Genomic DNA, 193,487 nt, shown 5'->3' with positions numbered 1-193,487 from the left:
CGCGACGCGCAGGAGCGTTGGCGGAACACGCTCAACGGCTTGCAGACCACCATGCAGATGCAGGCGCAGGTGTCGCAGAACCTGGGCGAAGACGAAAGCGTGCTGGCCGATCTTGTGGGCAAGAGCCAGTCGGCCGAAGGTGCGTTGCAGGCGATGCAGGCCATGAATCAATTGCTGGCCTTGCAGGCCAAGCAGTCGATCCAGTCGCAGCGACTCCAGATCACGCAAGACCGGGCGGCATCGCTGGAGCTGGCGCGGCAGGCGGCAGCCACGGAGCGCGCCCGCGAGGTGCGGCGGCGCTTCCTCGGCGACGGCACGCCGTACACGCCGCAGTCCGTGAACTTCTACGGCAACTGACGGGAGGCCGCCATGCGATGCGTCCTCGCCCTTGGTGTCGTGCTGCTGGCCGCTTGCGGCGAGCAGCCGGCCGACGACCTTGCCGATGCCTTGGCCGCCGATCCCGTGCGGCTGAAGGCATTGCGCGCGCAATGCGCGGCCGACCGGCAGGCCACGGGCGAGGACGCTTGCCGCGCCGCCGCCGAAGCCTTCCGGCGGCGTTTCTTCTCCGGCCAGGCCGGGCCGGATGAATACCAGACGCTGGCCGACCTGCCGCCGATCCCGCCGAGCTTCGAGGAGCCGGCCGATGGCATGGCGCCGGCCGATCCCGCCGAACCGGAGGACACGCCATGAATGACGTGACCATCATCGACCAGTTCCTCAACACCTTTGCCGCTTATATCGACTCGGGTTTCGGGCTGCTGCGGGGCGAAGTGGCGTTCCTCACGGCCACGCTGATCGTCATCGACATGACGATCGCCGGCCTGTATTGGGCCATGAGCCACGCCACCGGCCAGGGCGAGGACGTGATCGCCAAGCTGCTGCGCAAGGTGCTCTACGTCGGTGCCTTCGCCTACATCATCAATAACTTCAACTGGCTGGCCAGCATCGTGTTCCGCTCGTTTGCGGGATTGGGCATCACCGCCACCGGCTCGGCCATCACGATGGAGAACTTCTTGCAGCCGGGCCGGCTGGCGAAAACCGGCATCGACGCCGGGGCGCCGATTCTGGAGCAGATCGGCGAGATGGCGGGCTTTCCCGAAGTGTTCGTGAACCTCGACCCCATCGTGGTGATGTTCCTCGCGTGGCTGGTCGTGGTCTTGTGCTTCTTCGTGCTGGCGATCCAACTGTTCATCACGCTGATCGAGTTCAAGCTGACCACGCTCGCCGGATTCGTGCTGGTGCCATTCGCGCTCTGGAACAAGACCGCGTTCCTCGCCGAAAAGGTCTTGGGCAACGTGGTGGCCTCCGGCGTCAAGGTTCTGGTGCTGGCCGTGATCGTCGGTATCGGCTCGGGCTTGTTCGCTCAGTTCCAAGTCCATCCCGCCGAGCCGTCTATTGACCACGCGCTGGTCATCATGCTGGCCTCGCTCACCTTGCTGGCGCTCGGGATTTTCGGCCCTGGCATCGCCACGGGCCTCGTCTCCGGTGCGCCGCAGCTCGGCGCTGGCGCAATGGCCGGTGCTGCTGTCGGCGCTGCCGGCACGGCCGTCGCCATCGGCGCCGCCGCGACGGGCGTGGGTGGCGCCGTGGCTGCTGGTGCGCGCATGGCCCCGGCTGCCGCCAAGCTGGCCGGTAGCGGTGCGCGCGCCGCCACGTCGGCGGCCAGCAGTGCGAAGTCGGCGTTCCAGGCCGGTTCCGCCGCCGCTGGCGGCGGCGCAAAGGGCGCGATGGCGGGCCTGGGCAACGTCGCCAAGACCGGCGCGCAGGCAGCCGGGCGAGGTGCTGCATCCCGCGCTTCCGCTGCCGGGCAACGCATGGCCGCTCCCTTCCGCGCTGGCTGGAATGGCGCTGCTGCCGATGGCGGCGCGGGTGCGGCATCCGGTCAGGGTGCCGCAGGCGAGGCCGCATCCGGCGCCGCTACGGCGCAGACACAGGAACAGCCCGCTTGGGCCAAGCGCCTGCATCGCCGCCAGCAACTCACCCACGCCGCGACCACCACCGCCCACGCGCTGCGCGGTGGCGATGGCGGCGGCTCCGGCCAGGGGCCGAGCCTGCGCGATTCCGATTCATAAGGAGAACTGACCATGCGATTCAAGAAACCGCAGGTGCGCTACGCCGACACGCCGCAGCCTGCCACGCCGTACCAAGCTGCCGGCCAGGTGTGGGACAAGCGCATCGGCTCGCCGCGCGTCCAGGCGAAGAACTGGCGCCTGATGGCCTTCGGCTGCCTGACGCTTGCACTGCTGATGGCCGGCGGCTTGGTGTGGCGCTCGGCGCAATCCATCGTGACGCCCTACGTCGTGGAGGTGGACAACACGGGCCAGGTACGCGCCGTGGGCGAAGCCGCCACGCCATACCGGCCCAACGATGCGCAGACCGCGCACCACATCGCGCGCTTCGTGACGCTGGTGCGCTCGCTGTCCATCGACCCCATCGTCGTCCGCCAGAACTGGCTGGACGCCTACGACTACACGACCGACAAGGGCGCGGCCGTGCTCAACGACTACGCACGGGTCAACGACCCGTTCGCGCGCATCGGCAAGGAGTCGGTGACGGTGCAGATCACCAGCGTCGTGCGCGCCAGCGACACGTCTTTCAACGTGCGCTGGACGGAACGCCGCTACGTCAACGGCGCCGCGGCGGGCTTGGAGCGGTGGACGGCCGTGGTGTCCATCGTGCTCCAGCCGCCGCGCACCGAAGAACGCCTGCGCAAGAACCCCCTGGGCATCTACGTCAACGGCCTGTCGTGGAGCCGCGAACTGGATTCTTCCGAAGGAGCCAAGCCATGAATGATCTTTTCCGTAAATCCGCCTTGCCGGTGATCTTGCTTGCCCTGGCGGGCTGCGCCACGCAGGGCAAGCCACCGCCGAGCATCTCGCTCGATGAGCCGGTGCAGGCCCAGCCGCTGCCCGAACCGCCCGCGCCGGTGGAGGTGGTGGCCGTGCCCGAGGTGCTGCCGATGCCGGCGCAGTTGAAGCCATTGCCCGAAGCCGAGGACGCCAAGCCCACGCCGGAGCCGGCCGACGAGACGGTGCGCGTCTCGCGCGCCAATGCCGAGGCCCGCGTCGCGCCCACGCGCGAGGGCTACGTCAACGCGATTCAGGTGTGGCCCTTCACCGATGGCGCGCTGTATCAGGTCTATGCGGCCGTGGGCCGCGTGACCGTCGTTTCGCTCCAGCCGGGCGAGGAACTGGTGACGGTGGCCGCCGGCGATACCGTGCGCTGGATCGTGGGCGACACGTCCAGCGGCAGCGGTGCCGATCTGCGCGTGAACGTGCTGGTCAAGCCGATTCGCTCGGGCCTCAAGACCAATCTCGTCATCACCACCAGCCGCAGGACGTACCTGCTGGAGCTGGCTTCGACGGAAAAGACGTGGATGGCATCGGTGTCCTGGGAGTACCCGCGCGACCGGATGCTGGCCTTGCAGCGCCAGGCACAGGCCGCTAGCGCCGCTGCGCCGGTGGACTCCGGCTTGTCGCTGGAGAACCTGCGCTTCCGCTACGCGATCAGCGGCAGCAATCCGCCGTGGAAGCCGTTGCGCGCCTTCGACGACGGGCAGAAGGTCTATATCCAGTTCCCCGCCGGCATCGCGCAAGGCGAGCTGCCGCCGCTTTTTGTCATCGGTGCGCAGGGCGATGGGCAACTGGTGAACTACCGCTTCCGCTCGCCGTACTACATCGTGGATCGGCTGTTCGGCGCGGCCGAACTGCGCTTGGGCGGTGACAAGGGCGACGTGGTGCGAATCGAGCGCACGGACGGCGTGGCGCGGAGGGACTGACCATGAGCCAGGACGACACCCCCGACCTCGACACGCCACAGGCGGGCAAGGTCGCGCCCGAGTCGGTGACGCTGCGCGCCCAGCCGCGTCCGGTCACGCGCCTGAACCGGCGCACGCTGGCCGTCCTTGTCGGCGGCCTGTCGGTCGCCGTGCTCGGGGCCACGATCTGGTCGCTGCAACCGCAGCGGCGCAGCGCAGGCGAACAGACCGAGCTATACAACGTCGATCGCGTCTCGAAGTCCGAAGGGCTGGACGGTCTGCCGGCCGACTACTCGAAGCTGCCGCCGAAGGTGCCCGAGCTGGGGCCGCCGCTGCCGGGCGACCTCGGCCCTGCCATCGTGAACTCGCAGCAGCCGGCCGTGGCCGCTTACGCGGCCCCCGGCCACGACCCCAACGATGCCTTGCGCAAAGAGGCGGAAGCCGCTGCGGCTTCGTCGGTGTTCTTCCGCTCGGGCGGCCAAGGCCAAGCCGCCGCGACCGTGGCGCAGGCGACACCGGGTGCGCCTGGTGGTGCAAGCGCGCTCGCGGCCTTCGACCCACTCGCGGCCGGGCCGGCATCGGTGGCGACGCAGCCTGCCGACCCGACCGCCGTACAGAACCGGCAAGACCAGAAAGAGGCGTTCCTGAAAGCCGGCTCTACGGAAACCCGCAATTCCGGCAATCTGGCGCTGCCGGCGTCGCCCTATCAGGTGATGGCCGGAACCGTGATCGCGGGCGCGCTGGTGACTGGCATGAAGTCGGACTTGCCGGGCGACGTGATCGCCACTGTCACGGAGCCGGTCTATGACACGGCCACGGGCAAGTTCCTGCTGATCCCGCAGGGCTCGCGCATCCTGGGCAAGTACAACAGCCAGGTCAGCTATGGGCAGAGCCGCGTGCAGATAGTGTGGAACCGGGTCATCCTGCCGGATACCTCATCGCTGACGCTCGACAACCTTGTGGGCACCGATTCAGCGGGCTACGCCGGCCTGGAGGACGACGTGGACTGGCATTGGAAGCGCATCGTCTCGGGCGCGGTGCTGACGACGCTGCTGGGCGTAGGCGCCGAGCTGGCCGCGCCGGAGAATCGCCAGGATGGCAACCGCATCGTGATCGCCGGGCGCGATAGCGCGCAAGACAGCATCAACCAGGTCGGCCAGGAGATCACCCGCCGCAACATGAACATCCAGCCGACACTGACGGCGCGGCCAGGGTTGCCGGTGCGGATCATCGTCAACCGGGATCTGGTGCTGCGGCCGTACCAGCCCCTGTTCTTTAACCGGGGAGCTTCGCAATGACCACGACCAAGAAGCTGCGGCTCGGGCCTCTGCCCAAGACCGAGAGTGTCAAGCTGACCTTCGCCTGCCCGGCAAGCCTGAAAGCCGACCTCGACCGCTACGCCTCGCTGCACGCGCAGGCGTATGGCGAGGCGGTCGATGCAGAGAAATTGATCCCGCACATGCTGGAGGCGTTCATGGCGGGGGATCGGGGATTCAGGAAGGGCACGGCGCCCCGGAGCGCGCCATCGAAGCCGACATGATGGCGTCACATACCAACGGCATCCATCGAACGCGCAGCCACCGGCTGCGCGTTCTTCATTCTGGATGCCGCCAAGCCTCTTGGGCTATGATGACGCGACAGGCCCGCCGTTCCTCGGCAATCCAGCACGACACGGTGCGATGCGGCTTTCTCTCCCGACGCTCTTATGTGGCTCCTAGCCGACGAAGCCGCGGTTCTGCAAAGCGGCCCCGAAAAGAGCTAACCTACTGTCCCATATACGGTTTCAAGCCCTGCGTGATTTGCGCGAAAGACTTGACACCGGCACTTTTTTGTTGCTTGAGTCGATCAGAAGCTGGCGCGGACACCGACGTTGAAGATGTCGTTGGTGTCGTTGCTGACGCGCACGCCGCCTTCCAGTGCCCACATCGGGGTAAAGCTGTAGACCAGGCCGAACTGGCCGAACAGGTTGCCATCGCCGCTGCGGGACGAGGCGTGGTCGTAGCCGATGTATGCATTGGCCGTCAGCTTGTCGGTGACGCGGCCCATCACGCCGGTGTTGACCGTCCAGAAATTGTTGCTGGCGTTGTAGCGGATGCAGTAGTCATCCAGGCACATGTGGTTGCTGTTCTTGTCGTGCTGGTAGGCCACCTGGGTGACCCAGTCGGCGCGGCTGCCGATGCTGAAGGCATAGCCCAGGCCGACCGACCACGGCTTGACCTTGGGGTTCCAGTAGAAGTGGCCGAACACCGGGTCATAGGCGGACACCTTGTTGAAGTTCAGCGCGCTGTAGCTGCCGAACATCTGGAAGTTGTCGTGGAAACCGTAGGAGCCGCTGAGCATGCCGCCCTGCGCGACGCCGGCATTGCCGGCCTGGGTGATGTTGACGTAGTCCAGCTGGAGGTAGGTGTAGTCGATGCCGTTGCTCTGCGTGGCCTGAGCGGCGAGCGGCGCGGCGATGGCGGCGAACGCCAGCGCCATCAGGGTCTTCTTCATGGGGTTTACCTTGCGATTGAGAATGATGAGGTCGCGCGTACGCGGACCCGGGCGGATTAGGCCAGTCGCAAGCAAAACGCAGCTATCGGATGTTCCTTAAAACCAAGGGGTCGCGGCGATATCCGGGGAACCTTTGCGCGATTTCCTACAAAGTTGGCGATACGCGGGCGTAACCCGGATGGGTTCCCAGGCGAATAGCCCTGCAGGACCCGAGAGGCCCCGCTATGTCCGTCAGCTTGACCGCGCCCTGCGCGATAGGTCTAGATAGTGTCCTTTCCCGGCGGGACAGGACCTCTTCCATCGTGAGCGACGCGGCGGCCCCTCTCGGCGACATGCAGGAGCGTGAGCGTGCGGCGTGGATGGCGGCGGCGCAGGGCGGCGACCGCCGGGCCTACGAGCGGGTGCTGGCGGCCTCGGTGCCGTTGATCCGCGCCGTGGCCAGGCGGCAGGGGGTCGCGGTGGATGGACTCGACGACGTGGTGCAGGAAACCCTGCTGACCGTGCATCGAGTGCGCCATACCTATGATCCGTCGCGCTCCTACGACGCCTGGCTGGCCGCGCTGGCGGCGCGGCGTGCCATCGACGCGCTGCGCAGCCAGGGGCGTCGCGGGCTGCGCGAGGTGCATGACGAGCATGCCTACGACACGCACGCCGACATCGACGATGCCACGGCGGTGACGGAGCGCGAGCAGGAAGCGCTGCGCCTGCGCGAAGCCATCGCGTCCTTGCCGCCCGGTCAGCGCGAAGCGGTCGAGCAACTGGGCCTGAAGGAACAGTCGCTGGCCGAAGCGGCGGCTCACACGGGGCGCCAGACCGGCGCGCTGAAGGTCAACCTGCATCGCGCGATGAAGGCATTGCGCGCGCGTTTCCACGGAGAACCCTGAGCATCATGACGGCACCGCGACTCCCCGAGTCACTGATCCAGTCGCTGGGCGATCAGCTCACGCCGGTGCGGCGCCTGCCGCCCCCGTGGCTGCGCACGCTCGGCTGGCTGCTGGCGGTGGCGGCTATTGCGGCCGGTCTGTTCATGCACTACGGCGCCGCGCACATGATCCGCCGCTGGGTGGCCGAGCCGGACATCGCCGTGGCCGGCGCGGGTGCGGTGATGACCGCCGTCAGCGCGGCGTGGGCCGCCTTCACTCTGGGCGTACCTGGGCGTTCGTGGCGGTGGGCGCTGCTGCCGCTGCCGTGGCTGCTGCTGTGGGTAGGCGCGAGCGGGCTGGGCTGCATGCGCGACTGGCTGGGGCCCTCCGCGCACATCGCCAGGTTCAACGAGGCGAGCGACTGCCTGATCTTCATTATCAGTTTCTCGGTGCCGTTGTCCGCGCTGCTGATCTGGTTGCTGCGGCGTGCGTATCCCTTGCGTCCGGTGCTGGCGGCGGTGATGGTCGGGCTGGCTTCGGCCGCCGCTTCCGCCGCGTTGCTGGAGATCTGCCACGCCTTTGCCGTGGCGGCGACAGACTTGCTGACGCATGCCATGGCGGTGGGCATCGTGGTCGCGTTGAACGCGCTGATGGGCGGGCGCCTGCTTCAGCCAGCACTGAAGTAGGGACATGGTCATGCTGCGCTCGAGGGATGAATCGGCGTAGGCTGATGTGATGTTGCGACGGGAAAGGGATGTTGCGATGCAGCGCCGCAGCCGCGCGCTGGGGTGCGATGTCGTCGCTGAAGATCGCTTGTGGACGCCACGCGCGCGCTGTCTGGCGTGACGCTGACGATGGCCGGCAGATGCAGCGCAGCAATCGCAATTTATTGACGCCGCTCAGGCCGTATTGCAACTGAATGGACATGGCTTGTGCCGCATCCTGTGTGGATGCATGGGTATAGGCTTTCTCGCAGGAAGGGGGCGGGTCGCCGTAACGACCCGTGGAGTGGTTTCACGAACCAGGGATGGATCGTTCGCGTCGGTGGGAATGCCGATGCGGCATGGCCGGTGCCGACGTCATCGTCACCGGATGACCGTGGTCGTTCGGGACGGGCGGCGGCGGTTGTTCCATGGAAGTGCGGCACGGCCGCACGGTTACCTCACCGCTTCTGGAGATACCTGACCATGAAAGTTTCCCGTTACGCCGTACTCGCCTTCGCGACCGCCGTCGTGTTCGCCCTTGCCATGTCCCCGGTCATGGCACAGAACACCACGCCGCAGCCGACCCAGGACACCAGCAAGGACGCGATGAAGTCCAGCTCGGATGCCATGAAGTCCAATTCGGACGCCATGAAGTCCAGCTCAGACGAAATGAAGTCGTCCAGCGACTCGATGAAGAGCGACAGCACCCAGCAGACGCATCACAAGAAGCAACACAAGAAGAGCACCGCGCCTGCTTCCTCGTCCACCGCCGGTCACTGATGCGCTGAGCGGACGTACCCAAGGGCCCTCTCCGGGCGGAGAGGGCCCTTTCTTTTGGGTGGCGGACGGCCTTGGCCCGATCCCTGCTTGGCGGACGGAGGCCGCCCGAAGCCCCGTTTGACATGGGCTTGAGGGTGGTCCGTTATACTGGCGCTGCGCCATCCCGCGCATCGATCCCGCATCGAGGCAAACGCACTTGAGTCAGACCGCCACGCGCAGCACCAAATCCGCCACCGCGGCGGTCGTTCGCCAGCAAGTTCTCAACGCGCTGGACGAACTGAAGGCCAAGGACATTCGTGAAATCGACGTCCGCGGCAAGACCTCCATCGCCGATCTGCTGGTCATCGCCTCCGGCACCTCCGCGCGCCACGTCAAATCCATTGCCGATGAAGTCGTCAAGTTCGCCAAGCAGGCGGGCGTGATGCCGCTCGGCGTGGAAGGCGAGCAGGAAGCCGAATGGGTGCTGGTGGATCTGGGTGACGTGATCGTCCACGTCATGCTGCCGCGCATCCGCGAGTTCTACGGCCTGGAGCGGCTGTGGACCGTGGGTGACCGCGAAGTCGACGCCGAAGTCGCCAGCGTGGGCTGATGGCCTGCACCCTGGCGGTACCTGCCGCGCGTTGTCTCCACGCGCGCGGCGCCCCCCGCTGTTTCCCTGGATTTTGTGGTGACCCGTGCGTGCCCGTCTGATCGCCGTCGGTGAACGCATGCCCGCCTGGGTGGCGGAAGGCTTCGCCGAATACCGCAAGCGGCTCTCGCACGAGCTTCCGCTGGAACTGATCGAGCTGAAGCCCGGCCTGCGCGGCAAGGGGCGCGACGACGCGCGCGCCATCCAGGACGAAGGCGCCGCGATTCTCGCCGCATTGCCACGCGACATTCATGTCGTTGCGCTCGATGGCCGCGGCAAGACCTGGTCCAGCGAAGACCTGGCCGCGCAGCTATCGAAATGGCGCATGTCCGGCCGCGATATCGCCTTCCTGATCGGCGGCCCTGATGGGCACGCGCCCGAGGTGCTGGCGCGCGCGGACCAGTCGTGGTCGCTGGGGCCGCTGACCTTGCCGCACATGCTGGTGCGGCTGGTGCTCGCCGAGCAGTTGTATCGCGCCACCACGCTGCTCTCGGGGCATCCCTACCATCGTGCCTGAGCGGCGCAGCGTTGCTGCGTGGCGATCTGCAGTTGGCTCCGGCGCATGCCAGCGTGGCGCTTTTTCCCTGGAAAGTGGTCATAGGCGGCCCGTTGCCGCGTACGCATACTGCGTGCAACACCACCGATGCGGGGACGCGCATGTCGATCACGGTACGCCAGGCCACCATCCACGATCTCGATCTCATCGCGCCCCTGTTCGATGCGTATCGGGTGTTCTACGGACAAGCGCCCGATATCGCCGCGTCGGCTCGCTTCCTGCGCGAGCGCTTCCAGCATCACGAGTCGGTGGTGATGCTGGCGATCGATGAAGAAGGCGAGGGCGTGGGTTTCGTCCAGCTATATCCGTTCTTCACGTCGGTGCGGCTGGCGCGACTCTACCTGCTCAATGATCTTTTCGTCGCAGCCAAGGCGCGTCGGCGCGGCGTGGGTGCGGCCTTGATGCACGAGGCCATGGATTACGCGCGCGCCATCGGCGCCGCCGGCATGACGCTGACCACCGCGCATACCAACCTTCCCGCGCAGCGGCTTTACGAGTCATTGGGCTGGACGCACGACCAGGAATTCCGCGAGTACGCCATCCGCTTCTGACCACCCGACCATCGTCTAGCTTGCCGGGAGTTTGACGGTTCCGCGCGCTACCATTCGTGGATTGGAGTGCAGGAGACATCCACGTGGACAAGCGCATCCGCCATGCCGGTCTGGCCGCCAAGGTCATGACGGCGACCCGGGCCGCGGAACTGGTCGATCACGGCATGACGATCGGCATGAGCGGTTTCACCGGGGCGGGATACCCCAAGGCCGTGCCGCAGGCGCTGGCGGCGCGCATGGTCGCCACGCACGAACGCGGCGAGCCGTTCCGCGTGCGCGTGCTGACGGGCGCATCCACCGCGCCCGAGCTGGACGGTGCGCTGGCGCGGGCCGACGGCATCGATCTTCGCCTGCCTTACCAGTCCGATCCGGAGTTGCGCGCGCGCATCAACCGGGGCGAGATGAATTACCTGGATATCCATCTCAGCCACGTCGCGCAGTACGCGTGGTTCGGCTTCTTCGGCAAGATCGACCTGGCCGTGATCGAGGCGACCGCGATCATGCCCGATGGCAGCCTAATGGCCTCCTCGTCGGTGGGCAACAACAAGACGTGGCTGGATCTTGCCGACAAGGTGATCGTCGAGGTGAACCACTGGCAGCCGCTCGAAATGGACGGCATGCACGACATCTACTACGGCACCGCCTTGCCGCCGCATCGCAAGCCGATTCCGCTGCTCAAGCCGGACGACCGCATCGGCGAGCCTTACCTGCGGCTCGATCCCGAGAAGGTCATCGCCGTGGTGGAAACCAACGCGCCCGACCGCAACAGCGCGTTTGCGCCGCTGGACGATACCTCGCGGCAGATCGCCGGCAACCTGATCGAGTTCTTCCGACACGAGATCGCCAAGGGCCGCCTCGGTCCGCAATTGCTGCCGCTGCAGTCGGGCGTGGGCAATATCGCCAATGCCGTGCTGGCGGGCTTGCGCGATGGCGGCTTCAGCGGCCTGAGTGCATTCACCGAGGTGATCCAGGACGGCATGCTCGACCTGCTCGAGCACGAGGTGCTGTCGGTGGCATCGGCCACGTCGTTCTCGCTGAGCCCGGCGGGCATCGAGCGCTTTCTCGACAAGATCGATTTCTTCCGCAAGCGCATCATTCTTCGCACGCAGGAAATTTCCAACCATCCCGAACTCGTGCGCCGACTCGGCTGCATCGCGATGAACGGCATGGTGGAGGCGGATCTCTACGGCAACATCAATTCCACGCACGTCGCCGGCACCAGCATCATCAACGGCATCGGCGGTTCCGGCGATTTCGCGCGCAACGGCTTCCTGTCGTGCTTCCTCACGCCCAGCACGGCCAAGAACGGCGCCGTCTCCTGCATCGTGCCGATGGTGAGCCACGTGGACCACACCGAGCACGACGTGGCGGTGGTGGTCACCGAGCAGGGCCTGGCCGACCTGCGCGGGCTGTCGCCACGCCAGCGCGCCAAGGTGGTGATCGAGCGTTGCGCCCATCCCAGCTACCGCCCGATGTTGCAGGACTATTTCGACCGGGCCATGCACAGCAGCCGCGGCAAGCACACGCCGCATCTGCTGCAGGAGGCGCTGTCGTGGCACCAGCGTTTCCTTGATACCGGGGATATGCGACCTTAAGGGGCCCGCCGCTGCCCACGGAATGGCCCATGCTCTATCTCGCATCGCAATCGCCGCGTCGCCGCCAGTTGCTCGAACAGATTGGCGTGGATTTCCGCATCGTGGATGTCGACGTGCCCGAGCTGCGCGCACTCGGCGAAACGCCGCGGGACTACGTCAGCCGCGTGGCGCGCGAAAAGGCGCGCGCAGGGCTCGCCGCGCTGGAGGAAGCCAGCGTGGCCGTGCTGGGCGCGGATACCGAGGTGGTGCTGGACGACGAGGTCTTCGGCAAGCCCGACGACGCCGAAGACGCCGCCGGCATGCTCGGCCGCCTGTCCGGCAGGGTGCACGAGGTGATCTCCACCGTATGGCTGGTCACCCGCTCGGGCGAGTGGTCCGACACCAGCCGCTCGCGCGTCACCATGCCGACGCTGGACAAGGCCACCATCGCCGCCTACATCGCCACCGGCGAGCCCTTCGGCAAGGCCGGGGCGTATGCCATCCAGGGCCACGGCGCCAAGCTGATCGAGCACCTGGACGGCAGCCATTCCGGCGTGATGGGCCTGCCCGTGTTCGAAACGGCGCGGCTGCTGCGCGCGCATTCGATCATTCCTGCCTGAGCGCCTCGCGCTCCTGCGTTACTGTGGGGTCATCATGAACCACGACACCACGGCGAGCAGGTTGTTCATGCCGTGGGCGACGACCGCGGGCCAGATCGAGCCCGACTGCACGCGCAACCAGCCGAGGATCAGGCCGAGCAGGGCCAGGTTGGGCAGCGCGTACCAGAGGAAGGACAGGTCGGGCAGGTGCACGCAGGCGAACAGCAGCGACGACAGCACGATGGCAATGCCGTTGCCGCTATGGCGCGCGATGGCGGAAAGCAGCACGCCGCGGAACAGCAGTTCCTCCACCATCGGCCCGATGCTCACCACGAGCAGCGCGAGTGGAATCCGCAGTGCGAGCGAGGTGTTGGCGCCCAATTGCTTGATGTCCTGGCTCACTTCGTGCCCTTGCGCCAGCCAGGTCGTCAGCAGGCCGCCGACGATGGGCATCATCACGCCCGCGGCCAGCGCGGCGACGTAGAAGGCGATATGTGGAGTCGGCGTGAAACCCAGCCCGGGCGGAGCGCTCTGCGTCCACTGCTGCGGCCATGCACGGCGCGCGACGCGCACGATCACCGCCGCCGAGACCAGCAGCGTGACGATCACCGTGGCGGCCGTGACATCCGATTGGCCCAGCCAACGGCGCCCGAGCGGAATGACGGCGCCGAGGCCGCCGCTTTCGCGCAGCGTGGCCACCAGGCCAGCCACCAGCGTCACCAGGCTGCCCACGGCCAGTTGCAGCACGAAGTACAGCACGATCAGCGCGACGGCCTGCCAGGGCGTGGGAATGCCCGATTTCCGGTCCAGCGGTGATACGGGCAGGTCGGTCAGGCGGTTCGCATCCATCAAGGACAATCCAGGGTGTTCGCGTGCAGGTGGCGTGCACAGGCCGGCCGAACGGCATCGGCAGACATCTTCACGCTAGTCCCTGCCGCCGCGCATGCCAATCCTGCCCTTTGGCAGGGTGCGCGCCGGGCCTGTCACTGCGTTTGCGATCACGCCCTGTATAGTGGGCATTCGATCCAAGGAGGAATCCGGCGCTCAGGCGCCAGCCCATGTTTGCATTCGACTGGCTGTCCGACCCGACCGCGTGGGCGGGTCTCCTCACCCTGGTGGTGCTGGAGATCGTGCTCGGCATCGACAATCTCGTCTTCATCGCCATTCTCGCCGACAAGCTGCAGGCGAAGGAGCGCGACAAGGCCCGCGTGCTCGGCCTTTCGCTGGCGCTGGTCATGCGGCTCGCGCTGCTGAGCGCGATGTCATGGCTGGTGAAGCTCACCTCGCCGATCATCGAGCTGGGGCCCGTCTCGTTCTCCTGGCGCGACATCATCCTGCTGCTGGGCGGTGTGTTCCTGCTGTTCAAGGCCACCGTGGAGTTGCACGAGCGGCTGGAAGCGAGCGACCACGATGAAGCCGCCAAGCGCGCGCCCGCGCGCTTCTGGCTGGTGGTGGCGCAGATCGTGGCGCTGGATGCGGTGTTCTCGCTCGATTCGGTCATCACTGCGGTCGGCATGGTGGATCATCTCTCGGTGATGATGATCGCGGTGGTGCTCGCCATGGTGCTGATGATCAGCGCGAGCAGGCCGCTGACCAACTTCGTCAACGCGCGGCCGACGGTGGTGATCCTGTGCCTGTCGTTCCTGCTGATGATCGGTTTCAGCCTGGTGGCGGAAGGCTTCGGTTTCCACATTCCGAAGGGCTACCTGTACGCGGCGATCGGCTTCTCGATCCTGATCGAGGTGTTCAACCAGACCATGCGCCGCAATCGCCAGCGCAGCCTGCTGGGCAGCGCGCGCACCTTGCGTGACCGCACGGCGCTCGCCGTGCTCAATCTGCTGGGCGGCGCGGGCGATGACGAGGATGCCGCCCCCAAGGCCGCCACGGCGAGCAGCGAAGGCAGCGTCGCGGTGTTCGGCAAGGACGAACTGGCGATGGTGCAGGGCGTGCTCGACCTGGCGCATCGCCCGGTGCGCTCCATCATGACGCCGCGGCCCGAGATCAACTGGATCGATCCGCGCGAAAGCACCGAACAGCTGCGCGCCGAACTCACCGCCTCCAGCCATGCGTGGTTGCCGGTGGCGGGCGACGATCTGGACCAGCTGGTCGGCGTGGCCTCGTCGCGCGATCTGCTGGCCAGCCTGCTGGAGCATGGGCGCATCGAGGTCGAGCAGGTGGTGCGCAAGCCGCTCACCGTGCTGGAGTCGCTGAGCGTGCTGCGCCTGATCGAGGAATTCCGACGCCAGCCCTTGCAGGTGGCGCTGGTGGTGGACGAATACGGCAGCGTGCTCGGCCTGGTCACGCCCACCGATGTGCTGGAAGTGATCGCCGGCGAATTCCCCAATGAGGACAGCGGCGATCCGTCCGCCGTGCAGGAGCCGGACGGCAGCTGGCTGATCGACGCCAGCCTGGACCTGCGCCGCGTCGAACACCTGCTGGGCTACAAGCTGAGCGGCGAGGACAGTTTCTCCACCCTGGCCGGCTACGTGCTGGAACGCCAGGGACGCCTGCCCAGCGTGGGCGACACCTTCGTCAGCGAAGGGCTGCGCTTTGAAGTCGTGGCGATGGACGGCGCGCGCATCGAGCGGTTGAAGGTCCATCCAGTCGAGTGATGGCATCGGGTCGCGCGCAGGACGCGTGGCCCTGTCGCTTTAGAGCCTGTTCGCAATCTCGCATAAGCGCAAATTTCCCCTCACCGTCATCCCCGCGAAAGCGGGGATCCAGTGTCTTTAAGCCTTCTCGCAGCGTGTAAAGTCGCTGGATCCCCGCTTTCGCGGGGATGACGATGAGGAACGTGGGCACCTTGGCGAGACTTCGAACCGGCTATCAACCCGCCAGCAGCGCCCGTACCAATCCCGTCACGCCCAGCACCACTGTCGCCGCCCAGCCGGCCATGGACACCATGAAGCCGGGGCCGCGCCTGGCGGCATCCTGCAGATAGCTCACCGCGTACAACACGCGCCCGAACACCCACACCAGTCCCGCCACGCCGCCCCACAGCGGAAAGCCGTACTGCACGGCCAGCCACAGCGCGGGCAGGAACATCACGGTTGATTCCAGCGTGTTCATCTGCACGCGCAAGGCCCGTTCGAAACCCTCGTGGCCGGTGATGGCGGGTGCCTTGATGCCGTATTTGCCACGTGCGTGGCCGGCGGCCCACAGGGTGCCGAACTGCAGCAGGACGGTAAGCAGAACGACAACGGCGGGCAGGTGCTGGGTCATGGCGCGATCTCTCCGAAAACGCGCACTGTAGCTATCGCGTGACGATGGCGGGAGGGGGCGCGAGGCGCTATCGTCATGCACCGGTGGGCAGGCGAGGGCAGGCATATGGATTGGCAGAAAGGCGAACGCAGTCAGAACGTGGAAGTCGACAGCGGCGATGGCGGCGGCGGTCCCCGTTTCGGCGGAGGACGCGGGCTGGGCCTGGGCGGCATCGTGATCCTGGCCATCCTGGGCTTGGTGTTCTTCAAGGATCCCACCGCGCTGCTCAGCCAGGTCGACAACGGCGGCCAGCCGCAGGTCGCCGCGCCCAGCGGCCCGCCGGCCGACGTGGATCCGCAGACCAAGGACTTCGTCAGCGCCATCCTCGGCTCCACCGAGAAAACCTGGGGCGACATCTTCGCCGCGCACGGGCGCCAGTACGTGGACCCCAAGCTGGACCTGTTCAGCGGCGGCGTGAATACCGCCTGCGGCGCGGCCTCGACGGCGGTAGGGCCGTTCTATTGCCCCGGCGACCAGAAGGTCTACTTGGACGTAGCGTTCTTCCAGGAGCTGGAAAACCGCTTCCATGCGGCCGGCGACTTTGCCCGCGCCTACGTGATCGCGCACGAAGTGGGCCACCACGTGCAGAACCTGCTGGGCGTGTTCGACCAGGTGGAGCAGGCGCGCCGGCGCGGTGCGCGGATGGAAGGCGCGGACGGCCTGTCCGTGCGGCAGGAACTGCAGGCTGACTGCTTCGCCGGCGTGTGGGCCAACCATACCCAGCAGCGCCTGCAATGGCTGCAGCCGGGCGACATCGAGTCGGCGCTCAATGCCGCCAGCAAGATCGGCGACGACGCGCTCCAGCAGCAGGCGCGGGGCCGGGTGGTGCCCGACTCGTTCACTCATGGCACCTCGGCGCAGCGCGTGAAGTGGTTCAAGGCCGGTTTTGCCAGCGGCGACATGGCGAGCTGCAATACTTTTGCCGGTGAGCCGTAAGAACGTACGCCGGTCACATTAAGGCTGCCATCGAAGGCCCGCGCACGCGGGCCTTCGGCGTTCTAGAATGCCGCCGCTGCGCGCCGAGGGGTGCGCTTCCCGATATTCCGCATGGCCCATCCCTGCCTGAGCTGCGGCGCCTGCTGCGCCTTTTTCCGCGTGGCCTTCCACTGGTCGGAGGCGGACGCGTCGCTGGGCGGCGTGGTGCCGCCGGAGCGCACGGAAACGCTCGATCCGCACCGCCTTGTCATGCGCGGAACGCAGGCTTCGCGCCCGCGCTGCACCGCGTTGCAGGGCGTGATCGGAGAGGCTGCGCATTGCGGCATCTACGAGCATCGTCCGTCCGTGTGCCGCGAGGTGGAGCCTTCCTGGGAGTTTGGCCGTCCCAGCGCGCAATGCGACAAGGCGCGCCTCGCGCACGGCTTGCCGGTGCTGACGCGGGATGACTGGGCGGCAACCGCCGCCTGATACCGTCAGCGCGTCATCGCCGGATTGGCATCGTTCTGAAACGCCAGCACGAACTGGCGAAGGTCGCCTTCGTTGACGTCCGAAATGGCGACGTAGCGCATGCCATCGCCGCTCCAGCGGATCACCGTATAGCCGTGCTCCTGCGCGATAACAGGTGATGCCGCGCCGCCCTCTGCCGGCCACTGATACAGGTTGATCACATGCAGCCGGCGCTTGTAGACCAGCGCCGCCACGCTGTGGCCTTCCAGGGCGTCCAGGCGCCCGCCGACCAGCGGAAAGCCCTCGCCCGCCAAGTCCTTCACGCGCGGGGAGAAATCGAGTTTGCCTTCGAACCAGGGCCTCACCGTGTGCTGGTCGGTGGAGACGACGTCCATCAGGTGCTCGCCCTGCAGGGAGCGCAGGTGGCTGGACATGGCCTCGGCCACGACGGTATCGGCGCCGGCGCGTGCCGGCAGCCAGTGCAGCCACGCGGGAACCGAGATCAGCATCGCCGCCGCGAAGCCCGCCGCCATCGCGAGGGCAGTCGGCCATCGCCGGCGCGCAGGCACCGGTGCGGCGGGCATGCGTTGCGCCGGTGTTGTCCAGCGCGCGCGCAAGGCGTCGGGCGCGCGGTGATAGAGCGAAGGTTCCGCCAGTGCCTTCTGCATGACGGCGTAGGCGTCGTAGCGCGCCTTGCAGGCCGCGCATGCGTCGAGATGACGGGCCACGGATGCACTGCCGGCGGCGTCCAGTTCGTTGTCGAGATAGGCATGCAAAAGCAGCCCGACGTCATCGCACATCATGGCGACGTACCTCCTTGGGCCGGCAGGTGAGTTCCTGCCGCAGGCGTTCGCGGGCGCGGGCAAGGCGCGACATCACCGTGCCGATCTTCTGTCCGGTGATGGCGGCGATCTCCTTGTACGAGCATTCCTCCAGCTCGCGCAGCACGAGGATTTCGCGCAGCGGCGCAGGCAGGCGTTCCAGCGCCGTCCGCAGCGCACCCACGTCCACGGCGAGCAGGGTCAGTGTTTCAGGCGACGGGCGGTCGTCGATCAACGGGTGTGCGTCGTCGTCCAGTTCATCGCTCAGCGCATCCTGCGGATGGCGGCTGCGCAGGGTGTAGAACGTGTTGCGCACGATGGCCAGCAGCCACACGCGCACGTCGCCACCGTGGAAACTGTCGAAATAGCGCAGCGCGCGAAGCATCGCTTCCTGCGTCACGTCCTGCGCATCGGCGGCATTGCGCGCCAGCCAGAAGGCCAGGTTGTAGGCCGCGTCGAGATACGGCACCACCTGCGCCTCGAAGCGTGCGCTTCGTGCGGCATCGGTACCTCCTGGACGGGCGTTCGGCTCGGTCGGCATAAGAGGGTATACCTGGCGTCGAGCCAGTTTATTCCACGGCGTTTTCTGCCGCGCGTGCGGGGGAATAGTTTGCCGTGATGGCCGGTATCGAGGGGTAAGGGCAGCGGGCGAAGGGCCTGCGGCCGATCCTGGAGAACCGACCATGAACGACACCCACGACCACGCCGTCGACAGCCGCCGTCATTTCCTCAAATGCATGGCCTGGGCGGGCACCGGCACCTTATGGCTGATGCATGGCGGCGTGCTGAAGGCGCAGCCGCTCACCTCGGGCGGCGGCACTTCCGCCGCCGACGCCAGCTTTGGCTTCGTGCAGATCAGCGATTCGCACATCGGCTTCCACAAGGCGCCCAACATGGACGTGGCCGGCACCCTGCGCAGTTCGCTGGGGATGATCCGGGCACAGCCGGTGCAGCCGGATTTCGTGCTGCACACGGGCGACCTCACCCATCTGTCCCGGCCCGAGGAATTCGATGCGCTCTCCGGCATCATGCAGGACGCCCGCATGGGCAAGGTGTTCTACGTGCCGGGCGAACACGATGTCATCGGCGACAACGGCGCGGAATTCTTCCGCCGTTTCGGCGAGCGTCAACAGGCCGGCGGCTGGTACAGCTTCGACCATCGCGGCGTGCATTTCGTCGGCCTGATCAACGTGCTCAACCTGAAGGCTGGCGGGCTCGGTTCGCTCGGCGCCGATCAGCTGGCGTGGCTGAAGAAGGATCTCGCATCGCTCTCGCCGGACACGCCGCTGGTGGTGTTTGCGCACATGCCGCTGTGGCCGCTGTATCCCGACTGGGGCTGGGGCACCGACGACAGCAACGAAGCCGTGAGCTATCTGCGCCGCTTCGGCTCGGTGAGCGTGCTCAACGGACACATCCACCAGATCCAGCAGAAGGTGGAAGGCAGCATCACCTTCTACACCGCGCGTTCCACGGCCTATCCGCAGCCCGCACCGGGCACGGCACCAGCGCCTGGGCCGATGAAGGACATCGCGCCCGGTGACCTGCATCGCTACCTTGGCATTCGCGATGTGCGCCACGTACAGGGCAGCCACGCGCTTGCCGTGACCGAGGAGGTAATGTCATGAGCGCGGCGTTTCGTGCATGCGCGGCGGCGCTCATGGTGTGCGCGACATGGCTCGCTTCGCCGGCGATGGCGGCAAATGCCTCGGCAAAGCCTGTCACGGTGGACATCCGCAACTTCGCCTTCTCGCCGAAGACCCTCACCGTGCCGGCGGGCACGCGGGTTACGTGGACCAATCGCGACGACGATCCGCACGTGGTGGTGAGTGCCGGCCAGCAGTTCGCTTCATCGCACGCCCTAGACACCAGCGACAGCTACGCCGTGACGTTCGACCACGCCGGAACGTATGCCTATTACTGCGCGATCCATCCGATGATGGTCGGCACCATCATCGTGCAGTGACGGAGCTGTCGAAGCGATAGATGTCCATGGCGAGCAGGCCATGTTCGATGCCTGCGTCGATGCGCTGGGCGTGCGCGTGTTCACCCGCCGCGCCCAGCGCCACGAACAGCGGCAGGAAGTGTTCGTCGGTGGGATGCGCGCGCTCGGCGGACGGCGCCTGGCGGCGATAGTCGAGCAGCGCGTTCACGTCGCCCTCGGACAGCTTGCGTTCGATCCACTCGATGAACGGACGCACGTAAGGCGCCTCACGCTCTTCGCTGTAACCGGCGCGAAAATCGTGCAGGTTGTGCGTGATGCTGCCCGAGCCGATCACCAGCACGCCTTCCTCACGCAGCGGCGCCAGCGCGCGGCCGATGGCGTAGTGGTGAACGGGACCGAGTTGCGGCTGAATCGACAGCGGCACCACCGGAATGTCGGCCTTCGGATACAGCAGGCGCAACGGCACCCACGCGCCGTGGTCCAGTCCCTGCGTCGGGTCCAGCGTGGTCGGCAATCCTGCCTTGTCCAGCAGCTGCGTCACCTGCGCCGCCAGCGCGGGATCGCCCTTGGCGGGGTACTGGATATCGAACAGCGCCTGCGGAAAGCCGTAGAAGTCGTGGATGGTCTCGGGCCGCGCCGCGCCGCCGACGTGCGGCTGGCGCTCCAGCCAGTGCGCCGTGGCGATCACGATGGCGCGAGGACGCGGCAATTCGCCTGCAAGCTCAGCCAGACGCTCGCCCACGCGATGCGGCTGAATCGCCGTCATTGGCGAACCGTGTGAGATGTACAGGCTTGGGAGGGCGGTCATGGCGGTTACCTCGGGGGGTCGCCATAGATTAGGGATATCGTGGGGGATTGCAGCGTTCGTGGGGTGAACGATGCGTTGTCGGGGTGGAACGATGGTGAGGATTCGCGGGTGTTTTGTCTTTTCTCCCTCTCCTCGCTCCTCAAAGCCGCGGCCATCCATGGCCGCTCCCCGCGTACCCCTTTGGGGAGAGGGCTGGGGTGAGGGGAGGGTGCTCGCCTCAGCGTTTCATTCTTTAGCCGTCATCCCGGCGTAGGCCGGGATCCAGTTTCGGCAGTGGTCGGTTGTCGCGTGGAGTGTGGTCGGCGCTTCCGCGACCGTGCCGCCTACGCGGCGAGCGTTCCGGCCTCCTGCCGGAGGCCGGGTCACTTTCTCTTGCTTGCCCAAGAGAAAGTAACCAAAGAGAAGGGCCCCCCGGAATCGGCGCCTATCGGGCTTTGCCCGATAGGTCCGCGGTCGGGTTCCGGGCTTTTCGACGGGGCTCCTGCCCCGACGAAAAGTGCCTGGCTTCCTGCCAGGCACCCCTGCGGGGCCTGATCTCCACCCGCCCGCCGCCTCATACGGGGACCCGGCAGATCAAGAGCGAGAGCCGACGGCTCGTGCCGCTGCGCGGCACCTCGCGTCGCGGCAGGCGCGGAGCGCCTGCGTTGGGACCTCTTCAAAATCTCCTCAGCAACACCTGTTCCTCACCGTCATCCCCGCGAAAGCGGGGATCCAGTGTCTTTGCACCTTCTCGCAGCGCGTAAAGTCGCTGGATCCCCGCTTTCGCGGGGATGACGGTGAGGCGAAATGTGCACACGCGAAATTTGAATCGGCTCCAAAGGCAGGAATGAGGTGCCGTGTTGGAACGTGCTCAGGAAGTTGAGCGGCACGCTACGGGAATGGCTTGCCGCAAGGCGGCGAGTTCTCCAAAACGGTCGGGAAGCGTAGCGTCCTCTTTACCCAACCTCAGCGGTCGGGAAGCGTAGCGCAAGCTGCTTTAAGCCCTCTGCGCCACGGCGCGTTGCGAAGCGCTCCGAACTATCTGCTGTGTAGCGGCGAAGGTTGCCAAGCCACAACGCACCTCAAGCGTTCGGGCTTATCCCTTCGTAATGCTGCGGGCGTTGGCTCTGAAGGCCATTTTCTTTGGGTTACTTTTCTTTTGGGCCAGCAAAAGAAAAGTGACTCGAGCGTCGGCAGACGATCGAAACGCCCGCCGCGTAGGCGGCCAGGTCGCGGGAGCGCACGAAGGCGCCCGTCACCACTACGCGACAACCAAAAGCAAAGTTACTGGATGACTCGCTTCGCTCGCCCCTTCGGGGCCGCCCTACGGGCGTTCTGCGACACAAAGCTAGTCCTCGTGGGGCGCGCTCCGCGCTTGTCCGGTCTTCGCAGGAATGGCGGCCAAAGGTCGAAGCGATGAGGTTAGGTTGGCCCCTCACCCCAACCCTCTCCCCAAAGGGGAGAGGGAGACAATCTGCGAGTAGCCACTCAGCATGCGCGCCCCCAAAGGGCACGCCCCAACCAGCGCATAGCGCTTACTTCCCGCGCCGCGGCCCCTTATGCCCACCGTGCCCCTGCGGACGCGGCTTGCCGCCACCGCCGTGCTTCTTGAAGCCGCCCGGGCGATAACCGCCACCCGGTCGGCGCGGTGGAGCTTCGCCGGCTCCGCTGTCGTCGCCGTCCCATTCGCGGATGCGCAGCTGCTGCTGGCTCACCCACACTTTCTGCAGGTGCTGGAACACTTCCGCCGGCATGCCGTCGGGCAGGTCGATCAGGCTGTATTCGCCGCGGATGCTCAGGCGGCCGATGTACTGGCTTTCCAGGCCGGCTTCGTTGGCGATGGCACCGATGATATTGCCCGGTTTCACGCCGTGTTCGTGGCCCACTTCGATGCGGTAGGTGCGCTTGCCTTCTTCCGTGTGGTGCGCGCGCACGGGGCGGGGCGTGAAGTCGCGCTGGCCGCCGTCGCGATCGCGCGGACGATGCTCGCGTTCGCCGCGGTCACCACGTTCGCCGCGATGCTCGCCATGCTCGCGCGGAGTGAATTCGCGCTTGGGCGGCGGCGTGAGCAGCAGCGGCTGGTCGCCCTGAGCGATGCGGGCGAGGGCGGCGGCGATTTCGATGGCCGGAATGTTGTGTTCCTGTTCGTACTGCTCGATCAGCTGCTGGAACAGATCCAGTTCGCCGACGGCCAGCGTGTCGCTGATGCGCTGCTTGAACTTGGCGATGCGCTGGTCGTTGACCGCTTCCACCGTGGGCAGCTTCATCTCTTCGATGGGCTGGCGCGTGGCGCGCTCGATGGCGCGCAGCATGCCCTTTTCGCGCGGCGTGACGAACAGGATGGCATCGCCGCTGCGGCCCGCGCGGCCGGTACGGCCGATGCGGTGCACATAGCTTTCCGTGTCGTACGGGATGTCGTAGTTCATGACGTGGCTGATGCGTTCCACGTCCAGGCCGCGAGCGGCCACGTCGGTCGCCACGAGAATGTCGAGCTTGCCGTCCTTGAGCTGCTGGATCACGCGTTCGCGCTGCGGCTGGGCGATGTCGCCATTGATCGCGGCGGCGGCAAGGCCGCGTGCCTGCAGTTTCTCGGCGAGTTCCTCGGTGGCCTGCTTGGTGCGCGCGAAGATGATCATCGCGTCGAACGGCTCGGCTTCCAGGATGCGCGTCATTGCGTCCAGTTTGTGCAGGCCGCTGACGAACCAGTAGCGCTGGCGGATGTTGGTGTTGGTGGTGGTGGCCGCCTTGATGGTGACTTCCACCGGGTCCTTCAGGTGGTGCTGCGCGATCTTGCGGATCGGCGGCGGCATGGTGGCGGAGAACAGCGCCACCTGGCGGCTTGGCGGCGTGGCCTGCAGCACTTTTTCCACATCGTCGATGAAGCCCATGCGCAGCATTTCGTCGGCTTCGTCGAGCACCAGGAACTTCAGCTCGGACAGATCGAGCGTGCCGCGCTCCAGATGGTCGATGACGCGGCCGGGCGTGCCCACCACGATCTGCACGCCGCGCTTGAGCGAGTGCAGCTGCGGGCCGTAGCTCTGGCCGCCGTAGATCGGCAGCACCTGCAGCCCCGGCATGTGCGTGGCATAACGCTGGAAGGCTTCGGCCACCTGGATGGCCAGCTCGCGCGTGGGCGCCAGCACCAGCGCCTGCGGCTTGCCGGGCTTGAGGTCGATGCGCGAGAGGATCGGCAGCGCGAACGCGGCGGTCTTGCCGGTGCCGGTCTGCGCCTGGCCGAGCACGTCGCGGCCTTCCAGCAGCGGCGGAATGGTGGCGGCCTGAATCGGCGAAGGCGATTCGTAGCCGACGTCGGTGAGTGCGCGCAGCAGCTCCGGATGGAGGCCAAGCGCAGCAAAGCCGACGGCTGCCGGCTGGGAATCGGAAGACGGGGAGGACATGGGGAACCTCGACATGGCATGCACGGCGGCATGCGGGAGAATGACGCTATTGTAACAGGCTGGCCCGTCCCCACTGGGTTTTTTATGGGCCTGTCGGTCAAATCGGAAAGGAATATTCATGTCTGGACGTCTTGATGGTCGTGTCGCGCTGGTCACGGGCGCGTCTTCGGGTATTGGCGAGGCCACCGCGCTGGCCCTGGCGAAGGAGGGTGCGAAGGTCGCCATCGCGGCCCGCCGGCGCGACCGGCTCGAAGCCCTGGCCGCCCAACTGCAGGCGCTGGGCGCCGAACCCACCGTGCTGGTGGCGGACCTGGCGTCGGAGGACGAGGCCAAGCGCATCGTGGCCGAGACCGAGGCGCGCTACGGCCGCCTGGACATCCTGGTGAACAACGCGGGCGTGATGTATCTGGAGCCGGTGGAAGAGGCCGATCTCGGCCGCTGGCGCCGCATGCTGGAACTCAACGTGCTCAGCCTGATCGCCTCCACGCAGGCCGCGTTGCCGGGCATGCGAGGGCGTCGCGAGGGGCATATCGTGAACATCTCGTCGACGGCGGGGCGCGTCGCCAATCCCAACGCCGCCGCGTATTCGGCAACCAAGTTCGGCGTCGTGGCGTTTTCCGAAGCGCTGCGGCGCGAGGTGTACCAGCACAACATTCGCGTCACGGTGATCGAGCCGGGCGTGGTGGAGACGGAACTGCGCGACCACATCGGCCATGCCCAGGTGAAGGACAACCTCAACGCCTGGGCCGACAGCATGCGCCAGCTGCAATCGACGGACGTTGCCGATGCCATCGTGTTCTGCGTATCGCGTCCCGCGCACGTCAACATCAACGAACTGCTGATGCGGCCCACGGACCAGGAGCGCTGAGCCCGGCGCGTTATGATCGGTGGGCTGGGTACTTCAGAGGGAATGGCATGACAGGGATTGAAACGATCTCCGAGCAACGCTGCCATGGCGGCGTGCAGGGGTTCTATCGGCATCACTCGGAAGCCTGCGGCGGCCCGATGCGCTTCGCGCTGTTCCTGCCACCGCAGGCCGCGCAGGGGCCGTGTCCGGTGCTGTATTTCCTCGCGGGGCTCACCTGCACGGAGGAAACCGCCACCATCAAGGCCGGCGCGCAGCGGCTTGCCGCGGAGCTTGGACTGATTCTGGTGATGCCCGATACCAGCCCGCGCCAGACGGGCTTCGACGGCGCCACGGGCGACTGGGAGTTCGGCGAGGGCGCGGGTTTCTACCTCGACGCCACGCAGTCGCCGTGGTCGTCGCGGTTCCGCATGCACAGCTACGTGGTGCACGAACTGCCCGCGCTGCTGGCGCAGCACTTTCCCGTCGACATCGCGCGCAGCGGCATCACCGGTCATTCGATGGGCGGCCATGGCGCGCTGACGATCGCCTTGCGTCACCGTGACAACTACCGCTCGGTGTCGGCCTTCGCGCCCATCGTGGCGCCGAGCCAGGTACCGTGGGGGCAGAAGGCGTTTCCGCGCTATCTCGGCGATGACACCAAGGCATGGGCCGAGTACGACGCTTGCGAACTGGTGCGCAGGCAGACCTTCGACGGCACCATCCTGATCGACCAGGGCGAGTCGGACGGCTTCCTCACCACGCAGCTGAAGCCCGAACTGTTCGACCAGGCCTGCGCGGAAGGCGGCCAATCGCTGCTGCTGCGCAGGCACCCGGGTTACGACCACAGCTATTACTTCATCAGCACCTTCATCGAAGACCACCTGCGCCATCACGCGGAGGCATTGATTCCGCGGTGAGCGTGCTGCATCCCATCACTACGCCACGGGCCGTGCTGCGGCTGGCGGACGTGGCCGATGCGTCCCGCTTGCTGCGTTATCGCCAGCGCAATCGCGCGCATCTGGCGCCATGGGAACCGTTGCGCGACGAGGCGTACTACACGCTGGATCACTGCGTGCAGACCCTGGCCGAATCGCGCGAGGCGATACGGCTGGATCGCGCCTATCCGTTCTATGCGCTGGACCTGTCGGGCCAGGAGATCCTGGCCAGCTTCACCTTCGCCAACGTGGTGCGCGGGGCCTTCCAGGCCTGCCACCTCGGCTATAGCGTCGACGCGCATCGCCAGGGGCAGGGCTTGATGCGGGAAGTGCTCGAAGCGGCCTTGCCGTGGGCCTTCCATGAGCTGGGCATGCATCGCGTGATGGCCAACTACATGCCGCGCAACGAGCGCAGCGGGCAGCTGCTGGCGCGCCTGGGCTTCGAGCGCGAAGGCTATGCGAAGCGCTACCTGCAGATTGCCGGCACATGGGAAGACCACGTGCTCACTTCGCTTATCCGCGATCACTGACGATTGCGGCTGCGGAGAGGTTTCGGCGATGCCGTCAGCCCTTGGTGGTCGACGCCGGCGCCGGCACGGTGACGGGCGCGGAGCTTGCCGGTGCGGGCATGGCGGCCGGCGTGGCCGGGCGCGTGCACGATGCAGGCATCCATTGGCCGTTGCCGGCAATGATGTCGCAGCTCCAGGTCAGCGGCACGCCGGCGCCGGTAGCGTTGTCCAGCGGCGTCAGCAGGAACACTGGATCAGGCGTGGCGCCCGTGTCCTTCGTGGCGATGGTGACGCGCCCGCTTTCGGAGATGTCGATACTGGCGGTATAGGCGTTCAATGCCGAGGCGGCATTGAACTTCAGGTCGCCGGGCTGAAGCTTGTTCAGGCCGCCACGCACCGTGGTGGCTTCCAGCACGACCAGCTTGGCGGCTTCGCCGGCCTTGAGCGCTTCGTCCATGTGCCCGGCAATCCGATGGTTGCGCCAGGCGGGAATCGCGAAGGCCGCTATTACCGCGAGCACGGCAAGCACGGCCAGGCCGATCATGAGGGGAGCGGACTTTTCGCTGCGCATCTCGATTCTCCATGGTGACGACGATGCCCGGACAAGCCGCCGCAGTGCGGTGCGGCCTGTCAAAGCGAAACGTGGCCGGCGTGCCGGCGTGAACTCACGGCACACATTCGCACAGTTGCCCGCGCCCAGGATTAACGCAGGGCCTTACATGGATGCGCGCAGGTGACCAGAACGTGAAGCGGCAACGCGCTGGCTCCTGCACCGAAGCCAGCGCGCGAGGTTGGCGTTAGGCCTTGGCGGCCGGACGACGGCGACGCTGGCGCTTGCGATTGCCTTCCGCCGGACGATCACCGCCCTGGCCATGGCCGCCGCCGTGATGACCATGCGGACGATGCGAACCCTGCGGACGTCCCTGGCGCGGCTGGCGCTGGCCCTGCACCGGACGCGGCGCGGCGGCATCGGTGCGCAGCGGATGCGACGGCTCGAAGCCCGGCACGTTGCTGATCGCGATGTCCTGCTTGAGCAGCTTGCGGATGTCGCGCAGCAGGCCCGATTCCTCGTGGCTCACCAGCGACACGGCCATGCCGTCGGCGCCGGCGCGGCCCGTGCGGCCGATGCGGTGCACGTAATCTTCCGCGACCATCGGCAGGTCGAAATTGATCACGATGGGCAACTGGTCGATGTCGATGCCGCGCGCGGCGATGTCGGTCGCCACCAGCACGGTGATGCGGCCGCTCTTGAAATCGCTCAGCGCACGCGTGCGCGCGTTTTGGCTCTTGTTGCCGTGGATGGCCGCGGCGCGCAGGCCTGCGGCTTCCAGGTAGCGAACCAGCTTGTCGGCGCCGTGCTTGGTGCGGCTGAACACCAGCGTCTGGCGGCGGCTGTCCTGCGAGAGCACGTGCAGCAGCAGGTCGCGCTTGTTCGCCGCGTCCACCGGATGCACGTGATGGGTGACGGTGGTGGCCACGGTGTTCGGCGGCGTCACCGACACTTCGCGCGGCTGGTGCATGAACTGCAGCGCGAGCGCCTTGATCGGCGGCGCGAACGTGGCGGAGAACAGCAGCGTCTGGCGCTGCTTGGGCAGCGCCGCGAGGATGCGCTTGAGCGCCGGCAGGAAGCCCATGTCGAGCATGCGGTCGGCTTCGTCCAGCACCAGCACGTCGATGCCGGAGAGGTCGATCGAGCGCTGCTGCATGTGATCGATCAGGCGGCCCGGCGTGGCGATGACGATGTCCACGCCGCGACGCAGTGCCTGCATCTGCGGGCCCATGCTCACGCCACCGAAGATGGTGGTGCTGCTGATGCGCAGGTGCTTGCCGTAGTCGCGCAGGTTGTCATGCACCTGGGCGGCGAGTTCGCGCGTCGGCGTCAGCACGAGGGCGCGCGGGCGGCGCGTGCCGGCCGGCGCGGTCTGCGACAGGCGGTGCAGCAGGGGCAGCGAGAAGGCGGCCGTCTTGCCGGTGCCGGTCTGGGCGGCGGCGAGCAGGTCGCCGCCTTCCAGCACCACCGGAATGGCGGCGGCCTGGATGGGAGTGGGTTCGGCGTAGCCCTGTTCGGCAAGCGCACGCAACAACGCGGGCCCAAGGCCCAGCGATTCAAACGACATGGGAAGCTCCAAAGCAACCCGGAGCGTTCAAGAACCGTGTTGCAGTATCAATGAGGGAGGGACGACGAAAGGTCGTGCCTGCCAAGTATAGCGCAAACGGGGCAGGCCTGCCGGAGGGCTCATTCAGGCGCCGCGCGGCGCTCGCGCCGGGCCACCAGCAGGTAGCAATCGAAGGGTGTCTTTCCGTGCAGCGGTCGCACTTCCACGACGAGGCCCGCCGCCTCCAGCGGCGCACATAGTTCGTCGGCGCTGGGATAGTGCTGCGCGCCCGTGCGCATCCATCCGCTGGCACGCAGAAAGAACTCCGAGACGCGCGTGAGCCCGTAACGCCAGCTGCGTTCGCGCAGCACGGTGCGGATCACCAGCAGGCCGCCCGGCGCGAGGTGGGCGACGGCATTGGCCAGCAGGCTGCGCTGGCCTTCCTGCGGCAGGTAATGCAGCACGTCGAGCAGGGCGACGTGTCCGCTCATCGCTTGCCGTGCGATGCCATCGGCATGGATGAGCCGCAGCGCGCCATCCAGGCCGGCCAGCTGCAAGGCGCGATTGCCGGCGTCGATCTTGCGTATATCGCTGTCCACGCCCAGGTAGCGTGTCACGGCACCGCACGCGTGCAGGTATTGCCCCAGCAGGCCGATGCCGCAGCCGATGTCGAGCAACGGCATGGGGCGATCCTTCACCAGTGCCGCCGTGGCGGCGTAGGCGGGGTCGGTGGCCAGCTTGCCCTTGACGTAGCGGCGCTGTAGCCAGTGATCGTACGAGTTGGCGATGCGATAGAGGGCGGTGTCCATGCGGGCATGTGAGCCCACGGCGTGCCAGCGTGGCGTGAAGGCCGGCACTCCCTGCGATGGTCGGCCTTGCGCTGTGGCAGCGGTGATGGTTCGCTTGGCGCCTTCCGTGCCGCCCGCTTCACGATGGAGTAGCCCATGTCGCCGCTTGCGCCCTTGCGGGAGCTCACCACGACCCAGCGTCATACCGTCCTGGCCAGCTTCCTGGGCTGGACGCTGGACGCCTTCGACTACTTCCTGCTGACCTTCGTCATCGTGGCGGTGGCCAAGGAGTTCCATTCCGACCAGGGGCATGTGATCACCGGCCTGTTCCTGACGCTGGCGGCCCGCCCGTTGGGTGCCTTGTTGTTCGGACGGCTGGCGGACCGCTATGGGCGGCGCCCGATCCTGATGCTGGACGTGATCCTGTTCTCCGTGTTCGAGCTGGCCACGGCGTTCTCCACGTCGCTCACCATGCTGTTGGTGCTCCGGTTCCTGTTCGGCATCGCCATGGGCGGCGAATGGGGCATCGGCGCGTCGCTGGCGATGGAATCCATTCCGGCGAAGGCGCGCGGCGTGGTGTCGGGCCTGCTGCAGAGCGGCTATCCCGTGGGCTTCTTCCTCGGCGCGCTGGTCAACTGGCTGCTGGTGGACCACATCGGCTGGCGCGGCCTGTTCGTGGTGGGCGCGGCGCCGGCGCTGCTGGTGCTGTACATCCGCCGTACCGTGCCCGAGTCCGAAGTGTGGCAGCAGGAGCGGGCGACGCAGGAGAAGAAGGGCCTGCTCGCATCCATGCAGGGCCATTGGAAACTCGCCATCTACCTGATGGTGCTGATGGCGGCGTTCAACATGTTCAGCCACGGCTCGCAGGACCTGTACCACACCTTCGAGGAGGAAAGCCTGCACCTGCCGACCGGCTCGGGCGCCGCCTTCATGCTGGTAGCCATGCTCAACCTGGGCGCGCTGGTGGGCGGCCTGTTCTTCGGCGCGCTGTCCGAGCGCATCGGACGGCGGCGGGCGATCATTCTTGCTGCGCTGCTGGCGATTCCGGTGATTCCGCTGTGGATGCATGGCGGCTCGCTGCCCGCGCTGGCGCTGGGCGCCTTCCTGATCCAGGTGATGGTGCAGGGCGCCTGGGGCGTGGTGCCCACGCACCTCAACGAACTGTCGCCGGAAGGCATGCGCGGCACGCTGCCGGGCTTCGCCTACCAGACCGGCAACCTGCTGGCCGCGGTGACGGCCAACGCCCAGCACTGGATCGCGGACTGGCGAGGCGGAGACCTGGCGTTCGCCATGTCCGCCTGGATCGCCGCGGTGGCCCTGCTGCTGGCTTTCCTGGCCTGGATGGGGCCGGAGGCCCGGGGCGTGCGCTTCGGCCAGGGCCGCGCCGGTACGGGCGAGTAGCCGGGCAGGCTGGTAGCATTGGCGGTTTGATCCATCACGAGACATGCAATGAAGGCTGGCAAGGACAAGGTCATCTCGCTCCACTACACGCTGACGGTGGACGGTGAAAAGGTCGAGAGCTCCCTCGACCGCAACGAACCGCTGTGGATTCTGCTCGGCCACGGCCAGCTGATCCCCGGCCTGGAAAAGGCGCTGGAAGGCCACGAGGCGGGCGAGAACCTGCAGGTGGAAGTGGCGCCGGCCGAAGGCTACGGCGAGCGCCAGGAGGGCATGACCCAGCGCGTGCCCAAGAAGTATTTCCAGCAGGCCGCCAAGCTCAAGCCGGGCATGACCACGGTGCTGGCTCTGAAGGAAGGCGGCCACCGCGTGGTGGTGGTGCAGAAGGTGGGCATGAGCACGGTGGACGTGGATCTGAACCATCCGATGGCGGGCAAGACGCTGAACTTCGATGTGACCGTCAATGAGGTGCGCGACGGTACCGAGGAAGAGATCGCGCATGGCCATGCGCATCCGCCGGGGGCTGAGGCGCACTGATGCTTTCTCCCTCTCCCCTTCGGGGAGAGAGCTGGGGTGAGCCCCGAAAAGGGGGTAAAGGTCGGGTGCTCGCCTCACGGTTTCATTCTTTAGCCGTCATCCGCTTTGGCCGTCATCCCGGCGCAGGCCGGGATCCAGTGACTTTGCGCTGGGTTGTCGCGTAGTGGTGACGGGTTTTTTCGGGCATTCCCGCGATCTGGCCGCCTACGCGGCGGGCGTTCCGACCTCCTGCCGGAGGCCGGGTCACTTTCTCTTGCTTGCCCAAGAGAAAGTAACCAAAGAGAAGGGCCCCCGGAATCGGCGCCTATCGGGCGAAGCCCGATAGGTACGCGGACGGGTTGCGGGGTTTGTCGACAGGGCATCCTGCCCTGACGACAAACTGGCTCGCATCCCTGCGAGCCACCCTGCGGGCTATTCCTCCACCCGCCCGCCGCCTCATACGGGGACCCGGAAGATCAAGAGCGTGGAGCCGACGGCTCGTGCCGCTGCACGGCACCTCGCGTCGTGGCAGGCGCGAAGCGCCTGTCCTAGAGCTTGTTCAAAATCTCCGGTGCGACACCTGTTCCCTCACCGTCATCCCCGCGAAAGCGGGGATCCAGCGACTTTACGCGCTGCGAGAAGGCTTAAAGACACTGGATGACCAGCCTTCGGCTGTTGATGAAGCGCCTCCCGCTTTCGCGGGATGACGGTGAGGCGAAATGTGGACTCACGCGAGATATGAACAGGCTGCTAAGAGCAGTGAGGCGTTGTGTCGGAGTGTGTCGTGTTCCGGAAATGGAATGCCGCGCTATCGGAATGGCTTGCCACAAGGTAGCGAGCTCTCCAAAACGGTCGGGAAGCGTAGCGTCCGCTTTACCCAACCTCAGCGGCCGGGAAGCGTAGCGCAAGCTGCTTTAAGCCCTCTCCGCTACGGCGCGTTGCGAAGCGCACCGAACTATCCGCTGTGTAGCGGCGAAGGTTGCCAAGCCACAACGCACCTCAACCGTTCGGGCTTATCCCAGCGGAATGCTGCGGGCGTTGGCTCTAAAGGCCATTTTCTTTGGGTTACTTTTCTTTTGGGCCAGCAAAAGAAAAGTGACTCGAGCGTCGGCAGACGATCGAAACGCCCGCCGCGTAGGCGGCAAGGTCGCGGGAACGCACGAAGGCGCCCATCACCGCAACGCGACAACCAAAAGCAAAGTCACTGGATGACTCGCTTCGCTCGCCCCTTCGGGCCGCCCTACGGGCGTTCTGAGCGCTCCGCGCTTGTCCTGCCTTCGCAGGAATGACGAATGAAACGGTAAGGCCAGGGCCATCGCTGGTGCTCACACCCGCCCCAAACGGCGCGAGTGAGCAAATCCGATAAATTAAGCGCACGGGTGCGCCCCAGCCCCCAGCGATCAAAACCGCAATCAACGCAACAACCAACATCCACCCAAAACAACAACGGCGCCATCGCGGCGCCGTTGTTGTTTCCATCATGAAAAACCCGCTTACACCAGGGTGATGTCCACGTCCACGTTGCCGCGCGTGGCGTGCGAGTAGGGGCAGATGTCGCGATGCGCGGTGTCGACCAGTTCCTGCGCCACGGCGCGGTCGAGGCCCGGCAGGCTCACTTCCAGCTTCACGGCGATGCCGAAGCCGGTCGGTTCGCGCGGGCCGATGCCCACGTGTGCCGTTACCGAGGCGTCCTTCAGCGTCACGCCCTTCTGGCGGGCGACGAAGCGCACGGCGCCTTCGAAGCAGGCCGCGTAGCCGGCGGCGAACAGCTGTTCCGGGTTGCTGCCCTGGCCGCCCGGGCCGCCGAGGCCCTTGGGTACGACCAGCTGCAGGTCGAGCACGCCGTCGTCGCTCTTGGCGTGGCCTTCGCGGCCGCCGTGCACGGTGGCGGTAGCGGTGTAGAGAATCTTGCTGATGCTCATGGTTCAGTCCTCGCGTTGGGAGAGTTGGATCTGTCGAGTGAGTCGCTTCAGTTCATCGCGCAGGGTCTGCATCTGGTCGAGCGATAGCTGCATGCACTGGGCGAGGCATTCGGGGATGCCACTGGCCTGGTCGCGCAGGGCGAGGCCGGTGTCGGTGAGCCGGATGTCCACTTCGCGTTCGTCTTCCTTGCGGCGCTGCCGGCTGACCAGCCCGGCGGCCTCGAGCCGCTTGAGCAGCGGGGTCAACGTGCCGGAATCGAGCTGCAGGCGCTGGCCCAGCTCCCGCACGGTCAGGCCGTCCTGCTCCCACAGCACCAGCATCACCAGGTACTGCGGATAGGTCAGCCCCAGCGGGTCCAGCAGCGGGCGGTAGAGGCCGGTGACCGAGCGGGACGCGGCATACAGCGCGAAGCACAGTTGCTGGTCGAGCAGGAGATGGTCGGGGGAGGGCTTCCGGTTCATGGGGGTGAATTCTAAGCGCAAAATTAAATTGTGTACAATTCAATTTTTCAATCGACGCCATAGCGGGCGCTTAAGGCGCGGCAGGCAGGGGATAGCTGCAGATACTGGAGCCGCGAGCGTGCGCCCTGGCCGGTGAAGCGCCGGTCCATGCCGTCGTGGTTCTGGCGCTGGCGAGTGGAGAGGTGAAGCCGGCGCGCTGACGCGGTGGCGAGCGTCAGTCCAGCAGGCGCTTGCCGAACTCGAAATGGTCTTTCCAGTACGGGCCGTCGATATCGTCCAGCCGCACGGTGCCGCCGCTGTTGGGCGCGTGGACGAAGCGACCCTTGCCCACGTAGACGCCGACGTGGCTGATGCCGCTGGAGCCGCCGAAAAAGACCAGGTCGCCGCTGACCAGGTCGGTCATGTGCCCGACCCGCTGGCCGCTGAGCTGCGACATCTCGCGGGAGCTGTGGGGCAGGTTCAGCCCGGCGGCGTTGCGATAGATGTAATCCACCAGGCCGCTGCAGTCGAAACCGCCGTCCGGCGTGTTGCCGCCCCAGCGATAAGGCGTGCCCACCAGGGCGATGGCGCGGAACAGCACGTCGTTGGCGGTGCCGGTGGCGCCGGTGGGCGCGCGGGCGGGCAGGTTGGCCAGCGAGGAGCGTGAATCCTTATAGGTAGGCTCCGGGCGGCGGCTGTGGCTGGCGCAGGCCGCAAGTAGAAGCACGGCGGATGCGAGTAGCGCGTGGCGAGCCGTGCGCCAACAGGCCCGGTGGCGGGCGGCAAGAACGGCAAACGGCGGGCGCATCTCGTATCCCTTTTGCTTGAGACGAGCCTGAGGTTATCAAATCAATGAGTTGGAAGAAAGTTGTGAGTGCTCACTCTAAGTAGGGTCTTGGCCATCATGAGCCGGGCCCGCCCACCGTGAGGTTGTGCTCGGTGAGCTTCCGGTCATTGCGATCCCGGCTGCTGATCTTGTATTCGCCAGGCCACAGGTAGAGCGAATTCATGGTGTCGTTGGCGGTGAAGACATAGCGGTCCGCGGGGATGGCGTCGTCGCCCTCCTTGGCGAAGCGGGCTTCCACTACACAGGGAAGCTGACGCTGGCAGATGTCGCTGGAAATCACCCGCGTTTGGCGAGTGCCGCCCAGGGTGAGCCAGTGCGGCCGGCGCTGGTGGCCGGACGGCGGAAGGATCACGTCCACGTCGTGGCGGTCGGGATCGGACGCCCACACGCTGCCGTTCTGGCGGCTCAGCAGTACCGATGGCTTGTCGACCGGAAACGCCGCGATCAGCTGGTTGTAGAGATCCTTCTTCGGCATGGGTCCGATGTCGCGCCAGCGGGTCTGGTCGATCGAGAGCGGATCGAACCCGGTCAGCTGCTTGAGCTGCATGGCCATGGGCTTGATGGTCTTGCCCAGGTTGCCGACGGCCTTGTCGATGTGCGCATAGCCGGCGTGCACGAACAGGCGCGCCTTGGGGTCGTTCTTGAACACTTCGCGATAAAGCAGCTGCGCCTGTCCGGCTTCGCGATCCGCCAGCAGGTCGGCCTCCGATTCGTACGCCACCACCTTGAAGCCCAGGCGAATGGCCTCGCGGATGATCTGCCCATACAACGGCTCATGCAGGTATTCGCTGCCGCTGCTGGCGATGGGGTAGCCGCGCTTCATCAGGTCGGTGTCGCTGTTGACCAGCGCTTCGGCGGCGAAATAGGTGAAGCCTTCGGCGCGCAGCCTGGGCAGCAAGGCCAGCGTCAGCTCGCGCGTGTGTGCGTCGTGATGGGCCTCGTTGATCATCACGATGCGCCGGTCGGTGGCGAGCTTGGCGATTTCCGTCGCCGCATCGGCCGCCGCCCAATCGGCCGCCGCCGGCAGCGGCACCGGGGTCTGCACGCGGTTGTCGAAGGGGAAATCCAGCATGGCCTCGTCGTACAGGCCAAGCTCGTCCTCCACCGTGGCAAGCAATTGTTGGTCGATCAGCCGGTCGTCCTTGGTGAGCTGCGGCATGACTTCGCGCAGGTAGGAATAGCGCGCCAGGTCGTTCTTCAGATGTGCCGCTTCCTCGAACAGGTCGCGCTTTACCGAGATGGCGGTGGAGGCCCTAAGCGCGTCGGGCGCGGGTGCGGTCTGCGCCGGCGCGGGGGCTTGCTGCGCGGCTGCGGCAGAGGTCGCCGCGGCCATCGCCAAGGCCAGCAGGCACCGCCGGTACATCGTCCTGTCGGACTTCGCTTCTGTCGTTCCCATCGCACTGCTTCCCTCAGAGAGTTAGGAGCGGACCACGGAACGCTACAATAGGCCGATGGATGCTTCACGCAGCGATGTGCTGATTCTGGGCGGCGGCGTTATCGGCCTGGCCTGTGCTTACTTCCTGCTGAAGTCCGGGGCTACCGTGCGGGTTCTGGAGCAGGGTACCCCGGGCTGCGGAAGTTCGCACGGCAATTGTGGAACGATCACTCCCAGCCACGCACCGCCCCTGGCCATGCCGGGCACGCTTGGCGTGGCGCTGCGCTCGATGCTCCGCTCGGACGCGCCGCTTTACCTCAACCCGCGCTTCGATGGCCCGCGTTTGCGCTGGCTGCTCGGCTTTGCGCGCCACTGCAACTGGCGCGACTTCGAACGCGCGGCGCAGGCGCGCTCGGCCATCCTGCAGCGTTCGCGCCGCCTGCTGGCCGAGCTCGTGAGCAGCGAGCGGATCGACTGCGAGTTCGGCGAAGAAGGCGAGCTGTACGTGTATCGCACCGGGCGGGCTTACCAGGCCGACCAGCGGCATCACGCGGACGTGCTCGATCGCCTGGGCATTGCCGTGGCGCGTTGGCGAGGCGAGGAGGTCGAGGCGCGCGAACCCGCGCTGAAAGCCGGCGTCACCGGCGGCCTGTTCCACCCCGGCGACGCACGCTTGCGTCCCGACCGCTACGTCGCCGAACTGGCGCAGCGTGTGCAGGCCATGGGCGGCGTGATCGAATCGGGGGCGCGCATCGACGGGTTCGGCATGCAGGGTGATCGCATCGACCATGTTCGCACCACGCGCGGCGTGTTCCGCGGCGAGCGCATCGTGATGGCGCTGGGCGCATGGTCGCCCTTGCTGGCGAAGCAGCTCGACCTGCGCTTGCCCATGCAGCCCGGCAAGGGCTATTCGATCACCTATTCACGGCCCGCGCTGGCGCCGCGCCATGCGATGGTGCTGCGCGAGGCCGCCGTGTGCGTGACGACCTGGGAGACGGGATTCCGGCTGGGCAGCACGATGGAGTTCTCCGGGTATTCGGAGGGACTCAACCGCACCCGGCTGGATGCGCTGCGCCGCGGCGCAGCGCAGTCGCTGCACGTCGCCGAAGGCCCCGACATGCAGGAAGAGTGGTGGGGCTGGCGGCCCATGAGCGTGGACGAAGTGCCGCTGATCGGCCCGAGTTCGCGCTGGTCCAACCTGATGCTCGCCACGGCGCACGGCATGCTGGGCGTCAGCATGTCGGCCGCCACGGGCGAGCTGGTGGCATCGATGGTGAATGGCGGCACGCCGCCGCTGGATCCGACGCCGTATGCGCCGTCGCGTTTCCGTGTGTGATCGTTGCGAACCGCTGGACGGTTCGCGCTGATTTGAATGGGCAGGCAGGAGAACGGCATGGCGGAATCGTTTGACCTGATCGTACTGGGCGGTGGCTCCGGCGGCCTCGCCACAGCCATACGCGCCGCGCGGCACGGCGCACGCGTGGCCTTGCTCGAACCCGGCGCGCTGGGTGGAACCTGCGTCAATGTCGGCTGCGTGCCGAAAAAAGCGCTGTGGTTCGCCGGCCAGCTGGCGCAGGAGCAGCGGCTGGCGCTCGACTACGGCTTTGCGTCATCACCGGGTTCGCTCGACTGGGAACACTTCCGCCAACTTCGGCAGCGCTATATCGATGGCATTCGCGAGCGCTATGCGTCGCACCTGGCGCAGTCCGGCATCCAGTGGTTCGCCGAGGTGGGACGGCTTGCCGCTGCCGATACCGTGGTCACTTCGAGCGGCACGGAACTGAAGGCCACGCAGATCGTGATCGCCACCGGTGGGCGCCCGCGTCGGCTGGATATTCCCGGCTTCGAGCTGGGACTGGTATCCGACGACATCTTCGCGCTGCGCAGCTTGCCCAAACGCATCGCCGTGATCGGCGGCGGTTACATCGCGGTGGAATTCGCCGGCCTGTGCCATGCGCTGGGCAGCGAAGTCACGTTGCATGTGCGCGATCGCATGCTCACCGATTTCGACGCGGAGCTGGTGGACGAACTGGAGCGGCAGATGGTCGACGGCGGCATCCGCATCACGCGCCAGGTACAGGTAAAAGGCCTGCTTCGCGATGGCGATGCCGTGGTGATCGATGACGCGTTGAACGGTCCTTGCGGTCCCTACGATGCGGTGCTGTGGGCGATTGGCCGTATCCCCAACAGCCACCGCCTGGATCTCGGCGCGGCGGGCGTCAACGTGGAGGAGAACGGGCACATCGTCACCGACGCCTGGCAGAACACCAACGTGCCGGGCATTTGCGCGGTGGGTGACGTCACCGAACGTCCGGAGCTCACGCCGGTGGCCGTGGCCGCGGGGCGTCGTCTCGCCGATCGCCTTTTCGGTGGACGTCCCGACAGCCGGCTCGACTACGAGCATATTCCCAGCGTGGTGTTCGCCGAGCCGCCGCTGGCGATGGTCGGCCTTACCGAGGCCCAGGCGCGCGAGTTCCATGGCGATCAGGTGCGCGTCTATCGCGCCGGTTTTACGCCGCTGCAGTGGGCCGTCGCCGGGCGCCAGCGGCAGACCATGATGAAGATCGTCTGCCTGGGCAAGGACGAGCGCGTCGTCGGCATCCACGTGCTGGGCAGCAGTGCGGAGGAAATGCTGCAGGGCTTCGCCGTGGCGATGAAGATGGGCTTGCGCAAGCGCGATCTCGACGCGACGGTGGCGATCCACCCGAGTTCGTCCGAAGAACTCGTGCTGATGACCTAACAGCTCGCGGTAAACTCGGTGGGTCGCGGTAAACTCGGCGCATGACCGCCACCTATACGCTCCATCGCGGCACCGCGCCGCTGCTCATCAGCCTGCCGCACGACGGCAGCCATATTCCCGACGATATCGCCGCGCGCATGCGGCCGAATGCGCAGCGTTCCGTCGATACCGACTGGCATGTGGGACGCCTGTACGAGCCACTGGCGAAAGCCTTGGGCGCCAGCGTGATTCGCCCGGCGGCATCGCGCTACGTGGTCGATCTCAATCGCCCCGCGGATGGCCATGCGCTGTACCCGGGCAAACGCGAAACCGGGTTGGTGTCCACCATCGGCTTCGACGGCGAGCCGCTTTACCTCGACGGAGACGAACCCGGCACCGAAGAAATGCAACGACGGGTAAACGTGTACTGGCGTCCGTACCACGAGGCCTTGTCGCAAGAACTTGAACGCCTGCGCGCGGAACACGGCCGCGTGGTGCTGTGGGATGGGCACTCCATCCGCAGCCGCGTGCCCATGTTGTTCGATGGCCAACTGCCGGACTTCAACCTTGGCACGGCTGATGGCGCAAGCTGTACACCCGCGTTGCAGCAAGCCTTGAAGGAAGCGCTGGAAGCCCAGTCCCGCTACAGCTTCGTGGTCAATGGACGCTTCAAGGGCGGCTACATCACGCGCCACTATGGCCGGCCGGCGGAAGGCGTGCAGGCCGTGCAACTGGAGCTTTCGCAGCTCAACTACATGGACGAAGACAGCTTCGCGTATGCCGAAGAGAAGGCCGCGCAGGTGCAGGAAACCATCGCCCGCCTGCTGGCGCTGTGCGTGGCGTGACCGCAAAAATATTCGACCGTTGTTAGGCGATTGCAATGTCAAGCGGCGGCGTCTGGAAATCTGACAGCACCGCGCGAAAGGAGCTGTTCCGGACGGCGCGAAAACATGCCATGTTTTCGCCGTCGCGCCGCTCGTGTCGCCGGGTTCCGGCCGGGTCCGCGACAGCACACGGATTCTTCTAGTCGAGGCTTATCAACATGCGCAAGTTCGCGATCGCATCCCTGCTCGTTGCGGGTATGGCTCTTTCCGGTTCCCTGCTGGCGCAGGACGCATCCCCGCAGGCTGCGCCCGCGACCAAGTCCGCTTCGTCGCATCATCACAAGAAGAACAAGAACAACGGTCAGCCGAAGCAGAAGGGCAGCAAGTCGGCCAAGCGCACGGCCAAGTCCACGCTGCCGCAGACCGAAGCCAGCCACTGAGGGTGGTACAGCAAAAAGCCCCGGCGCGTGAGCGCCGGGGCTTTTTGCTGGAGAAGTGAGTAAAGAGGAGCGAGTAGTGAGAGAAGAGCGACGCTCTCTCTCGTTTCTCACTTCTCTTCACTCACTCCTGGATCGCAGCCACACACTTCAGCTCGATGGCGATGGGCGTCGGCAGCGCCGTGATGCCCACCGTGGTGCGGCAGGCATCGACACCGGCGAAGTACTCCGCATAGAGCTTGTTGTAGGCCGGGAAATCGCGCGCCATGTCGGTGAGGAACACGGTGACGTCCACCAGGTTTTCCAAGCGCGCGCCGCTGGCTTCCAGCACGGCGCGCACGTTCGCGAACACCTGACGGCATTGCGCTTCGATGTCGTAGCCGATCAATTTGCCCGCGTCGTCGTGGATGTTGCCGGGAATGGCGTTGCTGCCCGGCATGCGCGGGCCCACGCCGGAAAGGAGCAGCAGGTTGCCGACGCGGCGCGCATGCGGATACGCCCCCACCGGCGCGGGCGCCTGCTCGGTGCGGACGACGTCGCTCATCGGTTGAACTCGGGGATGGTTCCCAGACGCTGCAGTGCGTTCGCGTAGGCGGGCCTGAGGTCCTCGCGCGAACTGACGTGCATGCCCAGGTCGTTCACGTGGCCATCGAACAGGCTGTAGCACCAGGCGTGCACGGTAAGCTTCTGGCCGCGCTCCCAGGCGTCCATCACCATGGTGGTGTGGCAGACGTTGACGGCCTGTTCCATCGCGTTGAGTTCGCACAGGCGGGCATTGCGCAGATTCATCAGCTCGATCGAGGTGAGCAGCCTGGAATGCTTCTGCGCCACGTCGCCCACGTGGCGCAGCCAGTTGTCGACCAGGCCCATGCGGCGTTCGTCCAGCACTGCCTGCACGCCGCCGCAGCCGTAATGGCCGACGACCAGGATGTGCTCGACCTTGAGCACATCCACCGCGAACTGGATGGTGCTCAGGCAGTTGAGGTCGGTGTGCGACACCACGTTGGCGACGTTGCGCTGCACGAAGATCTCGCCCGGCGGCAGGTCGACGATCTGCGTGGCCGGCACGCGCGAGTCGGAGCAGCCGATCCACAGGTACTTGGGGGCCTGTTGCTGGGCAAGGCGTTCGAAGAATCGCGGATCCTGTTCGACCATGGTGGCCGACCACACGCGGTTGCTGTCGAGGAGGTTTTGCAGGGGGCTTTTCACGGCAGCGCTCTCAGTAACGTATGCAAATGTTCTTGGGCTCGGTAAAGAAGCGCAGTGCTTCCGTACCGCCTTCACGGCCGAGACCGGACTGCCTGGTGCCGCCAAAGGGCGTGCGCAGGTCGCGCAGCAACCAGCAGTTGGTCCATACGATGCCGAAGTCCAGCTGGGCGCCGAAGCGATGCGCGCGCGACAGGTCGCGCGTCCACACCGAAGCGGCGAGGCCGTAGCCGGTGCCATTGGCGATGGCGAGCGCTTCCGCTTCGTCCTCGAAGGGGATCAGGCTCACCACGGGTCCGAAAATCTCGTGCTGGTTGGTGGCCGCATCGCTGCCCAGGCCTTCGATCACCGTGGGCGCGACGAACCAGCCGTTGGCGCAGCGGCCATCCACCGTGACGGCATCGCCGCCGCACAGGATGCGGCCGCCTTCCTCGCGCGCCGTCGCGATGCAGCCCATCACCTTGTCGAAATGTTCGCGCGACACGAGCGCGCCAAGGTCGCTGCCGCCGTCGCTCGGGTCGCCCACGCGCAGCGCCTTCACTCGCGCGAGGTAGCGCTCGCGGAACGCATCGTAGATCGAACGCTGCACCAGCAGGCGCGAGCCGCACAGGCAGATCTCGCCCTGGTTGGCGAAGCCCGAGCGCACGATGGTGTCGAGGTTGGCGTCGCTGAGGTCCGCGTCTTCGAACACGATGGCCGGGTTCTTGCCGCCGAGCTCCAGCGATACCTTCTTGAACCGCGGCGCGGCGACCGCGGCGATCTGTGCGCCGGTGCGCGTGCTGCCGGTGAAAGAGACGGCCTTCACCGCCGCATGCTCGACGATGGCCTGTCCCACCGTGGGGCCGCGGCCCTGCACGATATTGAACACGCCGGGCGGAAAACCCGCCTCGATGCTCAGCTCACCGAGCAATGCCGCCGTGCAGGGCGTGATTTCGGAGGGCTTGGAAACCACCGTGTTGCCGGCCGCCAGCGCCGGCGCGATCTTCCAGGTGAACAGGTACAGCGGCAGATTCCACGGGCTGATGCAGCCGACCACGCCCAGCGGCTGGCGCAGTGTGTAGTTGATCGCGCCGGTTTCCATGGCGTGCGACTCGCTGCTCCAGCCCATGATGGCGGCGGCGAAGAAGCGCAGGTTGGAAACCGCGCGGGGAATGTCGAGGTTGCGCGCCTGGGCCAGCGGCTTGCCGCTGTCGCGCGATTCCAGCGCGACGAATGCGTCCATGCGCGCTTCGACAAGATCCGCAAGCCGATGCAGCAGGCGAGCGCGCTGCTCGGCCTGCGTGCCTGCCCAGGCCGGCGCGGCGCGACGGGCGGCGGCGACGGCCTCGGCGACGTCGTCGGCGGTGGAATCGGGACAGTGGGCGAAGACCTCGCCAGTGGCCGGCTCGAACACGTCCAGCCAGCGATCGTTGCGTGGCGCCTGAAGGCGACCGTCGATCAGATTGGCGAGGCGCAAGGTAGGCATCTGCACAAGCTTAAGGCCTGGGGCCTGCAATTGCACCGGACGGGGGCGTATGCGGCGCGTGACGATGCCGGCGTGCGTCAGCTCAGCGAACGGGTCCTGCCGCCATCCACCGCGATGCTCACGCCATTCACGTACGCCGCCGCCGGTGTGCACAGGAACGCGATGACGGCGGCCACTTCGGCCGCCTCCCCGAAACGGCGGGCGGGCACGGCGGCCAGCATGCCTTTGGCGATGTCATCCTCGTCGCGGCCGCTGCTGCGTGCCTGTGCGGCGAGCAGCCCGTCCAGGCGCGCGGTGCGCGTGTAGCCGGGCAGCACGTTGTTGACGGTGATGCCATCGGCGGCCAGTTCGCTGGACAAGGTCTTGGCCCAGCTCGCCACCGCGGCGCGCACGGTGTTGGATACGCCCAGGCCAGCGATGGGCTCTTTCACCGAAGTGGAGATGACGTTGACGATGCGCCCGTAGCCGCTGGCGCGCATGCCGGGCAGCAGCGCCTGCACCAGCGTCTGGCCAGCCAGCAGATGCTGGCGGAAGGCCGTTTCGTAGGCCTCGGTGGTGGCCGTGTGGGCGGCGCCGCCCGGCGGGCCGCCGGTGTTGTTGATCAGGATCTCCATGGGGTGGCTGGCGACGATGTCGGCCAGTGCGTCGCGCAGGCTGTCGGTCTGGGCCATGTCCACGGCGAACCAGCGATGCTGCTGGCCGTGCTTGCGGGGCAGGGCATCCGTAGCGGCCTTCAAGGCATCCGCGGAACGCGACAGCAGGGTCACGCTGGCGCCGAGTTCGGCCAGCTCGATGGCGCTGGCGCGGCCGATGCCTTGCGAGGCGCCGCATACCAGGGCATGACGTCCGCTCAGATCCAGTTGCATGGAGGGCTCCCGTTGGGAAAGTGCGATCAGCGTGCGCTGTATTGCACCGCCAGTGCACCGAACCAGCACAGCCAGGCGGCCCACAGACTGTAGCGCCAAGCCTGGCGCCAGCGGGTGACGGCAGTGTCTTCGAGCGCCGGCAGCACCGGCGAACGCAGCGCCAGCTGCAGGCGCATCCACGTGCGCAGGGCATTGGTGGGCACGCCGTTGCTCTCGGCGATGATCTTCCACTCGTTCGGGTGGCGGCTGCGCAGCAGGGACGCAATGCGGTACTGCGCGCCGAAGTGCAGCAGGAAACAGGCGACGCCGGCCAGAAGAAGCGAGAGATAAAGCTGGATCATGCCGTGCCTGTGCGTGGTGAACGCCCGCGAACGCGAACTCAGCCCTTGGCCGAGTCGCTCGTCGCGGGCGTGGAATTGGAGTTGGTGGCGCTGCCCGGCGCGGCGGCGGGCTTGGCCGCATCGGTCTTGTTGCCGTCGCCGCCGATACCCGGCAGCGGGATGGCATCACGCAGCGTGCTCAGCACGCCGTTGCCCTGCTCGGGCTTGGAGCAGATCGCGTTGTTCTGGGCGTCCTGGTAGGTCTTGTCCATCAGGCCGATCCACACCGTGCCGTCCGGGCCGTGCGGCACCTTGAACGTGCCGGCGGCCGCCATCTTCACCGGGGCCTCGGCCGAGAACGTGGCGGGCGATTGCTCCCAGTAGGTGCTGCCGGCCTGCTGCTTGGCCGAGCTGTACAGCACCAGGTAGCGCGCGCGCTTGTCGGTGACGTCGACGCTGCCGAAGGCGCCGGTGGTTTCGTCCGTCCAGCCCATGTGCTCGCACAGGCTCAGGTCCTTGCTGTCGATCGGCTGGAAGGCCTCGTCCAGCAGCACGACCGTGGGTGCGAACAGGTAGCTGGCGCGCAGCCAGCGGCCGTTCAATTCGGACTTCACCGCCACGCGATACGGTATCTGCGTTTCGCGCGGCAGGCTGAAGCTCAGGAAGTAGCTGCGGTCGCCGTTGAGGTTGGCGACCATGCTGCCCGGGCCCAGCTCGAACCGCTTGGGTCGCCAGGGCAGGGCGTCCTGGAAGGAGAAGTCCGCGAAGGTGGTGCAGCAGGGCGTGGCCTGCTGCAGTGCCTTCTTGGCCTGATCGAGGCTGCTGCTGGTGCTCTCCGGCGGACGCAGGTTGGGCGGCACCAGCGATTTCACGCTGCAGCCACCCGCCAGCGCGGCGGATACGAGGAGGGCAGTGGCGACGATCAGTCGATAGAACATGGGCTAACTCAGAATTCGGCCGTCCCTGCCGCGCGCGGATAGGGAATGGCATCACGGATGTTGGAGAGGCCGCACACGTAGACCAGCAGGCGCTCGAAGCCGAGGCCGAAGCCGGCATGCGGCACGGTGCCGTAACGGCGCAGGTCACGGTACCAGCCGTACGTGGCGGGATCGAGACCGAACTGGACCATGCGGCGGTCCAGGTAATCCAGGCGTTCTTCGCGCTGGCTGCCGCCAATGATTTCGCCGATGCCCGGCGCCAGCACGTCCATCGCGGCGACGGTCTTGCCGTCGTCGTTCAGGCGCATGTAGAAGGCCTTGATCTGCTCGGGGTAGTTCATCACCACCACCGGACGGCCCACGTGCTTCTCGGCCAGGTAGCGCTCGTGCTCGGTCTGCAGGTCGATGCCCCAGGCCACCGGGAATTCGAACTTCTGCCCCGAGTTCTTGAGGATCTCGATGGCGTCGGTGTAGTCGATGCGTTCGAACGGTTCGGCGATAAAGGCTTCCAGACGGCTGACCGCTTCCGGCAGCACGCGCTCGGCGAAGAACGCCATGTCGTCCGCGCGCTCTTCCAGCACCGCCTTGAAGATGGCCTTGAGGAAACCCTCGGCGCAGTCGGCGTTGTCGTTGAGGTCGGCGAAGGCGATCTCCGGCTCCACCATCCAGAATTCGGCCAGGTGGCGGGCGGTGTTGGAGTTCTCGGCGCGGAAGGTCGGGCCGAAGGTGTACACCTTGCTCATGGCCAGGCAGTACGCCTCGACGTTGAGCTGGCCGGACACGGTGAGGAAGGCTTCGCGGCCGAAGAAATCCTTGCGGAAATCGATCTTGCCGTCCGGCGTGCGCGGCAGGTTGGCCAAGTCCAGCGTGGACAGGCGGAACATGTCGCCCGCGCCTTCGGCGTCGGACGTGGTGATGATCGGCGTGTTGATCCAGAAGAAGCCCTGCTCGGTGAGCCAGCGGTGGATCGCCATCATCATGGTGTGGCGCACGCGCGTCACCGCGCCGAACAGGTTGGTGCGCGGGCGCAGGTGCGCCACTTCGCGCAGGAACTCCATGGTGTGCGGCTTGGGCTGGATCGGGTAGGTCAGCGGATCTTCCACGAAGCCGGTGACCTCGACCGTGTCGGCCTGGATCTCGAAGCGCTGGCCCTTGCCCTGCGACGGCACCAGGGTGCCGGTGACGATCAGGCCGGCACCGGTGGTCAGGTGCTTCACCTCGCTCTCGTAATTGGCCACCTTGTCGGTGACCACCGCCTGGATCGGGTCGAAGCAGGAGCCATCGGTCACATTCACGAAGGACAGCCCGCCCTTCGAATCGCGGATCGTGCGCACCCAACCGCGCACCGTGACGACACTGCCGGCCTGGATCGAGCCGGAAAGAGCCTGCTTGACGCTAACCACCGCCATGGATTGAAACTCCTGCTGGGCGCCGCATATCGGACGCATAAGTCGAACGGGCATGATGCCGAACGAAGCATGATAATGTACGTATCGTTCAGGTTCGACCCTTCACGTCCGATTTCGGACCATCGAAAGCCCAAGTAGTTGCACCGCCATGACCATCACCATCACCCCCGCCGCCAGTGAACGCATGCGCTCCTTCCTTGCCGGTACCCCGGGTGCCGCCGGCGTGCGCTTCGGCGTGAAGAAGACCGGCTGCTCCGGCTTCGGCTACGTGGTCGACCTGGCCCAGGCCGTGGGCGAGGGCGACGAGCTGGTGGAAGTGGACGGCGTCAAGCTGATCGTGGACGGCAAGAGCCTGCCGCTGATCGACGGCACGGTGATCGACTTCCAGCGCCAGGGCCTCAACGCCAGCTTCGTGTTCCACAACCCCAACGCCACCGGCGAGTGCGGTTGCGGCGAGAGTTTCACCGTCGGCTGAGACACGCCGCGTCCGGGGCAGGTTGTCATCCGCTTGCCCCAAACCCCTGAATTCCCTTACACTTCCGCTTCTGTCCACGCTCCAAAGGCCTGGACGGAACCTTGCCTCACCGCATAGGGCGGGAGGCTGCCAGGCCCGAAAAGGCCGCATCCACAAGGAGTTACCACACGATGTCCCTGCGACATTACGAAGTCGTGTTCCTGGTCCACCCTGACCAGAGCGAGCAGGTCCCGGCCATGATCGAGCGCTACAAGGCGCTGATCGAAACCGACGGCGGCAAGATCCACCGCCTGGAAGACTGGGGCCGCCGCCAGCTGGCGTATCCCATCGTGAACCTGGCCAAGGCTCACTACGTTATGCTCAACATCGAAGTCAGCCAGAACGCGCTGAACGAGCTGGAGTCGGGCTTCCGCTTCAACGACGCCGTGCTGCGCCACCTGGTGATCAAGCGCGACGAGGCCGACACCGAGCAGTCCTTCATCCTGAAGTCCAAGGAAAAGGATGACGCCAAGTCCTCGCGCCGCCGCGACGACGAAGCGCGTGACGACAACGATCGCGACAGCGACGACTGATCAGGAGCCTAAGCCATGTCCAAGTTCTTCCGCCGCCGCAAGTTCTGCCGCTTCACGGCTGAAAACGTGAAGGAGATCGATTACAAGGATCTCAACACGCTGCGCCAGTACATCACCGAGAACGGCAAGATCGTTCCGTCGCGCATCACCGGCACCAAGGCCCGCTACCAGCGTCAGCTGGCGACCGCCATCAAGCGCGCCCGCTTCCTGGCCCTGCTGCCGTACACCGACAACCACGACGTCTGATCGTGGCGCGCGCCGGGCGACAAGGCCCGGCGCGCCGTCAAACTCTTCGGACAACCGTCCACGGCTGCGCCGGCCCATTCGGCGCTAACGAAAAGGAACCACCATGGAACTGATTCTTCTCGAGAAAGTCCGCAACCTCGGCAACCTGGGCGACAAGGTCAAGGTGAAGCCGGGTTACGGCCGCAACTACCTGCTGCCGCAGGGCAAGGCCGTGCCGGTCACCGCCGCCAACCTCGAAGCCTTCGAGAAGCGCCGCGCCGAGTACGAAGCCAAGGCCGCCGCCCAGCTGTCGGGCGCTGAAGGCCGCAAGGCCAAGCTGGAAGGCGCTTCGGTGACGCTCACCGTGAACGCCAGTCCGGAAGGCAAGCTGTACGGTTCGGTCGGTCCGCGCGAAATCGCCGAGGCCCTGCAGGCCGCCGGTTTCGACGTGCACAAGAATGAAGTGATCCAGGGCGAAGGCCCGATCCGCCACACCGGCGAGTTCGACGCCGTGATCGCGCTGCACGCCGACGTGCAGACCCAGGTCAAGGTGATCGTGGTCGGCGAGAAGTAAGCCGCCGATTGCTGGCAAGTCCCAGACGGGCGCCTCCGGGCGCCCGTCTGCTTTTCTTCGGTTCGGCGGGTCTTATCCACAAAGAACCACAGCTTATCCACAGAGTTATTGTCTCGTCGCCTGAGATGGCGCCGCGTATGCTCTGCATCCAACGCCATGCCGCCGACCCTGTGTCGACACGCTGCGAGGAATCGCGATGTCCTTCGTTCCCGACTCGTCCGATCGTCCAGAGCGCTCCGAGCGCCGCGGACGCGGTGGACGCTCCGAGCGCAAGCCCACGCCGAGCATCGATGCGCTGCGCGTGCCGCCGCATTCGATCGATGCGGAGCAGGCGGTGCTCGGCGGCCTCATGTTGTCCCCGGATTCGCTGGACAAGGTGGCCGACCGGCTGGGCGAGCAGGATTTCTACCGCAAGGATCACCGCCTGATCTGGCGCGCCATCACCGAGCTGGCGGCCAAGGGCATGCCTTGCGATGCGGTGACCTTGGGCGACTGGTTCGAGGCCAACGGCCTGGCCGAGATGGTGGGTGGCGCCGCGTACCTGATCGAACTGGCCAACACCACGCCCAGCGCAGCGAACATCGGTGCCTACGCGGAGATCGTGCGCGAGAAGTCGGTGCTGCGCATGCTGATCGACGCCGGCACCGGTATCACCGAGGACGGCTACCAGCCCGAAGGCAAGAGCGTGCAGGAGGTGCTCGAGCGCGCCGAGCAGGCGGTGTTCAAGATCGCCGAGTCGGGTGCGCGCGGCAAGAAAGACACGGTGTCCATGCGCGAGGCGGTGAAGGACGCCTTCCGCATCCTCTCCGAGCGCTTCGAGAACAAGGGTCAGCTCACCGGTGTTTCCACCGGCTTTTCCGACCTGGACGAACTCACCTCGGGCCTGCAGCCGTCCGACCTGATCATCGTCGCGGCGCGTCCCTCGATGGGCAAGACCGCGTTCTCGGTGAACATGGCCGAAGCGGTGGCGATGCGCGGCAAGAAGGCCGTGGCGATCTTCTCGATGGAAATGTCGGCCTCGCAGCTGGCCTTCCGCATGATTTCCTCGGTCGGCCGCATCCACGCGCAGCACTTGCGCAACGGCGACCTGGCCGAGGAAGACTGGCCGCGCGTCACCAACGCCATCGCGCTGCTGTCCGAGGCCAAGATCTTCATCGACGACACGCCGGGCCTTTCGCCGGTGGAAATGCGCTCGCGCGCGCGCCGACTGCATCGCGAGCACGGCGGCCTGGGGCTTATCGTGATCGACTACCTGCAGCTGATGCAGGTGCCAGGCATGAAGGAAAACCGCGCGACCGAGATCTCGGAAATCTCGCGCTCGCTGAAGGGCCTCGCCAAGGAACTCAATTGCCCGGTGATCGCGCTGTCGCAGTTGAACCGCTCGCTGGAACAGCGTGCCGACAAGCGTCCGATGATGTCCGACCTGCGCGAATCGGGCGCTATCGAGCAGGACGCGGACGTGATCATGTTCATCTACCGCGACGAGTACTACAACAAGGAATCGCCGGACAAAGGCCTTGCCGAAATCATCATCGGCAAGCAGCGTAACGGCCCGACCGACACGGTGAAGCTGACCTTCCTCGGCCACTACACCAAGTTCGAGAACTACGCGCCCGATTCCTTCGTCGGGGCCTTCGAATAAGCCACGATGCACGCATACAGGCGCCGTTCCGTTACAGGAATGGCGCCTGTACTGCCTTGCGTCTATGCATGCCGTACACATCGAGCCCGTGCGGGGTTCACATACGGCGGTGCAGCCTCGGAGCCGGTTCCCCAAGCGAGGCACGACGCATGTCGCTCATTCTCCTGCTCATCATCGTGTTGCTTCTGCTCGGCGTGCTGCCGACCTGGCCCTACAGCCGCGGCTGGGGCTATGGTCCCAGTGGCGGCCTGGGCCTGATCCTGATCATCCTGATCGTGTTGCTGGTATTGCACGTCATCTGAGCCATGAGCCGAACCCTGATGCCCGCGTTGCCCATCGCCGCGTGCCTGGCGTTGGCCGGGTGCGGCAGCAGCACCCGCATGGTGCAGAACAACGACACCTGCGGCAAACAGATGATGGATTTGCAGAACGCCCTGGCTTCCGGCGCGATGACCCAGCACGAGTACGACAGGGCGCGCCGCGTGGCCATCGAGCGCTGCGATTCCCGCGACAACCGTTGATCGGTGGATGTGGCTACTGGTGAGGGTAGCCCTTGCCCGGGGAATGCCACGGAGGCGCCCCGGGAGTGCCGGACCGGAACGTTAGGTTGGGCGCGTGGGCCGGATGGCCCCAGGCAAGGCTGGTAAGCTTCGAGCCTTGTCCGGAGTCATCCGGCCACTCTTTCCGCCCCTCCTCACCGCGCCCCGAAGGGCGCCAGGCACGCATGAGCCGTACGACCGTCGCCACCATCCACCTGGGCGCCCTGCGCCACAATCTCGCGCGCATCAAGCAGATGGCGGCGCCGGCCAAGGTCATGGCCGTGGTCAAGGCGGATGCCTACGGGCATGGCCTGGAGCGCGTGGCGCGCGCACTGGACGGCGAAGCCGACGCTTTCGCGGTGGCGGCGCTGGGCGATGGCCTGCGCTTGCGCGCAGCGGGACATCGCCAGCGCATCGTCGTGTTGTCGGGCCCGGATCGCGCCAGCGACATCGCCGAGATGCAGCGCCTGAACCTCGATGCCGCCATCCACCATGAGGAACAACTGCAATGGCTGCGGGAGGCCTCGCCTTCGCGCGGGCTGTTGCGTGTATGGTTGAAGGTGGACAGCGGCATGCATCGCCTGGGTTTCGCGCCGGAAGCCGTGGCGTTCGTGCACGCGCAGCTGACCTCGATGCCCGGCATCGATCCGGAGATCGGACTGCTGACGCATTTCGCCGAGTCCGAAGTGTTCGACGGCCGCGAGACACCAGCGCAGATGGCGCGCTTCGCCGAAGCCACGCGCGGCCTGCGCGGGCCGCGCTCGCTTTCCAATTCCGCGGCGGTGCTGGGCTGGGCTGATGCGCGCGGTGACTGGGTGCGCACGGGTGGTTTGCTGTACGGCCTGTCGGTGGTCGACGGCAAGGCGGGCGCGGATTTCGGCTTTCGCCCTGCGATGACCTTGAGCACGCGCCTGATCGCCATCAATCGCATCGGCAAGGGCGAGCGCATCGGTTACAACGGAACCTGGACCTGCCCCGAAGACATGGCGGTGGGCGTGGCGGCAGTGGGTTATGGCGATGGTTATCCGCGCAGCGCCATCGCCGGAACGCCCGTGCTGGTGGGCGATCGGCAGGTGCCCTTGATCGGCCGCGTGTCGATGGACCTGATCACGCTGGACCTGCGCCACGCGCCGGAGGCGAAGGTGGGCGATCGCGTGACGCTGTGGGGGCCGGAGTTGCCGGCGGAGATCATCGCGGCGCGAGCCGGCACGATTTCCTATGACCTGACCTGCGGCATGACCAAGCGCGTGCTGTTCGTCGAAGACGAGGATTGATCGCGCGATCAGTCCGTTGCCTTTCCGGCCCGCACCTTCGCGCGCGCCACTTCCTCGGGATCGAAACCCCAGTCGCCCTGATCCAGCCAGTCCTCGCCGAGCACTTCGATGGGATGTGGCGTACGCCCCGAACCATTGCCACAGCGCAGTGCGTCGGCGGCGCAGTACTTGTCGCAACCCCAGCAGATGCGCTCGGGGTGCTTGGGAAACAGGGCGATCTTCTTGGCCATGCGCGTTGCCGTCGGCGAGCGTGCCGATGGGCGAACGTAGCAAGCCCGGCATGATCGCCCTGTGATCCAGGTCAGGGGGATCTGGCCGCGCCGGCGTCTCGCCGATTGCGATGACGGACCGCTAAGCTTGGCGTCTTCGCGAGGCACTCAGGAAAACTACGCAATGGCCAAAGCCAAGACCGCCTACGTCTGCACCGACTGCGGGGCGGAGCATTCCAAATGGCAGGGCCAGTGCGTGGACTGTGGCGCGTGGAACACCTTGAGCGAAATCGTGGTGCAGCCGGCGGTGAAGTCGGCCGGCGCGGCGCGCAGCACTACGGGTTACGCCGGCGCGGCCGCGGGCTCGCCCAAGGTGACCCCGCTGACCGCCGTGGCACTGACCGCGGAAGTGCGCACGCTCACTGGCATCGGCGAGCTGGATCGCGTGCTGGGCGGCGGCCTGGTGGACGGTTCGGTGGTGCTGATCGGCGGCGATCCGGGTATCGGTAAATCGACGTTGTTGTTGCAGATGCTCGGCACCTTGGGTGCCCACGTGCCCAGCGTCTATGTCACCGGCGAGGAATCGCTGGCGCAGGTCGCCGCGCGCGCCCAGCGCCTGGATCTGCCGCTGGCGCCGCTGCATGCGCTGGCCGAGACCTGCATCGAACGCATCATCGAGCAGGCGCTGAGCAGCCGTCCGCGCGTGCTGGTGATCGACTCCATCCAGACCATCTGGACGGAACTGCTGACCGCCGCGCCGGGTTCGGTAAGCCAGGTGCGCGAGTCCGCCGCCAAGCTCACGCGCTTCGCCAAGGAAACCGGCACGTCCGTGTTCCTGGTGGGTCACGTCACCAAGGAGGGCGGCATCGCTGGCCCGCGCGTGCTGGAGCACATGGTGGATGCGGTGCTGTACTTCGAGGGTGAATCGGGCAGCCGCTTCCGCGTGCTGCGCGCCTTCAAGAACCGCTTCGGCGCGGTGAACGAGCTAGGCGTGTTCGCCATGTCGGAGAAGGGATTGCGCGAAGTGCCCAATCCGTCGGCGATCTTCCTCTCCGCGCACAGCGGGCCGACCTCCGGCAGCGCCGTGATGGTGACGCGCGAAGGCACGCGGCCGCTGCTGGTGGAGGTGCAGGCGCTGGTGGATCAGTCCTCGCTGGGCAATCCGCGCCGTGTCGCGCTGGGCCTGGAGCAGAACCGCCTGGCCATGCTGCTCGCCGTGCTGCATCGGCACGGCGGCGTGGCGGCCTACGACCAGGACGTGTTCGTCAACGTGGTCGGTGGCATCCGCGTGCAGGAAACGGCGGCGGACTTGCCCGTGCTGCTGGCCGTGCTTTCCTCGCTGCGTGATCGTCCGCTGCCGGAGAAGACCATCGCGTTCGGCGAAGTCGGCCTGTCCGGCGAAATCCGCCCGGTGCCCAATGGCGAGGAGCGCCTGAAGGAAGCGGCGCACCATGGCTTCCAGAAAGCCATCGTGCCCAAGGCCAACGCACCGAAGAAGGCGAAGGTGGGGGAGATGGAGATCGTCGCGGTGGAGCGCCTGTCGCAGGCCATCGACGCCTGTCGTTGATTTCTCCAAGCCGCCGGTTCAGACCGGCGGCAGCGCCGCGAAATCCGGGTGTTTCTCAGCGCGCTCGGCGAACGCATGCACGTGCGGGTAGGCTGCCGCATCCACCACGTCCGCCGCCTCGAGCTGCGTGAATCCCCAGGCCACGGCGATGGAGATATCGGCCTGGCTGGGCGTGTTGCCGAATAGCCAGCCGTCGACGCCATCCAGTTCGCGCTCCAGCTTGTCGTAGGCCGCGCACAGCTGGCCCTTCACGCGCGTCAGCCAGCCTTCGTCGCGCCTGTCCGGATCGCGCTTGTGCTCATAGACGATCTGCACGCTTTTCTCGCTGGCGGCCAACGCGATGCCGACCAGGCGCAGCGCGCGCGTGTAATCCGTGCGGTCGGCGGGCATGAGCGCGCGGCGGCTGCTGTTGGCCTGTGCCCAGTCGATGATCAGGCTGGATTCGGTGAGCAGGCTGCCGTCGTCCAGCACTAGCGTGGGCGCCTTCACCAGCGGATTGATCCGCTGGAACTCGTCGAAGTTGCGGAACACCGAGAGCGAGCGGTGCTTGAAGGGAATGCCCAGCAGCCGCAGCGAGATCGCCGCGCGACGGACATAGGGTGAATCGAGCATGCCGATCAGTTCCACGGGATTCTCCGTCAGGAATGGAAGACGACGGTTTTCGCGCCGTTGAGTAGGACACGGTCGTCGAGGTAAAGGCGCAGGGTGCGTGCCAGCACGCGGCGCTCGATGTCGCGGCCGATGCGGATCAGGTCGTCCGGCGTGTCGGCGTGCGTGACCCGTTCGATGTCCTGCTCGATGATCGGGCCTTCGTCCAGCTCGGCCGTCACGAAGTGCGCCGTGGCGCCGATCAGCTTCACGCCCCGGCGGTGCGCCTGGTGATACGGGCGCGCGCCCTTGAAGCCCGGCAGGAACGAGTGATGGATGTTGATGCAGTGCCCCGCCAGCTTGCGCGCCAGATCATTCGACAGGATCTGCATGTAGCGCGCGAGCACCACCAGGTCGGTGCCCGACTGCTCGATCAGCTGCCACAGCGCGGCTTCTTGCCCGTCGCGGCTGTCGCGGTCCACCGGCAGGTGGTGGAACGCAATGCCGTCCAGGTCGAGGTGTCGATACGTGTCGCGCGGATGGTTGGCGACGATGCCGGCGATGTCCATCGGCAATTCGCCGATGCGCCAGCGGTAAAGGATGTCCGCCAGGCAATGGTCGAACTTCGACACCAGCAGCATCACACGCCGCCGCTGGTGGCGGTCGCGCAGCGCCCACTGCATGGCGAACTGCCTGGCGAACGCATCGAATGCCGAGGACAGCGCGGAGAGGCTGCGTTCCGTGTCCTCGAACACCAGGCGCATGAAGAAGCGGCCCGTCTCCGCATCGCCGAACTGCTGCGCCTCGATGATGTTGCCGCCTTGTGCGGCCAGGTGGTTCGACACCGCCGCCACGATGCCAGCCCGGTCAGGACAGGAAAGTGTCAGGACGAACTGGCCGGGCGCGCTCATAAGGTGCTCACGGAGTGCGGTGGAGTATGAGCTCCAGCACCGCCTTGGTGCCGAAGAAGGCCAGCAGCAATACACCCATGCCGATCAAGGTGAGGTTCACGGCGCTGCGGCCGCGCCAGCCATGCCGCCAGCGGCCATAGAGCAGGGTGCCGAAGACCAGCCACGCGATGATGGACAGCACCGTCTTGTGGATCAGGTGCTGGCCGAACAGGTTGTCCACGAACAGGATGCCGGTGAGCAAGGTGAGCGTGAGCAGCAGGAAGCCCGCGCCGATCAGCCGGAACATCAGCGTCTCGGTGAGCGTCAGCGGCGGCAGCGCGCGCAGCCAAGGCCCGAACTGGCGATGGCGCAGCGCGCGTTCCTGCACGGCCAGCAGAATGGCCAGCACGGCGGCGATGGACAGCACGCTGAAGGCAACCAGCGCCACGATCACGTGCAGCTTGATCTGCCACTCCAGCGCCAGCGGCACCGTCACCGGCGCGGCGAACGTATCCAGCGCCAGCAGCAGCGCGGTGAGCGGAAACACGATGACGCCGAGCGCCGCCACCGGGCGCCAGATGTTCACCACCAGCGTGAGCGCGGACACCACGCAGGCGACCAGCGACAACGCGGAGAAGAAATGCAGGTCCAGCGAACCGCGATGCGCGCTCAGCAGCGTGCCCGCATGAATCACCACGGCCGCGCCCGCCAGCAGCAGCGCGGAACGGTTCAACGGCTGCCCGCCACTCAGCAGCGGCCGGGCCAGGGCCGTCGCGGCGGTGAGGTAAAGCACGATGGCGAGCAGGGCGAAGAGGACGATGGCGGCCATAGCGGGCGAGTGTGGCATAGGGTCGTAAGTGGCGGGAGGGGTGCGTCGACGCGGTGCCGGATGCGTCACGCTGAGCGCCACGGGCCGCCGTTCCGCGCGCCCGGTTGAAGGCCCCGAGACCCGGCCCCACAACCCCGGCTATAATCGACGTCTTTCCGCCTGCCGGCACCAGCCATGTTCGAATCCCTCAGCCAACGCCTCTCCGCCACCGTCAACCGCCTGCGCGGCCGTGGTCGCCTGACCGAGGAAAACATCCGCGAATCGCTGCGCGAAGTGCGCATTGCCCTGCTGGAGGCCGACGTGGCCCTGCCGGTGGTGCAGGCGCTGATCGAGCGCGTGAAGGTCCGCGCGGTGGGCCAGGAAGTGCTCAAGAGCCTGTCGCCGGGCCAGGCGCTGGTGAAGGTGGTGAGCGACGAGCTGACCGCCCTGATGGGCACCGCCAACACCGAGCTCAACCTGGCGCAGCAGCCGCCCGCCGTGGTGCTGATGGCCGGCCTGCAGGGCGCCGGCAAGACCACCACCGTCGCCAAGCTCGCGCGCTTCCTCACCGAGCGCAAAAAGAAGAAGGTGATGGTGGTCAGCTGTGACGTGTACCGTCCGGCCGCCATCGAGCAGCTGCGCACGCTGGCCGAACAGGTGGGCGTGAAGTTCTTCCCGTCCGAGGCGGGCCAGAACCCGGTCGACATCGCCAGGAACGCCATTGCCGCTGCACGCCGCGAAGTGATTGACGTGTTGCTGGTCGACACCGCCGGTCGCCTGCACGTGGACGAGGCGATGATGGCGGAGATCAAGGCGCTGCACGCCGCGATCACCCCGATCGAAACCCTGTTCGTGGTCGACTCCATGACCGGTCAGGACGCGGCCAACACCGCCAAGGCCTTCGCCGAGGCGCTGCCGCTCACCGGCGTGGTGCTCACCAAGACCGACGGCGATGCACGCGGCGGTGCCGCGCTTTCGGTGCGCTACGTCACCGGCCGTCCGATCAAGTTCCTCGGCGCGGGCGAAAAGACCGATGCGCTGGAGCCGTTCCACCCGGACCGCGTCGCGCAACGCATCCTCGGCATGGGCGACGTGTTGTCGCTGGTCGAGGAAGTGGAGCGCAAGGTCGACCAGGAGAAGGCGCAGAAGCTCGCCGAGAAGGTCATCAAGGGCAAGCGCTTCGATCTCAACGACATGCGCGACCAGCTCGAGCAGATGAGCAACATGGGCGGCCTGGCCGGCCTGATGGACAAGCTGCCGGGCGTGTCGGCGCTGCCCGAAAACGTCAAATCCAAGGTCAACGACGGCGAGATCAAGCGCATGGTCGCCATCATCCAGTCGATGACCAAGAAGGAACGCCGCCATCCGGACCTGCTCAATGGCTCGCGCCGCGCCCGCGTGGCGCGCGGTTCCGGCGTGCAGCCGGCGGACGTCAACCGCCTGCTGAAGCAGTACATGCAGATGGAAAAGATGATGTCCAAGCTGTCCAAGGGCGGCACCAAGGGCCTGCTGCGCCAGATGCGCGGCGCCATGAAGGGCATGGGCGGCATGGGCGGCGGCTTTCCCCCGATGCGCTGAGGCTGAACGGCCCGGCCGGGTTTTCTGGCCGAATTTGCCCTCAAGCTCTTCCTTTTTCCTCAGAATTCATTAAAATGCCGCGTTCACCGCGCACCGCTGCGTGCGTGCTGCCGGCATCCCGGCAACTCTGGAGCTTTTATTTATGGTCAAGATTCGTCTTTCGCGCGGCGGCGCCAAGGGCCGTCCGTTCTACCACATCGTTGTCACCGACCAGCGCAACAAGCGCGACGGCCGCAGCATCGAGAACGTGGGTTTCTACAACCCGGTCGCTTCGGGCAAGGACAAGCGCCTTGAGCTGAACGTCGCCCGCGTGCAGGAGTGGGTTGGCAAGGGTGCGCAGCTGAGCGACAAGGTCGCCGCCCTGGTCAAGGAAGCCGGCAAGCAGCAGGCTGCCTGAGCATGACGGCAGCCGGTCGGCGCGTCCTGGTGGGACGCATCGTCGGGCTGTACGGCGTGCAGGGCTGGCTCAAGATCGAATCCTGGACCGAGCCCCGCACGAAGATCTTCACTTACCAACCCTGGCTGCTGACTTCGGCGCCGGGTGTGGAAAAGGAGGTCGCGGGAGTCAAGGGTCGTCCGCAGGGCAAGGGGCTCATCGCCCAGTTCCCAGGAGTGGATGACCGCGATGCCGCAGCAGCGTTGATCGGGCAGGACATCTACGTCGCCCGTGAGCTGCTGCCTCCTCCCGGCAAGGACGAGTATTACTGGGTCGACCTCGAGGGTCTTGAGGTCGTCACCACGGAAGGCGTGGCACTGGGTCGGGTCAGTCACCTGTTCGCGACCGGCGCCAACGACGTCGTGGTGGTGAAGGACGGCACGCGCGAGCGGCTGATTCCTTTCATCCAGGGATCTTTCGTGCGTTCGGTGGACTTGTCCGGCGGGCGCATGGTGGTGGACTGGGATCCTGAATTCTGAGCGCGGCCAGCGCTGCCAAACAGGTTTGAGGATCTATGCGCATCGATGTCGTCACGCTGTTTCCCGACTTCATGCGCCAGTGTGCTTCGGTCGGCGTGGTCGGACGGGCGCAACAGCGTGAACTGCTTCAGGTGGAAACCTGGAACCCGCGCGATTTCGCCACCGACAATTACCGTACCGTGGACGGCCGCACCTGCGGCGGCGGCCCCGGGATGGTGATGCTGATCCAGCCTTTGCGCGACGCCCTCAAGGCCGTGCGCGAGGCGGCACCGGAACCGGTGCATGTGGTTTATCTCAGCCCGCAAGGTGCGAGGCTGACGCAGGGCAGGGTGGAAGCGTTGGCGAAACTGCCGCGCATCGCCTTGCTCTGTGGGCGTTACGAAGGTGTGGACGAGCGTTTGCTGGCGCACGAGGTCGACGAGGAGCTCTCCATCGGCGATTATGTGTTGTCCGGCGGCGAGCTGGGCGCGGCAGTGATCATCGATGCCGTGGGCCGCTTGCAGGACGGTGCGTTGAACGACGCGCAGTCCGCGCAGCAGGATTCGTTCTCGGACGGACTGCTGGATTGCCCGCACTATGCGAAACCGGTGCATGACGCACTGGGCGACGTGCCGGACGTACTGCTCTCCGGCGACCACGCGGCCATCCGCCGCTGGCGCCTGAAGCAATCGCTGGGACGGACCTGGTTGCGGCGTCCCGACCTTTTGGCGCAGCGCGCGCTGGATGCAGAATCCCGTGCGCTGTTGGATGAATTCCGCCGCGAGCATGCTCAGCAGACGCGGCACGACGATACGGCCCATTGAGGGCGCAGAAATTAGACAGGTGTTGCCATGAACAAGATCATCGAACAGTTCGAAGCCGAGCAGATCACCCGCCAGCTGCCGGAATTCGGCCCTGGTGACACCGTGGTGGTCAACGTGAAGGTGAAGGAAGGTAACCGCGAGCGCGTCCAGGCGTTCGAAGGTGTCGTCATCGCCAAGCGCAGCCGCGGCCTGCATTCGGCCTTCACCGTGCGCAAGATCTCGCACGGCACCGGCGTGGAGCGCGTGTTCCAGGCTCACAGCCCGGCCATCGACTCGCTGGAAGTGAAGCGCAAGGGTAAGGTGCGTGGCGCCAAGCTGTACTACCTGCGCAACCTGGAAGGCAAGGCTGCCCGCATCAAGGAAGACGTCGCTGCCGTCTCCGCCGCCAAGGCTGCCAAGAAGGCTGCTGCTGCCGAGTAATTCGGTCGCCTTTTATTGGTTTGATGGAAACCCCGCGGAGCGATCCGCGGGGTTTTCTTTTGCGCATGTGCCCCGGTTTTTCTCCCTCTCCCCGTCGGGGAGAGGGCTGGGGTGAGGGGTGGGTGCTCGCCTCACGGTTTCATCCTTTAGCCGCCATCCGCTTTGGCCGTCATCCCGGCGCAGGCCGGGATCCAGTTTCGGTAGTGGTCGGTTGTCGCGTAGAGGTTGATCGGCTCTTTACCAGCGCTGCCGCGACCTGGCCGCCTACGCGGCGGGCGTTCCGAACCGCTGCCGCGGTCCGGGTCACTTTCTCTTGCTTGCCCAAGAGAAAGTAACCAAAGAGAAGGGCCCCCCGGATGAGGCGCCTATCGGGCAAGCCCGATAGGTCCGCGGACGGGTTGCGGGGTTTGTCGACAGGGCATCCTGCCCTGACGACAAACTGGCCGGCATCCGTGCCGGCCACCCTACGGGCTATTCCTCCACCCGTCCGCCGCCTCATACGGGGACCCGGAAGATCAAGAGCTAGAGCCGACGGCTCGTGCCGCGGCGCGGCACATCGCGTCGTGGCAGGCGCGGCGCGCCTGCCTTGGAAGCTGTTCAAAGTCTCCGAAGCAGCTCCATTCCCTCACCGTCATCCCCGCGAAAGCGGGGATCCAGTGCCTTTAAGCCGTCTCGCAGCGCGTAAAGTCGCTGGATGACCAGCCATTCGGCTGTTGATGAAGCGCCTCCCGCTTTCGCGGGATGACGGTGAGGCGAAATGTGCATACACGCGAGATTTGAACAGGCTGCTAAGAGCAGGAATGAGGTGTCGTATCGGAGTGCCGTGTTTCCGAGATGGAGTACCGCGCTATAGGGATGGCTTGCCACAAGGTGGCGAGTTCTCCAAAACGGTCGGGAAGCGTAGCGTCCCCCCTTACCTAGCCACAGCGATCGGAAAGCGTAGCGCACGCTGCTTTAAGCCCTCTCCGCCCCGGCGCGTTGCGAAACGCACCGAACTACCCGCTGTGTAGCGGCGAAGGTTGCCAAGCCACAACGCACCTCAACCGTTCGGGCTTATCCCAGCGGAATGCTGCGGGCGTTGGCTCTAAAGGCCATTTTCTTTGGGTTACTTTTCTTTTGGGCCAGCAAAAGAAAAGTGACTCGAGCGTCGGCAGACGATCGAAACGCCCGCCGCGTAGGCGGCAAGGTCGCGGGAACGTACGAGGAGGCGAATCACCGCCATGCGACAACCAAAAGCAAAGTCACTGGATTCCTGCTTTCGCAGGAATGACGGGCTAAAGAATGAAGCGGCGAGGCAAGGCTGCAAGAGCCCGCTGCGCGACAGCCAAACGCAAAGTCACTGGATGACCAGCCCTTCGGCTGTTGAAAAGCGCCTCCGGCCTGCGCCGGGATGACGACTAAAGAACGAAGCGGTAAGGCGAGCACCCGCCCCTCGCCCCGCAGGGGAGAGGGAGCAAAACACAAAAACAGAGGCGTGTTGCACGTGGCTCGACATTCAGCGGTGTCGTCCGATGCCAGGGCGGCACCCATCACGCCAACCGCTGCGGCTCCTGCAGGAAATTACCCTGCACGAAGTCCACGCCGCAGGCGAACAACAGCGACGTGCTCGCCGCGTCTTCCACCCACTCGGCAATGGTCTGTTTCTTCAGCTCGCGCGCCTGTCGGCAGATCTCAGCCACCTTTTTCTGGCTCTCCGCCTGTTGCGGCAGGTCGGCCATGTAGCTGCGGTCGATCTTCAGGTAGTCGGCGCCGATGTGGTTGAGCAACTGGAACGAATTGAGGCCCGAGCCGAACTGTTCGAGGGCGAACTGGCCGCCCAGCTTCTGCCAGGCCTGCACGAACTCCTGCGCCGGGCGCAGGGAGGTCACCACCTTGCTCTCGGTCATTTCCAGCACCAGCTGGCCGTGCTTGAGCGACGCCTGGCGCAGGCGTTCGCCCAGCCAGGGCAGCAGGTCCTTGTCTTCCAGCGAGCCGGCGGTGAGCTTGACGAAGAAGGTGGTGGGCGAACCCATGCGGTCGCGCGCACGCAGGTGCTCGATCGCCTGGTTCAGCACCCAGCGGTCGATGGCGGGGGTGAGGTTGTGCTTCTCGGCGATGGGCATGAAGAAGCCCGGAAGCACCTCGCCCTGCGGGCCGTTGAGGCGAAGCAGGATTTCGGAGAACTCGCCCTCGGCATCCTGCAGGCTGATGGTCTGCTGGTGATAGAGCACGAAATCGTTCTGCGTGAGCGCCTGCTTGAGCACGCCCAGCCAGTAGCGCTCGCGCTCTTCGTCCGCTTTCTCGCGGGCCGCCGGATCATGCAGGTCGCTGCGGTTGCCGCCCTGGCTTTGCGCGTTGCGCAGTGCCTGGCTGGCCTGGTTGAGCAGGAGTTCGGTGTTGGCGTTGCGCTCGCCGAGCAGGCTGCCGCCGATGCTCGCGGTGATGGTGATGGAGCGCGTGCCAAGGTCGAAGATGCCGCCGGCGATGGCCTGCTGCAGTCCCGCGATCCACTGCTTGATGCCTTCGTCGTTGCGGGTGTGCAGCAGTACGCCGATGGTGTGCTCGGCCAGCAGGCCGGCGGTGTCGTGGGCGGTGAGCTGGCCTTCCACGCGGTTGGCGAAGGCGGCCAGCAGTTCATCCGCCTTGGCGAGGCCGACGCCGGCGACGATGTTCTGCCAGCCGTCGGGCTCGATCAGCAGCAGGGACTGCCCCTTGATGCCTTGCGCGGCCGCGGCGACGGCTTCGTCGACGCACTCGAGCATGCGCGCGCGGTTGAACAGGCCGGTGACGGGATCGCGCTGCAGTTGTTCGATCACGCTGGTGTCGATCATCTGCCGGCGGAACACCACCTGCAGGCAGGGCTCGCCCTCGAACATGGCGTGCGCGAACTCCACGCTTGCCTTGAAGGTGCTGGCATCGGCGCGGCGGGCCTGCAGCTCGATCACGCCGGAGGGCTTTTCGCCCTTGGATAGGCCCTTGAGGATGCCCTTGAGTTCCTCGGCATCGTTGGGGCTGATCATGTCCAGCAGGGGCAGGCCCAGCAGGTCGTCGAAATCCGTGTAGCCGAAGGTATCGAGGTAGGCCTGGTTGGCGCGCACGTGCATGCCTTCATGCACATAGGCGATGGCGTCGGTGGAGGAGTCGAGCAGCGCGTCGCAGCGGCGCTCCGACTCGCGCAGCGCCGCTTCCAGGCGGCGCACCTGGCGACGCATGTTGAGCGCGTCGAACTCGCGCTGGATGACGGCCATCAGCTGCTTGGGCTGCGGCCGCAGTGCGACGCTGCGCGCGCCGTTGACGAAAAGCTCGGTGATGGCGGCGTTGTCCACCTGGCCGACGAGCGCGATCAGCGACAGGTCGCGACCGTGCGCATCGAGCATGCGCGACACCTCGCGCAGTTCCAGCGTGCCGACGGAAGGGTCGAACAGGACGATGTCGGGGCCGAGTTCATCAAGGGCGGCCGTGATCTGTTCGGCGCTGGTGGCGCGCGCCGGTCGGACGGCGATGCCGCTGTTGCGCAGCAGGCTGATGATCTGTTCCGCGTCTTCGACTGACTTCTCGATGAAAAGGATCTTGATGACCTGGTCAGTTTTCATGGGCTCGCCGAGCTATTCCGTTGTGCGCCGCTGCTTGCCTGACATGACAGGAGGGCGGGCCATCCGTGGGTTTTAACGGATTACGCCGGTCACTGCCAGCAGAAATATTCCGGTAGTGACGGAACCCACAACTGTACTGTGTCTCTGTTACACCGGCCGCTTGGACGGCTCGCCGCCGACCTCGCGCACCAGCTTCGGCACGAGATACCCGGGCAGCCGATGGCGGACCGCTTCGACCAGGGACAGCGCGCGCGCGTCGTCCACCTCGAAATGCGCCGCGCCCTGCACGCGGTCGAGCTGGTGCAGGTAGTAGGGCAGTACGCCGGCGGCGAACAGTCGCTCGGACAGCGCGGCCAAGATATCGGCATCGTCGTTGATGCCGCGCAGGAGGACGGACTGGTTCAGCAGGGTGGCTCCCGCATCGCGCAGGCGGGCGCACGCCGCGTCCACGGTGGCGTCGAACTCGTTGGCGTGGTTGGCGTGCAGCACCACCACCTTCTGCAGCGGAAGGTCGGCCAGCCAGCGCACGAAGGCGTCGTCGATGCGTTCGGGCAGCACCACCGGCAGGCGCGTGTGGATGCGCAGGCGGGTGACGTGGGGAATCTCGGCCAGGCCGCGGGTCAGCTCTTCCAGCTTGCTCGTGGCCAGCGACAGCGGGTCGCCGCCGGAGAGAATCAGCTCGCTGATGGATGCGTCCTGGCGGACATGCTCCAGCGCCTTGCGCCATTGGCCCGCGGCGGCCATTTCGTCGCCATAGGGGAAATGGCGGCGGAAGCAGTACCGGCAGTTGATGGCGCAGCTGCCGCTGGCGATCAGCAGGGCGCGTCCGTCGTACTTGTGCAGCACGCCCTGGGCGGAGCGGGCGGCCATGTCCCCCACGGCGTCGGTGCCGAAGCCCTGGACCACGTCCAGTTCGGCCAGCTGCGGCAGGGCCTGCAGGAGCAGGGGGTCGTTGGCGTCGCCTGGGCGCATGCGGGCCACGAAGCCCCGCGGCACCCGCACGGCGAAGCCGGCATCGTCCTTGGGCAGGCGGTCGCCCAGGTGGCCCAGGCCCACCAATTCCAGCAGCTCGCGCGGGTCGGTCACGGCCTCGCGCCAGAGCGCGCGCCAGTCGGGTCCTGGCGGAGATAGGCGGGCGGCGTGGCTTGCGGTTATCATAGTGGGTCTTGAATCGGGCCCCTGGCCCGGCGAAAACCCTATTCTAGCCGCCTCCCCGCGGCATCACACCTGGAGTGCAGCACATGGCCACCGCCGGTCTCAACGACGTCAAGAAGGGTATGAAGATCCTTCACAACAATGACCCGTGGGTCATTACCGACGCCGACTTCATCAAGCCCGGCAAGGGTCAGGCGTTCACCCGCATCTTCATCCGCAACCTGAAGAACGGCCGCACCACCGAGCAGACCATGAAGTCCAGCGACAGCTTCGAAGTCGCCGACGTGGTCGATACCGACATGCAGTACCTCTACTCCGATGGCGAGTTCTGGCACTTCATGCACCAGGAAAGCTTCGAGCAGCACCAGGCCAGCAAGACGGGCGTGGGCGATGCCGCCAAGTGGCTGAAGGGCGAGGAAGAGTGCGTGGTCACGCTGTTCAATGGCGAGATCATCGCCGTGCAGGCGCCGAACTTCGTGGAACTGAAGATCACCGAGACCGATCCGGGCCTGCGTGGCGACACCTCGGGCGGCGGCGGCAAGCCGGCCACGCTGGAAACGGGCGCCGTGGTGCGCGTGCCGCTGTTCGTCAGCACCGACGAAGTGATCAAGGTCGACACCCGCACGGGCGAATACGTCAGCCGCGTCGGCAAGTGACGAATCGGCCCGCGCGCTTGCGCGCGGCTTGCCGATTTGTCATCCCTGCGTACCCCGAAAAGGGGGCAAGGGCATGGATCCAGTGAAATACGCTGTGCGAAGCACACTGCTTCTTGCTTCGCACACTCCAAAACAAAGTCACTGGATTCGGGCTTTCGCCGGAATGACGGGTGAAACTCCCGCCTTGGCGGGAGCGACGATGCCTGAAGCGTCATGAAGTCAGGCAACCATGGGGCGGCCACCGCAAGGTGATCCGCCCCATGTCGTATCCAACCTCACAAAAGCGAGCCAACGGATGAGCCAGAACGCCCCGCAAACCATCGACCTGCTGATCGAAGCGCGCTGGGTCGTTCCGGTGGAGCCGCACGCTGTCGTGCTCGAGCATCACGCCGTGGCGGTCGACAAGGGCGCCATCGTGGCCTTGCTGCCCCAGGCCGACGCGCGCGCCGCCTATGCGCCGCGCGAGCGCGTGGAGCTGGGCGAGCACGTGCTCATCCCTGGCCTGGTCAACACGCACACGCACAACCCGATGACGCTGCTGCGCGGCCTGGCCGACGACCTGCCGCTGATGGTGTGGCTGCAGAAGCACATCTGGCCGGTGGAAGGCCAGGTGATCGGGCCGGAGTTCGTGCGCGACGGCGTCGAGCTGGCGGTGGCCGAGATGATCCGCGGCGGCACCACCTGCGCCAACGAGAACTACTTCTTCCCGGACGTCATTGGCGCCACCTACCGCCGCATGGGTTTCCGCGCCGTGGTCGGCCTGCCCGTGATCGAGTTCCCCACCGCATGGGCGAAGACGCAGGACGAATACTTCGAGCGCGCCATCGAAGTGCACGACAGCTTCCTCGGCGACGCGCTGGTGAGCACCTCCTTCGCGCCGCATGCGCCGTACACCGTGTCGGACGAAAGCTTCGAGCGCATCCGCGTGCTGGCCGACCAGCTCGATATCCAGGTGCACCTGCACACGCATGAAACCGCGCATGAAGTGGAGGAGGAGAAGGCCAAGACCGGCCTGCGTCCCTTCCAGCGCCTGCAAAAGCTTGGCCTGGTCAACGACCGCCTGATCGCCGTGCACATGACGCAGCTCACCGACGCGGAAATCGCCGCCTGCGCGGAAGCCGGCGTGTCCGTGGTGCATTGCCCGGAATCCAACCTCAAGCTCGCCTCCGGCTTCTGCCCGGCGGAAAAGCTGCGCAAGGCCGGCGTGAACGTCGCCATCGGCACGGACGGCTGCGCATCCAACAACGATCTGGACATGTTCGGCGAAATGCGCACCGCGGCCCTGTTGGCCAAGGCCGTCGCCGGCGATGCGGCAGCATTCGATGCGGCTTATGCACTGCGCGCTGCCACGCTCAATGGCGCACGCGCCATGGGGCTGGAAGACCGCATCGGCTCCATCGAGCCCGGCAAGCAGGCGGATCTTGCCGCCGTGCGCCTGTCCGACCTGGAAACGCAGCCGCTGTTCCACATCGCCTCGCAGCTGGCCTACGCCACCGGTCGCCATCAGGTCACCGACGTGTGGATCAACGGCGTGCGCAAGCTGGCTGGGCGCGTGCTGACCGACATCGACACGGACGCCGTGCTGGCGAAGACACACGCATGGCGCGAACGCATCGCGGCCATCGATGCAGGCTGAGGGAATCCCATGAACCGTTATCTCGTCATGGCCATGCGTCGCCCGAACTTCGATCCGGCCATCGTGCAGCCGCACAAGGACTTCCTCGAAGGGTTGCGTGCGGGCGGACGGCTGGAAATGGCCGGAGGCTTCAGTGACCAGTCGGGCGGCGCCTATCTCATGCTTGCGAACGACATGAGCGAAGCCCTCGCCATCGCGCATCAGGACCCGGCCCACACCAGTGGCGGCTGGGACATCACGGTCTACGAATGGAACGCGCGCTAAGCTGCGCGCAGGTTCCGAAGGACGCTTTCCATGCAAGCCGCAACCAATGTCAGCCCCGAGGAAATCGCGCGCTTCGGCAAGCTCGCCGCGCGCTGGTGGGATCCGGATGGCGAATCCCGTCCGCTGCATGATCTCAATCCCGTCCGCGCCTCGTACGTGGCCGATCGCGTGAACCTGCGCGGCGCGCGCGTGGCCGACGTCGGCTGCGGCGGCGGCCTGCTCAGCGAAGCGCTGGCCAAGGCGGGCGCGCGCGTCACCGGCATCGACCTGGGCGAGAAGGTGATCGAGATCGCGCGCCTGCACATGCACGAGTCGCGGCTGGAAAACCCGAGCCTCGACATCGACTACCGCGTGCAGTCGTCGACCGAGCTGGCCGCCGCCGAGCCGGAAAGTTTCGACGCCGTGTGCTGCATGGAACTGATCGAGCACGTACCCGACCCCGCCGCGCTGGTGGGCGATCTCGCCCGCATGGTGAAGCCGGGCGGCGTGGTGGTGATGTCCACGCTCAACCGCACGCCGGCCGCGTTCGGCGCCGCGATCCTCGGCGCGGAATACATCATGCGCATGCTGCCGCGCGGCACGCATCACTACGCGCAATTCCTCAAGCCGTCGGAGCTGGGGCGACTGATGCGCCACGCCGGGCTGGAAATCGACGACGTGTCCGGCCTCGGTTACAACCCGCTCAACCGCAAGGCATGGCTGAGCCGCATCACGGCCGTGAATTACCTGATCAGCGCACGCAAGCCCGCATGAAGCCGTTTCCGGAAAACATCCAGGGCGTGCTGTTCGATCTCGACGGCACCTTGCTCGACAGCGCACCCGATCTCTACGCCGCGCTGAAGACGCAGTGCGAGGAAATGCAGGTGGCGGTGCCGCCGTATGCGATGGTCCGCGAAGTGGTGTCGCGCGGCTCGCGCGCCATCCTGCGCTGCGCGTTTCCCGATCTCGACGATGACGCGCTGATGGCGCTGGTGCCGCGCTATCTGGAGATTTACCACGCGGTGATGGCCGAGCACACGCGTCCGTTCGATGGCGTGGACGAGCTGCTCGCGTCGCTGGAATCGCAGGGCATTGCCTGGGGCGTCGTCACCAACAAGCCGGGCTTCCTGACCGACGAGCTGCTGGTGCGTATCGGCTGGACGCCGCGCGCCGCCGCGGTGGTGTCGGGCGACACGCTGCCGGTGAAGAAGCCCGACCCCGCGCCGGTGCTGCTGGCGTGCGAGCGCGCGGGGCTCGATCCTTCGCGCTGCCTGTTCGTCGGCGATGACCGGCGCGACGTGATGGCCGGCGCCGCCGCGGGCATGTACACCGTCGCGGTGCGCTGGGGTTATTTGGATGGCGGCGATCCGCTGCAGTGGAATGCCGACCTGGTGGTGGATCATCCCTCCGACCTCACCGGCCGCATCAAGGTGGCGGCATGAGCGACGCCGCGCTGCAGAGCTACATCGACAAATGGCTGGCCGTGCAGCCGCAGCAGCGCATTGCGTTGGCTTTCGTCGACCAGAACGCCTATCCCGGACACATCGCCCTCGCGGCGCTGGAGCAGGAGTGGCTGGGCGCCGCCTATGGGATTCGCGAGCCGCACGTGGCGGCCAGCAAGCTCAACTGGTGGGCGGAAGAATTGTCGGGCGCTGCGGCCAGCGGTGGACGCCATCCATTGACCCACGTGCTGTTCGATGACGATCGCGCGCACGCCATGACGGCCGAGCGTTGGGTCGCTCCCGTGCTGGCCGCCATGGGCCAGCTGGAAGAGGGCACCGCGGCGGATTTCCAGGCGCAGCTCGCCGCCGGTTCACTGCTGCACGGCGCCATCGCCGAGTTGGAAACCGCATGGTGGTTCGGCGACAAGGCATCCAGCGAACGCGCCGCGCGCGTGGCGACGCTCTCGCACCTGCTTTATTCGCTGCTGCGCCTGGAAGAAGACGCCGATCGCGATCGCCTGGCGCTGCCGATGTCGCGGCTCGCCAAGTTCGGCCTCAGCCGCAGTGAATTGCGCGAGGCCAGCGCCGCGCGCAACGAGGCGATTCGTGCCCAGCTGGAAGATCTGTACCAGGCATGGCGCGAATCCGAACGCCTGCCCGGTCCCCTGAGCGCTTTTCGTGGCCTGGAATCGCGCCTGGGCAAGGCGCTGGTGGCCAAGGCACGCAAGGCCGCGGATCCCCTCGACGTGCTTCGCAAGGGGCAGGGGCGGCAAGGGCCGGGCGTGGTCTGGCAGGCCTGGCAGGCTGCGCGCGCCTGGCGTCGTCAGGTCGACTGAGCAAGGGCAGGGACGCAGCGTTTCCCGGGCGCCACTATTGCGAGGCCGCTTTCGTGCCCCAAGATTGTGGTCTCCCGGACGCCAAGACCCGGCCGGACACACAGGATTCACCCATGTATACCGAGGAAAACACCGCCCGCCTGCTGCCCGACGTGGCAGTCCACGCCCAGCCGCATCTCGTCGGCGAGCTGGATTGGGTGGGCATGGACGGCATCGAGGTGCCGGTGCGGTTCGATGCCGGCGATGGCGACGTGCAGCGCGCCAGTGCGCGCGTGGGCGCCTTCGTCAATCTGCGCCGCCCGGACAAGCGCGGCATCCACATGTCGCGCCTCTATCTTCAGGTCGAGCAGGCGCTGAGCACGCAGACGCTGAGTGCGGACACCTTGCAAGGCTTGCTGCGCGGTTTTCTGGAATCGCACAAGGATCTTTCCGACCGCGCCTGCCTGAGCATCCGCTTCGAGCATCTGGTGCGGCGCCCCGCGCTGCGCAGCGCCAACAGCGGCTGGCGTTCGTATCCGGTCACCATCGAGGCCAGCATGGTCGGTGATGAATTCCTCTTGGAGTTCGGCACCGAGATCGTCTATTCGTCGACCTGTCCCGCGTCGGCGGCGCTGTCGCGCCAGTTGATCCAGGATCAGTTCGCCAAGGACTTCGAGGCCGGCAAGCCGCTCGATCACGCCGCCGTGCTGGCGTGGCTGGGCAGCGAAAAGGGCATCGTGGCCACGCCGCATGCCCAGCGCAGCGTGGCGCGCCTGCGCGTGCGTCCGGCGGCGGGCGCGGCGTTCAACCTGATCGACCTGATCGACGTCACCGAGCGAGCCCTGGGCACGCCAGTGCAGACTGCGGTGAAGCGCGAGGACGAACAGGCCTTCGCGCTCGCCAATGGCGGCAACCTGATGTTCTGCGAGGATGCGGCCCGCCGCATCCAGAAGGCGCTCGATGCCGACAAGGCGCTGAGCGACTTCCACATTCGCGTGGAGCACCAGGAAAGCCTGCATCCGCACGACGCCGTCGCCTACGCCAGCAAGGGCGTGGAAGGCGGATACGCCGGCAAGGGCTGCGCCTGAGGCCTGGTTCGATTCCCGCCCTGTTAGCATGATGAAAGCCCGTTGCCGGGCTTTCATCGTCTGGAGATCCGCATGCCCTTCCGCTTTCGCTTGCTGGCCGTCACCGTGCTCGCGCTGTCCGCCTGCTCGTGGCTTCCGTTCCATCACAAGGAAGCGGCACCTCAGCCGACGACCAGCGCGCCCGCGGCGCCGGTGCACCAGGCCTTGATGAGGACGCTGGTGGGCGACGTGCGCTACACCCTTCCGCAAGCGGTGCCGTCCGATGCCGTGCTGATCGTGACGCTGGCCGACGTCAGTCGCCTGGACGTCGCCGCGCGTACGGTGGCGGAAGAGCGCATCCAGCCGGTCGGTGCATCGCCGGTGGATTTCATGCTCAGCTACGACCCCGCCGATCTGCGCGACGGCGTGGATTTCGCCATCAACGTGCGCCTTCAGCAGGGCGACAAGCTGCTCGCCATCAATGACACGCGCACCAGCGTGCTTGGACGTTCCGGCGAGAACGGCCCGGTGAGCATCACCCTCAAGGCCGTGCCGTAAGCCGGCTCAGTGCGGCGCGGTGCCGGCGATGCCCGGCAGCAGCAGCGGATCGAGCCGCACTTCGAACCAGTTGATGCCCCAGTGCACGTGCGGGCCGGTCGCGCGACCGGTCATGCCCGCTGCGCCGATCACCTCGCCCTGATGCACCACCTGGCCGACCTTTACGTCCAGCCGCGACAGGTGCAGGAAATTGGAACTCAGCCCGAAGCCGTGATCGATCAGCACGGTGCCGCCGGTGAGGTAGAGATCGGGCTTGGCGAACGTGACGATGCCATCGGCCGGCGCCTTGACCGGCGTGCCCTGCGGCACGGCGATATCCATGCCCGGATGCGGTGATTTCGGCGTGCCGTTGAAGATGCGCTGGCTGCCGAAACGTCCGCTGATGCGCCCCGTTACCGGCCAGATGAAGCCGTGCGCGAAGCCTTCGCGATCGTCGTCGCGCTTGCGCGCGGCGGCCACCTCCGCCTGTTCGCGCTGGATGCGCGCCGCGATGTCGGGTGGCGGATTCACCGTCTTTGCCGGCACGCCGTTGACGCGTTCCACCGGCCACGCGCGTGGCGTCACCGCCAGGCGCGAGGTTTCGCGGCGGCCATCGGGCGTGGTGATGACGACGACGATGGGGCCTTTTTCATCGCGGCCCGCGCCGAACACCAGCATGCCGTCGGTGCCGACGCGCACGCTCTTGCCGTTCACGGTGGCGGAGGATCCCGCCGCCACGGTGGCGGTCACCAGTCCGCCCTGCGACAGGCTGGCCGGCAGCGTGGCCGCTGCCAGGGGCATGGCGGCCACGCCAAGGGCGAGCAGGGCGCTCGCCCGTTGCATCCACCTCATCGATCGAACGCCAGGCGCTGGCCACGCACGGACTGGTCGACGTTCTTGCCATCCCACACGCGCTGGCCGTTCACGAAGGTGGCGGCGATCGAACTGTTGAAGGTGTAGCCCTCGAACGGCGACCACGCGCACTTGGAGAGCACTTCCTCGCGGCGCACCGTGTGCGGCTTGTTCGGATCGACCAGCACCAGGTCGGCGGCATAGCCTTCGCGCAGGAAGCCGCGCTCCTTCACGTCGAACAGCGTGGCCGGCGCATGCGTCACGGCTTCCACCACGCGCTCCAGCGTCAGCTTGCCCTCGAACACGCGCTGCAGCGCCGCCTGCAATGCGTATTGCACCAGGGGCAGGCCGCTGGGCGCCTTGTCGTACAGCTGGCCCTTCTCTTCGAGCAGGTGCGGCGCATGGTCGGTGGCCAGCACGTCCAGGCGGCCTTCGGCCAGCGCCTGGATGATCGCCTCGCGGTCGGCGGCGGTCTTGATCGCCGGGTTGCACTTGATCAGGAAGCCCAGGCGCTCGTAGTCGCGGTCATCGAAATGCAGGAAGTGCACGCAGGTTTCCGCAGTGATGCGCTTGCCCTTGATCGGGCCCGGCTCGAACAGGGCCAGCTCGTCGGCGGTGGAAATGTGCAGCACGTGCAGGCGGGTGTTGTGGCGCCGCGCCAGTTCGATCGCCAGGCGCGTGGACTTGATGCAGGCCTCGCGCGAGCGGATCAGCGGATGCTCGCGGGCCGGGATGTCGTCGCCGTACTTCTCGTGCGCCTTGGCGAGGTTAGCGTCGATCATCGGCGTGTCTTCGCAGTGCGTGATGATCGGCGTGGGCGCGTACTTGAAAATGCCGTCCAGCACCTCGGGGTTGTCCACCAGCATGTTGCCGGTGGAGGCGCCCATGAACACCTTGATGCCCGGCGCGGCGAGCGGGTCCAGGCTCTTGATGGCTTCGAGGTTGTCGTTGCTGGCGCCCATGTAGAAGGCGTAGTTCACCGCGGAGACTTCCGCGCCGCGCGCGTACTTGGCTTCCAGCGTTTCGCGGTCCAGCGCGGGGGGCTTGGTGTTGGGCATCTCCATGAAGCTGGTGATGCCGCCGGCAGCGCAGGCACGCGACTCGTGCGCGATGTCGGCCTTCTGTGTCAGGCCGGGCTCACGGAAGTGCACCTGGTCGTCGATCATGCCCGGGAACAGCCACAGGCCGCTGGCGTCGATCACCTGCTCGCCGGGACGCGCATCCAGGTCGCCGGCGATGGCATCGATGCGGCCCTGCTTCACGCGCACGTCGGCGTGGAAGCGGCGGCCTTCGTTGACCAGCTCGGCGTTCTTGATCAGCCACTCAGTGGACATGGGTTTCTCCTGGGGTGCGACAACGGCGAAAGGTGAAGTGCTCGGGCACGGGGTCGTCTCCGCCCTCGCACAGCGGCTGGCAGCGCAGCAGGCGCCAGCCGGCGAGCGCGCCACCCCTAAGTGGACCAAAGCGCACGACGGCAATCCGTGCATAATCGGAACAGCTGGGGTGGAAACGGCAGCGCTGACCCAGCAGGGGGCTTAGCCAGCGCTTGTAGAAGCCGAGCAATAGAAGTATCAGTCGGGTCACGACGGTTTGACGCTGCCGAAACAGCTTGCGGCATGTAGTGGCGCAAGTATTCCAGAAGCGAGGTTGCCGGTGTAAGCCGCATGGGCTATAACACCCGGCCGCCAAGGCCAAAATGGTGAAGGGATATGGCGAAAACGACGCGTAGTGCGACAGCCACCAAGCCGCAGAAGGGAAAGCCTGCCGGCAAGGTGAAAGACCTCAAGGCCGGCAAGAAGGTTGCCGCCGGGCGTAGTGCGGCGCCCACCAAGGCTGCCGCCGCCAAGAAACCGGCCGCGAAGAAGGCGCCGGTGAAGAAGGTTGCCGCCGCCAAGAAGCCTGCTGCCAAGAAGGCCGTCGCCAAGGCTCCGGCCAAGAGCGTCGCCAAGAAGGCGGCGCCCAAGCCCGTAGCCAAGAAGGCCGCCCCGGCCAAGAAGCCGGTGGTTGCCAAGAAAACCGAGAAACCGGTCGCCAAGAAGGTTGCGGCGCCCGCCAAGAAGCAGCCGCCCAAGGCGGTGGCCAAGCCGGCGAAACCGGCTCCGACACCGGTGAAAGCGGCCAAGGCAGCACCCGCCAAGCCCGTAGCCAGCCCCGCGCCCGCCAAGCAGCCCGCTGCGGCGCCGGCACCGGCCAAGGCCACCCCGGTCTCCCATGCCGAGCCGGCCAAGCCGGTCACTTCGCCCTTCACGGGCAAGGTGGCCAGCGCGACCGCTCGCCACACCCCCATCAAAACTCAGAAAGCCCAGCAGTCCTCGATGAACAAATCTGCAACTCTCGACAATGGCATCACCCGTGAAGACGGCCGCTACGCGCTGCCCTCCACGACGCTGATCGATCTGCCCAAGGGTTACCGCCCCTCGAACGACGAGGAGTACATGAACCCCAAGCATCTGGCCTACTTCCGCAACAAGCTGCGCGAATGGCGCGAGCAGTTGGTGGAAGAGTCGCGCCAGACCATGGAGAACCTGCGTGACGAAGTGCGCGACGTGGGCGACGAAGCCGAGCGCGCCACCCGCGAGACTGAAAACTCGCTGGAACTGCGCACGCGCGATCGCTACCGCAAGCTGATCTCCAAGATCGACAAGGCCCTGCGCCGCATCGAAGAAGGTCGCTACGGCTACTGCGAAGAGACCGACGAGGAAATCGGCCTGGAGCGTCTCGACGCCCGCCCGATCGCCACCTTGTCGCTGGACGCGCAGGAACGTCGCGAGCATCTGCAGAAGCAGATGGGCGACTGAGCGGACGCATCCTTCGCCTGCCGCATGAAACAAAGCCCCGCTGTGCGGGGCTTTGTTTTGGTGAGGGCTGGGTTCAGGCCTTCAGCGTGGCCGCGGCATAGGCCTTGATCTTCGCCAGCATGGCGGCAAGGCCGTTCGAGCGCGTGGGCGAGAGGTGCTTCGCCAGGCCGATCGCTTCGATGAAGCGCGGCTCGGTGGCGACGATGTCGCGGGCGGAACGATCCGAATACACGCGCAGCACCAGGGCGATCAGGCCCGACACGATGGCGGAGTCGCTGGTCGCCTGAAAATGCAGCTTGTCGGCATCGCCGGTCGGCACCAGCCACACCATGGACTGGCAGCCGTGCACGCGGTAATCCTCGATCTTCAGGTCTTCCGGAAAATCCGGCAGCTGCTTGCCCAGGTCGATCAGGTACTGGTAGCGCTCGGTCCAGTCTCCAAAGAAGGCAAATTCGTCGACGATGTCTTGCTGCGCCTGCTCGGCGCTGGAAGTGGCGATGGCATTCATGGCCCCATTATCGCGCGTTTGGCCATGCGCCGCTTTTTGAGCCATCTCCCGTCAGGGAGATGGCCTCATGACTGGATGAGTCCGTCGCCGTACGGGCGAAGGCAATCACCCCTTCACCACACTCCAGCGCGTGCCCTGGGCGCCATCCTCGATGGCGATGCCCATCGCGGTGAGTTCTTCGCGAATGGCATCGGCGCGCTTGAAATCCTTGGCCGCCCGCGCGGCGCGGCGCTCTTCGAGCAACGCCTCGATACGCGCTTCGTCGACTTCTGCTGCGCCACCGGCCTGCTTGAACCAGGCTTCCGGATCCTGCTGCAGCAGGCCGAGCACGGCGCCGGCGCCGAGCAGGGCGGCCTTGGCTTCGCGCTGCGCTTCCAGCGTGCTCGCCTGGCGCGCGGCATCGGCCAGTTGCGACAGTTCGGCCAGGGCCTGTGGCGTGTTGAGATCGTCGCACAGGGCCGCTTCCACGGACGCGGGAACCGGCAGGCGGGTCGTATCCACCTCGATATCGGCCAGATCGCGCAGCACGCGATACCAGCCGTCGAGGGTGCTGATCGACTGCGCGATGGCGCCCTCGGACCAGTCCAGCGGCTGGCGGTAGTGGCCGCGCAGCAGCAGCAGGCGCAGGGCTTCGGGCGGATGCTCCTTCAGCAGCTCGTGCACCAGCATCACGTTGCCCAGCGACTTGGACATCTTGCGGCCGCTGAAGGTCAGCATGCCGTTGTGCAGCCAGAAGCGGGCAAACACCTTGCCGCCGTGGGCGCAGGTGGACTGGGCGATCTCATTCTCGTGATGCGGGAACTGCAGGTCGACGCCACCGGCGTGGATGTCGATGGTTTCGCCCAGATGCGCTTCGCTCATGGCCGAGCACTCGATGTGCCAGCCTGGGCGGCCGCGGCCCCAGGGGCTGTCCCAGCCCGGCAGGTCGGGCGTGGAAGGCTTCCACAGCACGAAGTCGCCGGGACTCTTCTTGTAGGGCGCCACTTCGACGCGGGCGCCGGCCAGGAGCTCTTCCGGGTCGCGGCCGGACAGGGCGCCATAGGCCGGGAAGGAGTCCACCTCGAACAGCACGTGGCCCTCCGCGGCATACGCGTGGCCGCCGGCGATCAGGCGCTCGATCATGGCGATGATCTGGGGGATATGGTCGGTGGCGTGCGGTTCCACGTCCGGCGGCGCGATGCCCAGCGTGGCCATGTCCTCGCGATAGGCCTGCGCGTAGCGCGTGGTGATGCTTTCGATGCCCACGCCCCGTTCCTTGGCCGCCGCGTTGATCTTGTCGTCGACGTCGGTGATGTTGCGGGCGTAGACCACGTTCGGATAGTGGCGGCGCAGCAGCTTGGCCAGCACGTCGAACACCACCGGGCCGCGGGCATTGCCGATGTGCACGTAGTTGTAGACGGTCGGCCCGCACAGGTACATGGTGACCCGCTCGGGGTCCTGCGGGGTGAACGGTTCTACGCGGCGCGTCAGGCTGTTATGGAGCGAAATCGGCATCGGTCGGGTGGTCCGGGCGGTGGATAGCGGCGCCGGGCGGCGCAGGCCAGTCGCGCATCTTAACAAGCCGCCGGGCGCTCCGCTGGCTCGCTGGCGTTTTGCCCGTTGCCGGCCGGAACGCAGCCAGATGGATGAACAACGGCACCAGATCGCCCAGCTTGAGGACAGGTTCTAAGCGTCGATTCAGAGTGAATTTGCTGGAATGGGCTATGAGGTGCAGAGATGCGCCTTGAGTTGCTCCTAGCGGAGGTCGCAATGACCAAGTGGTTGTTCCCCGCGCTGGTGCTGTCCTTGGTGACCACCGGCGTGTTTGCGCAGGATGCGCGGTACCAGAATCAGCAAAACAACGACGACAACACCCACTATGGATGGGCGGATGTGCTGCGCGTCGATCCCGTGTATGGCGTGGCGCGTACCGAAGTGCCGCGCCAGGAATGCTATGACCAGCAGGTCGTGCACCAAACCCCCAGCCAGGGCTCGGCCGCCGGCACCATCCTCGGTGCCGTGGTGGGCGGCGTGCTGGGCAGCACCGTGGGCCGTGGCAACGGCCGCACCGCCGCGACCGTGGCCGGCGCCGTGGCCGGCGGCGCGGTGGGCAACAGCGCCACGCAGTCGGGCGGCGGCGAGTACGAGACCACCGAAACCCATTGCCGCCAGGTCAGCGCGGTGAGTGAGCAGCGCCGCATCATGGGCTACGACGTGGAATATCGTTACCGGGGCGAGGTGTACCTATCCCGCCTCAATTACGACCCCGGCGAGCGCCTGCGGGTGCGGGTGAGCGTTTCTCCCGCCGACTGAGATTCACCCGCCATCGCCGCCTCCGGGCGGCGATGTGCTGTCCGGGCGGCCGTCGCAGGACCTTGTTGTTGCACGGCAGCGAAAATCCCGTCATGATGCGAGTTCAACCTACCGGAACGTCCATGTCCGCAGCCGTCTATACCGCCACTGTCCTCACTAGCGCCCGCATGGCCGCTGGGATGACGTCGCGTGCTCGCCGACCGCTGCTCCGCCAATTGGCCGGGTAGGCTGTCGCACGCGTTTAACGTGCATCGACGACAAAACCCGGCCTGCAGCCGGGTTTTTTTGTTTCCGGGATTCGACTTTCGACAAGGGCAACTTCCACCATGACGCTCCGCCACTTTCTGACCACCCAGGACTACAGCCGCGCCGAGATCGATGCGCTGCTCGAGCAGGCCGCGGCCTTCAAGCGTTCCCCGCGCGGCCAGCAGCTGGCCGGCAAGTCGGTGGCGCTGATGTTCTTCAACCCGTCCATGCGCACGCGCACCAGCTTCGAGCTGGGCGCCTTCCACCTGGGCGGCCACGCCATCGTGCTGGCGCCGGGCAAGGACGCATGGCCGATCGAGTTCGAGGTTGGCACCGTGATGGACGGCGACACCGAGGAGCACATCGCCGAAGTGGCGCGCGTGCTGTCGCGCTACGTGGACCTGATCGCCGTGCGCGCCTTCCCGAAATTCCAGGATTGGGCGGTGGACCGCGAGGACAACGTCATCAAGGCGTTCGCCAAGTACGCCACGGTGCCGGTGATCAACATGGAAACCATCACCCATCCCTGCCAGGAGCTGGCGCACGCGCTGGCGCTGAAGGAACACCTGGGCAACCTGCAGAACAAGAAGTACGTGCTCACCTGGACGTACCACCCCAAGCCGCTCAACACCGCCGTCGCCAACTCGGCCCTGCTCATCGCCACCAAGATGGGCATGGACGTGACCCTGCTGTGTCCCACGCCCGACTACGTGCTGGACGAGCGCTACATGGCGTTCGGCTACCAGAACGCCAAGGAAAACGGCGGTTCGCTCAAGGTCAGCCATGACATCGAGGAGGCTTATCGCGGCGCCGACGTCGTGTACGCCAAGAGTTGGGGCGCGCTGCCGTTCTTCGGCCGCTGGGAGCAGGAAAAGCCGATCCGCGAGGCCAACAAGCATTTCATCGTGGACGAGGCGAAGATGGCGCTGACCAACAACGGCCTCTTCAGCCACTGCCTGCCCTTGCGCCGCAACGTGAAGGCCACCGATGCGGTGATGGATTCGCCGGCCTGCATCGCCATCGACGAGGCCGAAAACCGCCTGCACGTGCAGAAGGCGGTGATGGCTTCGCTGATCGGCCAGCGCTGAACATGTATCAGCCCACGCACTTCCGGGTCGCTGATGGCGAGAAGCTGCACGCGCTGATGCGCGCGTATCCGTTTGCCACCGTGGTGACGGGCGGGCAGGGCGGCCTTGCGGCCAATCACCTGCCGCTGGAACTGGTCGACGGGAAACTCCATGGCCACGTGGCCTGCGGCAATGAACTGTCGCGGCTCGATGGCGCCGAGGTGCTGGTGATCTTCCGCGGGCCGGATGGCTACGTGAGCCCGAACTGGTACCCGAGCAAGCGGGAAACCCATCGCGAAGTGCCCACCTGGAACTACGCCGTGGTGCACGTGCATGGCCGCCTGCGCACGGTCAGCGATGCCGCGTGGCTGCGCCAGTTGCTGGAGCGCCTGACCGCTCGCCACGAAGCCGGCCAGCCGGAGACGTGGCGCGTGTCGGATGCGCCGGAAGACCACATCGAAAAGCTGCTGCGGGCCATCGTGGGCCTGGAGATTTCCATCGACCGCATCGAAGGCAAGTTCAAGCTGAGCCAGAACCATCCCGACGCGAATCGCGCGGGTGTCGTTGCCGGGCTGGGCGAGCGTGCCGGCCGCGGCGACGCGGCACTGGCCGAACTCATGTCACAGGAAGAAAGGGACAGGTCGTGAGCCATACGCATCAGCACCACTACAAGGTCGACGTCACCTGGACAGGCAACCAGGGCAGCGGCACCCGGACCTACCAGGGTTATGGCCGCGGGCACGAGATACGCATCGCCGGCAAGCCGATGCTGGAGGGTTCCTCCGACCCGATGTTTCGTGGCGACGCCAGCAAGCACAACCCGGAGGACATGCTGGTGACGGCGCTATCCACCTGCCACATGCTGTCGTACCTGCACCAGGCGGTGCTGGCGGGCGTGGTGGTGACGGCCTACGTCGACAGCGCCGAAGGCAGCATGGAAACCACCGTGCATGGCGGCCGCTTCACCGAAGTGGTGCTGCATCCGGTGGTCACCATCAGCGCTGACAGCGACCCCGCCAAGGCCGAGGCGGCGCACGACCCCGCGCATCATGCCTGCTTCATTGCCAATTCCGTGAACTTTCCGGTGCGCGTGGAACCGTGCATCGTGGTTGAATCTGCCTAATCATTTATCCGTTTAGCCTTCCATTCCAGGATCCGCAAGTCATGAGCAAAGACATCGTTCTCGCCTTCTCCGGTGGCCTCGACACCAGCTTCTGCGTGCCTTACCTCAAGGAGCGCGGCTGGGCCGTGCACACCGTGTTCGCCGACACCGGCGGCGTGGATGCCGAGGAACGCGCCTATATCGAGCAGCGCGCCAAGGAGCTGGGCGTGGCGAGCCACGTCACCGTGGACGGCGGCCCGGCGATCTGGAACGGCTTCGTGAAGCCCTTCGTGCAGGCCGGCGAGGCCTACCAGGGCCAGTACCCGCTGCTGGTGTCCGACCGCTACCTGATCGTGGACGCGGCCATCGCCCGCGCCAAGGAGCTGGGCACCAAGGCCATCGCGCACGGCTGCACCGGCATGGGCAACGACCAGGTGCGTTTCGACCTGGCCGTGAAGGCGCTGGGCGACTACCAGATCGTGGCGCCGATCCGCGAGATTCAGAAGGAGCACACCCAGACCCGCGCCTACGAGCAGGCGTATCTGGAAGAACGCGGCTTCGAGGTTCGCGCCAAGCAGAAGAGCTACACCATCAACGAGAACCTGCTGGGCGTGACGCTGTCCGGCGGCGAGATCGATCATTGGAAGACCCCGGGCGAGGGCGCCCGCGGCTGGTGCAAGCCGCGCGCCGAATGGCCGTCCGAAAAGCTCACCGTCACCCTGGGCTTCGAGAAGGGTGAGGCCGTGTCGCTCAATGGCGAGAAGCTGCCGGGAGCCAAGCTGCTGGCCAAGCTCAATGAACTGTTCGCGCCGTATGGCGTGGGCCGTGGCATGTACACCGGCGACACCACCATCGGCCTCAAGGGCCGCATCGTGTACGAAGCGCCGGGCCTGATCTCGCTGCTCGCCGCGCATCGCGCGCTGGAAGAGGCCGTGCTGACCAAGCAGCAGAACCGCTTCAAGCCGGAAGTGGCGCGCAAGTGGGTGGAAGTGGTGTACGAGGGCTTCTTCCACGACCCGATCAAGACCGACCTGGAAGCCTACCTTGCCTCCAGCCAGAGCCAGGTCAACGGCGAAGTGGTGCTGGAAACCTCCGGCGCGCAGGTGACGGCGGTGGAAGTGCGCTCGCCGCACATCCTCAACGCCAAGGGCGCGACCTACGCGCAGTCGGCGGACTGGGGCGTGGAAGAGGCCGAAGGCTTCATCAAGCTGTTCGGCATGAGCAGCACGCTGTGGGCGGAAGTCAACCGCGGCTAAGCCAAGGCCTGGGGCACAGCGTGATGGATGGCAAACTGCGTATCTCCACCGACAAGGGTCAGCTCGATCTCGCGCTGATCCATGGATTCCTTTCGACCGGGTCGACCTGGGCGCAGGGCATCCCGCTGTCGACGGTGCGCCGTTCGATTGAACATTCGCTGTGCTTCGGCGGTTACGTCAACGGCAGCCAGGTGGCGTTTGCTCGGGTCATTTCCGACTACGCGACCTTCGCCAACCTGGTGGACGTGTTCGTGCTGCCCGAGCATCGCGGCAAGGCCTACGGCAAGCAGATGGTGGAGGCGGTGATGGCGCACACTGACCTGCAGGGTTTGCGCCGCTTCACGCTCGCCACCTTCGACGCGCACGAGCTCTACGCCCGGCACGGTTTTACCGCGCCTTCGCGCCCCGACACGCTGATGGAAATCTATCGGCCTGGAATCTATCAAGCGGCCCGTTCCTGACGGGCACGGCGACGCATCGACAACGACGGACTTCATGAGCGCACTACTGGACGACACCCTTCGACATCTTCGCGCGTTGGTCAGCTACGACACGCGCAATCCGCCGCGCGAGATCGGCCCCGGCGGCATCTTCGATTACCTGCGGGACAACCTGCCGGGCTTCGACGTCACCGTGACCGATTACGGCGCCGGCGCCGTGACGCTGTACGCCGTGCGTGGCACGCCCCGGTTGCTGTTCAACGTGCACCTGGACACCGTACCGGATTCGCCGCACTGGACGGCCAATCCGCATGAGCTGCGCGTGACCGAAGACCGCGCCATCGGCCTCGGCGCGTGCGACATCAAGGGCGCAGCCGCCGCACTCGTCGCCGTCGCCAACGTGACCCAGGGCGACATGGCGCTGCTGCTGTCCACCGACGAGGAAGCGAACGATCCGCGTTGCATCGCCGGCTTCCTCAAGGACAAGCCCGCCTACGACGCCGTCATCGTGGCCGAGCCCACCAAGGGCGAGGCGGTGCTGGCGCATCGTGGCATCCATTCGGTGCACATGCGCTTCAAGGGCAGCGCAGGCCACGCCTCGGGCGAGCAGAAACCCAGCGACAGCGCCGTGCACCAGGCGGTGCGCTGGGGCGCCGCCGCGCTCGACTACGTGGAGAAGCAGGCGCACGAACGCTTCGGCGGGCTGACCGGCCTGCGCTTCAACATCGGCCGCGTCGATGGCGGCATCAAGGCCAACATGATCGCTCCGTCGGCGGACGTGCGTTTCGGTTTCCGTCCACTGCCGACCATGGCGCCGGATCAGCTGCTGGAGACGTTCCGCACGCTGGTCGAGCCGCAGCCGGTGTCGTTCGAGGAACTGTTCCGCGGCGATTCGCTGCCGGCCGGCGACACGGCCACGGCGGAAGCGCGCCGACTGGCCGCGCGCGACCTGGCCGACGAGCTGAACATCCCCATCGGCAATGCCGTGGACTTCTGGACGGAAGCGGCGCTGTTCTCCGCCGCCGGCTACATCAGCTTCGTCTACGGCCCCGGCGACATCGCCCAGGCGCACACCGCCGACGAGTGGGTCTCGCTGGACCAGCTCAAGCACTACGCCGACACCATCTACCGCCTCATCGATAAGAGTTAAACCACTGTGGAAGCCCACAAGCACACCCGGAAAACCATCGTCCGCCTGCTTTCGAGCATGGGCAGCGCGAAGGAGATCCAGCAATACCTCAAGCGCTTCTCGCAGCTCGACGCCAAGCGCTTCGCCGTGGTGAAGGTTGGCGGCGCGGTGCTGCGCGACGACCTGCCGGCGCTCACGTCCTCGTTGACCTTCCTGCAGCAGGTGGGCCTGACGCCCATCGTGCTGCATGGCGCGGGCCCGCAGCTGGACGAAGAGCTTTCCGCCGCCGGCATCGAGAAGCACACGGTGAACGGCCTGCGCGTGACCACGCCCAAGGCGCTCGCCATCGTGCGCAAAGTGTTCCAGGACCAGAACCTGCGCCTGGTCGAGGCGCTGCAGACCATGGATACGCGCGCCACCTCGGTGCTGTCGGGCGTGTTCACCGCAAGCTATCTGGATCGCGATACCTACGGCCTGGTGGGCAAGGTGAGCAGCATCAACCTTGCGCCGATCGAGGCCAGCCTGCGTGCCGGTTCCATCCCGGTCATCGCCAGCCTGGGCGAGACGGAGGAGGGCCAGATCCTCAACGTCAACGCGGATTTCGCCGCCAACGAACTGGTGCGCGTGCTGCAGCCGTACAAGATCGTTTTCCTTACGGGCACCGGCGGCCTGCTGGACGACAAGGGCAACATCATCGACTCGATCAACCTGAGCACCGAGTTCGAACACCTGATGTCGCAGCCTTGGATCAACGGCGGCATGCGTCTGAAGATCGAGCAGATCGCCGATCTGCTGAACGACCTGCCGCTGACCTCGTCGGTATCCATCACCAAGCCCTCGGAGCTGGCCAAGGAGCTGTTCACGCACAAGGGCTCGGGCACGCTGGTGCGTCGCGGCGAAAAGGTGAAGCGCTTCGAGTCGTGGGAAGGCATCGACCTGGCGCGCATGCGCGAGCTGGTCGAATCGAGCTTCGGCCGCGCGCTGGTGCCGGATTACTTCGAACGCACCAAGCCCTTCCGCATCTACGTGAGCGAGAACTACCGCACGGCGATGATCCTCACTCTGGAAGACGGCCTGCCGTACCTGGATAAGTTCGCCGTGCTTGATGATGCGCAGGGCGAAGGCCTGGGCCGCGCCGTGTGGCAGGTGATGCGCGAGGAGAATCCGCAGCTGTTCTGGCGCTCGCGCCACGGCAACACGGTCAATCACTTCTACTACGCCGAATCGGATGGTTGCCTCAAGCAGCCGCGCTGGAAAGTGTTCTGGTACGGCATCGAGGACTTTGACACGATCGCCCGCTGCGTCGCGCATTGCGCCCAGCGCCAGCCGACCCTGGTGGACTGAATCATGAGTGGAACCAAGCATCGCATCGGTATCGTCGGCGCACGCGGCCACACCGGCGCCGAACTCATCCGCCTGGTGGCGGCGCATCCCGCGCTGGAACTGGCGTTCGTTTCTTCGCGCGAACTGGACGGCCAGCGCGTAGCTGACCACGTGGCCGGTTTCTCCGGCGATCTGCGCTACGTCAACCTCGATGCCGACGCGGTGGCCGCGCAGGGCGCGGACGTCGTGGTGCTCGCCCTGCCCAACGGCAAGGCGGCGCCGTTCGTCGAGGCCATCGACAAGGCGAAGCCCGATACGCTGATCGTGGATCTGTCGGCCGACTACCGCTTCAACGAGAAGTGGTACTACGGCTTGCCGGAACTGACGCGTGATCGCTGGCGCGGCGAGAAGCGCATCAGCAATCCCGGCTGCTACGCCACGGCGATCCAGCTTTCCATCGCGCCGCTGAAGGACTTGCTGGCGGCGCCGCCGGTGAGCTTCGGCGTGTCGGGCTACTCGGGCGCCGGCACCACGCCGTCGGACAAGAACGACCCGGAGAAGCTGCGCGACAACCTCATGCCGTACTCGCTGACCGGCCACATGCACGAGAAGGAAGCGAGCCGTCACCTCAACGTGCCGGTGGAATTCATGCCGCACGTGGCGCCGCATTTCCGTGGCCTTACCGTCACCACCAATCTCTATCTGGCCCGCCAGGTGAAGCGCGAGGACATCGTCAATCGCTTCAAGGCCGCGTATGAAGGCGAGAAGCTGGTGCATGTGGTGGACGAAGCGCCCTGGGTCAGCCACATCGCGCACAAGCACCACGTGGACATCGGTGGTTTTGCCGTGTCCAACGACGGCAAGCGCGTGGTGGTGGTGGCGACGCTGGACAACCTGTTGAAGGGCGCGGCGACCCAGGCCATGCAGAACATCAACCGCGCCATGGGCGTGGACGAGTACACGGCGATCCCCATTCAAGAGCGAGAAGTGAGTTAAGAGGAGTGAGTAGAGAGAGGTGCTGCAGCCCTGGCTTTCTCTCGTTTCTCACTTCTCATTCCTCGTTTCCAAGGATTTTTTATGACGCAACCCCTCTGGCAGAAATCCAACATCAAGATCGACGCGCGCATCATGGCGTTTCTCGCCGGCGACGACGTGCTGCTGGACCGCGAGTTCTTCCTGCACGACATCACCGCGAGCAAGGCGCATGTCGAAGGCCTGGCCAATATCGGCGTGGTGAGCGCCGATGAGGCGGCAGCGCTCAAGCGCGAGCTGGACGTGCTGGCGGAGGATTTCCGCGCCGGCCACTTCGTGCTGGACGACCGCTATGAAGACGGACATTCGGCCATCGAGGCGCGCCTGACCGAGCGCCTGGGCGATGCCGGTCGCCGTGTTCACACCGGGCGCAGCCGCAACGATCAGATCCTGGTCGCGACGCGCCTGTGGCTGAAGGAAAAACTGGCCGAACTGGAGCAGCATTGCCGTGCCATCGCGAAGGTCTGCCTCGACCGTGCCGCCCAGCCGGCGATTCCGCTGCCGGGCTACACCCATCTGCAGCGCGCCGTGGTGTCGTCGACCGGCATGTGGTTCGCGGGCTTTGCGGAAGGCTTTATCGACAACGCCCTGCGTGCGCAGCAGACCGCGCTGCTGATCGATGCCAATCCGCTGGGCACCGCCGCAGGCTACGGCGTGAACCTCAAGCTGGACCGCGAGCACACCACGCAGGCGCTGGGCTTCGCCCGCATGCAGGTGTCGCCGATCTACGCGCAGCTTTCGCGCGGCAAGTTCGAGATGGCCGTGCTCGAAGCCATTGCCGGTGCCTTGCTCGACGTGCGCCGCCTGGCGTGGGATCTCTCGCTGTTCACCACGGCGGAATTCAATTTCGTGAAGCTGCCGTCCGAATACACCACAGGCAGCTCGATCATGCCGAACAAGCGCAACCCGGACGTGGTGGAACTGCTGCGCGCCAGCTACGCCAGCGTGGCGGCGGCCCGCACCGAGATCGAGCAGCTGCTGTCGCTGCCCTCCGGCTACCAGCGCGACCTGCAGTTCTCCAAGGGCTCGCTGTTCCACGGTTGCCGTCACGGCCTGGCCGCGCTGGAACTGGTGCCCGACCTGCTGGCCCGCATGGAATGGAACGAACCGGCCATGCGCGCCGCCATCGAGCCGGCCATGTATGCCACCGACGTGGCCATCGAGCAGGCGGCGGCGGGCGTGCCGTTCCGTGACGCCTATCGTGCGGCGGCGGACGCGGCGGCCTCGGCCGGCGAGGGGCGTACGCCCGAAGCCAGCCTGGCGGCCCGCGTGTCGCCCGGTTCGGGCCACGACCTGCGCCTGGATGCCTTGCGCGATAGACTCAGCCGTCTGGACGGCTAAACGGAGAATCGGCATGGGGACCGTCAGTACGGGGAATGCCGAACACTACCGCTGGGGGCAAGGTTGCGACGGCTGGCATCTGCTGGCCGGCGATGACCTTAGCGTGATCGAGGAGCGCATGCCTCCCGGCACATGGGAGGCGCGCCACCGGCACGCGCGTTCGCGGCAGTTCTTCTATGTGCTGCAGGGCGAACTGACGTTGGAACTGGACGGCCAGCGCCATCGCCTCGCAGCGGAACACGGCCTGCACGTGCCGCCGGGCGCTGCCCACCAGGCTCGCAATGACAGCGGGGCGGAATTACGGATGCTGGTGGTGTCGTCGCCCCGCAGCCACGGCGACCGTATCGATGCTCCCGTGGAGGCCGAGGCATGAGCGGCGCGCAGCACGAACAGGCCATGCCCGTACAGGCGTTACCCGCGTGGCGGCGGGCCGTGCTCAAGGTGGGCAGCAACCTGCTGGCGGCCGATGGCGGCGGCCTCACGCCACGCTATGCCGCGGCTCTCGCGGCCTTTATCCAGGCGAGCCGTGCCGCGGGCCGGCAAGTGGTGCTGGTGTCTTCCGGGGCGGTGGCGGCGGGCCGCGCGCAGTTGCGCGCGCATGCGCCCAGCGGCGGCGACCTCGCCGCGAAACAGGCCCTGGCCGCGCTGGGGCAGGCCCCGATGATCGCGTTGTGGCAGTCCTTGAGCCCATGCCCTGTCGCGCAGGTGCTGTTGACGCATGACGACCTGCGCAACCGGCGCCGCTATCTCAATGCGCGCACCACCTTGCGCGAACTGCTGGCGCTCGATGTCCTGCCGGTGGTGAACGAGAACGATACCGTTGCCGTCGATGAGTTGAAGTTGGGCGACAACGACAACCTCGCCGCCATCGTGGCGGCGCTGGTGGATGCCGACCTGTTGCTGATCGCCTCGGATATCGATGCGCTGTACACGGCCGATCCGCGCCGCGATCCCATGGCCGTGCCATTGGCGCGGGTCGCGTCGCTGACGCCGGACATCCTCGCGATGGCGGGCGGCAGCGGCAGCGCCGTGGGCACGGGCGGCATGCGCACCAAGCTGGAAGCCGCCGCCAAGGCCGCGGCGGCTGGCGTTCCCACCGCGCTGTTCAGTGGCAGGAACGATGCTGCCGTCGCCGCGCTGGCGCACGATCGGCTGCAGGGCACGTATTTCGAGGCCGGCCGCAGCCGCATGCAGGCGCGCAAGTACTGGCTGCGCCACGCACCGGCGGCGCCGGGGCGTATTCGCGTCGATGAGGGTGCAGCCAGAGCGCTGGCGAGCGGTCGCGCTTCGCTGTTGCCGGGTGGCGTGCTGGAGGCGGCAGGCGAATTCCATCGCGGCGACCTGGTGGAGATCGTCGACGCCGCCGGTCATGCGGTGGCACGCGGGCTGTGCCAGTACGGCGCGGCCGAGGTGAAGCGCGTGGCCGGGAGGCACAGCCGCGACATCGACGCCGTGCTGGGCTACAGCTATGGCGCGGAGATCGTCCATCGCGACGACCTTGCTCCGCTGGCCGAGATCGAAACCATCGGAGACATCGACGCATGAGCGACATCCGTTCACTGGCGCTGGCCTGCCGCGATGCGGCGCCACGGTTGGCGATGCTCGATACCGCGGCGAAGCGGGCGCTGTTGAACGATATGGCGGATGCCTTGTCGCGCCGAACGGACGCTGTCCTTCAGGCGAATGCGGAGGATGTGCGGTCGGCCGCCGAGAAGGGCGTGCAGGGTGCGATGCTCGACCGTCTGCGCCTGGACGCGGCACGCGTGGCCGGCATCGTTCAGGCGCTGCGCGACGTTGCCTCGCTACCCGATCCGGTGGGCAACATCACGCGCCGTGACACGCTATCCAATGGCGTCGTGGTGGAGCGCGTGCGCATTCCGCTGGGCGTGGTGGCGATGATCTACGAAGCGCGTCCCAACGTGACCGCCGATGCGGCCGCGCTGTGCCTGATGGCCGGCAATGCGGTGATCCTGCGCGGAGGTTCCGAGGCCATCCATTCCAATCGGGCGATTGCCGCAGCCCTGCACGAAGCCTTGCGCGCGCACGGCCTGCCCGAAGCGGCCGTGACGCTGGTGGAGGATCTTCGCCGCGAGACCATGATCGAACTGCTGCAGCTGAGCGACATCGTGGACCTCGCCATTCCACGTGGCGGCGAGGGGCTGATCCGCTTCGTCACCGAGCATGCGCGCGTACCGGTGATCAAGCATTACAAGGGCGTGTGCCATCTATACGTCGATGCGTCCGCCGACCTCGCGCTCGCCTTGAACCTGCTGGTCGACGGCAAGACATCGCGGCCGGGCGTCTGCAATGCGCTGGAAACCCTGCTGGTCCATCGCGATGTGGCGCAGGATTTCCTGCCGCGCGCCGCCGCCGCGCTGGGTGAACGCGGTGTGGTGCTGAAAGGCGACAATGTCACGCGCGCGCTCGTGCCCGATGCCAGCGTCGCCACGGATGACGATTACGCCGCCGAATTTCTCGACCTGGTGATCGCCGTGCGGGTGGTGGACAGCCTGGACGAGGCGATCGCCCATATCCGCCGTTACGGCTCGGACCACACCGAAGTCATTGCCACCACCGACGACGCGGCGGCACGGCGATTCGTGCAGTCACTGCGCTCCGCAGTGGTGATGGTCAATGCGTCCTCGCGCTTCTCCGACGGTGGGCAGCTGGGGCTGGGTGCGGAGATCGGCATCTCGACCACGCGCCTGCATGCCTACGGCCCGATGGGCGCGGAGTCGCTGACCATCGAGCGTTTCGTGGTGCGCGGGGAAGGGCAGGTGCGGCATCCGGAGAGCCGCGTCGGTTGATGCTCAGCCCGTATCGCTGGCTCGGCGCGACGGTGGCCGTTGCGAAGTGATCAGCTTGAGCTGTTCCAGCAGCACCGCCACCGGTGCATCGAGACGCGGCGGCAGGGCGCGGTGGATCAGCCAGGCGACCATGTCCAATTGGAAGTCGGTGATGGTGAGCACGCGGACCTGCTTGCGGTAAGGACTGGCCGCCAGCAGGTCCGGCGTGACGATGCCGATGCCCGCGCCACGCGCCACCAGCGACAGCTGCAGGTCCGCGCCGAATGCTTCGATGCCGACGTTGCAGGGCAGGCCGCGCTCTTCCATCGCGCGCCGAAGCGTGGAACGCATGCCGCATCCGTTCTGGCTGAGCACCCACGGAAACGCGGACAGATCCTTGAGCGACACGCGGCCGCGCAAACCCAGCGAAGGCGCCGCCACGATGCGTATCGGCTGGCGGTCGAAGGCGTGCGTGATCATGCCCTGCGGCGGTGGCGAGCTTTCCGACAGCAGGACGGCGGAGACATCCAGCAGCCCTTGCTCGACCTGCTCCACCAGCCCGGGCGACCAGGCGGCCTGGATGCGCAAGGTAAGGCCGGGGAAGCGGGCGCGCAGCTGATCGACCGGCGCCGCGAGCGCGCGCTCGGCGAGATAGGGCGGCACGCCCAGCCGGAACTCGCCGGTGGGCTCCGTGTCGGCGCGGGCGAGCGCGAGCAGGCTCGCTTCCGCATGCAGCAGATCCCGCCCTTTCTGGTAGATCTCGCGCCCTGCCGCGGTGGGGCGCAGCGGCTTGGACTGGCGATCCAGCAGCTCAATGCCCAGCAGGGCTTCCAGGCTTTGCACGCGACGTGTCACGCCCGGCTGGGTGAGGTGCAACAGGGCGGCGGCCTGCACGATGGAGCCCGTGTCGACCACGGCCATGAAGGCTTTGACGTCTCGCGTGTTCATGCGGATGGCTTCATCACATCATGCGAAGTACGCATGAAAGTTATGAATATTATTCACTGTTGTTATGTCGTGGGCGTATTTAGCATCCAAGGCCTGTCGAATGGCAAGGCCCCAGCTCATGGAATATCGCTCCCATCGCCGTATCGAAGTCGCCGCGGATGACGCGCCGGCGGAACTCACCACGCCGCTGACGCTGCTGTTCGCCTTTGCGGTGGGCGTGATCATCATCAACCTCACGGCGGCGCAGCCCTTGGCGGGTCCCGTGGCGCGAGCCGTGCACTTGCCGGCGTCGCTGACCGGCCTAGTGGCCATGCTTCCGCAGCTCGGTTACGCGGTGGGCATGTTGTTCCTCGTGCCGCTGGCGGACCTGTTCGAGAATCGCCGCCTGACCACGATCACGCTGGTGGCCTGTGCGCTGGCGCTGGGCACCGCCGCCGTGGCGCAGCAGGCGTGGTGGCTGCTGCTCGCGGTGTGCGTGGCGGGCACGACCTCATGCGCCATCCAGATCCTTGTGCCGCTGGCGGCGGCCATGGCCCGGCCGGAGCATCGCGGCAGCGCTGTGGGCAATGTGATGAGCGGCGTGATGCTTGGCATCCTGCTGTCGCGGCCGTTCGCGAGCCTGGTCGAAGGCACGTGGGGATGGCGCGCCTGCTACGGCTTGCTGGCCCTCTTCGACGTGCTGCTCGCCGTGGCGCTGTGGTTTGCGCTGCCCACGCGACAGCCGCCGGTGCATGCCTCGTATCGCGCGTTGATCGCGTCGCTGTGGTCGCTGTGGCGCGATGAGCGAGTGTTGCGGCGGTATGCGGTATCGGCGGCCGTCGTCATGGCAGCGTTCAGCGCCTTCTGGACGGGCATTGCATTGCGCCTGGTGCAGGCGCCGTTCCTGCTGGACAGCCGCGGGCTTGCCTGGTTCGCGCTGGCGGGAGTCGCCGGCACGGTGGTCGCGCCATTGGCGGGCAAGGCGGGCGATCGCGGCTACAGCGTGGTGGGCATGCCGATTGCCCACGTGGTGGCGACGGCTGGCTTTGTGCTGGCGGGCGTGGCGGGAGCGGGCTGGTTCGGGCTGGATGTTGCCGGCCATCCGTCGCTGGCGCTGGGCCTGATGGTGGTGGCGGCCATCGTGCTGGATGCTGGCGCCATCGGCGATCAGACCTTGGGCCGGCGCGCCATCAACATGCTCGATCCGGCCGCGCGCAGCCGCTTGAATGGCTTGTTCGTCGGCGTGTTCTTCATCGGCGGCGGCGCGGGCGCCGTGGTGGCCGGCAGTGCGTGGGCCTTGGCGGGATGGACAGGCGTGTGCGTCGTCGGCCTTGGGCTGTGCGCGCTGGCTTTCGTCGGCGACGCGCTGGCGCGGCGCGCCGCGTAATTATCCCCGCTGCACCCAGCGTCGCGTGGCTTCGGCAAACGCCACGCAATCGGCAAAGCGGTTGTAGAGCGGCGTGGGTGAAATGCGGATCACGTCCGGTTCGCGCCAGTCACCGACGATGCCGTGCTCCATCAGATACTCGAACAGCGAACGGCCACGCGCGCGGCCACCCTGCACGCGGATGGAAAGCTGCGAGCCGCGGCGTTGCGGGTCGCTTGGCGTCACCACCTCCAGCACGTCGCCCAGCTGCGTCTGCACCAGCCATTCCAGATAGCCGGTAAGGCGTAGTGATTTCTCGCGCAGGTTGGACATGCCGGCGCGCACGAACATCTCCAGCGACACGCGCAGCGGCGCCAGCGCGAGGATGGGCGGGTTGCTCAGCTGCCAGCCGTCCGCGCCGTAGGTGGGCACGAACTGCGGTCCCATCTGGAAACGCGTGGTCTTGTCGTGCCCCCACCAGCCGGCGAAGCGCGGCAGCGTGGTGCGCGCGTGGCGCTCGTGCACGAAGGCGCCGCCGACGGCGCCGGGGCCACTGTTGAGGTATTTGTAGCTGCACCAGATGGCGAAGTCGCAGCCGACATCGTGCAATTGCAGCGGCAGATTGCCCACCGCGTGCGCCAGGTCGAAGCCGACCATGCAACCGTGGCGACTGGCCAGTCGCGTGATGGCCGCGAGATCGAACGCCTGGCCCGTGCGGTACTGCACGCCGGGCAGCATCACCAGCGCGATGCGCGAACCGTGCTCGGCCAGCACGCGCTCGATGGCATCCATGGAAATCGTGCCGTTCGCTTCGTCGCCCTGCAGTTCGATCAGCGACGTGGCCGGGTCGTAGCCGTGGAAGCGCACCTGCGATTCCACCGCATAACGGTCGGTGGGAAACGAGCCCGCCTCGATCAGGATGGCGTGGCGCTCCGGCGTGGGGCGATAAAAGCTCACCATCATCAGATGCAGGTTCACGCCCAGCGTGTTCATCGCCACCACTTCGGACGGCTGCGCGCCCACCACGGCGGCGAGGTCGTCGCGCACGAACTCGTGGTAGTCCATCCACGGCAGGCGGCCCTTGAAGTGGCCTTCCACCGCGAGGTTCGACCAGTCGTCCAGTTCCGCACCCAGCGCGTCGCGCACGGCACGCGGCTGCAGGCCCAGCGAGTTGCCGCAGAAATAGTGGCTGTCGCGGCCCTCGTGCGGAGGAATCAGGAATTCGTCGCGAAAGCCGCGCAGCGGGTCGGCGGCATCCTGGGCCTGCGCCCAGGCAAGGGTGGCTTCGTAGGGAGCGGACATCGGGGAGTCTCTTGCGGAAGCGTCGTGCCGACGGCGGCACGACGCGAAGGAACGGCTTACTTCAGGGACGCGGCGATGTCGTTGCAACCCTTGTCGAACGCCGACTGCCACGCCGCGCCGGCCTGGCTGGGACGCACGCAACGCAGCTGGATGGCGTGGTTGTTCTTGAGCCAGTAGCGTTCGCTGTAGCTGTACTGCGCGCCGTTTTCCTGCGCGGTGTAGACGAAGTTGTCCGCCGCGCCGCCGCTGGCGGCCTGGTAGCCGGTGAGCGCTTTGGCCTTGCTCATGGCGCTGGCCACGTACTGCTGGAACTCGCTGCTGTTGCCGACCTGCTTTACCGTGACGGAAATGCGGGCAAGGCTGTTGCTGCCGTTGGGCGAGGGGTCGGGCACCTGGAAGACGCGTGCCTCGGGGTCGCTGTCGGTTTCCAGGATGTCTACCCACTGGTCCGGCGTGCGGAAGGTGACGCTGCCGCCGGCCATGCTGACGTCGCCGGCCTGCGCGGCTCCGCTGAGCACGAGGGCGCCGGCGATTACCGTATTGCGGAAGAAGCTCATGCCTTTTCCTGTGAGAGGGTGTGAGGTTGGAAACGCTGTAGCGGCAGCCCCAGCCATTCCAGGGCGGTGCCGTGGAAGAGCTGCGCGCGGGCGGCCTGGTCGAGCCCGAGTGACTCGATGCCGCTGCCCGGATGCTGTTCCCCCAGCGGGAAAGGATAATCGGTCCCCAGCATCACGCGCTCGACCCCGGTCACATCCAGGAGATAGCGCAAGGCCTGCGGGTCGTGCACGCACGAGTCGAAATACAGCCGCTTGAGGTATTCGCGCGGGTTGCGCGGGTTGTCCGTGGCGACCAGGTCCGGGCGCATGCGAAAGCCGTGCTCGATGCGGCCGATGGACCAGGGGAAGCTGCCGCCGCCGTGGGCCAGCATCACGCGCAGCTTGGGCAGGCGTTCGAGCACGCCGCCGAACACCAGGCAGCAGCCTGCGCGCGACTGCTCGGCGGGCATGCCCACCAGCCACGGCAGCCAGTACTTGGGCATGCTGGCGGCGCCCATCATGTCCCAGGGATGCACCATGATCGCGGCGCCGAGATCGGCCGCGGCCTCGAAGAAGGGGAACAGCTCCGGCGCGTCGAGGTTCCACTCGTTGCAGTGCGAGCCCACCTGCACGCCCTGCAGGCCGAGCTCGTCGATGCAGCGCTCCAGCTCGCGTATGGCCAGCTCCGGCGATTGCAGCGGCACGGTGCCGATACCGGCGTAGTGGCGCGGATGGTCGTTGCAGATCCGCGCCATGTCGTCGTTCAGGTGGCGATGCAGCTCCAGCGCCTGGTAGCCCGGCGCCCAGTAGGAGAACAGCACCGGTACGGTGGAGACCACCTGCACGCTCACCCCGAACCGCGCGTAATCGTCGATGCGCTGCTGTGGATCGAAGGCGGACTCCCACACCTCGCGGAAAAACTTGCCGTCCTTGTAGATGCGATGGCGCCCGTCGTTGTGGATCATCACGGGGAAGCGATCGTCCCCGTACTTGGCGGCCAGGTTCGGCCAGTCGCGGGGCAGGATGTGGGCGTGCGTATCGATCTTGAGCATGTTCCCGAGTGTATGCCACGGCCGGGGCGCCGTCTCGGCGCGGTGCAGCGTAAGCGGGCGGGGCTGGCTTGGTGCCGGGATTGCTCCGCTCAGGGGCGGCGAGATTGCCGGGGCATGGCCGTGGAATGAATACCCGCCGTTACGCACATGCAACCGCAAGCTTCTGCCGTCATGATGTCGGTCGCGATCGCACTTGCTTGCCACGGGAGGCAACATGAAGTTCCTGGTGATGATCTACAACGACGACGCCCTGCTCGACGCCCTGCCGGCAGGCGAGTTCGACAAGATGATGCACGGCTGCTTCGTGCATGCCGACGAACTGCGCGCTGAGGGCCACCTGCTCGACTCCATGCAGCTCGAAGGGCCGAACCAGGCCAAGTCGCTGCGCGTGCGCGACAACAAGATGAGCGTGATGGACGGCCCGTTCGCCGAAGCCAAGGAATACCTCGGCGGCTTCAACCTGATCGAGGCGGCGGACATGGACGAGGCCGTGCGCATCGCCTCGGAATTTCCGTGGGCACGCACCGGGCGTATCGAGGTGCGGCCGGTGCGTGATATCGACGCCGTGAGGCGGCGTGTCGGGGCCTGAGGTTTTACGGGTTCCACCGGCCATTTCACGATCTCCGTGAAATTCATTCCCCTCACCGTCATTCCGGCGCAGGCCGGAATCCAGTGGCCTTACAGTACGGTTTTCGCAGAAAGGCAAAAGGTTTTGACGTCACGGCGAAAACCGGGCGCTTCCGCTACTGGATTCCGGCCTGCGCCGGAATGACGGTGAGGACATTGGACGCCAGCGCGAGTTCTTGAACAGGTCCCTACACCGTCGCCGTGGACTTGTTGGGACTACGCCCCGTGATGTGCGCCAGCGTGTTCACGTTGTCCACCAGCCGGTCGCTGATGCGCGTGAGCAGTTCGGCGGCCTGGCGGTCCTCGGCCATGGTGAGCAGGGCGGCGAAGGTGCGTTGCAGTCCGCGCAGGTCGGGCAACTGCTCGGGCGCGCGGTGGGCGCGCAAGGCGTTGGCGATGGCGTGCAGCGCGCCGGCGGCGTGATCGACGAAGGAGCACATTTCCGCCGTTTCCGGCAGGCTGGGGTGATCGTCGATCAGCGCTTCCAGCGTCATCGCCGTGCGCGCTAGGCGGTTGCCGTTGGCGAACAGCGCATTGGCCAGTTCCAGCAGCTGCACGGGCGTACCGGGCTCGGCGCGCATGCGGTCCAGCGAGGCCTGCGCGTTGCTGCGCGCGGTGCGTGCCGCCGTGCGCGCCTCGCGGCGGCCGTCGCGGCGCTCCGGGCGGGCGAGCGCGTTGAGGTAGTCGGCATAGGCGTCGAGCATGTCCGACAGCGCGGCGCGTGCGCGTGCGCGCTCCCAGGTGGGCCATAGCACGTAGGCGAGCAGGGCGATGCCGCTGCCCAGCGCGGTGTTGATCACGCGATCCATCACGGCGTCGCTGGAGTTCACGCCCTCGAACGACAACAGGATCACCACCGTGCCGGTCAGCGCCGCCACCGCCACGCCGTAGTGCGCGGTGGCCAGGTAGCGAAAGCCCATGCACAGCACGGCCATCAGGGCCAGGTGCGCCCAGGCTTCGTGCGGGGTGAAATGCAGCAGCGCCGTGGTCAGCACCAGGCCAAGCACCGTGCCGACCACGCGCAGCAGGCCGAAGTTGAAGGTGGCGGCGAAATCGGGGCGCAGCACGATCGCCGCCGTCATCGGCAGCCAGTAACCGTGGGGCAGGCCGAGTTCGCGCGACACCAGCAGCGTGGCCGACAAGGTGATGGCGGTGCGCACGGCATGGCGAAAGGCCACCGAATGCGGCGTCAGATTGGCGCGCAGGGTGGCGCGCGCCGAGCTGCTGCGCAGGGCGGCGGGCAAGGGCGTTTCCGCGGCGGCGGCGCGCAGTTCGCCGCGGCTGCCGGCCCAGTTCGCGTTGCGCACCGCGGCGGCCAGCTGGCCCGACAGCGCGTGGATGTGCGTCGCCAGGCCGTCCGCCTTGCCGCCATCGCCGAGCAAGGCGTTCTCGCTGGCCTGCAGGGTCTGCAGCGCGTGCTCCGCCTGCTGCGGCGATTCGGCCGCTTCCAGCGCATCGGCGATGGCCGCCAGCACGCGCGCGGCGTCGCCACGGAACATGGCGTGGATGGTCGGGTTGGCGCGCAGTTCCGCCATCGCCACGAGTTCCAGGCGGATGCGTTCGGCCAGCTCCAGCAGCACGCCGAAGGCTTCCATGGCGCGACCGCGCGCGTGGTGGCGGCCCAGCAGGGTGTGCTGCAGCGTGGTCATGGCGTCGGTGAGCGCGGGCACGTCGGCATCGTCGTGCTCCTGCTGGCGCGCGAGCGAGGCGAGGCCGCGATACACGTCCGCCAGCGCATGCCGCTCGGGGCGATAGCGCTGCAATGGCCACGCGGCGACGGAGAACAGCGTAAGCAGCAGGCCACCGGCGAAGATCAACGCCGACGCACCCAGGGCCTCCGCGAAGGGCCGTGGCGTGGCGGCGGTGACCACGAGCAGGATCATGCTGGTCATGCCCACGCGGGCCATGTCCGCGCCGAACACCACCAGCAGGCCGCCGAAGAAGCCGAAGGCGGCGGTGGCGATCAGGATGGGAATCAACTGGTCGCCGGTGAGAAAGCCGATCAGCGCGGCCAGGCCGGCGGCGAGCGAGGCCAGCAGCAGGCGCGTCATGCGCTGGCGATACGGGCCCGGTTGATCCGAGAACATGGTGTCGAGCGCGCCGGCGCCGATGCCCAGCCCGATCCCTGGATGCCCCGTGGCAATGCCGATCGCCAGCGGCAGGATGACCGCGGCGGTATTGCGCACGACCACGCGCACCGGCACGTCCGGGCGCTTGGCGGTGAGCAGGCTGTCGACGACCGTGGCGCGCAGCGAATAACCCGTCGAAGACATGACGCGGCAAAGCTCCTTGGTGACGCGAGGGATTTTGCCTCAACCAGCCTGAAGCAAACGCGACGGATCGACGGGCCGTCAGCCCGATGGTGCGACGAGTGTGCCGTTGCCGGCACCGAGCTGCCGCGACAGCGCGTACAGGATGCGCAGGTCCTGCGCGTCCAGCGTGTCGCCGCTGACGCTGGCGTCCATGCCACGGAAGTGGTGATGGAAGGAATGCACCGTGGCGGCGCGGTTATCCAGCGGATAGCCGATCAGGCCCAGCGCCGCCCACGGATCGAAGCCGAGCGGCGGATCGACCAAGGGCCCCTGCGGCCACAGGCCGAAGCCGGCCTGCGCCAGCTGCTGCCAGGGAAAGCGCGGGCCCGGATCGTCCTTGCGCCCCGGCGCGAGGTCTTCGTGGCCGATGATCTGCGTGCGCGGAATGCGCAGGCGATCGGTGAGGTCGGCCAGCAGGCGCAGCAGGCTGTCGATCTGCACCTGGGTGAAGGGCGAGTCGCCGTCGTTGTCCAGCTCGATGCCGATGGAGCCCGAGTTCACATCGGTGATCGTGCCCCAATGGCCGGCGCCCGCATGCCATGCGCGTTCGCTGTCGGCCACCAGTTGGTAGATGCGGCCGTCGTTGCCGACCAGATAGTGCGCACTCACCGGGCCGCCGCTATTGGCCGTACGCAGCGTATGCAGCGCCTGCGAGGCGGATTGCTCGTTGGTGAAATGGATGACGATCAGCACCGGGCGGCGCGCGTCGAAGTTGGGCGAGGGCACCCATTGCGCGATGGGGTTGCGCACCGGCGCCGGTGCACACGCCGAAAGCGTGACCGCCAGGCACAGCGACATCAGCCAGCGGCGGAGGGAAAACCAGCGGACATGCGGGGCAAGGGAGCGCGACACGGCATGGCTTCCTGACAGGGAAGTGGCGAACGTGCCGCAGCGCCGCCGTGGCGTCAAGAAGAGCGAGAAGTGAGTGAAGAGTAGTGAGGAGCGAGAGAGGAGCATCGCGCTGGCGGGCTTTCTCTCACTTCTCACTCCTCTCCCCTCGTTCCTGCCCTCAAGCCCGTCCGGCGAACTCGCCCGTCAGCGTGTTCACCCACACCTTCTCTTCGTTGGTGATGTATTCGGGCACCTGGATTTCGATGCCGGTGTTGAGCTTGGCCGGCTTGGTGCGCTTGGTGGCGCTGGCGCCCTTCAGTTCCGGCGCGGTGTCGACCACGGTCAGCGTGACGCTGGTCGGCACCTGCAGGCCCACCGGCGCGTCGTCGATGAGCTGCACGTAGTAGCCCTCGACGTCCTCGACCACGTAGCCCGCGTTGTCGCCCACCAGTTCCGGCGAGAGCAGGTACTGGGTGTAGTCCTCCTTGTCCATGAACACGAAGACCTCGCCGTCCATGTACGAGAAGTTCGCCTCGCGGCGGACCAGGTCCATTTCCTTGAGATCGTCGTCGGCGCGCAGGCTCAGGTCGAACTTGCGGCCACCGGGGATGGAATACATGGTGAAGCGGAAGGTGACGTTACCGCCACGCGCGGTGGGCGCGCTGCGCTCGATGTCGCGCACCTGGTAGACGGTGCCATCGTGTTCGACCACGTTGCCTTTCTTGACGTCGGAAGCTTTCATGTTTTGGAGGGAATAGAGAATGGTGAATAGGGAATAGTAAGAGCAGGGAGCGAGACGCGGGCGGGGCTTTTGCTATTCCCCATTCCCGATTCCCTATTCCCTGATTACTTCGGAGCCAGACGAACCGCGCCGTCGAGGCGGATGGTTTCGCCGTTGATGTAGCGGTTGCCCAGGATGAAGCCCACCGTGCTGGCGAACTCGTCCGGCTTGCCCAGTCGCGAGGGGAAGGGGATGGAGGCCGACAGCGATTCCTGCACCTGCGGCGGCATGCCGTCCACCATCGGGGTCCAGAAGATGCCCGGCGCGATGGTCGCCACGCGGATGCCGAAGCGCGACAGCTCGCGCGCCATCGGCAGCGTCATGCCGACCACGCCGCCCTTGGACGCGGAGTAGGCGGCCTGGCCGATCTGGCCTTCGTAGGCGGCCACGGAGGCGGTGTTGATGATCACGCCGCGCTCGCCGTCTTCGCCCGTCTCGTTGTTCTGCATCAGGGCGGCGCCGGCCTTGGCGACGTTGAAGCTGCCCACCAGGTTCACCATCACCGTGGTGGCAAAGGTGTTGAGCGGCATCGGGCCTTCCTTGCCGAGCATGCGGCCCGCGCCCAGGATGCCGGCGCAGTTCACCACCACGTTCAGTCCGCCCATCGCGGCGCTGGCGGCGGCGACGTTGGCCGACACGCCTTCCTCGGAGGTGACGTCGGTGCGGTAGAAATGGCCGTTCAGCACCTTGGCGGCTTCCTGGCCCTTTTCTTCGTTCACGTCGAGCAGGGCCACCTTGCCGCCGTTGGCGACAAGGTACTGGGCCACCGCGTGGCCGAGACCGGAGGCGCCGCCGGTGATGATCGCCTTGACCTGGTTGAGCTGCATGGAACGTCCTCGGTAATGCCAAAACGCCAATGGTAGCCGAGGAGGGGCCGGGCCCGCGCGGGCGCCGGGAGGGTGTCAGGCGTTGGCGCGCTGCAGCAGGGCGGCCCAGTCCGGCGTCTCGCGCAGTTCCGCGAACGGCACCACGCGGCGGGGCGGGTTCTGTGGCGCCTGCAGTTCGAGTTGCCACACGCCCACGTCCCACCAGGCATCGAGCTTGTAGCCCGCGCCGCGCCATACGCCGGCGGGCGCAAAGCCCATGGCCTCGTGCATGGCGACGCTGCCCTGGCCGGGCAGGGTGATCACGCCGACCGCCTGGTTGATGCCCTGCAGGCGCATGGCGTCGAGCAAGGTGGCGTAGAGGCGACGGGCGATGCCGCGCCGGCGGGCGTCCGCGTGGACGTAGATGGACGTCTCGGCGATCCAGTCATACGCCGCGCGTTCGCGGAAGCGGCTGGCATAGGCATAGGCGAGCACGCGGCCACCTTCCTCCCACACGATCCACGGGTAGTGGCGCAGGCGCGCGAGGATGCGTTCGCGCATGGCGTCGACGCCGGGCAGTTCCGTTTCGAACGTTTCCACGCCGCGCAGTACCGACGGCGTGTAGATGTCGTGCACGGCAGTGGCGTCGTCGCCATGGGCAATGCGGATCATGCGAGGGCTTTCTCCATGCAGATGCTGCGCGGGTTGGCGCGATGTTCACCAAACGGTGGACAGCGACGATAACCAGCGTGCCCATAGAGTTCCAGCGCTTCCGCCTGCGCGGTGCCGGTTTCCAGGCGAACCACCTTGCCACCGGTGCGCGCGATCTCCGTTTCCAGAGCATCCAGGAGCTGCTTGCCCAGGTCGAGCCCGCGGCAGGCTGGCAGCACGTACATGCGCTTCACTTCCGCGTAGTCGCCGTGCCGCACGATGGCGCCGCAGGCCACCGGCGTGCCGTCGACACGCGCGGTGAGAAAGGTGACATTGGCTTGCTTCAGTTCCTGCGCCGTCACCGGCCGTATGTTGCCGGTGGGGTAAAGCTCCGCCAGATAGCCGTCCAGCTCCCGGATCAATGGCGAGACGTCGGGAGCGTCCGGGTCATCGATTCCGAAATGGAGCCGGGGGGCTTTCAGCATTACTCGTATTTCCAGTTGCGCCGTTTACCTTCGGCCAGCCACTGCAGTGTAGTGGCGATGCGCTTCTGGCGCGTGGCGTCGGTCTTTGCCCCGTTGATCCACTCCACGTATTCGCGTCGCGCGCCGGGCGGAAAGGCCTCGTAGGTCTTGCGGGCGGCGGCGTGTTCCTCTTTCGCGAACTGTGCCGCCAGGTCATCGGGCAGCGGCGGCGCGGGCCTGGCCGCGGCCCGGGCGCGCCGGGACTTCGCACCCGTCTCGTTGAGCGCCATCGCCTTCTGGATATAGGCCACGAGCACGTCGCTGGGCGGCAGGTCCTTGAGCGAGGTCAGCTTGCCGAACTGGCCCATGCCGTTGTCGTTCTTGGCGCCGACGATGTCCTTGTAGCGCCAGAAGCCCAGCGAGCAGTGCTGCTTGAATGCCGCCATCGAGCAGATGGGCGCACCCTTGTAGTTGAAGAAGGGCATGCTCCATTTGACGTCCTCTTCAACCTGGGGGCAGACCTCGTGAATCAGATCCCGCAGGTGTTCGAGGATGGGTTGGGCGAACGGCTGTGCTTCCTTGATGTAGGTGCCAACGCGGTGGTCACGGGCCATGGTGGTTTTCCTGGACGTACTCTGATCGGTTCACTGCGAGGGCGCTCATTCCGTGGGCCCTCCGATGCGTGCTGCACTGACGACGACGGGATATGCATCCCGGGCGGGTTGAAGCGCCTCGCCCCTGATGTCCGTGCGCCATGGCCGCCATGCGCGGCGTCAGTGCCCGCACACCCTACGAGCTTGCAGGAGCAGATGCCACACTTCGGCGAAGGGATGAGAGCATTCCTAAATTTCGCGCAGATAGAACCGATCGCAGCTGAAATGCCCGGTGCCGCCCATGGGCGAGGCGATGGCGCGAAAACCATGGCGCAGATAAAGCGCCTTGGCTGCGTCCATGCCGGTGAGCGTTTCCAGATAGCAGCGTCGGAAGCCGTGCGCGCGGGCCGCGTCCAGGCAACGCAGCATCATCGCGCTGCCCGCGCCGACGCCGCGCGCTTCGGGCAGGAAATACATCTTGCGCAGCTCGCATACGTCGGCGTCGCCGCCTTCCAGCGGCGCGATGCCACCGCCGCCGATCACCTTGCCGTCGCGCTCCACCACGAAGTACGCGCTGCGTGGACGCGTGTAGGCCTCGTACATGGCATCCACTTCCGCATCGTGGATGGCGAAGCCGGGACCATCGGCGCCGAACTCGGGCATGACTGCGCGGATGATGCCGGCGACGGCGGCGTTGTCGCGTGCTTCGATGGGGCGGATGCGGATATCGGTCATGGCGTGGTCGCTGGCGTGCGGTAGATGGTGCCGTCCTTCATCACGAAGACGGGATGCTGAAGATCGTCGATGTGCGCGCTGGGATCGCCCGTGAACGCCGCGAGATCCGCGCGCAGGCCGGGAGCGATGCGGCCGAATGTGCCTTGCTGGCGCAGGATGCGCGCGGCGACGTTGGTGGCGGCGTGCAAGGCCTGCGGTGGCGTCATGCCATCGCGCACCATATTGGCCGGTTCGCGCCAGTTGTCGCCATGCGTGAACACGCCCACGTCGCTGCCGTTGCCGATGAGTACGCCAAGCTTGAGCGCGGTGCGGAAGGCGCGTTCGGCCTCCTTCATGCGCGCGGTGGGTTCGCTCTGGCCGGGCACGTAGTGCTCGAAGTATTGCGCCGTGGATTCCACGGCGGTGAGCGTGGGCTCATACGCCGTGCCGTGTTGCTTGAGCAGGCGGAAGGTCGCCTCGCTCGCGCCGTAGCCGTGCTCGATGCTGTCCACGCCGGCCTCCACCGCGAGGCGTACGCCTTCGTCGCTGGAGGCATGCGCCGCGACAGGGCGGCCCGAAAGATGCGCGGTATCCACGATGGCCTTCATTTCCGCCAGCGACAGCGTGGGTTGCGTGCTGCCGTCCACGCCTACGCGATAGTCGGCGTACAGTTTGATCCAGTCCGCGCCGTGCCCGGCCTGTTCGCGCGTGGCGCGGACGGCTTCGTCCACGCCGCTGATTTCCTGCGCGCCGCCGGGCAGGTCGATGTCAGGGCGGAATCCACGTGGCCCGGGACCATAGCTGGCCGTCGCCACGATGGCGCGGGTGGCGACGAACATGCGCGGCCCGGGAATCATGCCTTCGTCGATGGCGCGCTTGACCGACACATCCGCAAAGCCCGCTCCTTCGGTGCCCAGGTCGCGCAGCGTGGTGAAGCCGGCGAGCAGGGTGGCGCGCGCATGGGCGGCGGCCTCCAGCGTGCGGTAATCCTGCGGCTCCTTCAGTACCTGGTCGTTCCACAGCGTTTCGTTGTAGGGATGCAGGAACACATGGGAATGCAGGTCGATCAGGCCGGGCGTGAGCGTGGCGCCGGGCAGGGCGATGCGCTGCGCATCCGCTGGCGCCTTGAGGGTGTCGACGGGTCCCACCGCGGCGATGGCGCCGTCATGCACCAGCACCGCCCAGCCGGCGTGCGCGGCGTCGCCATCGGCCGTCCATACGCGATCGGGTAACAGCAGCGTGTCGCCCTTGGTTGGTACGGCGGTCGCCGCATTGGCGCTGGTGATGGCCAGTGCCGCCAGAAGTCCCGCCCAGGTCTTGCCACGTGTCCAGCGCATCGCGTACTCCCCGCCGTCGATGCGCCCGATTGTAGGGCGTGTTCAGGGCGCGGCGGGAGTCGCGCTGGCGAGCTGCCGGGCGCAGTCATCCGGGGCGACCGACGTGGTGGTGACGCAACTGGTGAAGTCTTCGGGCAGGCGCGTAAGCAGGAGCGTGTCGCCCTCGCGCATGGAGAACACGGTGATGGGCGGCTTGCAGTTGAGCTGCCGGGTGCCGCACGAGCCGGACAGCACGGTGTAGTGGCATTCGCCGCTCTCGCTGCGCAGGCAGCGCAACGTGGCCAGCGCGCCCGTGATCTGGATCTTGCTGTAGATCAGGTCGATGCCGTTGACCGCTTCGTGCGTGACGACGTTGCGTGTCGGCTCGCAGCCGGTCAGCGACAACAACAGGTAGAACAGAAGGATCAGCTTTTCCATGGCGACCTCTCGTGGCGGCATCGCCGCCTACATGTTCCGGAACAACGTCATGAAGGGTTGGCTCACCACCAGCGTCTCGGGCCGCTGCTTCAGGCGCAGCGTGCCCTTGCCGGTGTCGTCGCGCACGATGGAGGCGACCGCGCGAAGGTTGACGATGGTGGAGCGGTGGATCTGCTTGAACACGGTCGGGTCGAGCATGGCGGCCAGTTCGCGGATGGGCTTGCGCAGCAGCGCTTCGCCCTCGGCCGTCATGGCGACGGTGTACTTGTTGTCGGCGCGGAAATAGGCCACGTCGTCCACCATGATCAGGCGCGTTTCGCGGCCGTTGCTGGCGGTGATCCAGGTGAGCGGCTCGCCGCGCGCACCCGAATGCAGCAGCACGTCGCGCAGCAGCTGCGACAGCGCGGCGGCCTCGGTGGCCTTGGGTGCGACTCGCGATTGCAGACGCTGCATGGTGGCGCGCAGCCTGGCCTCGGTGATGGGCTTGAGCAGGTAATCCACCGCGCCACGCTCGAACGCATCGATGGCGTACTGGTCATACGCCGTGGTGAACACCACCTGTGTTCCCGGACTGGCTTCCGCGGCGGCTGCCGCGACTTCCAAACCGTTGAGGCCGGGCATGCGGATGTCGAGAAAGGCGATGTCCGGCCGCTGCGCATCGATGGCTTCCAGTGCGCTCGCGCCGTCCTCGCATTCGGCGAGCACCTGCAGCTCGGGCCACACGCGGGCGAGCAGGTCGCGCAGCGCCGTGCGCAGCAGGCTTTCGTCTTCGGCAAGAATCGCGGTGGTCACGACGCGTCATCCGTGGTGTCGGTGCGCGCAGGCACGGTGAGGGTGGCGGCGACGCCTTCGGGGACGTTGCTGACGACCGAGAGCGAGGCCTCCGCGCCGTAGATTAGGCGCAGCCGTTCGCGCACGTTCTTCAGGCCGATGCCGGTGCCGCCGCCTGCCTCGTTGAAGCCGCGCCCGTCGTCCGCCACGGTGATGGCGATGGCGCCGTCGTCGCGGCGGGCGAGTATCCACACGGTGCCGCCGCCGGGCTTGGGTTCCAGGCCGTGCTTGATGGCGTTTTCCACCAGCGTCTGCAGCATCATCGGCGGGATGGCGATGGCGCGCAGCGCATCCGGCACGTCGATCTGCAGCGACAGTCGCGGGCCCATGCGCAGACGCATGATTTCCAGATAGGCACGGGTGCGTTCCAGTTCGTCGCCCAGCGTGGAGAGCGCGTCGTCGCGCTGCGGCAGGGAATGGCGCAGGTAGTGGATCAGGTGCCCCAGCATGTGATCGGCCTGCTGCGGATCGGTACGCGTGAGGTACTGCGCGCTGGCCAGGGTGTTGTAGAGGAAGTGCGGTTCCACCTGGGCGTGCAGCAGGTTGAGGCGCGCGACGGTGCGTTCCTTCTCGCTTTCCGTCTGGCGGGCGCGCATCTGCTCGTTGCGGCGCTTTTCGGCGATGCGGCGCGTGATGGCGCGGGTGATGCCTTCGGCATTCTCCAGGTTGGTGCCGTCGTCCACGCGGAACCAGTCGCTCCATGCGCCGGCCTCCGGTTCGCAGATCAGGGTGACGCTACCGGTGCCGTCGCCCGGCGTGACGGTGGCGAAGATCTGGTTGCGCAGGTGGCCGAACCAGCGCGAGGGATCCAGCCGGCCCAGCGGGTTGTGTCCGTAAGGCTTGGGACGCTGCACCTTGGCGCGGATCTGCAGGCTGTCGCGCGCGCTTTCCACGTCTTCCGTGCGCGGCAGTTCGCGGATGGCCGCATCCAGCAGGTCGAACGCCTCGCCCGCCTCGAAGGGGATCTCGATCTGCCGCCGCTGGCGGTTTCCCATGGTGCTGTCGTCGAGATGGCCGGCGATCAGCCGCACGCGGCGCAGATGCGACACCGCGCTGGTCACCACCATGAGCAGGGCGATGAAGATCACCAGCACGAACCCCGGCCCGGAATCGCGATAACGGAACATGGGGCTGTTGGCGAGCAGCAGCGCCGCGAACAGCAGCACGAAGAACCAGAACACGACCAGGCGGGCTACGAAGAAAAAGCTCTTCATCACGACAGCATCCTTGGCTTGGATGGGATGTGCCGGAGCATAACCAGCCCGCTTGCCGCCAGCGCGCGCTTTTCGACGAAAACGCGCCCGGGGCGACGAAACGGCCCCGGACGGGAGTGAATGCCGGCGGGCAAGGGCGCCCGCGGGCGGATCAGGCGGCGGTGAGCGCGCGCGTCACGCGGCTGGCGGTTTCCTTGTGCAGCTGGCCGGCCAGCCAGGCGCCGGTGGCGACCAGGATCTCCAGGTCGATGCCGGTATCCATGCCCAGCCCGTGCAGCATGTACACCACGTCCTCGCTGGCCACATTGCCGGTGGCGCCCTTGGCATACGGGCAGCCGCCCGTGCCGGACACCGCGCTGTCGACCACGCGCACGCCTTCCTCCAGGCAGGCCAGGATATTGGCCAGCGCCTGCCCGTAGGTATCGTGGAAATGCACGGCCAGCGCGGACATCGGCACCTCCGCGGCCACCGCCTTGAGCATGGCGCGCGCCTTGGCCGGCGTGCCGACGCCGATGGTGTCGCCGAGCGACACTTCATAGCAGCCCAGCTCGTGCAGGCGGCGCGCCACGCGCACCACGTCGCTTACCGGCACCTCGCCCTGATAAGGACAGCCAAGCACGGTGGAGACATAGCCGCGCACTTTCACGCCGTCTTCCTTCGCGCGCTTCATCACTGGGATGAAGCGTTCGATGGATTCGTCGATCGACGCGTTGATGTTCTTGCGGTTGAACGCTTCCGACGCCGCCGTGAACACGGCGATCTCCGTCACGCCGACGGCGTGTGCGCGTTCATAGCCCTGCGCGTTGGGCACGAGCACGGGATAGCTCACGCCGGGCACCTTGCGGATGCCCTGGAACACTTCGGCGGCATCCGCCAGTTGCGGCACCCACTTAGGGCTGACGAAGCTGGTGGCCTCGATGGTCTTCAGGCCGGTGCTGGAAAGGCGATCGATCAAGGCGATCTTCACGTCGGCCGGCAGCAGGGTCTTCTCGTTCTGCAGGCCGTCGCGCGCGCCGACTTCGACGATGCGGACATGGTTTGTGCTCATGCCATCGAGCATAGCGCGTTCCCGTCGCCGACGCCGGAAATCACGCGTTCAACACAAAAAAAGCCGGAAGCGACGTATCGCTTCCGGCATCGAATGCGCTCAGTGCAGGGCGGTTACTGGACCACCAGCTCCACGCGGCGGTTCTTGGCGCGTCCGGCATCGTCCGCGTTGCTGGCTACCGGCGCGAGCGATGCCACGCTCTTGGCTGCCATGCGTGCGGCCGGCACCTTGTAGTCGGCGGCCAGCGTCTTGGCCACGGCATCCGCGCGGTGCTGGGCCAGGTCGAGGTTGTGCGCGAACTGGCCCTGGTTGTCGGTGTGGCCGACGATGTACACCTTGAGCTTGGGATTGTCGTTGAGCAGCTTGGCCATCTCCGCCAGCTCCGGCTTCGACTCAGGCTTGATGTCGGCCTTGTCGGTGTCGAAGTAGATGCCGTAGAGCGCGACCTTGCCATCGCTGTTCAAGGCATTCTGCATGCTCTTGGCATCGAGCACCTTCACCTGGCCCGTCGCCATCGGCTTGGGTTCGACGATTTCCTCGTAGACGTAATTGGCCTTGTTGGAATCGGTGTCGTCCATCAGGAAGAGGAAAGCCCAGGTGTCGCCGTCCGGGCCGCTGCGCTTGGCCAGCACGGCGCGCTGCTTGTCGTTGAAGCTGGCGGGAAAGGACACGGGCATCACGCGGCCGGAGTTGACCACGACCGCACTGAACTCCTCGCCGCACTCCCTGCCTTTGCAGCTGAACACGGTCTGGAACTTGCCCGCCGCCAACGCCTGCTCGTAGTTGCGGCTGATTTCCAGCAGCGAGTGATTGCCGTCGATGCGATAGCCGATGCGGGTGATGCGGCCTTCGACCGTCATCATCTTGCCGTCCTTCGTGGCGATGGGGGCGTTCGGCAGCTCCGCTTCGTCGTAGTCGGACTGCTTGTAGTTCTCGATCTTGGCGCCGGTGAAGCGGCTCAGCAGGGGATGATCCTTGCTGCCTTTGACGTCTTCGGCGTGGATGGCAAACGTCGAGGCGGCCAGCAACAGGCCGAGGAGGGCGGGCTTGCGTAGCATGGGGTTCTTCCTTGAAAGGGCTGCCTCGTGGCAGCCCGCACTTTGTAATCGCAAATTTGTGCGCTTGTGTGACTGCGGGCTGACCCGCGCGTTGCGTCAGTCGGCGAAGCGCAGCAGAACCGTGTCGGCTTCCACAAAATCGCCTTGCGCGGCATGGATGCTTGCGAGCGTGCCGGCGCGGGGCGCTTTCAGCGCCAGCTCCATCTTCATCGCTTCCATCACCAGCAGTTCCTGCCCTTCCTCGACGGCGTCGCCGGCTTGTGCCTTCACCAGCACGATGCGGCCCGGCATGGGAGCGACGATCTGGTTACCGCCCGCGGCTTCCTTCGATTCCCACGCAAACGCGGCCGCGCGTTCGAAGGCATGGCGGTTGCCGTGGGCATCGTGCAGGGTGACGCGCGCCGCGTCGGCGCGCAGCGGCACGCGCACGGATTCGCCGTCGAAGCGAGCACTGAGCGCCTCTTCACCGAGGCGCGCGCCTTGCACCTCGCATGCGGTGTCGCCATGGCGGAGCCGATAGTTGCCGTCGTGCCCATAGGCTTCGATTTCATGGCGCTGGCCGTGCAGCGAGAGCGCAACGAGGCGCTTGCCCGCATGGCCCACGCGCCAGGCGTCCGCGCGCGACCATGGCGAATAGGGATCGCTGGCAGTCGCCTGCACATGCTTCTCGTCGACCATCAGCGCGGCGACGGCGGCGGAGAACAGCACCCGTGCGTGGGGCGCAGCGTCGCCGGCCAGGAACTGGTCGAGATGACGATCCAGATAGCCGGTGTCGATGCGGCCTTCGACCACCACCGGATGGCGCGACAGGCGTTCCAGGAACGCGATATTGGACTTGGGCCCGACGATCTCGCAGGCCATCAGCGCATCGCGCAGGCGCTGCAAGGCCTGCGGGCGATCCACGTCCCACACGATGAGCTTGGCGATCATCGGGTCGTAGAAGATGGTGACGGTGTCGCCCTCGATCACGCCGCCGTCCAGGCGCACGTGGCGAGAAGGCGAGGGCAGGCGCAGCTTCAGCAGCTTGCCGGAACCGGGCAGGAAGTTCTGGTCGGGGTCCTCGGCATACAGGCGCACTTCGATCGCATGGCCGTGCGCCTTGATTCGTTCCTGCGCGAGCGGCAAGGGCTGGCCGGCGGCCACGCGCAGCTGCCATTCCACCAGGTCCAGACCCAGCGTTTCCTCCGTCACCGGATGCTCGACCTGCAGGCGCGTGTTCATTTCCATGAAGAAGAACTCGCCGTCCTGGCCGACGATGAATTCCACCGTGCCGGCGCCGACGTAGTTCACCGCCTTGGCGGCAGCCACCGCGGCGGCGCCCATCGCCGCGCGCCGTGCGTCGTCGAGGAAGGGCGAGGGCGTTTCCTCCAGCACCTTCTGGTAGCGACGCTGCGCTGAGCACTCGCGCTCGTTGAGGTGGATCACGTTGCCCTGCGTGTCGCCGAACACCTGGAATTCGATGTGGCGCGGGTGTTCGACATAGCGCTCGAGAATCACGCGCGTATCGCCGAACGAGCTGGCGGCTTCGCGCTGCGCGGAAGCCAGCGCATCGGCAAATTCCGCCTCGCTGCGCACGATGCGCATGCCCTTGCCGCCACCGCCGGCCGCGGCCTTGATCATCAGCGGGAAGCCGGTGCGGCGCGCCTGTTCGGCAAGCACCGCGTCGGACTGGTCCGCGCCGTGGTAGCCGGGCACCAGCGGCACCTGGTGTTGTTCCATCAGCGCCTTGGCGGCGGCCTTGGAACCCATGGCGTCAATGCTTTCCGGACGCGGGCCGATGAAGGTGATGCCGGCCTCGGTGCAGGCGCGCGCGAAGGCGGTGTTCTCGGAGAGAAAACCATAGCCGGGATGGATCGCCTGCGCGCCGCTCTTGCGCGCGACGTCCAGGATCACCTCGCCACGCAGGTAGGATTCCGTGGGTCGCGGGCCGCCGATCGGCCAGGCCTCGTCGGCCAGCCGCACGTGTTGCGCACTGGCGTCGGCCTCCGAATACACCGCAATGGTATGGATGCCGAGGCGACGGCAGGTGCGAATGACGCGGCAGGCGATCTCGCCGCGGTTGGCAATGAGTACGCGCTCGAACATGCGGCTTCCGGGGATGGTGCGAAGCCGCCAAAACTAGCAGATTGCCGCGCTGCCGCCGATGCGCAGCGCAGCATGGGCATGCCGCTGGCCTTGCTATTCGCCTTCCCAGTAGCCCACTTGCATGTCCGCGCGCGTCACCATCCTGAAACCTTGCGGCGAGCCATCGGCGGCGGGCGGGTATTCGGCGAGGATGCCGATCTTGCCGGTGTCCGGGTATTCGCAGATCTCCGGCGTTTCCTTGGTGCTCACCGCGAGATAGCGCAGCTCGGTGGTGCCGGTGTTGATGATCTGGTGCGCCTTCTCCGGGCCGCCCGGCGGGCAGGCGATCACGTCGCCGGCGCGTATCGGATGGCGCTCGCTGCCGATGCGCACCTCGCCGCTGCCTTCGAGGATGAAGAACATCTCCTCGTTGACGCGATGGTTGTGCAGCGGAAACGCGCGTTTGCCCGGCGGCACGGCGGTGATGTTGTAACCCAGCTTCTTCGCGCCGATCTGCATGGAGAAGCGGCCCATGCGTGCCTCGAAGCGCTCGGCGGTATCGCCGGTAGGGCCCATGCCGGGCGGAAAGGGCTGCAACTCGACGTCGGCGATGTTGATGATGGGATGGGTCATGGCGTGATGTCCGTGGCGGGAGTCATTCCGGCGCGTGGCAGACGGCTTCGATGTTGTGGCCGTCCGGATCGAGCACGAAGGCGCCGTAGTAGTAGTGCGCGTGGTAGTGCGGGCGCAGGCCCGGCGCGCCGTTGTCCTTGGCGCCGGCGTCGAGCGCGGCACGATGGAAGGCCATCACCGCCGCGCGGTTGGGCGCCGTGAACGCCACGTGCACCGAGCCGGACGGGTGGCTGGCGTGCTGCGAGGTGCCGATCCAGAAGGTGGGGCGACCGTGCATGCCGAAGCCGGCGTGGGCGCCATCGCCGGTCTGCTCCGCCGTCACTTCCAGGATCAGCTCGCCGCCCAGCGGCGCAAGCACCTTGCGGTAGAACTCGCGGCTGCGTTCGTAGCCCGACACCTGCAACCCCACGTGATCGATCACGGCATGGCTCCCTTGCGTGGTGAGATGCCGAGTATGCGACGCCTCAGTCCTGCACGCACCAAGCAGGTGCCCGCTTGGACAGGAATGCCCCCAGCCCTTCCTGGCCTTCCGCGGACACGCGCAGGCGGGCGATCAGGGCAGCGTTCTCGCGGTCGAGCGCGGCGGCGTGCGTCTCGTCGGCGCCAGCCATGCGCAAGGCAAGCTGCTTGGCTTCCGCCTGTGCCACCGGTCCGGCCTTGGCGAGCTGGGCGGTGGTGGCGTGGACAGTGGCGTCCAACTGGTCGGCGGGCACGCATTGGTGAAGCAGGCCGATCTGCAACGCCGTGGCCGCATCGAACAGTTCACCGGTAAGGAACAGGCGGCGCGCCTGGCGCAGGCCAATGGCGTGGATGACGTAGGGCGAGATCACGGCCGGCACAAGGCCGAGTTTCACTTCGGTAAGGCCAAAGCGCGCCGTGTCCACGCCGATGGCGATGTCGCAGCAGGCCACCAGGCCCACGCCGCCGCCGTAGGCCGCGCCATTCACGCGGGCGATGGTGGGCTTGGGCAGGTATTGCAGCGTGCGCATCAGGCTGGCGAGTCGCAGCGAGTCGTCGCGGTTCTCCGCTTCGCTCGCGCCCACCATGCCGCGCATCCAGTTCAGGTCCGCCCCTGCGGAGAAGCTGGCGCCTTCGCCAGTGAGCACCACGGCACGCACCGCGGCGTCCTTGCCCGCGTGTTCCAGCGCCATCGTGAGTTCGGCGATCAGGCCGTCGTCGAACGCGTTGTGCACCTGCGGGCGGTTCAGCGCGATGCGGCGGACGCCGCGCGAGTCCGTGATGTGGAGAAAATCAGGCATGAGGCGGTCCATGGAATGTCTTCGGCGACATTCTGGACCACCGGGAAAGGCGCGTCACGCGCGTGGGCACACACGGCAATGAACGGCTTGCGTGCACGCTGCCATCAGGACGCGCGTTCAGCGCTTCAACGCGTCCTTGCTCGTTTCATGGAAGGCGATGTCCGCTGCGCGAAGCATCCGCATCACACCGGCGGCAACCATGTGAGCGGGTCGACATCGGACGCATGTTCCTCCACGGGCGAGGCCAGCGCGGTGTCGATCGGAAGGGTGTCATGCTCCAGCTCGCCATCTTCCTTGTCGTTGATGGCATGGAGCCGCTGGCGATGGCAGGAGCCGCGCCGGCGCTTGCCGCGCAGGACGAGCAGGCGCACCTGATCGGAGCATTCGGGACACCAGGTGCCATGGCGTATTTCCCGAGGCTGGGCACGCCAGCGGTGTCCATGGCGACAGCACCACAGGGCCTCGGTCGATGCGAATTTCAGGTGCTCCGTCAGGCATCGCCCGCCGAGTTCCTCCGCGATGCGAAGCGCTTCGTCCAATACCGTCAACCGCGAGGCTTCGGCGCAATGGGGACACGCGTTGCGCTGCAACGAGGCGTCGCCCTTCCTGTCCCACTCGTGGCCCGCCGGGCAGCGGAACCGATACAGCGCGTGTATGCCTTCGAACGTCGTGTTCAGGCACTCCACGCCCTGCTCGCGCGCGGCGGTGTGCAGGCGAGCCAGCTCGGCCTTGGCGCGGCGAAGATCCCGCTGGCGAAGGAAGGCCTCCAGGCGTTCCTTGTCTTCGTGCTGGCTGGAGGACAGGGGAGTCCTTCCACGGCGGGGCAAGGGCGGTGCGCCAGCAGCATCCCTGGGCTGATCGGTCATGGGTCCTGGTTCTGGTAATGGCCGGATGCCGGGCCCATGCAGAGCGCGCGTGCCATGCGCCGCACCAGTCCCGGCTTGAAGAAAACTTGCCATTTGCCATGCAGGCGAACAATCGGACGATTCTTGTTTTACAGGGGGTTTCACCGCCTTTTCGGCGCTGTTCGAGCATTCTTTCGCGCGCCAGTTCGTGTAGGCGCTCGCTGGATATGCGTGCGGTTCGTCGGACGCGGACTAATCCTTTGCCGGCAGCACAAGAAACTCCGCTGCTTCCAGCGCCGATCCCTGCCAGTGGCCGGCGCTCACGTCGCGCCACCACGGTTGCACGCTCTCCACGCGCGCGGGTTCGATGGCTTCGCCCAGCCGTGGCATGACCAGGCCTTCGGGCACCTTGGCCAGCAGGACTTCGGCGGGTTCGGCCCAGGGATGCATGGCCAGGTTGAAGGTGCCCCAGTGCACGGGCAGGAAGCTTCCGCTGCCCAACTGGCGCCACGCGGTGATGGCGTTGTCCGGGCCCAGGTGCACGCTGCCCCACGACGGATGGAACGCGCCGACCTCGATCATCACCAGGTCGAACGGCCCGAGTCGCTGGCCGATCTCCGCGAAATGCGGCGACAGCCCCGTGTCGCCGCTGAAGAAAACGCTATGGCGTTCGCCGCGCAGCACGAAGGAGGACCACAGCGTGGCGTTGCGGTCCCGCAGGCTGCGGCCGGAGAAGTGGTGCGACGGGGCGGCGGTAAGCGTCAGCCCGCGCGGCAATGTGGTGCTTTCCCACCAGTCCAGCTCGATGATGCGTTCGGGCGGTACGCCCCATGCTTCCAGATGCACGCCCACGCCCAGCGAGGTAATGAAGGGCACCTGCAGTTTCGCCAGTGCGCGGATGCTCGGGTAGTCGAGGTGATCGTAGTGGTCGTGCGAGATCAGCACGGCATCCAGTGGCGGCAGCGCGGCGATGTCCACCGGCACTGGCTGGAAGCGCTTGGGGCCCATGAAGGAGAAGGGCGACGCGCGTTCGCCCCATACCGGGTCGGTGAGCACGCGCACGCCGTCGATTTCCAGCAGCACGGTGGAATGGCCCAGCCAGGTGGCGCGCAGGCCGGTTTCCACGGGCCGTGTCCACGATGGGCGCGGATCGAGCGAGGGCAGGGGCTTGGAGGGCGTACGGCCTTCCCCGCGGAAAATGAAATCGACCAGGGAGGGCCGCTCGTCCTCGATGCGCGGCGCGCTGGAGCGGTAGGTGTTGATGAAGCCTTCGCCGCCGTACTGCGGCGAAGCTTGCATGCGTTCCAGGCGTAACCCGGCCGCATGTCGGGTGAACAGAGCCATGTGGACCTCGGCATCAAAGGGGGATCTGGCGGAGCGTGGGTGCCGCCTTGCTGCCGCGACGCCCCATGGGACGGCTATCGGGGCGCGGACGCCGGGTTCCAAGTGCCGGGCGAGGGACGAGGTTTAGCGTTCATGTTCTTGCGGCGGCGCCCGGGCATGGCAGCCATGTGTCGCGCTGCAGTCCACGGGGGAGTAATGTACAATGCGAACCATTCTTATTTAAGTTGGTGACCAGTGCGCCTGTCCGATCTTCCGAAAGGGGCTACTGCCGTGGTGGACCGAGTGGACGATGCTCATGCTTCCGACGCGATCGCGCAGCGCCTGCGCGACCTCGGTTTCGTGTCGGGCGAGCCGGTGCGCATGGTGGCGCAGGGGCCGCTGGGCGCCGATCCGCTGCTGATCCAGATCGGCTCCACGCGCTTCGCCCTGCGTCGCAAGGAAGCTGAGCGCGTGCTGGTGACTACGGAGGCCGCCGCATGAGCGCCGGCACGCTGCGCATTGCCCTGGTCGGCAATCCCAACTGCGGCAAGACCGCGTTGTTCAACCAGCTCACCGGCGGCCGCCAGAAGGTGGCCAACTACGCTGGCGTGACGGTGGAGCGCAAGGAAGGCCGTTTCACCGCGCCTTCCGGCCGCGTGCTGCACCTGCTCGACTTGCCCGGCACGTACAGCTTCGATGCCACCAGCCCCGACGAGCAGATCACCCGCGACGTGCTGGAAGGCAATTATCCCGGCGAAAGCGTGCCCGATCTGGTGGTCTGCGTGGCCGACGCCACCAACCTGCGGCTGCACCTGCGCTTCGTGCTGGAAGTGAAGCGGCTTGGGCTGCCCGTGGTGCTGGCGCTGAACATGATGGATGCCGCGCGCCGTCGCGGCATCGTGGTGGACGTGGCGGAACTGTCGCGCCGCCTGGGCATGCCCGTAGTGGAAACCGTGGCGGTGAAGCGCAACGGCGTGCAGGCGCTGATTGCCCGGGTGGATGGCGAGATCCCGCAGGCCGCGCCGGCACAGCCCGACGACGCGGCCAGCCGCGCGGACCTCCATGCGCAGGTGCGTGAGTTGCTGGCGGCGACCGTGACCATGCCGCGCGCCACCGCAAAGATCGACGACGCGCTGGATCGCTGGGCGCTGCACCCGGTGTTCGGCCTGGCGATACTCACGGCGGTGATGTTCCTGGTGTTCCAGGCGGTGTACGCGGCCGGCAAGCCCATGTCCGACCTGATCGGTGACGGTTTCGGCTGGCTGGGCGAACACGTCACGTCATGGATGCCCGCGGGGCCGCTGCAAAGCCTGCTGGTCGACGGCGTGTTCGGCGGCCTGGGTACCGTGGTCGGATTCCTGCCCGTCATCCTCGTGCTGTTCTTCTTCATCCTGGTGCTGGAGGAGTCGGGCTACCTGCCGCGCGCGGCCTTCCTGCTCGATCGGCTGATGGTGTCGGTGGGCCTGACCGGGCGTTCGTTCATCCCGCTGCTTTCCAGCTTTGCCTGCGCCATTCCCGGCATCATGGGTACGCGCAGCATCACCGATCCACGCGACCGGCTGTCGACCATCCTGGTCGCGCCGCTGATGACCTGTTCGGCGCGCCTGCCGGTGTATGCGCTGCTGATCGGCGCCTTCATTCCCACCCGCCGCGTGCTGGGCATCTTCAACATGCAGGGCCTGGTGCTGTTCGCGCTGTACGCGGTGGGCATCGTTGGCGCCATGGCGGTGGGCTGGGTGATGAAGAAGATGCGTCGCGACCGCAGCGAGCATGCATTGCTGATGGAGCTGCCTTCGTACCGCTTGCCCAATGTCCGCGACGTGGCCATCGGCCTGTGGGAGCGCGGCATGATCTTCCTCAAGCGCCTCACCGGCGTGATCCTGGGCCTGACCATCCTGATGTGGTTCCTGTCGAGCTTCCCGGCGGCGCCGGCCGGCGCCACAGGACCCGCCATCGACTACAGCTTCGCCGGCTACATCGGCCGCGGCCTGCAGTACATCTTCGCGCCGATCGGTTTCAACTGGCAGATGAGCGTGTCGCTGATTCCCGCCTTCGCCGCGCGCGAAACCGCCGTCGCCGCGCTGGCCACGGTGTACGCGGTGGGTGGTGGCGATGCCGATGGCGCGGGCCTGGCGCAGGCGCTGACGGCCAACTTCTCGCTGGCCAGCGCGTTGTCGCTGCTGGTGTGGTTTGCGTTCGCGCCGCAGTGCATGTCCACGCTGGCGGTGATCCGCCGCGAGACCAACTCGTGGCGCAACGTGGGTATCTCCTTCGGCTACATGTTCGCGGTGGCGTATGTCGCTTCCTTCCTCACGTACCAGATCGCGAGCTGGCTGACATGAGTACAGGCCTGCTCCTGCAGTACGCGGTGGTCGGCGTAGTCGTGTTGATCGGCGCGTGGATCACGCTGCGCAAGCTCGCGCCACGGATGACCAGCCGCTGGCTCGCCACGCTGGCGCTGCGCCTTGACCGCGCCGACAGCGCCGCATGGCAGCGGGCGCTGGCGCACCGCCTGCAACCGAAGCAGTCCACCGGCAACTGCAGCGATGGCTGCGATACCTGTGGCTCCTGCGGTCCCAAGCCGCCAGCGGCAGCCCGCGACGTCTACCCGCTGGAGTTTCGTCCGCGCGGCAAATGAGGCCAAGTGGAACGACCGGAGCGCGAATGCGCCCCGGCCGTCGTGCCGCTTACCAGGCCGTGCCGCCGGCGTAGTCGCTGGCCAGCGTGGTGTGCAGGCCGGTCAACACGTTGGTGTCGGACGTCACCAGGCCAAGCTCGCGGTTGTAGTTGATCGAGTTCGACGAGAAGTTCTCCGAACCCACGAACGCCGTGGCATGCGTCGTGCCGTAGTCGGCCACGATGGCCTTGGCATGGATGTACAGCGGCGCGGTATAGGCATAGGTCGTGATGTGCACGCCGGCCTTTTTCAGCGCATTGAACTCGGTGGCGTAGTCGTTGTTGTCGTTGGTCATGCAGACCGTGACGTTCACGCCGCGCTTGGCTGCGTTCTCCAGCGCGGTGACGATGGTGCCGTAGCTCATTTCCTCGTTTTCGACCTGCAGGGTGGACTGCGCGTTGTTGATCACGTTGACCAGCTGGGTCTTGGCGTTGGTCGGGCTCCACACCAGGTCGTCGCCCACCGGCGGCGTGATGGTCTGCGCGGCGAAGTCGGCATTGAAGGTGCTCTCGATGGCGGCGACGTCGGCTGCATCATTCTCGATCACCGCGAAATCGCGCGTGTCGCTGTAATAGCGGCTGGTCAGGTTGAGCGACATGATCGCCGCCGTGGTGCCGTCGACTACGATGGCCTTTTCATGCGTGGCGTCGTACTTGGTCCAAGCCCACACGGCCGTCGCGCCGCAGCTGTTGAGCTGGTTGTAGGCGCTGAGGTTGTTGTTGTATTCGAGGTTCTGGTCGAGTATCACGCGCACCGCCACGCCGTTGGCGGCGGCCTGGCAAAGCAGGGACTGCGCCTGGGTGTCCACCAGTTCGTACATGGTCATGTCGATGCTGCGGGTCGCCGACTGGATCAGGTTGTAGATGGGCGTAAGGCCCTGGTCCGGTTCCACCACCAGCGTGCGGGTAACGGTGGCGGCCGATGCCGACGTGGCCAGGCCGGCGCAAAGCAAGGCGCTGATGGCGGGCATGCACAGTGCAAACAGCTTGCTGCGAGATTTCATGACGAACTCCCTTCGTGATATCGGGTTGGTTGCGACGCGGCGCGCTGCCGCGCGATGAACCGCCGTGGCGTGTGGCGAGGCGTTCGATGCGCTTGCCAAGCCGCTCCCCATGCGGCGGCAGCCGGCATGACACTGCGTGTATGTGACAGAACGCCTTCGTCGGCGCGAGGCAAGTTCATGCGGTCACGCGCGATGCAGTTAGCGGCTTTTGCGCGTGATGCAGTTCACCGAAAGGCAGCGCGCTGCCATGGCGGCAGTGCAGTCGGTGTGAAGAATTCCGGCGCGTTGGTGCGCAGTTCGCGCAACGCCGCTTGCTTGCGTGAGCCCTTCAGGACGGCGTATGCGGTGCGCAGCAGTGCCGACTACGGCTGATGATCGGCAGGCGAACTGTCCATCGGTGGATTCAACTTGCGCAGCGCCGGATCGTCCGGCTTCACCGGCCGCAGGATGCCCACGGTGACCGTGCCCGAACGCAGGTACGAGGTGAACTTCGGATCGTAGGGATCGCTGCTCGCGCGCAACTGCTCGTAGGCGATGACGCCATCGGTCTGGTGCACGCCCGTGACTTCGCCCGGAGAGTTGGCGAGGATGCCGCCGTTGCCCACGTCGTAGTTGGGAAACGACTCATGGCCGTTCCTGCCCGACATGCCGCCGACCATCAGGTGCGGCGCCGCCGAACCCACGCGCGAGCCCGTGGCGGAGATCAGCACTTCGCGCCAGCGTGCCTTGGCGCGCGGCAGCGCGGTGGCGTCACCGTAGGTCGGCAGCAGCTCGCGCCAGATGACATTGGCCTGGTCGAATTGATCCGGCGTCAGGTGCGCGTAGAGCAATTGCTTGGCATAGACGTATTGCGGTTCGTTGCGCTCCGCCGCCAGCGCGAACCACGCCATGGCGCGCGGCAGGTCCACCGGCGAGCCGTGGCCGTTGAGATACAGCACGCCCAGGTTGTACTCAGCCGGTTTGTACGCCCACGAGGCCGACACCTGGAACATGGCGATGGCGTGCGCATAGTCGCCCTTCTGGTTCGCCAGCGCGCCAAGATAGAAGAAATACTCGCCGGGGCGGCCATCGTCCTCCGGACGATTGAACGGATCGGTGCGGCTCGTGGGCACGTCCGGAGTCGCTCTATAGCTCACCACCTTCGGCGGCGGCGACTGCGTGTCGATGGGAATGGTAGGCAGCGCATCTTCCGTGGCGCGAAGGGCGGGGCAGAGCAATAGCCCGGCGAGAACGATAGCCTGCAGGGAACCCGGCTTCAGGTAATGGCGCACGCCCATGGCGACACCTCGCGTCTGCGTGGAGATAACCGCCCCTGGAACCTACTCTTATCCCAAGGGCGGGGCAATCGCCGCAAACGTCCGAAGCCTCACTCGCCCGAAAGCCCCTCGTAGCGCGCCAGCAGATGGCTGAAGACCGGCCAGAACGGCTGCGGCAAATGGCCGTCCAGACGGTCGGCCAGCACGTCGAGGTGCGTATGCCAGCCGCCGCTGGTGCCGGCGATGTCGCTGGCCTTGAGCTTGCGGTGCGTCACCGTCAGGCGAACTTGTCCATGTTCGGGAGCCAGCTCGAAAGTGACTTCCGATGGATCGTCCAGCGCGCCCCAGGTCATGGCGAGGCGATGCGGCGGTTCGCAGGCGAGCACGCGATGGCGCGACGACAGGCCGTCGGCATAGTCCTTGAAGCGTTCGGGCGGAGGCAAGGGTGTCTGCGAGAGTTCGACGTGGTGAAAGCGCAGCTCGAACTCGCTGCCCACGCGCTGTTCCATGGTGCCGGTGGCCAACCACTGGCCACGCTTGTCGGAGTCGGTGAGATAGGACCACACGCGCTCGATGGGGCCGGGCAGCAGGCGCTCGAAGCGAATGGTGTCGGCGGCGAGCAGCTGGCGCGAGGGATGGCGATGCAGGTTCTGCTGCAGGTGTTCGAGGATGCCGGTCCATCCCTCCGTGGTGGCGTCCGCCCATTCCGGCAGCACGTCTTCGTGCAGCAGGGTGAGGTCGCAGCCGGAGCCCACCGGCACGATGTCGATGGTGACGCGCGTCATCGCCTCGGAGTATTTGGGCACGCCGAAAGTGAAGACCAGCCGGCGCGGGCGGTCGATCTGCAGGTACTCGCCCACGTGATCCACGTCCACGCCGTCGCGACGGTCGCGGAAGCAGAAGTGCCCGCCAACGCGCGCGTCGATATCCACCTTCACCATCTCGCCGTTGGGCGCGGAGAACAGCCAGCGCCCGGCAGTGGCGGGGTCGAGCCACGCATCGAACACGCGCTCGGGGCTGGCGTCGAAATGGCGGCTGATGCGCAGCGTGCGCAGGGTCGTGGTGTTCATCGCGGAGTCCCGTGGGGTTGGGGTTTGCCGGCGGCTTCGTCTTCCGCCTTGAGCAAGGCGTCGAGGGCGTCGAGCCGGTGGTTCCAGAACCGTTCGTAGAAGCGCAGCCAGTCGTCGACGGCGGCCAGCGGTGCAGGCTCCAGCCGGCAGGTGTGCGTGCGCCCCTTGATCGTCCGCCGGACCAGCCCGGCGCGTTCCAGCACCTTCACGTGCTTGGAGGCGGCCGCCAGCGACATGTCGAACGGCGCGGCGAGCTCGCCGATATTGCGTTCGCCCTCGGAGAGGCTGTGCAGCATGGCGCGGCGGGTGGCGTCGGTGAGGGCCTGGAAGACGGCGTCCAGGGCGGGAGTAGTTAATTCAACCATGAGGTTGAATATCTACCTGCGACGGACAAATGTCAACCAAAAGGTTGAATGACACCGTGGTGCGGTCAGTCCGTTGTCGCGGAGGCCGGGCGCCGAAAGCGCAGCCTGGAGCCTTGCTTGAGCGCGTCCGCCATCCAGAGCGTGATCGCGCCAAGGGCAGGCGTGATCGAGAGCGGCACGACGATCAGCGCCAATAGCACGGTGACGCCCGCGGCGAGCATGGACTTACCGGAGCGCGGTGCCTCCTTGGGTGGCCGACGGGCGCGAAAGCGCGCATAGGCCAGCCAGGCCAGCGCGAGCATTAAGGATTCGCCGGCCAGGGTTGCGCCGCTGAGAAGGGTCCAGGCAAGAAGCGGCACGGTGAGTAGCGGAATAAATGCCAGACGTAGCCACGGCAGCCTTGTGACCGGCTCTTCAGGCCGCGCCTGCCAGCGCGTCAGCGCCAGCATCGACATAAAGCCGATCCAGCCCAACGTGCAGACCGAGGCAACAAAGGTCAGGCCCCACCTTGCGCTGTCACCAAGAGTCGCTTTATTCGGCAGCAGCAGGTCGCAAACGACGGCCAAGGCCAGCAGCACGGCGCAGCGGATCCCTCCCACAAACAGGCGTGGTGCGGTGATGCGCGCCGCGTCTCCTGCGCGCAGGAAAAACTGCACCATGCGCGGATCGAAACGGTAGGACAGACGGGAAAGCCTGCCGCCGGACAGCCTCCAGAAGAAAAAGCCCAGGTTGCGCGGCAGGCCGGGCATCAGGCAGATGCAGAGCACCCACCACCAGCGGAATGGCTTCGATGCCCAATGCATGCTGCGCTTGGTGCGAAGGACTTCCGCATAGGGCTTGCCAGGCACATACGTATAGGCAGAAAGCTTGACGAGCTGACGCGGCAGCGTGAGCCATTGAATCTCCAGCTCGTACGGCAGTTCCTCCAGCGAGGATTGCCACCGTTCGATGTCACGCGCATGGTCGGCGAAGCGGAAAACGCGCGAGAGCAGCTCGAAGGCTTCGCTGGGCATCGGTGGACGCTCGCGGCACAGGCGCTTGAGCAGGAGCGGTGCTGCCTGTCGCCTCAACGTAAGTGAACGCAGTGCCGGTTGTGCCTGGAGCAGAATCTCGAGCTGTCCGCTGGAACTCTCCATCGCGGATAGGCAGAACCACACGTAGAAAGCATCGGCATCGAACGACTCGGGCGCGGCACCCCAGTCCTGCACCATGGCTTCGGCACGGCGCTGGGCAGTGAGACGCTCCTGCATCGTTTCGCGCAGTTGCCGTATGCGAAGCGGATCGAACGCCGAACGTGCCTGGTCAAGGTGAAAGAATTCCAGCGTGGCATCGAAGCTGCCCTCCGCCATCGGCGGCGGGTCCGCAAACAGTCGCTGCATCAGGGCGTTGCCGGCGGTGTGCTTGTGGCGCAGCGACCACAGCGCCGGTTGATCCTGTAGCCAGCGCTGCAGCTGCGCGGCGTCTTCGTGAGCGCACACCTGCAAGTACGCCCAGACAAAGGCGTCGACGTCGAAAGGCGCCTCTGCCTTGGCGGACTCGGAAACTGACTGAACGCGCCACGAGGATGCCGGCTCACTGTGCTCCGGCGTGGGCGGCAACTCCGAAGCTGTCTTGTCGAGCGGCACGTCCGCCGCAGGAGATGGCTGTGCGTCTTCGCCGTGGTCAAGTTGCGCGCCAGGCATGGCGGCGGTTGGCCTGTGCCTGCACCACGCCATTGCGGCTTCGTACTTTTCGCGCAGAACCTGAAAGCCTTCCGGATCGACATCCGGCCGCGCCTCCTTCAGCCGCTTCGCATAAGCCCGCTTGAGTTCCCTTTCATCGGCGTCGTGCGGCAACCCAAACCACGCCAGCGGCGTGGTCATACGTGGGCTTCCATGGCGTCCAGCGCTTGGCTCAGCTGGCGGCGGTGTTCGCGGATGAGCTGTTCGTCCTGCGTGTCCAGCACGTTGCGGAACTGCGCGATCCACTGCTGCAGCTGCGCGCGCGCGGCGATGTATTCCTCGTACAGGCGCTCGGCGCGCGCGAGCAGGGCGATGTTCTCGTGCTTGTCGCGCGGATGGATCTTGATGCCCTCCAGCGCCTGCAGGCGCGCGCGGATTTCCGCGGGCGTGAGCAGGCCGGGGTTCTGTTCGAGCACCAGCTCGTGACGTTCCTGGGTGGCGAGCAGGGTGGCTTCCACCTGCAGCACGCCGTTCACGTCGTAGGTGAAACGCAGGTTCACCGCATTCTGCGCGGCGGTGCGCTGCGGCGAGAGCGGGATGTCCAGTTCGCCCAGCTTGATGTTGCGCTCGGCCATCGGGTGCTCGCCCTGGTACACCTCCAGCGTGAGCTTGGTCTGGTTGTCGCGGAACGGCTGGAAGGTTTCCTCGCGGCTCACGGGCACCGTGCTGTTGCGATGGATGATGGGCGCGAAGAAGCCGGTCTGCTCGCGGCCCTGTTCGTCGCGGCGGGACACCTTGGTGCCCAGCGTGTAAGGGCACACGTCGGTGAGGATGACCTCGTCCAGCCGCTGGTCGCGCGACTTGAGGCCGGCGGCGATGCACGCGCCGAGCGCGATGGCCTGATCCGGGTTGATGTGCCGCAACGGCAGGCGCCCGAACATGCGCGACACCAGGCGCGCCACCAGCGGCATGCGGCTGGCGCCGCCGACCAGCACGATTTCCTCCAGTTGTTCCGGCTGCAGGCGCGCGTCGCGCATCGCGCGCTCCAGCGGCGCACGCATGCGCTGCACGAGCGGATCGCACAGGCGCGCGAAGCGTTCCTCGTCGATCTGCCAGCTCAGCTGGCGTTCGCCCAGGCGCCATTCGATGCCGGCGCTGCCTTGCGCGCCGAGTTCGCGCTTGGCCTGTTCCAGCCGGCGACGCAGCTGGCCGTGCTCCTGCGCGGTGAGTGTGTCGAGCGCGATCTTCTCATCGCTGAGGAAGGCGCTTTCCATCACGTCGAGAAAATCCTCGCCGCCCAGGAAGTTGTCGCCCGCGCTCGCATGCACTTCCACCACGCCGTCGAACATTTCCAGCACCGACACGTCGAAGGTGCCGCCGCCGAGGTCGAACACCAGGAAGCGCGAACCGTCCGGTTTCTCCTGCAGGCCGTAGGCGAGCGCGGCGGCGGTGGGTTCGTTGATCAGGCGCTCGACACGGATGCCGGCCAGCTCGCCGGCCGCGCGGGTGGCCTTGCGCTGGGCGTCGGAGAAATACGCCGGCACGCTGATCACCGCCTCGGTGACCTTTTCGCCGGTGGCTGCTTCGGCATCGGCGATCAGCGCGCGCAGGATCAGCGCCGACAGTTCTTCCGGGCGGAAGGCGTGCTTGCCCAGGCGCGTTTCGCGCGCCGTGCCCATGAAGCGCTTGAAGGTCGCCACGCTGGTGTCCGGGTGGCTGACCATGCGGTCCCGCGCGGCGCGGCCGACGATGATGTGCCCATCGCCATCCACGCTGACCACCGACGGTGTCAGCAGGTCGCCCAGCGCATTGGGAAACAGAACCGAGCCTTGCTCTCCGTAGGTACCGATCAGCGAATGCGTGGTACCCAGGTCAATGCCGACGATCATCCTTGCCATCCCCTGTGAAGCTCGGGGGAGTGTAATCGGAATGGCCCGGCCGGCGGGTGGCGGCGAGGATAGCCGCGCCTGAGACGGTGGGCGGGTAGAATCCGCGCGTTTGCCAGGAGCGCCCAATGCAGCATATCCCCCCGCCGGATACCGTCGTGCCGGATGGCGATACCGCCGAGATCACCGTGCCGCCCACCATGCACCACCCGACCGGCCACGGCGTGCAGGACACGCTGGACATCGCCGGCCATGACGAGGTCGAGCACGACGAGGCCCTGCGCCATTCGCAGCTGCGCGTGCCGCGCTGAGCCGCGCGGTTACACCAGCAGCGTTTTCACGCCCTTGCTTTCCAGCGCCTCGACGTATTCCGCCGGGGCGGCGGTGTCGCTGATCACCATGTCCAGGTCCTTCACCGGGGCGATTACCGACAGGCTGCGCTGGCCGAACTTGCTGGCGTCGAGCACGGCGATGGTCTGGCGCGAGACGCGGATCATCAGCGCATTGAGCGAGGCCTCCAGCGGGTCGGGCGTGGTCACGCCCACCGCCGGGTCCAGGCCGTCCACGCCCAGGAACAGGCGATCGGCGGAGAGCCGCGACAGGGCCTGTTCCGCATCCGGCCCCGCCAGCGAGTACGAGGTCTGGCGCAGCAGGCCGCCCAGCATCATCACCCGCACGCCCTGCGTGGCCGACAGCTCCATCGCGATGTTCAGCGCGTTGGTGATCACCGTGAGCGACGTCCACTTGCGCTGGCGGATCTGCCGCGCGATTTCCACCGTGGTGGAGCCGGAGTCGAGTATGACCGTATCGCCGTCCTCGATCAGCTGCGCCGCCGCCTGGCCGATGCGCAGCTTCTGCGCGTGGTGGCGGGTTTCCTTGATGTTGAGCGGCGTGTCCAGCTGCGTCGTGGTGGCCGGCAGCGCGCCGCCGTGCGAGCGGCTGATGGCGCCGGCGCGGTCGAGCGCTTCCAGGTCGGCGCGGATGGTCACCGCCGAGATGTCGAACAGGGCCACCAGTTCGTCGACGGTGGCGCGGCCCTTTTCGTTCACCCGCTCCACGATGCGGCGCCGGCGTTCTTCCACCAGCAGTTTCGGCGGGGGCGGGGCGGCCTTGCGTCGTGTCGTCATGGTTCCTTTCCTGGTGGGCTGGCCCGGTCCGGCGGCGTGGCGCGGACTAGGCATCCTGCCACCGGCGTGAATCAGGGCATGCCCAGCAGTCGCGCCGCGTTGTCGTGATAAAGCTTGCGCAGGATCTCCCGCGGCAGGCCCACGCCGTAGATGGACCAACGCCCCTGCGGCGGTACGGCGGAAGGAGCGTAATCGAAGTACTCGTCTTCTGTCTCCAGAAAGCGGTAGTAGATCTCGTAGAGCTCGTCGCCCAGCAACTGCTGCGGCACGTCGTTGCCGTAGGGCGGCGGCACGGCGTCGGTGCCGAACAGGATGCGGTCCTGGTAGCGCTCGAAGAAACGCCGCGCCATGCGCGGCTGGCGGCCGAGTTCGCTGATGCGCGCGCTGATGTCCACCTGCACGTTGGGGTGGCGGTCCATGCAGTCGGCGATGGCGGCCAGGTCTTCGGCCTGGTTGCCCACGTGCATCAGCACGAAGGTGGTGTTCGGGTGGCGCGCGATCACGCGGTCGCGCGCGGCCAGCAGGTCGCGATGGCTGGGGTATTCCGGGCCGTAGAACGACCAGTCCGGATGCCTGGCCAGTTCCTCGTAGCGTTCGTTGGCGCTGTCGCCGGGAAGGAAGAACGCTTCCGGATCGGAGGTGTGGATGAACACCGGCATCTTGAGCGATGCGCAGGTTTCCCACATGGGATCGAAGCGCGCATCGTCCACGCCGACCAGTTCGCCCTGGTCGATGCCCTCGCGCAGGTAGAGTCCCAGCGTCTTCAGCAGCTTCAGCCCTGCCGCGCCGATGCGGTGCGCATGCTCGATGGCCTCGGCCTGCAGGCGTGGGTAGTCCGTTTGGGTAAACAGCGCGAACGAGGGTTCCGTCATCGTGCGGAACCGGCCGGGCGCCGCCGCATCGAAACGCGCGATGGTTTCCTCCAGCCCTTTGCCGGTGCCGCCGGTGAGGTTGACCATGGCGCGGATGCCCTTGCGGTCCATCAGCGCCACCAGCTCGGCGGGATCGGCGAAGTAGGTCATCGCCTCGCCCAGCGACACGCCGTTGCGCGTTTCGCTCATCCAGCTCAGGTGCGTGTGCACGTCGATCACCGGAAACGCGGGCTTTTCCACCCGCGTCACCGGCACGTGCAGCATGCTGCGCGGCTGGAAGTCGGTGAGGCGCAGCTCCTCGCCTTGCGGTTTCGCCGCGGTCTGCAGCGGGTTCTTGCCGCTGCCGCCGCCCAGCATCGGCGGCGCGCAGCAGCCGCAGCCCGTGCGGGTCGCGGTGAGCAAGTGGCGGTGAGCCGGGTCGAATCGCCGCCGGGCGCGAGGGTTCGCGTCACGCATCGTGTGTGTCCCGATCAGCCCGGATAGCGCGCCATGATGTCGTGCACCTGGCGGGTGAGCGACACCGCCTGGTCGAACGGGCGCAACCACATGTTGCGGCCGAACATCACGCCGCTGGCGCCGCTCTGCATGTAGAACTCCACCTTGCGCAGCACGGCCGCGTCATCGTCGTTCTTCTCGCCGCCGGAGAACAGCACCATGGTGCGGCCGGCCGAACGCACCACGCGCGCGCAGCGCGCGGCGGCGTCTTCCTGCAGCTTGTCGTAGGGCGCGGGCACGTTGGCCACGCTGTCGTTGGGCTCGTGCAGCTTCACGATGTCCGCGCCCAGCTCCAGCGCCACGCGCGCGGCGTAGTCCTGCGCATAGAGCGTGTTGGTGCCGCCCTTGGCGTTGACCGCGCTGCCGCGCGGGTACGACCACAGCACCAGCGGCATGCCGAAGCGCTCGCAGTCCTGACGCACCTTCTCGAACTGGCGGAACTCGTCGTGCTGGCGCGGCGAGCCGACGTACATGGTGTAGCCCACCGCGTCGGCGCCCAGGCGCACGGCGTCCTCCACCGAGGCGAACAGCGGCGAGGTCGCCTCCGCGTCGCTGGGGATGTTGGTCTTGCCGTTGAGCTTGAGGATCAGCGGCACGCGGCCGCAGTACTCCGTCATGTACTTCTCGGCCAGGCCAATGCCCAGCGCGATGGCGGAAAAGCCGCCAGCCTCGGCGAGCTCGAACTGATAGCCCGGATCGACGGCCGGCGGGTGGGGAAAGAAATCGGTGGGGCCGTGCTCCAGCCCCTGGTCCAGCGGCAGCACCAGCAGGCTGCCGTTGCGCGGGCCGCTGCCGTACAGCAGGCGCCACAGGCGCGTGCGCTTGCCGTGCGAAAGCGCCAGCGAGGCCAGCTTGGTGGAGGAGAACGACGGCGCTTGCAACTTGCGTTTCATTTCGAATACCTTGTGATTGAGGTTTCGTGTTGTTTCGTTTCACATCATATTTCATCAGATGCCCATGCCTGTCAAACCCTCCGTGACTGTTCCGACGCTGGACTCGCTGAAAGCCGCCTCGCCCGCCGAGCAGGCACGGCTGGGCTACGCCGACACCCTGCGCGAGATCCTTCAGCAGCCCGATACGTGGCGTGACACGGCCTCGCGGCTCGCCGACCCCGCGACGCGGGCGATGCTGGGTGGGCTGCTCGCGGCCGAGCCGCGGCACATCGCGCTGACCGGCTCGGGTAGCTCCGTCTACGTGGGCGAGTGCCTGGCGCCGGTGCTGCAGGAAGGGCTGGGCATCCCCGCCCAGGCGATTGCCGCGGGCACCTTGCTCACGCATCGCCGCGGCACGCTGCCCCGGGGGCGCGGCCTGCTGGTGTCGATCGCGCGCTCGGGCGACAGCCCGGAAAGCGCCAGCGTGGTGGACCAGGTGCTGGAAGCGGAGCCGGACTACCGGCATCTGGTGGTGACCTGCAACGTGCAGGGCCAACTGGCCACGCGCTACCGCAGCGAGCCGCGCGTGCGCGTGCTGCAGCTGTCGCCGCGCACCAACGACCGCAGCCTGGTGATGACCAGCAGCTTCACCAATCTCGTGCTGGGCGGCAGCGGCCTGCTGCATGCCCATGCAACGCAGGTGGACGCCGGCGTGGCGGATCTCGCCGCGAATATCGCCACCATGTTGTTCGAACGATATGGCGACGCCTTGGCGCGCGAGGGCGCCGCCGATTTCGACGCCGCGCTGTATCTCGGCAGCGGCGCGGCGTTCGGCGCCGCGCGCGAAGCGGCGCTGAAGATGCTGGAGATGTCCGGCGGCGCGGTCAGCGCCATGTGCGAAACCTATCTGGGCCTGCGCCACGGGCCGATGTCCTGGCTGGATCGCCCATGCCCGGTCATCGCCTTCCTCTCCGGCGCGCCGGCCGTGCGCGCCTACGAACTGGATCTGCTGCGCGAAATCGCGCGCAAGAAACTGGGCGGTGTGCGCATCGTGGTGGGCGAGGCCATTCCGGCGGACGTGATCGGGCCCGGCGATGTCGCCGTCGAACTGCCCGGGCTTTCGCAACTGGACGAAGCGCAGCAGGCGATGGTGCATGTGGTCGCCGGCCAGCTGCTTGCCCTGTTCCGTTGCCTGTCCCTGGGCCAGCAACCGGATGCGCCATCACAGGGCGTGCTCACGCGCGTGGTGCAGGCGTTCGCCATCCACGGCGCGGAGGGCGGCGCGTGAAACCGCTGCTGATCGCCGGCGAGATCAACGTCGACCTGGTGCTCACCGGTTGCGAGCGCCTGCCGGAGTTCGGCGGCGAGGTGCTCGCCTCCGGCTTTCGCCAGGGGCCCGGCAGCTCGTCGATGATCTGCGCGATGGGCCTGGCGCGCCTGAGCCATCCCGTCGCCTTCGTGGGTGTCACCGGCATCGACGGCTGGGGCGACTACTGCGTCGATGCGATGCGCGAGGCGCGCATCGATGTATCCGGCGTGCGGCGCGATGCCTCGCTGCAGACCGGCATCACCGTGGCCTTGTCGTCGCGGCAGGATCGCGCGCTGGTGACCTGCGCCGGCGCCATCGGTGCCTTGCGTCAGGACATGATCACCGACGAGCGGTTGGCCGGCTGCGGCCATCTGCATGTGTCGTCGTACTACCTGCAGGACCTGCTGCGCCCGGGGCTGCGCGAACTGTTCGAGCGCGCGCGTCGCGCAGGGCTTACCGTGTCGCTCGATCCTGGCTTCGATCCGCATCAGCGCTGGGGCAGGGAACTGCTGGCGCTGCTGCCGCTGGTGGACGTGTTCCTGCCGAACGAGCGCGAGGCTTGCGCGATCAGCGGCGAATCCACGCCATATGCAGCGCTGCATGCCTTGCGCAACGGACACACGCTGAGCGTGGTCAAGCTCGGCGGCGACGGCTGCATTGCATTGCAGGACGACGGAACGCCGCTTGCCGTGGCGGCCCACGCCGTGGACGTGCTCGACAGCACGGGCGCCGGCGATTCCTTCGACGCCGGCTTTCTGCACGCATGGCGGCGCGGCATGCCGCTGCGCGATTGCCTGCGCTGGGGCAGCGCCTGCGGTTCGCTTTCCACGCGGGGCATCGGCGGCACCGCCTGCCAGGGCAGTGAGGCGGACGTACGCGCGCTGCTGGAGGCGGCGGCGTGATCACCGTGGGCGGCTTCAACACGGCGATCGACCGGTTGGTGACGCTCGATGCGCTGCAACCTGGCGTCGTGCAGCGCGCCAGCTCGGTGCAGAGCTATCCCGGCGGCAAGGGCGTGCACGTGGCGCAGACCATCGCCGCGCTGGGCGAGCCGGTGCAACTCGTTGGCCTGATCGACGCAACGCACCGCAATGTCATCGCGCGACGCATGAGCGAGCGTGGCGTGCTGTTCCACGGCGTGGAGATCAATGACAGCCTGCGCCAATGCCTGGCCTTGCGCGAACGCGACGGCCGCATGACCGAGGTGCTCGACCCCGGCCCACTGCTCGGCGCCGCCACGCGCGATCAACTGCTCCGCACGCTGGAGCGTGCGCTCGACAACAGCGACATGCTGGTGCTCACCGGCAGCCTGCCGCGCGGTTTTGAAAGCGATGCGTATGCGCGCATCGTGCGTCAGGCCAGCAGCGTGGGGCTGGCCTGCCTGGTCGATGCCAGCGGCGATGCGTTGCGGCAGGTGGTGGATGCGTGTCCTTGCGTCATCAAGCCCAACCGCGACGAAGCGGAGCAACTGACCGGTCGGGCGGTGGATTCGTTACCGCAAGCCGAAGCGCTGTTGCGCGATCTGTACGCGCGCGGCGTTGTGCGGCCGGTCGTCACGCTGGGCGAACAGGGTGCTTTGGGGCTCGATGGCGAACGGGTGTGGCACGCATCGATACCGCCAAGGCGGAGCATGAACGCAGTGGGCTCGGGCGATTGCTTTCTCGCCGGCCTGGCCGTGGCGCACCGGCGTGGCCTGGCCTTCGGCGAGTCGCTGCGCCTGGCGGTGGCCTGTGGCGCGGCCAATGCGATGAACGATGAAACCGGTTTCGTGGAGCGGCGCGTGGTGGATGCGCTGCTCGCCGACGTGCGCGTGGAGAGCATCGCGACGCCGGCATGAAGGCATCACGCGAGCCGCGCCCTGGCGCGGCCCGTGCGAAGGGAGCGTGGTTGTTCACACCGATCCATGGGGCGGGGGCTTCATGGGCATCCATTGGCGACTGTGCGGACGGGGAGTTCGAGCGGTTCACGCAGTGCGTCGGTTTCGAACGCGGGGAGAGAGAACGTGAAGCAGCACAAGAGAGGTCGTTCCGGAAACGGTTGCCGCCCGTGCGGCATGCCGGCCATCAATGCGCTGGCGATGGCGATGCGCGTGGCCGGCGTCGCGGGCGCCATGGCATTCGCGGGGTCCGCGCTGGCGCAGGCATCGTCACAGACATCGCCATCATCCACGCCGCCGGTCACGCAGGATGCCGGCCAGCCGGCCAGCCCGGCGCCTTCGGAGAAGAACGCCAAGCAGATGCAGGCGGTGAACGTCACCGGCACCAATATCCGCGGCGTGGACCTGGAAACGGCGCTGCCGACCATCACCATCACGCGCGACGACATCCAGCGCCAGGGCTTCGCCACGGTCGGCCAGTTGCTGCAGAACATCCCTGCGGCGGCCACGCCTGACCTCAGCCGCGCCGACGCCGGCTCGCTGGGCGTGAACCAGGGCGGCACCTTCATCGATCTGCGCGGCCTGGGCGCGCAACGCACGCTGGTGCTGGTCGACGGCCAGCGCATCGGCGCGGTGCACGGCGGCTATACCGACATCAGCGTGATTCCCGCCGCCATCGTCGACCACATCGACATCCTCGGCAGCGGCGCTTCCGCGATCTACGGTTCCGATGCCATCGCCGGCGTGATCAACATCGTCACGCTCAAGAACTTCAATGGCGTGCAGATCGACAGCTACCTGGGCCAGTACATGCCGCACAACGATGGTGCGCAGGCGCAGTTCAGCGTCACCGCCGGGCATAGCGGCGAGCGCAATTCGATCATCGTCAGCGCGTCGGACCAGTACCAGGGCTCGGTGTGGGGCAGCGACCGTCCGTGGTCGGCGTATCCGCAGACCAATCACTACCCGTACTTCGGGCTCAGTTCGCTGCCGCCCGACAGCGGCCTGATCCTCAATGCACCCAATGCCGACCCAGCGACCGGCAGCCACGTGCTGACCCTGAACCCCGGCGGCAACCCGTCGAACATCGCCGACTGGTCGTACCGTACGCCGCGCGTCTATGCGCCCAACGGCAACATCACTAGCCTGGCCAATGCGGGTTCGTGGAAATACAACTACAGCGGCCTCAGCACCACGCTCAGCCCGAACCGCACGAAGAACCTATACCTGTCCGATCACTTCAAGCTCACCGACCACATCACCGCGCACGTCGACCTGGGCTACAACCAGAGCTGGAATGGCGGCGCCGGTGGCCCGAGCTATCTCTACACCGGGCAGTCGAGCAACCCGCCGGACCTGCCGCAGTTTCCGCTGCTGCTTTCCTCGCAGAGCTATTACAACCCGTACAACGCGCCCGGGCAGACGCCGCAGGACGTGTCGTTCGAGCGGCTGTTCCCGAACAAGCTGTATTCCAACGACAACACGTCGAAGAACTACCGCTACAGCGTCGGCTTCGACGGCGACTTCAGCATCGCCGAGCATCAGTTCACCTGGGACGCCTACTACTACGACAGCAAGATCCGCGACGTGGACATCCGCCCCGGCCAGTACAACCTGATCGCCGCGACGCAGGCGCTGGGTCCGTCGTTCATGGGCAGCGACGGCGTGGTCCATTGCGGCACGCCGGGCAACGTCATCGCCGGCTGCGTTCCGCTCAATCCGCTGGGCACGATCACTCCGCAGATGCTCAACTACATTGCGATCAACAATGTCGAGCGCGCGGGTTATGACGAAAAGGCCGCCGTGGCCGACATCAGCGGCGACGTGCTGACGCTGCCGGCGGGCAACCTCACCGTGGCGGCGGGCGTGCAGCACCGCAGCGAATCGGGCTTCGACGCGACCGATCCGTTCGCCACGGCGGGCTACTCCAGCGACTACTCGGTGCAGCCCAACTCCGGCCGCTTCAGCCTCAACGAGGGCTATGTCGAAGCCTACGTGCCGCTGCTCAAGGACCTGCCCGGCGCGCAGAGCCTGTCGCTGGATCTCGCCACGCGCTGGTCCAAATACAGCAACTTCGGCAGCACGCGGAACAGCTCGTTCAAGCTGGCGTGGAAGCCCATCGACGATCTGATGGTGCGCGCCAGCTACAGCACTAACTTCCGCGCGCCGACCATCAACGACCTGTACCAGGGCCTGTACCTCGCCGGCGGCTTCACCGACCCGTGCGATGCCGTGTACGGACCGAGCGAGTACGGCAACAGCCCCGTGGTGGCGGCGCGTTGCGCCTCCGGCTTCGGCGGCATCGCGGGCGTGCCGGCCAACTTCCGCCAGACCGACGCCACCGGTACGCCGGTCACCGGCCCCGGCGCCGCGGGCGTCACCAACAGCTACAACGGCGGCAACCCCAACCTCAAGCCGGAAACGGGTTACAACGGCGACATCGGCATCGTCTACAGCCCCTCGTGGCTGCCGGGTTTCAACGCTACGGTGGACTGGTGGAGCTACAACATCCGCAACCTCATCACCGGCATCAGCAACAACCAGGTGCTGGCCGACTGCTACCAGTTCGGCATCACCTCGGCCTGTTCGCAATTCCAGCGCCAGGGCGGCAATGGTCCGCTGGCCGGCCAGATCATCAACCTGATGAACCTGGAAGTGAACGCCGGCTGGTTGAAGGAGCGCGGCTGGGATTTCGGCTTCAACTACGCCTTGCCCGAATTCAGCTTCGGCAAGTTCAAGCTCGGCGTGCAGGGCACGTATATCGCGACCAACAACGTGCAGCCGACGGTGGGCGCGCCAGTGCAGTACACCGCGGGCACCGCGTACGGCAACCTGGACGGCGCGGTATGGCGACTGCGCGGCAACTTCACCCTGGCATGGGACTGGCACGACTTCGGCGCCAACTGGACGTTGCGCTACTTCTCGCCGATCAAGGGCTATTGCGCCTATCCGCCGCCGACCACCACCACGGTGTTCGAATGCAGCCTGCCGAACTACTACGCGCCGGGCATCGGCGTCACGCCGCTCACGCAGTTTCCGTCGGTCACCTTCAACGACGTGCAGGTGCACTGGAACGCCCCGTGGAAGGGCACCTTCTCGCTGGGCGTCAACAACGTGTTCAACAAGGTGGGTCCGTACATCTATGGCGGCGGCTTCAATGCCGGCACGGACAGCTACAACGACTACAACGCCTCCTATGACATCGGCCGTTTCGTGTATATCCGTTACCAGCAGAAGTTTTGAGCGGACCTGACCCAAGCGCGGGCCGCGGTGCTTGCCGCGGCCTTGTGGCTGGATGAGGCATCCTCGTCCGGCATGAATCCGAGGTATCAAGATGACAGCAGCAGTGGAACGCCGCATGCGGCGGCGGACGAAGAAGGCAGGGCAGGCGTGGCTGGCGTGCATGTTCGTGGCCAGCGCATCGAGCGCGCTGGCGGGCGGGCATGACGCAGTCTTTTCGAAGCAGGGCGACGGCTACCAGTTCGGCAACGACAGCATCGTCGCCCGCTGGAAGATCAGCGACGGCACGTTATCCAACCTGGTGCTGGAAGACTTGCCCAACCACCAGGACATGCCGGTGAGCGCGCCGGTGGAACTGAGCATGGCGGACGGCACCCAGCTGGGCATGGGGCAGCTCAAGCTGCTTTCATCGCCCAAGGCCGTCCACCTGAAGGCCAATCCCAAGGCCTCGCGCCTGGCCGAGCGCGTGCCGGGCGAGGCCGTGGCGGCCAGCTTCGGCGATGCGGACGGCCGCTTCCGCATCGACTGGCAGTGGGTGCAGCGCGAGGGCTCCGATTATCTGCGCGCCGTAGTGACGATCACCGCACTCAAGCAGGACGAGAACATCAGCAAGGTGAGCCTGCTGCGCACGCAAGTCACCGACGCGCAGGTGGTGGGCACGGTGCCGGGTTCGCCAGTGGTGGCGGGGCATGACTACTTCGGTTTCGAACATCCGCTGTCGTCCAGTGAAACCTACCGCAAGCAGGTCAAGCTCTGGATCGACCGCGGCCTGCCGCTGCCCAAGGGGCAGTCGATCACGTACTCGGCCGTGGCCGGCATCACCCACGACAATCAATTGCGCCGCGATTTCCTCGCCTATGTGGAACGTGAGCGTGCGCACCCCTACCGCACCTTCCTGCATTACAACTCGTGGTACGACATCGGTTACTTCACGCCGTACACCGAGGCGCAGGCGCTGGACCGCATCCACACCTTCGGCGAGGAGCTGAAGGTCAAGCGCGGCGTCACGCTCGATTCCTATCTGTTCGATGACGGCTGGGACGACCGCAGCGGCAGCTGGCATTTCAGCAAGGACTTTCCGCACGGCTTCCTGCCGCTGCGCGACGCCGCGGCCAAGTACGGCGCGGCGCCCGGCATGTGGCTGTCACCGTGGGGCGGCTACGGCAAGCCCAAGGAGGAGCGCGTGAAGAACGGGCAAGCTGCCGGCTACGAGATCATCGACGGCGGCCTGGCGCTTTCCGGGCCCAAGTATTACCAGCGCTTCCACGACGCCGTGATGGATCTGGTGAAGAACGACGGCATCAACCAGTTCAAGTTCGATGGCACCGGCAATGCGGACAAGGTGTTTCCGGGCAGCCGCTTCAGCAGCGATTTCGACGCGGCGATCCAGCTGATCGACGACCTGCGCGTGGCCAAGCCGGATCTCTATATCAACCTCACCACCGGCACCATGGCCTCGCCGTTCTGGCTGCGCTACGCCGATTCCATCTGGCGCGACGGTGAAGACGACGACCTGGCCGGCGTGGGCACGAAACGCGAACGCTGGATCACCTACCGCGACCGCGAGACCTACCACAACATCGTGGAGAAGGGCCCGCTGTATCCGCTCAACTCGCTGATGCTCCACGGCATCATCTACGCGAAGGAGAACCGCCGCCTCAACGCCGACCCCGGCCACGATTTCGCCAACGAAGTGCGCTCGTACTTCGGTACGGGCACGCAACTGCAGGAGATGTACATCACGCCCGACCTGCTCACCACGCAGGACTGGGACGTGCTGGCCGAAGCGGCGCGCTGGTCCCGCGGCAATGCGGACGTGCTGCGGGACACGCACTGGATCGGTGGCGATCCCGGCCGTCTGGATGTCTACGGTTGGGCCTCCTGGACGCCGAAGAAGGCCATCATCACGTTGCGCAATCCCGACGCGAAGCCGCAGCTGGCGGTGATCGACCTGTCGCGCCAGCTGGAACTTCCGCCCGGCGCCGTCCGCCGTTTCGTAGCGAAAAGCCCGTGGGCGGAGGATGCGGGCAAGCCCGCCATGCCGCTGGATGCGGATCAGCCCTCGACCGTGACGCTGGCGCCGTTCCAGGTGCTCACGCTGGAGCTGACGCCGCAATGATCGCCGTATCCTGCCTTGCCTCCGCCGGGAGGCATGGCAGGATGGCAAGATCGCCGCTATCGGAGTGACGCATGCAGCGTCGGGATTTCCTTCGCCTCACCGCACTGACGCCGTTGCTTGCGTGGGGATCGCAGGCGTCCGCGGCAGCGGTCCCCACGACGCCGGCCGTCGAGCCCAAGCCGGATGGACGTCCGCACCGGTTCGCGCTGTCGCGCCAACATTTTCTTCTGGACGGCCAACCGTTCCAGATCCGCAGCGGCGAGATGCACCCCATCCGTATTCCGGCCGAACACTGGGAACATCGCATCCGCATGGCCAAGGCGATGGGCCTGAATACCATCGCGATCTACCTGATGTGGAACGCGCTGGAACCGCAGCCGGGCGTGTTCGATTTCCACAGCGGCAACCGCGACTTCGTGCGCTTCATCGAGTGCTGCGCGCAGAACGGCATGTGGGTGTATCTGCGGCCGGGCCCCTACATCTGCGGCGAGTGGGATTTCGGCGGCCTGCCGCCGTATCTGCTGCGCACGCCGGACATCCGCGTGCGCGACCGCCACGATGCGCGCTACATTCAGGCGGTGAGCCGCTATCTCGACGCCATCGCGCCGCGCATCGCTCCGCTGATGGCCTCGCGCGGCGGTCCCATCCTGATGGTGCAGGTCGAGAATGAGTACGCCTCGTTCGGCAGCGACCTGGGCTATCTGGAGCAGCTTCGCGCGATGTGGCAGGAGCGCGGCATCGACGGCCCCTTTTCGATTTCCGACGGCCTCGGGCAGATACGGAAGGAAAAGACCTATCTGCCGGGCGCGGCGCTTGGTCTCGATGGCGATACCGACTTCAATGCAGCGCAACTTATTGCCGGCGAAGCGCCGGTATGGATGGGCGAGGGTTATCCCGGTTGGCTGACGCACTGGGGCGACGCGGCGTTCCAGCGCGGCGAGTTCGCCGATACGCTGCGCACGCTGCTGGCGCAAGGGCGCTCGTTCAATCTCTACGTGGTCCACGGCGGCACCAACTTCGGTTTTGGCGCGGGCGCCAATGCCAACGGCGACTACAGCCAGTTCGAGCCGGTGATCACCAGTTACGACTACGGCGCACCGATCAACGAGCAGGGCGGCGCCACCGCCGAATATCACCGCTTCCGCGACATGATCGCGGCGCACCTGCATGCCACCTTGCCTGAGCCGCCGCCGGCGCCGCCGGTGATTTCTCTGCCGGCATTGCAGGCAGAACCCTGGGCATCGCTGTGGGACAACCTGCCGGCGCCCAAGCGTGTCGAGCGGCCGCAGGCCAATGAGCTGCTGTTCGCGCAGGATCACGGCATGGTGCTCTATCGCCGTGCGGCTACCGGCAGTGGCAGCCTCGACGTTGGCGACGTGCGTGATTACGCCACGGTGTTCCATGGTGGTCGCTACGTCGGTTATCTGTCGCGCGTGCAAAAGCCAGGGCTGCAACCGCTGGGGCCACTATCGCTGCCGGAATCGGATGAGGCCACGCTCGACATCCTGGTCGACAGCTTCGGGCACATCGGCTACGGCCAGGCGATGGTCGACCGCAAGGGCATCCTCGGCGCCATCCGTCTGGACGGCCAAACGCTGGGCGGATGGGACGCCTACAGCCTGCCGCTGGAAACGGCCTGGCTGGAGGGCCTCAAGCCGCTCAGCGGCGCGCCGACGCGGGCGGGGCTGTTCTTCCGCGCCGGCTTCGCGCTGGAAGCAACCGGCGACTGCTATCTGGACATGCGCGCGTGGGACAAGGGCTACGTGTGGGTCAACGGGCAACTGCTGGGGCGCTACTGGCGCATCGGTCCCCAGCATCGCCTGTATTGCCCGGCCACGTGGCTGCGCAAGGGCCACAACGAGATCATCGTGCTGGACATGCATCGCACGGAAGGCGCGCCCATCGGCACCGCCACGACGCTAGGCTAGGCGACGCGCCACCATTCGCCCGTGCTACATGCGGAACACGCCGTAGCGCTGCGGCTCGATCGGCGCGTTGAGCGAGGCGGAGATCGCCAGCCCCAGTACGCGGCGTGTGTCGGCCGGGTCGATGATGCCATCGTCCCACAAGCGCGCGCTGGCGTAATAGGGATGGCCCTGGCGCTCGTACTGCTCGCGGATCGGCGCCTTGAAGGCCTCTTCCTCTTCTGCGCTCCAGGATTTTCCGCCCGCCTCGATGCCATCGCGGCGCACCGTGGCCAGCACGGAAGCGGCCTGTTCGCCGCCCATCACGCTGATGCGCGAGTTGGGCCACATCCACAGGAAGCGCGCGCCGTAGGCGCGTCCGCACATGGCGTAATTGCCCGCGCCGAAGCTGCCGCCGATCACCACGGTGAACTTGGGCACGTGCGAGCAGGCCACGGCCGTCACCATCTTGGCGCCGTCCTTCGCGATGCCGGCGTTCTCGTACTTCTTGCCGACCATGAAACCGGTGATGTTCTGCAGGAACACCAGCGGCACGTTGCGCTGGTTGCACAGCTCGATGAAGTGCGCGCCCTTGAGCGCCGACTCGGAGAACAGGATGCCGTTGTTGGCGATGATGCCCACCGGGTAGCCGTGGATATGCGCGAAGCCGCAGACCAGGGTCTTGCCATAGCGTGCCTTGAATTCGTGGAACTCCGAGCCGTCGACGATGCGCGCGATCACCTCGCGGATGTCGAACGGGCGGCGGCTGTCCTGCGGGATGATGCCGTACAGTTCCTCGGCGGCGTACAGCGGCTCCGCCGGCGCACGCAGTGCCAGCGGCATGGCCTTCTTGCGATTGAGGCTGGCCACGATGTCGCGGGCGATGGAGAGCGCATGGGCGTCGTTCTCGGCGTAGTGGTCCGCCACGCCCGACACGGACGTATGGACGTCCGCGCCGCCCAGCGCTTCGGCGTCGACCACCTCGCCGGTGGCGGCCTTCACCAGCGGCGGCCCGCCCAGGAAGATGGTGCCCTGCTCGCGCACGATGATGGTCTCGTCGCTCATCGCAGGCACATACGCGCCGCCGGCCGTGCACGAGCCCATCACCACCGCGATCTGCGGAATGCCCAGGCCCGACATGCGCGCCTGGTTGTAGAAAATGCGGCCGAAATGCTCCTTGTCCGGGAACACCTCGTCCTGCAGCGGCAGGAAGGCGCCGCCGGAATCGACCAGGTAGATGCAGGGCAGGCGGTTCTCCAGCGCCACCTCCTGCGCACGGAGATGCTTCTTCACCGTCATCGGGAAGTAGGTGCCGCCCTTGACCGTGGCGTCGTTGGCGACCACCACCACCTCGATGCCGTTGACGCGGCCGATGCCGGTGATGATGCCGGCGGCGGGCGCGGCGTCGTCGTACATGCCGTGCGCGGCCAGCGGCGACAGCTCCAGGAACGGCGAGCCCGGATCGAGCAGGGCGCGGATGCGCTCGCGCGGCAGCAGCTTGCCGCGTGCCGTGTGCTTCTCGCGGGCCTTCGCGCCGCCGCCTTCCGCGGCGCGCGACAGTTCGCCGTGCAGATCATCCACCAGCCCCTTCAGCTGGGCGCTGCTGGCCTGGAAGTCCGGGGAACGGGGATCGATCTGCGACGCGATGACACTCATGGGCTACGGCTGCCGTTCGTGGGGAGCCCCGGATGATAGCGGCCCCTGCCGCAGGGCTAAATCGGCGTCGCAGCATGGCGATGGGGCGGGCTTGGCCTAGACGCGAAAAAATGGTGGGCGCTGGCTTTTCAAACGGCAAAAAAAAACGGCCTCAATGGCCGTCGGCTTTTCATAGGTACAAAAAAAGCCGCCAATGGCGGCCTCGGTTTTTCATAGGTACAAAAAAACCAGCCACCGATGGCGGCCCCGGCTTTTTCATAGGCACAAAAAAACCGGCCGCCAATGGCGGCCGGTTTCTTGAAGTACACGAGTGTACTTAGTGACCAGCGGTCGAGGCAGCAGCCGGAGCAGCAGCGGTCGAAGCCGGGGTCGGCGCCGGCTGTTCGGCCGGAGCGGCAGCGGTCGAGGCCGGGGCAGCGGCCGGAGCCTGCTCTGCCGGAGCAGCAGCAGCCTTCTGGGCCTGATCAGCAGCCTGCTGAGTCTGGTCAGCCGACTTCTGAGCGTCCTGCGCGGAATCCTGCGCGCCGTTGCTGCAAGCCGCCAGCAGCGCGACGAGCGCAGAGGCGAGAAGGGTACGCGTGAACTTCATGTTGAATCTCCTTTGCCGTGGAATGCCGTTTGGCGGGCGTATTAATAGCGCTTTCGCGGAAATTGCGCCACCTATTTATGTAAAGCGGCGAAAACGGGTTAACCCCGCTTTCATCGGCGGCCGGATGGCCGGCCGCCGGTCGTGCCACCTTACAGCAGTTCCACCGCGACGGCAGTGGCTTCGCCGCCGCCGATGCACAGCGACGCCACGCCGCGCTTGAGGCCACGGGTCTTCAGTGCGTTGAGCAGCGTGACCACCAGGCGGGCACCGCTGGCGCCGATGGGATGGCCCAGGGCGCAGGCGCCGCCGTTGACGTTGATCTTGTCGCGCGGGATGTCCAGCTCGCGCATGGCGGCCATGGCGACCACGGCGAAGGCTTCGTTGACCTCGAACAGGTCCACGTCGCTGGTCTTCCAGCCGGCCTTTTCCAGCACCTTGTGCAGGGCGCCCACAGGTGCGGTGGTGAACCATTCCGGTTCCTGCGAATGGGTGGCGTGGGCAACGATGCGGGCGAGGGGCTTAAGGCCACGGGCCTTGGCGTCGTCCGCCGACAGCAGCACCACGGCGGCGGCGCCGTCGGAAATGCTGGAGGAGCTGGCGGCGGTGATGGTGCCGTTCTCCTTGCGGAAGGCCGGCTTCAGCGTCGGGATCTTGCTGACGTCCGAGCGGCCCGGCTGCTCGTCGGTATCCACCTTGACCTCGCCCTTGCGGCTGGCCACGGTGACGGGAACGATTTCGTCGGCGAAGGCGCCGGATGCCTGCGCGGCCTTGGCGCGCTCGACCGATTCGGTGGAGAACTTGTCCTGCTCCTCGCGGGTGAAGTGGTACTTGTCGGCGCACTGCTCGCCGAACACGCCCATGGCCTTGCCGTCGTACGGGTTGGTCAGGCCGTCCCACGCCATGTGGTCGACCAGCGTGCCGTCGCCGTAGCGGATTCCCGTGCGCGCATTGACCATGTGCGGCGCGTTGGTCATCGACTCCATGCCGCCTGCCACCACCACCGCGGCCGAGCCGGCCTTGATCAGGTCATGGCCCAGCATGATGGCCTTCATGCCCGAACCGCACACCTTGTTGACGGTGGTGCAGCCGGCGGCGGGCGGCAGGCCGGCGCCGAGCGAGGCCTGGCGGGCGGGGGCCTGGCCGAGGTTGGCCGGCAGCACGCAACCCATGATGACTTCGCTGACATCGGCGGGAGCCAGGCCGGACTGCTCCAGGGCGGCGCGAATGGCGGTGGCACCCAGCGTGGGGGTGGGTACGCCGGTGAACTGGCCGAGGAAGGAGCCAATGGCAGTGCGCTTGGCACCGGCGATGACAACGCTGACGTCCGACATGGAGATCTCCGCAAGTACTTGATGGGGCAATGCCCCGGTTGAGTCTGTCGATTATCGCAGCCCGTCGTTGACCGGGGCAAACCGGCCGCATTTGCGATGGCTACGGGATTCTCGCGGTATTTAGTTGCGATTTCGTTGTGCAAATATGGTGTCGCTGGGCACGTTTTTAAGGGGCCGGTTCATCGGCCTTCATGGGGTACACACGGGGCGGGGGCCTTTATGACTACGGTGATGCACGGGTTGCGCTACCGCCGGGGAGCGGTGCTGGTGTGGCTGGCGCTGGGGCTGGCCGCGTGCGGTGGTGGCGGCGGTGGCAACACCCGGCCCACCGCTTCGACACCGCCGCCGGCGCCACCGCCGGCCCCGCCGCCGTCATCCTCGGTGCCGCAGCCGCCCATCGATGCGCAGCTGGGCCTGACCAACACCTATGCCGCGCACAACGCCGGCTACACCGGCGCGGGCGTCACCATCGGCGTCGTCGACACCGGCGTGATGTCCACGCATCCCGCGCTGGCCGGGCGCGTGATCAGGGAACTGACCTACGTCGATCCCAGCACCAATAACCTGAAGATCGATGACGTCAATGGCCACGGCACCTATGTGGCGGAGATCGCGGCGGGCAAGCCGTTCGGACAGTTCGCCGGCGGCATCGCCACGGGCGCGAGCATCGTGTCGGCGCGCATCATCGACGACAACGCGCCGGACGATAACGGCACCACGCCAGCATCGCCGGTGACGGGCTCCGACGCCGTGCCGCTCGAGCAGGTCAATGCGGACCTGATCGCCAACGGCGTGAAGGTGATGAACAACTCCTGGGGTGGCATCAGCTGGAGCGCGACCGACACCGCGACCACGCAGGCCTTCGACAACGCCTACAGCCCCTTCATCAACAGCTGGGGCGGCCTGGTGGTGTTCGCCGCGGGTAACGATTCGCAGGCCAACCCGAGCACGATCGCGGCCCTGCCGAGCCTGGCGCCCGATCTGCAGAAGGGCTGGCTGACGGTGGTGGCGATCAACAGCAACAACCCGACGCAGTTGGACAGCTATTCCAACAAGTGCGGCATCGCGATGAACTACTGCCTGGCGGCGCCGGGCGACGTGATCGTGAGCGGCAAGAGCGACACCAGCACCAGCAACGAATCGTACTGGATCGTCGAAGGCACTTCGCTGGCGGCGCCGCAGGTGTCCGGTGCGGCGGCCCTGGTGTGGCAGGCCTATCCGTACTTCAGCAACGACCTGGTGCGGCAGACCCTGCTGGGCACGGCCGATCCGCTCGGCGGCTCGCAGCCGAACGCCACCTACGGCTACGGCGAGCTGGACGTGGGCAAGGCCGTGAATGGCCCCGCGCAGTTCAACTGGGGCGACGTCACGGTGAACTTCAGCGGCAGCTCGAGCTGGAACAATCCGATTTCCGGCGCGGGCGGCCTGATCAAGCAGGGCACCGGCACGCTCACCCTCACGCAGCCGTCCAGCTATACCGGCTTGACCCAGGTGCAGGGCGGCATGCTGGTGGCCGCATCGCTGGCGTCGAGCGTCAGCATCGGTGCGCAGGGCGTGCTGAGTGGAACACCATCCGTCGGTGGCTCGGTGACCAATGCCGGCGTGCTCGCCGTGGGCAGCTCCAACGTCACGGTGGGCGGCAATTACCTCCAGCAGGGCGCGGGACGCCTGGCGGTATCGCTGGGGTCGTCGCTGCGGGTGAACGGCACCGCCACGCTGTCCGGTGGCGACCTGTACATCACCGGCATCAACCAGGGTTATCAGGCGAATGCGCATACGGACGTGCTGACGGCGAACGGTGGCCTCTCGGGTACGTTCTCCGCACTGAACGCCGCGACCGGCGTGCTGCTCACGGCTTCGCTCAACTACAACGCCACGGAGGCGTGGTTGAACGTGAGCCAGGTGCAGGCGTCCGCCGTCACCGGCATGACCTACACGCCGGCGTCGTTCGGCGCGGCGCAGCGCATCGATGGCGCCTTCAGCCAGATCAACGCGCAGGTGAATTCGGGCACGACAGTCACCGGCGGTCCGTTGCCGACCTCCTTCATCCAGGGTGCGGCCAACCTGCAGCAGACGGCGACGACCGCTGCCTTGCAGCAGTCGTTGAGTTCGCTGTCGGGCCAGTTGCTCGCCGCGAGTGCCGCGATGACCTTCGATGCGATGGACGCCGGCACGCGTGCCTTGTCCCAGCGCTTCGACCAGCTGGGCGACGTGTACGCCACCGGCGGCTGGACCCGCACCCTGGGCAGCTACGGCAGCCTCAATCACAGCGGCTACAGCGACGTGGGCTACGACCTGAGCGGCTGGATGGTCGGCCAGGATCGCCGCCTCGGCATCAATGGCGTGATGGGTTTCGCCGTGAGCCAGAGCCAAGATCTTGGACGTCTGGACGAATTCGCCGACCAGGGACGCAGTCGCGCGGTCGAAGGCACGCTCTACGGCGGCATCGTGCAGAACCAGTGGTATGCGATGGGGCGGCTCGGCATGGGCACGTATCGCGAAGACATGCGCCGCCACATCGAGCTGGGCAGCGACGTCGAAAGCGTCGCCAGCAACACCAACGGAACCTATGACGTGGCCTACGGCGAAAGCGGCTACCGCATGCAGTGGGGCGGCGTGAACGTCACCCCGTACTTGAACCTGCAGTACGCCAACATCCGTACCGATGGATTCAACGAACTCGGCGGCGACGGCTTCGGGCTGAAGGCGGGAAGCCAGGACATCGAACGCTGGCAGGCCGGTGCAGGTTTGCGCGCGGGACGCGGCTGGGCGCTGTCGGGCGGCGGCCGTTTCAGCCTGCAGGCGCACCTGCTGTGGCAGCGGGCCTTCAGCATGCGCGGCGACGTGCTCGACGCCAGCTTCGCGGTACTCAACCAGTGGGCGCCCGTGGGCGGCATCGGCCTGTCGCGGTATGGCGGCGATGCCGGCGTGAACCTGGACTGGAGCATCAACAAGCGTTCCAGCCTGTCGCTGGGCATGGACCAGTACGTGGCCCAGCACGAGCACGGCAAGATGGATACCCTGGCCTACCGTCTTTCGTTCTGAGGCTTCGTTCGGCAGTAGCGACGGGGTCACGGCCCGCCCGCGGCGCGTTTGCCTCGCGAATCAGGCCGACATTTTTCCCGCAATCTTGTGCGATGATTCCGAAAGGAAGTGCTGGCGGAGTCCAGTCGCGGGCCGCCGCGCTAGGGAAGCATGGGATGCCCCATGAGGGGCGCAGGGGAAACTATGGATAGTGGTCTGGGCGGACTTCGCTTCCGCCAGTTGTCTGTGCTGGTGGGCATGGCGCTGGGTTTGAGCGCCTGCGGTGGTGGTGGCAACGGCAACGTCAAGCCGGCCGCGCCTTACACGCCACCCACGCCGGGGTATCAGCCTCCGACGCCCGGGCAGGGCGGTGGCAGCACGCCACCGACGACACCGCCGCCGGCTCCGCCGACCAATCCACCGCCGACGCCGCCGGTCGACGCGCAGCTCTCGCTGACCAACGCCAAGGCCGCCCAGCAGGCCGGCTTTACCGGTACGGGCGTGACTATCGGCGTGGTCGATACCGGCATCATGCGCAACCACCCGGCGCTGGCGGGCAAGGTCACCAAGGAGCTGGCCTACATCGACCCCGCCACCAACAACCTTGCCGTCGACGACGTGATCGGCCACGGCACCTGGGTGTCCGAGATCGCAGCTGGCAGCGCCTTCGGCAAGTTCGCCGGTGGCGTGGCGCCCGGCGCGTCGCTGGTGTCGGCGCGCATCCTGTCGGACAACGCAGGCGACGACAACGGCAGCGCGCCGCCGGCCAAGGTCACGGCGTCCACCGGGCAGTTCCTCGGTTACGTCAACGCCGACCTGATCAAGGCCGGCGCCAAGGTCATGAACAATTCCTGGGGCGGCATTACCTGGGATACCAGCGACACGGCCACCACCAAGGCCTTCCACGACGCCTACAGCAATTACATCAACACCTGGGGCGGCTTGGTCGTGTTCGCGGCGGGCAACGACTCGCAGGCCAACCCCAGCACCACGGCGGCCCTGCCCAGCGTGCCCGGCGCGCAGGATCTGGAAAAGGGCTGGCTGGCCGTGGTGGCGGTGAACAGCAACAACCCCACGCAGCTGTCGAGCTATTCCAATCAGTGCGGCGTCGCCATGAACTACTGCCTCGCCGCGCCGGGCGAGGTGATCGTCAGCGGCAAGGACGACACCGCCAACAACGCCACCTACTGGATCGTCGGCGGCACGTCGCTGGCGGCGCCCCAGGTTTCCGGCGCCGCCGCGCTGGTGTGGCAGGCCTTTCCGTATTTCACCAACGACCAGGTGCGCCAGACCCTGCTCGGCACGGCCGACGACTTGGGCGCGCCGGGCGTCGATCCGGTATTCGGCTACGGCATGCTCGACGTCGGCAAGGCGGTCAAGGGCCCGGGCCGTTTCGACTGGGGCACCTTCAGCGTCACACTCAACACCAACTCCACCTGGGGCAACGCCATCAGCGGCAACGGCGGCCTGACCAAGGACGGCACCGGCACGCTCACGCTCACGCAGGCACCGAGCTACCAGGGCGACACGCACGTGGTGCATGGCGCGCTGGCGGCGCCGTCGCTGGCCGGCGCGCTTTACCTCGACAACGTCGATGCCGTGATGACGGGCGCGCACAGCTTCGGCGCGGACGTGCAGAACCTCGGCACCCTGGTCGTCGCGGGCGGCGACGTGCACGTCAACGGCAGCTACTACCAGGGCTTCTCCCAGACCGATGGACAGATCGGGCGGCTTGCCGTCGAACTGGGTCGTTCGCTCAACGTCGACGGCAAGGCCGTGCTCGTCGGCGGCAACCTCTACGTCATCGGCGCGATGCAGGGCTACGTCGCCAACGCGCACACCAATGTGCTTACCGCGAAAGGCGGCCTGAGCGGCACCTTCACCGGGCTCGACGTGGCGCAGGGCGTATTGCTCTCCGCCTCGCTCAACTACGACAGCACCAGCGCGTGGTTGAACGTCACCCAGGTGCAGGCGAGCGCCGTGACCGGCATGAGCTACACGCCGGCGTCGTTCGGCGCCGCGCAGCGCGTGGACAACGCCTTCGGCGCGATCAACGAGCAGCTCGCGCAGGGCGGCGCGACTACCGGCGGCGGCCCGGTGCCCACGGGCTTTATCGAAGGCGCGGCCAACCTGCAGCAGACCCAGACGACGGCCGCGCTGCAGCGTTCACTGGAGAGCCTGTCCGGCCAGCTGCACGCCGCCAGCACCGCGATGACCTTCGAAGCCATCGATGCCGGCACGCGCGCGTTGTCCGATCACTTCGACGGGCTGGCCAACACGCGCACCACCGGCGGCTGGGCGCAGACGCTGGGCTACCACGGCAGCATGAGCCGCAGCGGCTACGGCGATGTCGGCTACGACCTCAGCGGCTGGATGGCCGGCCAGGATCGCAAGCTCGGCGCCAACGGCGTGCTCGGTTTCGCCGTGAGCCAGAGCCAGGGGCTGGGCCGCCTCGCCGAATACGCGGACCAGGGCACGAGCAACGCCGTCGAAGGCATGCTTTACGGCGGCGTCATGCACGACGACTGGTACACCATGGGCCGCCTGGGCTACGGCACCTACCGGGAAAACATGCGCCGCCATATCGAGCTGGGCAGCGACCTCGCCGGCGTGGCCAGCGACACCAATGGCCGGTACACCGTGGCCTATGGCGAAAGCGGCTATCACGCCACGCTCGGCGGCCTGGACTTCACCCCGTACGCCAACATGCAGTACGCGCACATCCAGCGCGATGGCTTCAACGAACTGGGCGGCTACGGTTTCGGCCTGAAGGCCGGCACGCAGAACGTGGAGCGCTGGCAGGCCGGCGTCGGCGTGCGCGTGGGCCACAGCTGGTCGTTCGCCCATGGCCGCAGCCTGAGTCTGCAAGGCCGCGCGCAATGGCAACAGGCGTTCGCCATGCATGGCGATGTGTTCGACGCGAGCTTCACCGGCGTGGATCAATGGGCGCCGGTCGGCGGCGTGGGCTTGTCGCGCTACGAAGGGCAGGTGGGATTGTCGCTGGACTGGACGATGTCGGCGCGGTCGAGCGTGCAGTTCGGGATGGATCAGTACGTTGGGCAGAACAGCCAGGGAATGATGGGCACGCTCAACTATCGGTTGAGTTTCTGAGGGCGCGACGTTTGCCTTTTGGCCTTCTCCCTCTCCCCTTTGGGGAGAGGGCCGGGGTGAGGGGCCAACTTGGCCTCACCATTTCATTCCTGGCCGTATCCCGCGGTGCGGGTGCTCCACGCGCTCCGCGTTTGTCTGATCTATGTCGGGATGGTGGTACTTACCAACGGTGAGGCCAAGTTGACCCCTCACCCCAACCCTCTCCCCGAAGGGGAGAGGGAGTGATGCGCGCGTCGCACATCAACGCAGGTAATCGTCACGCCTTCCCGTGGAACAACTCCCGCCCAATCAACATGCGGCGGATTTCATTCGTGCCTGCGCCAATCTCGTAAAGCTTCGCATCGCGAAGCAGGCGGCCCGCCGGGAATTCGTTGATGTAGCCGTTGCCGCCCAGCGTCTGGATGGCTTCCAGCGCCACCTTCACCGCATTCTGCGAGGCATTGAGCAGGCAGGCCGCGGGGTCGATGCGCGACTTCACGTTGCTGTCGAACTGCTGCGCCACCATGTACGCAAAGCCACGCGAACTCTGCAGCGCGGTGTACATGTCGGCGATCTTCGCCTGCATCACCCCGAACGTGCCGATGGGCGCGTTGAACTGCTTGCGCTCGCGCACGTAGGGCAGGGAGATGTCGAGCGCCGCCTGCATCAGGCCGATGGGCCCGCCCGACAGCACCAGGCGTTCGGTATCCAGGCCGCTCATCAGCACGCGCACGCCTTCGTTCACCTCGCCGACGATGTTTTCCTCGGGAATCTCGCAATCCTCGAACACCAGTTCGCAGGTGTTGGAGCCGCGCATGCCGAGCTTGTCGAGCTTCTGCGCGGTGCTGAAACCCTTCATGCCCTTTTCGACGATGAAGGCCGTCATGCAGCGGCTGCCGGCGGGACGCGGCGCGGTGCGCATGTACACCAGCAGCACGTCGGCGTCGGGGCCGTTGGTGATCCACATCTTGGAGCCATTGGCGACCCACACGTCGCCCTTCTTCTCCGCCTTGCAGCTCATCGAGCCGACCACGTCGGAGCCGGCGCCCGGTTCGCTCATCGCCAGCGCGCCCACGTATTCGCCCGAGCACAGCTTGGGGATGTACTTGCGCCGCTGCGCTTCGTTGCCGTTGTGGAAGATGTTCTGCACGCACAGATTGGAATGCGCGCCATAGGAAAGACCGACCGAGCCGGACGCGCGGGAGATTTCTTCCATCGCCACCATGTGGGCGAGGAAACCCATGCCGCTGCCGCCGTATTCCTCCGGGATGGTGATGCCGAGCAGGCCCATGTCGCCGAACTTGCGCCACAGGTCGGCGGGAAACAGGTTCTCGCGGTCGATGTGGTCAGCGCGGGGCGCGATCTCCTTTTCCGAAAACGCGTGCACGCTTTCGCGCAGCAGATCGATCTCTTCACCCAGCGGAAACGGACGCATGCCTACGGACTCCGGAATTGCAGAAGGCCTTCATGGTAACGCGCCGCCCGTGACAAGCCGTTGCGCGACGCACAACCGTCGCTGCCGCGCGGCGCGCTTTTCCGCTTGGAAACAAGGTCTCAGCCGGGATTCAGCGTACGGGCGAGCGCGGCGAGCCGGTCGCGCTGCACGAGGATCTGCATCAGCTGGCCCAGCACCAGCCGCGCCGTTTCGTCGTCCGCGTGGGTCGCCAGCGGCTGCAGCAATGCCGCGCCGTCGGTTTCATCCTGGGCGGCAAGGCGGTTCGCCAGGGCGTCCCCCAACTGGGCCAGCGCGTCGACGGCGATCTTGCCAGCGTTCGCCACGGCATCGCGCGCCGCAGGCGAAGCCATCGCGACGCGGTTCACGCCCAGCGCGGAGAGCTGTCCCAGCAGCGTATGCGCCGCGGCGAGAAAACGCAGCAGCGTTTCCGTCCCGCGCTGGTGCTGCCCCGGTTCGCGCAGCATGTTGGCGAGCACCGCGCTCAGGGCGGCATTCGCGTTGTGCGCATCGCGCCGGGCGATGCGGTAGTCGAGATCGTCGCGGCGTCCACTGGCGTACTGCTGGATGATCCGCTCGAGATAGCGCGCATCGCTGCGCACCGTGTCGGCCAGCACGTCGTCGAAACGGCGCCCCTGCCAGTCCGGCAAGATCAAGCGCATGGCCAGCGCCGCGATGGCGGCGCCGATCAGCGTGTCGAGCAGGCGCGGCCACATGGCGTCATAACCACTGCCCACCTGATTGAAGCAGAGCACCACGAACAGCGTGATGGCAGCCGTAGCCGTGGTGTAGCGGCGAAGGCGCGCGGCGAAGAACGCCACGCCGGACAGCACGATCAGCAGCAACTGCCATGTGCCGAACGGCGCCAGCTGCAGCGTGGCCCACCCGAGCACGAGGCCGACCATCGTGCCGGCCACGCGCTGCACCAGGCGCCGGCGCGTGGCGCCATAGCTGGGCTGGCAAACCAGCAAAGTGGTCAGCAGGATCCAGTAGCCGTGCCTGGGATGCACCGCATGCAGCACGGCGTAGCCCACCAGCAGCGCAAGCGAAAGGCGCAGCGCATGGCGAAAACGGAACGAGCGCGGCGTAAGCTGCATGCGGATGCGCTCCCACGCTTCGCCCAGCGTCTGCGGCGCCGGATTCTGCAGCAGGCGTTCGGGTTTGCTCCGGGGCAGTTCGTCCGACGCGTCGCCCGCCAAGCGTTGCTGGATGGCGGTGAGATTGCGGACCAGCGCCTCCAGCGCGCGCAGCAGATGTGCCGCAGGCGGATGTGGTTGATCACGCAAGGCTGCCAGCGCGGCTTGCAGATCCTGCACCGAGGCTTCGCTGCCCGCATTGGCGGCAGGTGCAGTGCGCAGCCGCAGCGCGTTGGCGCGTTCGCGGCAGGTGTCCGCTTCCAGCCGCAACAGATGCTCGCAGCGGAACAGCACGTCGCTATGGAACAGCGATTCGGCCAAGGCATCGTAGGGATAGTGCGCCGAGCTGATGCGCTCGTGGATGTCCTGCGCGAGGAAATACATCTGCAGCCGTTCCGCCGTCGCGCCGCGCGGCCGCCGCACGCCGATGCGGTCGACCAGCACCAAACGTGTATCGTTGAGCGCCTCGACCACGCGCTCGTTCTGCATGGCGAGCGACCACTGCATCGCCTCGCGATCGACGCCATGAACCGGCGTGAACAACGCCGCCTTGCCTTCCAGGTATCCCGCCAGGGCATCGAACAGCCGCGCCAGCGACAGCCGCACCGCCAGCTGCGGCGACAGCACGCTCCACAACAGCGACAGCACGCCGTACCACGCCGCTCCGCCGAGCAGCAGCGCGGGCTGATACCACCAGGCACCGCTACTGGCCTGATCGGCGCCGATCATGGTGTAGACCGCCAGCAGCAACGTGGCGCCGGCCACGGTGGCGTAACGCTCGCTCGCCGCACCCAGCATCACCAGCGCGAAGGTCGACAGCGGCAACCCGATGGCGAACAGCACGGGATAGGGAAACAGCCATTGCACCGCGAAGGCGGAGATGGCGAAGCAGGCCAGGGTCAACAGCAGCGTCGTGAGGCGATTGCGCCAGTAATCTTCCGTTTCGGCCAGCGCGCAGGCGATGACGCCAAGCAGGATCGACACGACTTCTTCCACGCGCCCCGTGCCGAAGCACCAGGCCACGGCGCCGCCCAGTGCGAGCAGCACGCGCAGGCATTCGGCGTAGCGGTCGGAGCCGCGGAGGCGGCGCCAGCGGTGGGTGAGGGTGTTGAGCATGCGCGCAGCATACGATGGCGCGGTTGTTTTGTTTTGGTTGATGCTTGGGGATGGGGTGTGGCGGGGATTTTGGGGAAGGTCATGCGAGGTGCGAGTGGTGCACCGGTGCTTTCTTCATCTTTCGTTTGGGCCAAAGATCAGGAGGAGACCCAATTTCACCTCGCCGCTGCATTCTTTAGCCGTCATCCCTGCGAAGGCAGGGATCCAGTGACTTTACGTTCGGTTGTCGCGTGGAGTCTGGTCGGTACGTCTTTGCATTTCCGCGACCGGGTCGGCCGCGTAGGCGGCCAGGTCGCGGAAGCGTATGAAGAAGCAATCACCATCACGCGACAACCGGGTGCAAAGTCACTGGATTCCTGCCTTCGCAGGAATGACGGCACTTTTGAAGTAGCGAGGCAAGCCCCTCTTCGCCGTGGTTGTTTCCAATCCCACCCGAACACCTAAAAGAAAACGCCGGCACAAGGCCGGCGTCCCATCAACACAACAACCCCACCAATCACTGACCGCGCATGCGACCAGCAAAGCGCGGACCATGGTTGCCCATGCTCGGCAGCTTGATCTTGCCGATGGCGTCGATGCGCTCCTCGGCCAGGCGGTCGGCGGCCTTGTAGGTCGGCACGCCCTGGGTCTTGGAGATTTCGAAGATGCGGCCCAGGTTGTAGTAGATCGTGCGCATCATGCGCATGGCGCGCTCGCGGTTGTAGCCGTCGATTTCCAGCGACACGTTCATCACGCCGCCCGCGTTCACCGCATAGTCCGGCGCATACAGCACGCCGCGGCGCTGCAGTTCGTCGCCGATGGCGTCGGTGGCCAGCTGGTTGTTGGCCGCGCCGCAGATGATCTTGGCCTTGATGCGGTCGATGGTCTGCTCGTTGAGCGTGCCGCCCAGCGCGCAGGGCGAGTACACGTCGGCGTCGACGTCGTAGATCTCGTCCAGGCCCACGGCTTCGCAGCCCAGTTCGTCCACGCAGCGCTGCACGGCGTCCTTGTTGATGTCGGTGACGAACACCTTGGCGCCCTGTTCGCGCAGCAGCTTGATGAACTCGCTGCCCACGTGGCCGCAGCCCTGCACGGCGTAGGTGTACTTGCCCACGTCTTCGTTGCCGTGCTTGAACTGCAGCGCGGCCATCAGGCCCTGCAGGGTGCCGAAAGCGGTGAACGGCGACGGGTCGCCCGAGCCGCCGTGCACCTGGTGCACGCCGGTGACGTATTCGGTTTCACGGAAAACGTATTCCATGTCGTTGACGTCGATGCCGACGTCCTCGGCCGTGATGTAGCGGCCGTTGAGCGAGTTGACGAAGCGGCCGAACGCGCGGAACAGCGCCTCGGACTTGTCCTTGCTCGGATCGCCGATGATCACGGCCTTGCCACCGCCCAGGTTCAGGCCGGCCACGGCGTTCTTGTAGGTCATGCCGCGCGACAGGCGCAGCACGTCGTTCACCGCGTCCTGCTCGCTCTTGTACGGCCACATGCGCAGGCCGCCGAGCGCGGGGCCCAGCACCGTGTTGTGGATCGCGATGATGGCCTTCAGGCCGGCGTCCTGGTTGTGGCAGAACACGACTTCTTCGTGACCCGTTTTGGCGATGGTTTCGAAAATCATTGGAACGGAGACTCCACGTTTGGCGGTGCTGTGGGGACGGGCATCCGCAGGAATGGAGGCGGGGGTCGATCCAGTGCGGCCCCGCCGGGTTACTAACAACGGCCTTAAAGTCAAAACCCCGACCAGTGGTCGGGGCGGTGAATTTAGTCCGATAGTCTAGTACGTCCCCGGGCGGAGGGTTGTTGCGATGCCGCAAGTGGCTGGCGTACGGAGGTTTTTTGCTCGCCTCCGCACGCCGGCTGGTCAGAACGTCACCGTCGCGCGAAGCCAGTAGTACCGGCCCATCACGTCGTAGGTGGCGACGTCGGTGTTCGAGTTCGTCACGTTGTTCTGGTAGAGCAGGGGCGGCTGCTTGTCGGTCAGGTTGTCGATGCCCAAGTCCAGCCGCGTGTGCCACGGCGCGAAGTCATAGCCGGCCTGGACGTTGTGGTAGGCATACGCGCCCACCTTGCGCACCACCGCCGGCAGCGAGAGATCCGCCGACAGCTGCTGCTGCGCGTCGGCGCTGCCCACCTGCGTGCGGCCGATGTAACGGATGCGCCAGCTCGCGCTCCACGGGCCGCGCGTCCAGTTCAGCGTGGCCAGGCCGCGCCAGCGGGGGAAGTTGCCATAGGCATAGGTGTACTTGCCGGCGTTGTGGATGGTGACCGCGGTGGGGTCCGCCGGATCGGGATTGACGTCGTAGCGCGCCACGTAGGTCCAGTCCAGGCGCGCATTGAAGCGGCCCAAGCGCGTTTCGTCGAAGCGATAGGCCAGCGTGCCGTCCACGCCCTTGGTGGATAGCGCGCCCAGGTTCACCGTGGGCTCGGCCACGTAGTTGATGTTGCCGGTATCGAAGCGGTGGATGAAGCTGCAGAACGGGCTGGATGCGTTGGCGTAGCACTGGTTGAGCACCGTCTGCGCCGAGATCGCCGTGATGGTGTCGTTGAGGTTGATGCGCCACACGTCCGCGCTCATCGACAGGCCCGGCAGCCACTGCGGGTCGTACACCACGCCGAAGTCGAACGACTTGCCCTGCTCGGGCTTGAGTTGATAGCCGGCCGGCACGGCGCCGGACGTCTTGGCGGAGATCTGCGGGTTGGCCTGCTGGTAGCTGCCATCGGTGGGCACGTTGGCGCAAGCCTGCGCATGCCCGCCCGTGTAGAAGTTGCAGGGGTCGTTGACCGTGGGCGAGTCGTTGGCGATGCCCGAATACAGTTCGTTGATGTTCGGCGCGCGGAACACCTGGGACACCGTGCCACGCAGCAGCAGGTTCTGGATCGGCCGCCATTCCAGCGCCACCTTGCTGCTGGTGTTGCTGCCGGCGGTGCTGTAGTCGGAATAGCGCGAGCCCACGGTGATGTTCAGCGCCTGCGCCCAGGGCTGGTCCGCAAGCAAGGGGAACAAGGCTTCCGCATAGGCTTCCTTCACGTTGAAGCTGCCCGACAACACCGTGGTACAGAACTCCACGATGCCGCAAAGGCCATTGGCGTCGCCAACCGCCAGCGGATCGGTCCTGGTGGAGGTGCTTTCCTTGCGATAGGAGACACCCGTGGCAAGGCTCACCTCGCCGGCGGGGAGACTGAACAGGTTGCCGTTCGCGTTCGCTTCGAATTGCTTGACGATGTAGTCGTTGGTGGCCGTCGGGTTGCGCTGGATGTCGCGCAATGCAGCGATGGTGGTGGGGTCGTTGACGTTGAAGATATTGATCGGCGTGCAGTTGGCGATGGGGTTGCCGGGCGTGCCGCAGGTCACCTTGCCGGTCGAGGCATCGAGATACGACGGGCCCAATCCCTGCTGAAGCTGCGCATAGTCGAGAAAGCCGTAGTTGACGGATTTCTGCCGCACCTTGCCGTAGTTGAGATTGGCGTCCCACTGCCAGGAGCTGTCGCCAAAGCTGCCGCGCAGCCCCGGCGTGAACTGCATGTTGTAGGTCTTGTATTCGTAGCGTCGGTAGCCCAGCGTGGTGAAGCGCGTGTTGAAGTCGCCGTAGCTGTCGCCGGTGACGCGGTCAGTGCCGAAGTTCACGCCGAACGGGTTGTAGTAGTTCTGCGCGGACACCACGAAGTTGTCGCCGTTGGCGAACACCGGCACCGGCGCGATCTGCGAATCGGACTGGGTCTTGGTGTAGTAGAAGTTGGCATACGACTCCACGGCGTCCGTCAGCTTGTACTTGCCAATCAGGAACAGGCTGTTGCGCTCCTGCGGCGTCTGCAGGATGTTGTCGCCCTGGTAATTGTAGGTGTCCGCGTTGCTGTAGCAGTGATAGTCGTTGAGCGTGGTGGCGCCGCTGACGCCGGGGTTGAGCGACACGCGCGAGCCGCAGCCGATCTGGCCGGCCACCGCGCGGGGCAGGGTGATGGAGCCCGACGGCGTGGCGGACGATCCGCTCACGATCACCTTCCCGTCGGTGAGATTGAGCGCGTCGCGCGAAAACGCGCGGGCGCTGGCTGATACCGCGTCCAGGCTCTGGTGGTCGATGCCGGCCACGATGCTGCCGCGCTCGCCGGTATGGCCGGCGGTAAGGGAGAAGTTGCGGCGGAAGCCATCGCCGTGGCTGCTCTCGCCGAAATCGCCGGAGAACTGCACGCCGTTGAACTTGTCCCGGAGGATGAAGTTCACAACGCCGCCGATGGCGTCGGAGCCATAGATGGCCGAGGCGCCGTCGCTCAGCACTTCCACGCGGTCGATCATGTTCGCCGGGATGCTGTTGACGTCGTTGTAGGCCAGGCGCACGCCATTGACGAGGATCAGCGTGCGCTTGTCGCCCATGCCGCGCAGCGAGATCGTGGCCGCGCCGGTGCCGCCGCCGTTGTTGGTATTGGCATTGGTGGCATTGCCCGCGATCGATGGCAGTTCCTGCACCACGTCGCCCAGCGTGGCCTTGCCGCTGGCGGCGATCTGCGAACGGTCGACCGTCACCACCGGGTTCGCGGTTTCCACGTCCACGCGGCGGATGCGCGAGCCGGTGACCGTCACGCTTTCGAGTGTCTTGGCCTTGTCCGTGCTGGCAGATGCGCTGTCGGTGGCCGGCGCAGCTTGCTGGGCGAAAACGGTGGAAGGCAGCAAGGCCGCCATGAGCGCGAACGGCGTCATCAAGGCCAGGGCGAGCGGTGTGAATCGAAATGCAGACGGCGGGTCGTACGTGGGATGCATGGGATTCCTCGCGTGACAGGTCGACTTCGGGTAAGGAGCCATTTCGGCAGGCAACACGCCGCCAGGCCGGGCATGCGCCCAACCGGATCGTTCTGCCGTTGAAGCGCGACAGCGCGAGCGCCGTGCACTCCGTGATCGCCCGCCGTGGTGGCGACGGGCAGGTTGACGTTCTCAGCCGTTGCCGAGTGCGCCGGTTTCCTGCTGCCAGTACACGGCGTAGCGTTCGCCATGCACCTGATTGAGCGGAACGACGGCCAGCTTGCCGTCGCGCGTCTGTGCCTCGAAGCGAAGATCCTGCACGGACAGCACCTTCAGCCAGGGCGCTTTCTCCGCATCACCTGCGGTGACACGTGGCGCCGGCCATGGCTTGGGCTCGGGCTTGGGCGCCGCGTCGTAGCCGCAGTACTGCATGTCGTGGGTCAGGCCCTTGTCGCCCAGACGCGCCGCCAGCACCAGCGGACCGTAGAGCGCCGCCTGCAGATGGTCGTCGCCGGGTAGCGAGACGGTATCCAGCTGCATGGGCAGCTCCAGCTCGATCTGGTCGCCGTCGTGCCATGAACGCTGAAGCGTCAGATAGCTTCCGGGCGAGGCAAGCACATCCAGCGGCTGGCCGTTGATGCGTACGCGCGCGCCATGGCCGATCCAGCCAGGCACGCGAAGATTCAGCGCGAACGTGGCCGGCTCGGCGAGCGTCAGCCGCAACCGCGTAAGGGCTTCGCGAGGGAAGGCGGTTTCCTGGCGCAAGCGCAGCTTGCGTTCCGGCCAATGCAGTTCCGAGGGGATGAACAGATTGACGTAAAGATCGTCGCCGTCGTGGAAGTAGATGTTGTCGTTGAAGCGCGCGAACTCTTCGGCGCCCGTGCCGGTGCAACACCAGAACGAATCCGTGGGCGAGTTGTAGAACTTCGCGGCGCCCGGCTGCAGCGGGTAGTAGTAAAGCTTCATGCCGTCGCCGTCCTGCGTGCCCAGCCGCGCGTTGTAGAGCGTGCGCTCGTAGTAGTCGAAAGCGCGAGGGTCGCCATTCCACGCATAGACGTGGCGCGTCAGCTTCATCAGGTTGTAGGCCACGCAGCACTCAGCGCTGTAGAGGCCAAGTTGACCCTTGAGGTCGCCGGGCGGCGTGTTCCAGAACTCGTCGTTGCTCGAACCGCCCGTGGCGTAGGTGCGTTGGCGCGTGACCGTTTCCCAGAAGAACTCCGCGATGCGCCGGTAGCGCGGCTCGCCCGTCAACTCGTAGCGGCGCGCCGCGCCCAGGATCTTGGGTATCTGCGTATTGCTGTGCAGGCCTTGCAGCTCATCGCGATGGCCGGCCAGCGGATCGAACAGCGATGCCTGGTCGAACCGATGGGCGGCATCCAGGTAACGCTCGTTGCCGGTGATGGCGTAGAGCTGATACAGGCCGTCGTTCATGCCGCCGTATTCGGTCTTGAGGATGTGCGCCATCTGCGCATCGGAAAAACCGTTGAGCCAGCGCACCGTCCAGTTGCCGATACCCACGGCGACCTGCAGCGCCTGCGCATTGCCGGCGTACTCGTGCATGTCGAGCATGCCGGCGAGAATCTTGTGAATCGTATAGAACGGCGCCCACACCTTCTGGCCGCTGCTCAGCCGGTCGAAGAAGCTCTCAGGAAACGCGCTCAGGTATCCATTCGGCTGCTGGCAGGCCGCCAGCGCGGCCACCAGTTGATCGCCGCGCTGCTTCAGCTCCGTGTCGCCGGTGCTGGCATAGGCCAGGGCCACCGCGGAGAGATAGTGGCCGCCAGCAAAGTGGCCGCGCAGTTCGCAGTCGGGTTTTTCCCAGCCACCGAGCGGTTGCGCGGTGGAGGCGATGCCCGCCTGCACGCGGAACGCATGGGCCAGCCGATCGACCGGCAGCGTGTGCAGGTAGCGCTGGTTGATGGCCGCGGCGCGGGAGAATTCGCTGTCGAGCAGGCGCACCTGGCGCAGATCGAAGGGCTGTACGCGGCGTACCGGCTTATCCTGCACGGCCGTGGCAAGGCTGGCGCTCGCGGGTGTGGCCGTGTCGGCGACATCGGGTGCAAGCGCCATCGCCTTGGGCAGCACCGCCAGCGAGGCGAGCGTCGTCGCTGCGCGCTTCAGGAAGCGTCTGCGGTGGTCGACGCGTTCAGGCATGTGTCCTCCCCGACCAGTCTGAGCATCTCGTGCGGCGGCGATCCACCGCGCTGTATTTCATCCTGCCGTCACATGGAGGAAGCGTCTTGTGTCATTTGCGGAAATCGCATGCGGAATTCCGCACAGTTTTGTGTCCGGCGCATTTCGCCTACGGCGTGCATGCGTGCGAATGAAACGATGGACATGACAACTGATGACAGCACGCGTTGCGTCAGCGCGCGACTGGATGGGACTTCAAGGTTCGCGCCTTCTAAGACGTCATGGTTTATGAGTGTCTTGAGCCATCGGCGCGCACGCTGCTTCTGAGTCAGGCGCAACACGTCGGCTCATCCGTGTGGGAATTCCGGCCGGACTGAGCACCATTTCGGGCAACCACTGAACACCCACGGGGCTGACCATAGGGGGGGAGGGGCTTGGGGCCATATCCTGGAAAGGCCCGCTTCCGACCTACGGCGGACATTGCATTTCGGCGAGTAGGGGAGCGCAAGAGCACCATGGAACTGCTTTTACAAGTAGAGGACACCTTTGAAATCGCCGGCCATGGTCTCCGTGTGCCTCATGCCTGTCCTGTGTAGCGCAAGGCGTCGACCAGCAATGAGAAGGCGGGCGAGGGGTGTCTGCGGCTCGGGTAATAGAGATGGTAAGGCTCGAAGGTCTTGCGCCAGCTTGAAAGCACCTCAACCAATTGCCCCGCGACCAGGTGTGCCTGCATGTAGGCCAGCGGCAGATAGGCCAAGCCAAGCCCATTCAGTGCGGCATCCCGTGCTGAGGCGATGCTGTTGCTGATGAACTGACCATCCACTTTGACGCGCTGCTCCCGGCCAGCTTTTGTAAACACCCAGGCGAAGTATTCACCGTGGGTCGGCAGGCGGAGATTGATGCAGGTGTGTTCAGTCAGGTCGCGCGGGTGCTTCGGCACCTGGCGTTTGGCAAAGTAGGCCGGCGATCCGACGACCGCCATCGGATGCGCCGAGCTGATCTGTACGGCGATCATGTCCTTGGCCACCAGACCACCGCGACGAACGCCTGCGTCATAGCGGCCGCTGACGATGTCGGTAAGTCCGTAGTCGATGGTGAGCTCGACCCGGATGTCCGGATATTGCGGCAGGAAGCGGGTGAGGGCCGGCTGCAGCACGTTGTGCATCGCGTATTCGTCGGCGTTGAGGCGGATGGTGCCCGCGGGCTTGTCGCGCAGTTCGGTGATCTCCTCCAGGCCCGCATCGATCTGGCCCATCGCCGGGCCGATGAACCCCAGCAGCCGCTCGCCAGCCGGCGTCAACGACACGCTGCGCGTGGTGCGCGAAAGCAGGCGCAGGCCCAGTCGTGCTTCCAGTCCTCGGATGGTCTGGCTCAGAGCAGATTGCGAGACGCCGAGCTTGGCGGCCGCTCGCGTGAAGCTGGCTTCTTCTGCGACGGTCAGGAATGCCACCAGGTCTTTGAGCTGATGCCCGTTCATTGATAAGACCAGCTTATGATGAGGTTCGTATTTTGGCGGATTATCAGCATGGTGGCCAAGGCTTACCGTATCTCCCGGTGGCATCGATGGATGCCGGGAAATCAGGAGGCCGCGATGGAAGCTGTGACATTCAAGAACTACGTGTGGGACGTGGCAGGTATTTTGCGCCTGCCCGCGGATTTCGATCCGAGCCGCCAATACGCGGCCATCGTCTGCGTGCATCCCGCAGGCGGCGTGAAGGAGCAAACCGGCGGCCTGTATGCGGAAAAGCTGGCCGCACAGGGCTTCGTCACGCTGGCCTATGACGCCACTTTCCAGGGCGACAGCACGGGCGAGCCGCGCCATCTGGAAAACCCCAACATGCGCGTGGAGGACGTGAGCGCCGCCATCGACTACCTGAGCACCTTGCCCTATGTGGACAAGGAGCGCATCGGCGTGCTGGGTATTTGCGCGGGCGGTGGCTATGCGACCAACGCCACCGTGATCGATAGCCGCATCAAGGCGCTGGGCACGGTAAGCGCCGTGAACTATGGCCAGATGTACCGGCACGGTTGGGACAATACCGCCAAGCCGCAGGATTGCCTGGCCCTGCGCGACTTGGCAGCCGCGGCCCGTTCCGCGGAAGCCAATGGCGAGCCCACGCAGTACCTGCCCACGGTGCCCGACGATCGCGAGAACGCGGCCAAGATCCATCCCGACTTCGCCGAGGCCTACGACTACTACCGCACACCGCGAGCCCAACACCGCAATGCCCCCGGCAAGCTGACCACGCGCAGCCTGGCGCAACTGGTGACCTACGACGCCTTCAACAACGTCGAACTGTTCCTGACCCAGCCGGTGCAGATCATCGCCGGCAGCATGGCCGGCACGCGCTGGATGAGCGAGGACCTGTTTCGCCGTGCTGCCAGCAAAAACAAGGATCTGCTGGTCGTCGAAGGCGGCACCCACATGGCCATGTACGACCAGCCCGCGATGGTGGAAGCCGCCGTGGGCAAGTTGGCGCCGTTCTTCAAGACCCACCTGTAAGTACAGGCACTCCCAAAGGAGCATCTCATGAGCCAAAAGCAATCCGTCACTTTCAAGAACCGCAGTTGGGACGTGGCTGCCACATTGCGCCTGCCCGAAGGGTTCGATCCGGCCAAGAAATACGCAGCCATCATCTGCGCCCACCCCATCAGCAGTTGCAAGGAGCAAACGTCGGGCAGCATCTACGGTGAAGCGTTGACCAAGGAAGGCTTCATCACACTGGCCTTCGACGCCTCTACGCAGGGAGTGAGCGGCGGCGAGCCGAAGTACAGCGAAGATCCCGGCATGCGCGTGGAGGACTTCCGTTGCGCCGTGGACTACTTGGTCACGCTGCCTTACGTGGATGAAGACAAGATCGGTGTACTTGGCGTGTGCGGCGGCGGGGCCTATGCCGCCAATGTGGCCATGACCGAAAAGCGCATTAAAGCGGTGGGCACCGTGGTTGCCACCAACTACGGCCGCATGATGCGCGACGGTGATATGTCGCCCGATGCAGCGCTGAAAACGCTAGAGGCGATCGGCAAGCAACGCACGGCTGAAGCGCGCGGCGCCACTCCCTTGATCGTGGGTTATATCCCCTTCGCCAATCAGGCCGAACGCGAGAAGGCTGGCGTCAACGACGTGGACATGATCAACGCCATCGACTACTACCTGACGCCGCGCGGCCAGCAGCCCGGCTCGCCCAACAAGCTGCGCCTCACCAGCACCGGGGCTGCACTGGGGTGGGATGCTTTCCATCTGGCCGAAAAGCTGCTGACGCAGCCGCTGCACGTGGTCTTCGGCGGCGTGCCGGGTGCCTTCGGTTCCTACGCGGATGGCCTGGAACTGTATCGTCGCGCCCGCTCAACGCAGAAGTCGATCCAGATCGTGCCGGGTGCCAGTCATTACGATCTCTACGACCAGCCTGATGCTACCGGCCAGGCATTGTCCCAACTGGTGCCTTTCTACAAACAGCACCTGGGGCTGTGAGACGAGTGGCAGCAAACCTATCTGCACGTTCACGAGATCGGTGTGCGTTGTTACGCCATCGATCCCGGGACAAGCGGAGCGAGCCCTTGTGGAATCTGTCGGATGGGCCAACCGGCATCAACATTTACGCTGCTGCGGGCTGAATAACCGTTCCGCAACGGCATCAGAAGGAATGCACCATGCAATTCAATTTGAACGGAAAGATCGCTGTCGTGACCGGTGCGGCTCAGGGGATCGGCATGGCCATTGCCGGCTCGCTATTGGCAGAGGGCGCAGAGGTCGTCATCAATGACCGCGACGAGACCAGGGTCGACGCCGCCGTGACCAAGCTCCACGCTGCGCACCCCGGCGCCACGGTGCGCGGCGTGGCGGCGGACCTGGCTTCCGCAGAGGGCTGTGCTCACCTCGTTGCGGAGGTTCCCCGGTGTGACATCCTGGTGAACAACGCCGCCATCTTCGAGACAGTCGACTTCTTCGATGTCAGCGACGACACCTGGAACCGTTACTGGGCCGTCAATGTCATGTCTGGCGTCCGGCTATCGCGTGCCTACCTACCCGCCATGCGCGAGCGAAACTGGGGGCGTGTCGTCTTCATCGATTCGGAATGCGGTATCAGCACGCCACCGGACATGCTCCACTACGCCACCACCAAGACGGCCGTGCTGGGCTTGTCGCGCGGATTGGCCAAGCGCATGGCCGGCACCGGCGTGACCGTGAACGCGGTGCTGCCCGGTCCCACCTTGAGCGAAGGTGTCGAGGCCATGCTGAAGGCGGAAACCGAGCGCACGGGCAAGAACTTGGAAGAGGTGGGCACCGAAGTGCTCAAGACCCTACGTCCCTCATCCATCACCAAGCGGTTCCAGACGGCCCAGGAAGTCGCCAACCTGGTGCTCTACACCTGCTCACCGTTGTCTTCGGGCACCACCGGTGCGGCGTTGCGCGCAGACGGCGGTGTGGCTGATACGCCGATCTGATTTTTCGGCGCCTTGACGAAGCGCTGCTTCCCGACGCTGAAGCGACGGCCAATCCAAAACACCATAGTCTGTGCCGAGGGTACTGACTATGGTGTTTTGTCCATGACGGCGAGCCGGCTGTTGCGGCGGCCATAGCTGGCGTACAGCACGCAACCGAGCAGCAGCCAGATACCGAAGCGCACATAGGTGATCCACGGCAGGCCCCAGATCAGCCAGCACGAGAAACCCACGCCGATCAGCGGCACCAGCGGCACCAGAGGCGTGCGGAAGGGGCGATGCAGATCCGGCTGCCGCCAGCGCAGCACGGCCACCGCCGTGCAGATGACGATGAAGGCGCCGAGCACGCCGATGTTCACCAGCTTGGCCAGCTCGTCGAGCGGAAACAGGCCGGCCGCCACCGTGGTCACGCCGCCGAGCAGCAGGGTGGAGCGGTGCGGTGTGCGCCAGCGTGGATGCACGGCGGCGAACCAGCCCGGCAGCAGGCCGTCGCGGCCGAGGCTGAAACCGATGCGTGCGCCGGCCAGCAGGTTGGCGAAGATCACGCTGGTGATGCCGCAGACCGAGGCCAGCGAGATCACCACCATCGCCCACGGCAGGCCGATGCGGATGAACGCATTCGCCACCGGCGCGGCGTTGTCGAGCGTGGTGTACGGCACGATGCCGGTAAGCACCAGGCAGATGGCGATGTAGAGGATCATCGCGATGCCCAGCGACAGTAGCACGGCGCGCGGCAGGTCGCGCTGCGGGTTGCGCGATTCCTCCGCCGCGGTGGTGAGCATGTCGTAGCCGAATACCGCGAAGAACACCACCGCCGCGCCGGTCACCACGCCATGCATGCCGAACGGCATGAAGGGATGCCAGCGTTCCGGCTTCACGTAGGCGGCGCCGGCGATGACGATCAAGGCCGCGCCGGCGATCTTGATCGCGACGATCAGCGTGTTGAAGCGCGCGCCCCATTCCATGCGCACGGCGAGCAGCGCGGTGATCAGCATCGAAATGACGATGGCGGGCAGGTTCACCACGCAGTCCGGCGCGCTGCCCCAGGCGCCGCGCGCCCACAGTGGCAGCGGAATGCCTGCCGCATCGAGCAGGGCCTGCATGTAGCCCGACCAGCCGACGGCGACCACCGCGGCGATCAGCGCGTATTCCAGCAGCAGGTCCCAGCCGATGATCCAGCCCGCGAACTCGCCGAGCACGGCATAGCCATAGGTATAGGCGCTGCCGGAAACCGGGATGAGCCCCGCGAACTCTGCATAGCACAGCGCGGCCGCGGCACTGGCGATGCCGGCGATGATGAAGGACAGCAGCACCGCCGGACCTGCCTGCGTGGCGGCGACCGTGCCGGTGAGCACGAAGATGCCCACGCCGATGATGCCGCCGAGGCCAATAGCGGTGAGCTGCCAGAGGCCAAGCACGCGGCGCAGGCCGCTGCCGCCTTTCGCTGCATCGCCCTGGAGCAGTTCTACGGGCTTGCGCCGCAGCATGTCGTTGATCAGGCTCATCGGTATCTCCCCCGCAAGGCGCGTTCTGGTTATGGGGGCGCCGGGTGCGGCGCCCCGGTCTTGTGCTGCTGGTTATTTGGCGTGCGTCGCGTAAGGCGACTTGCCGCCGTCGGCAATGAAGGCGTCCACCGCTTGCTGCAGCACCGGCAATGGCACCGAACCCAGCGAGAGCACCGTGTCGTGGAAGGCGCGCAGGTCGAAGCGCTCTCCCAGCGCCTTCTCCGCCTTGGCGCGCGCATCGACAATGGCCAGCTCGCCCAGGTAATACGACAGCGCCTGGCCGGGCCATGCGATGTAGCGATCCACCTCCGTCTCGATCTCGTGTTCGCTCAGCGCGGTGTTGTCGCGCATGAAGGCTTGCGCCTGTTCGCGCGTCCAGCCCTGGTGGTGGATGCCGGTGTCCACCACCAGGCGACAGGCGCGCCACATCTGATAGCTCAGGTAGCCGAAGCGGTCGTATGGCGTGTCGTACATGTCCATCTCCACGCCCAGCCGTTCGGAGTAGAGCGCCCAGCCTTCGCCGTAGGCGGAGATATAGGTATAGCGGCGGAAATCGGGCAGCCCTTCATGCTCGGCGGCCAGCGGCATCTGCAGCGCATGTCCCGGCGCCGACTCGTGCAGCGTCAGCGCAGTGAGCGAATACAGTGGACGCGACGGCAGATCATAGGTGTTCACCAGATAGATGCCCGGGCCGCCGCGTCCGCCGGTGTAGAACGGCGCGAGATCGGCCGGCACGGGCTCGATGGCGAAGCGCTGCCGCGGCAGGCGACCGATATAGTTGCCGATCTTGCCGTCCACGCGCTTGGCGATCCACGCCGCGTCCTTGAGCAGCTCGTCGGCCGTCTTCGGGTAGAACTTCGGATCGGTGCGCAGATAGTGCAGGAACTCCGGGAAGCTGCCCTTGAAGCCGCTCTCCCTGATGGTGTCGTCCATCTCGTGGTGGATGCGCGCGACTTCCTTCAGCCCCAACTCGTGGATCGCGTCCGGCGTCATGTCCAGCGTGGTGAACTCGCGGATCTGCGACTGATAGAAGGCCTTGCCGTCCGGCATGGCTTCCGCGGCCAGCGTGGTGCGCGCCTGTTTCATGTAGGTGTTGCGCATGAAATCCAGCAGCTTCGCGTAGGCCGGCAGCACCGAGCGCTGGATCGCATCGCGGCCCTGCTGGCGCAACTGCGCCTGCTCGCTGGCGGGAATCGTCGCCGGCATCTTGCGAAACGGCGTGTAGAACAGGTTGTCGTCGCCCTTGGCGTCCGCCACGTCGGCGATGGACTGGTCGCGCCCCGCCAGCGTCACGCGCGGCACGCTGAAGCCGCGCGCCAAGCCCGCGCGCATGTTGGCGGTCTGCTCGTCGAAATAGCGCGGAACATCGTTCAGTTGGGCGATGTAGTGCCGGTAGTCGTCCGCCGTGCGCAGCGTGCGGCGCGCGGTGAAGCCCAGGTTGGTCCAGAACGCCGTGTCGCTGTTGAACGGCATCTCCCAGGTGTGGAACTGCTGGTCGGCGAGCAGCGTCTGGATCTGGTTGCGATAGACGGCGTAGTTGACCGGATCATCGCCGTGCAATTGATTCACCGGTATCGCGTCGAGCTGTTTCAGCACGTCGGCCCAGTAGCGTTCGCGCGCGGCCTGGATGGCGGCGTCGACCTTGGGCAGGTGGTCGGCCAGCGCGCTGTCGTGGCTGTCCTCGTCGTCCTCGCCCTTGAACTGCGCCTGGCGCCAGGCCCACTCGCGCGTGTAGATCGCATGGAAGCGGGCGGTAGCGTCGTCGTCCGCGTGCGCCGGTAGGGTAGCGGCAAGGCAGAGTGTGCAGGCAAGGGCGAGGAGAAGAGGCTTCATGTCGCTGTCCTAGGTGCAGGCGGGTGTCGTGATCATGCGAAGGGCTGATCGATGGCGGGCGAGGGCGGCGTGAACCACTCGGCACCTTCCTCGGTGACGTAGAAATGGTCTTCCAGTCGCACGCCGAAACGGTCGGGCACCACGATCATCGGTTCGTTGCTGGCGCACATGCCCGGTTGCAGCAACGTGTGGTCGCCGCGCACCAGGTACGGCGTTTCGTGGATGCTCAGCCCGCAGCCATGGCCGGTGCGATGCGGGATGCCCGGCAGGCGGTAGTCCGGCCCCAGTCCCGCCTTCTCGACCACGCGGCGCGCGGCGGCGTCCACCGCTTCGCAGGCAACGCCGGGACGTATGGCGTCGAACGCAGCCTGTTGCGCGGCCTGTTCCAGTTCCCAGACGCGCGTCTGTTCCGCATTTGGACGTCCAAAGATGTAGGTGCGCGTGATGTCGGAGTGATAGCCCTGCACCGTGCAGCCGGTATCGATCAACACCAGTTCGTCCGGCTGCAGGTACTGCTCGCCGGGAACGCCATGCGGATAAGCCGTGGCCTGGCCGAACTGCACGATGCAGAAGGTGGAACCGTTGTCCGCGCCCAGTGCACGGTGGGCCTCGTCGATGAAGCGCACGAGCTCGCTGCGGCTGATGCCTTCGCGCACAAGTCCCGCTGCAAGGCGGTGCACGTGCAGGGTCATGGCCGTGGCCTGCTTCATCAGCGCCAGCTCAGCGGGCGACTTGCACATGCGGCAGCCATCGACGATGACGCTGGCATCGCAGAGCGGCTTGCCACCCAGCGCGGCGCGCAGCCGTTCGGCGACGACATAGGGCGCGGCGGGATCGAGCGCGAGGCTGCCGGCGCCGCGTTCGCGCAGCGCATCTGCGACGAGTTGCTGGGGATCCTCGTGTTCCTCCCACAGGCGCACGTCGGCGGGAATGCGCAGCACGGGTTTGAGCGAGCCGGCCTCGAAACCGGGGCACACCACGATGGGCTCGCCACGCGCGGTGAGCAGCATGCCCACGAGCCGTTCGCTGGCGCCCCAGGGCACGCCGGTGAAGTAGCGCAGCGAGGTGCCCGCGGTGATCAGCAGGGCGTCGATGCCTTGCTGGCGCAGCAGCGTGCGGGCGCGTTCGATCCTTCGCTGGTATTCATCGGCCGTGATCGGCGCGGCGGTGCGCTGCCACGGTGCCAGTGACGCGCGCGCCTCGGCGGGGTCGAGACCGCCGATCTGTCCCTGCAGGCTCATCGGGGCGCCTCGGGTTCAAGATCGTCCGTGCGCCACACGCCGTCGATCAGGCGTGCGATGCCGTCGGGGTTGCGGTCGCGCAGTTCGTGCGGAAGCTGTTCCTCGGGCACGTGGTCGTAGCAATGCAACGCGGTGAAGCGCGTGATGGCGGCCGGCATGCCCACCGCGGTAAAGCCCGGATGGCCGGTGCTGGGGTAGGGGCCGCCGTGGTTCATCGCCGCGCTCACGGCCACGCCGGTGGGCATGCGGTTGCCGATCAGGCGTCCCACGCGCGGACGCAACGCATGGGCCACCACCGGCCATGCGGCATCGTCGCTGCCGTCGTTGGCGCTGTAGAGCGTGCCGGTGAGATTGCCTTCGAACACTTGCGCCACCTGCGCCATCTGGGCGACATCGCGCACGCGCACCAACAGGCTGACGGGGCCGAAGGCTTCGGTCTGCAAGGCTTGCGGTGCGCGAAGGAAGGTGTCGGCGTCCACACTGAGCAAGGTCGGCGCATAACGGAAGCCGGGTTCGCCGACGCTGCCGCCGACAAGCACGGCGGCGCCGGCATCGCGCAAGGTCGCGACGCCTTTCTGCAGATGTTCCAGCACGCCGCGCGAGAAGAGCACGCTGGGTGCTGCCGATGCGAAATGCGCGGTGGCCGCAACCACGAAGGCATCGCCGTCCGCACCCTGCGGCACGATCACCACGCCGGGATTGGTGCAGAACTGGCCGCTGCCCATCGTGCAGGAGGCGAAGAACTCCTGCGCCAATGCCACACCGCGTTCGGCCAGCGCACCCGGCAGCAGGAATACGGGGTTGACGCTGGACAGTTCGACGTACGCGGGAATGCCGGCCGCATCCGCCGCCGCCTTCAATGCCAGTCCGCCCGCGCGGCTGCCCGTAAAGCCGATGGCGCCGAGTCGCGCATCGCCGGCCAGGCGCGCGCCAACGCCGTAGTCGAAGTGATAGAGCAATTGCACCGAGGCAGGCGGCAGGCCCGTCTGCTTGAGCGCCGCGAAGGCGATCTGTGCGAGGCGCTCGCTGGTGGCGGGATGCGAAGGATGCGCCTTGGCGATCACCGGATTGCGCGCGGCGATGGCCGAGGCGAAATCGCTGCCCGCGATGGCGTTGAACGCGAACGGAAAATTGTTCGGCCCGAACACCAGTACGGGTTTGGACAGCGGCGCACGGTGCGCGCGCAAGCCGGCGGCCGTGTCGATCACCGGCTGCGTCCACGCGTAGCTGCGCACGGCCTTGGCGGCAAGGCGCAATTGATTGGTGGTACGCGGCAGCTCCACGGCGGCAAGACGCGGTTGCTTGGGCAGCGCCGTTTCCGCGTGGGCGAGTTCCACCAGCGCCTCGGCGTCTGCCTCGATGCCCGCGGCATAGGCTTCCAGGAACGCCGCAATGTGTTCGGGCGGCGTGGCGGCAAGCGCCTCAGCCGCGGCAGCGGCGGCGCTGAGCGCCGCCTCCACGTCCGCTGTGCCGCAGAGCGGGTATGCCGGGCCGATCGGTTCGCCCGTCATCGGGTTTTCCGCGCGGAACGCGCCGAGCAGCTGAAGCGGCAAGCGCCAGTCGCCGTCGACAAGCAGCGGTTGCGTGCTCATGTCACAGCACCGGCGGGTGGGCAATGGCGTGGTCGATCACGCGCATCGCGGCGTCGCGTTCGGCGCCGTGCATCACCAGTCGTGGCGCGCGCACGCGCTCGCTACCCATGCCGACCTTCTCCTGCACCAGTTTGATGAGCTGCACGAACTTGGGCACGGTATCCAGGCGCAGCAGCGGCAGGAACCAGGCATAGAGTTCGGCCGCCGCGTCGGCGCCGCCATCGCGCGCCAGCTCGAACAGCTTCACGGACTCCTTCGGGTAGGCGTTGACCAGGCCGGCGATCCAGCCGCGCGCGCCCATGGCCACGCCTTCGACAATGGCGTCGTCCATGCCCACCAGCAGTTCCAGGCGGTTGCCCAGCAAGGCGCGCAGCGCGGCGAAGCGGCGCACGTCGCCGGAGGACTCCTTCACCGCCTGCACGTTCGGGAATTCATGCGCCAGCTCGGCGATCTGCTCGGGCGAGAAATCCGTCTTGTAGGCAATCGGGTTGTTGTAGAGCATGCAGGGCAGGTCGGTCGCGGCGATCACCGCGCGCAGGTGCGCGCCCATCTCGCGCCAGTCGGTGGAGTAGACATACGGCGGCAGCACCATCAGGCCTGACGCGCCCAGCGCCTTGGCCTGGCGGGCGAGGCGCACGGCCTCGTCGGTGGACAGCGCGGCGATGCCCGGAATGACCGGCGCGCGGCCATCGAGCGCCTTCACCAGCGTGCGGATGATGTCCAGTTTTTCATCGAACGTCAGCGTGGCAGCCTCGCCCAGCGAGCCGAGCGGCACGATGCCCTTGCAGCCGCTGTCGATCAGCATGCGCGCGTGCCTGGCGAGGAAGTCGTGATCGACCTGTCCGTCGGCGGTGAATGGCGTGGTGATGGCGGGAATCACGCCGTGCCAGATGGATGCGTTGCTCATGATCAGCTACCTCGTTGTGCGTCGTCAGAAGAAAGAGGAGAAAGCCCGGCCAGCGTGGCCAGTCGGGCTGGAAAAATCGGTGGGCGGGAACCGCTGCGTGGAAAGCGCCCCAGTTCGGCCAGCGCGGTGCCGCAGATGCGGCCCTGGCACGCGCCCATGCCGCAGCGCGTGGCGAGCTTGGCGGCGCGCGCATCGGTGAAACCGGTGAGTTCGCCCATGCGCACGTCTTCGCAGCGGCAGACCAGGGTGAGGTCGTCGGCAAGTTTGTGCAGGCGCGAATCGAGCGCGAAATGCCGTGCGAGCAGCGCGCCGAAGCGGCGCTCGCGGTCGCGTGGTGCCAACAGCGCGCGCGCGGCATCGACATGGCCGGCAGCCCTATGGCCCGCCAACGCGCCTTCGATGCGTGCCACCGCCAGCCCGGCGATGCCGCAGGATTCGCCGGCGGCATACACGTTCGCCACGCTGGTGCGCAGCAGCGCGTCGACCTGCACGCGCGGATGGATATCCGAGTGATCCAGCGCGCAGCCGAGCAGGGCGGCTAGTTCGGTGTTGGGCACGAGCCCGTAGCCCACAGCGAGCAGATCGCACGCCACGGTTTGCACGCCATGCGGCGTATCGATATCCACGCGCTGCACGCAGTCATCGCCGTGGGCTTTGCGCACGAATGAACCGAAACGATAGGGAATACCCGCGAGACGCAGGCGCAGTCCGGCGGCCTGCCATGCGCGTGCGGGCCAGTGGCGAAGCTGGGCGGCGAAGGATCGCACGTTGCCCGCATTGGCCTGCTCATAGATGCCGACCACCTGCGCGCCATGCTTGCGCAGCGTGTCCGCCGCGGCCAGCAACAGCGGGCCGCTGCCAGCGATCACCACGCGTCGGCCGGCCACCGGCCAACCCTGCTTGGCCAGCGCCTGCAGGCCACCTGCGCCGGTGACGCCAGGGAGCGTCCAGCCGGGGAAGGGCAGCAACAGTTCGCGCGCGCCGGTGGCGATCACCAGCGCTCCATAGGAAAGCAGTCGCGAACCCTGCGGTGTTTCCACACGGAGACTGGATGACTCCGTCGCGACCACGCTGTGGCGCGCCAACCAGTCCACGCCGTGCAAATCATCCACGGCGTTGCGCGCATCGCGTGGCAGCGGATGCTGCACATCGTGTCGCCACACTTGCCCGCCGGGGCGCGGTTGCGCATCGAGCAAGCCGACGCGCGCGCCATGCGAGGCCGCCGTCTGCGCCGCGGCGAGTCCCGCAGGGCCGGCGCCGATCACGAGCACGTCGTAATGGTCACGCATCGGTCACCACCTGCATGCCCTCGCTGGCGGGCGTCATGCATGCGCGCACATGCGCGACGCCATCCACCTGCACGCGGCATTCGAAACACACGCCCATGCCGCACAGCGGCGCGCGTGGGGTGTCGCTCACCGAGCGGCGAAAGCGCAGCGTCACATGGGCCACCGCCACGGCGACGCTGGCGCCCGCGGGCACCTCCACGGGATGTCCGTTCACGGTGAGCCGTATACGGGCGCTCATGCGGCCATCCTTGACGGCGCATACGGCGCGGGATCGATGGCGGGCTCACGGCCCTGGATCAGGTCGACCATCAGCTTCGCGCTGCCCAGCGCGGTGGTGACGCCAAGGCCCTCGTGTCCCGCCGCCACCCATTGATCGAGTGCGCCGGGCACAGCGCCGAGATACGGACGTCCATCCGGCGTGGTGGGGCGAAAGCCGGTCCACACGCGCAGGGCCTGAAGGTTCCGCAGGCCAGGCACGAAGGCGAAGCTGCGTTCGAGCATGCGTTGCACCATGGCCGGCGATACGTCGGCATCGTTGGCGCTGAATTCGCGCGAGGAGCCGATCAGGATCTGTCCTGTCGGACGCGGCTGCACATTGAACGCCACGCTGCTGTCGGCATCGCCGTGGGCGCTGTCGGCATAGCCCAGCTCCAGGAGTTGGTGACGGATGAAACCGGGGTAACGGTCGGTGATGACCAGATGCCCCTTGCGCGCGCGCATGGGAAGCGCGGGCAACAACGCAGGCAGCGCGCAGCCGGTGGCGACCAGCACCGGGCCGGAAAGCAGCGTGTCGTCGTCCAGCCGAACGCCGTGTCGCTGCAATGCCTGCGCACGTCGGGCGTACAGCCGAGCGCCGCGCGATTGCGCGCGTTGCACCAGGTTCTGCGCAACACGCGGCGGATACACCACGGCTTCGCGGGGCACCAGCATGCCGCCGGCCAGTCCCGGCACCAGCGCGGGTTCCCGTTCGTAGAGGGCGGCTGCATCGAGCGGTCGCGCATCGATACCGGCGGCAGCGAGGCGTGCGATGCGCTGGCTGGCCGCGGCGAGTTCGTGATCGTTGCGCGCGACCCACAAGGTGCCGCAACGGCTGAATTCGGCTTCCTTCAGATCAGCGAACGATTCCCACAGGCGCAGCGAATAGCGCGCCAATGCGAGTTCGGCGGGGTCGTCGTCCATCGCCACCAGATGCCCCATCGCCGCCGCCGTGGCGCCGCCGCCGATCGGGCCGGGTTCGATCATGGCCACGCGCATGCCCTCCGCGCTGGCCGCATCGGCGCATGCGGCGCCGACGATGCCCGCGCCGATGACGATAAGATCGAAGGTGGCGGCAGCGACCGTCATTCCGCGCCGCTGCCCCAGGTGAAGGCATCCGCTTCGTCGAACAGCAGCGTGCTGCGCGCCACCACGAAGGCGGTGCCGGTGATCTGCGGACGCACGCCGCGTTCGCCGTGCGTGTAGCGGCCTTCGAACACGCTGCCGAGGATGCTCTCCTGCATCCATGTTTCGCCGGGCGCGAGCTTGCCGTCCGCGGCGAGGCAGGCCAGCTTGGCGCTGGTGCCGGTGCCGCAGGGCGAGCGGTCGTAGGCCAGGCCGGGGCACAACACGAAGTTCCGGCCGTCCAGTCCGGCGACCGGCGACTTCGTGTTGACCTCGACGTGATCGATCTCGCCGCCGTCCGCGCCGGTGATGCCGTGGGTTTCCAGCGCGCGGCGCACGGCTTCGGTATAGGCGGTGAGCGCGCGCTGGTGCTGGATTTCCACCGGCAGCGGCGTGTCGTTGGTGATGAAGAACCAGTTGCCGCCCCAGGCGATGTCGCCGGTGACGGTGCCGTAGCCGGGCACGTCCACGCTGACGTTGGCGGCGTGGCGATAGCTTTCCACGTTGTCGACGGTGACGCGGCCATCGCCGTGCAGTTCGGCGCCGACGGTGCCCACCGGCGTATCGATGCGGTGCCGGCCCGGCCCGATGCGGCCCATGTGCTGCAGCGTGCGTACCAGGCCGATGGTGCCGTGGCCGCACATGCCCAGGTACGACACGTTGTTGAAGAAGATGACGCTGGCGCATGCGCCTTCCGTCTGCGGCGGCAACAGCAGCGCGCCGACGACGGTGCTGCTGCCGCGCGGCTCGCATGCGATGGCGCTGCGCCACTTATCGAAGTCGCGGCGGAAGCGCTCGCGCTGCTCCATCAGCGTGCCGCTGCCCAGGTCGGGAAAGCCGGCGATCACGACGCGGGTCGGTTCGCCACCAGTGTGTGAGTCGATCACGTCTATGGTATGCATGGCGCTTATGCTCAACCCGCACGCGCCGAACGGTCTAGAAACGCTTGGCATCCAGCGATGCGGAAATCGGCACAATGCATATTCGCGTGGCCGGCCCATGCTGCAGTCGCAGCAAGGCCCGGTGCGGGGTAGAGGGTTTTCACCGAGATGAAGATTTCCGCCGACGAACTGGAAGCGTTGTTCGATGCCGTGCCCGACGTCGTGTTCTTCGTGAAGGACGGCGAGGGACGCTACACGCACGCCAACCTCACCCTGGTGCGGCGGCTGGGGCTCAAGCATCGCAGCGACGTGATCGGGCGCGACGTCACCGAGCTGTTTCCCACCGCGCTGGGCGGCTCCTACGCCACGCAGGATCAGCGCGTGCTGGACGGCGAGGTGATCGAGAACCAGCTCGAAGTGCACATGTTCCCCAACCGCGCCACCGGCTGGTGCCTGACCTGCAAGCGTCCCTTGCGCCAGCGTGGCGAGGTGCGCGGCATCGTCGGCATCTCGCGCGACCTTGGCCGTCCGGACGGCCGTCATCCCACCTATGCGCGCCTTCGCCGCGTGCTGGCCCATCTGCAGGAGCACTACGCAGAAGGCGTGCGCGTGGCGCAGCTGGCGGAGCTGGCGGATCTATCGGTGGCCCAGCTGGAACGTCATTTCCGCAAGGTGTTCCAGCTGACGCCGCAGCAGTTGCAGACCAAGCTGCGCATTGAGGAGGCCATGCGCCGCCTGCACGGCAGCGACAGCGTGGCGGCGATCGGGCTGGCCTGCGGATTCGCCGACCAGAGTGCGTTCGCCCGCCAGTTCAAGGCCACCGTGGGCATGACGCCGCGCGACTACCGCGCGGTGGTGACGGCGGCCGGCGGCAGCCGGCGCCTGCCGGAACCGGACCTGATCGCGTGATGCCAAAGAAAAGCCCCGCATAGAGCGGGGCTTTCGGTGTCGTGCCGAGGCGGGAGGCGCTCAGCCCTGCACCCACACGCCGACATTGAGGTGCCAGCCATCGTTGCGCTGCACGTAGTGCGGGTGCACGTAGTGGTAGCCCGGGCGTTCGGGTTCCCAATGGCCGTGGACCGCCACGTACTGGCGGCCGTTCCAGTGCCAGTAGCCGCGGGCCCAGACGTAGCCGGGGCGGCGGGGCGGTTCTTCTTCCACCAGCACGGTCGGCGGCGGCTGCGGCGCCACCACTTCCACGTATTCGCGCTGCACCGGCTGCTCGACCACGACCGGGCGAGGACGGGGCGCGGGCCGTTCCACGACACAACCGCTGGCCATCAGGGTGAGGGCGGTAAGTGCGACGAGACGAATCTGCATAGGGGATAGTGCCTCTGTGAAGAGTAGGTGATGGTGGTCGGACAATGACGGGTATGGCTGAGGCTTACCTTTCTTGCGGATGATCGTTTTTTTCTTTTGCAGCAAGTATTTGCGACCGATTTCGTGAGCCGGGCGCACCATACGCCCGGCCTTTCTGCGCCAGGTCACTGACGCGCTTCGATTACTGCGCGGTGGCAGCGCTGCCGCCCCGGCGCAAGGAGCTGCGGCCTCAGCGGCCCCAATAACCGTCATGCCAGCGCCAGCCGTCGCGGGCGTGTTCCCAGCGCGCCTGGTGATAGACGTAGCCCGGGCGTGCGCGTACCCAGTAGCCGCCCATCCAGACGTGGCGATGGCCGTCCCAGCGCCAGTAGCCCGGCGCCCATACGTAGCCGGGGCGCGGCGGCGGCACGGCTTCGTAGCGCGGCGGCGGTGGGGCGACGCCAATGCCGACCGACACCGATACCTGGGCGGACGCGTCCGGCGTGTAGGTCATGGCGCCCGCGGCCGCCATGCCTAGGGCCGCGAGCAGGGCGAATTTGCGGGTGATGCTTAGCATGATGTCGTCTCCTTCGAAGTCAGCCGCACCGTGCGGCTTCATGGCGGGGAACGGGGCATTTCCCGCCGGTGTTGACGCTCGGGGCCGGGCTTGTTCAGGTTTGTGCGGGCTTGCGGCGACTTTTCGTTCAGTTTTCTTGACGGTAAAAGAACGAACGGTCGTGCTATTTTTGCCTTATGAATGCAGTCACTGTCGGCAAGCGCGCCGCCACGCGCGAACTCATCCTCGACCACGCCTACGAACTGGCGCGCCGCGAAGGGCTGGAAGGCCTGTCCATCGGCGCGCTGGCGCAGGACGTGGGCATGTCCAAGAGCGGCGTGTTCGCGCATTTCGGGTCCCGCGAGGACCTGCAACTAGCGGTGCTGGAACTTGGCCAGCAGCGTTTCCTGCAGCGCGTGAAATGGCCTGCGCTGAAGCTGCCGCGCGGCTTGCCCCGCATCCGCGCCATCGTCGCCAACTGGGTGGAGTGGGGGCGGGAATACCAGAGCGGCTGCGTGCTGCTCACCGCCGCCAGCGAGTACGACGGCCGCGAGGGTCCGCTGCGCGACAGTGTGATCCGGAGCCAGGCCGGATGGCGGCAGGAAATGTGCCGCGCCATCGGTCACGCCATCGACAACGGCGAGCTGGCCGCGGACACCGACCCCTCCCAGCTCGCCTTTGAAATCTACGCACTCATGCTGGGCCTGCATCACGACGCGGGCCTGTTCGGATTCGACGAAGCCTGCCGCCACGCGCTGGCGGCCTTCGAGCGCCTGCTCGCCAGCTACCAACCGCCATCGCAGCGGAGGACCGCGCCATGAACCGTCACATCGCCACCGTCGCCAAGCCCCATCGCCGCGGTCCCGGCCCGATCACGCTGGGCGCGGTGCGTGCCGGTTTCGCGCTGGGCAGCCGCATCGCGCCGAAGCGGGCGGTGGAGCGCGCGCTGCGCCTGTTCATCACCCCGTTCGCCAGCAGCCGGGCGCGCGCGCAGGCGGCCCGGCCCGATGCGGAGATGCAGCGCGGCGAGCTGCACGTGCACGGCCGGCGCATCGCCACGTATACCTGGGGCGATCCTGCGCGCCAGCCCTATGTCTTGCTGGTGCACGGCTGGTCCAGTTTCGGCCTGCGCTACCTGCCGTGGGTGAAGGCCTTGCGCGACATGGGCTACGCCCTGGTCGCATTCGACCAGCCGGGCCACGGCCTGAGCGAGGGACGGCATTGCACCATGCCCGACTTTGTCGAGACCGTGCGCGAAGTAGGGCGCCATTACGGTGATGCCGCGCTGGCCATCGCGCATTCCCTGGGCGGCGCCGCCGCGGCGCTGGCGCAGGGCGAGGCATGGCGTGCGCACAAGCTCATCCTGATTGCGCCGGCGGCCGACCCGGTAGCCGCCACCCAGCGTTTCACGCATTTCGTGCGCCTGGGCGAGCACCTGCGCGGTCGCCTGCACGACCGCCTGCAGGCGATGACGGGCGTCAACATCCACGATCTGCAGGTGCACCGCCATCTGCCCTCGCTCGGGCAGCCGGCGCTGATCGTGCACGACATGGACGACCACGACGTACCGTGGGCGGAAGGCGAGCGCTATGCCCGCCACTGGCACGGCGCGCGGCTGCATACCACGCAGGGGTTGGGACATCACAAGGTGTTGGACGCGCCGGAAGTGATCGATGTGTCGCTGGCCTTCCTGCGTGGCGAGCAGGTGGGCGAGCGCGTGGTGTCCTCGCCGAATCTGCCGTTTGGGTTGGCGTAGTCGCCACTTTTCCCGTTCGTCATTCCCGCGAAGGCGGGAATCCAGCGTCTTTGGGTTGTCACGAAAAGTCACTGGATTCCCGCTTTCGCGGGAATGACGGGCGAGAAGCCCTAGCCGCCGACAGTCCAGCGCGCATGATTTCCCCGCCACCACCGCGCCGCAACATGTTCCAAACGTAACCATCCTCTAAAATCGGGAGTCCGACGCACCGCAGTCCCGGAGTCCCCATGAGTTCCCCCGCCCAGCACGTTTCCGCCAGCGCCGTCCAGGCGGAGACCCGCCCCTTGCGCTTCGTCACCGCCGCCAGCCTGTTCGACGGCCACGACGCGGCCATCAACATCATGCGTCGCATCATCCAGGCGCAGGGCGCGGAGGTGATCCACCTCGGCCACAACCGCTCGGTGGAAGACGTGGTGCGCGCCGCGCTGCAGGAAGACGCCGACGCCATCGCGCTGTCGTCCTACCAGGGCGGCCACGTCGAGTACTTCAAGTACATGGTGGACATGCTCAAGCAGCACAACGCCGCGCACATCCGTGTGTTCGGCGGCGGCGGCGGCACCATCACGCCGGAAGAGATCCGCGAGCTGCAGGCCTATGGCGTCGAGCGCATCTATCACCCGAACGACGGCATGAAGCTCGGCCTGACCGAGATGATCGAGGACGTCATGCATCGCACGCGCGCCGCCGCGGTGAAGCGCGCGAAGGAAGACAAGTCCTCCGCCATCACGCCCATGGTCGACATCGGCAACGAGATCGCCGTGGGCCACGTGCTCTCCGCCATCGAGGAAGGCGAGCTGCCGGACGCCGAACTCGAACACCTGCGCAAGCAGTGGAAGATGGCCGGCAAGCAGACGCCGGTGCTTGGCGTCACCGGCACCGGCGGCGCGGGCAAGTCGTCGGTGGTGGACGAACTGCTGCTGCGCTTCCTGCATGCGTTCCCGGAGATGCGCATCGCCGTGCTCGCCGTCGACCCGACCCGCCGGCGCAGCGGCGGCGCGCTGCTGGGCGACCGCATCCGCATGAACTCCCTGCGCAGCCATCGCGTGTACATGCGCTCCATGGCCACGCGCCGCCAGCACGCCGCCACCAGCGCCGTGCTGCGCGACTGCATCGATTTCCTCAAGGCGCAGCCGTACGACCTCGTCATCGTCGAAACCGCCGGCATCGGCCAGAGCGATTCGGAGATCGTCGACCTGGTGGATTTCCCCACCTACGTGATGACCAGCGACTACGGCGCGGCCAGCCAGCTGGAGAAGATCGACATGCTCGACTTCGCCGAACTGGTCGTGCTCAACAAGTTCGACAAGCGCGGCGCCGAAGACGCGCTGCGCGATGTGCGCAAGCAGTGGAAGCGCAACCGCACCGCCTTCACGCTCACCGACGAGCAGGTGCCGGTGTATCCCACCATCGCCAGCCAGTTCAACGATCCGGGCGTGACCTGGATGTTCACCAACCTGTGCCGCCTGCTGCGCGACAAGCTGGGCCTGCCGGCGGAGAAGTGGTCGCCCAACCTCGACACCACGCTGAAGGAGCCGCGCGCCACCGTGCTCATTCCGGGCAGCCGCGTGCGCTATCTCGCGGAGATCGCGGAGCAGGGCCGCGGCATCAACAAGGAGATCGAGCGCGAGGCGGAATTCGCCAGCAAGGCGCAGCACTACTACGAATCGCTGAAGGAGCTGGGCGACGCGCACCTGCCGCGCGAACTCGCCCGCTACGAATCCGAGGCGCTGCACGAGGAAGGCGCCGACCGCACGCTGCTGACCTTGCGCCAGCGCTACAACGCGGCCATCAAGGAGCTCAGCCACGAAGCGATCCATCTGCTGCACGACTGGCCCAAGCGCTACAAGTCGGTGACCGAGGAGGTCAACGAGTACAAGGTGCGCGACAAGGTGATCCGCGTGGAGAACTACCGCGAATCGCTCAGCCACCAGAAGATACCGAAGGTGGCGCCGCCCAAGACCAAGGACTGGGGCGACCTGCTGCGCTTCCTGATGCGCGAGAACCTGCCCGGCCATTACCCGTACACCGGCGGCGTGTATCCATACCGCCGCACCGGCGAGGATCCCACCCGCATGTTCGCGGGCGAGGGCACGCCCGAGCGCACCAATCGCCGCTTCCATTATCTCAGCCAGGGCGGCGCGGCCACGCGCCTGTCCACCGCGTTCGACTCGGTGACGCTGTACGGTGAAGACCCCGCGCCGCGCCCGGACATCTACGGCAAGATCGGCAATTCCGGCGTCAACATCGCCACGCTGGACGACATGAAGAAGCTGTACTCCGGCTTCGACCTCAGCGCGCCGACCAGCTCCGTGTCGATGACCATCAACGGTCCCGCGCCAATCATCCTCGCGATGTTCATGAACACCGCGATCGACCAGAACGTCGAGAAGTACCTGAAGCAAGATCCGGCACGCTGGGCCGCGGCGGAGAAGAAGATCGCCGCGATGTTCCCGCATGGCCGCCCGCAGTATTCGGGCGAGTTGCCCAAGGGCAACGAAGGTCTGGGCCTGGGCCTGCTCGGCGTCACCGGCGACCAACTGGTGGATGCCGAAACCTATGCGCGCATCAAGGAAGACACCTTGCAGACGGTGCGCGGCACGGTGCAGGCGGACATCCTGAAGGAAGACCAGGCGCAGAACACCTGCATCTTCTCCACCGAGTTCGCGCTGCGCATGATGGGCGACATCCAGCAGTACTTCGTCGACCACAAGGTGCGCAACTTCTATTCGGTGTCCATCTCCGGCTACCACATCGCCGAGGCGGGCGCGAACCCGATCAGCCAGCTGGCCTTTACGCTCAGCAACGGCTTCACCATCGTGGAGTACTACCTCGCGCGCGGCATGCGGATCGACGACTTCGCGCCGAACCTGTCGTTCTTCTTCTCCAACGGCATGGATCCGGAATACACCGTGATCGGCCGCGTGGCCCGCCGCATCTGGGCGCGCGCCATGCGCGAGCGCTACGGCGCCAGCGCGCGGAGCCAGATGATGAAGTACCACATCCAGACCTCCGGCCGTTCGCTGCACGCGCAGGAAATCCAGTTCAACGACATCCGCACCACGCTGCAGGCCTTGTACGCGCTGTTCGACAACTGCAACAGCCTGCATACCAACGCCTACGACGAGGCCATCACCACGCCCACCGAGGAAAGCGTGCGTCGTGCGGTGGCGATCCAGATGATCATCAACAAGGAGCTGGGCCTCAACTTTAACGAGAATCCCTGGCAGGGCAGCCATATCGTCGATGCGCTCACCGACATCGTCGAAGAGGCCGTGTACAAGGAGTTCGAGGCGATCAGCGAGCGTGGCGGCGTGCTCGGCGCGATGGACACGATGTACCAGCGCGGCAAGATCCAGGAAGAATCGATGTACTACGAGCAGAAGAAGCACGACGGCAGCCTCCCGCTGATCGGCGTGAACACCTTCCTGCCCAAGGACCACGGCGGCGAGATCGCCACCGAGATCGAACTCATCCGCTCCACCGAAAGCGAGAAGGGCCAGCAGATCGACAACGTGCTGGCCTTCGGCAAGGCCCGCAACGGCCTGGCGCCGGACAGCCTGAAGACCCTGCAGAACACGGCGCGCGATCGCCAGAACGTGTTCGAACAGTTGATGGAAGCGGTGAAATACAACTCGCTGGGCCAGATCAGCCACGCGCTTTATGACGTGGGCGGCGAGTATCGCCGCAATATGTAAGCGAGGTGGGTTATGGCAGGCGGTGATCTGTTTGGATGGTCGGGCGGCGAAGGGATGGAGCCGGGGTGTGCGTATTTCTTCGCGCTAATGCCGGAAGGGCATGCCTTGCAGCAGATCGGCGAACGGCGCGCTCACGCCGTTCGTGCCGTGCAATCGGCGCGGCCTTCGCCCGTGGAGGACCATCGGCTGCATCTGACGATCTGCACGCCGAAGACCTTGAAGCGACTGCGGGCGCCGTTCGAGGAGTCGCTCAAGCGTGCGGGCGACGACGTGGTCGCTTCCACGTTTGGGCTGCGCCTCGATGGCTTCGACCGGTTCACGGGCGGCTTTGACCAGTCCTGCCTTGTTCTTCGCAGCGATGAGTCCACGAGTGCGCACGTGCAGAACTTGAAGGACGCTATTGGCAAGGCGCTTTTCAGGCATGGGTTTGGTTGGGACAGCAGCGCATTGGCGCCCCATGTGACCTTGTATTACGCGCGGGACGTGGAGGTGCCGGAGAGTTCCGGCGAGCCTATCGACTGGCATGTGGATGAGTTCGTGCTTATCCGTAGTCATGTGGGGAAGCATCAGCACGATGTCGTCAAGCGTTGGCCTTTGCGCGCCGCGGCCTGAGGTGCAACTGAGGTGTCCCAGTCCAACTCCCTCTCCCCTTCGGGGAGAGGGTTGGAGTGAGGGGCGGGTGCTCGCCCCACGGTTTCATCCTTTAGCCGTCATCCCGGCGTAGGCCGGGATCCAGTGACTTTGCGTTGGGTTGTCGCGAGGCGGTGATGGGCATCTTCGAGCGTTCCCGCGACCTGGCCGCCTACGCGGCGGGCGTTCCGCCCTCCTGCCGGAGGCCGGGTCACTTTTCTTTGCTTGCCCAAAGAAAAGTAACCCAAAGAAAGGGCCCCCCGGAATCGGCGCCTATCGGGCTGACGCCCGATAGGTACGCGGACGGGTTGCGGGGTTTGTCGACAGGGCATCCTGCCCTGACGCCAAACTGGCCGGCATCCCTGCCGGCCACCCTTCGGGCTATTCCTCCACCCGTCCGCCGCCTCATACGGGGACCCGGAAGATCAAGAGCGAGAGCTGACGGCTCGTGCCGCTGCGCGGCACCTCGCGTCGCGGCAGGCGCGGAGCGCCTGCCTTGGAGGCTGTTCAAAATCTCCGAGATAACACCTGTTCCCTCACCGTCATCCCCGCGAAAGCGGGGATCCAGTGTCTTTAAGCCTTCTCGCAGCGCGTAAAGTCGCTGGATCCCCGCTTTCGCGGGGATGACGGTGAGGAAAAATGTGCACATGCGCGAAATTTAAATTGGCTCCAAAGGCAGGAGTGAGGTGCCGTGTTGGAACCTGCTGAGGAAGTTGAGCAGCGCGCTACGGGGATGGCGTGCCGCAAGGCGGCGAGTTCTCCAAAACGGTCGGGAAGCGTAGCGTCCCCTTTACCTAGCCTTAGCGGTCGGGAAGCGTAGCGCGAGCTGCTTTAAGCCCTCACCGCCACGGCGCGTTGCGAAGCGCTCCAAACTACCTGCTGTGTAGCGGCGAAGGTTGCCAAGCCACAACGCACCTCGAGCGTTCGGGCTTATCCCTACGGAATGCTGCGGGCGTTGGCTCTGAAGGCCATTTTCTTTGGGTTACTTTTCTTTTGGGCCAGCAAAAGAAAAGTGACTCGAGCGTCGGCAGACGATCGAAACGCCCGCCGCGTAGGCGGCCCGATCGCGGCAGCGCAAGAGGTGACAGCCGATCGGTGACGAAACTGGATGACCAGCCCTCCTGCTGCCGAAAAACGCCTCCGGCCCTTGCCCCTTTTGCGGGGCTCGCCGGGATGACAGCCCAAAGAACGAGCGGTGCAGCAAGCTTCCGCCTCCCCGCACAACACCTGTCGCCACCCCATGCTAGCCTCCCCCATCCACTCCGCCGGCGCGCTCCATGGTCACTGTCCACCACCTCAACAACTCCCGTTCCCAGCGCGTGCTCTGGCTGCTGGAAGAGCTGCAGGTTCCGTACGAGATCCGCAAATACCAGCGTGATCCGTGCACCATGCTGGCGCCGCCGGAATTGCGGGCCATTCATCCGCTGGGCAAGTCGCCGGTGATCGAGGATGACGGCCAGGTGGTGGCTGAGTCGGGTGCCATCATCGAATACCTGGTGGATCATTACGACGCGGGACGGCTTGCGCCGTTGCCCGGTATGCCCGAGCGGTTGCGCTTCACGTACTGGCTGCATTACGCGGAAGGCTCGGCGATGCCGTCGCTGCTGCTCAAGCTGGTGGCCTCGCGCATCGCCAGCGCGCCGATGCCGTTCTTTGCCAGGCCCATCGCGCGGCAGATCGCCAACAAGTTGCAGGCGACCTTTGTCGATCCGCAGCTGGCGCTGCATCTGCGCTACGTGGACAAGGAGCTGGCGGCAACCGGCTGGTTCGTCGGCAGTGAATTCAGTGCCGCCGACATCCAGATGAGCTTTCCCATGGAGGCCGCGATGGCGCGCAGCGGCATCGCCGACAAGTTGCCAAACATCGCTGCGTTCGTGAAGCGGATCCAGCAGCGCCCCGCCTACAAGCGCGCGCTGGAGCGCGGCGGTCACTACGCCTTGGGCTGATGGCGTCGAAATCAGGAAGGTTTGCAACCGGTGCCGCAGGTGCATAGTTGCTGCCCGCACACCCGACCTGCGGCTACCCGGCTGCAAGCCTTCCTGATCTCACGCGACTACCTATGACTGCAGGTGCGCGCCATGGTTCCCGAATGAAAAACGCGGGGATGCGCGATCCGATGACAACGCGAGTTCTTACTCCAGGCGACGTCGGTATGCATGCGAGCGCGCGGGTGCGAACAGGCGCCGTTGGCTGAGGCACATCAGCAGATACAGCGACGACAGGGCGAGGCCGCGCCACAGCGCGGCATCCTCGCCGGAGCGAAGCAGCAGTTCGGCGATGGACAGGGCGAACAGCAGCGCTGATAGAAACATGCCGGCAGTTCGCCATCGAATGCTGCGGAATGCATGCGTGGAAGTCTTCATGACGGAAATTGTCGGCGGTGCCTTCGTAAAGAAGCGATGCCGTTTCTTTCGGCATGCCGTATAGATCGCGTAAAGAGATCCTTCGCGCGGGCGACGCGAGAGAAAGTTCCGCGTCAGTCCATGTTCACGTAGATGGCCGTGACGGTATGACATCACCGTCATCACACGAGGCGACAAGTTCGCGCAAGCAAGCGAAAGGTTGCTGCAGCTATCGGGGAGTAACACGGAAGGACGCGACGCACTGTGTCCCCGCTGATCCGCCGAGAGTCTCGTGAAGATACCCATCCTGATGTACCACAACATCGCCGACGTGCCTGAAGGCATCACGGTGTATCGCAGCCTGTACGTATCGCCGGGCGCGTTTGCGCGGCAGCTGGCCTTGCTGCGGACGCTCGGCTATCGCGGCGTGTCGATGTCCGACGCGATGCCTTATCTGCGGGGCGAGCGGAGTGGCAAGGTGGCCGTCATCACGCTCGACGACGGTTATGTCGACAATCTCGAATGGGCGATGGATACGCTGCGCCGCTACGGTTTCACCGCCACCTGTTACGCGGTGAGCGGCTACCTCGGCCAGTACAACGCCTGGGATGACGCCAAGCTCGGCGTGCGCAAGCCACTGATGTCGGCGGAGCAACTTCGCGCATGGCATGCGGGCGGCATGGAGGTCGGCGCGCACTCGCGCACGCACGTGCGGCTCAGCCAGTGCAGTGACCAGCAGCAGCGCGAGGAGATCCACGGCTGCAAGGCGGAACTGGAAGATCGCCTCGGCATTCCCGTCACGCAGTTCTGTTACCCGTACGGGGATTACGACGAGCGCGCGGTGCATGCCACGCGCGAAGCAGGTTATGCCGCCGCGACGACGACCGACCGCGGTCGCGCGGAGTCTGGAGCGTCCGCCGATCTGTGGCGCCTGCCGCGCATCCAGGTCGCGCGTCATCACCTGCTGCCGCAAGTGGCGGCCAAGGTGCTTACCCGCTACGAGGACAAGCGCGCATGAAGCTGCTCTTCGTTGGCACCAATCCCGAGAACACCGGCGCGGCCACGCATTTCGTGGCGCTCGCGCGCGCGCTGTCGCAGGCGGGACATCGGGTGGAGAGCATCGTGTCGCGCCAGGGACTGATCGGCGAAGGCATGTCGGCGGCACGCGTGCCCGTATTTCCCGGCACGTTCCGCAATGCGTTCGACCTGCGTGGCTATGGCACGGTGTTGCAGCGCATCCGCCGCTTTTCGCCGGACTGGCTGGTCGGCAATTTCGGCAAGGAATACTGGCCGCTGATTGCCTGCGGTCGCCTGACGGGCACGCCGGTGGCGTTGTTCCGTCATCGCAATCCGCGCATGAGCCGGTTGTCGGAATACGGCATACCGCGGCTCGCGCAGCGTTTCATCGCCGTGTCGGAGTTTGCGCGCGATGCGTATCTCCACTGGGGCGTGCCGCCCGATCGCGTGCATATTTCCTACAACCCGGTGGATATCCACGAATTCCGTCCGGACCTGAGCCGCAGCATGCAGGTGCGCCGCGAGTTCGGCATACCCGACGACGCCATCGTCCTGGGTTTTGCGGGCCGCATGCACGGTGGCAAAGGCGTCACGCAGCTGATGCAGGCGGCGAACGCCGCCATGGCCGTGGAGCCGCGCCTGCACATGCTGTGGGTCGGCAACGGCCCGGAGGAACACGTGGTGCATGCGATGGCGGAGCAGGGCGGCGCAGCGGGCCGTCATCACTTCACCGGTTGGCGCAACGATACGTCGCGCTACTACGGCGCGTTTTCGTTCCTGGCATTTCCGTCGGTGGAGCTGGAAACCTTCGGGCGCGTGGCGATCGAGGCGCAGGCCTGCGGCGTGCCGGTGCTGGGCAGCCGCATCGGTGGCGTGCCCGAAACGCTGGAGGATGGCGTGACAGGGCATCTGCTGGAACCGGGCAACATCAACGCGTGGCGCGACGCGATCCTGGCCATGTGCGACCCCGCCGTGTTCCGCCGCATGGGCGTAGCGGCGCGCGTGCACGTGATGGAGCACTTCAGCAACGCGGCGGTGGCGCGCGATTTCGAATGGCTGCTGCGCTTTGGCAGCGAGCCCATGCACCACCTGCATCACGCCATTCCCTGAGTTTGCCTTCACAAAGTCGCGACGCATGGGCACTTGATTGTCGATTAACCATGTGGTTAATTGATCGCATGGCCCAAACCGACGACTCGCTGTCCATCACCTTTGCCGCGCTGGCCGACCCGACGCGCCGCGCCATCCTGACCCGCCTGGCCAAGGGCGAGGCCACGGTCGGTGAGCTGGGTGAGCCATTCGACATGTCCGCGCCGGCCATCTCCAAACACCTGCGGGTACTGGAAAGCGCGGGACTGATAGCGCGGGAAGTGGATGCCCGCTGGCGTATTTGCCGCCTGCGGGCGGAACCCATGCACGATGCGCACGATTGGCTGGAGGCGTATCGCCGTCATTGGGAAGGCAACCTGGATCGCCTGGTCGAGTTTGTCGAACGAACCCATCGCGCCGAGTCCAAGCCACCTGGCCACGGCGCGCCACGTGCACCGAGGAAAAAGCCATGACCACCCAAGCCGCAACGTTCGAACTGGAAATGACCCGCTTCATCCGCGCGCCGCGCGAGAAGGTGTTCGAAGCCCTTACCGACGAGGCCGCCATGGCCGCCTGGCATTGCCCGCGCGGCCTGCGCGTGGGCGATGTGAGCTCCGATGCGCGCGTCGGCGGGCGCTATCGCATCACCATGGTGACCAGGGACGGCGTGGTGCATGGTTCGGGCGGCGTCTATCAGGCGGTCGATCGCCCATCGTTCCTTGCCTATACCTGGGCCTGGGACGGCGAGGGCGATGCGGCAGCGCGCACCACGCTCATCGAAGTCACGCTCAGCGAGAAGGACGGCGGCACGCAGCTGCACATGCGCCACACCGGCTTCCCCGATGCCGCGGTGCGCGACGATCACCACCAGGGTTGGACGTCCGTTTTCAATCGCCTGGTGGATTACCTCGACCCGGCCGGCACCGCGGGCAACGTCGTGGTGGTCGGCAGCCCCATCAGCCCCTATACGCGTGCCGTGCGCATTGCGTTGGCGGAAAAGGGCGTGGCCTATGCGCTCAAGCCGGTCGCGCCGCACAAGCCCGAGGCTGACGCCATTCATCCGTTCGGTCGCATTCCCGCCATGTACGACGGACCGCTGGAGTTCTACGAGACACGGGCCATCCTGCGCTACATCGACGAAGCCTTCGAGGGGACCGCGCTGTTTCCCACCAGCGGCGTCACCTCCCGCGCGCGCGCGGAGCAGTGGTACAGCGTGTTGAACGACTACGGCTACGACGCCATCGTCAAGCGCTGCGTGCTGCAGTACTTGTTCCCGTCCGGCGCGGACGGCCAACCGAACCGCGCCATCATCGACGCCGCCTTGCCCGATATCGATCGCGTGCTGGCAACGCTCGATGCGGGCTACGGCCCGCGCGACTACCTGGTGGGCAACGCGCCATGCATCGCGGACTACTTCGCCGCGCCGTTGCTGCACACCTTGTCGAAGATGCCGGAAGGCCCGGCCTTGCTCGCGAAATACGCCAACGTGCGGCGCGCGCTGGCCGTCATGGAGGCGCGGCCCAGCTTCATCTCCGCGCATGCGGATCTCGAAGGCAAGGGCGACGCGCCCAACGTCACGCCGTTGCGCAAGGCGAGCGCGGCGTAGACAGGAAAGCGGACGGGCAAGGCTAGCCGTGGCCTTGTCCGTTCCTGCTCAGGCGAAGTTCGCGGCTTGGCCGAAGATCTAGGAGACGACCTCGCTCGCCGCCACCGCCAAGCCCGACACCACGCCCAGCGACGGATCGCCGTGCACCAGCGGGATTTCCGGGAAGCATGCCTGCACGCGCGCCTTCACCTGGGGTGAGCGCGAGGTGCCGCCGGTGAGGAACACGCTGGCGGGCAGGGAGGCGAGGTCGCCGCGCACGGTGGTGAGCGTGCGCTCGAGTTGTGCGAGGAAGGGCTCGATGGCGATGTCCAGATCCTCGCGCGTGGCGTCCACGCCCAGGCCGGGCTCGATGAAGTCCAGCGCGGCGCGATGTTCCGCGGTACTGCTCAGTGTGATCTTGGTGCGTTCTGCGACCTGGTTGAGTCGCGTGGTGGCGCCCAGTTCCTGCAGGGCGCGCAGGCGCGGGCCGTAGGGCGCGGCCACCGGCCGGTAATTCTGTTTGCGGAATTCGCGCTGCTTGGGCAGGTTGTGCACGCTCGCCGCTTCCACGAACTGATGCTGCGGCACGCGCACGATGTCCTTGCCCAGCAGCGGCATGAAGCTGTGCAGGCTCACGCCCACGTCAAGGTCGGTGCCGCCCTTGGGCAGGCCCCAGTTGCGGGCAATCAGCGGATGCGCGTCGCCGCCCAGTTCCGCATGCGTCACGTCGGTGGTGCCACCGCCGATGTCCACGATCAGCGCGTGCTGCCGGTCGTCCAGGCTCTTGTGATAGTGCATGGCCGCGGCGGCGGGTTCTTCCAGGAAGCTCACGGCGTCGAAGCCCGCGGCGGCCGCGGCTTCGCGCAGGATCTCGATGGCCTGCTCCGAACCGGCCGCGCCCATGGAACTGCGGAATTCCACCGGACGCCCGATCACCGCGCCGCGCACCGGCTCGCCGAACTGGCGGCTGGCGGTGAGGCGGATGTGCTCGAGGATGTGCGTGGCGATATGCACGATCACCTTGCGCACCTGCGGATCCAGCCGGTAGCCGAACATGGACTTGGGCGATTCGATCAGGTTGCCGCCGCCGCTTTCCAGGTAGCCCTCTACCGCTTCCTCGCCGAACAGCGCATGCTGGAAGCTGGCGACGGTGCTGGTCGCCGCGCGCGCCTGTTCCTCCATCCACTGCCGGCGCACCACGCGCAGGGCATCGCGGCGCAGTTCCTCGTCCGAGCGCGATGCCGCCATGCCGGCCGCCTGCTGGCGGCGCAGTTCGGTGCGCGCCGAGCGCATGTGCGCCTCCAGCTGGGCTTCGAGTTCCGGCGTGAGTTCGAAGTCGTTGGGATCGGGCACCAGTTCCGGAAAGTACACGGCCGTGCGGAACTGCTCGGCCTCGCCGAAGCGGACCAGGGTGAGTTCGCCGTCGATGATGGCGGCGGCCGCCGAGTAGCTGGTGCCGAAGTCGATGCCGATGTGCATGAGAGGTGCCGCGCGCGGAAGGGCAATCGACCATTATCTCAGGTCTGGCGTCGGCGTGCCGGGCTGGGCGCCAAGGGCTGCGCGTCGCCTCGCGGCGTCGGCAGGTGCGACTAAGTAATTCTTCGCTAGTCAGCCGGCCGGTGGCCACGAGATGCTCCCGATCACCAGGGAGCCGGCCAGGATCGCCCGCTTCCTTTCGACTATTCCGGAACCCAAGGGCGTCTAGATGACCATGTCTTCCCATGTCGTGCGTGTGTGCCGCGATGCATCGATTACCGTTGTCCTGTGCTGCGCGTTCGCCGTTCCCGCCGTCAGGGCGCAGGATCAGGCAGCCGGCGGCGACAACGCCGAGCTGGCCAAGAAGCTCAGCAATCCCGTGGCTGCGCTGATCAGCGTGCCGTTCCAGTTCAACTACGACCAGAAGATCGGTCCGCTGGACCGGGGCCACCGCCTCTACATGAACCTGCAGCCCGTGGTGCCGGTAAGCATCAGCAGCGACTGGAACATGATTTCCCGCACCATTCTGCCGGTGGTTTCGCAATCGGACATCGCGCCGGGCAGCGGGCATCAGTCGGGGCTGGGCGACATCACGCAGAGCCTGTTCTTCTCGCCCAAGCAGACGGGCAGCAGCGGCATCATCTGGGGCGTTGGCCCGGCATTCCTCATTCCCACGGCCACCGACGATCTGCTTGGCTCCAAGAAGTGGGGCGCCGGGCCTACGGCGGTGGTGCTCAAGCAGAGCCACGGCTGGACCTACGGGTTCCTCGCCAACCATATCTGGTCGTTCGCGTCGGTCGGGCGTGGCCATGACCCGTCGCATCCGGACATCAGCAACACCTTCATCCAGCCCTTCCTCAACTTCACCACGCCCACCGCGTGGACCTACGGCATCGACTCCGAATCCACCTATGACTGGAAGCGGCACCAGTGGGCCACGCCAATCAATATCACCGTGGCCAAGCTCACGCGCTTCGGCAAATTGCCGGTGAGCTTCACCGGCGGCGTGCGCTATTGGGCGGAGAGTACGGACAACGGGCAGAAGGGCTGGGGCTTCCGCTTCACGACGACGGTGCTCCTGCCGAAATAGACGGCCAACGGCGCAGTGGGCGCGTTTGCGGTAGCGGCGGTTCCCCTCAGCGCTGCTCCATCCAGCGGCGGTACTGGCGCGTGCGGCAGGCCGTGGACACCTGCTGCAGAATCAGCGCGCGCAGCGGCGACACCTGCGGATCGGGCGCTCTGCCCTGGCTGAGCTTGCGCAGCTGATACTTGACCGCGGCCATGTTGGCCAAGGACGCGAGCGGCTTGCTTTTCCAGGTGATGGGCGGAAGCGCCGGCGCCGTCTCCACGCCCTTGCGCCAATCGCAGGGCAGGGTCGGGTCAATCGCCAGCGCGGTGCCGATGCCGACCATGTCGATGCCGCTGGCGATCGCGTGCTCCGCCACGGCGCGGCGGCGGATGCCGCCAGTCACCATGACGGGCATGGTTGCGATGGTTTGGATATCGCGGGCGAATTCCACGAAATACGCCTCGCGCGCCAGCGTGCGGCCGTCGCGTGCCTGCCCCTGCATGGCCGGCGCTTCGTAGCTGCCGCCCGACAGTTCGACCAGGTCCACGCCCAGGCCGTTGAGCAGCACCACCACTTGGCGCGCATCTTCCGCGGTGAAGCCGCCACGCTGGAAATCCGCGGAATTGAGTTTGACGGCCACGGTGAAGCCGGGAGCGACCGTGGCGCGAACAGCCTTGACGATGTCCAGTAGCAGGCGCGCGCGGTTTTCCAGCGAACCGCCCCAGGCATCGGTGCGACGGTTGGTGAGCGGCGATAGAAACTGGCTCAGCAGATAGCCGTGGGCCGCGTGGATTTCCACGCCGGTGAAGCCCGCCTGCTCCGCGAGCGCCGCCGCACGGGCAAAGCGCCGGATCACCTCCTCGATGATCTCCGGCGTCATGGCCTGCGGCGTGTTGAAGAGCTTGGAAAGCTTGCCCAGCTCCAGCGGCACCGCCGATGGCGCCCAGGTGGGCTGCCCCAGGTTGGCCTGCATCTGGCGGCCGGGATGATTGATCTGCAGCCAGAACTGCGCGCCCCTGGAGCGGCCGATGGCCGCCCATTGCCGGAAGCGGTCCAGGTGACGGGCGTCTTCCAGAACCACGCCGCCGGGGCCGGTCATGGCGCGGCTGTCCACCATCACGTTGCCGGTGATGAGCAGGCCGGCGCCGCCGTCGGCCCAGGCCTGGTACAGGCGCATGAGTTGCTCGGAGGGCGCATGGTCGGCATCGGCCATGTTTTCCTCCATGGCGGCCTTGGCGATGCGGTTGGGAATCACCGCGCCATTGGGGAGGGTCAGCGGGTCGAATACGTTCATGCCGGGGTACCTGGTCGGGCGAGAGGTACACCATAAGTTTAAAGCTTGCTTTAAGGTCAAGGCCTGCAAGGCGCCCGGCGATCCACTCGAAGGCCACCGGGCGGCTCGGATGGGCCGCCCGGTGACCTTGCCGCGCTCAGGCAACGCGATCAGCCGCGAATGAAGGCCAGCAGGTCCGCGTTGATGGTGTCCGCCTCGGTCGTGGGCATGCCGTGCGGGAAGCCCTTGTAGATCTTCAGGGTGCTGTTCCTGGCGAGCTTGGCGGACAGCACGCCGGCATCTTCATACGGGACGATCTGGTCGTCGTCGCCATGCATCACCAGCACGGGGATGGTGGCGCCCTTCAGGTCGTCGGTGAAGTCGGTCTGCGAGAACGCCACGATGCCGTCGTAGTGGGCCTTGGCGCTGCCCATCATGCCCTGCCGCCACCAGTTCCAGATGGTGCCCTGGGAGGGCTTGGCGTTCGGCCGGTTGTAGCCGTAGAACGGGCCCGCCGGCAGGTCGTAATAGAACTGCGCGCGGTTCGCGGCGAGCTGCGCCTGCAGGCCGTCGAACACTTCCTTGGGCAGGCCGCCGGGATTGTTCGGCGTCTTCACCATGATGGGCGGCACGGCGCTGATCAACACCGCCTTGGCCACCTTGTCTTCGCCGTGGCGCGCCACGTAGTGGATGACTTCGCCGCCGCCGGTGGAATGCCCGACGTGGACGGCCTTCTGCACGCCCAAATGCTTGACCACGGCGGCGACGTCATCGGCATAGTGGTCCATGTCGTGCCCGTCCCACACCTGGCTGGAGCGGCCATGGCCACGCCGGTCGTGCGCCACCACGCGGAAGCCGTGCTGCAGGAAGAACAGCATCTGGTTGTCCCAGTCGTCCGCGCTGAGCGGCCAGCCGTGGTGGAAGAAAATCACCGGGGCGTCTTTCGGACCCCAGTCTTTGTAGAAGATCTCAACGCCATCCTTTGTGGTCACGTATCCCATGATGGTTTCTCCAGGCTCAGGTAGGGACTATCGATGGAAGACACACATGACCGACGCGTGTCAGTCAGCGGTCGGGTGTTGCTCGTGGGTGGGCACGAATGAATAGCAGGCACGATCAACGATGAAGGCCGCGCGATTTTCGGACGTCGGGACGGGCAGGACGCCTTTCGCACCCACGCCATCCCTCGCGGTTTTCCATGGGAAAACCGCGAACCGCGAGCCGATGCCGTCGCCTCGCTGAAGAAGACCCGTCGTCCGGAACATCATGGGCCAGCCTTGTTTGACCGCCTGTCGAAGGTAGGCTTAAAGTCAAGTTCAAGGTCAACTGTTTCGCTGATGCAACACATGAAGATCGGAGAGCTGGCAAAGCTGACGGGGCTGACCGCGTCGCGCATTCGCTTCTACGAAGCCAGCGGCCTGATTCGTGCGGTCGACCGCACAGCCAATGGCTATCGCGATTACCCGTACGAAGCGGTGTCGATGCTGGGCATCATCACCAGCGCGCAGAGCGCAGGCTTCTCGCTCGATGAAATCCGCCGCCTGCTGCCGATCAACCGTGAAAGCGGTTGGCAGCACGAGCAGTTGCTGGAGGCGATCCAGCGCAAGGTCGTGGAGATCGAGGCCTTGCAGCAGCGACTGGAAGAGAACAAGGCCCAGCTGCTCAAGGCGGCGGAGAGCATCAGGAACCGGCCGGAGGACCTCAGCTGCCTCGACCGCGCCCAATGGGTGCTGGACCGAATACACGCCGAGGGAACCGTGTCGACACCTGATTCCAAGGCCTCAAAGAGACGGCGTTCATCTTCGACTTGACCGCTGCCATTCATTGAAAGCAGCTATATCGGTGCTGAACTTCAGGTGCGCATCCGCTGCCGTGATTCAGCACTTCCGGTGCGCTTAGCAGCTAGCCTTGGTCGGCCATCGCTTTGTGCGGCGGCCACATGGATATTCAGGATTTCCCAGGACGATGAGACGACGCGGCGATGACGCCGCTCGATACACCACGTCCTGCTGCATGCATGCCGAAGCGTGGGCTCGGGGGTAACCAGCGAGGCGACATCACGGATCTTCACGTTACCGGAGCGCTTTCATGAAAGACCTCATCAAGCGAATTCCCGTCATCGGCCCCGTTGCGCGCAACGTCTACCGTCGATGGCTCAACCCGCCCAAGCCCTTCCATGGCTCGGAGGATTACTGGATCGAGCGCTATCGCGATGGCGGTAATTCCGGCGCGGGTTCGTACAATCGCCTGGCGGAATTCAAGGCCGAGGTGCTGAACGATTTCGTCGCCAGCCACGGCATTCGCGACGTGATCGAATTCGGCTGCGGCGACGGCAACCAGCTCGCCTTGGCGCGCTACCCGTCCTACCTGGGCCTGGATGTCAGCCCGCATGCGGTGGAAGGCTGCGCCCGGCGCTTTGCCGGCGACGCCAGCAAGTCGTTCATGCTGGTGCGCGACTACCACGGGCAGACGGCGCAGCTCGCGCTGTCGCTGGACGTGATCTATCACCTCACCGAAGACAGCGTATACGACACCTACATGCGGACCTTGTTCGATGCGGCGCGGGATTACGTGGTGATCTATTCGTCCGACAAGGATGAGGCGCAGCCAGGTGTTTCGCATGTGCGACACCGCCAGTTCAGTCGCTGGGTACGCGCGAACGCGCCGGGTTGGCGCTTGCTGCGGCACATACCCAATCGTTTTCCCTACACGGGCGACAACGACACGGGTTCGCTGGCCGACTTCTACATCTACGGCAAGGGCAGCCTGACCTGAGCGGCTTGCGCTGGTAGCGACGAGAGAGGGCGACGCCGCGCCGGGCGCGCGCGTCGCTTCAACTCGGATGATCGTCGCCGAAGTTGCGCGCGCCTGCGGTGCGCGACGTAACTGCGCGTGTCGTTGCCGGTTTGATCCCACTTGTTCTTCAACGCACCATCCACGCAGGCGCGAAAACACGCGCGAAAGGCAAGCTTTTGCGCGTCGTCAGCCTGCCGACATGCAGGCGCATTTTCTTTCATGGCGTATGCCTTCCAGACGTCTGCTTGCCGCAAAAAACGCGGCGTATAAGTGAGGCCGACAGGGTTCGTCGGGCGCGCAGGATGCGTGGCTTCGACATGCGTTGGGGGCAACTTATGAGTGACAAGTCCGTGCAGGTCATCGACCTGGATTGGGATGCGTTCGATCCGTGGCGCATCCAGCCGTTCAAACACACCTTGACCGAGCATCCGTTGCTGCAGACGAACGAGCTCGTGGAATTGGGCAAGCGTTGCCGGGGCACCAAGCTCTGGTATGCGTTCAACAGCGACGCGACCGCCGGGACCGATTTCGACGATGCG

General features: G+C 66.4%; 185 protein-coding genes (2 of these 185 only partly in view). 96 read left to right on the top strand and 89 right to left on the bottom strand.

Translation table 11 applies throughout. The features are described 5' to 3' along the window. From trbJ to BDW41_RS16195, 7 genes are all read left to right on the top strand, one after another. The coding region annotated (gene trbJ / locus BDW41_RS16225) for a P-type conjugative transfer protein TrbJ (RefSeq protein ID WP_110301624.1) crosses the window boundary (this coding region is incomplete at its 5' end): on the top strand, window positions 1-357 show 357 of its 623 nt. Its footprint begins 266 nt before the window's first position. A 12-nt stretch (window positions 358-369) separates the two neighbouring features. Then, a complete protein-coding gene (locus BDW41_RS16220; protein WP_034011152.1) occupies window positions 370-690 on the top strand; it encodes a hypothetical protein in 321 nt (106 codons plus the stop codon). After that, entirely contained in the window at window positions 687-2,072 is a 1,386-nt protein-coding gene (trbL, locus tag BDW41_RS16215; RefSeq protein WP_034011154.1) for a P-type conjugative transfer protein TrbL, read from the top strand. Before BDW41_RS16220 ends, trbL begins: the two co-directional genes overlap by 4 nt. Before the next feature lie 12 nt (window positions 2,073-2,084). After that, window positions 2,085-2,789 (top strand): conjugal transfer protein TrbF, encoded by a 705-nt coding sequence (gene trbF / locus BDW41_RS16210; protein WP_033990737.1) that lies wholly within the window; start codon window positions 2,085-2,087, stop codon window positions 2,787-2,789. Continuing rightward, window positions 2,786-3,778, top strand: coding sequence for a P-type conjugative transfer protein TrbG (gene trbG / locus BDW41_RS16205; protein WP_074547707.1), 993 nt, complete (start codon window positions 2,786-2,788; stop codon window positions 3,776-3,778). Before trbF ends, trbG begins: the two co-directional genes overlap by 4 nt. A 2-nt stretch (window positions 3,779-3,780) precedes the next feature. Next, window positions 3,781-5,055, top strand: a complete 1,275-nt coding sequence (locus tag BDW41_RS16200) for a TrbI/VirB10 family protein (RefSeq protein WP_033990734.1) — start codon at window positions 3,781-3,783, stop codon at window positions 5,053-5,055. Then, window positions 5,052-5,297, top strand: coding sequence for a DUF2274 domain-containing protein (locus tag BDW41_RS16195; RefSeq protein ID WP_074547706.1), 246 nt, complete (start codon window positions 5,052-5,054; stop codon window positions 5,295-5,297). The genes BDW41_RS16200 and BDW41_RS16195 overlap by 4 nt, the downstream gene beginning before the upstream one ends. Window positions 5,298-5,602: 305 nt before the next feature. Here BDW41_RS16195 and BDW41_RS16190 read toward each other — a convergent pair whose 3' ends face one another. Continuing rightward, window positions 5,603-6,250 (bottom strand): hypothetical protein, encoded by a 648-nt coding sequence (locus BDW41_RS16190; RefSeq protein ID WP_074547705.1) that lies wholly within the window; start codon window positions 6,248-6,250, stop codon window positions 5,603-5,605. A gap of 359 nt (window positions 6,251-6,609) precedes the next feature. Between BDW41_RS16190 and BDW41_RS16185 the strand changes: the two genes are divergently transcribed. The 8 genes from BDW41_RS16185 to BDW41_RS16150 all read left to right on the top strand — a co-directional run bounded on the left by BDW41_RS16185 (window position 6,610) and on the right by BDW41_RS16150 (window position 12,526). After that, window positions 6,610-7,134, top strand: coding sequence for a sigma-70 family RNA polymerase sigma factor (locus BDW41_RS16185; protein WP_083337591.1), 525 nt, complete (start codon window positions 6,610-6,612; stop codon window positions 7,132-7,134). 5 nt (window positions 7,135-7,139) lie between these two features. Then, window positions 7,140-7,799: an NrsF family protein gene (locus BDW41_RS16180; protein ID WP_074547704.1), complete on the top strand. Its 660-nt coding sequence runs from the start codon at window positions 7,140-7,142 to the stop codon at window positions 7,797-7,799. A gap of 501 nt (window positions 7,800-8,300) precedes the next feature. Further along, window positions 8,301-8,597: a hypothetical protein gene (locus BDW41_RS16175; RefSeq protein ID WP_074547703.1), complete on the top strand. Its 297-nt coding sequence runs from the start codon at window positions 8,301-8,303 to the stop codon at window positions 8,595-8,597. Between the two features lie 196 nt (window positions 8,598-8,793). Continuing rightward, complete coding sequence (gene rsfS, locus BDW41_RS16170) at window positions 8,794-9,186, top strand: ribosome silencing factor (RefSeq protein WP_074547702.1); 393 nt, start codon at window positions 8,794-8,796, stop codon at window positions 9,184-9,186. Window positions 9,187-9,271: 85 nt separating this feature from the next. Continuing rightward, a complete protein-coding gene (gene rlmH / locus BDW41_RS16165) occupies window positions 9,272-9,742 on the top strand; it encodes a 23S rRNA (pseudouridine(1915)-N(3))-methyltransferase RlmH (protein WP_074547701.1) in 471 nt (156 codons plus the stop codon). 140 nt (window positions 9,743-9,882) lie between these two features. Beyond that, the gene (locus tag BDW41_RS16160; protein ID WP_074547992.1) at window positions 9,883-10,332 is read left to right on the top strand and encodes a GNAT family N-acetyltransferase; all 450 of its coding nucleotides are present in this window, start codon (window positions 9,883-9,885) and stop codon (window positions 10,330-10,332) included. A 77-nt stretch (window positions 10,333-10,409) separates the two neighbouring features. Beyond that, complete coding sequence (locus tag BDW41_RS16155) at window positions 10,410-11,927, top strand: acetyl-CoA hydrolase/transferase family protein (RefSeq protein WP_074547990.1); 1,518 nt, start codon at window positions 10,410-10,412, stop codon at window positions 11,925-11,927. 29 nt (window positions 11,928-11,956) lie between these two features. Beyond that, complete coding sequence (locus BDW41_RS16150; RefSeq protein ID WP_074547700.1) at window positions 11,957-12,526, top strand: Maf family protein; 570 nt, start codon at window positions 11,957-11,959, stop codon at window positions 12,524-12,526. Between the two features lie 18 nt (window positions 12,527-12,544). Here the strand turns inward: BDW41_RS16150 and BDW41_RS16145 are convergent, their stop codons facing one another. Further along, window positions 12,545-13,354, bottom strand: coding sequence for a CPBP family intramembrane glutamic endopeptidase (locus tag BDW41_RS16145; protein ID WP_074547699.1), 810 nt, complete (start codon window positions 13,352-13,354; stop codon window positions 12,545-12,547). A gap of 209 nt (window positions 13,355-13,563) precedes the next feature. On the opposite strand from BDW41_RS16145, the gene BDW41_RS16140 reads away from it, so the two are divergent. After that, window positions 13,564-15,117, top strand: a complete 1,554-nt coding sequence (locus tag BDW41_RS16140; protein ID WP_074547698.1) for a TerC family protein — start codon at window positions 13,564-13,566, stop codon at window positions 15,115-15,117. Window positions 15,118-15,331: 214 nt separating this feature from the next. Here BDW41_RS16140 and BDW41_RS16135 read toward each other — a convergent pair whose 3' ends face one another. Beyond that, window positions 15,332-15,727, bottom strand: coding sequence for an MAPEG family protein (locus BDW41_RS16135; protein ID WP_074547697.1), 396 nt, complete (start codon window positions 15,725-15,727; stop codon window positions 15,332-15,334). Between the two features lie 105 nt (window positions 15,728-15,832). On the opposite strand from BDW41_RS16135, the gene BDW41_RS16130 reads away from it, so the two are divergent. Continuing rightward, complete coding sequence (locus BDW41_RS16130; RefSeq protein ID WP_074547696.1) at window positions 15,833-16,702, top strand: neutral zinc metallopeptidase; 870 nt, start codon at window positions 15,833-15,835, stop codon at window positions 16,700-16,702. A 111-nt stretch (window positions 16,703-16,813) separates the two neighbouring features. Next, complete coding sequence (locus BDW41_RS16125) at window positions 16,814-17,170, top strand: YkgJ family cysteine cluster protein (protein ID WP_074547695.1); 357 nt, start codon at window positions 16,814-16,816, stop codon at window positions 17,168-17,170. 5 nt (window positions 17,171-17,175) lie between these two features. Here BDW41_RS16125 and BDW41_RS16120 read toward each other — a convergent pair whose 3' ends face one another. Both BDW41_RS16120 and BDW41_RS16115 read right to left on the bottom strand, forming a co-directional pair. Further along, window positions 17,176-17,952: an anti-sigma factor gene (locus BDW41_RS16120; protein ID WP_074547694.1), complete on the bottom strand. Its 777-nt coding sequence runs from the start codon at window positions 17,950-17,952 to the stop codon at window positions 17,176-17,178. Further along, window positions 17,939-18,511, bottom strand: a complete 573-nt coding sequence (locus BDW41_RS16115) for a sigma-70 family RNA polymerase sigma factor (protein ID WP_074547693.1) — start codon at window positions 18,509-18,511, stop codon at window positions 17,939-17,941. The genes BDW41_RS16120 and BDW41_RS16115 overlap by 14 nt, the downstream gene beginning before the upstream one ends. 142 nt (window positions 18,512-18,653) lie before the next feature. Between BDW41_RS16115 and BDW41_RS16110 the strand changes: the two genes are divergently transcribed. Next, complete coding sequence (locus tag BDW41_RS16110) at window positions 18,654-19,595, top strand: metallophosphoesterase (protein WP_074547692.1); 942 nt, start codon at window positions 18,654-18,656, stop codon at window positions 19,593-19,595. Beyond that, complete coding sequence (locus BDW41_RS16105) at window positions 19,592-19,933, top strand: cupredoxin family copper-binding protein (RefSeq protein WP_074547691.1); 342 nt, start codon at window positions 19,592-19,594, stop codon at window positions 19,931-19,933. Before BDW41_RS16110 ends, BDW41_RS16105 begins: the two co-directional genes overlap by 4 nt. Here the strand turns inward: BDW41_RS16105 and BDW41_RS16100 are convergent. Together BDW41_RS16100 and BDW41_RS16095 are read right to left on the bottom strand one after the other, a co-directional pair. Continuing rightward, window positions 19,920-20,720, bottom strand: coding sequence for a class III extradiol ring-cleavage dioxygenase (locus BDW41_RS16100; protein ID WP_074547690.1), 801 nt, complete (start codon window positions 20,718-20,720; stop codon window positions 19,920-19,922). The two genes, BDW41_RS16105 and BDW41_RS16100, sit on opposite strands and share 14 nt — an antisense overlap. Window positions 20,721-22,234: 1,514 nt before the next feature. Next, window positions 22,235-24,097: a DEAD/DEAH box helicase gene (locus BDW41_RS16095; RefSeq protein WP_074552204.1), complete on the bottom strand. Its 1,863-nt coding sequence runs from the start codon at window positions 24,095-24,097 to the stop codon at window positions 22,235-22,237. A 118-nt stretch (window positions 24,098-24,215) separates the two neighbouring features. Here BDW41_RS16095 and BDW41_RS16090 point away from each other — a divergent pair, with 118 nt between their 5' ends. Genes BDW41_RS16090 through rimJ form a run of 3 tightly spaced genes read left to right on the top strand, consistent with a single transcriptional unit; the run spans window position 24,216 to window position 26,409 of the window. Then, window positions 24,216-24,965, top strand: coding sequence for an SDR family NAD(P)-dependent oxidoreductase (locus BDW41_RS16090; protein ID WP_074552203.1), 750 nt, complete (start codon window positions 24,216-24,218; stop codon window positions 24,963-24,965). A 47-nt stretch (window positions 24,966-25,012) separates the two neighbouring features. Then, window positions 25,013-25,861: an S-formylglutathione hydrolase gene (gene fghA / locus BDW41_RS16085; RefSeq protein ID WP_074552202.1), complete on the top strand. Its 849-nt coding sequence runs from the start codon at window positions 25,013-25,015 to the stop codon at window positions 25,859-25,861. Then, the gene (rimJ, locus tag BDW41_RS16080) at window positions 25,858-26,409 is read left to right on the top strand and encodes a ribosomal protein S5-alanine N-acetyltransferase (protein ID WP_074552201.1); all 552 of its coding nucleotides are present in this window, start codon (window positions 25,858-25,860) and stop codon (window positions 26,407-26,409) included. The genes fghA and rimJ overlap by 4 nt, the downstream gene beginning before the upstream one ends. A 34-nt stretch (window positions 26,410-26,443) precedes the next feature. Here rimJ and BDW41_RS16075 read toward each other — a convergent pair whose 3' ends face one another. The 3 genes from BDW41_RS16075 to BDW41_RS16065 form a co-directional block, all read right to left on the bottom strand. After that, window positions 26,444-26,959 carry a hypothetical protein gene (locus BDW41_RS16075; RefSeq protein ID WP_074552200.1) on the bottom strand — a complete coding sequence of 172 codons (516 nt, stop codon included), beginning with the start codon at window positions 26,957-26,959 and terminating at the stop codon, window positions 26,444-26,446. Between the two features lie 226 nt (window positions 26,960-27,185). Then, on the bottom strand, window positions 27,186-28,505 hold the full coding sequence (locus BDW41_RS16070) for a DEAD/DEAH box helicase (RefSeq protein WP_074552199.1): 1,320 nt from the start codon (window positions 28,503-28,505) through the stop codon (window positions 27,186-27,188). 119 nt (window positions 28,506-28,624) lie between these two features. Continuing rightward, the gene (locus BDW41_RS16065; RefSeq protein ID WP_074552198.1) at window positions 28,625-29,293 is read right to left on the bottom strand and encodes a methyltransferase domain-containing protein; all 669 of its coding nucleotides are present in this window, start codon (window positions 29,291-29,293) and stop codon (window positions 28,625-28,627) included. Window positions 29,294-29,428: 135 nt separating this feature from the next. Here BDW41_RS16065 and BDW41_RS16060 point away from each other — a divergent pair, with 135 nt between their 5' ends. Both BDW41_RS16060 and BDW41_RS16055 read left to right on the top strand, forming a co-directional pair. Then, window positions 29,429-30,673, top strand: a complete 1,245-nt coding sequence (locus BDW41_RS16060; RefSeq protein WP_074552197.1) for an MFS transporter — start codon at window positions 29,429-29,431, stop codon at window positions 30,671-30,673. 48 nt (window positions 30,674-30,721) lie between these two features. Then, window positions 30,722-31,207 (top strand): peptidylprolyl isomerase, encoded by a 486-nt coding sequence (locus BDW41_RS16055; RefSeq protein WP_074552196.1) that lies wholly within the window; start codon window positions 30,722-30,724, stop codon window positions 31,205-31,207. A gap of 1,472 nt (window positions 31,208-32,679) precedes the next feature. Here the strand turns inward: BDW41_RS16055 and BDW41_RS16050 are convergent. The 4 genes from BDW41_RS16050 to BDW41_RS16035 all read right to left on the bottom strand — a co-directional run bounded on the left by BDW41_RS16050 (window position 32,680) and on the right by BDW41_RS16035 (window position 35,792). After that, window positions 32,680-33,108, bottom strand: a complete 429-nt coding sequence (locus BDW41_RS16050) for an organic hydroperoxide resistance protein (RefSeq protein WP_074552195.1) — start codon at window positions 33,106-33,108, stop codon at window positions 32,680-32,682. A gap of 3 nt (window positions 33,109-33,111) precedes the next feature. After that, window positions 33,112-33,570: a MarR family transcriptional regulator gene (locus BDW41_RS16045; protein ID WP_074552194.1), complete on the bottom strand. Its 459-nt coding sequence runs from the start codon at window positions 33,568-33,570 to the stop codon at window positions 33,112-33,114. Window positions 33,571-33,784: 214 nt separating this feature from the next. Further along, the gene (locus BDW41_RS16040; RefSeq protein WP_074552193.1) at window positions 33,785-34,357 is read right to left on the bottom strand and encodes a C40 family peptidase; all 573 of its coding nucleotides are present in this window, start codon (window positions 34,355-34,357) and stop codon (window positions 33,785-33,787) included. Between the two features lie 94 nt (window positions 34,358-34,451). Then, entirely contained in the window at window positions 34,452-35,792 is a 1,341-nt protein-coding gene (locus tag BDW41_RS16035; RefSeq protein ID WP_233496899.1) for a hypothetical protein, read from the bottom strand. Between the two features lie 55 nt (window positions 35,793-35,847). Between BDW41_RS16035 and BDW41_RS16030 the strand changes: the two genes are divergently transcribed. From BDW41_RS16030 to BDW41_RS16015, 4 genes are all read left to right on the top strand, one after another. Beyond that, window positions 35,848-37,107 carry an FAD-dependent oxidoreductase gene (locus tag BDW41_RS16030; protein WP_074552191.1) on the top strand — a complete coding sequence of 420 codons (1,260 nt, stop codon included), beginning with the start codon at window positions 35,848-35,850 and terminating at the stop codon, window positions 37,105-37,107. Window positions 37,108-37,164: 57 nt separating this feature from the next. Beyond that, window positions 37,165-38,511 (top strand): glutathione-disulfide reductase, encoded by a 1,347-nt coding sequence (gorA, locus tag BDW41_RS16025; protein ID WP_074552190.1) that lies wholly within the window; start codon window positions 37,165-37,167, stop codon window positions 38,509-38,511. Window positions 38,512-38,552: 41 nt separating this feature from the next. Next, window positions 38,553-39,335: an N-formylglutamate deformylase gene (hutG, locus tag BDW41_RS16020; protein WP_074552189.1), complete on the top strand. Its 783-nt coding sequence runs from the start codon at window positions 38,553-38,555 to the stop codon at window positions 39,333-39,335. Between the two features lie 197 nt (window positions 39,336-39,532). Further along, window positions 39,533-39,754, top strand: a complete 222-nt coding sequence (locus BDW41_RS16015) for a hypothetical protein (protein ID WP_074552188.1) — start codon at window positions 39,533-39,535, stop codon at window positions 39,752-39,754. Between the two features lie 121 nt (window positions 39,755-39,875). Here BDW41_RS16015 and BDW41_RS16010 read toward each other — a convergent pair whose 3' ends face one another. The 7 genes from BDW41_RS16010 to asnS form a co-directional block, all read right to left on the bottom strand. After that, window positions 39,876-40,295 carry a Rid family hydrolase gene (locus BDW41_RS16010; RefSeq protein WP_074552187.1) on the bottom strand — a complete coding sequence of 140 codons (420 nt, stop codon included), beginning with the start codon at window positions 40,293-40,295 and terminating at the stop codon, window positions 39,876-39,878. Continuing rightward, window positions 40,292-40,960, bottom strand: a complete 669-nt coding sequence (can, locus tag BDW41_RS16005) for a carbonate dehydratase (RefSeq protein ID WP_074552186.1) — start codon at window positions 40,958-40,960, stop codon at window positions 40,292-40,294. Before can ends, BDW41_RS16010 begins: the two co-directional genes overlap by 4 nt. Window positions 40,961-40,970: 10 nt before the next feature. Continuing rightward, window positions 40,971-42,422: an aldehyde dehydrogenase gene (locus tag BDW41_RS16000; RefSeq protein WP_074552185.1), complete on the bottom strand. Its 1,452-nt coding sequence runs from the start codon at window positions 42,420-42,422 to the stop codon at window positions 40,971-40,973. A 77-nt stretch (window positions 42,423-42,499) separates the two neighbouring features. Beyond that, window positions 42,500-43,288, bottom strand: a complete 789-nt coding sequence (locus tag BDW41_RS15995; RefSeq protein WP_074552184.1) for an SDR family oxidoreductase — start codon at window positions 43,286-43,288, stop codon at window positions 42,500-42,502. Window positions 43,289-43,314: 26 nt separating this feature from the next. Then, a complete protein-coding gene (locus tag BDW41_RS15990; RefSeq protein ID WP_074552183.1) occupies window positions 43,315-43,629 on the bottom strand; it encodes a hypothetical protein in 315 nt (104 codons plus the stop codon). A gap of 38 nt (window positions 43,630-43,667) precedes the next feature. Beyond that, window positions 43,668-44,546: a MalM family protein gene (locus tag BDW41_RS15985; RefSeq protein WP_074552182.1), complete on the bottom strand. Its 879-nt coding sequence runs from the start codon at window positions 44,544-44,546 to the stop codon at window positions 43,668-43,670. Between the two features lie 8 nt (window positions 44,547-44,554). Continuing rightward, entirely contained in the window at window positions 44,555-45,955 is a 1,401-nt protein-coding gene (gene asnS / locus BDW41_RS15980) for an asparagine--tRNA ligase (RefSeq protein ID WP_074552181.1), read from the bottom strand. 148 nt (window positions 45,956-46,103) lie between these two features. On the opposite strand from asnS, the gene BDW41_RS15975 reads away from it, so the two are divergent. The 8 genes from BDW41_RS15975 to alr all read left to right on the top strand — a co-directional run bounded on the left by BDW41_RS15975 (window position 46,104) and on the right by alr (window position 51,256). Continuing rightward, entirely contained in the window at window positions 46,104-46,430 is a 327-nt protein-coding gene (locus BDW41_RS15975) for an iron-sulfur cluster assembly accessory protein (RefSeq protein ID WP_074552180.1), read from the top strand. A gap of 170 nt (window positions 46,431-46,600) precedes the next feature. After that, entirely contained in the window at window positions 46,601-47,002 is a 402-nt protein-coding gene (gene rpsF / locus BDW41_RS15970) for a 30S ribosomal protein S6 (RefSeq protein WP_019464266.1), read from the top strand. Between the two features lie 15 nt (window positions 47,003-47,017). Beyond that, entirely contained in the window at window positions 47,018-47,248 is a 231-nt protein-coding gene (gene rpsR / locus BDW41_RS15965) for a 30S ribosomal protein S18 (RefSeq protein WP_074552179.1), read from the top strand. Window positions 47,249-47,351: 103 nt separating this feature from the next. Continuing rightward, window positions 47,352-47,801, top strand: a complete 450-nt coding sequence (gene rplI, locus BDW41_RS15960) for a 50S ribosomal protein L9 (protein ID WP_074552178.1) — start codon at window positions 47,352-47,354, stop codon at window positions 47,799-47,801. Between the two features lie 196 nt (window positions 47,802-47,997). Further along, on the top strand, window positions 47,998-49,443 hold the full coding sequence (locus BDW41_RS15955; protein ID WP_074552177.1) for a replicative DNA helicase: 1,446 nt from the start codon (window positions 47,998-48,000) through the stop codon (window positions 49,441-49,443). Between the two features lie 149 nt (window positions 49,444-49,592). Next, window positions 49,593-49,745, top strand: coding sequence for a DUF3309 family protein (locus tag BDW41_RS15950; protein ID WP_074552176.1), 153 nt, complete (start codon window positions 49,593-49,595; stop codon window positions 49,743-49,745). Window positions 49,746-49,748: 3 nt separating this feature from the next. Then, window positions 49,749-49,964, top strand: coding sequence for a hypothetical protein (locus tag BDW41_RS15945; RefSeq protein WP_146217366.1), 216 nt, complete (start codon window positions 49,749-49,751; stop codon window positions 49,962-49,964). Between the two features lie 203 nt (window positions 49,965-50,167). Then, window positions 50,168-51,256, top strand: a complete 1,089-nt coding sequence (gene alr / locus BDW41_RS15940; protein WP_074552174.1) for an alanine racemase — start codon at window positions 50,168-50,170, stop codon at window positions 51,254-51,256. A gap of 8 nt (window positions 51,257-51,264) precedes the next feature. Here the strand turns inward: alr and BDW41_RS15935 are convergent, their stop codons facing one another. Next, window positions 51,265-51,486 (bottom strand): DUF3079 domain-containing protein, encoded by a 222-nt coding sequence (locus tag BDW41_RS15935; RefSeq protein ID WP_074552173.1) that lies wholly within the window; start codon window positions 51,484-51,486, stop codon window positions 51,265-51,267. A 163-nt stretch (window positions 51,487-51,649) separates the two neighbouring features. Between BDW41_RS15935 and radA the strand changes: the two genes are divergently transcribed. Next, on the top strand, window positions 51,650-53,032 hold the full coding sequence (gene radA, locus BDW41_RS15930) for a DNA repair protein RadA (protein ID WP_074552172.1): 1,383 nt from the start codon (window positions 51,650-51,652) through the stop codon (window positions 53,030-53,032). A gap of 18 nt (window positions 53,033-53,050) precedes the next feature. Here radA and BDW41_RS15925 read toward each other — a convergent pair whose 3' ends face one another. From BDW41_RS15925 to ccsA, 3 genes are read right to left on the bottom strand one after another with little or no spacing between them, the layout of a single operon-like run. Next, window positions 53,051-53,659, bottom strand: coding sequence for a glutathione S-transferase family protein (locus BDW41_RS15925; RefSeq protein ID WP_074552171.1), 609 nt, complete (start codon window positions 53,657-53,659; stop codon window positions 53,051-53,053). 11 nt (window positions 53,660-53,670) lie between these two features. Then, window positions 53,671-54,531, bottom strand: a complete 861-nt coding sequence (purU, locus tag BDW41_RS15920; protein WP_074552170.1) for a formyltetrahydrofolate deformylase — start codon at window positions 54,529-54,531, stop codon at window positions 53,671-53,673. A 7-nt stretch (window positions 54,532-54,538) separates the two neighbouring features. Next, window positions 54,539-55,339, bottom strand: a complete 801-nt coding sequence (gene ccsA, locus BDW41_RS15915) for a cytochrome c biogenesis protein CcsA (RefSeq protein ID WP_074552169.1) — start codon at window positions 55,337-55,339, stop codon at window positions 54,539-54,541. Window positions 55,340-55,513: 174 nt separating this feature from the next. Between ccsA and ffh the strand changes: the two genes are divergently transcribed. The 5 genes from ffh to rplS all read left to right on the top strand — a co-directional run bounded on the left by ffh (window position 55,514) and on the right by rplS (window position 59,034). Then, window positions 55,514-56,896, top strand: coding sequence for a signal recognition particle protein (gene ffh, locus BDW41_RS15910; protein WP_074552168.1), 1,383 nt, complete (start codon window positions 55,514-55,516; stop codon window positions 56,894-56,896). A 142-nt stretch (window positions 56,897-57,038) separates the two neighbouring features. After that, a complete protein-coding gene (gene rpsP, locus BDW41_RS15905) occupies window positions 57,039-57,293 on the top strand; it encodes a 30S ribosomal protein S16 (protein ID WP_074552167.1) in 255 nt (84 codons plus the stop codon). Window positions 57,294-57,295: 2 nt separating this feature from the next. Continuing rightward, window positions 57,296-57,811, top strand: a complete 516-nt coding sequence (gene rimM / locus BDW41_RS15900; RefSeq protein WP_074552166.1) for a ribosome maturation factor RimM — start codon at window positions 57,296-57,298, stop codon at window positions 57,809-57,811. 35 nt (window positions 57,812-57,846) lie between these two features. Continuing rightward, window positions 57,847-58,614 carry a tRNA (guanosine(37)-N1)-methyltransferase TrmD gene (trmD, locus tag BDW41_RS15895; protein WP_074552165.1) on the top strand — a complete coding sequence of 256 codons (768 nt, stop codon included), beginning with the start codon at window positions 57,847-57,849 and terminating at the stop codon, window positions 58,612-58,614. A 27-nt stretch (window positions 58,615-58,641) separates the two neighbouring features. Next, window positions 58,642-59,034, top strand: a complete 393-nt coding sequence (gene rplS, locus BDW41_RS15890; RefSeq protein WP_074552164.1) for a 50S ribosomal protein L19 — start codon at window positions 58,642-58,644, stop codon at window positions 59,032-59,034. Window positions 59,035-60,563: 1,529 nt separating this feature from the next. Here rplS and BDW41_RS15885 read toward each other — a convergent pair. Together BDW41_RS15885 and epmB are read right to left on the bottom strand one after the other, a co-directional pair. Next, window positions 60,564-62,606, bottom strand: a complete 2,043-nt coding sequence (locus tag BDW41_RS15885) for an EAL domain-containing protein (RefSeq protein ID WP_074550048.1) — start codon at window positions 62,604-62,606, stop codon at window positions 60,564-60,566. A 147-nt stretch (window positions 62,607-62,753) separates the two neighbouring features. Then, entirely contained in the window at window positions 62,754-63,764 is a 1,011-nt protein-coding gene (gene epmB, locus BDW41_RS15880) for an EF-P beta-lysylation protein EpmB (RefSeq protein ID WP_074550046.1), read from the bottom strand. Between the two features lie 83 nt (window positions 63,765-63,847). On the opposite strand from epmB, the gene efp reads away from it, so the two are divergent. The 8 genes from efp (at window position 63,848) to BDW41_RS15840 (ending at window position 70,178) form a co-directional block, all read left to right on the top strand. Next, on the top strand, window positions 63,848-64,417 hold the full coding sequence (efp, locus tag BDW41_RS15875; protein ID WP_074550044.1) for an elongation factor P: 570 nt from the start codon (window positions 63,848-63,850) through the stop codon (window positions 64,415-64,417). Window positions 64,418-64,712: 295 nt separating this feature from the next. After that, complete coding sequence (locus BDW41_RS15870) at window positions 64,713-66,053, top strand: TRZ/ATZ family hydrolase (protein WP_074550042.1); 1,341 nt, start codon at window positions 64,713-64,715, stop codon at window positions 66,051-66,053. A 9-nt stretch (window positions 66,054-66,062) separates the two neighbouring features. After that, entirely contained in the window at window positions 66,063-66,317 is a 255-nt protein-coding gene (locus BDW41_RS15865; protein ID WP_074550040.1) for a YciI family protein, read from the top strand. A 30-nt stretch (window positions 66,318-66,347) separates the two neighbouring features. After that, on the top strand, window positions 66,348-67,070 hold the full coding sequence (ubiG, locus tag BDW41_RS15860; RefSeq protein ID WP_074550038.1) for a bifunctional 2-polyprenyl-6-hydroxyphenol methylase/3-demethylubiquinol 3-O-methyltransferase UbiG: 723 nt from the start codon (window positions 66,348-66,350) through the stop codon (window positions 67,068-67,070). Next, a complete protein-coding gene (gene gph, locus BDW41_RS15855; protein ID WP_074550036.1) occupies window positions 67,067-67,738 on the top strand; it encodes a phosphoglycolate phosphatase in 672 nt (223 codons plus the stop codon). Before ubiG ends, gph begins: the two co-directional genes overlap by 4 nt. Beyond that, complete coding sequence (locus BDW41_RS15850) at window positions 67,735-68,574, top strand: squalene/phytoene synthase family protein (RefSeq protein ID WP_074550034.1); 840 nt, start codon at window positions 67,735-67,737, stop codon at window positions 68,572-68,574. The genes gph and BDW41_RS15850 overlap by 4 nt, the downstream gene beginning before the upstream one ends. Before the next feature lie 113 nt (window positions 68,575-68,687). Beyond that, on the top strand, window positions 68,688-69,641 hold the full coding sequence (gene folE2 / locus BDW41_RS15845; RefSeq protein WP_074550032.1) for a GTP cyclohydrolase FolE2: 954 nt from the start codon (window positions 68,688-68,690) through the stop codon (window positions 69,639-69,641). Window positions 69,642-69,713: 72 nt separating this feature from the next. Continuing rightward, window positions 69,714-70,178: a YbaY family lipoprotein gene (locus BDW41_RS15840; protein WP_074550030.1), complete on the top strand. Its 465-nt coding sequence runs from the start codon at window positions 69,714-69,716 to the stop codon at window positions 70,176-70,178. A 6-nt stretch (window positions 70,179-70,184) separates the two neighbouring features. Here the strand turns inward: BDW41_RS15840 and BDW41_RS15835 are convergent, their stop codons facing one another. Genes BDW41_RS15835 through yidD form a run of 3 tightly spaced genes read right to left on the bottom strand, consistent with a single transcriptional unit; the run spans window position 70,185 to window position 72,593 of the window. Next, window positions 70,185-70,958, bottom strand: a complete 774-nt coding sequence (locus tag BDW41_RS15835; protein ID WP_233496900.1) for a M23 family metallopeptidase — start codon at window positions 70,956-70,958, stop codon at window positions 70,185-70,187. A 47-nt stretch (window positions 70,959-71,005) separates the two neighbouring features. Beyond that, complete coding sequence (locus tag BDW41_RS15830) at window positions 71,006-72,343, bottom strand: dihydroorotase (RefSeq protein ID WP_074550026.1); 1,338 nt, start codon at window positions 72,341-72,343, stop codon at window positions 71,006-71,008. Continuing rightward, window positions 72,333-72,593 carry a membrane protein insertion efficiency factor YidD gene (gene yidD / locus BDW41_RS15825; RefSeq protein WP_074550024.1) on the bottom strand — a complete coding sequence of 87 codons (261 nt, stop codon included), beginning with the start codon at window positions 72,591-72,593 and terminating at the stop codon, window positions 72,333-72,335. The genes BDW41_RS15830 and yidD overlap by 11 nt, the downstream gene beginning before the upstream one ends. A gap of 125 nt (window positions 72,594-72,718) precedes the next feature. On the opposite strand from yidD, the gene dksA reads away from it, so the two are divergent. Further along, complete coding sequence (gene dksA / locus BDW41_RS23755) at window positions 72,719-73,807, top strand: RNA polymerase-binding protein DksA (protein WP_074550022.1); 1,089 nt, start codon at window positions 72,719-72,721, stop codon at window positions 73,805-73,807. 73 nt (window positions 73,808-73,880) lie between these two features. On the opposite strand, the gene BDW41_RS15815 is transcribed toward dksA, so the two are convergent. Both BDW41_RS15815 and cysS read right to left on the bottom strand, forming a co-directional pair. Continuing rightward, on the bottom strand, window positions 73,881-74,315 hold the full coding sequence (locus BDW41_RS15815) for a SufE family protein (protein WP_074550020.1): 435 nt from the start codon (window positions 74,313-74,315) through the stop codon (window positions 73,881-73,883). A 105-nt stretch (window positions 74,316-74,420) separates the two neighbouring features. Beyond that, window positions 74,421-75,809 (bottom strand): cysteine--tRNA ligase, encoded by a 1,389-nt coding sequence (gene cysS, locus BDW41_RS15810; protein WP_074550018.1) that lies wholly within the window; start codon window positions 75,807-75,809, stop codon window positions 74,421-74,423. Window positions 75,810-76,064: 255 nt separating this feature from the next. On the opposite strand from cysS, the gene BDW41_RS15805 reads away from it, so the two are divergent. From BDW41_RS15805 to BDW41_RS15745, 13 genes are all read left to right on the top strand, one after another. Next, window positions 76,065-76,607, top strand: coding sequence for a glycine zipper 2TM domain-containing protein (locus BDW41_RS15805; RefSeq protein ID WP_074550016.1), 543 nt, complete (start codon window positions 76,065-76,067; stop codon window positions 76,605-76,607). Window positions 76,608-76,933: 326 nt separating this feature from the next. Further along, on the top strand, window positions 76,934-77,941 hold the full coding sequence (locus BDW41_RS15800) for an N-acetylornithine carbamoyltransferase (protein WP_074550012.1): 1,008 nt from the start codon (window positions 76,934-76,936) through the stop codon (window positions 77,939-77,941). Window positions 77,942-77,943: 2 nt separating this feature from the next. Then, the gene (locus BDW41_RS15795; RefSeq protein WP_074550009.1) at window positions 77,944-78,567 is read left to right on the top strand and encodes an FMN-binding negative transcriptional regulator; all 624 of its coding nucleotides are present in this window, start codon (window positions 77,944-77,946) and stop codon (window positions 78,565-78,567) included. Further along, window positions 78,564-79,043, top strand: coding sequence for an OsmC family protein (locus BDW41_RS15790; RefSeq protein ID WP_074550007.1), 480 nt, complete (start codon window positions 78,564-78,566; stop codon window positions 79,041-79,043). The genes BDW41_RS15795 and BDW41_RS15790 overlap by 4 nt, the downstream gene beginning before the upstream one ends. Before the next feature lie 41 nt (window positions 79,044-79,084). Continuing rightward, window positions 79,085-80,278: an argininosuccinate synthase gene (locus BDW41_RS15785; protein WP_074550004.1), complete on the top strand. Its 1,194-nt coding sequence runs from the start codon at window positions 79,085-79,087 to the stop codon at window positions 80,276-80,278. 23 nt (window positions 80,279-80,301) lie between these two features. Then, window positions 80,302-80,739 (top strand): GNAT family N-acetyltransferase, encoded by a 438-nt coding sequence (locus BDW41_RS15780; protein WP_074550002.1) that lies wholly within the window; start codon window positions 80,302-80,304, stop codon window positions 80,737-80,739. Window positions 80,740-80,773: 34 nt separating this feature from the next. Beyond that, window positions 80,774-81,868, top strand: coding sequence for an acetylornithine deacetylase (locus BDW41_RS15775; RefSeq protein ID WP_074550000.1), 1,095 nt, complete (start codon window positions 80,774-80,776; stop codon window positions 81,866-81,868). 6 nt (window positions 81,869-81,874) lie between these two features. Further along, window positions 81,875-83,191, top strand: coding sequence for an acetylglutamate kinase (locus BDW41_RS15770; protein WP_074549998.1), 1,317 nt, complete (start codon window positions 81,875-81,877; stop codon window positions 83,189-83,191). Between the two features lie 3 nt (window positions 83,192-83,194). Next, complete coding sequence (argC, locus tag BDW41_RS15765; protein WP_074549996.1) at window positions 83,195-84,166, top strand: N-acetyl-gamma-glutamyl-phosphate reductase; 972 nt, start codon at window positions 83,195-83,197, stop codon at window positions 84,164-84,166. An 81-nt stretch (window positions 84,167-84,247) separates the two neighbouring features. Further along, a complete protein-coding gene (argH, locus tag BDW41_RS15760; protein ID WP_074549994.1) occupies window positions 84,248-85,543 on the top strand; it encodes an argininosuccinate lyase in 1,296 nt (431 codons plus the stop codon). Window positions 85,544-85,556: 13 nt separating this feature from the next. Further along, window positions 85,557-85,916 carry a cupin domain-containing protein gene (locus BDW41_RS15755; protein ID WP_074549992.1) on the top strand — a complete coding sequence of 120 codons (360 nt, stop codon included), beginning with the start codon at window positions 85,557-85,559 and terminating at the stop codon, window positions 85,914-85,916. Beyond that, the gene (proB, locus tag BDW41_RS15750; RefSeq protein WP_074549990.1) at window positions 85,913-87,088 is read left to right on the top strand and encodes a glutamate 5-kinase; all 1,176 of its coding nucleotides are present in this window, start codon (window positions 85,913-85,915) and stop codon (window positions 87,086-87,088) included. Before BDW41_RS15755 ends, proB begins: the two co-directional genes overlap by 4 nt. Continuing rightward, window positions 87,085-88,350, top strand: coding sequence for a glutamate-5-semialdehyde dehydrogenase (locus BDW41_RS15745; protein ID WP_074549989.1), 1,266 nt, complete (start codon window positions 87,085-87,087; stop codon window positions 88,348-88,350). Before proB ends, BDW41_RS15745 begins: the two co-directional genes overlap by 4 nt. Window positions 88,351-88,353: 3 nt before the next feature. Here BDW41_RS15745 and BDW41_RS15740 read toward each other — a convergent pair whose 3' ends face one another. After that, complete coding sequence (locus BDW41_RS15740; protein WP_074549988.1) at window positions 88,354-89,277, bottom strand: LysR family transcriptional regulator; 924 nt, start codon at window positions 89,275-89,277, stop codon at window positions 88,354-88,356. Between the two features lie 118 nt (window positions 89,278-89,395). Between BDW41_RS15740 and BDW41_RS15735 the strand changes: the two genes are divergently transcribed. Next, on the top strand, window positions 89,396-90,643 hold the full coding sequence (locus BDW41_RS15735) for an MFS transporter (RefSeq protein ID WP_083337703.1): 1,248 nt from the start codon (window positions 89,396-89,398) through the stop codon (window positions 90,641-90,643). Here the strand turns inward: BDW41_RS15735 and kynU are convergent, their stop codons facing one another. Genes kynU through BDW41_RS15720 form a run of 3 tightly spaced genes read right to left on the bottom strand, consistent with a single transcriptional unit; the run spans window position 90,644 to window position 93,512 of the window. After that, on the bottom strand, window positions 90,644-91,924 hold the full coding sequence (kynU, locus tag BDW41_RS15730; protein ID WP_074549986.1) for a kynureninase: 1,281 nt from the start codon (window positions 91,922-91,924) through the stop codon (window positions 90,644-90,646). Between the two features lie 56 nt (window positions 91,925-91,980). Further along, on the bottom strand, window positions 91,981-92,481 hold the full coding sequence (locus BDW41_RS15725) for a hypothetical protein (protein ID WP_074549985.1): 501 nt from the start codon (window positions 92,479-92,481) through the stop codon (window positions 91,981-91,983). After that, window positions 92,478-93,512, bottom strand: a complete 1,035-nt coding sequence (locus BDW41_RS15720) for an amidohydrolase family protein (protein WP_074549984.1) — start codon at window positions 93,510-93,512, stop codon at window positions 92,478-92,480. Before BDW41_RS15720 ends, BDW41_RS15725 begins: the two co-directional genes overlap by 4 nt. 214 nt (window positions 93,513-93,726) lie before the next feature. On the opposite strand from BDW41_RS15720, the gene BDW41_RS15715 reads away from it, so the two are divergent. After that, window positions 93,727-94,101 carry a YciI family protein gene (locus tag BDW41_RS15715; protein WP_074549983.1) on the top strand — a complete coding sequence of 125 codons (375 nt, stop codon included), beginning with the start codon at window positions 93,727-93,729 and terminating at the stop codon, window positions 94,099-94,101. 226 nt (window positions 94,102-94,327) lie between these two features. Here the strand turns inward: BDW41_RS15715 and BDW41_RS15710 are convergent, their stop codons facing one another. The 20 genes from BDW41_RS15710 to BDW41_RS15615 all read right to left on the bottom strand — a co-directional run bounded on the left by BDW41_RS15710 (window position 94,328) and on the right by BDW41_RS15615 (window position 113,341). After that, a complete protein-coding gene (locus tag BDW41_RS15710; RefSeq protein ID WP_074549982.1) occupies window positions 94,328-96,412 on the bottom strand; it encodes an FUSC family protein in 2,085 nt (694 codons plus the stop codon). Between the two features lie 78 nt (window positions 96,413-96,490). Further along, entirely contained in the window at window positions 96,491-97,249 is a 759-nt protein-coding gene (locus BDW41_RS15705; protein ID WP_074550078.1) for an N-acetylmuramoyl-L-alanine amidase, read from the bottom strand. Window positions 97,250-97,460: 211 nt separating this feature from the next. Next, window positions 97,461-98,024: an elongation factor P-like protein YeiP gene (gene yeiP, locus BDW41_RS15700; RefSeq protein ID WP_074549981.1), complete on the bottom strand. Its 564-nt coding sequence runs from the start codon at window positions 98,022-98,024 to the stop codon at window positions 97,461-97,463. A gap of 104 nt (window positions 98,025-98,128) precedes the next feature. Then, window positions 98,129-98,890 carry an SDR family NAD(P)-dependent oxidoreductase gene (locus BDW41_RS15695; RefSeq protein ID WP_074549979.1) on the bottom strand — a complete coding sequence of 254 codons (762 nt, stop codon included), beginning with the start codon at window positions 98,888-98,890 and terminating at the stop codon, window positions 98,129-98,131. Window positions 98,891-98,965: 75 nt separating this feature from the next. Continuing rightward, window positions 98,966-99,541, bottom strand: a complete 576-nt coding sequence (locus BDW41_RS15690; protein ID WP_074549977.1) for a GNAT family N-acetyltransferase — start codon at window positions 99,539-99,541, stop codon at window positions 98,966-98,968. Beyond that, complete coding sequence (locus BDW41_RS15685) at window positions 99,538-100,005, bottom strand: GNAT family N-acetyltransferase (protein ID WP_074549975.1); 468 nt, start codon at window positions 100,003-100,005, stop codon at window positions 99,538-99,540. Before BDW41_RS15685 ends, BDW41_RS15690 begins: the two co-directional genes overlap by 4 nt. Then, a complete protein-coding gene (locus BDW41_RS15680) occupies window positions 100,005-100,598 on the bottom strand; it encodes a YdeI/OmpD-associated family protein (protein WP_074549973.1) in 594 nt (197 codons plus the stop codon). The genes BDW41_RS15685 and BDW41_RS15680 overlap by 1 nt, the downstream gene beginning before the upstream one ends. 228 nt (window positions 100,599-100,826) lie before the next feature. Continuing rightward, window positions 100,827-101,312 carry a GNAT family N-acetyltransferase gene (locus tag BDW41_RS15675; protein ID WP_074549971.1) on the bottom strand — a complete coding sequence of 162 codons (486 nt, stop codon included), beginning with the start codon at window positions 101,310-101,312 and terminating at the stop codon, window positions 100,827-100,829. Then, on the bottom strand, window positions 101,309-102,628 hold the full coding sequence (locus BDW41_RS15670) for an amidohydrolase family protein (protein ID WP_074549969.1): 1,320 nt from the start codon (window positions 102,626-102,628) through the stop codon (window positions 101,309-101,311). Before BDW41_RS15670 ends, BDW41_RS15675 begins: the two co-directional genes overlap by 4 nt. A gap of 42 nt (window positions 102,629-102,670) precedes the next feature. Beyond that, window positions 102,671-103,045 (bottom strand): hypothetical protein, encoded by a 375-nt coding sequence (locus BDW41_RS15665; protein WP_074549967.1) that lies wholly within the window; start codon window positions 103,043-103,045, stop codon window positions 102,671-102,673. Between the two features lie 27 nt (window positions 103,046-103,072). Beyond that, window positions 103,073-103,837 carry a LytTR family DNA-binding domain-containing protein gene (locus BDW41_RS15660; RefSeq protein WP_074549965.1) on the bottom strand — a complete coding sequence of 255 codons (765 nt, stop codon included), beginning with the start codon at window positions 103,835-103,837 and terminating at the stop codon, window positions 103,073-103,075. Further along, window positions 103,834-105,090 (bottom strand): histidine kinase, encoded by a 1,257-nt coding sequence (locus tag BDW41_RS15655; protein WP_074549963.1) that lies wholly within the window; start codon window positions 105,088-105,090, stop codon window positions 103,834-103,836. The genes BDW41_RS15660 and BDW41_RS15655 overlap by 4 nt, the downstream gene beginning before the upstream one ends. Before the next feature lie 151 nt (window positions 105,091-105,241). Further along, on the bottom strand, window positions 105,242-106,138 hold the full coding sequence (locus tag BDW41_RS15650) for a hydroxymethylglutaryl-CoA lyase (RefSeq protein ID WP_074550076.1): 897 nt from the start codon (window positions 106,136-106,138) through the stop codon (window positions 105,242-105,244). Between the two features lie 113 nt (window positions 106,139-106,251). After that, window positions 106,252-107,196 (bottom strand): OmpA family protein, encoded by a 945-nt coding sequence (locus BDW41_RS15645; protein WP_074549961.1) that lies wholly within the window; start codon window positions 107,194-107,196, stop codon window positions 106,252-106,254. A gap of 96 nt (window positions 107,197-107,292) precedes the next feature. Beyond that, the gene (locus tag BDW41_RS15640; RefSeq protein WP_074549958.1) at window positions 107,293-109,281 is read right to left on the bottom strand and encodes a biotin carboxylase N-terminal domain-containing protein; all 1,989 of its coding nucleotides are present in this window, start codon (window positions 109,279-109,281) and stop codon (window positions 107,293-107,295) included. Between the two features lie 93 nt (window positions 109,282-109,374). Continuing rightward, window positions 109,375-109,893: a cupin domain-containing protein gene (locus BDW41_RS15635; RefSeq protein WP_074549956.1), complete on the bottom strand. Its 519-nt coding sequence runs from the start codon at window positions 109,891-109,893 to the stop codon at window positions 109,375-109,377. Window positions 109,894-109,915: 22 nt separating this feature from the next. Continuing rightward, the gene (locus BDW41_RS15630) at window positions 109,916-110,314 is read right to left on the bottom strand and encodes a VOC family protein (protein ID WP_074549954.1); all 399 of its coding nucleotides are present in this window, start codon (window positions 110,312-110,314) and stop codon (window positions 109,916-109,918) included. A gap of 43 nt (window positions 110,315-110,357) precedes the next feature. Beyond that, window positions 110,358-111,152: an enoyl-CoA hydratase/isomerase family protein gene (locus tag BDW41_RS15625; protein ID WP_074550074.1), complete on the bottom strand. Its 795-nt coding sequence runs from the start codon at window positions 111,150-111,152 to the stop codon at window positions 110,358-110,360. A 182-nt stretch (window positions 111,153-111,334) separates the two neighbouring features. Beyond that, on the bottom strand, window positions 111,335-112,018 hold the full coding sequence (locus tag BDW41_RS15620; RefSeq protein ID WP_074549952.1) for a hypothetical protein: 684 nt from the start codon (window positions 112,016-112,018) through the stop codon (window positions 111,335-111,337). A gap of 231 nt (window positions 112,019-112,249) precedes the next feature. After that, complete coding sequence (locus tag BDW41_RS15615; RefSeq protein ID WP_074549950.1) at window positions 112,250-113,341, bottom strand: MBL fold metallo-hydrolase; 1,092 nt, start codon at window positions 113,339-113,341, stop codon at window positions 112,250-112,252. Between the two features lie 234 nt (window positions 113,342-113,575). Here BDW41_RS15615 and BDW41_RS15610 point away from each other — a divergent pair, with 234 nt between their 5' ends. From BDW41_RS15610 to BDW41_RS15600, 3 genes are read left to right on the top strand one after another with little or no spacing between them, the layout of a single operon-like run. Then, window positions 113,576-113,821: a FeoA family protein gene (locus BDW41_RS15610; protein WP_074549948.1), complete on the top strand. Its 246-nt coding sequence runs from the start codon at window positions 113,576-113,578 to the stop codon at window positions 113,819-113,821. Next, the gene (locus BDW41_RS15605) at window positions 113,818-115,662 is read left to right on the top strand and encodes a ferrous iron transporter B (protein WP_074549946.1); all 1,845 of its coding nucleotides are present in this window, start codon (window positions 113,818-113,820) and stop codon (window positions 115,660-115,662) included. Before BDW41_RS15610 ends, BDW41_RS15605 begins: the two co-directional genes overlap by 4 nt. Then, a complete protein-coding gene (locus BDW41_RS15600) occupies window positions 115,659-115,958 on the top strand; it encodes a DUF6587 family protein (RefSeq protein WP_074549944.1) in 300 nt (99 codons plus the stop codon). Before BDW41_RS15605 ends, BDW41_RS15600 begins: the two co-directional genes overlap by 4 nt. Window positions 115,959-116,007: 49 nt before the next feature. On the opposite strand, the gene BDW41_RS15595 is transcribed toward BDW41_RS15600, so the two are convergent. The 6 genes from BDW41_RS15595 to BDW41_RS15570 form a co-directional block, all read right to left on the bottom strand. Beyond that, window positions 116,008-117,000 (bottom strand): phospholipase D-like domain-containing protein, encoded by a 993-nt coding sequence (locus tag BDW41_RS15595; RefSeq protein WP_158537002.1) that lies wholly within the window; start codon window positions 116,998-117,000, stop codon window positions 116,008-116,010. A 362-nt stretch (window positions 117,001-117,362) separates the two neighbouring features. After that, the gene (locus tag BDW41_RS15590; protein WP_074549942.1) at window positions 117,363-118,277 is read right to left on the bottom strand and encodes a sel1 repeat family protein; all 915 of its coding nucleotides are present in this window, start codon (window positions 118,275-118,277) and stop codon (window positions 117,363-117,365) included. An 89-nt stretch (window positions 118,278-118,366) separates the two neighbouring features. Further along, on the bottom strand, window positions 118,367-119,326 hold the full coding sequence (locus BDW41_RS23530; RefSeq protein WP_074549940.1) for an SRPBCC domain-containing protein: 960 nt from the start codon (window positions 119,324-119,326) through the stop codon (window positions 118,367-118,369). Beyond that, entirely contained in the window at window positions 119,323-119,691 is a 369-nt protein-coding gene (locus BDW41_RS15580) for a metalloregulator ArsR/SmtB family transcription factor (protein WP_074549938.1), read from the bottom strand. The genes BDW41_RS23530 and BDW41_RS15580 overlap by 4 nt, the downstream gene beginning before the upstream one ends. A 65-nt stretch (window positions 119,692-119,756) precedes the next feature. Continuing rightward, complete coding sequence (locus tag BDW41_RS15575; RefSeq protein WP_074549936.1) at window positions 119,757-121,553, bottom strand: hypothetical protein; 1,797 nt, start codon at window positions 121,551-121,553, stop codon at window positions 119,757-119,759. Next, on the bottom strand, window positions 121,550-123,241 hold the full coding sequence (locus BDW41_RS15570; protein ID WP_074549934.1) for a molecular chaperone HscC: 1,692 nt from the start codon (window positions 123,239-123,241) through the stop codon (window positions 121,550-121,552). Before BDW41_RS15570 ends, BDW41_RS15575 begins: the two co-directional genes overlap by 4 nt. A gap of 125 nt (window positions 123,242-123,366) precedes the next feature. On the opposite strand from BDW41_RS15570, the gene BDW41_RS15565 reads away from it, so the two are divergent. Further along, window positions 123,367-123,549 (top strand): hypothetical protein, encoded by a 183-nt coding sequence (locus BDW41_RS15565; RefSeq protein ID WP_074549932.1) that lies wholly within the window; start codon window positions 123,367-123,369, stop codon window positions 123,547-123,549. A gap of 9 nt (window positions 123,550-123,558) precedes the next feature. On the opposite strand, the gene agaR is transcribed toward BDW41_RS15565, so the two are convergent. The 3 genes from agaR to BDW41_RS15550 form a co-directional block, all read right to left on the bottom strand. Then, entirely contained in the window at window positions 123,559-124,365 is an 807-nt protein-coding gene (agaR, locus tag BDW41_RS15560) for a transcriptional repressor AgaR (protein WP_074549930.1), read from the bottom strand. Between the two features lie 71 nt (window positions 124,366-124,436). Next, window positions 124,437-125,693, bottom strand: coding sequence for an amidohydrolase family protein (locus BDW41_RS15555; protein ID WP_233496898.1), 1,257 nt, complete (start codon window positions 125,691-125,693; stop codon window positions 124,437-124,439). 14 nt (window positions 125,694-125,707) lie between these two features. After that, on the bottom strand, window positions 125,708-126,625 hold the full coding sequence (locus tag BDW41_RS15550) for a fructose-bisphosphate aldolase (RefSeq protein ID WP_074549926.1): 918 nt from the start codon (window positions 126,623-126,625) through the stop codon (window positions 125,708-125,710). Window positions 126,626-126,707: 82 nt separating this feature from the next. On the opposite strand from BDW41_RS15550, the gene BDW41_RS15545 reads away from it, so the two are divergent. From BDW41_RS15545 to BDW41_RS15520, 6 genes are all read left to right on the top strand, one after another. After that, window positions 126,708-127,892 (top strand): tagatose-6-phosphate ketose isomerase, encoded by a 1,185-nt coding sequence (locus tag BDW41_RS15545; RefSeq protein WP_233496897.1) that lies wholly within the window; start codon window positions 126,708-126,710, stop codon window positions 127,890-127,892. Further along, a complete protein-coding gene (locus BDW41_RS15540; RefSeq protein WP_074549924.1) occupies window positions 127,889-128,815 on the top strand; it encodes a sugar kinase in 927 nt (308 codons plus the stop codon). The genes BDW41_RS15545 and BDW41_RS15540 overlap by 4 nt, the downstream gene beginning before the upstream one ends. Further along, window positions 128,812-129,750 carry a 1-phosphofructokinase family hexose kinase gene (locus BDW41_RS15535; RefSeq protein ID WP_074549922.1) on the top strand — a complete coding sequence of 313 codons (939 nt, stop codon included), beginning with the start codon at window positions 128,812-128,814 and terminating at the stop codon, window positions 129,748-129,750. Before BDW41_RS15540 ends, BDW41_RS15535 begins: the two co-directional genes overlap by 4 nt. Before the next feature lie 165 nt (window positions 129,751-129,915). Beyond that, window positions 129,916-133,032 (top strand): TonB-dependent receptor, encoded by a 3,117-nt coding sequence (locus BDW41_RS15530; RefSeq protein WP_233496896.1) that lies wholly within the window; start codon window positions 129,916-129,918, stop codon window positions 133,030-133,032. Between the two features lie 115 nt (window positions 133,033-133,147). After that, window positions 133,148-135,148, top strand: coding sequence for an enterotoxin (locus tag BDW41_RS15525; protein ID WP_233496895.1), 2,001 nt, complete (start codon window positions 133,148-133,150; stop codon window positions 135,146-135,148). A gap of 71 nt (window positions 135,149-135,219) precedes the next feature. Further along, window positions 135,220-137,076, top strand: coding sequence for a beta-galactosidase (locus tag BDW41_RS15520; protein WP_074549915.1), 1,857 nt, complete (start codon window positions 135,220-135,222; stop codon window positions 137,074-137,076). A gap of 24 nt (window positions 137,077-137,100) precedes the next feature. Here the strand turns inward: BDW41_RS15520 and BDW41_RS15515 are convergent, their stop codons facing one another. The 3 genes from BDW41_RS15515 to BDW41_RS15505 all read right to left on the bottom strand — a co-directional run bounded on the left by BDW41_RS15515 (window position 137,101) and on the right by BDW41_RS15505 (window position 140,628). Beyond that, window positions 137,101-138,708: a carboxyl transferase domain-containing protein gene (locus BDW41_RS15515; RefSeq protein WP_074549913.1), complete on the bottom strand. Its 1,608-nt coding sequence runs from the start codon at window positions 138,706-138,708 to the stop codon at window positions 137,101-137,103. A 316-nt stretch (window positions 138,709-139,024) separates the two neighbouring features. Beyond that, a complete protein-coding gene (locus tag BDW41_RS15510; RefSeq protein ID WP_074549911.1) occupies window positions 139,025-139,297 on the bottom strand; it encodes a hypothetical protein in 273 nt (90 codons plus the stop codon). A gap of 149 nt (window positions 139,298-139,446) precedes the next feature. Next, window positions 139,447-140,628 (bottom strand): acetyl-CoA C-acyltransferase, encoded by a 1,182-nt coding sequence (locus BDW41_RS15505; protein WP_074549909.1) that lies wholly within the window; start codon window positions 140,626-140,628, stop codon window positions 139,447-139,449. Between the two features lie 219 nt (window positions 140,629-140,847). On the opposite strand from BDW41_RS15505, the gene BDW41_RS15500 reads away from it, so the two are divergent. Further along, on the top strand, window positions 140,848-143,673 hold the full coding sequence (locus BDW41_RS15500) for an autotransporter serine protease (RefSeq protein ID WP_074549907.1): 2,826 nt from the start codon (window positions 140,848-140,850) through the stop codon (window positions 143,671-143,673). 183 nt (window positions 143,674-143,856) lie between these two features. Then, entirely contained in the window at window positions 143,857-146,763 is a 2,907-nt protein-coding gene (locus BDW41_RS15495) for a S8 family serine peptidase (protein WP_074549905.1), read from the top strand. A 256-nt stretch (window positions 146,764-147,019) separates the two neighbouring features. Here BDW41_RS15495 and BDW41_RS15490 read toward each other — a convergent pair whose 3' ends face one another. From BDW41_RS15490 to BDW41_RS15465, 6 genes are all read right to left on the bottom strand, one after another. Further along, entirely contained in the window at window positions 147,020-148,177 is a 1,158-nt protein-coding gene (locus tag BDW41_RS15490; protein WP_074549903.1) for an isovaleryl-CoA dehydrogenase, read from the bottom strand. 119 nt (window positions 148,178-148,296) lie between these two features. Next, complete coding sequence (gene yccS, locus BDW41_RS15485; RefSeq protein ID WP_074549901.1) at window positions 148,297-150,447, bottom strand: YccS family putative transporter; 2,151 nt, start codon at window positions 150,445-150,447, stop codon at window positions 148,297-148,299. A 496-nt stretch (window positions 150,448-150,943) separates the two neighbouring features. Then, entirely contained in the window at window positions 150,944-152,047 is a 1,104-nt protein-coding gene (locus BDW41_RS15480; RefSeq protein WP_074549899.1) for a Glu/Leu/Phe/Val dehydrogenase dimerization domain-containing protein, read from the bottom strand. Window positions 152,048-152,290: 243 nt separating this feature from the next. Further along, window positions 152,291-155,182 (bottom strand): TonB-dependent receptor, encoded by a 2,892-nt coding sequence (locus BDW41_RS15475; RefSeq protein ID WP_074549897.1) that lies wholly within the window; start codon window positions 155,180-155,182, stop codon window positions 152,291-152,293. 171 nt (window positions 155,183-155,353) lie between these two features. Next, complete coding sequence (locus tag BDW41_RS15470; protein WP_074549894.1) at window positions 155,354-157,315, bottom strand: glycoside hydrolase family 127 protein; 1,962 nt, start codon at window positions 157,313-157,315, stop codon at window positions 155,354-155,356. Window positions 157,316-157,871: 556 nt separating this feature from the next. After that, the gene (locus BDW41_RS15465) at window positions 157,872-158,771 is read right to left on the bottom strand and encodes a LysR family transcriptional regulator (protein WP_074549883.1); all 900 of its coding nucleotides are present in this window, start codon (window positions 158,769-158,771) and stop codon (window positions 157,872-157,874) included. Window positions 158,772-158,885: 114 nt separating this feature from the next. Here BDW41_RS15465 and BDW41_RS15460 point away from each other — a divergent pair, with 114 nt between their 5' ends. From BDW41_RS15460 to BDW41_RS15450, 3 genes are all read left to right on the top strand, one after another. After that, window positions 158,886-159,797 carry an alpha/beta hydrolase gene (locus BDW41_RS15460; RefSeq protein WP_074549881.1) on the top strand — a complete coding sequence of 304 codons (912 nt, stop codon included), beginning with the start codon at window positions 158,886-158,888 and terminating at the stop codon, window positions 159,795-159,797. A gap of 27 nt (window positions 159,798-159,824) precedes the next feature. After that, complete coding sequence (locus BDW41_RS15455) at window positions 159,825-160,766, top strand: alpha/beta hydrolase (protein WP_074549879.1); 942 nt, start codon at window positions 159,825-159,827, stop codon at window positions 160,764-160,766. A gap of 179 nt (window positions 160,767-160,945) precedes the next feature. Continuing rightward, on the top strand, window positions 160,946-161,740 hold the full coding sequence (locus BDW41_RS15450; RefSeq protein ID WP_074549876.1) for an SDR family oxidoreductase: 795 nt from the start codon (window positions 160,946-160,948) through the stop codon (window positions 161,738-161,740). 86 nt (window positions 161,741-161,826) lie between these two features. On the opposite strand, the gene BDW41_RS15445 is transcribed toward BDW41_RS15450, so the two are convergent. The 9 genes from BDW41_RS15445 to BDW41_RS15405 form a co-directional block, all read right to left on the bottom strand. Beyond that, window positions 161,827-163,242: an amino acid permease gene (locus BDW41_RS15445; RefSeq protein ID WP_074549873.1), complete on the bottom strand. Its 1,416-nt coding sequence runs from the start codon at window positions 163,240-163,242 to the stop codon at window positions 161,827-161,829. Between the two features lie 72 nt (window positions 163,243-163,314). Then, window positions 163,315-165,075 (bottom strand): DUF885 family protein, encoded by a 1,761-nt coding sequence (locus BDW41_RS15440; RefSeq protein WP_074549871.1) that lies wholly within the window; start codon window positions 165,073-165,075, stop codon window positions 163,315-163,317. Between the two features lie 32 nt (window positions 165,076-165,107). After that, window positions 165,108-166,310, bottom strand: coding sequence for a Xaa-Pro peptidase family protein (locus BDW41_RS15435; protein WP_199535357.1), 1,203 nt, complete (start codon window positions 166,308-166,310; stop codon window positions 165,108-165,110). Between the two features lie 2 nt (window positions 166,311-166,312). After that, window positions 166,313-167,908 (bottom strand): aldehyde dehydrogenase (NADP(+)), encoded by a 1,596-nt coding sequence (locus BDW41_RS15430; RefSeq protein WP_074549867.1) that lies wholly within the window; start codon window positions 167,906-167,908, stop codon window positions 166,313-166,315. Window position 167,909: 1 nt separating this feature from the next. Continuing rightward, window positions 167,910-168,815: a dihydrodipicolinate synthase family protein gene (locus BDW41_RS15425; RefSeq protein WP_074549865.1), complete on the bottom strand. Its 906-nt coding sequence runs from the start codon at window positions 168,813-168,815 to the stop codon at window positions 167,910-167,912. A gap of 2 nt (window positions 168,816-168,817) precedes the next feature. Beyond that, window positions 168,818-170,104 (bottom strand): FAD-dependent oxidoreductase, encoded by a 1,287-nt coding sequence (locus tag BDW41_RS15420; RefSeq protein ID WP_074549862.1) that lies wholly within the window; start codon window positions 170,102-170,104, stop codon window positions 168,818-168,820. Beyond that, complete coding sequence (locus tag BDW41_RS15415) at window positions 170,097-170,342, bottom strand: 2Fe-2S iron-sulfur cluster-binding protein (RefSeq protein ID WP_074549860.1); 246 nt, start codon at window positions 170,340-170,342, stop codon at window positions 170,097-170,099. Before BDW41_RS15415 ends, BDW41_RS15420 begins: the two co-directional genes overlap by 8 nt. Beyond that, window positions 170,339-171,448 carry an FAD-dependent oxidoreductase gene (locus tag BDW41_RS15410; RefSeq protein ID WP_074549857.1) on the bottom strand — a complete coding sequence of 370 codons (1,110 nt, stop codon included), beginning with the start codon at window positions 171,446-171,448 and terminating at the stop codon, window positions 170,339-170,341. Before BDW41_RS15410 ends, BDW41_RS15415 begins: the two co-directional genes overlap by 4 nt. Then, window positions 171,445-172,386 (bottom strand): 4-hydroxyproline epimerase, encoded by a 942-nt coding sequence (locus BDW41_RS15405; protein ID WP_074549854.1) that lies wholly within the window; start codon window positions 172,384-172,386, stop codon window positions 171,445-171,447. The genes BDW41_RS15410 and BDW41_RS15405 overlap by 4 nt, the downstream gene beginning before the upstream one ends. 147 nt (window positions 172,387-172,533) lie before the next feature. Between BDW41_RS15405 and BDW41_RS15400 the strand changes: the two genes are divergently transcribed. Further along, window positions 172,534-173,274, top strand: a complete 741-nt coding sequence (locus BDW41_RS15400) for an AraC family transcriptional regulator (RefSeq protein ID WP_074549851.1) — start codon at window positions 172,534-172,536, stop codon at window positions 173,272-173,274. A gap of 60 nt (window positions 173,275-173,334) precedes the next feature. Here the strand turns inward: BDW41_RS15400 and BDW41_RS15395 are convergent, their stop codons facing one another. Beyond that, entirely contained in the window at window positions 173,335-173,685 is a 351-nt protein-coding gene (locus BDW41_RS15395; RefSeq protein WP_074549848.1) for a YXWGXW repeat-containing protein, read from the bottom strand. A 229-nt stretch (window positions 173,686-173,914) separates the two neighbouring features. Then, window positions 173,915-174,241 (bottom strand): YXWGXW repeat-containing protein, encoded by a 327-nt coding sequence (locus tag BDW41_RS15390; protein WP_074550068.1) that lies wholly within the window; start codon window positions 174,239-174,241, stop codon window positions 173,915-173,917. 176 nt (window positions 174,242-174,417) lie between these two features. On the opposite strand from BDW41_RS15390, the gene BDW41_RS15385 reads away from it, so the two are divergent. The 5 genes from BDW41_RS15385 (at window position 174,418) to BDW41_RS15365 (ending at window position 182,247) form a co-directional block, all read left to right on the top strand. Next, window positions 174,418-175,041 (top strand): TetR/AcrR family transcriptional regulator, encoded by a 624-nt coding sequence (locus BDW41_RS15385; RefSeq protein ID WP_074549845.1) that lies wholly within the window; start codon window positions 174,418-174,420, stop codon window positions 175,039-175,041. Then, complete coding sequence (locus tag BDW41_RS15380) at window positions 175,038-175,976, top strand: alpha/beta fold hydrolase (RefSeq protein WP_074549842.1); 939 nt, start codon at window positions 175,038-175,040, stop codon at window positions 175,974-175,976. Before BDW41_RS15385 ends, BDW41_RS15380 begins: the two co-directional genes overlap by 4 nt. A 227-nt stretch (window positions 175,977-176,203) precedes the next feature. Next, entirely contained in the window at window positions 176,204-179,671 is a 3,468-nt protein-coding gene (locus tag BDW41_RS15375) for a methylmalonyl-CoA mutase family protein (protein WP_074549840.1), read from the top strand. Between the two features lie 12 nt (window positions 179,672-179,683). Next, on the top strand, window positions 179,684-180,283 hold the full coding sequence (locus tag BDW41_RS15370) for a 2'-5' RNA ligase family protein (protein ID WP_074549838.1): 600 nt from the start codon (window positions 179,684-179,686) through the stop codon (window positions 180,281-180,283). A gap of 1,295 nt (window positions 180,284-181,578) precedes the next feature. Beyond that, window positions 181,579-182,247 carry a glutathione S-transferase gene (locus BDW41_RS15365; protein ID WP_074549836.1) on the top strand — a complete coding sequence of 223 codons (669 nt, stop codon included), beginning with the start codon at window positions 181,579-181,581 and terminating at the stop codon, window positions 182,245-182,247. A 186-nt stretch (window positions 182,248-182,433) separates the two neighbouring features. Here the strand turns inward: BDW41_RS15365 and BDW41_RS15360 are convergent, their stop codons facing one another. Beyond that, window positions 182,434-182,613 carry a hypothetical protein gene (locus BDW41_RS15360; RefSeq protein WP_146217365.1) on the bottom strand — a complete coding sequence of 60 codons (180 nt, stop codon included), beginning with the start codon at window positions 182,611-182,613 and terminating at the stop codon, window positions 182,434-182,436. Between the two features lie 340 nt (window positions 182,614-182,953). On the opposite strand from BDW41_RS15360, the gene BDW41_RS15355 reads away from it, so the two are divergent. The 4 genes from BDW41_RS15355 to BDW41_RS15340 all read left to right on the top strand — a co-directional run bounded on the left by BDW41_RS15355 (window position 182,954) and on the right by BDW41_RS15340 (window position 186,355). Then, window positions 182,954-183,661: a polysaccharide deacetylase family protein gene (locus BDW41_RS15355; RefSeq protein WP_074550066.1), complete on the top strand. Its 708-nt coding sequence runs from the start codon at window positions 182,954-182,956 to the stop codon at window positions 183,659-183,661. Next, window positions 183,658-184,770 carry a glycosyltransferase family 4 protein gene (locus BDW41_RS15350; protein ID WP_074549832.1) on the top strand — a complete coding sequence of 371 codons (1,113 nt, stop codon included), beginning with the start codon at window positions 183,658-183,660 and terminating at the stop codon, window positions 184,768-184,770. The genes BDW41_RS15355 and BDW41_RS15350 overlap by 4 nt, the downstream gene beginning before the upstream one ends. 68 nt (window positions 184,771-184,838) lie before the next feature. Continuing rightward, the gene (locus BDW41_RS15345; protein ID WP_074549831.1) at window positions 184,839-185,222 is read left to right on the top strand and encodes a metalloregulator ArsR/SmtB family transcription factor; all 384 of its coding nucleotides are present in this window, start codon (window positions 184,839-184,841) and stop codon (window positions 185,220-185,222) included. Further along, the gene (locus BDW41_RS15340) at window positions 185,219-186,355 is read left to right on the top strand and encodes an SRPBCC domain-containing protein (RefSeq protein ID WP_074549830.1); all 1,137 of its coding nucleotides are present in this window, start codon (window positions 185,219-185,221) and stop codon (window positions 186,353-186,355) included. The genes BDW41_RS15345 and BDW41_RS15340 overlap by 4 nt, the downstream gene beginning before the upstream one ends. A 78-nt stretch (window positions 186,356-186,433) precedes the next feature. Here BDW41_RS15340 and BDW41_RS15335 read toward each other — a convergent pair whose 3' ends face one another. Beyond that, window positions 186,434-187,813: an Hsp70 family protein gene (locus BDW41_RS15335; RefSeq protein ID WP_074549828.1), complete on the bottom strand. Its 1,380-nt coding sequence runs from the start codon at window positions 187,811-187,813 to the stop codon at window positions 186,434-186,436. A gap of 226 nt (window positions 187,814-188,039) precedes the next feature. Here BDW41_RS15335 and BDW41_RS15330 point away from each other — a divergent pair, with 226 nt between their 5' ends. Next, window positions 188,040-188,900, top strand: coding sequence for a transporter (locus tag BDW41_RS15330; RefSeq protein ID WP_233496894.1), 861 nt, complete (start codon window positions 188,040-188,042; stop codon window positions 188,898-188,900). Window positions 188,901-188,946: 46 nt separating this feature from the next. Here BDW41_RS15330 and BDW41_RS15325 read toward each other — a convergent pair whose 3' ends face one another. Further along, on the bottom strand, window positions 188,947-190,173 hold the full coding sequence (locus tag BDW41_RS15325) for an NADH:flavin oxidoreductase/NADH oxidase family protein (RefSeq protein ID WP_074549826.1): 1,227 nt from the start codon (window positions 190,171-190,173) through the stop codon (window positions 188,947-188,949). A gap of 149 nt (window positions 190,174-190,322) precedes the next feature. Beyond that, a complete protein-coding gene (locus tag BDW41_RS15320; RefSeq protein WP_074549824.1) occupies window positions 190,323-191,153 on the bottom strand; it encodes an alpha/beta hydrolase in 831 nt (276 codons plus the stop codon). A gap of 276 nt (window positions 191,154-191,429) precedes the next feature. Between BDW41_RS15320 and BDW41_RS15310 the strand changes: the two genes are divergently transcribed. The 3 genes from BDW41_RS15310 to BDW41_RS15300 form a co-directional block, all read left to right on the top strand. Continuing rightward, entirely contained in the window at window positions 191,430-191,963 is a 534-nt protein-coding gene (locus tag BDW41_RS15310; protein WP_233496893.1) for a MerR family transcriptional regulator, read from the top strand. 277 nt (window positions 191,964-192,240) lie between these two features. Beyond that, window positions 192,241-192,927 (top strand): class I SAM-dependent methyltransferase, encoded by a 687-nt coding sequence (locus BDW41_RS15305; RefSeq protein WP_199535353.1) that lies wholly within the window; start codon window positions 192,241-192,243, stop codon window positions 192,925-192,927. 356 nt (window positions 192,928-193,283) lie between these two features. After that, window positions 193,284-193,487 carry the start of a cupin domain-containing protein gene (locus BDW41_RS15300; protein ID WP_074549818.1) on the top strand. It continues 714 nt past the right edge of the window, so the window shows 204 of its 918 coding nt (coding positions 1-204); it begins with the start codon at window positions 193,284-193,286; the stop codon falls past the right edge of the window.

It is taken from the genome of Dyella sp. AtDHG13, from assembly GCF_003201105.1.
Classification (GTDB): domain Bacteria; phylum Pseudomonadota; class Gammaproteobacteria; order Xanthomonadales; family Rhodanobacteraceae; genus Dyella; species Dyella jiangningensis_B.
This window is presented reverse-complemented; position numbering and strand designations above follow the sequence as displayed.

Bases quoted from the DNA above. Each gene is read 5' to 3' on its own strand.
- folE2 (WP_074550032.1), top strand. From the start codon at position 68,688: ATGTATACCGAGGAAAACACCGCCCGCCTGCTGCCCGACGTGGCAGTC.
- BDW41_RS16160 (WP_074547992.1), top strand. From the start codon at position 9,883: ATGTCGATCACGGTACGCCAGGCCACCATCCACGATCTCGATCTCATC.
- BDW41_RS15775 (WP_074550000.1), top strand. From the start codon at position 80,774: ATGAGCGCACTACTGGACGACACCCTTCGACATCTTCGCGCGTTGGTC.
- BDW41_RS15515 (WP_074549913.1), bottom strand. From the start codon at position 138,708: ATGAGTGTCATCGCGTCGCAGATCGATCCCCGTTCCCCGGACTTCCAG.
- BDW41_RS16060 (WP_074552197.1), top strand. From the start codon at position 29,429: ATGTCGCCGCTTGCGCCCTTGCGGGAGCTCACCACGACCCAGCGTCAT.
- BDW41_RS16100 (WP_074547690.1), bottom strand. From the start codon at position 20,720: ATGACCGCCCTCCCAAGCCTGTACATCTCACACGGTTCGCCAATGACG.
- ccsA (WP_074552169.1), bottom strand. From the start codon at position 55,339: ATGGCCGCCATCGTCCTCTTCGCCCTGCTCGCCATCGTGCTTTACCTC.
- trbF (WP_033990737.1), top strand. From the start codon at position 2,085: ATGCGATTCAAGAAACCGCAGGTGCGCTACGCCGACACGCCGCAGCCT.
- rplI (WP_074552178.1), top strand. From the start codon at position 47,352: ATGGAACTGATTCTTCTCGAGAAAGTCCGCAACCTCGGCAACCTGGGC.
- BDW41_RS15840 (WP_074550030.1), top strand. From the start codon at position 69,714: ATGCCCTTCCGCTTTCGCTTGCTGGCCGTCACCGTGCTCGCGCTGTCC.
- BDW41_RS16135 (WP_074547697.1), bottom strand. From the start codon at position 15,727: ATGACCCAGCACCTGCCCGCCGTTGTCGTTCTGCTTACCGTCCTGCTG.
- BDW41_RS15655 (WP_074549963.1), bottom strand. From the start codon at position 105,090: ATGAAGAGCTTTTTCTTCGTAGCCCGCCTGGTCGTGTTCTGGTTCTTC.
- asnS (WP_074552181.1), bottom strand. From the start codon at position 45,955: ATGGCGGTGGTTAGCGTCAAGCAGGCTCTTTCCGGCTCGATCCAGGCC.
- BDW41_RS16090 (WP_074552203.1), top strand. From the start codon at position 24,216: ATGTCTGGACGTCTTGATGGTCGTGTCGCGCTGGTCACGGGCGCGTCT.
- BDW41_RS15480 (WP_074549899.1), bottom strand. From the start codon at position 152,047: ATGATTTTCGAAACCATCGCCAAAACGGGTCACGAAGAAGTCGTGTTC.
- BDW41_RS15725 (WP_074549985.1), bottom strand. From the start codon at position 92,481: ATGAGCTTCTTCCGCAATACGGTAATCGCCGGCGCCCTCGTGCTCAGC.
- BDW41_RS15690 (WP_074549977.1), bottom strand. From the start codon at position 99,541: ATGATCCGCATTGCCCATGGCGACGACGCCACTGCCGTGCACGACATC.
- BDW41_RS15375 (WP_074549840.1), top strand. From the start codon at position 176,204: ATGAGTTCCCCCGCCCAGCACGTTTCCGCCAGCGCCGTCCAGGCGGAG.
- BDW41_RS15640 (WP_074549958.1), bottom strand. From the start codon at position 109,281: ATGTTCGAGCGCGTACTCATTGCCAACCGCGGCGAGATCGCCTGCCGC.
- BDW41_RS15570 (WP_074549934.1), bottom strand. From the start codon at position 123,241: ATGATCGTCGGCATTGACCTGGGTACCACGCATTCGCTGATCGGTACC.
- BDW41_RS15505 (WP_074549909.1), bottom strand. From the start codon at position 140,628: ATGTCGGACGTCAGCGTTGTCATCGCCGGTGCCAAGCGCACTGCCATT.
- BDW41_RS15510 (WP_074549911.1), bottom strand. From the start codon at position 139,297: ATGAAGTTCACGCGTACCCTTCTCGCCTCTGCGCTCGTCGCGCTGCTG.
- BDW41_RS15615 (WP_074549950.1), bottom strand. From the start codon at position 113,341: ATGGCTCTGTTCACCCGACATGCGGCCGGGTTACGCCTGGAACGCATG.
- radA (WP_074552172.1), top strand. From the start codon at position 51,650: ATGGCCAAAGCCAAGACCGCCTACGTCTGCACCGACTGCGGGGCGGAG.
- BDW41_RS15430 (WP_074549867.1), bottom strand. From the start codon at position 167,908: ATGAGCACGCAACCGCTGCTTGTCGACGGCGACTGGCGCTTGCCGCTT.
- BDW41_RS15815 (WP_074550020.1), bottom strand. From the start codon at position 74,315: ATGAATGCCATCGCCACTTCCAGCGCCGAGCAGGCGCAGCAAGACATC.
- BDW41_RS15410 (WP_074549857.1), bottom strand. From the start codon at position 171,448: ATGACGGTCGCTGCCGCCACCTTCGATCTTATCGTCATCGGCGCGGGC.
- BDW41_RS15345 (WP_074549831.1), top strand. From the start codon at position 184,839: ATGGCCCAAACCGACGACTCGCTGTCCATCACCTTTGCCGCGCTGGCC.
- rimM (WP_074552166.1), top strand. From the start codon at position 57,296: ATGACGGCAGCCGGTCGGCGCGTCCTGGTGGGACGCATCGTCGGGCTG.
- BDW41_RS15985 (WP_074552182.1), bottom strand. From the start codon at position 44,546: ATGTTCTATCGACTGATCGTCGCCACTGCCCTCCTCGTATCCGCCGCG.
- BDW41_RS16035 (WP_233496899.1), bottom strand. From the start codon at position 35,792: ATGGGAACGACAGAAGCGAAGTCCGACAGGACGATGTACCGGCGGTGC.
- BDW41_RS15950 (WP_074552176.1), top strand. From the start codon at position 49,593: ATGTCGCTCATTCTCCTGCTCATCATCGTGTTGCTTCTGCTCGGCGTG.
- BDW41_RS15500 (WP_074549907.1), top strand. From the start codon at position 140,848: ATGACTACGGTGATGCACGGGTTGCGCTACCGCCGGGGAGCGGTGCTG.
- BDW41_RS15745 (WP_074549989.1), top strand. From the start codon at position 87,085: ATGAGCGACATCCGTTCACTGGCGCTGGCCTGCCGCGATGCGGCGCCA.
- BDW41_RS15685 (WP_074549975.1), bottom strand. From the start codon at position 100,005: ATGCTGAAAGCCCCCCGGCTCCATTTCGGAATCGATGACCCGGACGCT.
- BDW41_RS15645 (WP_074549961.1), bottom strand. From the start codon at position 107,196: ATGCTACGCAAGCCCGCCCTCCTCGGCCTGTTGCTGGCCGCCTCGACG.
- yccS (WP_074549901.1), bottom strand. From the start codon at position 150,447: ATGCTCAACACCCTCACCCACCGCTGGCGCCGCCTCCGCGGCTCCGAC.
- trmD (WP_074552165.1), top strand. From the start codon at position 57,847: ATGCGCATCGATGTCGTCACGCTGTTTCCCGACTTCATGCGCCAGTGT.
- BDW41_RS15305 (WP_199535353.1), top strand. From the start codon at position 192,241: ATGAAAGACCTCATCAAGCGAATTCCCGTCATCGGCCCCGTTGCGCGC.
- dksA (WP_074550022.1), top strand. From the start codon at position 72,719: ATGGCGAAAACGACGCGTAGTGCGACAGCCACCAAGCCGCAGAAGGGA.
- kynU (WP_074549986.1), bottom strand. From the start codon at position 91,924: ATGTCCGCTCCCTACGAAGCCACCCTTGCCTGGGCGCAGGCCCAGGAT.
- gorA (WP_074552190.1), top strand. From the start codon at position 37,165: ATGGCGGAATCGTTTGACCTGATCGTACTGGGCGGTGGCTCCGGCGGC.
- BDW41_RS15490 (WP_074549903.1), bottom strand. From the start codon at position 148,177: ATGCGTCCGTTTCCGCTGGGTGAAGAGATCGATCTGCTGCGCGAAAGC.
- BDW41_RS15620 (WP_074549952.1), bottom strand. From the start codon at position 112,018: ATGACCGATCAGCCCAGGGATGCTGCTGGCGCACCGCCCTTGCCCCGC.
- BDW41_RS15805 (WP_074550016.1), top strand. From the start codon at position 76,065: ATGACCAAGTGGTTGTTCCCCGCGCTGGTGCTGTCCTTGGTGACCACC.
- BDW41_RS15565 (WP_074549932.1), top strand. From the start codon at position 123,367: ATGCAGCATATCCCCCCGCCGGATACCGTCGTGCCGGATGGCGATACC.
- BDW41_RS16050 (WP_074552195.1), bottom strand. From the start codon at position 33,108: ATGAGCATCAGCAAGATTCTCTACACCGCTACCGCCACCGTGCACGGC.
- BDW41_RS16045 (WP_074552194.1), bottom strand. From the start codon at position 33,570: ATGAACCGGAAGCCCTCCCCCGACCATCTCCTGCTCGACCAGCAACTG.
- BDW41_RS15455 (WP_074549879.1), top strand. From the start codon at position 159,825: ATGAGCCAAAAGCAATCCGTCACTTTCAAGAACCGCAGTTGGGACGTG.
- BDW41_RS15550 (WP_074549926.1), bottom strand. From the start codon at position 126,625: ATGAAACGCAAGTTGCAAGCGCCGTCGTTCTCCTCCACCAAGCTGGCC.
- BDW41_RS16040 (WP_074552193.1), bottom strand. From the start codon at position 34,357: ATGCGCCCGCCGTTTGCCGTTCTTGCCGCCCGCCACCGGGCCTGTTGG.
- BDW41_RS16015 (WP_074552188.1), top strand. From the start codon at position 39,533: ATGCGCAAGTTCGCGATCGCATCCCTGCTCGTTGCGGGTATGGCTCTT.
- BDW41_RS16115 (WP_074547693.1), bottom strand. From the start codon at position 18,511: ATGCCGACCGAGCCGAACGCCCGTCCAGGAGGTACCGATGCCGCACGA.
- BDW41_RS15605 (WP_074549946.1), top strand. From the start codon at position 113,818: ATGAGCGCCGGCACGCTGCGCATTGCCCTGGTCGGCAATCCCAACTGC.
- ubiG (WP_074550038.1), top strand. From the start codon at position 66,348: ATGCAAGCCGCAACCAATGTCAGCCCCGAGGAAATCGCGCGCTTCGGC.
- BDW41_RS15850 (WP_074550034.1), top strand. From the start codon at position 67,735: ATGAGCGACGCCGCGCTGCAGAGCTACATCGACAAATGGCTGGCCGTG.
- BDW41_RS15340 (WP_074549830.1), top strand. From the start codon at position 185,219: ATGACCACCCAAGCCGCAACGTTCGAACTGGAAATGACCCGCTTCATC.
- BDW41_RS15395 (WP_074549848.1), bottom strand. From the start codon at position 173,685: ATGCAGATTCGTCTCGTCGCACTTACCGCCCTCACCCTGATGGCCAGC.
- BDW41_RS16105 (WP_074547691.1), top strand. From the start codon at position 19,592: ATGAGCGCGGCGTTTCGTGCATGCGCGGCGGCGCTCATGGTGTGCGCG.
- ffh (WP_074552168.1), top strand. From the start codon at position 55,514: ATGTTCGAATCCCTCAGCCAACGCCTCTCCGCCACCGTCAACCGCCTG.
- BDW41_RS15425 (WP_074549865.1), bottom strand. From the start codon at position 168,815: ATGAGCAACGCATCCATCTGGCACGGCGTGATTCCCGCCATCACCACG.
- BDW41_RS15580 (WP_074549938.1), bottom strand. From the start codon at position 119,691: ATGGTTGAATTAACTACTCCCGCCCTGGACGCCGTCTTCCAGGCCCTC.
- efp (WP_074550044.1), top strand. From the start codon at position 63,848: ATGGCCACCGCCGGTCTCAACGACGTCAAGAAGGGTATGAAGATCCTT.
- BDW41_RS15785 (WP_074550004.1), top strand. From the start codon at position 79,085: ATGAGCAAAGACATCGTTCTCGCCTTCTCCGGTGGCCTCGACACCAGC.
- BDW41_RS16145 (WP_074547699.1), bottom strand. From the start codon at position 13,354: ATGGATGCGAACCGCCTGACCGACCTGCCCGTATCACCGCTGGACCGG.
- BDW41_RS16030 (WP_074552191.1), top strand. From the start codon at position 35,848: ATGGATGCTTCACGCAGCGATGTGCTGATTCTGGGCGGCGGCGTTATC.
- BDW41_RS15475 (WP_074549897.1), bottom strand. From the start codon at position 155,182: ATGCATCCCACGTACGACCCGCCGTCTGCATTTCGATTCACACCGCTC.
- BDW41_RS16120 (WP_074547694.1), bottom strand. From the start codon at position 17,952: ATGATGTGCGATGACGTCGGGCTGCTTTTGCATGCCTATCTCGACAAC.
- BDW41_RS15675 (WP_074549971.1), bottom strand. From the start codon at position 101,312: ATGACCGATATCCGCATCCGCCCCATCGAAGCACGCGACAACGCCGCC.
- BDW41_RS15835 (WP_233496900.1), bottom strand. From the start codon at position 70,958: ATGCCCCTGGCAGCGGCCACGCTGCCGGCCAGCCTGTCGCAGGGCGGA.
- BDW41_RS15695 (WP_074549979.1), bottom strand. From the start codon at position 98,890: ATGCAGCTCAACCAGGTCAAGGCGATCATCACCGGCGGCGCCTCCGGT.
- BDW41_RS16130 (WP_074547696.1), top strand. From the start codon at position 15,833: ATGGATTGGCAGAAAGGCGAACGCAGTCAGAACGTGGAAGTCGACAGC.
- BDW41_RS15445 (WP_074549873.1), bottom strand. From the start codon at position 163,242: ATGAGCCTGATCAACGACATGCTGCGGCGCAAGCCCGTAGAACTGCTC.
- BDW41_RS15735 (WP_083337703.1), top strand. From the start codon at position 89,396: ATGGAATATCGCTCCCATCGCCGTATCGAAGTCGCCGCGGATGACGCG.
- BDW41_RS15740 (WP_074549988.1), bottom strand. From the start codon at position 89,277: ATGAACACGCGAGACGTCAAAGCCTTCATGGCCGTGGTCGACACGGGC.
- BDW41_RS16065 (WP_074552198.1), bottom strand. From the start codon at position 29,293: ATGGACACCGCCCTCTATCGCATCGCCAACTCGTACGATCACTGGCTA.
- BDW41_RS16110 (WP_074547692.1), top strand. From the start codon at position 18,654: ATGAACGACACCCACGACCACGCCGTCGACAGCCGCCGTCATTTCCTC.
- BDW41_RS15330 (WP_233496894.1), top strand. From the start codon at position 188,040: ATGACCATGTCTTCCCATGTCGTGCGTGTGTGCCGCGATGCATCGATT.
- BDW41_RS16070 (WP_074552199.1), bottom strand. From the start codon at position 28,505: ATGTCGTTTGAATCGCTGGGCCTTGGGCCCGCGTTGTTGCGTGCGCTT.
- BDW41_RS15470 (WP_074549894.1), bottom strand. From the start codon at position 157,315: ATGCCTGAACGCGTCGACCACCGCAGACGCTTCCTGAAGCGCGCAGCG.
- BDW41_RS15885 (WP_074550048.1), bottom strand. From the start codon at position 62,606: ATGAAAACTGACCAGGTCATCAAGATCCTTTTCATCGAGAAGTCAGTC.
- yeiP (WP_074549981.1), bottom strand. From the start codon at position 98,024: ATGAAAGCTTCCGACGTCAAGAAAGGCAACGTGGTCGAACACGATGGC.
- BDW41_RS16000 (WP_074552185.1), bottom strand. From the start codon at position 42,422: ATGCCTACCTTGCGCCTCGCCAATCTGATCGACGGTCGCCTTCAGGCG.
- BDW41_RS15680 (WP_074549973.1), bottom strand. From the start codon at position 100,598: ATGGCCCGTGACCACCGCGTTGGCACCTACATCAAGGAAGCACAGCCG.
- purU (WP_074552170.1), bottom strand. From the start codon at position 54,531: ATGAGCGCGCCCGGCCAGTTCGTCCTGACACTTTCCTGTCCTGACCGG.
- BDW41_RS15320 (WP_074549824.1), bottom strand. From the start codon at position 191,153: ATGGGATACGTGACCACAAAGGATGGCGTTGAGATCTTCTACAAAGAC.
- BDW41_RS15715 (WP_074549983.1), top strand. From the start codon at position 93,727: ATGAAGTTCCTGGTGATGATCTACAACGACGACGCCCTGCTCGACGCC.
- rpsF (WP_019464266.1), top strand. From the start codon at position 46,601: ATGTCCCTGCGACATTACGAAGTCGTGTTCCTGGTCCACCCTGACCAG.
- BDW41_RS15465 (WP_074549883.1), bottom strand. From the start codon at position 158,771: ATGAACGGGCATCAGCTCAAAGACCTGGTGGCATTCCTGACCGTCGCA.
- rpsP (WP_074552167.1), top strand. From the start codon at position 57,039: ATGGTCAAGATTCGTCTTTCGCGCGGCGGCGCCAAGGGCCGTCCGTTC.
- BDW41_RS15370 (WP_074549838.1), top strand. From the start codon at position 179,684: ATGGCAGGCGGTGATCTGTTTGGATGGTCGGGCGGCGAAGGGATGGAG.
- BDW41_RS15520 (WP_074549915.1), top strand. From the start codon at position 135,220: ATGCAGCGTCGGGATTTCCTTCGCCTCACCGCACTGACGCCGTTGCTT.
- BDW41_RS16150 (WP_074547700.1), top strand. From the start codon at position 11,957: ATGCTCTATCTCGCATCGCAATCGCCGCGTCGCCGCCAGTTGCTCGAA.
- argC (WP_074549996.1), top strand. From the start codon at position 83,195: ATGAGTGGAACCAAGCATCGCATCGGTATCGTCGGCGCACGCGGCCAC.
- BDW41_RS15440 (WP_074549871.1), bottom strand. From the start codon at position 165,075: ATGAAGCCTCTTCTCCTCGCCCTTGCCTGCACACTCTGCCTTGCCGCT.
- BDW41_RS15460 (WP_074549881.1), top strand. From the start codon at position 158,886: ATGGAAGCTGTGACATTCAAGAACTACGTGTGGGACGTGGCAGGTATT.
- BDW41_RS15710 (WP_074549982.1), bottom strand. From the start codon at position 96,412: ATGTCTTCGACGGGTTATTCGCTGCGCGCCACGGTCGTCGACAGCCTG.
- BDW41_RS15595 (WP_158537002.1), bottom strand. From the start codon at position 117,000: ATGAAATCTCGCAGCAAGCTGTTTGCACTGTGCATGCCCGCCATCAGC.
- trbL (WP_034011154.1), top strand. From the start codon at position 687: ATGAATGACGTGACCATCATCGACCAGTTCCTCAACACCTTTGCCGCT.
- BDW41_RS15990 (WP_074552183.1), bottom strand. From the start codon at position 43,629: ATGATCCAGCTTTATCTCTCGCTTCTTCTGGCCGGCGTCGCCTGTTTC.
- BDW41_RS15670 (WP_074549969.1), bottom strand. From the start codon at position 102,628: ATGCGCTGGACACGTGGCAAGACCTGGGCGGGACTTCTGGCGGCACTG.
- BDW41_RS15365 (WP_074549836.1), top strand. From the start codon at position 181,579: ATGGTCACTGTCCACCACCTCAACAACTCCCGTTCCCAGCGCGTGCTC.
- BDW41_RS15975 (WP_074552180.1), top strand. From the start codon at position 46,104: ATGACCATCACCATCACCCCCGCCGCCAGTGAACGCATGCGCTCCTTC.
- BDW41_RS15525 (WP_233496895.1), top strand. From the start codon at position 133,148: ATGCGGCGGCGGACGAAGAAGGCAGGGCAGGCGTGGCTGGCGTGCATG.
- BDW41_RS15450 (WP_074549876.1), top strand. From the start codon at position 160,946: ATGCAATTCAATTTGAACGGAAAGATCGCTGTCGTGACCGGTGCGGCT.
- BDW41_RS15625 (WP_074550074.1), bottom strand. From the start codon at position 111,152: ATGCCTGATTTTCTCCACATCACGGACTCGCGCGGCGTCCGCCGCATC.
- BDW41_RS16190 (WP_074547705.1), bottom strand. From the start codon at position 6,250: ATGAAGAAGACCCTGATGGCGCTGGCGTTCGCCGCCATCGCCGCGCCG.
- fghA (WP_074552202.1), top strand. From the start codon at position 25,013: ATGACAGGGATTGAAACGATCTCCGAGCAACGCTGCCATGGCGGCGTG.
- argH (WP_074549994.1), top strand. From the start codon at position 84,248: ATGACGCAACCCCTCTGGCAGAAATCCAACATCAAGATCGACGCGCGC.
- BDW41_RS16075 (WP_074552200.1), bottom strand. From the start codon at position 26,959: ATGCGCAGCGAAAAGTCCGCTCCCCTCATGATCGGCCTGGCCGTGCTT.
- BDW41_RS15325 (WP_074549826.1), bottom strand. From the start codon at position 190,173: ATGAACGTATTCGACCCGCTGACCCTCCCCAATGGCGCGGTGATTCCC.
- BDW41_RS15385 (WP_074549845.1), top strand. From the start codon at position 174,418: ATGAATGCAGTCACTGTCGGCAAGCGCGCCGCCACGCGCGAACTCATC.
- rplS (WP_074552164.1), top strand. From the start codon at position 58,642: ATGAACAAGATCATCGAACAGTTCGAAGCCGAGCAGATCACCCGCCAG.
- BDW41_RS15355 (WP_074550066.1), top strand. From the start codon at position 182,954: ATGTACCACAACATCGCCGACGTGCCTGAAGGCATCACGGTGTATCGC.
- BDW41_RS15495 (WP_074549905.1), top strand. From the start codon at position 143,857: ATGGATAGTGGTCTGGGCGGACTTCGCTTCCGCCAGTTGTCTGTGCTG.
- BDW41_RS16140 (WP_074547698.1), top strand. From the start codon at position 13,564: ATGTTTGCATTCGACTGGCTGTCCGACCCGACCGCGTGGGCGGGTCTC.
- proB (WP_074549990.1), top strand. From the start codon at position 85,913: ATGAGCGGCGCGCAGCACGAACAGGCCATGCCCGTACAGGCGTTACCC.
- BDW41_RS15405 (WP_074549854.1), bottom strand. From the start codon at position 172,386: ATGCATACCATAGACGTGATCGACTCACACACTGGTGGCGAACCGACC.
- agaR (WP_074549930.1), bottom strand. From the start codon at position 124,365: ATGACGACACGACGCAAGGCCGCCCCGCCCCCGCCGAAACTGCTGGTG.
- BDW41_RS15555 (WP_233496898.1), bottom strand. From the start codon at position 125,693: ATGCGTGACGCGAACCCTCGCGCCCGGCGGCGATTCGACCCGGCTCAC.
- BDW41_RS15390 (WP_074550068.1), bottom strand. From the start codon at position 174,241: ATGCTAAGCATCACCCGCAAATTCGCCCTGCTCGCGGCCCTAGGCATG.
- BDW41_RS15755 (WP_074549992.1), top strand. From the start codon at position 85,557: ATGGGGACCGTCAGTACGGGGAATGCCGAACACTACCGCTGGGGGCAA.
- BDW41_RS15575 (WP_074549936.1), bottom strand. From the start codon at position 121,553: ATGACCACGCCGCTGGCGTGGTTTGGGTTGCCGCACGACGCCGATGAA.
- BDW41_RS15415 (WP_074549860.1), bottom strand. From the start codon at position 170,342: ATGAGCGCCCGTATACGGCTCACCGTGAACGGACATCCCGTGGAGGTG.
- BDW41_RS16195 (WP_074547706.1), top strand. From the start codon at position 5,052: ATGACCACGACCAAGAAGCTGCGGCTCGGGCCTCTGCCCAAGACCGAG.
- BDW41_RS16010 (WP_074552187.1), bottom strand. From the start codon at position 40,295: ATGAGCGACGTCGTCCGCACCGAGCAGGCGCCCGCGCCGGTGGGGGCG.
- BDW41_RS15800 (WP_074550012.1), top strand. From the start codon at position 76,934: ATGACGCTCCGCCACTTTCTGACCACCCAGGACTACAGCCGCGCCGAG.
- hutG (WP_074552189.1), top strand. From the start codon at position 38,553: ATGACCGCCACCTATACGCTCCATCGCGGCACCGCGCCGCTGCTCATC.
- BDW41_RS16175 (WP_074547703.1), top strand. From the start codon at position 8,301: ATGAAAGTTTCCCGTTACGCCGTACTCGCCTTCGCGACCGCCGTCGTG.
- BDW41_RS16220 (WP_034011152.1), top strand. From the start codon at position 370: ATGCGATGCGTCCTCGCCCTTGGTGTCGTGCTGCTGGCCGCTTGCGGC.
- BDW41_RS15400 (WP_074549851.1), top strand. From the start codon at position 172,534: ATGAAGATTTCCGCCGACGAACTGGAAGCGTTGTTCGATGCCGTGCCC.
- cysS (WP_074550018.1), bottom strand. From the start codon at position 75,809: ATGCCGATTTCGCTCCATAACAGCCTGACGCGCCGCGTAGAACCGTTC.
- rpsR (WP_074552179.1), top strand. From the start codon at position 47,018: ATGTCCAAGTTCTTCCGCCGCCGCAAGTTCTGCCGCTTCACGGCTGAA.
- BDW41_RS15380 (WP_074549842.1), top strand. From the start codon at position 175,038: ATGAACCGTCACATCGCCACCGTCGCCAAGCCCCATCGCCGCGGTCCC.
- BDW41_RS23530 (WP_074549940.1), bottom strand. From the start codon at position 119,326: ATGAACACCACGACCCTGCGCACGCTGCGCATCAGCCGCCATTTCGAC.
- BDW41_RS15865 (WP_074550040.1), top strand. From the start codon at position 66,063: ATGAACCGTTATCTCGTCATGGCCATGCGTCGCCCGAACTTCGATCCG.
- BDW41_RS15635 (WP_074549956.1), bottom strand. From the start codon at position 109,893: ATGACCCATCCCATCATCAACATCGCCGACGTCGAGTTGCAGCCCTTT.
- BDW41_RS15830 (WP_074550026.1), bottom strand. From the start codon at position 72,343: ATGTCCACTGAGTGGCTGATCAAGAACGCCGAGCTGGTCAACGAAGGC.
- BDW41_RS15590 (WP_074549942.1), bottom strand. From the start codon at position 118,277: ATGGGCGTGCGCCATTACCTGAAGCCGGGTTCCCTGCAGGCTATCGTT.
- BDW41_RS15795 (WP_074550009.1), top strand. From the start codon at position 77,944: ATGTATCAGCCCACGCACTTCCGGGTCGCTGATGGCGAGAAGCTGCAC.
- BDW41_RS15705 (WP_074550078.1), bottom strand. From the start codon at position 97,249: ATGTCGCTGTGCCTGGCGGTCACGCTTTCGGCGTGTGCACCGGCGCCG.
- alr (WP_074552174.1), top strand. From the start codon at position 50,168: ATGAGCCGTACGACCGTCGCCACCATCCACCTGGGCGCCCTGCGCCAC.
- BDW41_RS15995 (WP_074552184.1), bottom strand. From the start codon at position 43,288: ATGCAACTGGATCTGAGCGGACGTCATGCCCTGGTATGCGGCGCCTCG.
- epmB (WP_074550046.1), bottom strand. From the start codon at position 63,764: ATGATAACCGCAAGCCACGCCGCCCGCCTATCTCCGCCAGGACCCGAC.
- BDW41_RS15780 (WP_074550002.1), top strand. From the start codon at position 80,302: ATGGATGGCAAACTGCGTATCTCCACCGACAAGGGTCAGCTCGATCTC.
- BDW41_RS16095 (WP_074552204.1), bottom strand. From the start codon at position 24,097: ATGTCCTCCCCGTCTTCCGATTCCCAGCCGGCAGCCGTCGGCTTTGCT.
- BDW41_RS15650 (WP_074550076.1), bottom strand. From the start codon at position 106,138: ATGAGCACAAACCATGTCCGCATCGTCGAAGTCGGCGCGCGCGACGGC.
- trbG (WP_074547707.1), top strand. From the start codon at position 2,786: ATGAATGATCTTTTCCGTAAATCCGCCTTGCCGGTGATCTTGCTTGCC.
- BDW41_RS15665 (WP_074549967.1), bottom strand. From the start codon at position 103,045: ATGGAAAAGCTGATCCTTCTGTTCTACCTGTTGTTGTCGCTGACCGGC.
- BDW41_RS15600 (WP_074549944.1), top strand. From the start codon at position 115,659: ATGAGTACAGGCCTGCTCCTGCAGTACGCGGTGGTCGGCGTAGTCGTG.
- BDW41_RS16180 (WP_074547704.1), top strand. From the start codon at position 7,140: ATGACGGCACCGCGACTCCCCGAGTCACTGATCCAGTCGCTGGGCGAT.
- BDW41_RS15350 (WP_074549832.1), top strand. From the start codon at position 183,658: ATGAAGCTGCTCTTCGTTGGCACCAATCCCGAGAACACCGGCGCGGCC.
- BDW41_RS15945 (WP_146217366.1), top strand. From the start codon at position 49,749: ATGAGCCGAACCCTGATGCCCGCGTTGCCCATCGCCGCGTGCCTGGCG.
- BDW41_RS15335 (WP_074549828.1), bottom strand. From the start codon at position 187,813: ATGCACATCGGCATCGACTTCGGCACCAGCTACTCGGCGGCCGCCGCC.
- BDW41_RS15935 (WP_074552173.1), bottom strand. From the start codon at position 51,486: ATGGCCAAGAAGATCGCCCTGTTTCCCAAGCACCCCGAGCGCATCTGC.
- BDW41_RS15720 (WP_074549984.1), bottom strand. From the start codon at position 93,512: ATGCTCAAGATCGATACGCACGCCCACATCCTGCCCCGCGACTGGCCG.
- BDW41_RS16125 (WP_074547695.1), top strand. From the start codon at position 16,814: ATGGCCCATCCCTGCCTGAGCTGCGGCGCCTGCTGCGCCTTTTTCCGC.
- BDW41_RS16200 (WP_033990734.1), top strand. From the start codon at position 3,781: ATGAGCCAGGACGACACCCCCGACCTCGACACGCCACAGGCGGGCAAG.
- BDW41_RS16055 (WP_074552196.1), top strand. From the start codon at position 30,722: ATGAAGGCTGGCAAGGACAAGGTCATCTCGCTCCACTACACGCTGACG.
- BDW41_RS15360 (WP_146217365.1), bottom strand. From the start codon at position 182,613: ATGTTTCTATCAGCGCTGCTGTTCGCCCTGTCCATCGCCGAACTGCTG.
- BDW41_RS15955 (WP_074552177.1), top strand. From the start codon at position 47,998: ATGTCCTTCGTTCCCGACTCGTCCGATCGTCCAGAGCGCTCCGAGCGC.
- BDW41_RS15420 (WP_074549862.1), bottom strand. From the start codon at position 170,104: ATGCGTGACCATTACGACGTGCTCGTGATCGGCGCCGGCCCTGCGGGA.
- BDW41_RS15870 (WP_074550042.1), top strand. From the start codon at position 64,713: ATGAGCCAGAACGCCCCGCAAACCATCGACCTGCTGATCGAAGCGCGC.
- BDW41_RS16185 (WP_083337591.1), top strand. From the start codon at position 6,610: ATGGCGGCGGCGCAGGGCGGCGACCGCCGGGCCTACGAGCGGGTGCTG.
- gph (WP_074550036.1), top strand. From the start codon at position 67,067: ATGAAGCCGTTTCCGGAAAACATCCAGGGCGTGCTGTTCGATCTCGAC.